At 57.7% G+C, this 230,686-nt stretch carries 194 protein-coding genes, 6 tRNA genes, 3 rRNA genes, 1 pseudogene and 1 riboswitch (1 of these 205 cut by a window edge); of the genes and pseudogenes, 117 read left to right on the top strand and 87 right to left on the bottom strand.

The window, feature by feature from the left end; genetic code table 11:
- The 3 genes in view from rsmI to ACKXF9_RS02645 are tightly spaced (at most 33 nt apart) and all read left to right on the top strand, a layout consistent with a single transcriptional unit that may run on beyond the window.
- Window positions 1-260: the final stretch of a 16S rRNA (cytidine(1402)-2'-O)-methyltransferase gene (rsmI, locus tag ACKXF9_RS02655; RefSeq protein WP_418265218.1), read on the top strand. 598 nt of this gene lie to the left of the window's left edge; the window shows 260 of its 858 coding nt (coding positions 599-858); its start codon lies beyond the left edge, outside the window; the stop codon is at window positions 258-260.
- Between the two features lie 33 nt (window positions 261-293).
- Window positions 294-785 carry a metallophosphoesterase gene (locus tag ACKXF9_RS02650; protein ID WP_418265217.1) on the top strand — a complete coding sequence of 164 codons (492 nt, stop codon included), beginning with the start codon at window positions 294-296 and terminating at the stop codon, window positions 783-785.
- Window positions 782-1,549 (top strand): biotin--[acetyl-CoA-carboxylase] ligase, encoded by a 768-nt coding sequence (locus ACKXF9_RS02645; RefSeq protein WP_249237664.1) that lies wholly within the window; start codon window positions 782-784, stop codon window positions 1,547-1,549. The genes ACKXF9_RS02650 and ACKXF9_RS02645 overlap by 4 nt, the downstream gene beginning before the upstream one ends.
- A 133-nt stretch (window positions 1,550-1,682) precedes the next feature.
- Here the strand turns inward: ACKXF9_RS02645 and ACKXF9_RS02640 are convergent, their stop codons facing one another.
- Window positions 1,683-1,871, bottom strand: coding sequence for a hypothetical protein (locus ACKXF9_RS02640; RefSeq protein ID WP_418265216.1), 189 nt, complete (start codon window positions 1,869-1,871; stop codon window positions 1,683-1,685).
- A gap of 135 nt (window positions 1,872-2,006) precedes the next feature.
- Here ACKXF9_RS02640 and ACKXF9_RS02635 point away from each other — a divergent pair, with 135 nt between their 5' ends.
- Together ACKXF9_RS02635 and ACKXF9_RS02630 are read left to right on the top strand one after the other, a co-directional pair.
- The gene (locus ACKXF9_RS02635) at window positions 2,007-3,896 is read left to right on the top strand and encodes an OPT family oligopeptide transporter (RefSeq protein WP_418265215.1); all 1,890 of its coding nucleotides are present in this window, start codon (window positions 2,007-2,009) and stop codon (window positions 3,894-3,896) included.
- Window positions 3,896-4,249: a PqqD family protein gene (locus ACKXF9_RS02630; protein ID WP_339394463.1), complete on the top strand. Its 354-nt coding sequence runs from the start codon at window positions 3,896-3,898 to the stop codon at window positions 4,247-4,249. Before ACKXF9_RS02635 ends, ACKXF9_RS02630 begins: the two co-directional genes overlap by 1 nt.
- 297 nt (window positions 4,250-4,546) lie before the next feature.
- Here ACKXF9_RS02630 and ACKXF9_RS02625 read toward each other — a convergent pair whose 3' ends face one another.
- Window positions 4,547-5,830, bottom strand: a complete 1,284-nt coding sequence (locus tag ACKXF9_RS02625) for a D-alanyl-D-alanine carboxypeptidase family protein (protein ID WP_418265214.1) — start codon at window positions 5,828-5,830, stop codon at window positions 4,547-4,549.
- Window positions 5,831-5,983: 153 nt separating this feature from the next.
- On the opposite strand from ACKXF9_RS02625, the gene ACKXF9_RS02620 reads away from it, so the two are divergent.
- The gene (locus ACKXF9_RS02620) at window positions 5,984-6,502 is read left to right on the top strand and encodes a gamma carbonic anhydrase family protein (RefSeq protein WP_418265213.1); all 519 of its coding nucleotides are present in this window, start codon (window positions 5,984-5,986) and stop codon (window positions 6,500-6,502) included.
- A 431-nt stretch (window positions 6,503-6,933) separates the two neighbouring features.
- Entirely contained in the window at window positions 6,934-7,533 is a 600-nt protein-coding gene (locus ACKXF9_RS02615) for a twin-arginine translocation signal domain-containing protein (RefSeq protein ID WP_418265212.1), read from the top strand.
- Window positions 7,534-7,584: 51 nt separating this feature from the next.
- On the opposite strand, the gene ACKXF9_RS02610 is transcribed toward ACKXF9_RS02615, so the two are convergent.
- The 4 genes from ACKXF9_RS02610 to ACKXF9_RS02595 form a co-directional block, all read right to left on the bottom strand.
- The gene (locus ACKXF9_RS02610; protein ID WP_249237657.1) at window positions 7,585-8,550 is read right to left on the bottom strand and encodes a hypothetical protein; all 966 of its coding nucleotides are present in this window, start codon (window positions 8,548-8,550) and stop codon (window positions 7,585-7,587) included.
- Between the two features lie 317 nt (window positions 8,551-8,867).
- Entirely contained in the window at window positions 8,868-9,512 is a 645-nt protein-coding gene (locus ACKXF9_RS02605) for a rhomboid family intramembrane serine protease (RefSeq protein ID WP_418265211.1), read from the bottom strand.
- 729 nt (window positions 9,513-10,241) lie between these two features.
- Window positions 10,242-11,819, bottom strand: a complete 1,578-nt coding sequence (mgtE, locus tag ACKXF9_RS02600) for a magnesium transporter (protein WP_348584159.1) — start codon at window positions 11,817-11,819, stop codon at window positions 10,242-10,244.
- Between the two features lie 409 nt (window positions 11,820-12,228).
- Window positions 12,229-12,354: a hypothetical protein gene (locus tag ACKXF9_RS02595; protein WP_418265210.1), complete on the bottom strand. Its 126-nt coding sequence runs from the start codon at window positions 12,352-12,354 to the stop codon at window positions 12,229-12,231.
- Between the two features lie 286 nt (window positions 12,355-12,640).
- Here ACKXF9_RS02595 and ACKXF9_RS02590 point away from each other — a divergent pair, with 286 nt between their 5' ends.
- Both ACKXF9_RS02590 and ACKXF9_RS02585 read left to right on the top strand, forming a co-directional pair.
- Window positions 12,641-13,000 (top strand): type II toxin-antitoxin system RelE/ParE family toxin, encoded by a 360-nt coding sequence (locus tag ACKXF9_RS02590; protein ID WP_294647998.1) that lies wholly within the window; start codon window positions 12,641-12,643, stop codon window positions 12,998-13,000.
- The gene (locus ACKXF9_RS02585) at window positions 12,997-13,278 is read left to right on the top strand and encodes a helix-turn-helix domain-containing protein (RefSeq protein WP_418265209.1); all 282 of its coding nucleotides are present in this window, start codon (window positions 12,997-12,999) and stop codon (window positions 13,276-13,278) included. Before ACKXF9_RS02590 ends, ACKXF9_RS02585 begins: the two co-directional genes overlap by 4 nt.
- Before the next feature lie 494 nt (window positions 13,279-13,772).
- Here ACKXF9_RS02585 and nifJ read toward each other — a convergent pair whose 3' ends face one another.
- On the bottom strand, window positions 13,773-17,318 hold the full coding sequence (nifJ, locus tag ACKXF9_RS02580; protein ID WP_418265208.1) for a pyruvate:ferredoxin (flavodoxin) oxidoreductase: 3,546 nt from the start codon (window positions 17,316-17,318) through the stop codon (window positions 13,773-13,775).
- On the opposite strand from nifJ, the gene ACKXF9_RS02575 reads away from it, so the two are divergent.
- The 4 genes from ACKXF9_RS02575 (at window position 17,271) to ACKXF9_RS02560 (ending at window position 19,886) form a co-directional block, all read left to right on the top strand.
- Window positions 17,271-17,771 carry a hypothetical protein gene (locus tag ACKXF9_RS02575; protein ID WP_418265875.1) on the top strand — a complete coding sequence of 167 codons (501 nt, stop codon included), beginning with the start codon at window positions 17,271-17,273 and terminating at the stop codon, window positions 17,769-17,771. The genes nifJ and ACKXF9_RS02575 overlap by 48 nt on opposite strands.
- A 154-nt stretch (window positions 17,772-17,925) precedes the next feature.
- Window positions 17,926-18,480, top strand: coding sequence for an NUDIX hydrolase (locus ACKXF9_RS02570; RefSeq protein ID WP_348584152.1), 555 nt, complete (start codon window positions 17,926-17,928; stop codon window positions 18,478-18,480).
- Window positions 18,477-19,166 carry an RluA family pseudouridine synthase gene (locus ACKXF9_RS02565; protein WP_418265207.1) on the top strand — a complete coding sequence of 230 codons (690 nt, stop codon included), beginning with the start codon at window positions 18,477-18,479 and terminating at the stop codon, window positions 19,164-19,166. The genes ACKXF9_RS02570 and ACKXF9_RS02565 overlap by 4 nt, the downstream gene beginning before the upstream one ends.
- A gap of 42 nt (window positions 19,167-19,208) precedes the next feature.
- The gene (locus tag ACKXF9_RS02560; RefSeq protein WP_418265206.1) at window positions 19,209-19,886 is read left to right on the top strand and encodes a GntR family transcriptional regulator; all 678 of its coding nucleotides are present in this window, start codon (window positions 19,209-19,211) and stop codon (window positions 19,884-19,886) included.
- Between the two features lie 292 nt (window positions 19,887-20,178).
- Here the strand turns inward: ACKXF9_RS02560 and ACKXF9_RS02555 are convergent, their stop codons facing one another.
- The 12 genes from ACKXF9_RS02555 to dnaA all read right to left on the bottom strand — a co-directional run bounded on the left by ACKXF9_RS02555 (window position 20,179) and on the right by dnaA (window position 35,028).
- Entirely contained in the window at window positions 20,179-20,760 is a 582-nt protein-coding gene (locus ACKXF9_RS02555; protein ID WP_418265205.1) for a manganese efflux pump MntP family protein, read from the bottom strand.
- A gap of 321 nt (window positions 20,761-21,081) precedes the next feature.
- A complete protein-coding gene (locus ACKXF9_RS02550) occupies window positions 21,082-22,071 on the bottom strand; it encodes a glycosyltransferase family 2 protein (protein ID WP_418265204.1) in 990 nt (329 codons plus the stop codon).
- 13 nt (window positions 22,072-22,084) lie between these two features.
- Complete coding sequence (locus ACKXF9_RS02545; RefSeq protein ID WP_339394446.1) at window positions 22,085-23,080, bottom strand: glycosyltransferase family 2 protein; 996 nt, start codon at window positions 23,078-23,080, stop codon at window positions 22,085-22,087.
- Window positions 23,081-23,092: 12 nt separating this feature from the next.
- Window positions 23,093-24,094, bottom strand: a complete 1,002-nt coding sequence (locus ACKXF9_RS02540) for a glycosyltransferase family 2 protein (RefSeq protein WP_418265203.1) — start codon at window positions 24,092-24,094, stop codon at window positions 23,093-23,095.
- A 26-nt stretch (window positions 24,095-24,120) separates the two neighbouring features.
- Window positions 24,121-25,086, bottom strand: coding sequence for a glycosyltransferase family 2 protein (locus ACKXF9_RS02535; RefSeq protein WP_418265202.1), 966 nt, complete (start codon window positions 25,084-25,086; stop codon window positions 24,121-24,123).
- Between the two features lie 368 nt (window positions 25,087-25,454).
- Window positions 25,455-28,037, bottom strand: a complete 2,583-nt coding sequence (gene gyrA / locus ACKXF9_RS02530; protein WP_418265201.1) for a DNA gyrase subunit A — start codon at window positions 28,035-28,037, stop codon at window positions 25,455-25,457.
- Window positions 28,038-28,293: 256 nt separating this feature from the next.
- Window positions 28,294-30,288 (bottom strand): DNA topoisomerase (ATP-hydrolyzing) subunit B, encoded by a 1,995-nt coding sequence (gene gyrB, locus ACKXF9_RS02525; RefSeq protein WP_249237640.1) that lies wholly within the window; start codon window positions 30,286-30,288, stop codon window positions 28,294-28,296.
- A gap of 218 nt (window positions 30,289-30,506) precedes the next feature.
- Window positions 30,507-30,764, bottom strand: a complete 258-nt coding sequence (gene remB, locus ACKXF9_RS02520; protein ID WP_249237639.1) for an extracellular matrix regulator RemB — start codon at window positions 30,762-30,764, stop codon at window positions 30,507-30,509.
- Between the two features lie 86 nt (window positions 30,765-30,850).
- Window positions 30,851-31,972 carry a DNA replication/repair protein RecF gene (gene recF / locus ACKXF9_RS02515; RefSeq protein ID WP_418265200.1) on the bottom strand — a complete coding sequence of 374 codons (1,122 nt, stop codon included), beginning with the start codon at window positions 31,970-31,972 and terminating at the stop codon, window positions 30,851-30,853.
- A complete protein-coding gene (locus tag ACKXF9_RS02510; protein WP_005929126.1) occupies window positions 31,972-32,187 on the bottom strand; it encodes an RNA-binding S4 domain-containing protein in 216 nt (71 codons plus the stop codon). The genes recF and ACKXF9_RS02510 overlap by 1 nt, the downstream gene beginning before the upstream one ends.
- Before the next feature lie 12 nt (window positions 32,188-32,199).
- The gene (gene dnaN, locus ACKXF9_RS02505; protein WP_339394440.1) at window positions 32,200-33,306 is read right to left on the bottom strand and encodes a DNA polymerase III subunit beta; all 1,107 of its coding nucleotides are present in this window, start codon (window positions 33,304-33,306) and stop codon (window positions 32,200-32,202) included.
- Window positions 33,307-33,705: 399 nt separating this feature from the next.
- Window positions 33,706-35,028: a chromosomal replication initiator protein DnaA gene (gene dnaA / locus ACKXF9_RS02500; RefSeq protein WP_005937115.1), complete on the bottom strand. Its 1,323-nt coding sequence runs from the start codon at window positions 35,026-35,028 to the stop codon at window positions 33,706-33,708.
- A gap of 367 nt (window positions 35,029-35,395) precedes the next feature.
- On the opposite strand from dnaA, the gene rpmH reads away from it, so the two are divergent.
- The 17 genes from rpmH (at window position 35,396) to ACKXF9_RS02415 (ending at window position 51,898) form a co-directional block, all read left to right on the top strand.
- On the top strand, window positions 35,396-35,530 hold the full coding sequence (gene rpmH / locus ACKXF9_RS02495; RefSeq protein ID WP_005924258.1) for a 50S ribosomal protein L34: 135 nt from the start codon (window positions 35,396-35,398) through the stop codon (window positions 35,528-35,530).
- 230 nt (window positions 35,531-35,760) lie between these two features.
- Complete coding sequence (gene rnpA / locus ACKXF9_RS02490; RefSeq protein ID WP_418265199.1) at window positions 35,761-36,177, top strand: ribonuclease P protein component; 417 nt, start codon at window positions 35,761-35,763, stop codon at window positions 36,175-36,177.
- Window positions 36,174-36,488: a membrane protein insertion efficiency factor YidD gene (gene yidD / locus ACKXF9_RS02485; RefSeq protein WP_418265198.1), complete on the top strand. Its 315-nt coding sequence runs from the start codon at window positions 36,174-36,176 to the stop codon at window positions 36,486-36,488. Before rnpA ends, yidD begins: the two co-directional genes overlap by 4 nt.
- A gap of 640 nt (window positions 36,489-37,128) precedes the next feature.
- Window positions 37,129-38,190 (top strand): YidC/Oxa1 family membrane protein insertase, encoded by a 1,062-nt coding sequence (locus ACKXF9_RS02480; protein ID WP_418265197.1) that lies wholly within the window; start codon window positions 37,129-37,131, stop codon window positions 38,188-38,190.
- Between the two features lie 17 nt (window positions 38,191-38,207).
- A complete protein-coding gene (gene jag / locus ACKXF9_RS02475; protein ID WP_418265196.1) occupies window positions 38,208-39,362 on the top strand; it encodes an RNA-binding cell elongation regulator Jag/EloR in 1,155 nt (384 codons plus the stop codon).
- Window positions 39,363-39,669: 307 nt separating this feature from the next.
- Window positions 39,670-41,481 (top strand): 5'-nucleotidase C-terminal domain-containing protein, encoded by a 1,812-nt coding sequence (locus tag ACKXF9_RS02470; protein WP_339394436.1) that lies wholly within the window; start codon window positions 39,670-39,672, stop codon window positions 41,479-41,481.
- Window positions 41,482-41,700: 219 nt separating this feature from the next.
- On the top strand, window positions 41,701-43,071 hold the full coding sequence (gene mnmE / locus ACKXF9_RS02465; RefSeq protein WP_418265861.1) for a tRNA uridine-5-carboxymethylaminomethyl(34) synthesis GTPase MnmE: 1,371 nt from the start codon (window positions 41,701-41,703) through the stop codon (window positions 43,069-43,071).
- Between the two features lie 472 nt (window positions 43,072-43,543).
- Window positions 43,544-45,415 carry a tRNA uridine-5-carboxymethylaminomethyl(34) synthesis enzyme MnmG gene (gene mnmG, locus ACKXF9_RS02460; protein WP_418265195.1) on the top strand — a complete coding sequence of 624 codons (1,872 nt, stop codon included), beginning with the start codon at window positions 43,544-43,546 and terminating at the stop codon, window positions 45,413-45,415.
- Between the two features lies 1 nt (window position 45,416).
- Window positions 45,417-45,974, top strand: a complete 558-nt coding sequence (locus ACKXF9_RS02455; RefSeq protein WP_418265194.1) for a prolyl-tRNA synthetase associated domain-containing protein — start codon at window positions 45,417-45,419, stop codon at window positions 45,972-45,974.
- 17 nt (window positions 45,975-45,991) lie between these two features.
- On the top strand, window positions 45,992-46,699 hold the full coding sequence (rsmG, locus tag ACKXF9_RS02450; protein ID WP_339394432.1) for a 16S rRNA (guanine(527)-N(7))-methyltransferase RsmG: 708 nt from the start codon (window positions 45,992-45,994) through the stop codon (window positions 46,697-46,699).
- Between the two features lie 158 nt (window positions 46,700-46,857).
- The gene (locus ACKXF9_RS02445) at window positions 46,858-47,655 is read left to right on the top strand and encodes a ParB/RepB/Spo0J family partition protein (RefSeq protein ID WP_249237628.1); all 798 of its coding nucleotides are present in this window, start codon (window positions 46,858-46,860) and stop codon (window positions 47,653-47,655) included.
- 515 nt (window positions 47,656-48,170) lie between these two features.
- Window positions 48,171-49,004 (top strand): ParA family protein, encoded by an 834-nt coding sequence (locus ACKXF9_RS02440; RefSeq protein WP_097774091.1) that lies wholly within the window; start codon window positions 48,171-48,173, stop codon window positions 49,002-49,004.
- An 18-nt stretch (window positions 49,005-49,022) separates the two neighbouring features.
- The gene (locus tag ACKXF9_RS02435; RefSeq protein WP_249237627.1) at window positions 49,023-49,892 is read left to right on the top strand and encodes a ParB/RepB/Spo0J family partition protein; all 870 of its coding nucleotides are present in this window, start codon (window positions 49,023-49,025) and stop codon (window positions 49,890-49,892) included.
- 86 nt (window positions 49,893-49,978) lie between these two features.
- Window positions 49,979-51,310 carry a serine--tRNA ligase gene (gene serS / locus ACKXF9_RS02430; protein ID WP_348584125.1) on the top strand — a complete coding sequence of 444 codons (1,332 nt, stop codon included), beginning with the start codon at window positions 49,979-49,981 and terminating at the stop codon, window positions 51,308-51,310.
- Between the two features lie 58 nt (window positions 51,311-51,368).
- Window positions 51,369-51,551 carry a hypothetical protein gene (locus ACKXF9_RS02425; RefSeq protein WP_418265193.1) on the top strand — a complete coding sequence of 61 codons (183 nt, stop codon included), beginning with the start codon at window positions 51,369-51,371 and terminating at the stop codon, window positions 51,549-51,551.
- A gap of 106 nt (window positions 51,552-51,657) precedes the next feature.
- Window positions 51,658-51,734 (top strand) — tRNA-Met (locus ACKXF9_RS02420).
- 92 nt (window positions 51,735-51,826) lie between these two features.
- A tRNA-Glu gene (locus tag ACKXF9_RS02415) sits at window positions 51,827-51,898 on the top strand.
- Window positions 51,899-52,358: 460 nt separating this feature from the next.
- Here the strand turns inward: ACKXF9_RS02415 and ACKXF9_RS02410 are convergent.
- The 5 genes from ACKXF9_RS02410 to ACKXF9_RS02390 are packed head-to-tail and all read right to left on the bottom strand — an operon-like array spanning window position 52,359 to window position 55,908.
- The gene (locus ACKXF9_RS02410; RefSeq protein WP_418265192.1) at window positions 52,359-53,015 is read right to left on the bottom strand and encodes an HAD family hydrolase; all 657 of its coding nucleotides are present in this window, start codon (window positions 53,013-53,015) and stop codon (window positions 52,359-52,361) included.
- Between the two features lie 21 nt (window positions 53,016-53,036).
- On the bottom strand, window positions 53,037-54,389 hold the full coding sequence (locus tag ACKXF9_RS02405) for a PH domain-containing protein (RefSeq protein WP_418265191.1): 1,353 nt from the start codon (window positions 54,387-54,389) through the stop codon (window positions 53,037-53,039).
- The gene (locus tag ACKXF9_RS02400) at window positions 54,386-54,817 is read right to left on the bottom strand and encodes a hypothetical protein (protein WP_418265190.1); all 432 of its coding nucleotides are present in this window, start codon (window positions 54,815-54,817) and stop codon (window positions 54,386-54,388) included. The genes ACKXF9_RS02405 and ACKXF9_RS02400 overlap by 4 nt, the downstream gene beginning before the upstream one ends.
- A complete protein-coding gene (locus ACKXF9_RS02395; protein ID WP_249237622.1) occupies window positions 54,814-55,479 on the bottom strand; it encodes a potassium channel family protein in 666 nt (221 codons plus the stop codon). The genes ACKXF9_RS02400 and ACKXF9_RS02395 overlap by 4 nt, the downstream gene beginning before the upstream one ends.
- 15 nt (window positions 55,480-55,494) lie before the next feature.
- Window positions 55,495-55,908 (bottom strand): potassium channel family protein, encoded by a 414-nt coding sequence (locus ACKXF9_RS02390; RefSeq protein WP_249237621.1) that lies wholly within the window; start codon window positions 55,906-55,908, stop codon window positions 55,495-55,497.
- A gap of 472 nt (window positions 55,909-56,380) precedes the next feature.
- Between ACKXF9_RS02390 and ACKXF9_RS02385 the strand changes: the two genes are divergently transcribed.
- Window positions 56,381-57,232, top strand: a complete 852-nt coding sequence (locus tag ACKXF9_RS02385; protein ID WP_418265189.1) for an undecaprenyl-diphosphate phosphatase — start codon at window positions 56,381-56,383, stop codon at window positions 57,230-57,232.
- 681 nt (window positions 57,233-57,913) lie between these two features.
- Window positions 57,914-59,038 (top strand): DUF362 domain-containing protein, encoded by a 1,125-nt coding sequence (locus ACKXF9_RS02380; RefSeq protein WP_418265188.1) that lies wholly within the window; start codon window positions 57,914-57,916, stop codon window positions 59,036-59,038.
- Between the two features lie 77 nt (window positions 59,039-59,115).
- Here the strand turns inward: ACKXF9_RS02380 and ACKXF9_RS02375 are convergent, their stop codons facing one another.
- Window positions 59,116-59,727, bottom strand: coding sequence for a hypothetical protein (locus ACKXF9_RS02375; protein ID WP_418265187.1), 612 nt, complete (start codon window positions 59,725-59,727; stop codon window positions 59,116-59,118).
- 248 nt (window positions 59,728-59,975) lie between these two features.
- Between ACKXF9_RS02375 and ACKXF9_RS02370 the strand changes: the two genes are divergently transcribed.
- Together ACKXF9_RS02370 and gluQRS are read left to right on the top strand one after the other, a co-directional pair.
- Window positions 59,976-61,520 carry a PTS transporter subunit EIIC gene (locus ACKXF9_RS02370; protein WP_418265186.1) on the top strand — a complete coding sequence of 515 codons (1,545 nt, stop codon included), beginning with the start codon at window positions 59,976-59,978 and terminating at the stop codon, window positions 61,518-61,520.
- Window positions 61,521-61,891: 371 nt separating this feature from the next.
- Complete coding sequence (gluQRS, locus tag ACKXF9_RS02365; RefSeq protein WP_418265185.1) at window positions 61,892-62,869, top strand: tRNA glutamyl-Q(34) synthetase GluQRS; 978 nt, start codon at window positions 61,892-61,894, stop codon at window positions 62,867-62,869.
- A 46-nt stretch (window positions 62,870-62,915) separates the two neighbouring features.
- On the opposite strand, the gene ACKXF9_RS02360 is transcribed toward gluQRS, so the two are convergent.
- Together ACKXF9_RS02360 and ACKXF9_RS02355 are read right to left on the bottom strand one after the other, a co-directional pair.
- Window positions 62,916-63,578, bottom strand: a complete 663-nt coding sequence (locus ACKXF9_RS02360; protein ID WP_339394421.1) for a phosphatase PAP2 family protein — start codon at window positions 63,576-63,578, stop codon at window positions 62,916-62,918.
- A 354-nt stretch (window positions 63,579-63,932) separates the two neighbouring features.
- Entirely contained in the window at window positions 63,933-65,300 is a 1,368-nt protein-coding gene (locus ACKXF9_RS02355; RefSeq protein WP_418265184.1) for an MATE family efflux transporter, read from the bottom strand.
- Between the two features lie 296 nt (window positions 65,301-65,596).
- Here ACKXF9_RS02355 and ACKXF9_RS02350 point away from each other — a divergent pair, with 296 nt between their 5' ends.
- On the top strand, window positions 65,597-67,252 hold the full coding sequence (locus ACKXF9_RS02350) for a putative manganese-dependent inorganic diphosphatase (protein ID WP_418265183.1): 1,656 nt from the start codon (window positions 65,597-65,599) through the stop codon (window positions 67,250-67,252).
- Between the two features lie 2 nt (window positions 67,253-67,254).
- Window positions 67,255-67,581 (top strand): acylphosphatase, encoded by a 327-nt coding sequence (locus ACKXF9_RS02345; protein WP_418265182.1) that lies wholly within the window; start codon window positions 67,255-67,257, stop codon window positions 67,579-67,581.
- Between the two features lie 94 nt (window positions 67,582-67,675).
- Here ACKXF9_RS02345 and ACKXF9_RS02340 read toward each other — a convergent pair whose 3' ends face one another.
- Window positions 67,676-68,347: a hypothetical protein gene (locus tag ACKXF9_RS02340; RefSeq protein WP_418265181.1), complete on the bottom strand. Its 672-nt coding sequence runs from the start codon at window positions 68,345-68,347 to the stop codon at window positions 67,676-67,678.
- 596 nt (window positions 68,348-68,943) lie between these two features.
- On the opposite strand from ACKXF9_RS02340, the gene ACKXF9_RS02335 reads away from it, so the two are divergent.
- From ACKXF9_RS02335 to ACKXF9_RS02300, 8 genes are all read left to right on the top strand, one after another.
- Window positions 68,944-70,401, top strand: coding sequence for an aminotransferase class I/II-fold pyridoxal phosphate-dependent enzyme (locus ACKXF9_RS02335; protein WP_249237610.1), 1,458 nt, complete (start codon window positions 68,944-68,946; stop codon window positions 70,399-70,401).
- A gap of 13 nt (window positions 70,402-70,414) precedes the next feature.
- Window positions 70,415-71,266 (top strand): polyamine aminopropyltransferase, encoded by an 852-nt coding sequence (gene speE, locus ACKXF9_RS02330; RefSeq protein WP_249237609.1) that lies wholly within the window; start codon window positions 70,415-70,417, stop codon window positions 71,264-71,266.
- Window positions 71,267-71,293: 27 nt separating this feature from the next.
- Window positions 71,294-72,553 carry a saccharopine dehydrogenase family protein gene (locus tag ACKXF9_RS02325; RefSeq protein ID WP_249237608.1) on the top strand — a complete coding sequence of 420 codons (1,260 nt, stop codon included), beginning with the start codon at window positions 71,294-71,296 and terminating at the stop codon, window positions 72,551-72,553.
- Window positions 72,553-73,800 carry a carboxynorspermidine decarboxylase gene (locus tag ACKXF9_RS02320; protein WP_418265180.1) on the top strand — a complete coding sequence of 416 codons (1,248 nt, stop codon included), beginning with the start codon at window positions 72,553-72,555 and terminating at the stop codon, window positions 73,798-73,800. Before ACKXF9_RS02325 ends, ACKXF9_RS02320 begins: the two co-directional genes overlap by 1 nt.
- A gap of 291 nt (window positions 73,801-74,091) precedes the next feature.
- Complete coding sequence (locus ACKXF9_RS02315; protein WP_418265179.1) at window positions 74,092-74,634, top strand: hypothetical protein; 543 nt, start codon at window positions 74,092-74,094, stop codon at window positions 74,632-74,634.
- A 123-nt stretch (window positions 74,635-74,757) separates the two neighbouring features.
- Window positions 74,758-76,185 carry a Wadjet anti-phage system protein JetA family protein gene (locus tag ACKXF9_RS02310; RefSeq protein WP_418265178.1) on the top strand — a complete coding sequence of 476 codons (1,428 nt, stop codon included), beginning with the start codon at window positions 74,758-74,760 and terminating at the stop codon, window positions 76,183-76,185.
- Window positions 76,172-76,768 carry a DUF4194 domain-containing protein gene (locus ACKXF9_RS02305; RefSeq protein WP_418265177.1) on the top strand — a complete coding sequence of 199 codons (597 nt, stop codon included), beginning with the start codon at window positions 76,172-76,174 and terminating at the stop codon, window positions 76,766-76,768. The genes ACKXF9_RS02310 and ACKXF9_RS02305 overlap by 14 nt, the downstream gene beginning before the upstream one ends.
- Entirely contained in the window at window positions 76,765-80,055 is a 3,291-nt protein-coding gene (locus tag ACKXF9_RS02300) for an ATP-binding protein (protein ID WP_418265176.1), read from the top strand. The genes ACKXF9_RS02305 and ACKXF9_RS02300 overlap by 4 nt, the downstream gene beginning before the upstream one ends.
- Before the next feature lie 70 nt (window positions 80,056-80,125).
- Here the strand turns inward: ACKXF9_RS02300 and ACKXF9_RS02295 are convergent, their stop codons facing one another.
- A complete protein-coding gene (locus tag ACKXF9_RS02295; RefSeq protein ID WP_418265175.1) occupies window positions 80,126-80,350 on the bottom strand; it encodes a helix-turn-helix domain-containing protein in 225 nt (74 codons plus the stop codon).
- A gap of 138 nt (window positions 80,351-80,488) precedes the next feature.
- Here ACKXF9_RS02295 and ACKXF9_RS02290 point away from each other — a divergent pair, with 138 nt between their 5' ends.
- Window positions 80,489-81,007 carry a hypothetical protein gene (locus tag ACKXF9_RS02290; protein ID WP_418265174.1) on the top strand — a complete coding sequence of 173 codons (519 nt, stop codon included), beginning with the start codon at window positions 80,489-80,491 and terminating at the stop codon, window positions 81,005-81,007.
- Window positions 81,008-81,095: 88 nt separating this feature from the next.
- On the opposite strand, the gene ACKXF9_RS02285 is transcribed toward ACKXF9_RS02290, so the two are convergent.
- From ACKXF9_RS02285 to ACKXF9_RS02275, 3 genes are all read right to left on the bottom strand, one after another.
- Window positions 81,096-81,833 (bottom strand): Type 1 glutamine amidotransferase-like domain-containing protein, encoded by a 738-nt coding sequence (locus ACKXF9_RS02285; protein ID WP_418265173.1) that lies wholly within the window; start codon window positions 81,831-81,833, stop codon window positions 81,096-81,098.
- Window positions 81,834-81,978: 145 nt separating this feature from the next.
- The gene (locus tag ACKXF9_RS02280) at window positions 81,979-82,956 is read right to left on the bottom strand and encodes a hypothetical protein (RefSeq protein ID WP_418265172.1); all 978 of its coding nucleotides are present in this window, start codon (window positions 82,954-82,956) and stop codon (window positions 81,979-81,981) included.
- A gap of 164 nt (window positions 82,957-83,120) precedes the next feature.
- Window positions 83,121-84,470: an MATE family efflux transporter gene (locus ACKXF9_RS02275; protein ID WP_418265171.1), complete on the bottom strand. Its 1,350-nt coding sequence runs from the start codon at window positions 84,468-84,470 to the stop codon at window positions 83,121-83,123.
- Between the two features lie 338 nt (window positions 84,471-84,808).
- Here ACKXF9_RS02275 and ACKXF9_RS02270 point away from each other — a divergent pair, with 338 nt between their 5' ends.
- Window positions 84,809-86,866, top strand: a complete 2,058-nt coding sequence (locus ACKXF9_RS02270; RefSeq protein WP_418265170.1) for an efflux RND transporter permease subunit — start codon at window positions 84,809-84,811, stop codon at window positions 86,864-86,866.
- A gap of 5 nt (window positions 86,867-86,871) precedes the next feature.
- On the top strand, window positions 86,872-88,578 hold the full coding sequence (locus ACKXF9_RS02265; protein ID WP_418265169.1) for a hypothetical protein: 1,707 nt from the start codon (window positions 86,872-86,874) through the stop codon (window positions 88,576-88,578).
- 240 nt (window positions 88,579-88,818) lie between these two features.
- Here the strand turns inward: ACKXF9_RS02265 and ACKXF9_RS02260 are convergent, their stop codons facing one another.
- The 4 genes from ACKXF9_RS02260 to ACKXF9_RS02245 are packed head-to-tail and all read right to left on the bottom strand — an operon-like array spanning window position 88,819 to window position 90,940.
- Window positions 88,819-89,358: a histidine phosphatase family protein gene (locus tag ACKXF9_RS02260; RefSeq protein ID WP_418265168.1), complete on the bottom strand. Its 540-nt coding sequence runs from the start codon at window positions 89,356-89,358 to the stop codon at window positions 88,819-88,821.
- Between the two features lie 9 nt (window positions 89,359-89,367).
- Complete coding sequence (locus tag ACKXF9_RS02255) at window positions 89,368-89,796, bottom strand: hypothetical protein (protein ID WP_418265167.1); 429 nt, start codon at window positions 89,794-89,796, stop codon at window positions 89,368-89,370.
- Window positions 89,797-89,806: 10 nt separating this feature from the next.
- Window positions 89,807-90,709 carry a ketopantoate reductase family protein gene (locus ACKXF9_RS02250; RefSeq protein ID WP_418265166.1) on the bottom strand — a complete coding sequence of 301 codons (903 nt, stop codon included), beginning with the start codon at window positions 90,707-90,709 and terminating at the stop codon, window positions 89,807-89,809.
- A 15-nt stretch (window positions 90,710-90,724) separates the two neighbouring features.
- Complete coding sequence (locus ACKXF9_RS02245) at window positions 90,725-90,940, bottom strand: hypothetical protein (protein WP_348584077.1); 216 nt, start codon at window positions 90,938-90,940, stop codon at window positions 90,725-90,727.
- Between the two features lie 137 nt (window positions 90,941-91,077).
- On the opposite strand from ACKXF9_RS02245, the gene ACKXF9_RS02240 reads away from it, so the two are divergent.
- The 4 genes from ACKXF9_RS02240 (at window position 91,078) to ACKXF9_RS02225 (ending at window position 96,993) form a co-directional block, all read left to right on the top strand.
- A complete protein-coding gene (locus ACKXF9_RS02240; RefSeq protein ID WP_044953327.1) occupies window positions 91,078-91,995 on the top strand; it encodes a LysR family transcriptional regulator in 918 nt (305 codons plus the stop codon).
- A 313-nt stretch (window positions 91,996-92,308) separates the two neighbouring features.
- Entirely contained in the window at window positions 92,309-93,808 is a 1,500-nt protein-coding gene (locus ACKXF9_RS02235; RefSeq protein ID WP_418265165.1) for a carbon starvation protein A, read from the top strand.
- A gap of 430 nt (window positions 93,809-94,238) precedes the next feature.
- Window positions 94,239-95,744: a carbon starvation protein A gene (locus tag ACKXF9_RS02230; RefSeq protein ID WP_348584073.1), complete on the top strand. Its 1,506-nt coding sequence runs from the start codon at window positions 94,239-94,241 to the stop codon at window positions 95,742-95,744.
- Window positions 95,745-95,970: 226 nt separating this feature from the next.
- Entirely contained in the window at window positions 95,971-96,993 is a 1,023-nt protein-coding gene (locus tag ACKXF9_RS02225) for an ATPase P (RefSeq protein WP_348584072.1), read from the top strand.
- 53 nt (window positions 96,994-97,046) lie between these two features.
- Here ACKXF9_RS02225 and ACKXF9_RS02220 read toward each other — a convergent pair whose 3' ends face one another.
- The gene (locus tag ACKXF9_RS02220) at window positions 97,047-98,426 is read right to left on the bottom strand and encodes an MATE family efflux transporter (RefSeq protein WP_339394396.1); all 1,380 of its coding nucleotides are present in this window, start codon (window positions 98,424-98,426) and stop codon (window positions 97,047-97,049) included.
- A 163-nt stretch (window positions 98,427-98,589) separates the two neighbouring features.
- On the opposite strand from ACKXF9_RS02220, the gene ACKXF9_RS02215 reads away from it, so the two are divergent.
- Window positions 98,590-98,666: transfer RNA gene (locus ACKXF9_RS02215), tRNA-Arg, on the top strand.
- Window positions 98,667-99,080: 414 nt separating this feature from the next.
- Here the strand turns inward: ACKXF9_RS02215 and ACKXF9_RS02210 are convergent.
- Window positions 99,081-99,857 (bottom strand): type III pantothenate kinase, encoded by a 777-nt coding sequence (locus ACKXF9_RS02210; protein ID WP_418265164.1) that lies wholly within the window; start codon window positions 99,855-99,857, stop codon window positions 99,081-99,083.
- A 672-nt stretch (window positions 99,858-100,529) separates the two neighbouring features.
- On the opposite strand from ACKXF9_RS02210, the gene ACKXF9_RS02205 reads away from it, so the two are divergent.
- The 4 genes from ACKXF9_RS02205 (at window position 100,530) to ACKXF9_RS02190 (ending at window position 105,515) form a co-directional block, all read left to right on the top strand.
- Window positions 100,530-102,040: ribosomal RNA gene (locus ACKXF9_RS02205) — 16S ribosomal RNA — on the top strand.
- Window positions 102,041-102,321: 281 nt separating this feature from the next.
- Window positions 102,322-105,156 (top strand): 23S ribosomal RNA (locus tag ACKXF9_RS02200).
- A gap of 128 nt (window positions 105,157-105,284) precedes the next feature.
- Window positions 105,285-105,401 (top strand): 5S ribosomal RNA (gene rrf / locus ACKXF9_RS02195).
- The 16S, 23S and 5S rRNA genes sit together here with 1 tRNA gene alongside, the layout of an rRNA operon.
- Before the next feature lie 38 nt (window positions 105,402-105,439).
- Window positions 105,440-105,515 (top strand) — tRNA-Lys (locus ACKXF9_RS02190).
- A gap of 156 nt (window positions 105,516-105,671) precedes the next feature.
- Here the strand turns inward: ACKXF9_RS02190 and ACKXF9_RS02185 are convergent.
- The 6 genes and pseudogenes from ACKXF9_RS02185 to ACKXF9_RS02160 all read right to left on the bottom strand — a co-directional run bounded on the left by ACKXF9_RS02185 (window position 105,672) and on the right by ACKXF9_RS02160 (window position 112,642).
- Window positions 105,672-107,069 carry a site-specific integrase gene (locus ACKXF9_RS02185; protein ID WP_418265163.1) on the bottom strand — a complete coding sequence of 466 codons (1,398 nt, stop codon included), beginning with the start codon at window positions 107,067-107,069 and terminating at the stop codon, window positions 105,672-105,674.
- Between the two features lie 12 nt (window positions 107,070-107,081).
- Window positions 107,082-107,396, bottom strand: a complete 315-nt coding sequence (locus tag ACKXF9_RS02180; protein WP_055192331.1) for a helix-turn-helix domain-containing protein — start codon at window positions 107,394-107,396, stop codon at window positions 107,082-107,084.
- A gap of 211 nt (window positions 107,397-107,607) precedes the next feature.
- Window positions 107,608-108,972 (bottom strand): annotated as a pseudogene (locus tag ACKXF9_RS02175) (VapE domain-containing protein).
- A gap of 79 nt (window positions 108,973-109,051) precedes the next feature.
- Entirely contained in the window at window positions 109,052-110,302 is a 1,251-nt protein-coding gene (locus ACKXF9_RS02170) for a hypothetical protein (RefSeq protein WP_418265162.1), read from the bottom strand.
- 679 nt (window positions 110,303-110,981) lie between these two features.
- Window positions 110,982-111,317, bottom strand: coding sequence for a hypothetical protein (locus ACKXF9_RS02165; RefSeq protein WP_418265161.1), 336 nt, complete (start codon window positions 111,315-111,317; stop codon window positions 110,982-110,984).
- A gap of 965 nt (window positions 111,318-112,282) precedes the next feature.
- Window positions 112,283-112,642: an ECF transporter S component gene (locus ACKXF9_RS02160; protein WP_348584052.1), complete on the bottom strand. Its 360-nt coding sequence runs from the start codon at window positions 112,640-112,642 to the stop codon at window positions 112,283-112,285.
- A 161-nt stretch (window positions 112,643-112,803) separates the two neighbouring features.
- Between ACKXF9_RS02160 and ACKXF9_RS02155 the strand changes: the two genes are divergently transcribed.
- The 6 genes from ACKXF9_RS02155 (at window position 112,804) to ACKXF9_RS02130 (ending at window position 117,509) form a co-directional block, all read left to right on the top strand.
- Complete coding sequence (locus ACKXF9_RS02155; RefSeq protein ID WP_349935395.1) at window positions 112,804-113,694, top strand: LysR family transcriptional regulator; 891 nt, start codon at window positions 112,804-112,806, stop codon at window positions 113,692-113,694.
- Between the two features lie 113 nt (window positions 113,695-113,807).
- A complete protein-coding gene (locus ACKXF9_RS02150) occupies window positions 113,808-114,044 on the top strand; it encodes a hypothetical protein (RefSeq protein ID WP_348584048.1) in 237 nt (78 codons plus the stop codon).
- Between the two features lie 72 nt (window positions 114,045-114,116).
- Window positions 114,117-115,460: an MATE family efflux transporter gene (locus ACKXF9_RS02145; protein WP_371292653.1), complete on the top strand. Its 1,344-nt coding sequence runs from the start codon at window positions 114,117-114,119 to the stop codon at window positions 115,458-115,460.
- A gap of 131 nt (window positions 115,461-115,591) precedes the next feature.
- The gene (locus tag ACKXF9_RS02140; RefSeq protein WP_348584045.1) at window positions 115,592-115,996 is read left to right on the top strand and encodes a cupin domain-containing protein; all 405 of its coding nucleotides are present in this window, start codon (window positions 115,592-115,594) and stop codon (window positions 115,994-115,996) included.
- An 11-nt stretch (window positions 115,997-116,007) separates the two neighbouring features.
- Entirely contained in the window at window positions 116,008-116,328 is a 321-nt protein-coding gene (locus tag ACKXF9_RS02135; RefSeq protein ID WP_015561020.1) for a carboxymuconolactone decarboxylase family protein, read from the top strand.
- A 14-nt stretch (window positions 116,329-116,342) separates the two neighbouring features.
- On the top strand, window positions 116,343-117,509 hold the full coding sequence (locus ACKXF9_RS02130) for an iron-containing alcohol dehydrogenase (protein ID WP_418265160.1): 1,167 nt from the start codon (window positions 116,343-116,345) through the stop codon (window positions 117,507-117,509).
- A 135-nt stretch (window positions 117,510-117,644) separates the two neighbouring features.
- On the opposite strand, the gene ACKXF9_RS02125 is transcribed toward ACKXF9_RS02130, so the two are convergent.
- From ACKXF9_RS02125 to ACKXF9_RS02110, 4 genes are all read right to left on the bottom strand, one after another.
- Window positions 117,645-118,100: a hypothetical protein gene (locus ACKXF9_RS02125; RefSeq protein ID WP_418265159.1), complete on the bottom strand. Its 456-nt coding sequence runs from the start codon at window positions 118,098-118,100 to the stop codon at window positions 117,645-117,647.
- Window positions 118,101-118,316: 216 nt separating this feature from the next.
- The gene (locus tag ACKXF9_RS02120) at window positions 118,317-119,705 is read right to left on the bottom strand and encodes a site-specific integrase (protein ID WP_418265158.1); all 1,389 of its coding nucleotides are present in this window, start codon (window positions 119,703-119,705) and stop codon (window positions 118,317-118,319) included.
- Window positions 119,706-119,723: 18 nt separating this feature from the next.
- Window positions 119,724-120,038: a helix-turn-helix domain-containing protein gene (locus tag ACKXF9_RS02115; protein WP_418265157.1), complete on the bottom strand. Its 315-nt coding sequence runs from the start codon at window positions 120,036-120,038 to the stop codon at window positions 119,724-119,726.
- A 42-nt stretch (window positions 120,039-120,080) separates the two neighbouring features.
- Entirely contained in the window at window positions 120,081-121,346 is a 1,266-nt protein-coding gene (locus ACKXF9_RS02110) for a plasmid recombination protein (RefSeq protein WP_418265156.1), read from the bottom strand.
- 387 nt (window positions 121,347-121,733) lie between these two features.
- Between ACKXF9_RS02110 and ACKXF9_RS02105 the strand changes: the two genes are divergently transcribed.
- From ACKXF9_RS02105 to ACKXF9_RS02060, 10 genes are all read left to right on the top strand, one after another.
- Window positions 121,734-122,030 (top strand): hypothetical protein, encoded by a 297-nt coding sequence (locus ACKXF9_RS02105; RefSeq protein WP_418265155.1) that lies wholly within the window; start codon window positions 121,734-121,736, stop codon window positions 122,028-122,030.
- Between the two features lie 125 nt (window positions 122,031-122,155).
- Window positions 122,156-122,947: a DeoR/GlpR family DNA-binding transcription regulator gene (locus ACKXF9_RS02100; RefSeq protein ID WP_418265154.1), complete on the top strand. Its 792-nt coding sequence runs from the start codon at window positions 122,156-122,158 to the stop codon at window positions 122,945-122,947.
- A gap of 605 nt (window positions 122,948-123,552) precedes the next feature.
- The gene (locus tag ACKXF9_RS02095; RefSeq protein ID WP_207677313.1) at window positions 123,553-124,785 is read left to right on the top strand and encodes a four-carbon acid sugar kinase family protein; all 1,233 of its coding nucleotides are present in this window, start codon (window positions 123,553-123,555) and stop codon (window positions 124,783-124,785) included.
- Window positions 124,785-125,390 (top strand): class II aldolase/adducin family protein, encoded by a 606-nt coding sequence (locus ACKXF9_RS02090; RefSeq protein ID WP_316545759.1) that lies wholly within the window; start codon window positions 124,785-124,787, stop codon window positions 125,388-125,390. The genes ACKXF9_RS02095 and ACKXF9_RS02090 overlap by 1 nt, the downstream gene beginning before the upstream one ends.
- Before the next feature lie 65 nt (window positions 125,391-125,455).
- The gene (gene dctP, locus ACKXF9_RS02085; RefSeq protein WP_207677326.1) at window positions 125,456-126,529 is read left to right on the top strand and encodes a TRAP transporter substrate-binding protein DctP; all 1,074 of its coding nucleotides are present in this window, start codon (window positions 125,456-125,458) and stop codon (window positions 126,527-126,529) included.
- Between the two features lie 93 nt (window positions 126,530-126,622).
- Window positions 126,623-127,174 carry a TRAP transporter small permease gene (locus ACKXF9_RS02080; RefSeq protein WP_316545760.1) on the top strand — a complete coding sequence of 184 codons (552 nt, stop codon included), beginning with the start codon at window positions 126,623-126,625 and terminating at the stop codon, window positions 127,172-127,174.
- Between the two features lie 16 nt (window positions 127,175-127,190).
- The gene (locus ACKXF9_RS02075) at window positions 127,191-128,504 is read left to right on the top strand and encodes a TRAP transporter large permease (RefSeq protein WP_418265153.1); all 1,314 of its coding nucleotides are present in this window, start codon (window positions 127,191-127,193) and stop codon (window positions 128,502-128,504) included.
- A 25-nt stretch (window positions 128,505-128,529) separates the two neighbouring features.
- A complete protein-coding gene (locus tag ACKXF9_RS02070; protein ID WP_207677309.1) occupies window positions 128,530-129,342 on the top strand; it encodes a class I fructose-bisphosphate aldolase in 813 nt (270 codons plus the stop codon).
- A 12-nt stretch (window positions 129,343-129,354) separates the two neighbouring features.
- The gene (iolC, locus tag ACKXF9_RS02065; protein WP_418265152.1) at window positions 129,355-130,347 is read left to right on the top strand and encodes a 5-dehydro-2-deoxygluconokinase; all 993 of its coding nucleotides are present in this window, start codon (window positions 129,355-129,357) and stop codon (window positions 130,345-130,347) included.
- A 558-nt stretch (window positions 130,348-130,905) separates the two neighbouring features.
- Window positions 130,906-131,157, top strand: coding sequence for a DUF6061 family protein (locus tag ACKXF9_RS02060; protein WP_418265151.1), 252 nt, complete (start codon window positions 130,906-130,908; stop codon window positions 131,155-131,157).
- Here the strand turns inward: ACKXF9_RS02060 and ACKXF9_RS02055 are convergent.
- The 20 genes from ACKXF9_RS02055 to ACKXF9_RS01960 form a co-directional block, all read right to left on the bottom strand.
- Window positions 131,146-131,439, bottom strand: a complete 294-nt coding sequence (locus ACKXF9_RS02055; protein ID WP_418265150.1) for a transposase — start codon at window positions 131,437-131,439, stop codon at window positions 131,146-131,148. The two genes, ACKXF9_RS02060 and ACKXF9_RS02055, sit on opposite strands and share 12 nt — an antisense overlap.
- Window positions 131,440-131,576: 137 nt before the next feature.
- Window positions 131,577-132,539, bottom strand: coding sequence for a hypothetical protein (locus ACKXF9_RS02050; RefSeq protein WP_418265149.1), 963 nt, complete (start codon window positions 132,537-132,539; stop codon window positions 131,577-131,579).
- A gap of 12 nt (window positions 132,540-132,551) precedes the next feature.
- Window positions 132,552-134,087 carry a relaxase/mobilization nuclease domain-containing protein gene (locus ACKXF9_RS02045; RefSeq protein ID WP_418265148.1) on the bottom strand — a complete coding sequence of 512 codons (1,536 nt, stop codon included), beginning with the start codon at window positions 134,085-134,087 and terminating at the stop codon, window positions 132,552-132,554.
- A gap of 24 nt (window positions 134,088-134,111) precedes the next feature.
- Window positions 134,112-137,564: an AAA family ATPase gene (locus ACKXF9_RS02040; protein WP_418265147.1), complete on the bottom strand. Its 3,453-nt coding sequence runs from the start codon at window positions 137,562-137,564 to the stop codon at window positions 134,112-134,114.
- 28 nt (window positions 137,565-137,592) lie between these two features.
- Window positions 137,593-139,026, bottom strand: coding sequence for a hypothetical protein (locus tag ACKXF9_RS02035; RefSeq protein WP_348584743.1), 1,434 nt, complete (start codon window positions 139,024-139,026; stop codon window positions 137,593-137,595).
- A gap of 21 nt (window positions 139,027-139,047) precedes the next feature.
- Window positions 139,048-140,499 carry a hypothetical protein gene (locus ACKXF9_RS02030; protein WP_348584744.1) on the bottom strand — a complete coding sequence of 484 codons (1,452 nt, stop codon included), beginning with the start codon at window positions 140,497-140,499 and terminating at the stop codon, window positions 139,048-139,050.
- A 13-nt stretch (window positions 140,500-140,512) separates the two neighbouring features.
- On the bottom strand, window positions 140,513-141,397 hold the full coding sequence (locus ACKXF9_RS02025; RefSeq protein ID WP_418265146.1) for a hypothetical protein: 885 nt from the start codon (window positions 141,395-141,397) through the stop codon (window positions 140,513-140,515).
- Window positions 141,394-142,017 carry a 4Fe-4S single cluster domain-containing protein gene (locus ACKXF9_RS02020; RefSeq protein WP_418265145.1) on the bottom strand — a complete coding sequence of 208 codons (624 nt, stop codon included), beginning with the start codon at window positions 142,015-142,017 and terminating at the stop codon, window positions 141,394-141,396. Before ACKXF9_RS02020 ends, ACKXF9_RS02025 begins: the two co-directional genes overlap by 4 nt.
- Window position 142,018: 1 nt before the next feature.
- Window positions 142,019-142,786, bottom strand: coding sequence for a hypothetical protein (locus ACKXF9_RS02015; protein WP_418265144.1), 768 nt, complete (start codon window positions 142,784-142,786; stop codon window positions 142,019-142,021).
- A 32-nt stretch (window positions 142,787-142,818) separates the two neighbouring features.
- Window positions 142,819-143,820: a protein phosphatase 2C domain-containing protein gene (locus ACKXF9_RS02010; RefSeq protein WP_418265143.1), complete on the bottom strand. Its 1,002-nt coding sequence runs from the start codon at window positions 143,818-143,820 to the stop codon at window positions 142,819-142,821.
- A gap of 11 nt (window positions 143,821-143,831) precedes the next feature.
- On the bottom strand, window positions 143,832-144,605 hold the full coding sequence (locus ACKXF9_RS02005) for a vWA domain-containing protein (RefSeq protein ID WP_418265142.1): 774 nt from the start codon (window positions 144,603-144,605) through the stop codon (window positions 143,832-143,834).
- An 81-nt stretch (window positions 144,606-144,686) separates the two neighbouring features.
- Window positions 144,687-146,675: a protein kinase domain-containing protein gene (locus tag ACKXF9_RS02000; RefSeq protein ID WP_418265141.1), complete on the bottom strand. Its 1,989-nt coding sequence runs from the start codon at window positions 146,673-146,675 to the stop codon at window positions 144,687-144,689.
- The gene (locus tag ACKXF9_RS01995; RefSeq protein WP_418265140.1) at window positions 146,659-147,369 is read right to left on the bottom strand and encodes a hypothetical protein; all 711 of its coding nucleotides are present in this window, start codon (window positions 147,367-147,369) and stop codon (window positions 146,659-146,661) included. The genes ACKXF9_RS02000 and ACKXF9_RS01995 overlap by 17 nt, the downstream gene beginning before the upstream one ends.
- Window positions 147,370-147,399: 30 nt before the next feature.
- Entirely contained in the window at window positions 147,400-148,053 is a 654-nt protein-coding gene (locus ACKXF9_RS01990; protein WP_418265139.1) for a hypothetical protein, read from the bottom strand.
- Between the two features lie 46 nt (window positions 148,054-148,099).
- Window positions 148,100-149,293 (bottom strand): hypothetical protein, encoded by a 1,194-nt coding sequence (locus ACKXF9_RS01985; RefSeq protein WP_418265138.1) that lies wholly within the window; start codon window positions 149,291-149,293, stop codon window positions 148,100-148,102.
- 21 nt (window positions 149,294-149,314) lie between these two features.
- A complete protein-coding gene (locus ACKXF9_RS01980) occupies window positions 149,315-150,694 on the bottom strand; it encodes a type IV secretory system conjugative DNA transfer family protein (protein ID WP_418265137.1) in 1,380 nt (459 codons plus the stop codon).
- Window positions 150,695-150,716: 22 nt separating this feature from the next.
- Window positions 150,717-151,415: a GH-E family nuclease gene (locus ACKXF9_RS01975; protein WP_348584755.1), complete on the bottom strand. Its 699-nt coding sequence runs from the start codon at window positions 151,413-151,415 to the stop codon at window positions 150,717-150,719.
- Between the two features lie 531 nt (window positions 151,416-151,946).
- Complete coding sequence (locus ACKXF9_RS01970; RefSeq protein ID WP_418265136.1) at window positions 151,947-152,132, bottom strand: hypothetical protein; 186 nt, start codon at window positions 152,130-152,132, stop codon at window positions 151,947-151,949.
- 32 nt (window positions 152,133-152,164) lie between these two features.
- Complete coding sequence (locus ACKXF9_RS01965; RefSeq protein ID WP_348584756.1) at window positions 152,165-152,761, bottom strand: hypothetical protein; 597 nt, start codon at window positions 152,759-152,761, stop codon at window positions 152,165-152,167.
- 114 nt (window positions 152,762-152,875) lie between these two features.
- On the bottom strand, window positions 152,876-155,248 hold the full coding sequence (locus tag ACKXF9_RS01960; protein ID WP_418265135.1) for a hypothetical protein: 2,373 nt from the start codon (window positions 155,246-155,248) through the stop codon (window positions 152,876-152,878).
- A 267-nt stretch (window positions 155,249-155,515) separates the two neighbouring features.
- Here ACKXF9_RS01960 and ACKXF9_RS01955 point away from each other — a divergent pair, with 267 nt between their 5' ends.
- Window positions 155,516-156,607, top strand: a complete 1,092-nt coding sequence (locus tag ACKXF9_RS01955; RefSeq protein WP_418265134.1) for a hypothetical protein — start codon at window positions 155,516-155,518, stop codon at window positions 156,605-156,607.
- A 79-nt stretch (window positions 156,608-156,686) separates the two neighbouring features.
- On the opposite strand, the gene ACKXF9_RS01950 is transcribed toward ACKXF9_RS01955, so the two are convergent.
- Together ACKXF9_RS01950 and ACKXF9_RS01945 are read right to left on the bottom strand one after the other, a co-directional pair.
- Complete coding sequence (locus ACKXF9_RS01950) at window positions 156,687-157,592, bottom strand: hypothetical protein (RefSeq protein ID WP_418265133.1); 906 nt, start codon at window positions 157,590-157,592, stop codon at window positions 156,687-156,689.
- A gap of 14 nt (window positions 157,593-157,606) precedes the next feature.
- A complete protein-coding gene (locus ACKXF9_RS01945) occupies window positions 157,607-158,020 on the bottom strand; it encodes a hypothetical protein (RefSeq protein WP_417947231.1) in 414 nt (137 codons plus the stop codon).
- Window positions 158,021-158,216: 196 nt separating this feature from the next.
- On the opposite strand from ACKXF9_RS01945, the gene ACKXF9_RS01940 reads away from it, so the two are divergent.
- The 5 genes from ACKXF9_RS01940 to ACKXF9_RS01920 all read left to right on the top strand — a co-directional run bounded on the left by ACKXF9_RS01940 (window position 158,217) and on the right by ACKXF9_RS01920 (window position 168,320).
- The gene (locus ACKXF9_RS01940) at window positions 158,217-161,435 is read left to right on the top strand and encodes a protein kinase domain-containing protein (protein WP_418265132.1); all 3,219 of its coding nucleotides are present in this window, start codon (window positions 158,217-158,219) and stop codon (window positions 161,433-161,435) included.
- 820 nt (window positions 161,436-162,255) lie between these two features.
- Window positions 162,256-163,122 (top strand): BglG family transcription antiterminator LicT, encoded by an 867-nt coding sequence (gene licT, locus ACKXF9_RS01935; RefSeq protein ID WP_418265131.1) that lies wholly within the window; start codon window positions 162,256-162,258, stop codon window positions 163,120-163,122.
- Complete coding sequence (locus ACKXF9_RS01930) at window positions 163,119-164,972, top strand: glucose PTS transporter subunit IIA (RefSeq protein WP_418265130.1); 1,854 nt, start codon at window positions 163,119-163,121, stop codon at window positions 164,970-164,972. Before licT ends, ACKXF9_RS01930 begins: the two co-directional genes overlap by 4 nt.
- A 5-nt stretch (window positions 164,973-164,977) precedes the next feature.
- A complete protein-coding gene (locus tag ACKXF9_RS01925) occupies window positions 164,978-166,459 on the top strand; it encodes a family 1 glycosylhydrolase (RefSeq protein WP_418265129.1) in 1,482 nt (493 codons plus the stop codon).
- 343 nt (window positions 166,460-166,802) lie between these two features.
- Window positions 166,803-168,320 carry a sodium/proline symporter gene (locus tag ACKXF9_RS01920; protein ID WP_418265128.1) on the top strand — a complete coding sequence of 506 codons (1,518 nt, stop codon included), beginning with the start codon at window positions 166,803-166,805 and terminating at the stop codon, window positions 168,318-168,320.
- A gap of 136 nt (window positions 168,321-168,456) precedes the next feature.
- Here ACKXF9_RS01920 and ACKXF9_RS01915 read toward each other — a convergent pair whose 3' ends face one another.
- The 3 genes from ACKXF9_RS01915 to ACKXF9_RS01905 all read right to left on the bottom strand — a co-directional run bounded on the left by ACKXF9_RS01915 (window position 168,457) and on the right by ACKXF9_RS01905 (window position 171,414).
- On the bottom strand, window positions 168,457-169,119 hold the full coding sequence (locus ACKXF9_RS01915) for a helix-turn-helix domain-containing protein (protein WP_339395975.1): 663 nt from the start codon (window positions 169,117-169,119) through the stop codon (window positions 168,457-168,459).
- Between the two features lie 155 nt (window positions 169,120-169,274).
- Window positions 169,275-170,879, bottom strand: coding sequence for a phosphoenolpyruvate carboxykinase (ATP) (pckA, locus tag ACKXF9_RS01910; protein WP_097774186.1), 1,605 nt, complete (start codon window positions 170,877-170,879; stop codon window positions 169,275-169,277).
- Window positions 170,880-171,000: 121 nt separating this feature from the next.
- The gene (locus tag ACKXF9_RS01905) at window positions 171,001-171,414 is read right to left on the bottom strand and encodes a hypothetical protein (protein ID WP_418265127.1); all 414 of its coding nucleotides are present in this window, start codon (window positions 171,412-171,414) and stop codon (window positions 171,001-171,003) included.
- Between ACKXF9_RS01905 and ACKXF9_RS01900 the strand changes: the two genes are divergently transcribed.
- The 5 genes from ACKXF9_RS01900 to ACKXF9_RS01880 all read left to right on the top strand — a co-directional run bounded on the left by ACKXF9_RS01900 (window position 171,404) and on the right by ACKXF9_RS01880 (window position 174,548).
- On the top strand, window positions 171,404-172,036 hold the full coding sequence (locus ACKXF9_RS01900) for a hypothetical protein (RefSeq protein WP_418265126.1): 633 nt from the start codon (window positions 171,404-171,406) through the stop codon (window positions 172,034-172,036). The two genes, ACKXF9_RS01905 and ACKXF9_RS01900, sit on opposite strands and share 11 nt — an antisense overlap.
- An 87-nt stretch (window positions 172,037-172,123) precedes the next feature.
- Window positions 172,124-172,198: transfer RNA gene (locus tag ACKXF9_RS01895), tRNA-Glu, on the top strand.
- 41 nt (window positions 172,199-172,239) lie between these two features.
- Window positions 172,240-172,316, top strand: a tRNA-Asn gene (locus ACKXF9_RS01890).
- Window positions 172,317-172,582: 266 nt separating this feature from the next.
- Window positions 172,583-173,644 carry a tryptophan--tRNA ligase gene (trpS, locus tag ACKXF9_RS01885; protein ID WP_120121009.1) on the top strand — a complete coding sequence of 354 codons (1,062 nt, stop codon included), beginning with the start codon at window positions 172,583-172,585 and terminating at the stop codon, window positions 173,642-173,644.
- A 142-nt stretch (window positions 173,645-173,786) separates the two neighbouring features.
- The gene (locus ACKXF9_RS01880; protein ID WP_418265125.1) at window positions 173,787-174,548 is read left to right on the top strand and encodes an SDR family NAD(P)-dependent oxidoreductase; all 762 of its coding nucleotides are present in this window, start codon (window positions 173,787-173,789) and stop codon (window positions 174,546-174,548) included.
- A 50-nt stretch (window positions 174,549-174,598) separates the two neighbouring features.
- Here ACKXF9_RS01880 and ACKXF9_RS01875 read toward each other — a convergent pair whose 3' ends face one another.
- Entirely contained in the window at window positions 174,599-175,351 is a 753-nt protein-coding gene (locus ACKXF9_RS01875; RefSeq protein WP_418265124.1) for an Ig-like domain-containing protein, read from the bottom strand.
- Window positions 175,352-175,740: 389 nt separating this feature from the next.
- On the opposite strand from ACKXF9_RS01875, the gene ACKXF9_RS01870 reads away from it, so the two are divergent.
- The 7 genes from ACKXF9_RS01870 to thrS all read left to right on the top strand — a co-directional run bounded on the left by ACKXF9_RS01870 (window position 175,741) and on the right by thrS (window position 183,789).
- Window positions 175,741-176,550: a gluconate 5-dehydrogenase gene (locus ACKXF9_RS01870; protein WP_291013185.1), complete on the top strand. Its 810-nt coding sequence runs from the start codon at window positions 175,741-175,743 to the stop codon at window positions 176,548-176,550.
- 100 nt (window positions 176,551-176,650) lie between these two features.
- Window positions 176,651-176,995, top strand: a complete 345-nt coding sequence (locus tag ACKXF9_RS01865) for a cupin domain-containing protein (protein ID WP_339395980.1) — start codon at window positions 176,651-176,653, stop codon at window positions 176,993-176,995.
- A 45-nt stretch (window positions 176,996-177,040) separates the two neighbouring features.
- Window positions 177,041-177,676: an RpiB/LacA/LacB family sugar-phosphate isomerase gene (locus tag ACKXF9_RS01860; RefSeq protein ID WP_097781014.1), complete on the top strand. Its 636-nt coding sequence runs from the start codon at window positions 177,041-177,043 to the stop codon at window positions 177,674-177,676.
- Window positions 177,677-177,688: 12 nt separating this feature from the next.
- Window positions 177,689-178,096 carry a DUF1622 domain-containing protein gene (locus tag ACKXF9_RS01855; protein ID WP_249237575.1) on the top strand — a complete coding sequence of 136 codons (408 nt, stop codon included), beginning with the start codon at window positions 177,689-177,691 and terminating at the stop codon, window positions 178,094-178,096.
- Window positions 178,097-178,417: 321 nt separating this feature from the next.
- Entirely contained in the window at window positions 178,418-180,163 is a 1,746-nt protein-coding gene (locus ACKXF9_RS01850) for an ammonium transporter (RefSeq protein WP_418265123.1), read from the top strand.
- 207 nt (window positions 180,164-180,370) lie between these two features.
- Window positions 180,371-181,639, top strand: a complete 1,269-nt coding sequence (locus ACKXF9_RS01845) for a chloride channel protein (protein ID WP_418265122.1) — start codon at window positions 180,371-180,373, stop codon at window positions 181,637-181,639.
- Between the two features lie 365 nt (window positions 181,640-182,004).
- Window positions 182,005-183,789 (top strand): threonine--tRNA ligase, encoded by a 1,785-nt coding sequence (thrS, locus tag ACKXF9_RS01840; RefSeq protein WP_418265121.1) that lies wholly within the window; start codon window positions 182,005-182,007, stop codon window positions 183,787-183,789.
- A gap of 510 nt (window positions 183,790-184,299) precedes the next feature.
- Here the strand turns inward: thrS and ACKXF9_RS01835 are convergent.
- Window positions 184,300-184,824, bottom strand: a complete 525-nt coding sequence (locus ACKXF9_RS01835; RefSeq protein WP_418265120.1) for a hypothetical protein — start codon at window positions 184,822-184,824, stop codon at window positions 184,300-184,302.
- 457 nt (window positions 184,825-185,281) lie between these two features.
- Here ACKXF9_RS01835 and ACKXF9_RS01830 point away from each other — a divergent pair, with 457 nt between their 5' ends.
- The gene (locus tag ACKXF9_RS01830; protein ID WP_348584773.1) at window positions 185,282-186,202 is read left to right on the top strand and encodes a nucleotidyltransferase family protein; all 921 of its coding nucleotides are present in this window, start codon (window positions 185,282-185,284) and stop codon (window positions 186,200-186,202) included.
- 321 nt (window positions 186,203-186,523) lie between these two features.
- Here ACKXF9_RS01830 and ACKXF9_RS01825 read toward each other — a convergent pair whose 3' ends face one another.
- The 5 genes from ACKXF9_RS01825 to ACKXF9_RS01805 form a co-directional block, all read right to left on the bottom strand.
- Entirely contained in the window at window positions 186,524-189,217 is a 2,694-nt protein-coding gene (locus ACKXF9_RS01825; protein WP_418265119.1) for an EAL domain-containing protein, read from the bottom strand.
- A 190-nt stretch (window positions 189,218-189,407) separates the two neighbouring features.
- Window positions 189,408-190,511: a putative ABC transporter permease gene (locus tag ACKXF9_RS01820; protein WP_418265118.1), complete on the bottom strand. Its 1,104-nt coding sequence runs from the start codon at window positions 190,509-190,511 to the stop codon at window positions 189,408-189,410.
- Between the two features lie 36 nt (window positions 190,512-190,547).
- On the bottom strand, window positions 190,548-190,727 hold the full coding sequence (locus tag ACKXF9_RS01815) for a DUF6472 family protein (protein WP_097777082.1): 180 nt from the start codon (window positions 190,725-190,727) through the stop codon (window positions 190,548-190,550).
- The gene (gene trmB, locus ACKXF9_RS01810; protein ID WP_418265117.1) at window positions 190,720-191,490 is read right to left on the bottom strand and encodes a tRNA (guanosine(46)-N7)-methyltransferase TrmB; all 771 of its coding nucleotides are present in this window, start codon (window positions 191,488-191,490) and stop codon (window positions 190,720-190,722) included. Before trmB ends, ACKXF9_RS01815 begins: the two co-directional genes overlap by 8 nt.
- 156 nt (window positions 191,491-191,646) lie before the next feature.
- Entirely contained in the window at window positions 191,647-192,831 is a 1,185-nt protein-coding gene (locus tag ACKXF9_RS01805) for an alanyl-tRNA editing protein (RefSeq protein WP_418265116.1), read from the bottom strand.
- Window positions 192,832-193,182: 351 nt separating this feature from the next.
- Between ACKXF9_RS01805 and malQ the strand changes: the two genes are divergently transcribed.
- The 3 genes from malQ (at window position 193,183) to ACKXF9_RS01790 (ending at window position 196,295) form a co-directional block, all read left to right on the top strand.
- On the top strand, window positions 193,183-194,724 hold the full coding sequence (gene malQ, locus ACKXF9_RS01800) for a 4-alpha-glucanotransferase (RefSeq protein WP_418265115.1): 1,542 nt from the start codon (window positions 193,183-193,185) through the stop codon (window positions 194,722-194,724).
- A 282-nt stretch (window positions 194,725-195,006) separates the two neighbouring features.
- Entirely contained in the window at window positions 195,007-195,795 is a 789-nt protein-coding gene (locus tag ACKXF9_RS01795; RefSeq protein WP_418265114.1) for a diguanylate cyclase domain-containing protein, read from the top strand.
- 59 nt (window positions 195,796-195,854) lie between these two features.
- On the top strand, window positions 195,855-196,295 hold the full coding sequence (locus ACKXF9_RS01790; RefSeq protein WP_249237563.1) for a hypothetical protein: 441 nt from the start codon (window positions 195,855-195,857) through the stop codon (window positions 196,293-196,295).
- 144 nt (window positions 196,296-196,439) lie between these two features.
- On the opposite strand, the gene ACKXF9_RS01785 is transcribed toward ACKXF9_RS01790, so the two are convergent.
- The 3 genes from ACKXF9_RS01785 to ACKXF9_RS01775 form a co-directional block, all read right to left on the bottom strand.
- Complete coding sequence (locus ACKXF9_RS01785) at window positions 196,440-197,123, bottom strand: 5'-methylthioadenosine/adenosylhomocysteine nucleosidase (RefSeq protein WP_418265113.1); 684 nt, start codon at window positions 197,121-197,123, stop codon at window positions 196,440-196,442.
- 275 nt (window positions 197,124-197,398) lie between these two features.
- Window positions 197,399-198,532 carry a redox-regulated ATPase YchF gene (ychF, locus tag ACKXF9_RS01780; protein ID WP_097777075.1) on the bottom strand — a complete coding sequence of 378 codons (1,134 nt, stop codon included), beginning with the start codon at window positions 198,530-198,532 and terminating at the stop codon, window positions 197,399-197,401.
- Between the two features lie 182 nt (window positions 198,533-198,714).
- Window positions 198,715-200,031, bottom strand: coding sequence for a M18 family aminopeptidase (locus ACKXF9_RS01775; RefSeq protein WP_418265112.1), 1,317 nt, complete (start codon window positions 200,029-200,031; stop codon window positions 198,715-198,717).
- A 170-nt stretch (window positions 200,032-200,201) separates the two neighbouring features.
- On the opposite strand from ACKXF9_RS01775, the gene ACKXF9_RS01770 reads away from it, so the two are divergent.
- The 12 genes from ACKXF9_RS01770 to ACKXF9_RS01715 all read left to right on the top strand — a co-directional run bounded on the left by ACKXF9_RS01770 (window position 200,202) and on the right by ACKXF9_RS01715 (window position 212,788).
- A complete protein-coding gene (locus ACKXF9_RS01770; protein WP_418265860.1) occupies window positions 200,202-201,488 on the top strand; it encodes a serine dehydratase subunit alpha family protein in 1,287 nt (428 codons plus the stop codon).
- 135 nt (window positions 201,489-201,623) lie between these two features.
- The gene (locus tag ACKXF9_RS01765; protein WP_005938284.1) at window positions 201,624-202,322 is read left to right on the top strand and encodes a response regulator transcription factor; all 699 of its coding nucleotides are present in this window, start codon (window positions 201,624-201,626) and stop codon (window positions 202,320-202,322) included.
- Window positions 202,322-203,842: a HAMP domain-containing sensor histidine kinase gene (locus tag ACKXF9_RS01760; RefSeq protein ID WP_348584783.1), complete on the top strand. Its 1,521-nt coding sequence runs from the start codon at window positions 202,322-202,324 to the stop codon at window positions 203,840-203,842. Before ACKXF9_RS01765 ends, ACKXF9_RS01760 begins: the two co-directional genes overlap by 1 nt.
- A 48-nt stretch (window positions 203,843-203,890) precedes the next feature.
- Window positions 203,891-204,271: a hypothetical protein gene (locus tag ACKXF9_RS01755; protein ID WP_418265111.1), complete on the top strand. Its 381-nt coding sequence runs from the start codon at window positions 203,891-203,893 to the stop codon at window positions 204,269-204,271.
- A gap of 149 nt (window positions 204,272-204,420) precedes the next feature.
- Window positions 204,421-205,071 (top strand): ribulose-phosphate 3-epimerase, encoded by a 651-nt coding sequence (gene rpe, locus ACKXF9_RS01750; RefSeq protein WP_418265110.1) that lies wholly within the window; start codon window positions 204,421-204,423, stop codon window positions 205,069-205,071.
- Between the two features lie 21 nt (window positions 205,072-205,092).
- Complete coding sequence (locus ACKXF9_RS01745) at window positions 205,093-206,112, top strand: RnfABCDGE type electron transport complex subunit D (protein ID WP_418265109.1); 1,020 nt, start codon at window positions 205,093-205,095, stop codon at window positions 206,110-206,112.
- Window positions 206,109-206,831, top strand: coding sequence for an Rnf-Nqr domain containing protein (locus ACKXF9_RS01740; RefSeq protein ID WP_348584786.1), 723 nt, complete (start codon window positions 206,109-206,111; stop codon window positions 206,829-206,831). Before ACKXF9_RS01745 ends, ACKXF9_RS01740 begins: the two co-directional genes overlap by 4 nt.
- The gene (locus ACKXF9_RS01735) at window positions 206,828-207,439 is read left to right on the top strand and encodes an Rnf-Nqr domain containing protein (protein WP_418265108.1); all 612 of its coding nucleotides are present in this window, start codon (window positions 206,828-206,830) and stop codon (window positions 207,437-207,439) included. The genes ACKXF9_RS01740 and ACKXF9_RS01735 overlap by 4 nt, the downstream gene beginning before the upstream one ends.
- Before the next feature lie 24 nt (window positions 207,440-207,463).
- The gene (locus ACKXF9_RS01730; RefSeq protein WP_249237553.1) at window positions 207,464-208,543 is read left to right on the top strand and encodes a putative glycoside hydrolase; all 1,080 of its coding nucleotides are present in this window, start codon (window positions 207,464-207,466) and stop codon (window positions 208,541-208,543) included.
- Between the two features lie 33 nt (window positions 208,544-208,576).
- Complete coding sequence (locus ACKXF9_RS01725) at window positions 208,577-209,869, top strand: DUF1015 domain-containing protein (protein ID WP_418265107.1); 1,293 nt, start codon at window positions 208,577-208,579, stop codon at window positions 209,867-209,869.
- 178 nt (window positions 209,870-210,047) lie between these two features.
- Window positions 210,048-211,943, top strand: coding sequence for a DEAD/DEAH box helicase (locus ACKXF9_RS01720; protein ID WP_418265106.1), 1,896 nt, complete (start codon window positions 210,048-210,050; stop codon window positions 211,941-211,943).
- On the top strand, window positions 211,940-212,788 hold the full coding sequence (locus tag ACKXF9_RS01715) for a putative RNA methyltransferase (RefSeq protein WP_418265105.1): 849 nt from the start codon (window positions 211,940-211,942) through the stop codon (window positions 212,786-212,788). The genes ACKXF9_RS01720 and ACKXF9_RS01715 overlap by 4 nt, the downstream gene beginning before the upstream one ends.
- Window positions 212,789-212,842: 54 nt before the next feature.
- Here the strand turns inward: ACKXF9_RS01715 and ACKXF9_RS01710 are convergent, their stop codons facing one another.
- Both ACKXF9_RS01710 and ACKXF9_RS01705 read right to left on the bottom strand, forming a co-directional pair.
- Window positions 212,843-214,360, bottom strand: coding sequence for an alanine/glycine:cation symporter family protein (locus tag ACKXF9_RS01710; RefSeq protein WP_418265104.1), 1,518 nt, complete (start codon window positions 214,358-214,360; stop codon window positions 212,843-212,845).
- A 132-nt stretch (window positions 214,361-214,492) separates the two neighbouring features.
- Window positions 214,493-214,599, bottom strand: a riboswitch (glycine riboswitch).
- A gap of 162 nt (window positions 214,600-214,761) precedes the next feature.
- On the bottom strand, window positions 214,762-215,013 hold the full coding sequence (locus ACKXF9_RS01705) for a hypothetical protein (protein ID WP_418265103.1): 252 nt from the start codon (window positions 215,011-215,013) through the stop codon (window positions 214,762-214,764).
- Window positions 215,014-215,092: 79 nt separating this feature from the next.
- On the opposite strand from ACKXF9_RS01705, the gene ACKXF9_RS01700 reads away from it, so the two are divergent.
- Complete coding sequence (locus ACKXF9_RS01700) at window positions 215,093-216,007, top strand: hypothetical protein (RefSeq protein ID WP_418265102.1); 915 nt, start codon at window positions 215,093-215,095, stop codon at window positions 216,005-216,007.
- On the opposite strand, the gene ACKXF9_RS01695 is transcribed toward ACKXF9_RS01700, so the two are convergent.
- On the bottom strand, window positions 215,914-217,347 hold the full coding sequence (locus tag ACKXF9_RS01695; RefSeq protein ID WP_418265101.1) for a PLP-dependent aminotransferase family protein: 1,434 nt from the start codon (window positions 217,345-217,347) through the stop codon (window positions 215,914-215,916). The genes ACKXF9_RS01700 and ACKXF9_RS01695 overlap by 94 nt on opposite strands.
- Before the next feature lie 384 nt (window positions 217,348-217,731).
- On the opposite strand from ACKXF9_RS01695, the gene ACKXF9_RS01690 reads away from it, so the two are divergent.
- The 4 genes from ACKXF9_RS01690 (at window position 217,732) to ACKXF9_RS01675 (ending at window position 222,934) form a co-directional block, all read left to right on the top strand.
- Window positions 217,732-218,382, top strand: coding sequence for an ECF transporter S component (locus ACKXF9_RS01690; RefSeq protein WP_418265100.1), 651 nt, complete (start codon window positions 217,732-217,734; stop codon window positions 218,380-218,382).
- Between the two features lie 187 nt (window positions 218,383-218,569).
- Window positions 218,570-219,277, top strand: coding sequence for a FadR/GntR family transcriptional regulator (locus tag ACKXF9_RS01685; protein WP_418265099.1), 708 nt, complete (start codon window positions 218,570-218,572; stop codon window positions 219,275-219,277).
- Window positions 219,278-219,583: 306 nt separating this feature from the next.
- Complete coding sequence (ilvD, locus tag ACKXF9_RS01680) at window positions 219,584-221,371, top strand: dihydroxy-acid dehydratase (RefSeq protein ID WP_005939089.1); 1,788 nt, start codon at window positions 219,584-219,586, stop codon at window positions 221,369-221,371.
- A 207-nt stretch (window positions 221,372-221,578) separates the two neighbouring features.
- Entirely contained in the window at window positions 221,579-222,934 is a 1,356-nt protein-coding gene (locus tag ACKXF9_RS01675) for a GntP family permease (protein ID WP_418265098.1), read from the top strand.
- 141 nt (window positions 222,935-223,075) lie between these two features.
- Here ACKXF9_RS01675 and ACKXF9_RS01670 read toward each other — a convergent pair whose 3' ends face one another.
- On the bottom strand, window positions 223,076-223,969 hold the full coding sequence (locus ACKXF9_RS01670; protein ID WP_249237541.1) for a LysR family transcriptional regulator: 894 nt from the start codon (window positions 223,967-223,969) through the stop codon (window positions 223,076-223,078).
- Window positions 223,970-224,178: 209 nt separating this feature from the next.
- On the opposite strand from ACKXF9_RS01670, the gene ACKXF9_RS01665 reads away from it, so the two are divergent.
- The 6 genes from ACKXF9_RS01665 (at window position 224,179) to ACKXF9_RS01640 (ending at window position 230,518) form a co-directional block, all read left to right on the top strand.
- Entirely contained in the window at window positions 224,179-225,399 is a 1,221-nt protein-coding gene (locus tag ACKXF9_RS01665; RefSeq protein ID WP_418265097.1) for a dicarboxylate/amino acid:cation symporter, read from the top strand.
- A 41-nt stretch (window positions 225,400-225,440) separates the two neighbouring features.
- Complete coding sequence (gene sdaAB / locus ACKXF9_RS01660; protein ID WP_154256401.1) at window positions 225,441-226,109, top strand: L-serine ammonia-lyase, iron-sulfur-dependent subunit beta; 669 nt, start codon at window positions 225,441-225,443, stop codon at window positions 226,107-226,109.
- 19 nt (window positions 226,110-226,128) lie between these two features.
- Complete coding sequence (gene sdaAA / locus ACKXF9_RS01655) at window positions 226,129-227,004, top strand: L-serine ammonia-lyase, iron-sulfur-dependent, subunit alpha (RefSeq protein WP_249238725.1); 876 nt, start codon at window positions 226,129-226,131, stop codon at window positions 227,002-227,004.
- A 231-nt stretch (window positions 227,005-227,235) separates the two neighbouring features.
- Complete coding sequence (gene nagB, locus ACKXF9_RS01650) at window positions 227,236-227,964, top strand: glucosamine-6-phosphate deaminase (RefSeq protein WP_339396037.1); 729 nt, start codon at window positions 227,236-227,238, stop codon at window positions 227,962-227,964.
- A gap of 122 nt (window positions 227,965-228,086) precedes the next feature.
- Window positions 228,087-229,853: a tyrosine-protein phosphatase gene (locus ACKXF9_RS01645; RefSeq protein ID WP_418265096.1), complete on the top strand. Its 1,767-nt coding sequence runs from the start codon at window positions 228,087-228,089 to the stop codon at window positions 229,851-229,853.
- Between the two features lie 134 nt (window positions 229,854-229,987).
- On the top strand, window positions 229,988-230,518 hold the full coding sequence (locus tag ACKXF9_RS01640; RefSeq protein ID WP_418265095.1) for a twin-arginine translocation signal domain-containing protein: 531 nt from the start codon (window positions 229,988-229,990) through the stop codon (window positions 230,516-230,518).
- The last annotated feature ends 168 nt before the right edge of the window (window positions 230,519-230,686 follow it).

The following is a 230,686-nucleotide window of genomic DNA, read 5'->3' as shown; positions in this document are numbered from 1 at the left end:
TCGGCGAGGCGGTGGAGCACTACAAAGCCAACGAGCCCCGGGGGGAATACGTGCTGGTGATGGCCGGTGCGCCGGAGACTGCCGACCCGGAGCAGGAGCTGACGCTGGAGCAGGCAGCGCAGCGGGCGCTGGAACTGACCGGGCAGGGCTTTGGCCCCACCGCAGCGGCCAAGGCGGCGGCGCAGGGCACGCCCTATTCCAAGAGCGAAGTGTACAAGCAGCTGCTGGTATTGCAACAGGGCCAGCAGGCAGAGGAATGATACGTAACTGGTAAACAGAGGAGGACCCTTTTTGTGACAAAGCTTCTGGTTTTGAGCGACAGCCACGGCGGACGCACCGCCATTGAGCGTGTGCTGATGAAAGAGAGCAAAAACATCGATGCCCTGATCTTTCTGGGCGACGGCCTGCGGAATCTGGAACTGGCCCTGACGCTGTATCCCAAGCTGCGGGCCTACTCGGTGGCCGGCAACTGCGATTACGGCGCACTGGAACCCACCGATGGCCTTGCCGCCTTTGACGGCGTGGTGATCTTTTACACCCACGGTCATATGTACGGTGTAAAATACGATCTGGACACGCTGGCAGACGCTGCATCTGCCCGGGGTGCCGAGGTGGCGCTGTTCGGCCACACCCACATCCCCCATGCAGAGACCCGCGGCGGGGTGTTCCTGTTCAACCCCGGCTCCTGCGGCCGGTGCTACACCGGGCCGAACACCTACGGCATCCTGACGCTGGACGGAGGCAAAGTGACCGCCTATGAACACAAAGAGGTACCCAAACAATGAGCATCAATGAGGTGCGCTATCTGCCGGAATGCGGCAGCACCAACGCTTACGTGAAGGAGCATTTTGAGGAGTTCGGCCCGGTGGGCGCGGTGTATACCGAGAACCAGACCGCAGGCCGGGGCCGTCTGGGCCGCAGCTGGGTGAACGCCGAGGGCAAGGCCCTGTATTATACAGTTGCCATCCGGGAGCCGCTGGCCCAGCCTGCCACCCTGCCGCTGCTGGCCAGTCTGGCCGTGCGCACCCAGCTCAGGCTGCGCTACGGCGTGGACTGCCAGATCAAGTGGCCCAACGATCTGTTGCTGAACGGCAAAAAGATCGTGGGCATCCTGTGCGAGAGCGTGAGCTACGGCTACCAGCAGCAGGGCCGGGGCATCCTGTGCGGCATCGGCATCAATCTTGCCCAGCCCCAGAGCTACTTTGACGCCGCCGGCCTGCCCAACGGCACCTCGCTGGAGCTGCAGGGGGCAAAGGTGGATCTTTCCACCGACCCCGCATGGCTGGCCGAGGGCCTGACCGACTTTGGCTTTGACCGCAATCTGTACCAGTTTGCCCGGGACGGCTTTGCCCCTTTCCGGGAGGAGTACAAGGCCGCCTGCGTCAATCTGGGCCGCCGGGTCACCTTTGACCTGCCGGACGGCAGGCAGGGGGCCGGTGAAGCCGTCGATGTGGACGAAGAGGGCCGTCTGGTGGTGCGCACCGACAGCGGCGAAGTGCATGTGTTCACCGGCGAAGTGTCGGTGCACGGCATCTATGGGGCCGTGTAAAAGCGCTCTTTATAATATATGAGTGTCCCGGGAATTTTCCTCGGCTGGTCCAGTCGAGGAAAGACCCGGGGCTTTGTTTTTTCCGGTTTTGGCCGAGGCCCCCACAGAAAGCAGGGGAACGGGGAGCTTTTTGCTATCCTCCGGACAGACGCACGCTGTTAAAAGGCATTCTTTTCCCGCAAAGCTGTTCTCCATGTGCGTACAGTTTTGGAGTCATATGGAATTTTTTTGCACGCTTTTGCCCGAATTTCCCGCAAAATGCTTGAATAAACGAATTTTTTGTAAATTTCTTGTGTACATTTCCAGTTGCCAATTCAGTCATACTTTAGTATAATAGAGTACGTGCCAGCGCGTCCTTTTGGATGGGATGCGCGTGTTTAGGAAATCGGAAAACGGACAGCACAAGCGCCCTGCCCCCCAAAAGCAAGGCGCTTGTGCTGTCGCAAGGAGTGCAAGCATGAAAGATCAAGAATCCTTCAAGCCGTATATTCCTGCGGAAAAGATCACCGCAGAAATGACGGCGACCTCTGTGATCATGGGCATCATCCTGTCTGTGGTCTTCGGCGCTGCAAATGCCTATCTGGGCCTGCGCGTCGGCATGACTGTTTCTGCCTCCATCCCGGCAGCAGTCATTTCTATGGGCGTGATCCGCGTCCTGCTCAAGAAGAACTCCATTCTGGAGAGCAACATGGTGCAGACCATCGGTTCCGCAGGCGAGAGCCTGGCCGCCGGTGCCATCTTCACCATGCCCGCACTGTTCCTGTGGGCAAAAGAGGGCCTGTGCGACAAGCCCAGCATCCTGGAGATCACCCTGATCGCCCTGTGCGGCGGCATTCTGGGTGTTCTGTTCATGGTGCCCCTGCGCAACGCCCTGATCGTCAAGGAACACGCTACCCTGCTGTACCCGGAAGGCACCGCCTGTGCAGACGTTCTGCTGGCCGGTGAAGAGGGCGGTGCAAACGCCTCCACCGTGTTCTCCGGCATGGGTCTGGCAGCCATCTTCAAGTTCATCGTCGATGGCCTGAAGATGATCCCCTCCGACATTGCCATGGCCTTCAGCTCCTTCAAGGGTGCTCTGGGCATGGAAGTATACCCCGCTCTGCTGGGCGTGGGCTATATCGTCGGCCCCAAGACCGCTTCCTATATGTTTACCGGTTCTCTGGTAGGCTGGATGGTCATTATCCCGCTGATCTGCCTGTTCGGCGCAAACATTTCCCTGTACCCGGCAGCAGCCGGCACCACCATTGCTGATCTGTATGCAGCAGGCGGTGCAGACGCCATCTGGTCCAACTACGTCAAGTATATCGGCGCAGGCGCCATTGCTACCGGCGGTATCATTTCGCTGATCAAGAGCCTGCCTCTGATCGTATCCACCTTCCGCGACGCCATGAAGAGCATGAAGGGCGGCAGCGCTTCCGGCACCTCCCGCACCGATAAGGACATGCCCATGCCCTTTATTCTGGGCGGCATCCTGCTCATCATCCTCATCATCTGGCTGGCTCCGGCCATCCCCGTCAGCCCGCTGGGTGCTCTGCTGATCGTCATCTTCGGCTTCTTCTTCTCCACCGTCTCTGCACGTATGGTCGGCATGATCGGCAGCTCCAACAACCCGGTCTCCGGCATGACCATTGCCACCCTGCTGATCGCTACCATGATCCTGAAGGCCACCGGCAACGTTGGCATCGAGGGCATGATCGGCTCCATGGCCATCGCCTCTGTCATCTGCATCTGCGCTGCCATTGCTGCGGATACCTCTCAGGACCTGAAGACCGGCTACCTGCTGGGTGCGACCCCGGTCAAGCAGCAGATCGGTGAGCTGATCGGCGTTATTGCCGCCGGTCTGGCCATCGGCGGTGTGCTGTACCTGCTGGACAGCGCATGGGGCTACGGCGGTGCCGAGGTCCCCGCACCGCAGGCTACCCTGATGAAGATGATCGTCGAGGGCATCATGGGCGGCAACCTGCCCTGGAACCTGGTGTTCACCGGTGTGTTCCTTGCCATTGCTCTGGAGGTCCTGCGCATCCCCGTGATGCCCTTTGCCATCGGCCTGTACCTGCCCATCTACCTGAACACCTCCATCATGATCGGCGGTGTTGTGCGCTGGTTCATGGACAGCCGCAAGAATGTTGACGCGAAGCTCAAGGAAGAGCAGACCACCCGCGGCACCCTGTTCTGCGCCGGTATGATCGCAGGCGAGGGCCTTGTGGGCATCCTGCTGGCTGTGTTTGCCGTGTTCGGCATCAGCACTGCCCTGAGCATTGATCTGGGCAACATTGGCGGCGTGGTCCTGATGATCGTGATGATCGCATGCCTGCTGGCCTTCTCCATGAAGAAAAAGAAGAACTGATGAATAAGAAAAAGCAGTCCATCAATTATCTGGATCTTATCCCGCAGCGGGCGGAGACCCTGCGCTGGCACACAGATGAAGCCACCGGCCTTATCACCCTTGAGGTGGAGAACACCGGTGTGTTCAATACGATCGCGCAAAAAGTGTTCCATAAACCGCGCACCACACAGGTGCATCTGGACGAGACCGGCAGCTACCTGTGGCCGCTGATCGATGGCCAGAAGACCGTTGCACAGCTTGCTGACTGCATGAAGCAGCAGTTCGGCGAAAAGGCCGAACCCCTGTACCCGCGCATCATCAAGTATTTCCAGATCGTGGAATCTTACCACTTTATCAAGTTCCTCAACCAATAAACGCAAAAGAAGCGGCGCTCAGAGCCTGTTGCAAGGCACTGAGCGCCGCTTTTTCGCGGTTCTTTATTGTTTTTTGAAGCTTGTCCCGGAGCTAAAGCCTTCACCCCTTGGGGACAGATTTCCCCCGCACCGGGGGAAAATGTCGAATAGCGACAAAAGGGGGAGCAGGTGGCGCGTAGCGCCGGATGAGGGGTATTTAGCGCAAAATGCTGTTGTCCTGCGCCCTCATCAGTCACCTGTGGTGACAGCTTCCCCCGACCGGGGGAAGCCTTTATTCGGAAAATTGATTTCCGTGCTTTATCTGCGGCGCCTTCTCTTTTTGAGGCTCAGCGAACCGCCGCCGGCCGCGAGCGTGAGCACCATCATTGCAAACAGGATGAGCACCAGTGCGCACAGCAGAAGCACCGTGGCCTTCATGTCGGTGCGGAAGTCGGAGACGTACTCCCGGTGGGTCACAAGGTCCACCGTGCCCACTTCATCGCCGTCCAGATACACGGTGGCTGTACCCACCACACTGCCGCTCTTGACGGTGGCCGCAATGCTCTCCGGCAGGTCGAAGGAGTAGGTAACGATATCGTCCGCGTGGCCGTAGCCGCTGACCGGCGCAGCGGCATACAGCGCCACCGTCGGTTCGGTGCGGCACTTGGTCAGCGCCACGGTGGTGATCTCGGTCTGGGTGTCCACCAGCGGACGATCCGCAAAGCTCTCAAAGGCCCAGTCGAACAGATCATCGCACTCGGCAAAGAGGTGGTCCGGCGTATCGCAGCCAAGGATCACCAGCCCGTAGGTGTGGCCGTTCTTTTCCGCAAAGGCCACGATGCAGCGGCCTGCCAGCGTGGTAAAGCCGCCCTTGACCCACCGGACATACTCCCGGTAGTTGGCGCTCTCGCTGTTCATCAGGCTGTTGGAGCTGCTGATGGTGTGCTCAGCCTTGCGGAGGTTGGTGGCCGGCAGCACATAGCTGGCGGTGCCCGCCACCTGTGCAAAGGTCTGGTTTGCCGCACAGGCGGCGGCGATCTTTGCCAGATCCTGCGCGGTGGACACGTTGCCGTAGTCAAACAGGCCGTGGGCACAGGTAAAGTTCGTGCCGGTGCAGCCCAGCTCCTGGGCACGGGCGTTCATCTGCTTGACGAAATCCAGCACGCTGCCGCCCACATCGTAGGCAATAACGCTGGCGGCGTCGTTGGCGCTGACGATGAGCATGGCGTTCAGCAAGTCGATGCGGCGCACCGTCTCGCCGATGCGCAGGCCCATGGTGGTGCCGTTGGCGTTCTGGATGTCCCGGAACTCCTGGGTCAGCGCGGTGGGCACGGTCACTTCACCGTTCAGGTCCTTGCCGCTTTCCAGCAGCAGCAGGGCCGTCATGAGCTTGGTCAGGCTGGCAACATACTGCTGCTGGCCGGCGTTCTGGTTCAGGATGGTCTTGCCGGTGTCGGCGTTGAACAGGTACACCGCCTCGGTCTCCTTGGCGGTCTGGATGGGCATGGGATATACCGCAAGGCCCGGCAGTGCAGCAGCAGCGGCCAGTGCCAGCGTGAGCACCAGCGCCGTCATGCGGCGGAAGATGGTGTTTTTGAACATGAGCGTGCCCCCTTGTATCTGCTTGCCGACGCACGGCAAAAATTTTTGTTTTGAAACAGCTCCCACTTGCCGGAAAGGCTCTGGCTTGCTATACTACTTTAAAGAATACCATAAACCAGCCAAAAGAGAAAGAGAGAAAGGCGGTTTTTAACAATGTTTCTGTCCTTTTGTGGAAAAGCTCCCCGCAACGAGGGGGCTGTGTTCGTTGCGCCCAACGCCACCGTGCAGGGCGATGTGATCCTCAAAGCCGGTTCCACGGTGTGGTACGGTGCAGTGCTGCGCGGCGACGACGGCCAGCTTATCATCGGCGAGAACTCCAACGTGCAGGACAACGCCGTGCTGCACTGCGATGTGGGCGGGGCCGTGACGCTGGGCAGGAACGTCACCGTGGGCCACAGTGCGCTGGTGCACGGGTGCACGGTAGGGGATGGCAGCCTCATCGGAATGCACGCCACCCTGCTCAACCACTGTGTCGTGGGCAAAAACTGCATCATCGGCGCGGGTGCGCTGGTGCCGGAGGGCATGGTCATCCCGGACGGCTCGGTGGCCGTGGGCGTGCCCGCAAGGGTCATCAAGAAGGTGAGCCCCGCACAGGTCGAGGCCAACCTGCACAACGCCGCCCACTATGTGGAGCACGGCAGAGTGCACGCAGCACAGTGCAAAATGGATTGACCTTTTGCGTCTGCTGTGTTATGCTGAAAAAGAGCGTTTGCATCGGGCAGCCCTTCAGCAGGCTGTCCGGGACCCCTGCCGCAGCGAAACTCTGACCGGTGCGGGGGAAATCCTGTATCGGCATTTTGGAGGCCATCCGAAAAAGCTTTCGTGCCTGCGCACTTTTCGCTTTTGATCTCTTTACGAAAAAAAAGCTTTATTTTTTCGATTTTTTCACAAAATAGCAATGACTTTTTGAGGGAAATGGGGTATACTATCAATTGTAGAGCACGCGGGGCCGCAACCGCGTCTCTACACATGATTCCTCCTCACACCAAAGCAATACCCCAAACAGAGATTCCCTCCGGTGTACCGCAAGCGCTGGGGGGAGTCTTTGTTTTTATCCGCTTTTGTATTTTATGATTTCCTGCGTGAAAAGGAGAGGTTTCGTTATGTCTGAGCTCATCACCCGCCGCACCTTTTTAAAGGCCGCCGGTACTGCCATGGCGGCGGCTGCCGCAGGCGGCATGCTGGCAGGCTGCGGAGATGGAGCGTATGCTTCCACCCCGGATAATCTGGTTGCTCCTTCCATCGATAATACCGATTTTGCTAATTTTGGCTCTTTTACCGCAGATATCGGCCCCTTGAGCGGGCAGTGGACTTCCAGCTCCATCTATGAATCTGATACCCGTCACAACTATTTCTACACCGGCTTCAAACTGGATAATTCCAGCGGCAACAGTTCTGTTACCGTCAACACCAGCAACTTTGCTTTCCGCCATACCGATGGCGGCACTGGTAAGGTATGTGGTCTTGGATATAAAGGTCTGAACAGCAGCAAAACAGCCTATGTATTCTACCAGTCTCTTACCGTTCCTGCAGGCCAGTCCAAAACTGTTATTCTTTTCATCGACATCGGCCCTGTCACTACCTCTTTCTTCGATAGATTTTATAGAGGAACTATAACCATCACGCTGGGTAAACTTAATAATCAAACGGCCGCCTTTACTTTTAACGGCCTGATCAACGACCCTTCCTCTACCGTTTCCTGACAGCAAAACTCCCCTGAAATGCCATAAAAAGCCTTTCAGGGGAGTTTTTGTTTACAACGCTCTGAACTTTGCCGCAAACACGCTGAGCACGATCTTGGGGTTCACCTGTGCGCCCAGACGCTGGATGGCGGCATCTGCCAGCCGCAGGGCACGCCGGGCGGCATCGCCCTGCACCGGTGCGTGGGGGCTTTGCCGCAGGCCCGCTGCTGCCACCGCACGGAAGTCCGTCAGCAGGGCAGCGGCACCGGCTTTGTCCTTCTCATACGGAGCCAGCAGCACGGCGGCGGCATAGCTGTCACGGTCGGCGGCGGTCTTTGCCAGCTGCAGCGCCTTTTCCACCTGCGCCGTGCGGGCTTCGTCCTGTGCCGCTGCAAGCACCGTGCCGATGTGCCCGTCGAACAGCTCACTGTACAGCGCGGCGGTCTTTTTGTCCACCCCCTGTGCGGCGCAGTAGCGGGCGCACTGCTCCGGCGGGACCGGTGCCACTGCAAAACTGATGCAGCGGCTGCGGATGGTGGGCAGCACGCCTGCCAGCGAATCGGCTGTGAGCAGGAACAGCACCCCTTCCGGCGGCTCTTCCATCACCTTCAGCAGTGCGTTGGCGGATTCCTCGTTCATCTTTTCCACATGGTAGAGCAGCACCGCGCGGCCCTCGGCCGAAAGGCTGGTGTTGAAGATCTCGCTGCGCATGGCCGTGACCTGACCCACCAGATACCGGCCGCCCGCGCCCATGCCGGTGACCGAGATCGCCTCGCGCACGATGCCGGTCTCCACCTGACCGCTGTCGCGCTTGCCGGCCTTCGCCACCGCACGGCAGCATTCGCCCCGCAGAAGGGCCTCAGCGGGCGCTCCGCCGGCAGGGTAAAGATAATCGGCCGCGATGCAGCGGGCCGCAAAACCGGCCCCAAGGCCCTCTTCGCCCACCAGCAGCACGCTGTGGGTCAGGCGGCGGGCTGCCAGCATCAGCTGTACGCTGCTTTTCAGTTCTGCGTTGCCTTCCATGCGGTCCAGCATCATGGGGGTGCCCTCCTTTTGTAAGACGATTTGAAATGCCCTCCGCGCTGCTCTGGGCATCTTCAGCGGAAAAATTATTTTTGATCTGCAGCCCCGGAACGCCTGCGGGCGTTCCGGGGCTGCATTTTCACAGGTGGGGTCGTGGAGGAAAACGGCAGCTGCCGCAAGGGACGAACCCTCTCAGTCACCTTCGGTGACAGCTCCCCCGAAGGGGGAGCTTTTAAACATCTGACGGTTTGCAGCAAATAAGCTCCCCCCCCCTCGGGGGAGCTGGCATCGCGCAGCGATGACTGAGAGGGTTAGGATGCTTGCGGGGGTTCTTACCTCCTGTTTTTCCGCTTCCACTGCTCCCGGCGGACCCATGCACGGATGGCGCGGTAGCCCATGGGGCCAAAGAACAGCCAGACATTCGCCATGCTGAGCAGCAGGCTCAGCTTCTGGGGCAGCGGTGCGCCCAAAAAGCTCAGCACCCACAGTGCTGCCGCAAAAAAGCCAAAATACTTCACCCGGACAGGGATCACAAAGAACAACAGCACCTGTACCTCCGGGTACAGCATGGCAAAGGCCAGCAGCAGCGAAAGGGACAGGCAGTAGGTGCTGCCGCTGACGCCGGTGAGCAGGCAGGCCAGCACGGTGCCCAGCATCCCGGACAACAAATAGACCGTATAGCGGAAATCGCCCCACTCCCGTTCCAGCGCCGTGCCGATGAACCAGGTAAAGTAGATGCCCAGCACCGCGCTGAGGATGCTGCCGCCATAAGAGGGGATGAACACAAAGGTGATGATGCGCCAGATCTGGCCGCTCAACAGAAGATATCTGCTGAGGGACAGCCAGACGCTGATGGTTTGGTTCACAAACAGCTCGATGGCCAGTACAAGGATCTGCCCTCCCACCAGAATGTTGGTCAGGTTCGGGATGCCGAAACGCCCATATCTGCGCTCCAGCCGGTTCAGCCAATTGTTCATAGGGTGCCTCCCTTAATTCGGAAATGTTTTGCCGCAGCTTACTGCTGTTATTGTACCATGATTGGCCGGGGCATTCAACACTGTTGAAAACCTCTGCCCCCAAAGCCCGGAAATACAGCTTTCCCGCCGCTCTCCGGATGCTAAAACACAACCGAAAATTGTATGTAATTTCCGGTCTGGAATGAACTTTTCACTTTTTCCACTGGGTTTTCAACCGCTTTTGTGAAGAAAAGGTCGGGTTTTCCGTGATGTTTTCCACTTTTTCCACTGGGTTTTCAACAATAAAAAGGGATCAGCCCTATACGCACCGTAATTCAGGCAGCCGCTTTCTGGAAAGTTTTGGATGAAAATGCAGGCATTCTACCTTTTATAAAAAAGAAAGTCGAAGGATTTTCTTTGCATTCTACAAACCGTTCCTGAGCGGCGATTTATTTTTCTCCAATCTGGAATGGCTGGCCCCAAGTTTTCAACACCGGGCCGCTGCCGTTTTTCCGTGTGGAAAAGGCGGGGAAAATTGCAGTTTTCCACACTGTTTTTATCCCGGCTGAACCCTCTCAGTCGCCTGCGGCGACAGCTCCCCCGAAGGGGGAGCTTATTTGCTGTAAACCGTCAGATGCTTAAAAGCTCCCCCTTCGGGGGAGCTGGCATCGCGCAGCGATGACTGAGAGGGTTCGTCCCATAAAAAATGCCGGGCAGTCACTTCAAGACCGTCCGGCATTGCTCTATTATTTACATCATATTGTGGAATACCAGCTGTGCGATCTGGAAATACAGGATCAGGCTGCAGGCGTCCACGATGGTGGTAATGAAGGGGGTAGCCATGATGGCCGGGTCTGCACCCAGCTTCTTTGCGGCCAGCGGCAGCATACCGCCCACCAGCTTTGCCAGAATGACGCTGAAGAACAGCGACACGCTGACCACGATGGCATAGCCCATCACGTTGCCGTACTGGCCGGGGAAGAGGAAGGTGTACATCAGGTAGATGCGCAGGCCGTTCACGATGCCCAGCACCGCGCCCACGATGGCCGACACCCGCAGCTCCTTGCCCAGCACCCGCACAAAGTCGCTGGGCTCCACCTCGCCCAGAGCCAGACCGCGCACCATCAGGGTGCTGATCTGGTTGCCGCAGTTGCCGGCGGTATCCATCAGCATGGGCATGAAGGAGACCAGCAGAGGCAGCGCGGTAAAGGCTTCCTCATAGTGGGTGGTGACCATGCCGGTAAAGGTGGCGGAAAGCATCAGGATCAGCAGCCATGGGATGCGCTGCTTTGCGTGGGTCCAGACGCTGGTGCCAAAGTAGGTGGTGGCATCGTCGTCCGGCAGAATGGCGGCCATCTTCTGCATATCCTCGGTGCTCTCATCGGTCAGGACGTCGATTGCATCGTCGATGGTGATGATGCCCACGAACATGCCCTCGTTGTCCAGAACGGGCATTGCGGTAAAGTCGTAGCGCTGCATCTCACGGGCCACGTACTCCTGATCGTCCGTGACCTTCACCGCCACCACGTTGTCGTCCATGATCTCGGAAACGGGAATGTTCCTGTCCGAAAGCAGCAGGCTGCGGGCAGAGACAACGCCCTTCAGGCGGTTGCGCTCCACCACGTAGCAGGTGTACACGGTCTCTGCGTTTTCGCCCTGCTTGCGGATGGCATCAAAGGCCTGCTCCACGGTCATATCCTCCCGCAGGCGGACATACTCCGGGGTCATCAGGCTGCCGGCAGAGCTTTCGGGGTAGTTCAGCAGCTTGTTCAGGCTCTCACGAGTCTGCTTGGAGGATTTCTCCAGCACCCGCTTCACCACGCCTGCCGGCATATCCTCCAGCAGGTCGGCGGCATCGTCCAGACTCATTTCCTCGATGGCGCTCACCAGCTCCACGTCCGAAAAGGCGTTTACCAGATCATCGCGGGCCTCGTCGGACATATAGGCAAAGGCTTCGGTGGCCACTTCCTTTTTCAGCAGACGGAACACCACAAGGCGGTTGTTCTCGTCCAGCTCTTCCAGCAGCTCGGCAAGGTCGGCAGGCTGCTCTTCCTCGGTCACTTCGCGCAGCTTGACGTACTGCTTCTTGATGAGCAGCTTGAGCAGGCGGCTCTTGGTCAGCATTTCGGGGTTGGCCTTGACCTCTTCGTCGTTGGCTTCCTCTTTCTCGGCCTCACGCATATCCTGCTTGAGGTCCTCGGTAGCTTCATCGTTCAGGTCCTCGGCCAGCTTCTGACGGACTTCGGCAGGGATATCGGCAGGCAGCTCCTGCACCGGCAGCGCCTGCTCCGCAGCATCAACCGTCAGCTTCTTTTCTTCCATATCCATTGGGCGTTCCTCCTCAGTTTTTACGGCACAGGAGCAGCTCCTGTATCCGGAGGACGCAGCAGATCGGGAAACAAAAAAACGCGCCGCCTTGCCTGCCGGAATGCCGCAAACGCCGCATTCTGCGCACACAAAGCCGCGCCTTCCTCTGCTCTGTTTTGCGGAAAGATACACCGTTGAAGCGGTGCTTTTCCGCAGCACTCAGCGAAGGAGGCGAACGGTTGGGGGAAACGCAGTTGTTTTTGTTTTCTGATCCACCGCGCCGGTGGTTCTACTTCGACTATGATCCGGGTCCATTTTCCTGCGTTCACCTCCAAGTTTTCATATTCATTTTTATTATAGCGCCGCCAAAAAACGGGGTCAACCCTAAACCACGGATTTACAGGAATTTTATTTTATAAAAGCACAGATCTTATTTTTCTTTCGCGTGAAAAGGCAGTCCGGCAAAGCCCGCAGCCTTTGCCGAACCGCAAGGATAAAAATTACCGCTGAGAATTCCAAAGCACTGCGGCGGCATCGGAAGATCGTTTTTTGCCAAAACAAAACACCCTCTTCCGTGTTGCGGCGCACGAAAAAGGGTGTTTTGTTTGGATATTGCCTTGGTGTGAGGAGGAATCATGTTACACGGGAAACGGTTGCGGCCCCGCTTCCCATGGCAAAAGTATAACAGCTTTCACAATTCAATTCGTTAAGAAGCTATGAAGAAACTGTAAAAAGGAAATGGTATCTTTTGGAAGATTTTGTGATAGAAAATCTTCTTGACAATATTTGTTTTATCCTATATTATAATCATAGGATACCACCAAACGGAAAGGATGCCGAAAATGTCTGCTTTTGAAGTGAATTTTTATTATAAGGCAGACGGCAGCTGCCCGGTTCGTGATTTTCTGGATACGCTGGACGACAAAATGCTGGCAAAGCTTTTGGGCACGATCTCCCTATTGGAAGCCAATGGCACACAACTGCGGGAACCTTATTCCAAATCATTGGGAGACGGCATTTTTGAATTGCGTGCCAAGCAAAGCAGCAATATTACACGCATTTTATATTTCTTTGTGGTCGGGCATCAGATCATCCTGACAAATGGCTTTGTCAAAAAGACGCAGAAAACACCGCCGGAGGAAATTGCACTGGCGCAAAAGTATCGTGCGGACTATTTTTATCGAAAGGAGAGTTCCTCATGAGTGATTTTCGGAATTATTTGAATGAACAATTACAGCGGCCTTCTTTTAAGGCCGAATGGGATACTCTTCAGCCGGAGCTTACCATTGCACAGGCCATGATCGATGCCCGGAAGGAAAGCGGTCTGACCCAGAAACAGCTTTCAGAGCGCACCGGCATTGCACAGGCCGATATCAGCAAGTTGGAACGGGGAAACGCAAACCCTTCTCTGCGCACCCTGCAGCGCCTTGCGGCTGGTATGGGGATGAATATCAGAATTGAATTTGTATCGAATAAATAATTTTTATTCACCAAAAACGCAAAGCCCGGAACATCCGCAGATGTTCCGGGCTTCGTATTTTTACGGAAAGAGTTTATACAAAAAATACGCCCCGGTCACCTTGCGGTGAGCGGGGCGCTAAAACGAAGCTCGTTTTTACTGCGGCAAGATCCCTGCAAAGCAGGTCTTATGCAGCAGGCGGAGCAAGGTATCTGCAACGCAGACCTTATACTCCTGACACACGCGGGGTGTGCTTTCAAGGACCCTCGCGGGCGCTTTGGTATCTCATATCCCGCTGCGGTGCTTCGCACGGAACAAAGCACCGCCCGGGAAGTGAAATCAGTCAGAACACGTGTGGCGGATGCTGTACTTCAGCACATCACCTGCTTGGATGGATGCGTTTCTCCGCTTCGTACCGCTGCATTGCGCAGTAACCGCCGGTACGGGGCAGCCGCCCTCTTGCATTGTGGGGCTAAGGTGCCGCAAATATCTGCATCCAAAGCGCAGAAGAATGCTTACTTGTACAGGTCGACCAGACGGGTCAGGTGCTCGTAGCGGTCGTTAGCAACCTGCTGGTTGCGTGCGAACAGCTCCTTAGCACGGTCGGGGAATGCACGAGTCAGGCGGCTGTAACGGGTCTCGTTAGCCAGCAGTGCCTGATACTTCTCGTTATCCACAGCCTTGGAGGTCAGGGTGAACGGATTCTTGCCCTGAGCCTTGTTTGCCGGGTTGAAGGTGAACAGGTTCCAGTAACCGGACTCAACTGCCTTCTTCATCTCGTTCTGGCAGTTGGTCATGCCGCCCTTGACACCGTGCAGCTCGCAGGGAGCGTAGCCGATGATCAGAGACGGGCCGGGGTAAGCCTCAGCCTCAGCGATGGCCTTGACAGCCTGAGCCGGGTTAGCACCCAGTGCGATCTGAGCAACATAGATGTAACCGTAGGTCATAGCGATCTCGGACAGGCTCTTCTTGCTGATCTCCTTACCAGCAGCAGCGAACTGGCAGACTTCACCAATGTTGGAAGCCTTGGATGCCTGTCCACCGGTGTTGGAGTACATCTCAGTATCGAAGACCATCACGTTGACATCCTCGCCGGAAGCCAGAACGTGGTCCAGACCACCGAAGCCGATGTCGTATGCCCAGCCGTCACCACCGAAGATCCAGACGGACTTCTTGGCGATGAACTGCTTGCTCTTCAGGATCTCTGCAGACTTCTCGCAGCCGGCAGCAGCAGCCTTCTCCAGCTCAGCGATCAGGGCCTTTGCGGGCTCGTCGTTGGCCTTGGTGTTGTTCTTGGTCTCCAGGAACTTCTCAAAGGCAGCCTTCAGCTCAGCAGAAGCCTTGTCGGAACCAGCAACCTCAGCGATCTCCTTGATCAGGTTCTCGCGGACGGTCTTCTGGCCGATGTACAGGCCCAGACCATGCTCTGCGTTATCCTCGAACAGGGAGTTGCACCATGCAGGACCATGGCCGCTGTCCTTGTTGACGGTGTACGGAGAGATGGAAGCGGTGCCGCCCCAGATGGAGGAGCAGCCGGTAGCGTTGGAGATGTACATCTTCTCGCCGAACAGCTGAGTGATCAGGCGAGCGTAAGAAGTCTCGGCACAGCCTGCGCAGGAGCCAGAGAACTCCAGCAGCGGCTGGTTGAACTGAGAACCGATGACGGTATCGTCAGCAAACTTGGAAGGCTTCTTGGAGATGTTGGCCACGCAGTAGTCGAACACTGCCTGCTGATCGGCCTGGCTGTCCTGCGGCACCATGGTGATAGCCTTGGTGGGGCAGACGGTGACGCACTCGCCGCAGCCCATGCAGTCCAGAGGAGACACAGCCATGACAAACTTGTACTCGTTTGCGGGCTTGTTGTCGCGGCTCTTGGTCTGTGCAGGAGCAGCTGCCAGCTCGTCGGCGGTCAGCTGGAAGGGACGGATGGTAGCATGAGAGCAGACGAATGCACACTGGTTACAGCCAACGCACTTTGCAGCATCCCACTCGGGAACGTTGACAGCGGTGCCGCGCTTCTCGTATGCAGAAGCGCCCTGCTCCCACTCGCCGTTTGCATTTGCCACGAAGGAAGAGACAGGCAGGCTGTCGCCGTCCATACGGGCAATGGGCTCCATGACCTCGCGGATCTGCTTGACCAGTTCCGGACGGCCGGTGAGAGCCTTGGGTGCGGGATCAGCCTCGGGGTTGGACCAGGATGCGGGCACGTCCACCTTGTGGATGGCGTCAACGCCTGCATCGATAGCCTTCCAGTTCATCTCAACGACGTCCTGGCCCTTCTTGCCGTAGCTCTTCTGAGCTGCCTGCTTCATGAAGTTGACGGCATCCTCGATGGGCATGACGTCAGCCAGCTTGAAGAATGCAGACTGCAGGATGGTGTTGGTGCGCTTGCCCATGCCGATCTCGATAGCCTTATCGATAGCATTGATGGTATACAGCTGGATGTTGTTGTCAGCGATATACTTCTTTGCCTCGGCGTTCAGGTGCTGGCCCAGCTCCTCATCGGACCACTGGCAGTTGATCATGAACACGCCGCCGGGCTTGACATCCTGGACCATCTTCATGCCCATGTGGATGTAAGCGGGGTTGTGGCAGGCCACGAAGTCAGCCTGGTTGATGTAGTAGGGGCTGCGGATGGGCTTGTCGCCGAAACGCAGATGGCTGATGGTCACGCCGCCGGTCTTCTTGGAGTCATACTGGAAGTATGCCTGAACATACTTGTCGGTATGGTCGCCGATGATCTTGACGGAGTTCTTGTTAGCACCGACAGTACCGTCGCCGCCCAGACCCCAGAACTTGCACTCCTTGGTGCCAGCAGCTGCGGTGATGGGAGCGGGCTTGACTTCCGGCAGAGACAGGAAGGTGACGTCATCGGTGATACCCAGAGTGAAGCGCTCCTTGGGCTGATCCTTCTCCAGCTCCTTGAACAGAGCAAAGATGGAGGACGGCGGGGTATCCTTGCTGCCCAGACCGTAACGGCCGCCGGTCAGAACGACATCGTTCAGGCCAGCCTCACGCAGGGTAGCGGCAACATCCAGATACAGGGGCTCGCCCAGAGAGCCGGGCTCCTTGGTGCGATCCAGCACAGCCACCTTCTTGGCGGTCTTGGGCAGAACCTTCAGCAGGGAAGCGGAGACCCAGGGACGATACAGACGAACCTTGATGATACCGACCTTCTCGCCGCGTGCGTTCAGGTAGTCGATGACCTCATCAGCAACGTCGCAGACGGAGCCCATAGCCACGATCACACGGTCAGCATCGGGTGCGCCGTAGTAGTTGAACAGATCGTAGTTGGTGCCCAGCTTTGCGTTGATCTTGGCCATGTACTTCTCAACAACAGCAGGCAGAGCGTTGTAAACGCTGTTGCATGCCTCACGATGCTGGAAGAACACGTCGCCGTTCTCGTGGGAGCCGCGCATCTTGGGGTGTTCGGGGTTCAGAGCCTTCTTACGGAACTCCTCCACAGCCTCCATGTTGCACATTTCCTTCAGATCGGCGTAATCCCACTTCTCGATCTTCTGGTACTCATGAGAGGTACGGAAGCCATCGAAGAAGTTCAGGAAGGGAACCTTGCCCTCGATGGCGCACAGATGTGCGACAGGGGACAGATCCATGACTTCCTGCACGCTGCTCTCGACCAGCATTGCAAAACCGGTCTGGCGGCATGCCATGACGTCGCTGTGATCACCGAAGATGTTCAGGGACTGGGTAGCAACGGTACGTGCAGAAACATCGAACACGCAGGGCAGCTGCTCAGCAGCGATCTTGTACATGTTGGGGATCATCAGCAGCAGGCCCTGAGAAGCGGTGAAGGTGGTGGTAACAGCACCTGCACCCAGAGAGCCGTGCACAGCGCCTGCGGCGCCTGCCTCAGATTCCATCTCGACAACCTTGACCTGATTGCCGAAGATGTTCTTCTGGCCGGCTGCGGACCACTGGTCCACAGAGTCAGCCATCGGAGAAGACGGGGTAATGGGGTAGATGGCAGCCACGTCCGTGTAGGCATACGCTACATGGGCGGCAGCGGTATTGCCATCCATAGTTTGCTTTGCTCTAGGCATTTTTCTTCCTCCATTATTCAGAATTTGGTACCTTTTGCGCGGGGCAATATGCCCCACATGGGACCGGAGAACCCCATAAAGGCACTATTGCTTGTATACTATAATAACAAATTCTGCTCGCAAAGTAAACGCAAACCGCCCAACAAACGCACCAAAAATAAAGAAAATTTTTTAGCTGTTTTGTACGTCTTTAGTACGGTAAAGCAAGCGTTGGTGCGGATTTTTGGTTTTAGCCTGCCTGCCTTGCCAGATCCTGTGATTTTTTTCGCAAAAAGGGGGTGGACCCTCTCAGTCACGGCTTGCGAACGCAGTGAGCCTGAGAGGATTCGTTTCCCGCAGCGCCGCGCTTTCGCAGAAAGCGGCGCTGCAAATGCTGCTTTCCGTTACGACCCCTCCCGTGAAAAGGCGTTTGGAGCGCTCCGCAGAGCGCGACAAACGCGAAATTATAAATGATCTTTCCGCTGATTATGCGCAAAGCAAACGCGGCGCGCATTTCAAATCGTCCCATCCTCTTGTATTTATCATCTCTTTATTGACAACAAACCGCACTTTGCCGTAAACTGAGAGCAGAAAACCGGCGCTGTGCCGGGCAGAGAGGGTAAATACAATGGAAAAGATCACACATTACGAAAAGACACTTACCAGCGAGGTCCTCTTTGAGGGCCGGGTCATCACCCTGACCAAGGACACTGCTCTGCTGGAAAACGGCAAGACCGCCACCCGTGAGGTGGTGCATCACCACGGCGGTGCGTGCATCCTGCCCTATTTTGAGGACGGCACCATCTGCATGGTGCGCCAGTTCCGCTACGCCATGCAGCAGGAGCTGTGGGAGCTGCCCGCCGGCAAGCTGGAAAAGGGCGAGGACCCCTTTGAAGCCGCCAAGCGGGAGCTGGGCGAGGAGTGCGGTCTGACCGCCGACAATTACATCTCTCTGGGCCAGTTCTACCCCACCGTGGGCTACGATACCGAGGTCATCTATACATGGGTCGCCACCGGCCTGCACAAGACCCAGATGCATCTGGATGCGGACGAGTTCCTGACGCCGGACCGCGTGCCGCTGGATAAAGCCTATGAAATGGTCATGAGCGGCGAGATCCGGGACGGCAAGACCATTGCCGGCATCCTGAAGCTCAAGGCGCTGATCGCTGAGGGCAAGCTGTGAACATCCTGTACGAGGACGCTTCCATCGTGGTGCTGGACAAGCCCGCGGGCCTTTCCAGCGAGGAGGGCATTCCCGCAGCGCTGCGGCAGCGGTGGAACGCCCCGGACGCCTTTGTGGGGGTGGTGCACCGGCTGGACACCGGCGTTTCCGGCCTGATGGTGTTTGCCCGCACGCCCGGGGCTGCGGCCGCACTCAGCCGTCAGATCACCCAGAGCCAGAACGCCTACGCCGTGCAGGACGGCCGGGCAGAGGGCAGGGCAGAAGAGCCGCAGTTCATCAAGCAGTACCGCGCCGTCATTGCAGGCGGGCCGGACGAAGCACTGCCCGCCGAAGGCACCCTGCGGGACTGGCTGTTCAAGGACAGCCGCCGGGGCCGGGTGTTCCCGGTCAGCCGCCCCCGCAAGGGCGTGCGGGAAGCCGTTCTGGAATACCGCATCCTGAAAACAGCAGGGAACACGAGCCTTGCGGGCATCACTCTGCACACCGGCCGCACCCATCAGATCCGGGTACAGTTTGCCGCCCGGAAGCATCCGCTCTCCGGCGACGGCAAGTATGGCAGCCGGGTAAAGGGAGACATCGCTCTGCAGAGCTGCGGCCTGCAGTTCCGGCATCCGGACACCGGCAAGCCCCTGCAGTTCAGCCTGCCCCTGCCGGACGCCGCACCGTGGAAAGAGTTTTCAGAATGATGCATCGCCTTACGGCGATATGATGTTCATTAGGTGAGAGGTATGGAACAATATAGAACCGATGCTGAAATTTACGCCGTGCTGGAGCGGGAGATCATCGATCTGACCATCCGCCCCGGCTCCCTGCTGAGCGAAAACCCACTGTGCAGCCGCTTTGCGGCCCCCCGCAGCATGATCCGGGTGGTTTTGCAGAAGCTGCAGGAAAACGGGCTGGTGAAGATCGTGCCCTATAAGGGCACCACCGTCACCCGGCTGAACCGCCGCATCGTGGACGAGCTGATCTACGAGCGCACCGCCGTGGAGGCCCGCATCCTGCGGGATTTTGCGCCCCAGTGCACCCCCGAACAGCGGGCGCTCATCCGCAGACGGGTGGAGGCCTATGCGGCCCTTGCCGCCACGGAAGAGCCCGATTACAACCGGCTGTACGAGGCCGACCGTGCCCTGCACGGGACATGGTTTGCCGCCATGGACAAGATGTATCTGTGGAGCACCCTGCAGAACGCCCACGCCGACTACAGCCGCTTCCGGATGCTGGACACCATCACCAGCGGCGGGCTTGCGGAAGTGATCGCAGATCACCGGAGCCTGCTGGATGCCATTGAGCGGTGCGACCTTGCCGCCTTTGAGCCGCTGGTGGAAAAGCACCTTTACGGCGGCATCCGGCGGCTGGGCTCCAAGCTGACCGAGGAATACGCCGACTACTTTGAGCCGGAAAAGTAATTGTTCTATGTGGAACAATGGTTGAACCCTCTCAGTCACGCCTTACGGCGTGCCAGCTCCCCCGAAGGGGGGAGCTTATAGCACTGCCGGAAACTTTTTGCATTCATCCGATACGTTTCCGTTACCGCAAAAAAAGCTCCCCCTTCGGGGGAGCTGGCTGCGACCATCGGGAGCAGACTGAGAGGGTTAGCTCCCTCCCCGAGGGAGCTGTCGCGGCGTGCGCCGCGACTGAGGGAGTTAAAACACAAGCAAAAAGCCCGGAGCATCCGCAGACGCTCCGGGCTTTTTATATTCAGAACACCCCGGAAATAAAGATCTCCAGACCAATGCCAATGAGGATCATGCCGCCCAGAATGGACGCCTTGCCGGAAAGCTTCGTGCCGAACTTTTTGCCGATGCGCAGGCCCGCCATGCAGATGAAGAAGGTGACCACCGCAATGATGAGCGATGCCGCCAGAGCCATCAGCCAGCCGTACTCCGAGATGGTAAAGCCCACCGAAAGCGCATCGATGCTGGTGGCGACGCCCTGCATAAACAGCGCACCGGCGCTGAGCTCTGCGGCTTCTTCGGCTTCCTCGCCCCGGATGCCATCCACAAGCATCTTGCCGCCGATGTAGCCCAGCAGTGCCAGCGCGATCCACGGGATGAATGTTTCAAAGGAAGAGAACATCTCCACGATGGTGTGCACGCACACCCAGCCGGTCATGGGCATGACCGCCTGAAAAAGGGCAAAGGTGCCCGCGATCCTGCACATGGTCCCCCTGCTCATGCGGGGGTCGTGCAGGCCGTTTGCCATCGACACCGAAAACGCATCCATTGCAAGGCCCACGCCCAGCAGTGCGCTGTTGAGGAAAAATACAAAGCTCCATTCCATATTGTCTGCCTCCTGAATCTGACCAGAATATCGGGCAATACAAAACCCGGCTTCGGGCGCACCTGCACGTCCGAAGCCGGGTCAATTTTTATCATCGACTCCATGTGCACGGGCGGCATTCTGCGCGCCAAAAACACATGAGTCTCGCAAATTAAAGCAAGCCAGACCGAAACCACCGGCCATTGTGTTGACTTGCTGCGCCTTCTGCAACCGGCGCTTGCTACTCCCCCACGGGTATTTGTGATCGTTCTGTTATTGTAGCATATCCCACGCCGGAAGTCCAGACAAACCGTGGAAACCGTTTTTTATAAGCAATTGCCTTCAGGTCCTGTTTTTCCAGCGGGTCTCAAAATACCGGTCCTGCGAAAGGATAAAGCACAGGGTATTGCCCAGCGCCTGCGGGGTGACGGCATGCTCCTGCCGCAGTGCCCGGCGGGCGCGGCGCTCATACTCCCGGGCCTGCTGCATCCGGGGCGTTTTCCGCTCCTGCGCCGTCAGGTGGGAACCCACATCGATAAGCGAGTGCAGCAGCACCCAGTACAGCTCACACAGCGAGCCGGTGACGCCATGGCGGCGGGCACACTCGAACACCGCATAGTTTGCCTCCACCCGGTCGAGATTGCGCAGGGTGACTTTGCTGTTCACGATGCTGCCCGCCACCTTGCGGTAGAGGTACATCGCATCCGGGATGTTGGCGATCTTTTCTGCTTTTTCGTAGGCGTAAGCGATCAGTAGGGTGTCCTCGTTCAGCTTGCCCTCTGCAAAGCGCAGCTGCGCAAAGATGCTGCGGTGGTACAGCTTGTTCCACACCACCATGTAGGGCAGAAGGGTGCTGTGCTCCAACGCCTGCTCCGGGGTCAGCACCTCCCGCCGCACATGCAGATACTGCTCCCGGATGGGGGTCAGGGCTTCGTCCACCTGCCGGTAATTGCATACGGCCATCTGCGCACCGGCCTCCTGCGCCGCATGGTAAAGCTTTGCACAGAAGTCCGGCGTGATGGTGTCGTCTGAATCCACAAAGGCGATCCATTCGCCCTCTGCCGTGTCCAGCCCGGCATTGCGTGCCCCGCTCAGACCACGGTTTTTCTGGTGAATGACCCGGATGCGGCTGTCCTTTGCCGCTGCAGCATCGCACAGGGCAGGGCAGCCGTCCGGAGAGCCATCGTCCACCAAAATCAGCTCAAAATCCGTGAAGGTCTGGGCAAGGATGGAAGCGATGCAGGCGTTCAGAAAACGCTCTGTCTTATATACCGGCACGATGATACTGATGGTTCTCCTGCTTTCGGGCCGGATCGTGTGCTGTTCTTTCACGGTAACTTCCTCATCATTTCAGGTTCTGCAGTTTTGCCTGCCGTTCTCTGCGCAGTTCCAGATACTTTGCGGGCGATTTTGTGTACCGGATCGTATCCGAGATCCCCCGCAGGGTGATGGCCCGGGCCTGCCACAGCTTATGCCGTGCGTCCCGTTCGTATCCCATGCACTCCTTCATCCGGGGGCTTCTGCGCTCCTCCGGGGTCAGGTGCCACCAGATATCCACAAGGGCGGTCAGTACGGTGCGGTAGGCTTCGCACAGGGTCTCTGCGTTATGCCGGTACATGCCCAGAAACATCTGGTAGCAGGCTTCCACCCGGTCCAGCGTTTTTACCGAATAACTGCTGTGCATGATGCTCTCCGGCACCTGCCGGTACTGGTACAGCGACTCCGGGATGCTGGCCATCTTCTGCACCCGCTCATAGATCCGGGGTGCGGTGTAGGTGTCCTCAAATTTTTTGCCCTCCGGCAGGCGCAGGCCGTCGAACAGTTCCCGCCGGAAAAGCTTATTGCACATGGACTGATACATGCCGATGACCAGCCGGTTGTAGATCTCCTGCTGCGGGATGACCTCATCGTACTGGGTCGTATCCCATCCATCATAGACCTTGCCGTTTTCGTCTGTGAACGCAAAGCCGTACAGTACCACGTCCGCACCGGTCTTTTCCGCTGTGCTGTGGGCCTTTTCCAGCGCCTGCGGCAGCAGCATATCGTCCGAATCCACAAAGGCGATCCATTCGCCCTCTGCCGCGTCCAGCCCGGCATTGCGGGCGCCGCTCAGGCCGCGGTTTTTCTGGTGGATGACCCGGATGCGGCTGTCCCTTGCCGCTGCGGCATCGCACAAAGCAGGGCAGCCGTCCGGGGAGCCGTCGTCCACCAGAATCAGCTCAAAATCCGCAAAGGTCTGGGCAAGGATGGAATCGATGCAGTCATTCAGGTATTTTTCCACCCGGTACACCGGCACGATCACGCTGATCTCGGGACGGTTTCTGACCTTCTGCTCACTCACAACGGTTTCTCCTTACCTGCATTTTTTCGGTTTTGTCTGCCGGATCTTATATTTGCAGCGGTTATACAGCGGAGCATTGACTGCCCGCAGCTCTGCTTCCAGCCAGTTCTGCACCGTAAATGCCCCTGCCTGCTTTACCTCGGCCTCTGCCTTTTTCAGGCAGGCTTCCGCCTGCTTCATCTGTACACTTTTTCTGTCCTCCGGAGACAGATTTCTTTCCACCTTCCGGAAAAAAGCCTTCATGATGGTGTACTGCAGATACACCGTATCCTTCCTGCCATATTTAAGCGCACACTGGAACAAAGCGTAGTTCGCGTATACCTCCTGCAAATTTTTCAGGCCGATTTTTCCGCGCACGATGCCATTCGGATTGAAGCGATAGTGATAGAGCGGCTCTCCCACACACACAACATCCGTTACCTGTTCCAGCACTGCCGGGATCGTAAGGGCATCCTCATAATTCTGCCCGATCGGAAAACGAAGCTCCGCAAACAGTTCCCGGCTGTACAGCTTCGTTGTTGCATGGACCAGCGGCGTAAGCCGGATGCGGTGCACTGCCTCCTCCCGTGAAAGGGTCTCCGTCCGGAGCGCACGCTCCTGATAACCGCTCAGAGAGCCATCCGCATCAAAGTACAGAATATCGCTGACCACCAGCTTTGCACCAGCCTGTTTTGCCGCATGGTAAAGCTTTTCGCAGAATGTTTTGTCAACGCTGTCGTCCGAATCGATAAACGAAAGCCAGCTTCCGCGTGCGATCTCAATGCCCGCATTTCTGGCACCGCTCAGACCCTTGTTCTGCTGGTGAATGACCCGGATGCGGCTGTCCTTTGCTGCCGCCGCATCGCACAGGGCAGGGCAGCTGTCCGGGGAGCCGTCGTCTACCAAGATCAGCTCAAAATCCGTGAAGGTCTGGGCAAGGATGGAGTCGATGCATTCGTTCAGATATCGTTCCACCCTGTACACCGGCACGATGACGCTGATCTCCGGGCGGCTCTCCGCTCTCTTTTCACTCACAACATTTTCTCCTTCATGACTTCTGATCAGGCCCAGCCTTTCAGGTGATAATAAACGGTTTTGTTCCAGAACCACACGGCCGCTTCCAGCTTATTGCGCAGGGTATCCGCCCCGGCCTGCCTGACCTCTGTTTCCGCCTTGCGGATCAGATCGATGGTCTGCTGTACCTTCGGGTCATTCCGGTCTTCCGGGGAAAGTTTTTTCATGAACTTTTTGAAATAGCTTTTCATGATCTTATATTCCAGCAGGGCGGTGTCTTTTTTGCCGTGCCGGAGCGCGCATTGGAGTAAACCATAGTTGGCATCGATCTCATCCAGATTTTTCAGGCCGACCTTTTCATGCATGATGCTGCTGGGATGAAGGCGGTAATGGTAAAGCATTTCCTCCACACAGGCAACTGCTGTAGAATTTTCAAAAATGGTCGGCGTCGTGAACGCATCTTCGTAGTTTTTGCCATCCGGAAAATGGATCTTCTCTATCACGTCCCGACGATGCAATCTGGTTGCAGCCTGAACCAGCGGTGTCATACGGATGCGATGTGCTGCTTCGTCAATGGTCAGCACCTCATTTTTGAGCGGCAGGTCCTTGTAGTTGTTCGGGGTGCCATCCGCGTTTGCGTACAGAATGTTGCTGGCTGCAATTTCGGCACCAGACTGCTTTGCCGCACGGTACAGCTTTTCATAGTAAGTCTTATCAATCACATCATCCGAATCCACAAAGCCGATCCAGTTTCCGCGGGCAGCATCCAGCCCGGCATTGCGGGCCGTGCTTACACCGCCGTTCGGTTTGTGGATGACCCGGATGCGGCTGTCCTTTGCTGCCGCTGCATCGCACAGGGCAGGGCAGTTATCCGGGGAGCCGTCGTCTACCAGAATCAGCTCAAAGTCCGTGAAGGTCTGGGCAAGGATGGAGTCGATGCACTCGTTCAGATATTTTTCCACCTTGTACACCGGCACGATGATGCTGATCTCCGGACGCTTTTGTTCTGTCATGTTTCCGTTCCTCTTCTCACATTCGTGTTTTTCCGACACATGCTGCTTCTATTATACATTGTTTTTCCGCCGCTGAAAAGTGCAAAAAATCCCCGCAGACAGCACAAAGGCATCTGCGGGGATTTTTCCAAATTACGATTTAAAATGGCCGCCGCTTGCGCTCTGGCCTTTTCAGCGGAAATATATTTTTTAATTTTGCGTTTGGAGCGACCGCGTTTGCGCAGCAATGAAAGTCCCAGTGGGGCTTTTAAGCGGCAGAGCAGTCTGCGTAAGCAGATGGAGGGGCTTTGCCCCGACAAGCTCTGCGGAGCGCTCCAAACACTTTTTCACGGATAGGGACGTATAGGAGAATGGACTTCTCTATGCCGTTATTCTTCGCTCTTATCGTCCGCTTCCGGGGTCTCGGCGGCAGAGGCTGCATCGGCGGCCTCCATGGCGGCCAGCTGCTCTGCGGTGGGCTCGGCATCGGCGTCGGAGGTGTCGATCTGCTCGGTCTGTGCCTCGTCGTCGTGGTCGGTGCGGGCCAGCACCATCACCTTGTCGTTCTCGCCCAGACGCATTACCCGCACGCCGGAGCCGTAGCGGCTCTGCAGCGGGATCTCGTTGGCGTGCAGACGGATGATGATGCCCTCCTGACTGCTCAGCAGCACGTCGTCCACATCGTCCACGATCTTGACCGCAGCCACCTTATCCTTGGCGGCGTCGTAGTTGCGGATGCCCTTGCCGCCGCGGGCGGTGATGCGGTAGGTGTCGATATCGGACCGGCGGCCCTTGCCGTTCTCGGTGACGGTGAGCACCGTGCCGCCCTCGCGGCAGATGCACACGCCCACAACTTCGTCGCCCTCAGCCAGACGGATGGCGCGCACGCCATGGCCGCTGCGGCCCATGGGACGTGCATCCTCTTCGTTGAAGCGGATGGCCTGACCATTGCGGGTGGCAACGATGAGCATATCGTGGCCGGAGGTCAGGCGGGTCCATGCCAGTGCATCGCCCTCGTTCAGGGCAATGCCGATCAGGCCGGACTTGCGGATGTTGGCATACTGCTCCAGCGGGGTGCGCTTGATGAGGCCCTGCTTCGTGACCATGGTCACAAAGCCGCCCTCGGTATCGGCTTCCTTCGACTGGCAGATCATGTTGGTGACCTTTTCGCCCTCGGCCAGCTGCAGCAGGTTGACGATGTTGCTGCCCTTGCTGGTGCGGCTGCCCTCGGCGATGGTGTAGCCCTTGATGCGGAACAGACGGCCCCGGTCGGTGACAAAGAGCACATAGTCGTGGGTGGAGCCTACGAACATCTCCTGCACGATGTCCTCTTCCTTGCGGGTCATGCCGGAGATGCCGCGTCCGCCGCGGCGCTGTGCCTGATAGGTGGCCTTGAGCTGGCGCTTGATATAGCCGGCCTCGGTCAGGGTGTAGACACACTGCTCCTCGGCGATCAGGTCCTCGATGTCCACCTCACCGGTCACGGACTGGATCTCGGTGCGGCGCTCGTCACCGAAGCGCTTCTTCATTTCCAGCAGCTCTTCCTTGACGATGGCAAGCACACGGGCGTCATCGGCCAGAATGGCTTCCCAGTTCTCGATCTTGGCCTGCAGGCTGGCAAGCTCTTCCTCGATCTTCAGGATCTCAAGGCCTGCCAGACGGCCCAGCTGCAGCTTGACGATGGCATCTGCCTGCGGGTCGTCAAAGCCGAACTGTTCCATGATGGCAGCCTTGGCCTCTGCCATGCCGCCCTTGCAGGCGCGGATGGTGGCGATCAGCTCGTCCACGATGTCGGTAGCCTTCTTCAGACCTTCCAGAATGTGGGCGCGCTCCTTGGCCTTTTTCAGGTCGTACTGGGTGCGGCGGCGCACCACCTCGTCCTGAAATTCCACGTATTTCTGAAGCATCTGCTTCAGGGTGAGTACCTTGGGCACCTTGTGGTCGATGGCCAGCATGATGACGCCCACGGTATCCTGCAGCTGGGTGTACTGGTACAGCTGGTTCAGGATGACCTGTGCGTTGGCGTCCTTGCGGATGTCCACCACGATGCGCATACCCTTGCGGTTGGTCTCATCGTTCAGGCCGGTGATGCCCTCAATGCGCTTCTCCTTGACAAGGTCGGCCATGTTCTCAATAAGGCGGGCCTTGTTGACCATATACGGGATCTCGGTAATGATGATCTGGGTGCGGCCGTTCTTGGTCTCCTCGATGGTGGCGCGGCCCCGCAGGGTGATCTTGCCCCGGCCGGTGGCGTAGGCGGCGCGGATGCCGCTGCGGCCCATGATGATGCCGGCAGTGGGGAAGTCCGGGCCCTTGATGTATTCCATCAGGCCGGGCAGGTCGATGTCCGGGTCGTCGATATAGGCGATGCAGCCGTCAATGACCTCGCTCAGGTTGTGGGGAGGGATGTTGGTGGCCATGCCGACCGCAATACCCTGACTGCCGTTGACCAGCAGGTTGGGGAAGCGGCAGGGCAGTACGCTGGGCTCCTTCTTGGTCTCGTCAAAGTTGGGGTCCCAGTCGATGGTGTCCTTTTCAATATCGGTCAGCATTTCCACCGCCATGCGGCTCATGCGGGCCTCGGTGTAACGGTAGGCAGCCGGGGGGTCGCCGTCCACAGAACCAAAGTTACCCTGACCATCCACCAGCGGATAGCGCAGAGAGAAGTCCTGTGCCAGACGGACCATGGCATCGTAGACCGATGCGTCGCCGTGGGGATGGTAAGAGCCCAGCACCGCACCAACGGTGTCGGCGGATTTGCGGTAGGGATGGCTGGGGTCGTTGCCGCGCTCGTGCATGGTGTACAGAATGCGGCGGTGGACGGGTTTCAGGCCGTCGCGCACGTCGGGCAGAGCGCGGGACACGATGACCGACATGGAGTAGTCCAGAAATGCGGTCTCGATCTCCTTTTTCACATCGCGGATGATCTTTTTGGTTCCGCTGCCCGGTATCATCACATAATCTTCTTCCATTGTTTCCTCCGTAGGGTTTGACCCTCTCTTTTGTACAGGAAAGGGATTTTTTTCTCGGAAAACAGCCTTGCCCTCTCAGGCGCTTACGCGCCAGATTCCCCCTTTTGTCGCTGCGCAACATCTTCCCCCGGCGCGGGGGAAGTCTTTCCTCAAAGGGGGAGCCCTTGGCAGTCCACGCAAACGTCATCTCTTTGCCAAGGCCTCTCCCTTTGGGAGAGGTGGATTTGCGAAGCAAAGACGGAGAGGGCGAGCACGCTTACACGTCCAGCTTTGCGTACTGGGCGTTGGTCTCGATAAAGCGGCGGCGTGGCTCCACCTGATCGCCCATCAGGATGGTAAAGGCTTCGTCGGCCTTCTCGGCGTCGTCAATGGTGATCTGTACGATCACGCGGTTATCGGGGTTCATGGTGGTCTCCCACAGCTGTTCGGGGTTCATCTCACCAAGGCCCTTATAGCGGTTCACCTTGGCACCCGGCATCTCCTGCGAAAGCACGGCCATTTCGGCGTCGTTGTAGGCATATTTGATGGTGTTGCCCTTCTGCACCTTGAACAGGGGCGGCTGGGCCACATACACATGGCCCTGCTCGATGAGCGGGCGCATATAGCGGAAGAAGAAGGTGAGCATCAGGGTACAGATGTGGGAGCCATCCACATCGGCATCGGCCATGATGAACACTTTATCGTAGCGCAGCTTGGAGATATCGAACTCGTCCCCAATGCCGCAGCCCAGCGCCAGCACCACCGGCATCAGCTTGTCGTTGCCATAGATTTTGTCGGCGCGGGCCTTTTCCACGTTCAGCATCTTGCCCCACAGCGGCAGGATGGCCTGAATGGCCGAGTCGCGGCCCATCTTGGCGGAACCGCCTGCAGAGTCGCCCTCGACGATGAAAATTTCGGTGCGGCTGGGGTCTTTTTCGCGGCAGTCTGCCAGCTTGCCGGGCATCCGGCTGGTCTCCAGTGCGCTCTTGCGGCGCACCAGTTCGCGGGCCTTTTTGGCAGCGGCGCGGGCACGGGCGGCCTGGGTGGCCTTTTCAAAGATGGCCTTTGCCACGCCGGGGTTCTCCTCAAAGAACTCCATCAGCTTGGAGTAGACCATGTTGGAAACCAGGGTGCGGATCTCCGTATTGCCCAGCTTTGCCTTGGTCTGGCCCTCAAATTCGGCCTCCTGCAGCTTGACCGAGATCACGCAGATCAGGCCCTCGCGGACATCTGCACCGGACAGGTTCTCGTCCTTGTCCTTCAGCAGGCCGTGGCTGCGGCCGTAATCGTTGAACACGCGGGTCAGGCTGTTCTTGAAGCCCTCCTCGTGGGTGCCGCCGTCCGGGGTGTTGACGTTGTTGGCAAAGCTCAGCAGCAGCTCGTTGTAGCTGGAATTGTACTGCAGTGCGATCTCTGCCATGCCGCGGTCGGTCTGGCCCTTGAGGTAGATGACATTGGGGTGCAGCACATCCAGCTTGCGTTTTTCGCCCAGATAGGTGACAAAGCTCTTGATGCCGCCCTCATAGCACATGACCTCGGTGCGGTAGCAGGGGTCGCCCTCCTTGCCGTCCTCCAGCACGGGGGTATACATCTCGCGCTCGTCGGTCAGGGTGATCTTGACACCGGCGTTCAGGAAGCTTTCCTCCCGCAGGCGCTTTTCCAGCGTGTCGAAGTCGTACACGGTGGTGTCCTTGAACATCTCCGGGTCCGGCTTGAAGGTGACCCGGGTGCCGGTAACGCCGTCGGCTACGGTGCCGATGCACTTGAGCGGGCCGTCCGGGTCGCCGCGGCGGAAGGTCTGCTCGTACTCCTTGCCGTCGCGGCGCACATCGACGGTGAGCCACTCGGAGCAGGCGTTGACCACCGAAGCACCCACGCCGTGCAGACCGCCGGCCACCTTGTAGCCGGAGTTCTCGCCGCCGAACTTGCCGCCGGCGTGCAGGATGGTGTAAACGACGGTGACGGCGGGCAGGCCGGTGTCGGCCTGAATGTCCACAGGGATGCCGCGGCCGTTATCCGTGACCTGAATGATGTTGTCCTTGAGGATCTTCACCTCGATGTGGTCGCAGTAGCCGGCCAGCGCTTCATCGATGGCGTTGTCCACGATCTCGTAGACCAGATGATGCAGGCCCCGCTCGCCGGTGGAGCCGATATACATGCCCGGGCGCTTGCGCACCGCTTCCAGACCCTTCAGGACCTGGATCTCGCTGGCATTATACTCATGGTCGGTAGCGGTTTCGGCATTTGTGCTGGTAATGATTTCTTCTGCCATTTCCTTTCTCCCTTTTGTTCGTTTTTGCGTTTGTTTTTTCAAATGATAGCAAAGCGGGAACCGGTACACCAGGGTGTCCTTTTTTCTCGCAGTTTTGTTGTGTTTTTACGCCCCGGCCGCAGAAGGCGTTCCGGCTGGCGCGGTGCGGCTTTCCGGGCAGTTCCGGGGCTTTCCCATCCCTCTTTTTCTGTGGGTTTTCCGCCCGTTTTCTGCAAATTTCACTCCACCATCTTTTCGGCTCTGCGGCGCATGGCGGCAGGGGACAGCTCGGAAAGATAGACCGTATCCACCACCGCGCCGTCCGCCAGCACATAGCTCTGGGGCAGCTCGTCCGAAAGGCTGACCACCGCGCCGTTCTTCTGGGCATAGTTCAGAAACTCCCGGCCCCGGGGGGTGATGGTGGTGGTCTCCAAGTTGAAGATGCCGATGATGTCCCGGTCATTCAGTACGTAGTCGCGCCCCAGATGAATATACATACAGTATTTTCCTCATTCCGGCAGCTCATGCATAAAACGCTGTTTATGCACAGGTTTCGTATGGACTTTTGCAGCATTCGTCCCGGTCAGGCCCGGCTCAGCACACCGCCGTTCATGCGGTACACCTCGCCGTCCGTTTTCAGGAACGCGGTATCATCGCAGCTGGTGACGAAGGTCTGCTTTTCCTTCATGCGGGTGAGCAGATACTGCTTGCGGCCCTCGTCCAGCTCGCTGAGCACATCGTCCAGCAGGAGCACCGGGTGCTCTCCGGTGATCCGTGCAGCGGCAGCCGCTTCGGCCATTTTCAGGCTCAGCACCACACTGCGCTGCTGTCCCTGACTTGCAAACACCTTTGCGGGCTGGTCGTCCAGCAGCAGCTCTACATCCTCGCGGTGGATGCCGCACAGGCTCTGCCCGGCGCGCAGCTCTTCGTTCTGGCGCTGCTTCAAAAGTGCGGACAACCCGCCCGGCTCAAACTGGGCGGCATAGTGCACTGCCATGCGCTCTGCCCCGTGGGAAAGCTCGGCATAGTTGGCGCAGGCCAGCGGGCCAAGCATGGCCAGATACTCCCGCCGCCGCTTCTGGATGGCCTCGCCCTGCGCTGCAAGCTCCACGTTCAGCACTTCCAGCAGGGCGCATTTTTCTGCCCACGGGCGCTCTGTGCCGCCTGCGGAATGACGCAGAAGCGCGTTTTTCTGCTGCAATGCCCGCACATAGCGGCGGTAGGTGGCAAGGTAGCCGGGGTACAGCTGGCACAGCGCCGCGTCCAGAAACCGCCGCCGTCCTTCCGGCGCCCCTTTGACAAGGCTCAGGTGCCCGGGGTCGAACACCACAGCCGGAAAGCTGCCCGCAAGGCCTGCCGCCCGTTTGGGCGGTGCACCGTTCACCGATGCATACCGCCCGGGCCGCTGTGCATCCGGCGTGCCCACCGTGATGCGCACTCTGGCCGGGTCGTCCGGTTCCTGATCCTCCTGCCGGGTGCGCTGGGTGACGGCTTCCAGCACCGCGAATGTTTCCCCGCGGCGCACAAGCTCGGCATCCTTGCCGCCCCGGAAGCTTTTGCCGCCGGTCAGCAGCCAGATGGCCTCCAGCAGGTTCGTCTTGCCCTGACCATTGTTGCCGCAGATCACGGTCAGCTCCCGGCCCGGCTCCAGCTGCGCCGCCGCAATATTGCGGTAGTTCGCAACTTCCAGTGACAGCAGACGCATTACTGCCCCTGCCCGACTTCCACGGTCTGGCCGTCCAGCTCCACTACGTCACCGGCACGGCACTTTTTGCCGCGCATGGTGCACACCTCGCCGTTCACCTTCACGGCACCGCCCTGCACCAGCTCCTTGGCTTCGCCGCCGGTCTCGCACAGGCCTGCATATTTCAGCAGGGCATCCAGCTTGATAAACTCCGTATGGATGAGAATTTTCTGCATAAATTATCCCTCTTAATCGTTCTTGAAGCGCACCGGCAGCACCAGATACAGGAAATCGCTGCCCTCGGCAGGCAGCACCTTTACCGGGCTCAGAGGGCCGCTGATCTCCATGCGGACCTTGTCGGTGCGGGCGTTGCGCAGCGCGTCCAGCAGATAGCGGTTGTTGAAGCCGATCTCCACCTCGTCGCCCTCGCAGTCGGCGTTGAATTCATCCACCACGCGGCCAAGGTTGGTCTGGCAGCGGACGACGACTTTACCCTCTGTAAAGGAGATGCGGAGGGGATTTTTTAAACGTTCTGTAATAATCAGCGAAGCACGCTCGATGGTCTCGACGAACTCCTTGGTGTCGATGGTCACGCGGGTGCGGCTGTCGGCGGGGATCACGTTGCGGTAGTTGAGGAACTCGCCCTCGATCAGGCGGCTCATGATGGTGTAGCCGCCCGCCATAAAGACCACATAGCGGCGGTTGGCGCTGATGTGCACCAGCTCCTCGTCATCGTTGGGCAGCAGGTGGGAGACCTCGGTCATGGTTTTGCTGGGCACGATGATGCGGATATCCTTCACCGCCGTGACCGGGCGTTCCACGATGGCCAGACGGTAGCCGTCCAGTGCCACCACGGTCAGCTTGTCGGGCAGGATCTCGAACAGCTCACCGGTATGGGCGGGCTTTTTCTCGTCCTGACTGACCGCATATAACGTGCGATCGATCATATCTTTCAGCACGCCGGTCTTGATGGTCAGGGTCTCCTCCGCTCCGGTGTTGGGCAGCTCGGGGAAATCACTGGCCGGCATGGACTGGATCTCGAACTGGACGACGCCGCTCTGGATGGTAGTCTTGCCGTTTTCGGCAGAGGTGATGGCCACCTGACCGGCAGGCATCCGACTGATCATGCTGCTGAGCAGCTTTGCATTCAGCACCACCTCGCCGGCTTCCTTCACATTGGCTTCGATGGTAGTCACGATGCCCATTTCCAGATCGTAGCCGGTCAGGTTGAGCTGGAAGCCCTCGGCCTTGAGCAGAATGCCTTCCAGAACGGGGATCGCTGAACGCATGGTGACGGCTTTGGACACACCATCGATGGCTGCGCTCAGCAGAACTTTGTCACATACGATGTTCAAACTGAATTCTCTCCTTTGTTTTCCGGGTCCGGATGTTGTTTTGGGTTGGAATGCAGTCTCCGGACCGGTCTATCTTATTGAACTTGTTGTAGTAACCGTAGTAGGGGGTGGGGAACTTGTGGAAAACTTGGAAAAGTCCTGTCGGAATGCGGGGGTTTGGGTTTCCACGGCATTGTGAATGTGTTGTGAATGGATCGTGGAAAGGTGAGAAGGACCCCTTCTTTCCACAGCCCATGTGGAGAACACAGGTTGAATGTTGAAAACTCTGTGGAAAGTGTGGAAAGGTTTGCGTTTTTACCACAAGATATGGGCCGTTTTTCCCCATTTTCTTCCGGTTCTTCCCCATATTTTGGGGTTAGTTGTCAAAATGAGTATGACTTTTACCCCCGTTTTCCCCGGTCAGGCCTTCACGTTTTTGATGATGTCGCTGACGGTCTCCCGCAGGTGCTGGTCGTTCTTCATGTCCCGCTCCATGGTCTTGAGGGAGTAGACGATGGTGGAATGATCGCGGCCGGAGAACTCGCGGCCGATCTCCTCCATGCTCATGCCGGTGACCTCCCGCAGGATGTAGATGGCCACGCGGCGGGCAGAGGCAACGTTGGCGTTGCGCTTGGTGCCGCGGATGTCGGCAGGGGAGACGTTGAAGGTGCGGGACACCTCGCCGATGATCTTCTCGATGGTGACCGGCACCGGCTGGGTCTCGTTGAGGATGTCCTTGATGGCATTCTGGGCCACGCTGATGACCGGCTGGATGCCCTCCAGCATGTAGTAGGCGTTCAGCTTTTTCACGGCGCCTTCCAGCTGGCGGATGTTGTTCTTCAGGTGGTTGGCGATGAACTCGGCCACATCCTCGGGCAGGTCCAGATGCAGAAGCTCTGCCTTGCGCTTGACGATGGCCACCCGGGTCTCAAAATCCGGCGGCTGCACGTCGGCGGTCAGGCCCCACTCAAAGCGGGTGCGCAGACGCTCTTCCAGACTTTTGATCTCCTTGGCCGGGCGGTCGGAGGCAATAACGATCTGCTTGTGTGCGTCGTGCAGGGAGTTGAAGGTGTGGAAAAACTCCTCCTGGGTGGACTCCTTGCCGGCGATGAACTGGATATCGTCCACCAGCAGCAGGTCTGCCACGCGGTACTTCATGCGGAAGTCCTCGGTGCTGCCGGCGCGGATGGCGGCGATCAGCTCATTGGTGAACTGCTCGCAGGTAACGTACATGATGACGAAGTCGGGGTGGGTGCGCTTGATCTCGGTCTGGATGGCGGTGAGCAGATGGGTCTTGCCCAGACCGGAGCCGCCGTAGATGAACAGCGGGTTGTAGGCACCGGAGGGATTGGCCGCCACCGCCTGCGCAGCAGCAAACGCAAACTGGTTGGAGGGGCCTTTGATGAAGTTCTCGAAGGTGAACTCGTAGTTGCCCTGCGGGGAGGCGGGGTTTGCCTCATACTGCTGGGCCAGCACCACCTCGTGGGGCGGGGTGCTGGGCACCACCAGCGTGATATCCACGTCAAAGCCCAGCACGGTCTTGAAGGCCTCCTTGAGCAGGCCAAGATAACGGTCCGTCACGATCTTGCAGATGAAGTCGTTGCGCACCGAAAGGGTGATGTGGCTGGAGTCCTCAAAGCTGATGGGCTCCAACCCGTCGATATAGAGATTATAGGTCGGCTCGGCCATCTGCGTTTTGCAGTACGCCTGCGCGGCCTCTAAAACGTCCTTGAAAGAATCCATAAAACATCCACTCCGTTAAAGTTTTCAACAATGCTGCTGATACCAGGTTAGTATACCACAAAAATGGCTGTGCGTCCATATTTCTATAATGTAATTTATAATACATAAGAAAAGCCCCTGCGGGGCCGTTGTGTCCGGGGCAAAACCGGGCCACAATATCTTGTGGCAATAGAGTTTTCCACGGCAAAATGGTGAAAAAGTTGAAAATCTTTTCACAGAAAAATCCGCAAAAAGTTTGCGGAAAAGCGAAAAAAATGCTTGACAGAACGCCATACTATGCGATATACTGTTGAATTGCAAGCCTGTCCCCAATCTGGGACCGCATCAGACCCCATACCGGGGATAAGTTTTTACGGAGGATACAACCATGAAGAGAACTTTTCAGCCCAAGAAGCGTCAGCGCAAGGAAGTTCATGGCTTTCTGACCCGCATGAGCACCAAGAACGGCCGCAAGGTCATCAATGCTCGCCGTGCAAAGGGCCGCAAGAGCCTGACTGTCTGATCTCTGCCTTTATGACGGGATCCGGCGCAGAAATGAATATGCGCACAAAAGACCGCTGATACTGGATTGGCGGTCTTATTTTTTTTGAGAAACGGAAAACTGCCGGATTCTTGAAAGAATTTTTGTAAAATTGCCCGCATGGGCTTTCAAAGTAGAAAAATTTTTGATATACTGGCTGAAGAATGCACCTTCCGGGTGCGTTCCCAGTCACGGAAAGGAGGCGCGGAACCATGCGCTATCGTCCCATCCGCCGCAACAGCGAGTTTGGCAGAGTGTATGCCCGCGGCAAGTCCTACGTGAACCCGGCCCTTGTGATGTACGTGCTGAAGACCCGCGGCAAAAAGACCCGCGTGGGCCTGACCGCCACCAAAAAGATCGGCCACGCCGTGCAGCGCAACCGGGCCCGCCGCGTAATGAAGGCGGCCATCGACGAACATCTGGACTACAACATCGGCGGCTATGATCTGATCTTTGTGGCCCGGGGCATGACCCCGCGGCTGAAGAGCTGGCAGTTGAGCGGCGTAGTGGCAAAGCTGTTCGCACAGGCCGGTCTGCCCGATAAGGCCAAACGTCCGGACGCACCGCCGCCCGCCACAGTGCCCCCGGCACGCAGGGCAAAGGCGGAAAAGGCGGAGCCCACCGCATGACAGGGCTGCAAAACGCCTGCAGGAAGGCGCTGTGCGGGCTGATCCGGGTGTATCAGTACACCCTGAGCCCGTGGATCGGCCGCAGCTGCCGTTTTACGCCCAGCTGCAGCAACTACACCATGCAGGCCATCATGACCCATGGGTGCATCAAAGGCATCCTGCTGGGGGCATGGCGCATCGCCCGGTGCAATCCCCTCGGCAAATGGGGCTACGACCCGGTGCCGGAGCCGGGCCGCTGGCAGAACCCTGCCCGCCGCCTGCAGCCCGCAAAGCTGTTTTCCACACGGCACAGGCAAAAGGTGGAAAAATAGAGGCTTCCTGCGCAGAGCGTAGTCGCGTGTTTAAAGTTTCATGGCTTTTGCAAAATGCAGCACCGCCGGGTATGTTCTCTTTTGCGTGCCAAAAGAGAACCAGAAAGGACGGCGGTGCCCACAGGGCATGAAAGCCCCAGTGGGGCTTTTAAGCCGCAGACCGGTTTGCAAAGCAAATGCCGCGTGTTCAGCGCGGCAAGGTCTCCGCTACTTTCGAGGCGCGGGAGGCACGAACTAGGGGCTGCTCGCCCCTAGTAACTCCAAAGCTGTTGGGCTCCATACAAAAAATCCAAGCCGCTGCGCTAGAGGATTTTTTGTGTTTCGCCGGTTTTAAGTCGCTGCGCGACGAAACGTAAGGGCAACAGCATGTTTTTATGCTGACGTGAATGCTCCCGCAGGGAGCCAGCGTCAGCATATGCCGTTTGCCGTTACGGCCTTTCCCGTGAAAATGCGTTTGGAGCGCTCCGCAGAGCGCGACAAACGCAAATATAAAATAATTTTTCCGCTGAAGATGCCCAGAGCAACGCGGAGGGCATTTTAGATCATAAAGCTTCTTGTGACGCGGTGCACTGTGGGCAGCGTGTCCTACGATAAAAAATAACAAGTCCCGTGCCACAGACGGGGCAGAATGGACAAAGGTATGAACTTCTTTTACATCCTGAGCGGTCCTCTCGGCTATGTCATGGAGTGGATCTACAAGCTGCTCCCGAGCTACGGCTGGGACATCATCATCTTCACGCTGCTCATCAACATCGTCAAGATCCCTCTGCAGCTGAGCCAGCAGAAGAGCATGGCTAAAATGTCGGCCTTCCAGCCCATGATGATGGAGATCCAGAACAAGTACAAGGACAAGCCCGAAAAGCAGCAGGAAGAAATGCTCAAGCTGCAGCAGAACTACGGCTATAACCCCACCGCAGGCTGTGTGCCCATGCTGCTGAACTTCCTGGTCATGTTCGGCGTTATCGGTGTCGTGTACAATCCGCTGGAGCGCATCTTCCACATCAGCGCTGCTGCCCTGACCGCTGCCGGTGAGGCCCTGACCGCCTCCGGTGTCGCCTTTACCGCCATCACCCGCGATACCACCATTATTTCTCAGCTGGTGGCAGGCAACGGCAGTCTGGCTGCCTGCTTTACCCCGGAGCAGATCGCGACTGTCACCGAGTTCAGCCGTCATATGACCTTCCTCGGCATCGACCTGACCCGCGTGCCCAAGCTGGGCCTTTCTCTGGACATCGTGCTGCCGCTGCTGTCGGTCATCACCATGCTCCTGTCCACCCACATCAGCATGAAGGCCAGCGGCCAGCAGATGCAGGGCAGCATGAAGGTGACCATGTATATGATGCCGCTGATGTACCTGTTCTTCTGCTTCACCTATCCTCTGGCATTCTCTCTGTACTACGTCATTTCCAACATCGTGATGACCGCGCAGACCCAGGTCATGCGCAAGGTGTACGACCCCGATAAGATGCGCAAGGAGATCGAAGCCGAGATCGCTGCCAAGAAAAAGCAGGAAAAGCGCGGTGTGAAGAATACTACCGTCAAGGTCACCGATCCCAAGACCGGCAAGACCACGGAAAAGAACCTTTCCGCCAGTGAAATGAACAAGCGCCGGCTGGAGTATGCCCGCAAGCTGGACGAGGAGCGCTACAAGGACGAGCGCACTGTGCCGCTGAGCGAGCTGAACAAGCAGGATAAAGAATAAGAAGGAGGAGAACGGTTATGATCCGTAAGCAGGAAGCGACCGGCAAAACGGTCGATGAAGCCCGCGCAAAAGCCTGTGCCCTGCTGGGCGTGCAGGCCGATGATCTGAATGTCAGCTGCGAAGTGCTGGAAATGCCCCAGAAGACTGGTTTTCTGGGCCTGAAGCTCACCCCCGCCAAGGTGTGTGTGAGCGTGGAGGAGCCGGACGCTCCGGCAGCACCCGCCGTTGAGGAAAAGAAGGCCCCTGTTCAGGAGAAGGCCGCGCCTGCTCCTGTGGTGGAAGCACCCGCTGCACCGGCAGAGCCGGAAGCCAAGGTCGAGGAGGCAGCAGCGCCCGCCGTGGAAGCTGCCGCAGTGCAGCAGCCTGCCGCCGAGGAAGAGGAGACCGAGGAGCCCATCAACATTGAGGAAAACGCCAAGGTCAAGGCCGCAGTGGACTACCTGCGTGAGGTCATTGCCCTGATGGGCGTGGAGAACGTCTCCTTCAGCGCCGTGCAGAAGGGCGAGGCCACCATCATCCGTCTGGACGGTGAAAAGCTGGGCGCCCTCATCGGCCGCCGCGGCGAGACCATGGAGAGCCTGTCCTATCTGGCAAGCCTTGTGGCGAACCGTCTGGAGGGCGATTACATCAAGCTGGGTCTGGACGTTGCCGGCTACCGCGACAAGCGCGAGAGCGACCTGACCGCACTGGCACAGCGCATCGGTGCCAAGGTGCGCAAGACCGGCCGCAGCTTTGCCATGGAGCCCATGAACCCCTACGAGCGCCGCATCATCCACTCTGCCATCAGCAAGATGGAGGGCGTGCGCAGCGAGAGCAAGGGCGAAGGCCGTGACCGCCGTGTGGTCATCTACTCCACCGCACCCGATGCACAGACCGAGAACACCTACGGCGAGCGCCGTCCCCGCGGCGGACGCGGCAATGGCCGTCGTCCCGGCGGTCCGCGCAGCGGCGGTTATCGCGGCGGAAACCGTTCCGACCACGGCGACCGCAATGGCAGCCGTGGCGGTTACCGCGGCAGCCGCAGCGGTGCACCCCGCGGCCCCCGTCCCTCCGGTGTGCCGGAGCGCACCTATGCACCCCGCGATGCCGAGAATGCCGCACCGGTAGCACCCAAGCGCACCGAGCGGGTGGATGATTTTGCCGATTTCAGCTTTGGCAAGATCGAGCTGTAATTTTGCGGAATTATTTTTGAAATCAGGGTCTCCGGAAGATCTGCGGATTTTCCGGAGACCTTTTTTCACGCAAAAAAGGATTTTACCCAAAACTGACGCCAAGCTGGTTTCGGGTCGGGCGGCAGCTGCGGTATACGGAGCCTGTCAAAAGTCATTCTTCTCAAAATTTGGAGAAACTGCCTGTTTTTTGCCGAAATCTTTCTCTCAAATGGCAATTGTAAAACAATTGGTCAAGGATTTATACTGTAGTCAAGAGCGTTCTGTTCGTGAAGAACAGACAGAATGATGAAAAAAGAGGTAATCAACTATGGCTCAGAACAAGATCTCCCGCCGCAGCTTCCTGCGTGGTGCAGGGGCATCCGCAACCATCGCAGCCGCCAGCTGTATGGCACCCTCTGCAGCCGCCTGTGACATCAAGTCCCTGTGGAGCATGGATCTGCAGATCCTTGCCACCAGCGACACCCACGGCAAGTTCGATCCCTGGGATTACGCCGCCAACAAGGCAGATGCTTCCGGCAGTGTGGCCCAGCAGGCGACCGCCATCAAGCAGTGCCGCACCCGGAACACGCTGGTGGTGGATGCAGGCGATACCATTCAGGCCAACTCCGCAGAGCTGTTCCTGAAGGATGACCTGCACCCCATGATCGCTGCCATGAATGCCATCGGCTATGATATCTGGACCACCGGCAACCATGAGTACAACTACGGCATGGATGTGCTGAAAAAGGTCATGGGACAGCAGAAGGCCAAGGTGCTTACCGGCAACGTTTACGCACCGGATGGCACCCCGCTGGCTGACGGCTACACCATCATCAAAAAGGGCACCGTGAAGATCGGCGTCATTGGCATGGTCACCCCCAACATCATCCGCTGGGATGCCAAGAATCTGGAGGGCTGGAAGGTCACCAACCCTGTGGACGAGAGCCGCAGGATCATCGATAAGATCAAGGATCAGGTGGATGTTCTGATCGGCGTCATGCACATGGATACCGAGAACGAGTACGGTGTCTATGGCTCCGGCGTCACCGATCTGGCCAATGCCTGCCCCGAGTTCGACGTCATCGTGGGCGGCCACGGCCACAGGAGCATCCCCAACATGATGATCAACAACGTGCTGGTGGTGGAGAACAAGAATGCCGGTGCCACCCTGTCTGAGATCCACGTCTATCTGGAGCGCCAGCTGGACGGCAAGTGGAAGGTCGTGAACCGCACCTCGGAGAACCTGCAGATCAAGGAGTACGAGCCCGATCCGGAGCTGACCGCTCTGCTGGCTCCCTACGACACCCGCGCCAAGGAAGACGCTGTCACCCCCATCGGCGAGCTGAAGGGCGGCGATCTGGCCCCCGAAAACGAGATCGACTGCCTGCCGCAGGCCATGGTGCAGGATACCGCGCTGCTGGACTTCATCAACGAAGTGCAGATGTACTACACCGGTGCGCAGGTCTCCGCAACGGCCCTGACCTCCATGACCTCCCAGATGCGCGCAGGCACCATCCGCAAGTGCGATATGGCCAGCATCTACACCTACCAGAACACCCTGTACAAGCTGCAGATGACCGGCGAACAGCTGCGCCGCTTCATGGAGTGGTCTGCTGCTTTCTTCAAGACATGGAAGCCGGATGAAGTGACCATCGCTTTTGACCCCTCGGTGCGCTACTACCTGTACGATGCTTTTGAGGGCGTCAACTATGAGCTGGACGTCTCCAAGGAGCCGGGCCACCGCATCAAGAACCTCAAGTGGCCGAACGGCAAGGCCGTGAAGGACACCGACACCTTTGTTGTGGCAGTGAACAACTACCGCGCCACCACCCAGCTGCTGACGGCTGCGGACATCTTCCTGCCCGGTGAGGATCTGCCCAAGCTGCTGGAGATCGATGTGCGCGGCGATGTGGGCGGCATCCGCGAGCTGCTGGGCGAGTACATCCGCACCGTGAAGGGCGGCACCATCGAGCCGCATGTGAACAACAACTGGAAGATCGTGGGCAACAACTGGAAGGCCGCCGATCACCAGAAGGCTGTGCAGCTGCTGCGCGAGGGCAAGCTGGCCCTGAATGAGAATGCCGATGCACGCACGCTGCCCGGCAAGGCCATCACCACGGCAGATATCGCCAAGTTCTAAAAATCAGTTTCCTGTAAAAAGGGGCTTTCCGTGTTGGGACGGAAAGTCCCTTTTTTGTGTGAGAAACGGGCGGATTTTCAACCGCTTCCCGGGAATTGGTTGAAAAAACAGTACCATTCCGCAGCATTTCGTGGTACAATGAAACTGTATTGGTCTCGCTGCTGTGGGCAGATGGGAGCAAGCGGCCAGACCGGGCGCGGAAAGGAAGCCAGAAAAACCATGCAGGAAGCGACCATTGCAGCAATTGCAACAGCACCGGGCGCAGGCGGCATTGCCGTGGTGCGGCTCTCCGGTGCGGAGAGCTATCAGGTGGCGGCCCGGGTGTTCTGCCCGGCCAACGCCGCAAAAAAAGTTGAACAGGCCAAAGGCTATACGGCCATGTACGGAGCCTTCCGGGAAGGGAACGAGACCTTTGACGAGGGCGTGGCCCTGTTTTTCCGTGCGCCCCACAGCTATACCGGCGAGGATGTGGTGGAGCTTTCCTGTCATGGCGGAAACGCGGTGGCCCGCCGTCTGGTGGAAGCCTGCCTTGCCGCCGGTGCGCAGCCTGCCGCTCCCGGCGAGTACACCCGCCGCGCCTTCCTGAACGGCAAGCTGGGTCTGACCCAGGCCGAAGCGGTCATGGACCTGATCTCGGCAGACGGGCGGCAGGGGGCCGCACTGGCCAATGCGGCGCTGGGCGGTGCGCTGGCCAAAAAGATCGACGCTCAAAAGCAGGAGCTTACCGCCATTCAGGCACACCTTGCCGCATGGGTGGATTTTCCCGAGGAGGATGTGCCGGAGCTGGATGATGACCACCTGCACCGGGTACTGAGCGGGGTAAAGGCAGAGCTGGACGGCCTGATCCGGAACTATCAGGCAGACACCATCCTGCGCGAGGGCGTGGACTGCGCCATCGTGGGCCGGCCCAACGCAGGCAAGTCCACGCTGCTCAACCTGCTGGCCGGGTTCGACCGGGCCATTGTGACGCCGGTGGCTGGCACCACCCGCGACGTGGTGGAGCAGGCGGTGCAGCTGGGGGATGTCCGGCTGAACCTGTTCGATACCGCCGGCCTGCGGGAGACGGAGGACGCCATTGAAGCGGAGGGCATCCGCCGCAGCTGGAAGAAGCTGGAGGAAGCGGGCCTGATCCTTGCCGTGTTCGACGGCTCCGAGCCGCCCACAAGGGAAGATCTGGAGCTTGCACAGCGCTGTGAGGGCCGTCCGGCCATTGCGCTTATCAACAAAGAGGATAAACCAACGCGATTCGACCCGGAGTTGATCGCACCCTTCTTTGCCATGGTGCTGCCGGTGTGCTGTCAGGAGGAGGGGAGCCGCAGGGTGATCTCCGCTGCGGTGGCCCGGCTGCTGGGCACCAGCCAGATCGACGCCCATGCCGCCAGCCTGTCCGGCCAGCGTCAGCTTTCCGCCGCACTGCGTGCGCGGGATGCCGTGGCCGGTGCACTGGATGCTGCCGCAGGCGGCTTTGGGCTGGACGCGGTGTCTGTCTGTGTGGACGATGCACTGGCCGCCCTGTGCGACCTGACCGGCGAGAACGCCTCGGAAGCCGTGATCGAACAGGTGTTTGAACGCTTCTGCGTGGGAAAGTGACGAAGAGCTTCCTGCGCAGAGCGTAGTCGCGTGTTTAAAGTTTGATGCCTTTTGCAAAATGCATCGCCGCCGGGTATGTTCTCTTTTGACACCAAAAGAGAACCAGAAAAGTGCCAGCGATTTCGACGCGCTGGAGCCACGAAAAAGGGGCTGCTCGCCCCTTTTAACCCCAAAGAGGAGGGCTGCACCGGAAAAAACTGAAGATTCACGCCTGTTCGGCGTGAAGATCTTTTAACCGTTTTTTTCCGGCTCCGCCGATTCAAAGCCCCTCAGTCGCTGCGCGACAGCTCCCCCCGGGGGAGCGAGCGCTGCTGCTGCCGTTTCCCGTTACGACCCCACCCGTGAAAATGGGTTACAGGAAAGTCTGCGGACTTTCCTGTAACCCGAAATTTAAAATAATTCTTCCGCTGAAAATGCCCAGAGTAAAACGGAGGGCATTTCAAATCATTTATTAGAGGAAACCCGAAAGTATATGAACCACTTAGGAGATTATGACGTCATCGTCATCGGTGCCGGCCACGCCGGCATCGAAGCCGCCCACGCCGCCGCGACACTAGGCGCGAAAACGGCCGTGTTTACCATGAGTCTGGATGCCATTGGCAATATGCCCTGCAACCCCAGCATTGGCGGCACGGCAAAAGGCACGCTGGTACGTGAATTGGATGCGCTGGGCGGCGTGATGGGCCTTGCTGCGGATGCCACCTATCTGCAGAGCCGGATGCTCAACCGGGGCAAAGGCCCGGCGGTCCACGCCCTGCGTGTGCAGACCGACCGCAAGCGCTACCACGAATATATGAAGCACGCCCTTGAGCTGACGCCCGGCCTTGCCATCCATCAGGCAGAGGTCGTGGGCATTGAGACCGAGAACGGCCGTGTGAAGGGCGTCGTGACCCAGCTGAATGGGGAATACAGCGCCAAGTGCGTGGTCATTGCCACCGGCACGAATCTGGGCGGCAAAATTTTTGTGGGTGATGCATGGTACGCCTCCGGCCCGGACGGGATGCACGCCGCCAACGCCCTGACCGACAGCCTGAAGGCCGCCGGTCTGCCGCTGCGCCGGTTCAAGACCGGCACCCCTGCCCGGGTGCACCGCCGCAGCATCGATTTCAGCCAGCTGGAATGCCAGCCCGGCGACCCGGACAGCGAGCTGCAGCCCTTCAGCTTCCTGACCGACGCCCCCATGCACAACAAGGTGGAGTGCTGGATTGCCTATACCAACCCCGAGACCCACAGGATCATTCTGGACAACATCCAGCGCAGCCCGCTCTATGGCGGCATGATCGAGGGTGTTGGCCCGCGCTACTGCCCCTCCATCGAGGACAAGGTGGTGCGCTTTGCGGGCAAGGACCGCCACCCCATTTTTGTGGAGCCCTGCGGGGAGAACACCGAGGAGATGTATCTGCAGGGAGCCTCCAGCAGCCTGCCGGAGGATGTGCAGAATGCCTTCTACCGCAGCATCAAAGGGTTTGAACACATCGAGATCATGCGCCCGGCCTACGCCATCGAGTACGACTGCGTGGACCCCACCAGTCTGGAAGCCACGCTGGAAAGCAAGGTGGTGCGGGGCCTGTACGGTGCGGGCCAGTTCAACGGCACCTCCGGCTACGAGGAAGCCGCTGCGCAGGGCCTGCTGGCCGGACTGAACGCCGCCCGCAATGCGCTGGGCAAAGAGCAGCTCATCCTGCCGCGCCACACCAGTTATCTGGGCACGCTGGTGGATGATCTGGTCACCAAAGGGGTCATGGACCCCTACCGCATGATGACCAGCCGCAGCGAGTACCGCCTGACCCTGCGTCAGGACAACGCCGACCAGCGGCTGACCCCCATCGGCAGGGAATACGGCCTTGTGCAGGATGACCGCTGGGCCAAGTACCAGCACACCCAGAGCATTCTGGAAGCGGAGCGCCGCCGCCTGCACGAGACGCATCTGCGCACCGCCGACCTGCGCGCCGCCATGGAAGCGGCCGGGCTTGCCCCTGCTGCTGAAGGCGGCATTGCGGAAGAGTTGCTGCGCCGCCCGGAGATCAGCTATCCGCTGCTGGCCGGTGTCATCGGATGGGGAGAGCAGATCACCCCCATGCTGGCCGAGCGGCTGGAGACCGAGATCAAGTATGCAGGCTACATTGCCCGGCAGGACCGGATGATCCGGGACGTGGCCCGGCATGAAAAGACCCTCATCCCGGACGACTTTGAATATGCGGATCTGGCCGGCCTGACGCTGGAAGCCCGCGAAAAGCTGGCCCGCATCCGGCCGAAGAACCTCGGTCAGGCGGGCCGCATCCCGGGCGTATCGCCCTCCGACGTGGCGCAGCTGAGCATTGCGCTGGCAGCGAGAGGAAAATAAAATGGAAGAACTGAAGCTTTACGAGGGCCGTCCCGCCGACTGCACCGGGCGGCTGGAAAAAGAGATCCGCACCTATGACCTGCTGGACAAGCTGGGCATCCCGTTCTGGCGCACCGACCACGGCTGGATGAAGGCTGATACCATGGAGGACTGCCATGTGATCGATGCCTGCCTGAATGCCACCGTCTGCAAGAACCTGTTCCTGTGCAACCGGCAGAAGACGAACTTTTATCTGCTCATGATGCCCGGGGACAAGCCCTTCAAAACCAAAGAGCTCTCCCATCAGCTGGGCATTGCCCGCCTGAGCTTTGCCTCGCCCGAGGATATGGAGCAGTATCTGGACTGTACGCCCGGCTCCTCCTCCATCATGGGGCTTGCCAACGACACCGAAAACAAGGTGCAGCTGCTGATGGATGAGGATGTGAAGAAAGGGGAGTACCTTGGCTGCCACCCCTGCATCAACACCTCTTCGCTCAAGCTGCGCACGGCAGATGTGCTGGAAACCTTCCTGCCTGCCGTCCACCACGAGCCGATTTTCGTCCAGCTGACCGGTGAATGAAAGAAAGGACAACACCCATGATCGACAAACAGCGTCTGGAAGCAAAATGTTCCACATGGAACATCACCCTCACCGGCACCCAGCTGGACCAGCTGGATGCCTTTGCCGAAATTCTGGTGGACTACAACCAGAAGGTCAATCTGACCGCCATCACCGACCCCGAGGGGATCGAGGATAAGCACTTCCTCGACAGTCTGCTTTTTGCCAGCCAGCCGGAAGTGGCGGGCCGCATGGTGGATGTGGGCGCAGGCGCAGGCTTCCCGGGCATCGTGACCAAGATCTACAAGCCGGAGCTGCAGCTGACCCTGATGGAGCCCACCGGCAAGCGGGTGGAGTTTTTGAAGTACGCCTGCGCCCAGCTGGGCCTTGTCGGCGTGGAGTTTGCCAAGGAGCGCGCCGAGGAAGCCGCCCGCAAGGCGTGGCGGGAGCAGTTCGATCTGGCATCTGCCCGGGCTGTGGCTGCGCTGCCCATGCTGGCCGAATACTGCCTGCCACTGGTAAAGGTAGGGGGGAACTTCCTTGCCATGAAGGGCTCCTCCGGTGAGGAAGAGCTGACCGCAGCGCGCGGTGCCATCAAAAAGCTGGGCGGTGAATACAGGGAGACCCGCACCCTGCACCTGCCGGGCGGCGATACCCGCACCCTGATCCTGTGCAAAAAGATTTCGCAGACTCCGACAGCTTACCCCAGAAACGGCGGTAAAATCGCGAAAAGTCCGCTGAAATAACGCAGCAATGAACGTATTCTGAAAGACCCTGCCGAACGATTTGTCTGGCAGGGTCTTTCTTTGTGTGGTACACTGTGGCTGAAGCCTGAGATTTTCCACGCTTTCCCGGGAAAATGTGGAAAACAGACCCGGCAAAACTGCGAAGGGGGAGTACATTCATGTTTGAACGCAAAAAGCAGGCGGGCAAGATCTATTTCCTGCCCATCGACCAGATCAGGCCGTCGCCATTTCAGGCACGGCGGGAGTTCAGCGAGCAGGAGCTTGCGGCACTGGCGCAGAGCATCCGGGAGAACGGCCTGCTGCAGCCGGTCACGGTGCGGAAGCTGTCGGATGGCGGCTATGAGCTGGTGGCAGGGGAGCGGCGGCTCCGTGCCTGCAGGCTGGCAAAGATGACCACCATCCCGGCCATCCTCTGCAACTACGGCGATGAGCAGACCGCGGCGCTGGGCCTGCTGGAAAACATCCAGCGGGCCGACCTGAACCCTTTTGAGCAGGCACAGGGCATGAAGGATGTGATGGTGCTGTGGGACTGCACCCAGGCCGAGGCTGCCAAACGTCTGGGCATGGCGCAGCCTACCCTCGCCAACAAGCTGCGGCTCTTGCAGCTGAACGCCGACCAGCGGCAGTTCGTGCTGGACAACAACCTCACCGAGCGCCATGCCCGGGCGGTGCTGCGTCTGCCGGAGAACCGCCGCAGCGAAGCCTTGATCAACATTGCCAAGCGCCGCATGAACGCCCGGCAGACCGACCTCTACATTGAACAGCTGCTCAACACCCCTGCAAAAGGCAGGCACCGTGTTTCCATGGTCAAGGATGTGCGCATTTTTGTGAACACCATCGACCATGCCATCCGCTTGATGACCGACAACGGCGTGCCCGCTACCGCCCATCGGGAAGAGAAGGACGGGTACATCGAGTATACGGTGCGCATTCCCACTGCGGCCGCCGAACGGTAAAATTGTTCCATGTGGAACAGGGGACGAACTCCCTCAGTCAAACCCTGCGGGTTTGCCAGCTCCCCCGAAGGGGGAGCCGACCCTCTCAGTCTGCTCCCGCTGGTCGCAGCCAGCTCCCCCTTTCGGGGGAGCTGACACGGCGTAAGCCGTGACTGAGAGGGTAACCGTCCTTTCCGGTACGGCGGACTTTGCGATTTACCCGGAAACTTTGCCGTCATGCCAAGGGCTCTCCCTTTGGGAGAGCTGGCAAGCCCGTCAGGGCTTGACTGAGAGGGCTGGCCAGCTCCCCGCCGCGCATTCCAAATCGTTGATTCGGCTCCCAAAACCATGCGTTTTTTGATTTTCCCACCTCTAAAAGTTAAAAATCCAGCGGAAAAACGCTTCAGATGGTTCAAAAACCGATTTGGATGTGCTATACTAGGTGTTAAGGTGCCTGTATGGACGGGAAACCGGCGGGCATGACTGCGAATGTTCCACATGGAACAATTAAATTTTCCCGGAAGGAAGAATTGTGCGTGGCAAAAATTGTAGCAATTGCGAACCAGAAGGGCGGCGTTGGCAAAACCACCACCGCCGTCAACCTGTCGTCCTGCGTTGCGGCGCTGGGCAAGCGGGTGCTCATCGTAGACCTTGATCCGCAGGGCAATACCACCACCGGCTACGGCATCCCGAAGCGCAGCGTGGAAAAGGGAACCTACGAGATCCTGATCGGTGAGGCGCGGGCCTCCGAGGCCATCCGTAAGACCGAGTACCGCACCGATGTCATCGGCTCCAACACCCGTCTGGCCGGTGCCAGTCTGGAAATGATCGACCTGCCCGCTCGTGAGAGCCGCCTGCGCAAGGCGCTGGCCGAGGTGCAGAAGGACTATGACTTCATCTTTATCGATTGTCCGCCCAGTCTGGACTTGCTCACCCTGAACGGCCTGAGTGCCTGTGACAGCGTTCTCATTCCGGTGCAGTGCGAGTATTACGCGCTGGAGGGCCTTTCGGAGCTGATCAGCACCTTGAAGACCATCCGCAAAAAGTACAATCCGTATCTGGATATCGAGGGCGTGGTGTTCACCATGTTCTCGCTGCGGTATAACCTGACCGTGCAGGTGGTGGAGCAGGTGCAGAAGTATTTCGGCTCCAAGGTGTACAAGACCACCATCCCGCGCTCCATCCGCATTTCGGAGGCACCCAGCTACGGCCAGCCCATCAATTTCTATGAGCCCAAGGGCAAGGGCAGCGAAGCGTACATGGATCTGGCAATCGAATTTGTCAAGAACAACCGCCCGCACGAGCCCAAAAAGGCCCGCAGCAAAAGTGCACCCGTCGCAGAGCAGACGAAAAATGCTCTGGAAGATTAAACCTCAGGGGGAACATGAATGGCAAGAGGAAAAGGAGGGCTTGGCCGCGGGCTGGACAGTCTGTTTGAAGATGCCGCCCCGGTTTTTGAGTCTGGCGCAAAGGTAGATACCTTGCCCCTGCGTGAGATCGAACCGGACCCGGAACAGCCGCGCAAGACCTTTGACGAGGAAACGCTGGGTGAGCTGGCCGCAAGCATTGCAGAGCACGGCCTGCTGCAGCCCATCGCGGTGCGTCCGCGTCCGCGGGGCGGCTACAGCATCGTGGCGGGCGAGCGCCGCTGGCGTGCCTGCCGCATGGCAGGGCTGAACGATGTGCCGGTGGTCATCAAGGAGGTCAGCGACGAGCAGGCCATGGAGCTGGCTCTGGTGGAAAACCTGCAGCGCGAGGATCTGGACCCGGTGGAAGAAGCCGCCGGCATCCGGGAGCTGATGACCCGCTGCGGCCTGACGCAGGAGCAGGCGGCACAGAAGCTGGGCAAGAGCCGCAGCGCACTGGCCAACAGCCTGCGCCTGCTGAACCTGCCGGAAAACGTGCTGGAACTGCTGAAAAGCGGCTTTATCAATATCGGCCACGCAAAGGTGATCCTGAGCCTGCCCACGCCGGAGCTGCAGGAGCAGGCGGCGCAGATCATCGCAGACAACCAGCTGAACGTGCGTCAGGCCGAGGCACTGTGCAAAAAGCTGGCAAAGCCCGCAAAGGAGCCCAGAGAGCCCCAGCCGCGGGGCACCCTGCCGGTGGAGGTGGAAGAAAGCCTCAAGCAGGTGCTGGGCAGCGAGGTGAACGTGGCCTACCACGACGGCAAGGGCAAGCTGACCGTGCATTTCTATTCAGACGAGCAGCTGCGGGCCTTTGCCAACCTGCTGGGACAGTACCAGAACGAAGAATAAAGCGATCCAAGGCGGGCGACCGTCTTTGAACGGCGCAGGGGAGGGGATCCTCTGCGCGAACCGAAATAGAGCAAGGAGAGTCAATCATGCTTGATATCAAATTTGTCCGTGAAAACCCGGACGCTGTCAAGGAAAACATCAAGAAGAAGTTTCAGGATGCAAAGCTCCCGCTGGTGGACGAGGTCATCGAGAAGGATGCCAAGTACCGCGCATGCCTGAAGGAAGTGGAAGCCCTCAAGGCTGCCCGCAACAAGCTGAGCAAGGCCAACGGCCCCCTGTTCGGCCAGCTGAAGAAGTGCACCGATGAGGCACAGAAGGCTGAGCTGCAGGCTCAGATCGACGCCAACAATGCCGCCGTCAAGGCCGACGCCGACAAGATGGCTGAGCTGGAAAAGGAAGAAGAGACCCTGTCCGCACGCATTCAGGAGATCATGTACACCATCCCGCAGATGATCGATCCCAGCGTGCCCATCGGCCCGGATGATACCTACAACGTGGAAGCACAGCGCTTTGGTGAGCCTGTGGTCCCCGATTTCCCCATCCCGTACCACACCGAGATCATGGAGAGCTTCGACGGCATCGATATGGACGCCGCAGGCCGCGTGGCCGGCAACGGTTTCTACTATCTGCTGGGCAACATCGCCCGCCTGCACGAGGCTGTGCTGGCCTATGCCCGCGACTTTATGATCAATAAGGGCTTTACCTACGTGATCCCTCCCTTCATGATGCACGGCAACGTGGTGCAGGGCGTCATGTCCTTCCCGGAAATGGATGCCATGATGTACAAGATCGAGGGTGAAGACCTGTACCTGATCGGCACCAGCGAGCACACCATGATCGGCCGCTTCATCGACCAGACTCTGGACGAGGCCACTCTGCCCCTGACTCTGACCTCCTACAGCCCCTGCTTCCGCAAGGAGAAGGGTGCTCACGGCATCGAGGAGCGCGGCATCTACCGCATCCACCAGTTCGAGAAGCAGGAAATGATCGTGGTCTGCCGCCCCGACGAGAGCGCTGACTGGTACGAGAAGCTGTGGAAGAACTCTGTGGAGCTGTTCCGCAGCATGGAGATCCCGGTGCGTCAGCTGAACTGCTGCTCCGGCGACCTGGCCGACCTGAAGGTGAAGAGCTGCGATATCGAGGCTTGGAGCCCCCGCCAGCAGAAGTACTTCGAGGTCTGCTCCTGCTCCAACCTGGGCGATGCACAGGCACGCCGCCTGCACATCCGCGTGAAGGGCAAGGACGGCAAGACCTATCTGGCCCACACCCTGAACAACACCTGCGTGGCACCTCCGCGTATGCTGATCGCCTTCCTGGAGAACCACCTGCAGGCCGACGGCACCGTGACCATCCCCGAAGTGCTGCAGCCGTATATGGGCGGCCTGAAGGTCATGGTCCCCACCCACAAGAAGAACTGAAACTGCACCGGGTTTTCCACATCCGGACAGAAAAAGGTTGAAAAAAGCACCGTTTTCCGTGAGGGAAGCGGTGCTTTTTTGCGTGGGAAGCGGGCTTGCCCTCTTCGTCATGGCGGCAAAGTTTCAGGCTGAAGCGCAAAGCCTGACATCGCGCAGCGATGACCGAGAGGGGTCGTTTTTTGCCGCAACCCCCTGCAAAAATGACGGGAAATGCAATGTTTCAACGAAGCTGCGTGAATAAAATCGAGATATTGAAAAAACGCAAATTTTTTTGAAAATATGTGTTGACAAAAGGCCCATCTATGGATATAATAATAGAGCACTGTTCAAGTGCACAAACAATATGTGGCGGTATAGCTCAGTTGGCTAGAGCATTCGGTTCATACCCGAAGTGTCACCGGTTCAAATCCAGTTACCGCTACCACTTTTACAGAGTTTCGCTAAGGTTAGGGGGACGGTCGTCCGCAGTAGTGGGCGATGGATGTCGGAGGTTTTAGCGAAGCTCTGTATTTCTAAGGCCCGTTGGTCAAGCGGTTAAGACACGGCCCTTTCACGGCTGTAACATGGGTTCGATTCCCGTACGGGTCATAAAAACGCCTTTGCGCATTGCGCAAGGGCGTTTTTAATTTGACCCATACGGGAATCGAACAGGGCGGCGGTGCGCAGCACCGCAACCAAAGCCCCGGTGGGGCTTTGGTTAGCCCGCGGGTCCCATCCTGTAGGAATGTCTAATGTGGTGGCTGTTTCATGCAACCCGTACGAGGAATCGAAGGAACACGGCCGCCCGCAGGCGGCAAAAAAGAGCCCAGTGGGCTCTTTTTTAGTGTTTGGGTCCCAACGGCTAGGAATGTCTAATGTGGTTGCTGTTTCATGCAACCCATACGGGAATCGAACAGCACGGCCCTGCGCAGCAGGGTAAGCAATCAGCCCAGTGGGCTGTTGCTTAGTGCCCCGGGTTGCGGCTCCCAGCATCCGCGCGTGCCTTGGGCGGCTCGCCTTTTTGCGCATTGTTTCCCGTGCAGAGCGAAGCGGAGACAATTTTAAATCGTCAACTCTTCTGGATGTAGGTAAAAATATCCTCCGGCACTGCCGCCAGTGCATCCGCACCGGCAGCGGTCAGTTCTGCACGGCCCCGGAAGCCCCACAGCGCGCCCATGGCGGGCAGCCCGGCATTGTGTCCGGTGAGGATGTCCACATCGCTGTCGCCCACGAACAGGGTGGCAGAGCGGTCCGCACCGATCTCTTCCATCAGCGCATAGAGCCCGGCGGGGTCCGGCTTGGTGGGCACACCGGGCCTGTTGCCGCGCACGGCATCAAAGCGGCCGGTGCCGAAATAGTGGGCGATGATCTTGCCGCAGAGCGGGTCGGCCTTGTTGGAGAACACGGCGCACTGAACACCCTTTGCCCGCAGCGCGTCCAGCAGCTCCGGGATGCCGGGATAGGGGGCCGTCTTGTCCTCCTTGTGGGCGTCGTACCGGGCGGTGAACTCGGCCAGCGTGGCCGCCAGCTGCTCCGGCGTGCGGGCGTTCTCCGGCGAGAAGCGCTCCACCAGCTTCGGGATGCCATTGCCCACCATGTGCTTGAACTGTTCCACCGTAAAGGTGGGCCAGCCGTGCTGTTCACACACCCAGTTTCCCGCATCGGCAAGGTCGTCGATGGTGTTCAGAAGGGTGCCGTCCAGATCGAATAATACAGTTTTTATCACAGAAAAAGACTCCTTACAGTTTCAGAAAAGCAAAAATGGCAATTCACTGCACTTTACGCTGCGCACCTTGTGCTTCACCCCGCCCGGAAAGGTGAGGGTGAGATCGGTGCGCCCCACCGCCGCTGCCCAGGGGGAGCGCAGGGCCGTCAGGGCCGGTGCAGGGCACAGCACACAGATCTCGTGCAGGTGAAAGCCGCGCTGTCGGCGCAGGGTCAGATGCCCGTCCTGCAGCCAGATGCCCTCCCTGCGGTAGCCGACAGCCGCACCTGCAAGCAGGGCCGCAAACACGGCGGTGACCACCAGCAGCGGCACCGTGAGGGCGGGCAGGGTGTAGCGGGATACCGCTGTCAGCAGCAGACACAGCCCGCAGGGGATGCCGGCAGGCAGAAAATACGCCGGGATGCTGCGGCCTGCTGTGTCCACCGGCGCTTTGGGCGGCAGGGCGAAACCGGGCAGCAGCTCCTGCAGAAAGGGACTGTCCTCCCGCCAGACCAGAAGCGGGATCTCGGGTCGGCAGCTGCCTGCCGTGACGAACACCGGGCAGCAGCCCAGCGCCCGGGTGGCAGGCGAGCGGCGCAGGTCTGCATAGCTCAGGTGCTCCAGCGCAAGACGCATCTCGTACCGGTGCACAAAGCCGCCCCGGCTGCCAAGATGGCTCTCGGTGCGCCACAGGGTGTAGTGGGCTGCATGGGCCGCGCTGCGCGCAAGGCTTGCGCAGAACAGCACGCCGCCCAGCACCAGCAGCCATGCCGTGCCCATGGGCAGCCAGCGTGCCGCCCACGCTGCCAGCTGGTTCAGGTGGGCAAAGGCCGCCGTCTGTGCGTCCGGCACATAGGGCCTGCTCTGCCTGATGGCCAGCGCCAGAAGGGCAAGGGTGGAAAGGCCGTTTGCACCCAGCACCGCAAAGGCCAGCTTTTCGCCGCCGCGCGGGGTGTGGGCCACGGCGTCCCGGCGCGGCATCATGCAGTCGGCCAGAAGCTGTGCATCCTGTGCGTTCAGAAGCAGGGTCAGGGTGCGCTTTTGCCCGGCAGGGTACAGCACCACCCGGCTTGCACCGGCCAGCCGGTAGAGCAGGGGCCGCTCCAGCGTGACCGCTGCCAGCTGCCCGGCCTTCAGGCAGCGGTCCAGCCGCACACCCAGCCGCCAGCACACCCGCAGGGTCCCGTGCTCATCCACCTGCCAGCGGCTTGTATGGAGCACGGCAGCACTCACGGCAGCGATCACCGCCAGCAGCGCCGCGCCCTGCACCAGAGCCGTGCGCAGCGCCGCCCAGTTGCGGGCAAACAGCACCTGCAAAAGCGGCAGCAGATAGAGCAGGATGGTCTTGCGCAGAAAGTGCAGCACCGCAAACGGGTGAAAGCCGCGTTCGGTCATGGCGTGTCCTCCATCAGCACAGCGGCAAGGGCCTGCGCCTGCAGGGCGTCCACGCCCGGCAGGAACAGCTGTACGCCCGGGCCGCGCACCACCAGCACGCTGCACCCTGCCAGCCACAGAAGCGGCGTGCGCAGGGCCCACACGCCGGTCACGGCCCGGCGGGGCAGCTGCCGCGTGACGGCAAAGGCGATGCCTGCCTGCACAGCCAGATCCTGTGCCGTGAGCAGTGCTGCAAAGCTGCAGGCCCGTGCCCACACAGCGAAGATCAGGCCCGCCCACAGGGCGCAGAAGATGCATCCGGCAAAGCGGCTCTGCCAGAACACGAAGGGCGCACAGAACACGCCGGGAACAGCGGCCCAGCTGCACACAACGGCCCGGCCTTTGGGCGGAATGATCAGCGCGGTGCGCAGCAGATCCCCCTCGGTCATTTGCCGGAAAGGCCCCATGCGTCCATCAGCAGGTGCAGGGTGTCATCCTGGGTCAGGCAGAGGATGCGGTCCCATGGCAGCAGGGTGGTGTTGCCGTGGGGGATGATGAACTCCGCATCGCGGGTGATGCACACCAGAATGACGTCGCCCGGCATGGGGATGTCCTTGACCGCCTGCCCTGCAAACTGGAAGTTCTCCGGCAGCAGGATCTCGTTCAGGCTGGCCGTGCCGCCGCCCAGCGACAGCAGCTGACGGATGGTGTCGGTCTCGATCTCGCGCTCGAGGATGTGGCTCAGGTTGTCGGTGCCGCACACCACGGTATCCACGCCCAGTGTGTGCAGCAGCTCCCGGTTCTTGGGGTTGGAGGCCCGGGCAACGGTGCGGTTCACGCCAAATTCCCGCTTTGCGATCTGGCAGGCAACAAGGTTGTTCTCGTCCGCACCGGTCACGGCCACAAAGGCGTCGCAGCTGGCCACGTCGGCCGTGCGCATGGTGTCAAAGCTGATGGCATCGCCGCAGATCACCGGGATATCCAGCGAATCCGCCAGCGTGCGGCAGAGCATCTCCTGCGGCTCGATGATGGTCACTTTGTGGTGGTGGGCCAGCAGGCTCTGGGCCAGATACATGCCCACCTTGCCGCCGCCTGCAATACAAACTTTCATATGCTTCCCTCGCTTTTACTTTGCCAGTGCGCGGAACACCGATTGCTCGGTGAGCACGGTGGGGCAGATGGTGTCGATCTCGTAGGCCTTGTGATACAGCACCTGCAGATGCGGGTCGGACACGCGGCAGATGACCTTTTCCCGGCGGAAGATGCTTTTTGCGATCTGTGCCGCCATCAGGTTCACCGAGTCGTCCTCGCTCACAGCGGCCACGGCGTCGCAGTTGTCGATGCCGCCCTGCCGCAGGGTATCCGGGTCGGTAGGGTCGCCCACCAGTGCCGTGCCGCGGAAGCGGTAGTCGTCGAAAGCATCCAGCCGTTTGAGCTGCTCGGGGTCTTTTTCGATCAGGGAGATATCGTGTCCGATGTGCTCCAGATCACGGACCAGAGAAGCGCCCACCTGATCGCAGCCGATCACCAGAATGTTCATGCAGTTCACCTCATTGTAAAATAACCTGATAAAAATACGAGCAGTGTTTGCTTTCTGCTCGGATCTGCGGATAAAACCGGAGACAAAGGGTCTTTGCATCAGTATATCACATTTTGGGGCGCAGTTACAGCCCGCAGAGCGGCAGAGCATGGAAATCAACTTTTGCAGCTTGACCCAGAGCGAAAGCCTTCACCCCTTGGGGAACGATTTCCCCCGCACCGGGGGAAAATGTCGCATAGCGACAAAAGGGGGAGCAGGTGGCGCGTAGCGCCGGATGAGGGGTATTTAGGGTAAAATGTTGCTGTCCTGCGCCCTCATCAGTCACCTGCGGTGACAGCTTCCCCCGACCGGGGGAAGCCTTCATGCGGAAAATTGATTTCCGTAGCGGCAGAGGGCCTTCCGGTAAAATTTTGCATTCGGCGTGCGCAGAAAGGCATAGTATGGTATACTGGTACAAAATAAGCGCTGTGCTTTGGCACAAGGAGGGGTTTTTACGTTTTTCGAGATCATCAAAGCGATCCTGATGGGCATTGTGGAGGGCATTACCGAATGGCTCCCTATCTCGTCCACCGGTCATATGATCCTGCTGGAGCAGGTCATCAAATTCAATGCAAGCGAAGAGTTCATGTCCATGTTCCGTGTGGTCATCCAGCTGGGTGCCATCATGGCCGTGGTGGTGCTGTTCTGGGGCAAGCTGTGGCCCTTTGGCATGAAGCAGGGCAGAGTCATTTCCAAGCCCAGCGTGTGGAGCCTGTGGTTCAAGGTGGTAGCGGCCACGATCCCGGTGCTCATCATCAGCCCGCTGGACGACTGGATGGAAGCTCACTTCTACAATTACATCACGGTTGCCGCGATGCTCATTCTGTACGGCGCGCTGTTCTTTGTTGTGGAGAACCGCCGCGCCGCGCCGCACGTGAGCCGGCTGGAGCAGATCACCTACCGCGATGCCATCATCATTGGCCTGTGGCAGTGTCTGGCCATCATTCCGGGCACCTCCCGCTCCGGTGCCACCATCGTGGGCGGCCTGCTGCTGGGCCTGTCCCGCGCCTGTGTGGCAGAATTCACCTTCTATCTGGCCATCCCGGTCATGGCGGGCGCATCCCTGCTCAAGGTGGTCAAGTTCGTTGTCGGCGGTTCTGTGATGACCGGCACCGAGGTGGCTGTGCTGGCAGTGGGCTGTGTGGTGGCCTTTGGCATGAGCCTTGCCGCCATCCGCTTCCTGATGGATTACGTCAAGCGCCACGATTTCAAGTTCTTTGGAGCCTACCGCATCGTGCTGGGCATCATCGTGCTGGCAGTGGCGGCTGTGACGGCCATCTTCTGATTTGGAATGCTTCCCGCACAGAGCGTAGTCGCGTGTTTAAGGTTTCATGCCTTTTGCAAGATGCATCGCCGCCGGGGATGTTCTCTTTTGCGTGCCAAAAGAGAACCAGAAAGGACGGCGGTGCCCGCAGGGCATGAAAGCCCCAGTGGGGCTTTTAAGCCGCAGACCGGTTTGCAAAGCAAATGCCGCGTGTTCAGCGCGGCAAGGTCACAGCGATTTCAACACGCTGGATCCATGAAAAAGGGGCTGCTCGCCCCTTTTAGACCCCAAAGCAGAAAGACTCCATACAAAAAATCCAAGCCGCTCCGCTAAAGGATTTTTTGTGTTCCGCCGATTTTGAGTCGCTTGCGCGACGCGCCGTGCGGGCAAGTTTGTGCTCCGTCTGCTGCGCGAACGCTTCCGCAGGGAGCCGGCGCTGCAAGATGCCGCTGACTGCTGCGATTCTTTCCCGTGAAAATTGAAAGCCGGAAATCCGCAGATTTCCGGCTTTCATTACTTATGAAATAATAATTCTGCTAAATATGGCCAGAGCGATCAGCGGAGGCCATTTTGATCGTGGGACACAGAGGGGTGCCCGCCGCCCTTTACGACAGCACTTTTTCTTTGCAAAAAGATGTGCTATACTACAAAACAAGAGAGTATGCGGCAGCGTGCCGCGCAAACAAAATGGAGGAAACTGCTATGGAAGCATCCAAGGTCTATTATACAGATTTCCGCTGTCCTGTGGGCACCAGCCTGCTGGACAAGCTGCGCCGCGTGTGCATTGCTGCCGGCATCAAGGATATTGATATGGATGGCAAGTTCGTTGCCATCAAGATGCATTTCGGTGAGCTGGGCAATCTGGCATTCCTGCGCCCCAACTACGCCAAGGTGGTGGCCGACCTGTGCAAGGAGCAGGGCGGTCTGCCGTTTCTGACCGACTGTAACACCCTGTATCCGGGCAGCCGCAAAAACGCACTGGAGCACCTCACCTGTGCCCAGCTGAACGGTTTCTGGCCCATGACCACCGGCTGTCAGGTCATCATTGCGGACGGCCTGCGCGGCACCGATGAAGCAGAGGTGCCGGTGCCGAACGGCGAATACTGCAAGACGGCAAAGATCGGCCGCGCCATCATGGATGCGGATATCTTTATCAGCCTGACCCATTTCAAGGGCCACGAATCCACCGGCTTCGGCGGTACTCTCAAGAACATCGGCATGGGCTGCGGCTCCCGCGCAGGCAAGATGATACAGCATGCCGCCGGACACCCGGAGGTGCAGCAGAGCCTGTGCCGTGGCTGCCACCGCTGCGCGAAGGAGTGCGGCTCCGATGCCATCACCTACGATGCAAACAACAAGGCCGTCATTGACCAGACCAAGTGCAAGGGCTGCGGCCGCTGCATCGGTGCCTGTAACTTTGACGCGATCTATTCTCAGTGCGACAGCGCCAATGAGATGCTGGACCGCAAGATGGCCGAGTATGCGGCTGCCGTGTGCGCCGGTCGTCCCTGCTTCCATATTTCTCTGGTGCAGGACATCAGCCCCAACTGCGACTGCCACGGCGAGAACGATGCACCCATCCTGCCGGATATCGGCATCTTTGCATCCTTTGATCCGGTGGCGCTGGATCAGGCCTGCGCCGATGCCTGCCTGAATGCACAGCCGCTGCCGAACAGCCAGCTGGGCCAGAACCTTGCAAAGCCCGGCTGGAACTGCCACCATGACAACTTCAAGGATTCCAACCCCAACATCGAGTGGAAGGCCACGCTGGAGCAGGCCGAAAAGATCGGTATGGGCACCCGCCAGTATGTGCTGAAAAAGGTCTGATGCCGCAGGCGGCCCCGGCCTTTTCGCAAAAACAAAAAGAAGCTGACCAGTCCGGTCAGCTTCTTTTTATGTTGGGTTCACTGGCCCACTGCGGGCACGCAGTCGTCCAGCACGGTCTGCAGGGCCTGCCAGTTCTTCAGGGTGCAGCCGGGCAGGGTGTCCGGGTCAAGGCCGGCATCCTCAATGCGGCCAGCCATGCTGTCCTTGTCGCTCAAAAGGCTCAGCGCGTCCGGCTCGATCATCGTCCAGGCCTCGGCAAAGCTTTCCTGCTCATCAGCGTCCAGCGTGTCGTACCAGCTGTAGAAAGCTTCCTGCACGGCTTCCGGGGTGCGGGAGGCAAGGCGGGCGTTTTCTGCCCACTGCAGCAGGGATGCCGCTGCGATCACCGATTTGAGCGAGCAGCCGGAAACACCCGGCCCCCAGCCCAGACAAGGCTCAAAGGCGGCAGCGGTGCCGGTGATGGAGAAGATGGAGTTCTCGTCAAAATCGCCGGGGTTCAGGCCGGAGGTGTCGGCCCGGGTGGTGGAATCAGGCAGGTCTTCGCCGGAAGCAGTGGAGCTTGCAGAACTGCTGGCAGAGCTTGGCGCTTCGGAACTGCTGGCGGTTGAGCTGCCGCAGCCTGCCAGAATGCTGCAGGCCAGCGCTGCGCAGAGCAGCAGCGAGAGGATGCGGGTATATCTCAATTTCATAGTAGTGTCCTCCTTGAGCGGTGCCGCAGCCGGGCCGCAGCACTTCAAAACGATACACCCTAAGTATACGTTCTGCCGCGGCGGTTGTCAATCGGACAGCGCAGAACGAATTTCAAGCGGGAAATATACACCCTGCACAAAGAAGAAACGCATTTTTGGGAACTTTGCATTCTTGACATTTTTTGCAAAAATCGGTTGACTACAAGTATAGTGTCTGCCCACGTCAGCCGGAAAGGAAGGAAACACCCATGAAGCACCGCATCACAGCCGCATTGGAGCGGTTCTCCCGCGCAATGCTGGCACCGCTGAGCTATCTTTCGGCGGCGGGCCTGCTGCTGGTGGTGGGCGCACTGCTTACCAGTGCGCCGCTGGCCGGGGTGCTGCCCTTTTTGCGGTGGGAGCCGGTGCAGCTGGCGGGCAGGATCATTTACAAATGCCTCACGGCGGTCATTTCAAATCTGAGCGTGCTGTTCTGCACCGGTCTTGCGGCGGCGCTGGCAAAGCGGGAAAAGCATCAGGCGGCGTTCATCGCCCTGATGAGCTATCTTGTCTACCTGACAGCGGGCAATGTAACGCTGACCGAGTTGGGCCTGCTGGCGCAGCCGGATGCGCTTACCGGCCTGTACAGCGCAGGCCAGACCATGGTGCTGGGCATCCAGACTGTGAACACCGGCGTGTTCGGCGGCATTCTGCTGGGCCTGCTCACCGCCTTTGTGTATGACCGCACCTGCGAAAAAGCCCACCGCGGCATTCTGGGCGGTGTGTTCTCCGGTGTGCGGTGGTCCTTTGCCTGCATGGCGGCACTGGCGGCGGTGCTGGGCTTTGGGGCCTGCTTTGTCTGGCCGCCTATCCAGAAGGCCATTGCGGCCGTCACCGGCTTCATTGCCGCTTCCGGCAATATCGGGTTGTTTTTGTACGGCTTTCTGGAACGGCTGCTCATCCCTACAGGGCTGCATCATCTGGTGTATATGCCGTTCCAGTTCTCGCAGCTGGGCGGTCAGCTCACGGTGGGCAGCATCACCTATACCGGTGCCTATGTGGTCACGATGACCGAATATAACCTCGGCCTGCCGTTTTCGGATGGCATCGTGTGGATGTACACCGGCTTTACCAAGACCTTCGGCTACTTTGGCATTGCGGCGGCATTCATCTTCTGTGCCCGGCGGGGCAGCCGCAAAAAGACTGCCCTTCAGCTGCTGCCGCTGGCCTTTACGGCATCGCTGGCTTCCATTACGGAGCCGCTGGATTTTCTGTTCTGCTTCTCGGCACCGGTTTTGTGGCTGGCGCACGCAGCCATCTCCGGCAGCTTCATCGTGCTGCTGCACCTGTGCGGAGTCACGGCGTTTACCTCGAACCTTCTGGGGTCGCTTGTGATGAACCTTTCCGCTGGTGCGGCCCGCACGAACTACCCGGTGCTGTATCTGCTGGGCCTTGCCCAGATCGCGGTGTATTTTGTGGTCTTCACGGCGCTCATCAAAGCGCTGGACCTGCCCACGCCGGGCCGACGCCCGGAGGAGCCTGTCCGGCCGGAAGCGGCACCGCTGGACGATGCCGGGGTGGAAAAGCTCATCGCCGCCCTCGGCGGGCGAGAGAACATCTGCACGGTGGACAACTGCTTTACCCGCCTGCGGGTCACGGTGCAGGATGCGGCCTTTGTCCGGGAGCAGGTGCTGAGGGAGCTGCCCTGCAGCGGGGTGGTGCAAAACGGCTGCAATGTGCAGATCGTTTTCGGCATCCGTGCGCCGCAGGTCCGGCAGGCGGTGGAGCAGCGGCTGGACAGGGTGGTCTGTTGACCTTTGGCGAACGGGCAACTATAATAGGGAAAAAGCGGCTTCCCGCGCAGAGCGAAAGGATTTTTTGTGTTCCGCTGATTTATAGTCGCTGCGCGACGGCGATAAGCCGACAGCAGCAACATGCCGTTTCCCGTTACGACCCCTTCCCGTGAAAAAGTAACTCCGAAACGACCGCGGTTGCGCAGCAATGAAAGCCCCAGTGGGGCTTTCAAGCGGCAGAACGGTCTTGCGTTAGCAAGATGGAGGGGCTTCGCCCCAACAAGTTCCGCAGTCGTTTCGGAGTTACAAATTTAAAAATAATATTTCCGCTGATATTGCCAAAGCGAACGCGTCGGCAATTTTAAATCGTCCAGCGGTTGAAAGGACCCCCAATGCAAAACCAAGCACATTGTGATAAATCGGAGATAATACCGCCAACCGGCCGCTTTGCCCCCAGCCCCAGCGGTCGGCTGCATCTGGGCAATCTGGCCTGCAGCCTGCTGGCGTGGCTCAGCGCCAGAAGCCGGGGCGGACGCATCGTGCTGCGCATTGAGGATCTGGACGCCGAGCGCTGCCCGCGAGTCTACGCCGACCTGCTGGAGCAGGACCTCGACTGGCTGGGTCTTGTCTGGGACGAGGGCGGCAGCACCGGCGGGCCGAACGGCCCCTATTACCAGAGCGAGTGCGCGGAGATCTACGCTTCCAGCTTCCGGAAGCTGGAGGACAGGGGGCTGGTGTACCCGTGCTTTTGCTCCCGCGCCCAGCTGCACGCGGTCAGTGCGCCCCATACCTCAGACGGCAATGTTATTTACCCCGGCACCTGCCGGGGCCTGACCGCCGCCGAAATTGCAGAAAAACGCAAAAAGAAAGCCCCGGCCTACCGCCTGATGGTGCCGGATGAAGAGATCACATTCGTGGACGGCTGCATGGGCCCGCATACCGAGAACCTGCTGCGGGACTGCGGCGATTTCTACCTGCGCCGGGCAGACGGCGTGTTCGCCTATCAGCTGGCCGTGGTGGTGGACGATGCCCGCATGGGCGTCACCGAAGTGGTGCGCGGGTCAGACCTGCTGTCCTCCACGGCACGGCAGCTGTACCTGTACCGTCTGCTGGGCCTGCAGGCACCGGAGTTTGCCCACTGCCCGCTGCTGCTGGCCCCGGATGGGCGGCGGCTGTCCAAGCGGGACGGCGACCAGAGTCTGGAAAACCTGCGCACAAAATACACCGCGCAGGAGATCGTGGGCAAGCTTGCCTACGCCTACGGCCTGCAGCCGGAGCCTGCGCCCCGCACGCCGGAAAGCCTGATCGGGGAGTTTTCCTGGGCAAAGGTGCCAAAGCAGGATGTCTGCCTGCCGGAAGGGCTGTTTTAAAGCAAAAAGAGAGCGCCGTCGTTGGACAGCGCTCTCTTTTTGCGTATCAGTTCCACCGCATCTGCGGCACTTCGCTGCGCTCCTCGGAGCGGGTGAACAGAGCATCCAGTGCCAGTGCCAGCAAGGCGCCCAGCGCCACATCGATGCAGCTGTGCTGCTTGAGCAGCACGGTGGAGCACACGATGGAAGTGCACAGCACAGCAGCGGCCGGACGCATCCAGCGGCGGCGCGGCTGCTCAAAAATACGGCAGCGGTAGTACGCCAGCAGCAGCGTCACCGAGTTGAACACATGGATGGACGGGCACACATTGGTGGGGGTATCGGTGCGGTACAGCGTCCGCACGGTGCGGGCAAAAAAGTCGTTGCCCGGCACATAATAGGGCCGCAGGGCAAGGCCGGTGGGAAGGATGACATAGCAGGCCAGTGCGATGGTCATGCCGGCAAACAGCGGCAGGCACAGCCGCCAGAAGTCCTCCCGCGGGGCACGCCACAGCAGATAGAACAGTGTGAACGGGATCCACACGAACCATGCAAAATAGGGGATGACGGCATATTTGCAGAAGGGGATCAGGTCGTCCAGCCGGCAGTGCACCAGCACCAGATGGGGCATGGAGATCCGCGTCTCCAGAAAATTGAATGCGGAAAGATAAAACAACAGATAAAGCGCCATGAAACAGATGGGATGGCGCGAAAACCAACTGTGCTTCATTGAAAAAGCCTCCTTTTTGCAGAAGCAAAATCTCTTAGCATTGAGAAATTATACGCCGGGAATGTGACAAAAACAAGAAGGAAAGCGGACAAGGTTGCCAAAGAAGTTGCGATTTATTTGTGTGTTTTGCATAAAATTAGCATGGCCGCTGCCACAGAGAAATACAGCAGTACGGCACGGAGGACAAAAAGTAACGACCGCCTCACAGTTCCCCAACTCGAGCGGTCGTTTACTTTAGTTGAATGATTGCCGGAAAAGGAAGCTGACCATTGCAGGACAGCACTTTTTCTGTTTTCATTATATCGTATATCTGCGCCAGTTTTCAAGGGATCGACCTCTGCCTGTGCAGAGAGCTCAGATCACATTCTGTTCCAGCCACTTGCCGCGCACGAAGCGCACAAAGAAGCACAGGGAGCGGAACGCCCAGTCCAGATACATGCCCATCCAGATGGCCAGCAGGCCGCCGTGGAAGGCCAGCACACACAGGTAGCAGAAGCCCACCCGGAAGGCCCACATGGACACGATGCTCACGGTCATGGTAAAGCGGGCGTCGCCTGCCGCACGCAGGATGTTGGGCATGGTAAAGCTGGAAGGCCAGATGAACAGCGAAACGATGTTGAACCACACCATCACTTCCAGCGCCATGGCGTAGGCCTCGGGCGAGAGGTTGAACAGGCCCAGTGCGAATTTGTTGGCAAACAGGAAGGCCGAAAGGTTCATGAACCATGCGCCGCAGTAGGCAAACAGCATCAGGCGGCGGGAGTAATACACGGCCTGATCTTTTTCGCCTGCGCCAAGGCACTGGCCCACCACGGTCAGCGCAGCCATGCCCACGGCGTTGGCCGGGATGTTCAAAAAGGTGGTGGTGGTGTTTGCCACGGCGTTGGCCGCAATGGCGGCGGTGCCCAGAGTGGAGGTCAGGCTGGAAACGGACAGCTTGCCGATCTGGAACATGCCGTTTTCAATACCGGCAGGGATGCCCACCCGCAGGATCTGCTGGATGAGCCGTGCCTTCGGGGCAAGGGCCTGCAGGCCGTCCACCCGCAGCGGGCAGGCGGGCCGCTGCAGCAGGTACAGCACAGCCACGCAGGCAATGGCGCGGGACACAAGGCTGGCCAGTGCAGCACCCATCACGCCCATTTTGAAGCCGTAGATCAGCACGGCGTTGCCGCCAATGTTCACCACATTCATTACAAGGCTGGACATCATGCTGATCTTGCTGTTGCCCTGCGCCCGGAACAGGGCCGCACCGGCGTTGTACAGGCCGATGAACGGGTAGCTCAGGGCCGAGAGCAGGAAGTAGGTCTCGGCATAGCGCATCACGTCCACGTCGATGGAGCCGAAGATGCCGCGCAGGATGGCATGGCGGCCCGCCACCACAACGGCGGCCACCAGCAGGCTGAAGCTGGACAGGATGAACAGGATCTGCGCCGCTGCATTCTTGGCATCCTTTGGCTCCTGCCGGCCGATGTACTGGCTGGTGACCACCGCGCCGCCGGTGGCAAGGGCGCTCATGATCTGGATCATCAGGGTGTTGAAGCTGTCCACAAGGCTCACGCCGGAAACAGCGGCTTCCCCCACCGAGGAGACCATCAGCGTGTCGGCCAGACCGATGGTCACGCTGAGCGCCTGCTCTGCGATCAGCGGCAGCAGCAAGGCAATGAGTTGCTGCCGGGTGAACAGCGGCGGCTTATGGAACGCGGGCGTTTTGGTTGCTGTCATAGGTTCCTCCGTAACGGTAACAAGATGCACTTGGATACATGACCTATATCATACAGCAGAACGCGCAGAATTACAAGAGATGGATACAACAAATCGGAGAAGCTGTTTTATAAGCATTGCACACCGCCTTGTCCGGGAGCCAAAAGCCGCACCGCAGCGCGTTTGTTCCGCTTTACCCGTGCAGGCAATTGTGCTAAAATAAATCTGAGGTGCACCGCGCTGTGCAGGAGCGGGGAGTGCACCATGGTAAGTGAGAGCAACATAGAAGGTAAACCAGGACCCAAAGGGGGAACAATATGCCCAAAACAGCCCATAAGGTCGTTGTCATCGGACATCGCAATCCGGACACCGACTCCATCTGCTCGGCCATCGCCTATGCAGAGCTGAAAAACAAGACCAGTGATCTGGTCTGCGAACCCCGCCGTGCAGGCAAAATGAATCAGGAGACCGAGTTTGTGCTCAAAAAATTCGGGGTCAGGCCCCCGCGCATGTGCACGGACGTCAACCCCAAGATCCGGGATGTGGACTACCGCGAAATGCCCGGCATCCCCGGCTCCACCAGCCTGCGCAAGGCGTGGGAGATCATGCGCGACCGCAAGATCGACACCCTGCCGGTGACGGCAGCGGACAACGAGCTGGAAGGTCTGATCACGGTGAAGGACATCGCCACCGCCAACATGGACCTGTTCGATACCGGCATCCTTGCCAAGAGCCGCACCAGCTACAAGAACATTCTGGAAACACTGGGGGCCACCATGGCGGTGGGCAGCGAGGACGCGGTGTGCACCACCGGGCACATCCGCATTGGCACCGCCACCCCGGAAATGCTGGAAAACAGCATGGAAAAGGGCGATATCGTCATCCTGACCAACCGCTACGAGAGCCAGCTGTGCGCCATTGAGAAGGAAGCCTCTCTGCTCATCCTGTGCAACAACGCCAAGGTGGGCCGCACCATCCAGCGCATTGCCGAGGAGACCGGCGTTGCCATCATGACCACCCCGGTGGATACCTATGCTGCCGGTAAGCTCATCAGCCAGTGCGCACCCATTTCCTACTATATGACCCGCAGCGACATCATGAAGTTCACCCTCGTCACGCCGGTGGCCGATGTTACCCGCGTGATGGCCAAGGTGCGCCACCGCTATTTCCCCATTCTGGACGAGGATGGCAAATACTGCGGCATGGTCAGCCGCCGCAACATCATCAATCTGCGCAAGCGCCGCATCATTCTGGTGGACCACAACGAGGCAACGCAGGCGGTGGAGGGCTTCGATCAGGCCGAGATCCTGGAGATCATCGACCACCACCGCATCGGCAGTCTGGAGACCAGCGGCCCGGTGTACTTCCGCAACCAGCCGGTGGGCTGCACCGCCACCATCGTCACCCAGATGTACGACGAGAGCGGGGTGGAGATCCCCCAAAAGACCGCCGGTCTGCTGCTGGCGGCTATCCTGTCGGACACGCTGGTGTTCCGCAGCCCCACCTGCACCCCCATGGATGTGGGTGCCGCCAACCGTCTGGCAAAGATCGCCGGGGTGGACATCAACGAGTTTGCCAATGAGATGTTCGAAGCCGGCGAAAAGCTGGACGGCAAGACCGCCGAGGAGGTGTTCCTGCAGGACTTCAAGGTGTTCATGTGCGGCGATATCCGCTTTGGCGTGGCACAGGGCAGCTACATGACCCGCAAGAACCTGCAGGCCGCCGAAGCGCTGCTGCAGCCCTATCTGGAAGAGGCCCGCAACAAGCAGAACGTGGAGGATATCTACATGCTGCTCACCGATGTGCCCAAGGAAGAAAGCGTGGTCATCAGCGATGGCCGCTATGCCGCCGAGGTGCTGGCCGACGGCTTTGAGACCCAGCCCGCCGAGGACGGCAGCTTTACGCTGCCCGGTGTGGTGAGCCGCAAAAAGCAGTTCATCCCGGCCCTCATGACCGCGTATCAGGAGCTGTAAAAATGTTTGATTTTCTCAAGCAAAAAGACCGCACGCCGCCTGCTCTGCCGGAGGGAACGGTGCGCCGCCGTTATTCCATCGAAGGGCAGGTGCAGGGGGTGGGCTTCCGCTACCGTGCCCGCTATGCGGCCCAGACACTGGAGCTGACCGGCTGGGTGGAGAACGAGGATGACGGCAGCGTGACGCTGGAAGTGCAGGGCGATCCGGATCAATTCATGCGGCTGTTCGCCATGATCCAGAAAAGCGATTACATCCGGATCACCGGCATCCGCCAGAAGGATCTGCCGCCCGACCCGTGGGAGCGCGGCTTCTCGGTGCGGGGATATTGATACGAGACCCTCTCAGGCAAAGCGAGACCGAGAGAGCCTGTACAAACAAAAAAGCTGACGCTTCTGCGTCAGCTTTTTTGCTTTTCTAATTTTGTCAGCCTGCTGTTTTCAGCGGAGAATTGTCAGTCCAGATGGTGTCGTCCAGCAGCCGGGTCACAGCCAGTGTGCCGTTTGCCGAGACGCGTGCCGGGTCCAGCGCGTAGAAATCGCTTTCCTTCAGGTCTGCAGGGTCTGCATCCGCACGGATGCCCACCACGCAGACCCAGTGGCCATACGCAGCGCTGGTGGCGATATGGGGGTAGTTCACCTCGTTCCAGCCGGAGCCGGTCAGGTGATATTCATAAGTAGAAGTGCGGTTCGTGTGCCGTTTTACGCCGCTCACCGCAGTGTTTTTCAGATGTACGATCACCGGACGCCCGGCGGAAAGCTCAGTGTAGAGCTTCTGCAGGCACTCGGACAGGCTGCCGGAGTAACCGTAGTACCCGCCTGCCGACCAGACCGCCCCGTTCGACCACATGCCGCTGCCGGAGCAGGTTTTTCCGTCCAGAATGGTGCGTGCGTAGCGCAGTGCGTACCAGCTGCATTTGCCGGAGGTCTGGTTGCCGATGGAGAGGATGTGGCTGGTATTGAACTCCAGCATCCGGATACCGTGTGTCTCCTGCAGGGCAGCTGCGTGGGCATGGGGAATGGCCAGAGCCAGCACAAGGCACAGCGCCAGAACTGCCGCCGCCAGCCGCTGTGCCGCGCGGGCGGGACAGTGTTGCATGTGTTCCACATCCTTTTCCTTTTTACGACCTCATTTTACCACGCAAAAATGTTAAAAATGTGTAAACAAGCAAAGTTTTTGGGCGTAATTTTGTAAAATCGAGGGCAGTTGATAAAATTTTGTTGACACAGGCCCCCGGGTATGCTAAAATCAACACGATTTTGGAGAGATGAAGAGCTATCAGGGTCTTTCCAGGAGCATTACACTCGAACCACTCCGTCAGGGAGTCAAGGCCATACGGACAGCCGGGTTCACTGCCGACCGGCGGCGCAAGCTGCCATTATTGATTGAGTTCAAAGCTCAAATTTTATAAGTTGGTTTCTTACAAACCGAACAGCGCCCGCTGCGCTGACTTGTGAAACGGTCAATAAGAGTAGTAAAAGTAGTAAGTGCTATATAGACTCTGACAAAACTTCATCTCGATGTCCTGCCGCAATAGCCTGCTTCTGTTTCCCGCGCAATGCGCCGGGAAATTTGGCGCGCTTTGGGCAGGGGAACATTGGGAACTGCCTTCACGGGTCAGCAGAACGGTCTTTGTGCTGTTCAGCCGGCCCGTGTTTTTTTGTGTGCCGGGTCGTAAAAAAGAGGTGGAATGGATGAATAAAAAACAAAAGCTCAACCAGAACCGCGCCCCCATTTACGAGGCGCTGGAGCGGTTCCGGAAGATGCGGGTGGTGCCCTTTGATGTGCCCGGACACAAGCGGGGCCGCGGCAACCCGGAACTGACGGCCTTTCTGGGCCAGCAGTGCGTGGGTGTGGACGTGAACAGCATGAAGCCGCTGGATAATCTCTGCCACCCGGTATCGGTCATCCGGGAAGCAGAGGAGCTGGCAGCAGACGCCTTTGGCGCTGCCCACGCGTTCCTCATGGTGGGCGGTACCACCAGCAGCGTGCAGAGCATGGTGCTCACCGCCTGCAAGCGGGGCGATGAGATCATCCTGCCCCGCAACGTGCACCGCAGCGTGCTGAACGCGCTGGTGCTGTGCGGCGCGGTACCGGTGTACGTGAACCCCGAGGTGGACAAGCGCCTTGGCATTTCGCTGGGCATGAAGCGGGAACAGGTGGAAAAGGCCATCCGGGAGCATCCCAATGCGGTGGCCGTGCTGGTGAACAACCCCACCTACTACGGCATCTGCTCCGACCTGCGCGCCATCGTCAAGATGGCCCACGACGCCGGGATGCTCTGCCTTGCGGACGAAGCCCACGGCACCCACTTCTACTTCGGCGGCGGCCTGCCGGTGTCTGCCATGGCGGCGGGCGCGGATATGGCCTCCGTTTCCATGCACAAAAGCGGCGGCAGCCTGACCCAGTCCAGCCTGCTGCTCATCGGCCCCAACGTGCACCCGGGCTATGTGCGGCAGATCATCAACCTGACCCAGACCACCTCCGGCAGCTACCTGCTCATGTCCAGTCTGGATATCTCCCGCCGCAACCTTGCTTTGCGGGGCCGGCAGGTGTTCCACCAGGTGGCAGACATGGCCGAGTATGCCCGGGAGGAGATCAACGCCGTGGGCGGCTACTACGCCTTTGGCAAGGAGCTGTGCAACGGCAACTCCGTCTTTGACTTTGACACCACCAAGCTCAGCGTCCACACGCTGGATATCGGCCTTGCGGGCATCGAGGTCTACGACATCCTGCGGGACGAGTACGACATCCAGATCGAGTTCGGCGATATCGGCAACATCCTTGCCTATCTTTCCATCGGCGACCGCCCGCAGGAGGTGGAGCGTCTGGTCAGCGCACTGGCCGAGATCAAGCGCCGCTACCAGACCGATGGCTCCGGCCTGCTGAGTCAGGAATACATCGACCCCGTTGTGGCCGCCAGCCCGCAGGAGGCTTTCTACGCCCCCAAAAAGAGCCTGCCCCTCCGGGAGACCGAGGGCATGGTGTGCAGCGAGTTCGTCATGTGCTACCCGCCGGGCATCCCCATTCTGGCCCCCGGCGAGCGCATCACAAAGGAGATCCTGAACTACATCGAGTACGCCAAGGCCAAGGGCTGCAGCATGACCGGTCCCGAGGACCCGGACATCGAGCGGCTGAACGTTCTGGCATAAGGAGGGAACGCAGATGGAATTTTGGTTTTCGGAGTTTCACACCCCGGACGTAAAGCACAGCATCCGGGTGAACAAACAGCTCTATTCCCGGCAGAGCGATTACCAGCGCATCGACATCTTTGAGACCCCGGAGTTTGGCCGGGTGCTCACGCTGGACGGCAACGTGATGCTGACCGAGCGGGACGAGTTCATCTACGATGAAATGATCGTGCACGTGCCCATGGCGGTGCACAAGGAGGCCAAGGATATCCTTGTCATCGGTGCCGGCGACGGCGGCGTGGTGCGGGAGCTGACCCGCTACGACCGGGTGGAGCGCATCGACCTTGTGGAGATGGACCCGCAGGTGGTGGAAGCCTGCCGCGCCTACCTGCCCGGCAATGCCTGCCGCATGGATGACCGCCGGGTGCACATCTACTTTGAGAACGCGCTCAAGTACATCCGCCGCTGCGAGGAAGAGTACGACCTCATCATCGTGGACTCCTCCGACCCCTTCGGCCCCTCCGAGGGTCTGTTCACCCGCGAGTTCTATGGCAGCTGCTTCAACGCCCTGAAAGAGGATGGCATCATGGTCAACCAGCAGGGCAGCCCCTTCTACGCCGAGGACGCCAGCGCCATGCAGCGCAGCCACAAGCGCATTGCCAGCACATTCCCCATCAGCCGGGTGTATCAGGCCCACATCCCCACCTTTGCCGCAGGCTACTGGCTGTTCGGCTTTGCAAGCAAGAAGTATCATCCCATCGATGATCTGGATGCGGCGGCATGGAAGGCCCTGAACATGCGCACCCGCTACTACACCACCAAGCTGCATGTGGGTGCATTTTACCTGCCGGCATTTCTGGAACAGATGCTGGAAGAAGTGGAATAATCGTTTCAAAATAAAGGAGATATCACAATGAGCAAAGTTCTGATCATCGGCTGCGGCGGCGTGGCCTCCGTTGCCATCCACAAGTGCTGTCAGGTGCCCGAGGTGTTCACCGAGATCTGCATCGCCAGCCGTACCAAGTCCAAGTGCGACAAGCTGGCCGCAGAGCTGGCTCCCAAGACCGCCACCAAGATCACCACCGCACAGGTGGACGCCGACAAGGTGGAAGAGGTCATTGCCCTCATCAAGGCGTATCAGCCCGACCTCGTAATGAACATCGCCCTGCCCTATCAGGACCTGACCATCATGGACGCCTGCCTTGCCTGCGGCGTCAACTACATGGATACCGCCAACTACGAGCCGGAGAACACCGACGACCCCCAGTGGCGCGCCATCTACGAGAAGCGCTGCAAGGAGGCCGGTTTCTCTGCCTACTTTGATTACAGCTGGCAGTGGGCCTACGCCAAGAAGTTCGAGGAAGCCGGCCTGACCGCCCTGCTGGGCAGCGGCTTCGACCCGGGCGTCACCCAGGCCTACTGCGCCTACGCCAAGAAGCACGAGTTCGATACCATTGACACCATCGACATTCTGGACTGCAACGGCGGCGACCACGGCTATGCCTTTGCCACCAACTTCAACCCCGAGATCAACCTGCGCGAGGTGTCTGCTCCCGGCAGCTACTGGGAGAACGGCCACTGGGTGGAGATCCCGGCCATGAGCATCAAGCGGGAGTACAACTTCGATCAGGTGGGCGATAAGGATATGTACCTGCTGCACCACGAGGAGATCGAGTCCCTTGCAAAGAATATCCCGGAGGCAAAGCGCATCCGCTTCTTCATGACCTTCGGCCAGAGCTATCTGGACCACATGCGCTGTCTGGAGGATGTGGGCATGCTGTCCACCACCCCGGTCAACTTCAATGGTCAGGAGATCGTGCCCATCCAGTTCCTGAAAGCGCTCCTGCCGGACCCCGCCAGCCTCGGCCCCCGCACCAAGGGCAAGACCAACATCGGCTGCATCTTCACCGGCAAAAAGGACGGCAAGGAAAAGACCTACTACATCTACAACGTCTGCGACCATCAGGAGTGCTACAAGGAGGTGGGCAGTCAGGCCATCAGCTACACCACCGGCGTGCCTGCCATGTGCGGCGCACTGATGCTGCTCACCGGCAAGTGGACCACCAAGGGCGTGCACACCGTGGAAGAGTTTGATCCGGACCCGTATCTGGACGCTCTGGACAAGTACGGCCTGCCCCGTTCCGAGAGCCACAGCCCGGCTCTGGTGGACTGATGCAGGTGCACGACAGCCGCCCGCCCTTTGCGGGCCTTGCAAATCTGACGGACAAAGCACTGGCCTCTCTGCCCACGCCCTGCTATCTGCTGGACGAAGCACAGCTGCGCCGCAACGGCGAAATTCTGCTGGGGGTGCAGCAGCGCACCGGCTGCCGCATCCTGCTGGCGCAGAAGGCATTCTCCAACTTTGATCTCTACCCGGTGCTGGCGCCCTATCTGGCAGGCACCGAAGCCAGCGGCCTGTACGAGAGCCGCCTTGGCCGGGAGGAGCTGCCGGAGAAGGAGAACCATGTGTTCTGCGCGGCCTACCGGGCGGACGAGTTCCCGGAGCTGCTGCAGTACGCCGACCACATCGTGTTCAACTCGCCCAGCCAGCTGGCAAAGTTCGGCCCGGCGGCAAAGGCGGCAGGCAAAAGCGTGGGCCTGCGCATCAATCCGCAGCGCTCCACGCAGGACGGCCATGAGATCTACGACCCCTGCGCCCCGGGCAGCCGCCTTGGCACCACCCGCGCCCAGTGGGATGCCGCCCTGCAGCAGCATCCGGAGCTGCCCGCCCTGCTGGACGGCCTGCACTTTCACACCCTGTGCGAGCAGAACGCCGATGCACTGGCCGAGACGCTCCCGGCGGTGGAAGCCGCCTTCGGCGACCTTCTGCCCCGCATGAAGTGGCTCAATTTCGGCGGCGGGCACCACATCACCCGCCCGGATTATGACCTGTCCCTGCTGGAAAAATGCATCACCGGGATGCAGGCAAAATACGGCGTGCAGGTGTATCTGGAACCGGGCGAGGCATGGGCGCTGAACGCGGGCTATCTCGTCACCACGGTGCTGGACACTTTGCAAAACGGCGACACCAGCCTTGCCATTCTGGATCTGTCTGCCGCCTGCCACACGCCGGACGTCATCGAGATGCCCTACCGCCCGCCGCTGCTGGACGCGGGCGAACCGGGGGAGAAGCCCTGCACCGTCCGTCTGGGCGGGCCCACCTGCCTTGCGGGAGATGTGATCGGCGATTACAGCTTTGCCGCCCCCCTCACCGAGGGGCAGCGGCTCATCTTTGGCGATATGGCCATCTATTCCACCTGCAAGAACAACACCTTCAACGGGATGCCCCTGCCGGACATCTGGCAGCTGTGCGCGGATGGGACGCTCCGGCGTCTGGCGCACTTTGGCTACGGGGATTTCAAGTACCGTCTGGGGAGCCGTGGCGGCAGCGCCCAGCCCACAACATCCGTCCAAATTTAAGCGGGCTGTCTCTGCCGCAAAAACAGGGCTCCGTCTCCGGTTTCTGGCAGGAAATGTCAGACGGCAAAGATTCTTTGCGAAGTCCGGTCGAAACATCTCAAAAGCGCAACAAATAATACCTGCTTTCGTTGATTTCTACGAAATGTCTCGGGAAAGTTTGGCGATGCTCCCGATTGACAAAACCGTCGGCGGTTGGATATAATTAGGGCAGAAAGACCCCCGTGACACAAAGGGGGACACCCCCCAAAAAAGAAACATATCCACAAAATCATCAGACTGGAGGGATACCCTATGAAGAAGCTTTCCAAGATCATTGCCCTGCTTTTGGCAGGTGCGCTGACCATGCTCCTGTTCACCGCCTGTGGCGGCGGTGGCGGCAACGATGCAGCCACCGCGGAGTTTGAAGCCAAGGTCGAGCAGGCCTATATGGCAGAACTGAATAAGACTTTTGGTGAGTTCGAAAACGATGCCGCCATTAAGAAGTTGGCTGTCGATCATATTGGAAAAATGGCCGGCAAAGAAACTCTGAGCTATACAGAACTTTGGGCGAAAGAATATCCGACTGAAACGACCCAGAATCAGGTAATGATTTGTTACGACTCGGAGCAGAGCACCTTCAATGCGTGTGTGAAGTTCTGCTATGAGGCGGATAAGGCAGAAATGATCACGCCGGACAAGACGAACATTAATGACCTGAAGCATGCTTTGGAAGCTCTTCAGCTTAAGGCACTGCTAACTGGTAAGAAAGCCGATCTTACCGCGCTGGGCGTTGGCGCAAAGACCATCAACGGCAAGACCTATGTTGCTATCGGCTTTAGAGTGAATACACAGTAATTGAATCACATCCCGCCCCGGAGAGCACCCGCCCTCCGGGGCTTTTTTTCGCCTTTTTGTGACAAACCCCGCCTGCTGTGGTACAATAAAAAGGTATCGAACCAAGACAGAAAGGACGTTTCCATGCAGCTGTTTGAACTGGTGTCCCCGCGGCTGTTCCGCCCGCTGGCGGGGCCGAACCGGGCGTTTTATGCCGAATTGCTGCTTCTGCTCTGGGAGGAATGCCGCCATACGGCGGACTACAGCATCTCCCGGGCAGAGGCGGTGAGCCGTGCCGAAGATTACTTTGCCGCGCTGGCAAAGCCCCTTGCGCTGGACGCGGACGGTGCGGGCGATGAGGACGAGCAGCCCACCCGCGACCCCCACACGCTGGCGGTGGGCTTTCTGCTGCGGCTGCGCCGCACCGGCTGGCTGGAAGAGACCCCCGGCAGCTATGAGGGTGAAGCGTCCCTTGCCTTTGTGCCGGAGGTGGCCCCGCTGCTGGAAGCGCTGGAAGAGATCCTGAACCCCCGCGTAGTCACCTACACCGGCAAGCTGTACAAGGCGTGGCAGCTGCTGGGCAGCATCGGGCAGGAAAAAAGCCCCTATGAGAACGTTCTGCGGGAGGTGGACGCAGACCTTGACGCCCTGAACCGTTCCCTCCGGGCACTCAACGCCTCCATCGGCCACTACATCGACCGTCTCACCCGCAACCGCACCCCGCAGGAGGTGCTGGAACTGTTCGACCAGTACGAGGAAAAGGTGGTGGCGGCGGCCTATCATCGCTTCAAGACCAGCGACAACCTGTTCAACTACCGCGCCTATCTGGAAGAGGAGCTGGACGACTGCGAGGAAAACCAGCTGCCCCGGCTGGCGCTGGACTACGCCCGGGTGGAGCGCTGCGCCCCAAACGAGGCTGCGCCCCGGGTGAAAGCCCTGCTGCAGAAGCAGCGGGACGCGCTGGAAGAGATGAGCCTGCTCATGCGCCAGATCGACGCCAGCCACATCCGCTACCGCAAGCGGGCCGTGCAGCGGGCACAGTTCCTGCTGCTGAGCGACCGCTCGTCGCAGGGCAGCGTCACCGCCCTGCTGCGCCGCTACGCCGAGGACATCCGCACCCCGGAGCAGCTGTTTGAGCCGGACGACGGCCCGGTGGCAAAGCGGCTGCACCTGTACCCGGCGGCAGTGTTCGGGGAGAAATTCCTCTATCCGCCCGCCGCCCAGCGCACCGCCGAGCCGCTGGCTCCTGTACGCACCGAAGCCTTTGACCCGGAACAGCTGCGCAGAGAACAGCAGCTGCTGCTGGACTACGCCCGCCTTGCCGTCACCGAGGAGAACGTGGCCCTGCTGGCCCGGCAGGCCCTTGCCGCCCGCCCGCAGGTGAACGCGTCGGCGCTGGCAGAGGAATACCCGGGCGATTTTGCCCGCATCATCGGCCTGCACACCTACTCGCAGTCGCCGCACCGGGACTACGATATTCAGCTCACCGGCAATTGGGTGGAGCGCGGCGGCTTCCGCTTTGAGGACTTTGTCCTCACCCGCCGCAGGGAGGAAGAAAATGGCAACCATTAACATGCTGGAAGAAACCGCAAACTACCTGCTGAACCACTGCTTTCTGCTGGGCAGCGTGGAGGATCAGCGGTCGAAATATCTCTACGTGCAGGACCATCTGGACGAGGTCCGCGCTGTGTTCGCGCCGCTGGGCTATTCGGTGCTGCTGTACCCGGCACCCCTGCAGGCGGCGGCTCTGGTCAACGGCCACGAGGGCAGTCAGGCACGGCTGCTGAAATATGAGAGCATCCTGCTTTTGGTATTGCGGCTCTTGTACCTGCAAAAGCGCGAGAGCCTTGCCGTCAATGCAGACGAGGTGCTGGTGACGGTGGAAGAGGTGCAGACCGAGCTGCAGAAGATGAACCTGCCCCGCCGTCTGGACCAGAAAACGCTGGAAAACCTGATGCGCACCCTGCGCCGGTACAATCTGGCGCGGCCTGTGGGCCGGCTTTCCGGGCTGGACAGCCGCATTGAAGTGTTTCCCACCGTGCTGCTGGCCCTGCCGGACGCCGACCTTGCGGATGCCGCCGCCGAGAGCGGCCGCACCCGCACAGAGCTTGGCTTATACGAACGTGCAGACGAAGCAGGGGAGGGTGAAGAATGATCGAACTCAAGCGACTGAAACTCATCAACTGGCACAACTTTGAAAACGTCACCTTTGACTGCGCCCGCCTGACCTATATGATCGGCGTCAACGCCGTGGGCAAGACCACCATTCTGGACGCCATCCGCTACTGCCTGACCACCAATCGCAATTTCAATGCGCTGGGCAATAAAAAGAGCGGACGCACCCTGCAGGGCTCTGTCCACGCCAAGCAGCGCGGCGAGAACGCCTACCGCCGCCCGGGCCATACCGTGGCCTATATCGGGGCCGAGTTCTGGGACAGCGTCAAGCGCACCCCCTTTGTCATCGCGGTGCGGGTGGAGTCCGAAGGCCCCATGCAGGAGCTGCACCCCGGCGACCAGACATGGTATCTTTCGGAGGACGGCTGCACGCTGGAACAGCTGCCCTTCATCGACCCCAAGACCGGTGCACCCAGCGCAAAGGAGGACTTCAAGCCCGCAACGGGCCGTCTCTCCTACACCCGCAGCCCCAGCGAAGCGCGGGACCGCATCTGCCGTGCGCTGGGCATCGGGCGGGCGTCCAGCCCGCTGGGCAAAAAGTTCAACGAGGTGTTCCAGATGGGCACCAGCATGGACGAGATCCCCAACTTCCGGGAGTTTTTGTACCAGTACATCCTGCCCCAGCCGGAGCTGGATCTGGACGCGCTGCAGGGTGACCGGCTGGAGCTGGAAAATCTGCACGCCGTGCTGGCCGAGGCCCAGACCCGCGCCAACGCGCTGGAAGAGATCGTGAACTTTGGCCGCGAAGCTGCCGAAAAGCAGACCCAGACCCTTGTGAACCGGGGCGCGGCGCTGCTGGCCCGCGCCGCTGCCGACGGCGGCGAACAGACGGTCTGGCAGGAGCATCTGGATGCGGGCCGCCGCCAGCTGGAACAGCTGAACGCCCGCTATGCGGACGCCAAAAACACCGAAGCGGAAGCCCGCCGGGCCTATCTTTCTGCCCACGGTGCCGCCAGCGCCAGCGGCGAGGGCCGGGCACTGGACGCCCTGACCGAGGAGCTTTCCCGCCGCAAAACGGCGCGGGACACCGCCGCACGCAAAGCCGAAAAGGCAGAAAGCGCCCTTACCCGCACCCAGAGCCTGCTGGCAGTGCTGCGCCGCAGCGGCTTTGCATCCGGCATCCGGGCCGAAACGCTCACCGCCGAGGAGCTGCCGCAGCTGACGGCGTGGCTCTCCGCGCAGGAAAAGCCGCTGGAAGAAGCCTATTTTGCCGCCCGCCAGAACACCGCCGCCCTGCACCGGGAGCAGACCGGCAAGCGTGCGGAGCTGGACGCCGTGTCCGGCGGCAAGTGGGTCTACCCCCACGACGATGCCGCCACCCGGGTGCGGGATGCGGTCAACGCCGAACTGAAGAGCCGGGGCATGCAGCCGGACGCGAAGATCTTCTGCGAGCTGCTGAACGTGGAGGATGAGAGCTGGCAGGACTGCGTGGAGGCCTGCCTTGGGGACCGCCGCTTTGATATCCTTGTGCCGCCCGCCCACTACGAAGCCGCCAAGAGCGCCTTCGTGGCCCTGAAGGACAAGGTGGGGCCTATCAGCCTGCTGGACACCCCGGGCATCCGCAAGGCCAACCGCCGCGCCGACAAATACGGCCCGGACAGCCTTGCCGCGCAGGTGAGCAGCGAAAACCCGCTGGCTGCACAGTATGCCCAGACCATTCTGGGCCGCATCGTCTGCTGCGACACCCCCGATACGCTGGAACAGCATCCGGACAGCGCCACCCGCGACCTTCTGCGCCACCATCCCTTCCGGCTGGAACGGCTGCGCACCCCGCAGCGCTATATCGGTCTGGACGCCCGCCGCGCCCGCGCCGGTGCGCTGGCGGCCGAGCTGGAAGCTCTGGGAGAAAGCGCCCGTGCTGCCGCCCAGACAGAACAGAACCTGAAAGCCGCCTATAACCAGTACCAGACCCTGCTGCGGGGCACGGCGCTGGATGAGCTGGCTGCTTTGTGGGACGCCCGTGCCGCCCTGACTGCTGCACAGAATGCTGTGACCGAGCAGGAAGCAAAGCTCACCGAGTGCCGTGAGAACCCGCTGCTGCAGCAGCTTTACAAGGAGGAAGAAGCCCGCGAAGCCGCGTGGGAGACTGCCCGCGCCGCCGTGGAGCAGGCGGGCGGCGACATCCGCGTGTGCGAAAAGCAGATCGCCTCCTGCGAAGCGGAGCAGAAAAAGGCAGGGGAAACGGCACAGCAGAGCGCCGATGCTGCCCGGAGCTTCTTTGCGGCGCATCCGCTGGTGGAGCCGCTGGCCCGCACCCGGATGCTGGCGCTGGCCCCGGCAGATAAGCCACGCGCCGCCGCACAGGCTGCGGAAAAGGCGCAGGCCAAGCTGGACGATGCGCTGGCCGTCTATCTGACCGGCACGCTGGAACCGGCCCAGAAGGCCTACAACGAGCACTATGTGTGCGATTATCCGCTGGGCCTTGCAGGGCTGGACCAGTACCGCGCCCAGCACGAGAGCCTTGTGCGCATCGATCTGGAACGCTATGCCGCCCGTCTGGAACAGGCCCAGCGGGACTGCAAGGACCGCTTCCGCAAGGATATCCTGTTCCGCATGAAGGACGATATCTTCAACGCCCGGCGGCAGTTCCGGGAGCTGAACAAGGTGATGGAGCAGCTGACCTACGGCGAGGAGGTCTACCGCTTTGAGCTGGAGCCCAGCCGCGACCCGCAGCTGGCGGCCTTCTATCAGGTCATCGTGGACAAGGGCAACCAGCAGATGACCGAGGGCGACTCGCTGGACAACCTTGCCGCCACCGCCGACCCGGCCTATGAGCGGCAGGTGGACGAGCTGATGGAAAAGATCATGGCGGACGTGGACGAGAACACCCGCGCCCGGCAGGAGGGCCGCACCGGCGGCGTGACCCTCTCGGACTATGTGGACTACCGCACCTATCTGGACTACGACATCAAGGTGACCAACCGGGTCACCGGCCAGCAGGCGTACCTGTCCCGGGTCAGCCGCGATTCCTCCGGCGGCGAGAATCAGGCCCCCTTCTATGTGGCCATCTGCGCGTCTCTGCTGCAAATTTATGAGAAGAGCGAGAACAGCATCCGCCTTGTGCTGCTGGACGAAGCCTTCAGCAAGATGACCAGCGACCGCATCCGCCCCATGATGGAGCTGTTCCGCCGCCTGCAGCTGCAGGTGCTGCTCATCTCCACCGTGGAAAAGAGCACCGCCATCCAGCCCTACTGCGACATCACCTATTCCATCGTCCGCCACGGCGACGCCAATGCTATTGCACCGTTTGTACGGCTGACAAAATAAAATAGCAAGAAAATGCACCTCGATGATTTGGAGATCGGGGTGCATTTTTTGCTGATAAATATCTTAATAATTATTTTACGGGAAAAGAATTGGCAACATCACTGACGCCGGTAATATAGTTCATATCAACGTTGTAGAATTTGGCAAGTTCAATCAGACATTCTACGGGAATCCGCACCTTACCTTTTTCGTAGTCGGAATAGGTGGTTTGCGCAACATGGATCGCATTGGCTACCTGAGTCTGGTTCAAATCGTGATCATCACGAAGAGCGCGGATACGGGTCGTATACAGCATGGTGATTGCCCCCTTTGTAAAAAAGTCTACAAAGTATTGGGCAACATCTTGATTTTTAACGGAAATACCGTTAATATAGATGCATAAGGACCGCATGAATAAAATTTTGTGCGGAAAAATCAAGTTGGAGGAAGAATTATGCGTAGAACAAAAATCGGTTTATTTCTTGTGATGTGTGTGGCAGTGCTGTCAATGCTTACTGCATGCGGCGGCGGTTCTATGAGCAATGTTGACCCGGCACAGGCAGAAAAAACGGTCCTCTCTACCGTGAACAAAGCACTTGGAACAGAGTTTGCAAATGAGGAAAGCCTGCGGAATAAGGCAAATGTTGTTTGGGAAAAGGTCGATCAAACTGGAAGAATCAGTTTGAATTATACGATGTTTGCCCCGGAAGAAGGCGCGAACGGTGAGAAGTGGATGGTCCGGCCGATGATCGACAGTGATAGCTTTGATTCGGACGCGATGTTCCGGATGGTTGCGATCACGGCGGAACAACTGAAAAATTTTGAGAATCCTTCGGCAGAATTGCTGGCACGGGTGAAACGAGATGTGGAAGTAACTGCACCCGGCTATAAGTTGAACGCAGTCTGCGTTACAGCAAAAAATATTGGGGGCAGTGTATATATCGTCTATGTGACGGAAATGATACAAAAGTAAACAATATAGGATGCGGCGGGCAAATGTCCGCTGCTCAACAAAAGAACACCCGCTGCGGATGCAGCGGGTGTTCTCTTTTTGTCATGCTTTACCGCAAGGGCAGCACATCCTCATCTTCATTGATCTCTTCCATGGTGCCATCGGCAAAGTACCAGCCTTTGCCGTACAGCGCCTCGCTGCCGTCGGCGCACAGGACATACGAGCCGTCCGGCAAAGCGAGAAAATGCCGCTTTTTGCTGTCGGCAAGGGCGATATCCTCCACCTTCTGTCCGTCCAGCACATGATCCCGGATGAACTGGTAGTGGGGCAGGATGCGGGTCTCGGTCAGGCCAAGGCCGTTCATCCAGCGGGAGTAATGAGGGTCGGCGGCTTCGCCCGGTTCCTCGGGTGCGGCGTACACGATGTGGGCGGCGTTCATGCTGCCGGCACTCACGCCCATCACAATGCCGTGGTAACCGTGGAAAAGCCCCGGCAGGCCCAGCTGAGCAAAAAAGTGGTTCTGGGTGGGCACATGCCCGCCGCACAGCATCACAAAGCCGCTCTGGGACAGAAGAGAACCGATCTCCTCGGCGTTGCGGGCGTCGCAGGGAATGAGCGCCGTCAGGGGCAGGTGGGCATTCGCAAAGCTCTGGGCAAACACCCGGCACATCTCGTCGTTCTGCGCGTAGGCGTGGGGGTCTGCCGCAATGGCAAGGCCCAGCACGGCGTGGTCCGGCCAGACGGCCCGCAGGTTTGCCACAAAGTGGTTGCGCGTGTCCAGCACCGGAATATCCGGCCCCGGCTCAAAGGGGCAGCCGCTGGGGCTGCTGGTCAAAAACAATGTCATAATGATCCCTCGTAAAACAGTGAATAAAAAGCTGTGTCCATTCTAACACGATTTGCCCTGCAGCGGCAGAGCCAGAATCACCAAAAAAATCCCCTGCTTTTCGCCGTTTCGCAGAAAGCAGGGGATTTTTAGAAGAAATTAAAGTTCAGTAAACATAGCCTTTGGCGGTATAATCGCTCAGATTGACACGGAAAACTGTCCAGCCATCCGCATTGCGATACATACCGGGTGCAATCTCGGTGTAAGAAGGATCTCTGCCGTTTGCAATCAAAGCCATTTTATTATATTCACTTGCATTGCCGATAACAGTAATAGAGCCAAGTACAGAGTAGGCTTTCTTAACACGAACCTGTTTCAAGTTGAGATTTACGGTAGTGTAGTCCAGCCAGTACTGAATCTTACTGTCATCAGTATAGCTGATAGAAGCAAGTTCATCATCTGTATAGATGCCCTTTACGCAAACGATAACTTCGTTTGTCTGAGTATTGGAATCAAATGTCATTAAAAGTTTTTCAAGGTTGGCGTAGTAGCGCTCAGGTGTTTCCACAATAGAAGCCGCTTTTGCCGCACGGGCAGCATTGACCTGTGTTTTAGTAGTGGAGTATCCTTTGGCGGCATAATCAGAAAGGTCAATGCGGACGTTGTAATTGAGAGAGTCTTTGATAAAGCCGTTTCCTAAAATGCTGATGCCGGAACCACCCGAAAAGTTTTTAACAGCAGTTGTATAGTTGAGTTTGGCAAGACCTTCGTTGAAATGTCCGCCAACGGGTAGCAAATCATAGGAATAGCCGGTTTTACTGTGGCCGTTCTGGTCGGTCACAACATACTCGATATAAAGACAAGGACCATATGTAGTACCCTGAGCAACTCTTGCATCAAACTCGCTTTGAACCCAGTAATCTGTGTCACAAAAACCAATGGCACCGGTCAAGGTAACTTCGGCGGCATTGCCGTTATCATTTGCAACATTGCTGAAAAACTGGTTTAGAGAAGAATAATACAGCTGTCCACGTGCAAGAACTTCCGCATCGGTAAATGCATAGGTGGGTTCTTCAGCGAATACATGTAACGGAAGCATAAGCAGTGCCAGCAGTAACGAGACCAGAAATTTTCTGCGTTTCATATAAAACCTCCTTGCGAACAAAGCCCAAAAACATTATCTTGATTAAGTATAATATGGTCTTATGCGGGCTTCAATGGAGATGATAGACAAAAATAAACGCAGAAATTCGTTTATTTGTCGAATTTCTGCGGTTACGTTTAATGGAAAGAATATAGATGAACTGCTTACACCTTTCGGTAATGGAACACCTTGTCCTTGGTGAGGAGCATGGCGGCGCTCACGGCCAGAGCCGCCAGCTCGGCGGCGGTGACGGCCAGCCAGATGCCGTCGATGCCCAGCAGCATCGGCAGCAGGAGAATGGCGATCACCTGAAACGCCAGCGTGCGCAAAAAAGAGATCAGTGCGCTGGTCACGCCGTCGCCCAGCGCCGTGAAGAAGGAGGACGCGTACACGTTGAAGCCCATGATGAGGAAGCTCAGCGCATACAGCCGGAAGGCCCGGCTGGTCAGAGCCAGCAGCTCCGCGTCGTAGCCCACGAAAACGCGCGCCACACAGGGGATGATGAACATGGAAGCCAGCGTCAGGGTCACAGCCACCACGGCGATGAGCCGCAGGCTCTTGCGGTAGAGATTGTGCACCTCGGCGTGGTTGCGGGCACCGTAGTGGAAGCTGACGATGGGCGCACTGCCTACGGCATAGCCCACGAACACCGCCACGAACAGGAAGGCTGCGTACATGATGACGCCGTAGGCGGCCACGCCGTTCTCACCGGCCAGACGCAGCAGCTGGAAGTTATACAGGATATTGACCAGCGACATGGAAAGGTTGGTCATCAGCTCGGAAGAGCCGTTGATGCAGGCGTCCCGCAGCACGCCGCCATAAACTTTCGTCTGGCACAGGTGCAGGCGGCTGGTGTTGCTGCGGTCGATGAAGTAGAACACCGGCAGCACGCCGCCCACCAGCTGGCTGATAAAGGTGGCAATGGCAGCGCCCTCCACGCCCCAGCCCCAGACGCCCACCATCAGCACATCCAGCACCATGTTGGTGCAGCCTGCGCCCACGGTGAACCAGAAGCCGAGGTGCGGCTTTTCGGCGGTGACAAAAAAGCTCTGGAACATATTCTGCAGCGCAAAGGTGGGCAGGGACACCATCAGGATGCGTCCGTAGCGCACCGCGTAGTCCAAAAGCTCTCCCTTTGCACCCAGCAGCACGGCAATGGGCCGCAGGAACACAATGCCCAGCACCGCCAGCACACTGACCGAGACCAGAGCCGCCAGCAGGAACAGGGTGAAATAGCGGTCGGCCTTTTTCTGGTCGCCCTCGCCCAGCGTGATGCCCACGATGGCACTGCCGCCGGTGCCCAGCATAAAGCCGATGGTGCCCAGCAACATGGGCAGCGGCATGATGAGGTTGACCGCCGCAAAGGCCGTCTTGCCCACAAAGTTGGAGACACACAGGCCGTCCACGATGCCGTAGATGGAGGTGAACAGCATGGTGCCGATACAGGGCAGCACGAACCGCAAAAGGCGGGGATAGGTAAAGTGATCGGAAAGCTGGATCCGCTGCTTGGACATGGCGTCCTCCTTTCTGCACAAGGTGCAAAAACGGGCCGGATAAATGTCCGCGAGTGCACGCCCTGCCTCGATCTGCTTCGTCACTACGGCAACGAAACCTCCGGCGGGGCGCTGTCTGCACGGCATCTTATCCGGCCCGTTTCAAATTACGTTGAAAACGGTCCTCCAATGAACCGAAAAAGAGTATATCAGAATTTATTTTTGTTGTCAAGGCAGAAAAACCAAAAAAATCGGCATTCGGGGCCAAAATTCATAAACTGTCTCTTCCCAACGTTTATCAAACCTGTTAGAATGATAAAAGTTTTTTTATGGATCCGGAAAGGAGAACTCCTGTTTTGATGAAACGTTTTTATACCGCCATCGTGCGCCGCCGCAGGCTGGTGCTGGCGGTGTTTGCACTGGCGGCTGTGCTGAGCATGGCTGCCACAAGCCGGGTGCAGGTGGATTATGATATCAACGACTACCTGCCGCCGGAATCCCCCTCCACCACCGCCATCGAGGTGATGAACGGTGCTTTCACCGGCGGCATCCCCAACATGCGGGTCATGGTGCGGGATGTGACAGTGCCGCAGGCGCTGGAATACAAGGAAAAGCTTGCCGCCATCGACGGAGTGTCCTCCGTTGCATGGCTGGACGACAGTCTGGATGTGACGGTGCCTTTGCAGATGCAGGACACCGCCACGGTGGAGAGCTATTATAAGGATGGCTGCGCCCTGTTCACCGTGACAGTGGAGGACGAGAAGCGTCTGGAAGCTGTGGCTGCCGTGCGGGAGCTGATCGGGGAGGGCAACGCGCTGGAGGGCGCGGCGGTCTCCACTGCCGTTGCCACCAACTCCACCGTGACCGAGGTGGCAAAGATCGCCGCCATCGCGGTGGTGTATGTGCTGTTCATCCTGATCCTGACCACCGATTCCTGGGCAGAGCCGCTGCTGGTGCTGACGGGTCTGGGGGCGGCCATCCTGCTCAACAACGGCACGAACCTCATCTTTGGCACCATCTCCTTTGTCACCAATGCGGCGGGCAGCATCCTGCAGCTGGCGGTTTCGCTGGACTACTCGGTGTTCCTGATCCACCGTTTTGCGGAGTGCCGGGCCGAAAACCCCGGTGCCAGCCCGGAGGACTGCATGGTGGACGCCCTGTGCAGATCCACCGGCTCCATCCTGTCCAGCGGCCTGACCACCGTCATCGGCTTTCTGGCACTGGTGCTCATGCAGTTCCAGATCGGCCCGGATCTGGGCCTTGCGCTGGCAAAGGGCGTGGTGCTGAGCCTTGTCACCGTGTTCACCTTCATGCCTGCGCTGACGCTGGCTTGCTACAAGTGGATGGATAAGACCCACCACAGGCCCCTGCTGCCCGGCTTTGACAAGTTCGGCCGCTTTGTGGCCCGCATCATGCTGCCCATGGCACTGGTACTGGTCATCCTGATGGTGCCCAGCTATCTGGCCTCCAACTCGAACCAGTATTACTACGGTGCCGCCCACATGTTTGGCGAGAATACCCGTCTGGGTGCGGACACCGCCGCCATCGAGGAGACCTTTGGCCGCAGCGACACCTACGTTGTACTGGTGCCGGAGGGCGACACCGCCACGCAGCAAAAGCTTTCGGATGCACTGCACGCCATCCCGGAGGTGACCGGCATCCTTTCTTATGTGGACAACGCAGGCGCGTCCATCCCGCCGGAGTTCGTGCCCGGGGATACGCTGGGGCTGCTGGTCTCCGGCGGCTACACCCGCATGGTGCTGACCGTGGACGCCGACACCGAGGGTGATGGGGCCTTTGCGCTGGTGGAGCGGGTGCGCGCCACGGTGCAGCAATATTACCCGGACAATTATTATCTGGCCGGTCAGGGCGTGAGCACCTATGACCTGATGGACACCATCACGGCCGACATGGTCAAGGTGAACCTGCTGGCCATCGGCGCGGTGTTCCTGATCCTGCTCCTCATGAAGCGCCAGCTGCTGCTGCCGGTGATCCTGGTGCTCAGCATTGAGACTGCCATCTGGATCAATCTGGCCATCCCGTACTTCCGGGGCCAGTACGTGTTTTACATTGCCTACCTCATCATCAGCTCGGTGCAGCTGGGCGCTACGGTGGATTACGCCATCCTCTTCTCCGACCGCTATCAGGAGTTCCGGGAGACGCTGGGCCGCAAAGAAGCCGTTGCGGCCACGGTGTCCGCCGTGACCACCTCGGTCAGCACCACCGGCAGCGCCATGGCGGTGGTGGGCTTTTTGATGGGAGCCATTTCCACAAACCAGCTGCTGGGCCAGCTGGGCAATTTTCTGGGCGTGGGCAGTCTGGTGTCGCTGGCCATCGTGCTTTCGGCACTGCCGGGCTTTTTGTATCTGGCCGACCCGCTCATTATAAAAAAGAAAAAACAGCCGAAGGAGGCTTGACCGAGATGAAACATCGATTTGTGCGCCGGGTGTCGGCGCTGGCGCTGGCAGGCTGCCTGCTGGCGGGCAGCAGTCTGCCGGCTTTTGCAGCAGCCTCCGCTGCCAAGGAAGAGGTCATTTATGCAAACCTTACGGCCTCCGGTGCTGTGACCGGCGTGTACGCCGTGAACAGCTTTTCCGTGCAGGCGGGGGATACCGTTGCGGACCACGGCAGTTACACTGCCGTGCGCAACATGACCACGAGCGATGCCGTGGAGCAGAGCGGCGATACGGTCACGGTGCATGTGACCGAGGACGGCAAGCTCTATTATGAGGGCACTATGGACGCCGCCACGGCCCTGCCGTGGGTGGTAAAGCTGACCTATACGCTGGACGGGGCAGAGATCAGCCCCGACGAGCTGGGCGGCAAAAGCGGTGCGCTTTCCATCCGGCTGCAGGTGAGCCGCAACCCGGACTGCACCGGCAGCTTTTTTGACGACTACGCGCTGCAGGTGACCATGAGTCTGGACACCGGCCTTGCCCGGAACATCAGCGCGCCGGGCGCTACGGTGGCGAACGTGGGCAGCAAAAAGCAGCTCTCCTACATCCTGCTGCCGGGCGCGGACAGCGACGTGACCGTCACCGCCGATGTGACGGATTTTGCCATGGACGCCGTTTCCCTGAACGGCGTGCGGCTGAACCTGAACCTCGACCTCGGGGATATGGACCTGACCGGGATGCTGGAACAGCTGCAGAGCGGTTCCGTGCAGCTGGACGATGGTGCCAACGCGCTGGCAGACGGCATTGCGCAGGTGCAGGCGGGCATCGACACCCTGAACGGCAATTCTGCCGCTCTGACCGGCGGCTCAGCCCGGGTGCGCGGGGCCCTCACCCAGATGCAGACCGCGCTGAACGGTATCTCGGCCTCCACCGACGAGCTGAACACCCTGCTGGATGCCTCCACCCAGATCCGGGACGGCATTGCCCGGCTGGATGAGGGCGCGGCACAGCTGGAGCAGCAGGTGAGCTTTGAAGCCTACAAGGCCATCCTCAAAGAAAACGGCCTTGATCTGGATGTGGTGAAGGAGGGCAACGCCAAGGCCATCCGGCAGCTGCAGGGCATGGTGTGGATGATGCCCCAGCTCAAGGATGTGATCCTGCTTTTGCAGGGCTCCACCGCCAACATCGACGCCATGCAGACCTATCTCGACACCGTGAACGGCGGCATTGCCCAGCTGCACGAGGGCAGCAGCACCCTGAACGGCAGCTACGGCGAGTTTGACGCCGGGGTGCGGCAGCTGGCCGGTGTACTGACCGGGATGCTGGGCAATCTCTCGGTGCTCACCGACGGCGTGAACCAGCTTGCCGCCCAGTATGTCCAGCTGGACAACGGCCTGAACGCCTACACCGACGGCGTGGCCCAGCTGAAAGCGGGCGTTGCGCAGCTGGCTGAGGGGGCGTCTCAGCTGACCGGCGGCACCGGCGAGCTGCGCAGCAGCGTTTCCGGCATCGACATGGGTGCCCGGCTGGACAGCCTGCTGAACAGTCTTTCCGGCGGCGGGGAGGTGCAGAGCTTCACCTCGGCAGAGAACACCGAGGTGAGCGCGGTGCAGTTTGCGTTGCAGACCACTGCCATCACAGCCCCGGCCCCGGCAGCCCAGCCGGAACCGGCGGCTGTGACCCTGACCTTCTGGCAGAAGCTGCTCAAGCTGTTTGGGCTGTATAAAGGATAAGACATAAAAAGAAAGAATCTGCAATTGTGATGCCCGAAGTTCAGGCTGACAGTTGCAGATTCTTTTTTGTTGACGGGCTCGCCCTCTCAGTCTCACATTTGTTCGACAGCTCTCCCAAAGGGAGAGCCCTTGGCAGAACCAGAAAGTTGACCGTAATGCCAAAGCCTCTCACTTTGGGAGAGGTGGCACGCCGCAAGGCGTGACGGAGAGGGCGAGCCCGTGCAAGATTTTGAAGAAACTTTATTCAAAATGATATTCCACCAGTTCGCAGTTTCTGATGCCCGCAGCTGCGTATTCCTCGTTGGTCATGTCGCAGAAATAGGACTGTACCACCCGGGCGATGCCGTTGTGGGCCACCAGCAGATAGGTCTTGCCGGTGTCGGCCTTCAGCTCGTCCAGCAGGTTGTAGATGCGCTGCGCCAACTGCAACATACTCTCGCCGCCGTCGTAGCGGTCAGCAAAATAAGTCTTGGAGAGGTGAAATTTTGCGCCGTTGCGGGGCGTGCCCTCGTACTTGCCGAAGCACTGCTCCCGCAGGCGCGGCTCACACCGGGCGGGCAGACCTGTGGCCTCAGCAATGGCCATGGCGGTGTCGGCGGCGCGGGACAGGGGAGAGTACAGGATCTCATCGATGTGCACCCCGCTGGCCTTGACGGCTTCGCCCAGCTCCCGGGCCTGCTGGCGGCCCCGCTCGGTGAGGGGGCTGTCGGTCATGCCGCAGATCTTGTTCTCAACGTTCCAGACGGTCTCTCCGTGGCGGGTAAAATACAGCTTGTGCATGGCAGCTCCTTACTCGGACTCTTCGTCGGTGCGCAGTTCGTCCCGGATCGTATCACAGAGATCCGTGATGTCACTTGTCAGATGGTCAGTGGTCAGCCGGTCCAGAAAGTCGTAAACGCGCTCGTCACCAAAAGCATGTCGCTCGTGGTTTTCGTTGAGGATATCGCCCCAGTCGCTGCCCAGAACGGTGCGGAATGTTTCCAGAGGGGAACAATGGACCAAAAGGAACAGGTTCCGCATGGCAAGGTGGAATACAAAGCTGGCGCTCAGGCCGGTGCCGAGCAGCTTTTTTGCGCAGCCGGATGGGAGACACTCCATGGCTTCGTCTGCAAAAGCCCGCTCCAGAAGGGCGGGGTCATAGGCGTTGGCCTCTTCCAGAAGAGCGGGGATCTCATCTTCCGGAAAGCCAAGAAAACGCAGAGCGTGATTCAGGTCCATAAAGTCCTCCTTACTTGCAGTAGCCCGCCTCGATCTCGCGGATGCGGGTGTAGAAAAAGTCGTTGGCGGGGGTGGGCATCCCGTACTTCCTGGCCCGCTGGCGCACCACACCGGCAAACTCCTCCACCTCGGTGGGGCGCTTTGCCAGCACATCCTGCCGCATGCTGGGCATGCCATCGGGGTTGAAGGTGGGCATCATGGCGTCGATGAACCTCACATCGTTGTCCGGCGGCAGGGGCACGCCCTCAAGGTTCGCCAGCCGGATGACCTCCTGCATGGCCGCGCGCATCATGTCCTGTGCCTCGCCGGGCTGGCGCAGGCCGCCGTAGGGCTGGTCGAAGGCGGCTGCGGCCTGATTCAGGCCGTCGTTCACCATCAGCTTGTTCCACTGCTTGTAAAGGATATCCCCGCAGGGCTCGTTGGCAATGCCGCACTCGTCCAGATAGTCGGCCACGGCCTGCACGCGGTCGGTCATTTCGCCGCTGCGCTCGCCAAACTGGATCTTGCCCGCCTGATTGAACACCAGCGTGCGCCCGGTGCGGGTGGCGTCCATGCCGATGGCAACGCTCCACAGGGTGTGGCCGGGATAGGCTGCATCAATGTGCTCCTCGCTGGTGATGCCGTTCAGCACGCTGAGGATGACGGTGTCCGGCCCTACGAACTTTGCAATGTCCTGAATGGCCTGTTCCAGCACCGTGGCCTTGACGGCCACCAGAAGCAGGTCTACCGGCCTGCCCTCGGCGGGGGTGACGTAAGAGAACTTGCATTCTTCGCCGTTACAGACGACCGGTTCGGCAGAGTAGCGGGCAATGCGGTCCTCATCGGCGATGACCTGCACGCCGGGCATTTTGCGGCCGAACAGGATACCCAGTGCGCCCAGGCCGATCAGGGCAGAGGTTTTGATCTTTTTCATGTGTTCCTCCTGTGTTTATGCCTTTTTCAGCGTTCCGTCTGCGGTCAGGACGACCATGCTGCCCTCGTCGATGCCAAGGCGGGTGAGCTCTTTGTCCGGGTAGGGCAGGGTGCGCCGGGCCCCGGCGGCATCGGCCAGCGTGACATCGCACAGCACCGGCTGACCGGCAGGCAGCTCCTCACAGCCGTACAGCTGTTCGTCAATGCGCAGAACGCGGTAGGTAGTCTCCATAGCAGCTAAACTCCTTTTTGTAAATACAGCATTTTTATTATAAAGCTCTGCGCGGGGCGCGTCAACCGCATTTGGCTTGACAGCCGGCCGCCCGGCTTGATAAAATAGGAATGATTTTTGGAACAGGGGGCAGTCACATGAATATTACGGAACTGCGTTATCTGGTGGCCATCCGCAAGTGGGGCTCGGTGAGCGCGGCGGCAAAGCAGCTGTATGCGGCCCAGCCCAATGTGAGCAAGGCGCTCAAGAATCTGGAAGAGGAATACGGCATCCGTATCTTTGAGCGCTCGTCCACCGGCATGATCCCCACCGAACAGGGACGGCATTTTATCCGGCAGGCAGAGCGGGTGCTGGACGAGGTGGACCGGCTGGATCTGGACGCCCGCAGCCGGCAGAGCAGCTGTGCGGAGCTGCGGGTGGTGCTGCCCCACGCCACCTACGCTTCCTACGCGACGGTGGATTTTTTGCAGCAGATGGCAGACAGCCAGCAGCTACGGGTGCATATCCGGGAATCCGGCTCCATGGAAGCGCTGGACCATGTGCTGCGGCGGGGCTACCATCTGGCGCTGCTGCGCTACGCGGAGGAGGACGAGGACTATTACCGCCGCTACTGCGACCGTCACGGCCTGCACCGGGAGCCGGTGATGGAATTTGAATACCGGCTGCTGACCAACCGCGAAGGCCCGCTGGCAAAGTGCGAGGTGACCGATATCACCCAGCTGAACAGCTATATGGAGGTCCTGCACGGTGATTTCCAGCTGCCCGGCGGCGAGGACAGCGGCCTGCGCTGGCATACGAACCCGAACCGCCGCATCCATGTGTACGAGCGGTGCAGCCAGTTCTCCATCCTGCAGAACCTGCCCAATGCCTATATGTGGGCGTCGCCCATGCCAAAGCGGGCGCTGGAGCAGTATCATCTGGTGCTCAGGAAGTGTCCGGCCCAGCGCCAGCGCATGAAGGATGTTCTGGTCTATCCGGACAGGGGGACCCTGCGCCCGGAGGAGCAGACCTTTGTGCAGCTGCTGCACAAGCAGGCGGCGCTGACTGTGAAATGACCGCCGAAACCGGTTAAGAACTGGCAAAACATCGGAATGCAGAAAAACCGGAAAGCAAAGGAATTTGGCCGACAGCCGCGGCGCTTTATGCGCTGCTGCTGTCTTTTTGTTGATAAACCGTACGAAAAAGAGACGAAGTATCGGCTAAAAATCTTTGCTGGTATATGGCCTTTGATATGCCCCTATACCAGAAGCATATTATCACTTTTATGAAAAATATGTTAACATAGACCCAGAAAGCTGGCCGGGATGGATGGAAAATATGGAAAATGCTTCCATCGTTCCGGCACAAAGAAAAAAGGAGGTTTCTGGTATGATCAGTTTCTTACTCTGTCTGGCGATCCTGATCGTGGGCTACTTTGTCTATGGTAAGATCGTGGACAACACCTTCGGCCCGGACGACCGCGAAACGCCTGCTGTGCGCATCAATGACGGTGTGGACTACGTTGTGATGCCCCAGTGGAAGCTGTTCCTCGTTCAGCTGCTGAATATCGCCGGCCTTGGCCCCATTTTTGGTGCCATGCAGGGCGCATTGTGGGGCCCGGTGGTCTTTTTGTGGATCACCTTCGGCACCATCTTTGCAGGCGGTGTGCACGACTACTTCTCCGGCATGATGAGTGAGCGCAACGACGGCGCTTCCATCGCTGAGATCACCGGCAAATACTTAGGCCCTGTGATGCAGAACGTTATGCGCGTGTTCTCGGTGGTGCTGCTCATCATGGTGGGCACTGTGTTCGCGGTAGGCCCCGCCGGCCTGATCGTGGAGCTGTGCCATCAGAGCGGTGCTTCCGGCGTGCTCACCTCGCTGCTGTTCTGGCTCATCATCATTCTGGTGTACTACTTTATCGCGACCTTTATCTCCATCGACGCGGTCATTGGCAAGATCTACCCCGTCTTCGGCATCTGCCTGATCATCATGGCCATCGGCGTCATCTTCGGCATCTTCACCAACCCTGCCTACACCATCCCGGAGATCTGGGATCATTTCGGCAGCATGCATCCGTCGGGCACCCCCATCTGGAGCTTCATGTTCATCACGGTGGCCTGCGGTGCGATCTCCGGTTTCCACTCCACCCAGTCGCCTCTGATGGCCCGCTGCATGAAGAGTGAGAAGCAGGGCCACTTCGTGTTCTACGGCGCAATGGTCTGCGAGGGCGTCATCGCTCTGATCTGGGCCGCTGCAGGCTGCAGCCTGTACGAAGTTACCGGCGGATTGAACACTGGTCTGGCACAGGCGCTGGCCATGGGCCAGTCCAAGGCCATTTATGATGTCTGCTCCAAGACCATGGGCGGTGTGGGCATCGCGCTGGCAATGGTCGGCGTTGTGGTGTGCCCCATCACCTCCGGCGATACCGCATTCCGCTCCGCACGTCTGACTCTGGCCGACTGGTTCAAGATCGATCAGGACAGCTACGCAAACCGCCTGAAGCTCTGCATCCCGGTTCTGGGTGTGGGCGCTTTCCTGGGCATCGGCAACGCACTGGGCTTCATCAACTACACCGTGATCTGGCGCTACTTCAGCTGGACCAACCAGACGCTGGCCATGATCGTTCTGTGGGCTGCATCCATGTACCTCTTTAAGGAAAAGAAGAACTACTGGATCACCGCTGTGCCTGCCACCTTCATGAGCGCGGTATCTTCCACCTACTTCATTCTGGCTCCCGAATGCCTGGGCGGCCTGCTGAACAGCAAGACCGCAGAGGGCGCCACCATTTACAACACCGCAGTGGCATACCCCATCGGTGTCATCTTTGCCATTGCAATGCTGGCGGTCTTCCTCCACGCAACGAAGAAGGCAGCCCAGAAGGCATGACACGATATATACAAACATATATACAAATGATCTGCTGAATAAGGCACCCTCCGCTGAAACGGCTCGGCGGAGGGTGCCTTGTATTTTGCGGCGATTCAGGCAGAAAAATCACGATTTGCGGAAAAAATCGAAAACGATTGAGCAACTTGCACAAAAACAGACTGAAAAGTTTGGCAGCAGCGGCTTTGACCGGTTCCGGGAAAAGGTCTTTGCCAGGGAATTAAGAAAATTTGACGTAAACGCGATAAAAATTCTTTGCAGGTATTCCGCAGGAGCATCTTGCTATATACTTTTTGATATGGGAACCATACCAGAAAAATATTAACTGCTTTATGAAAAAAGTGTTAACATGAAGCCAGAGATTGGTCAGAGCCGCGGCTGGGCACGCAAAATGCTGGCTGCGGTTTGAATCAAAAAGGAGGTTTCTGGTATGATTAGTTTCTTACTCTGTCTGGCGCTCTTGATCATCGGCTACTTTGTCTATGGCAAGATCGTTGACAACACGTTCGGACCGGACGACCGCGAAACTCCTGCTGTGCGCATCAACGACGGCGTTGACTACGTTGTGATGCCCCAGTGGAAGCTGTTCCTCGTCCAGCTGCTGAACATTGCAGGTCTGGGCCCCATCTTTGGTGCACTGCAGGGTGCTCTGTGGGGTCCCGTGGTGTTCCTGTGGATCACCTTCGGCACCATCTTTGCAGGTGGTGTGCATGACTACTTCTCCGGTATGATGAGCGAGCGCAACGATGGCGCATCCATCGCTGAGGTCACCGGCAGATACCTTGGACCTGTCATGCAGAACATCATGCGTGTGTTCTCTGTTGTGCTGCTGATCATGGTCGGTACCGTGTTCGCAGTGGGCCCTGCCGGCCTGATCGTTACCCTGTGCAAGAACAGCGGCATGTCCGGTCTGCTGACCACCACCCTGTTCTGGCTGATCATCATTCTGGTGTATTACTTCATCGCCACCTTTATCTCCATCGATGCCATCATCGGTAAGATCTACCCCGTGTTCGGCATCTGCCTGATCATCATGGCTGTGGGCGTTATCTTCGGCATCTTCACCAACCCCGCCTACACCATCCCCGAGATCTGGGCAAACTTCAACAACATGCATCCGTCGGGCACTCCCATCTGGAGCTTCATGTTCATCACCGTTGCCTGCGGCGCTATCTCCGGCTTCCACTCCACCCAGTCGCCTCTGATGGCTCGCTGCATGAAGAGTGAGAAGCAGGGCCACTTCGTGTTCTACGGCGCAATGGTCTGCGAGGGCGTCATCGCTCTGATCTGGGCCGCTGCCGGCTGCGCACTGTACACCATCACCGACGGTAAGATGGCTGGTCTGGCCGAGGCTCTGGCTGCCGGTCAGTCTGCTGCCATCTACGACGTGTGTGCAAAGACCATGGGCGGCGTTGGCATTGCTCTGGCAATGATCGGCGTTGTCATCTGCCCCATCACCTCTGGTGATACCGCATTCCGTTCTGCTCGTCTGACCCTGGCCGACTGGCTCAAGATCGATCAGGACAGCTACGCAAACCGCCTGAAGCTCTGTGTCCCCGTTCTGGGCGTTGGTGCTTTCCTGGGCATCGGCAACGCACTGGGCTTCATCAACTACACCGTGATCTGGCGCTACTTCAGCTGGACCAACCAGACGCTGGCTATGATCGTTCTGTGGGCTGCATCCATGTACCTGTTCAAGGAAAAGAAGAACTACTGGATCACCGCTGTGCCCGCTACCTTCATGAGCGCTGTGTCCTGCACCTACTTCGTGCTGGCACCTGAGTGCCTGGGCAAGATGATCAATACTTATGCAGACGGCAAGCTGGTCGCTTACAACACCGCCGTTGCATACCCCATCGGCATCATCTTTGCAATCGCAATGCTGGCACTCTTCATCCATGCCACCAAGAAGCACACCGCTTCCCAGAAGGCATAAGGACGTCTGCCGCATCGCATAAGCCTTAAACTCTGACACCCCCGCCGCTGTGCCTGCAGTGACGGGGGTGTTTTGACATAACAGACAAACCTTTTGTGCAAATCTTAGCAGCCGGAGGGGTTGCATTTTAAGGGCTGCGGTGCGAAAATAGAACCGGTGATCTTATTTGGAATGGCCGCAGCATCTGCGGCCGGACCGGAAACTAACAGTAAAGAAGGGAACTTCCATGATCTTCAAACCTGCACAGCTGGGTATGGCAAAGCTTGATCAACAGGAGCTGGTGGAGGACAAAAAGTCCTGCAAAAAGATCGGCCCCTGCGGCGTTGGCAAAAAGGCGCTGTACCTCAACAGCTTTTACATCGACCGCCGCTATTATCTGCCCTACGGCAGCATCAGCCGTGTGTTCAAGCGGGTGGCTATGAGCTCCGGCGGCTTTACCGGCAAGGGCATGTTTGCCTCCATGGCCTACCTTGTGGTAGAGTACGACGGCGGCAAGCAGAAGCAGTGCAACTTCAAGGACGAGCGCGACGTGGACAAGCTGCTGGAGGTGCTGGCCAAAGAGCAGCCGCAGATCCATCTGCTCAGCGCAGCCGGTGAGCAGATGCTGCAGAAGAAGGAAGCCGAAAAGGCCTCCCGCAAGCTGCCGGAAAGCGAACTGACCGACGAAGCCCGCCACAGCATCACGGTGCTGCGCAGGGCAAAGGAATATCTGGAAGCAAAGCCTGCCCTCTCCGATGAGCTCAGCGCAGCCGAGCGCCGCAAGCGTGCCCAGCTGCAGAGCAAGCCGGTGTACCGCTATGTGGCGCTGGCCATCTTTATCATGGGCATCGTCTCTGCGGCCTATGGCCTGTATGCCGTCACCACCCATACCGGCGGCTATGGCATCTACTTTGCGCTGTTCGGCTTTGCAGCCATCTTCCTGTTCTCCAGCTACAACATGCTGCCCACCGCCCACAACAACCACAGCGCTATCATGAAGCGGGCCGAGAAGGCCGAAGCTGCCATGGCAGAGTACGTGAAGCACTACCCCAGCGGTGCGTTCCCGGTGCCCAGCCGGTATGCCCATCCCATCGTGCTCAAGCAGATGAGCGATGCCATTGAAGAGGGCCGCGCCGTCACGGTGCCGGAAGCCCTTGCTGCTGTGGAAAGCCGCCTGAAATCCCTGAACGCAGATGTGCAGGTGGAACAGGAGGAGTACGACGAGGTGGTGGTCATCAAGGCCATGTTCCTCAACCACGATTATCAGTAAAGATCCTCATAAAACAACAAGAACCGGCAGCCCGCGGGCTGCCGGTTCTTGTGTTACAGAGCGCTTGGAAGCTGCTCCGCTTTGGGGTGATGGAAGATCTTCATGGCTTCCCGGTAGCAGTGCGCGTAGTACACGATCTCTGCAGCGGCGGTCAGCGCCCAGCTGCAGGGGTACAGCGCATACAGCGAGGGAATGGTGTGGAAGTGGGCAAAGATGGTGTAGACCCAGATGACACGGAACACGCAGGAGCCCATCACCACGATGATGGTAGGCACGATCGTCTTGCCCAGTCCGCGGGACGCGGCAATGGTGCAGTCCATAAAGGCGGAGATGCAGTAGGCAAGGCCCATCACGCGCACACGCTTCATGCCTGCGTCGATGACGGCGCTCTCGGTGGTGAACAGGGCAAGGAAGCTGCGCCCGAAGAAGAAAAGGCTCCCGCCCAGGATCAGGCCGACACCAAAGGAGTAAGCCAGACTGATGAAGAAGCTTTTTTTCACGCGGTCCGGCTTGCCGGCACCGTAGTTCTGGCTCATAAAGCTTGCACAGGCCATGTAGAACGCGGCCATGCAGTCGTAGATCATGGCGTCGGCGTTGGCGGCAGCGCTGTTGCCCTTGACCATGAGGGAGTCGAAGGAATTGACGCCTGCCTGAATGAACAGGTTCGCAATGGCAAAGATGGCGTTCTGGAACCCGGCAGGCAGGCCAAGCCCCAGAATGCTCCGGGTCAGGTCAGGGTCAAGGTGCAGCTTGTGGACGTCCAGCACGTAGCAGTCCTGCACCCGGGTCAGGGCGCGCAGGATGAGCCCGGCCGAAACACACTGGGAGATGGCACTGGCCAGCGCCACGCCCACCACGCTCAGCTGGCACACGATGACAAAAAACAGGTTCAGCAGGATGTTCAGCGCGCCTGCAATGGAAAGGTAGATCAGCGGCTTTTTGGTATCGCCGATGGCGCTGAACACGGCGTTGCCAAAGTTGTACAGGGCCAGAGCAGGCATACCCAGAAAGTACACCCGCAGATACAGAATGGCACCGGGAAGCAGGTCGTCTTTGGTGTTCAGCAGCCGCAGCATGAAGGGGGAGCCCAGCAGGCCGACAAACAGCAGCACCACACCCGCGATCAGGCTGACGATGGCTGCCGAGTGCACCGTCTTTTCCACATCGCCGGCATGGCGTGCGCCGTAAAAACGGGCCACCAGCACGTTGATGCCGCCGCTCAGGCCGATCAGGAAGCCGGTGAACAGGCTGACAAGGATGCTGGTGGAGCCCACGGCACCCAGCGCTGTAGAGCCTGCAAACCGGCCTACCACGGCCACGTCCGACATGTTGAACAGCACCTGCAGCAGGTTGGAGAATGCCAGCGGCAGGCTGACCAGAAGGATCTGCTTGGCCAGAGGCCCTTCGGTCAGCGTTTTGGTATTCGAACTCATACTCTCTTTTTTCCTTTATCCTAAACAAAACCGTGCCCGCGCACACCGGGGCACATTTCTATTATAAGGGCCGGTGCATCTTTTGCAAGATGGCTTCGACATTTCAGGTTTGATTTTTTTGTGCGGCTGTGCTATACTACATTACACCGACAGGTCAATGTATGCGATCGTAGCTCAGCTGGATAGAGCGTTCGGCTCCGACCCGGAAGGCCAGAGGTTCGAATCCTCCCGGTCGCACCAAGAATCCCCGACACACTTTCGTGTGCCGGGGATTCTTTTTGTGCAACCGGGAGGATTCGAACAGGGCGGCGGCGCACAGCGCCGCAAGCAAAGCCACAGTGCGGCTTTGCTTAGCCCGCGGTTCCCAACCTGTAGGAATGTCTAACAAGAGGCTGCGATTTACAGTGCGCCGGGAGGATTCGAACAGCAACGACGACGACCGCAGCCAGCGGCTGAAACAGGGAGGAGTTGTTGGGGCCGCGTTCTGATTTTTCAAAGCCCTGCCAAGGGGCTGCAGAAAAATCAGCAAACGCAACCCGTAAGGCCCTGCATAGCGCCGCAAGCAAAGCCACAGTGCGGCTTTGCTTAGTCCGCGGTTCCCAATCTGTAGGAATGTCTAACAAGAGGACTACCGTTCATCCGGGCGAAATGAAGCTATCCCTTTTTGTTTTTCATCCAGATGCGGTACAGTCCGTCTGTGATGAGGGTCTCCCGGTATAGAATGGGGGTTCGGCAGGCTTCCCGGATGGCGGCGGGCAGGCTGCCGGTGGCGTAGAAGGCGGTCTGCGGGCCAAGCTCGGCACAAAAACGCTCAGCCAGACCGTCCAGCAGGCCGGCGGTGCCCAGTACAAAGCCGTTCTGCAGGCAGGAAGAGGTGCTCTTGCCCAGAATGGACGCAGGAGCCTTTGCGGCAAGGTCGATCTGCGGCAGCTGAGCGGTGTTCTTTACCAGTGCACTCAGCGAAAGCTGCGGCCCGGGCAGGATCACCCCGCCCACAAGCTCCTGCTTTGCATTGACGGCCATCATGGAAATGGCAGTATCGGCAGAGATCACCACCAGCGGCCCGGAACACTCTGATAGCGCGGCGACGGCACCGCACAAAAGTTCGGCACCCAGCTGGGCGGGATTGTCCAGCCGCAGTTTGATGCCGCTTTTCAGGCCCGGCCCTACCGTCAGGATGCGGGCTTTGCACAGGATGTGCAGCGCCGAAAGCACCCGCCCGCTCAGCACCGGGACAACGCTGCCCAGAATGCCGCCCTCGATCTGGTCGGGGGTGGCACCATGCAGTGAGAGAAGATTCACCAGCCGAATGGCGTATTCATCCACCGTTGCATCCATATCAGAATGCAGCCGCCCACAGAACCGGAGCGTGTCCTGTTCGTAGCCGCCCACAGTGATATGGGTGTTGCCGATGTTAACGGTGAGTATCATAAACAAAGCCCTCCTCCACGGCACAATATAATGTATTATAATATATAATAGCGCACCCGCCGCCGATACGCAAGTGTGTGCAGCGATGACAGAGAGGGGCGTTCCGATTGAGGGGCTTTCTCCCCTCCAAAAGAAATTGCAAAGAAAATGGGGAAAAGTTGTCAAAAAGTGTTGACAAGGAGGCGGGGGTGTGGTATTATACTTGAGCGCCAAGCGCTGAGGCAAAAGAATGACTTCCGGAGCCTCAGCAGGAAGCCCTTGAAAAGAACCAATAGACGCTGAAAAGTTTTGCGGTTGCGAGAGCAATGAACCGCCCCAGTGGGGCGTTCAAGCAAACAGAGCGGTCTTGCGAAAGCAAGATGGAGGGGTCTCACCCCGACAAGCTCACGGTTTGTTCTGAGAAACTTCTTGAGTGTCCAAGTTCAGAAAGTTCAAAAGCTTCTAAAAAATAAGGCTTGACAAAAAACCACTTCGGTGGTACAATAAACAGGTCGTCAGCCGCAAGGCTGAGGCGCACAGGACCTTGAAAATTGAACAATATCGAAAAAACTTGTAAGGAACCTTTATGTGTTTGGAAAAACACTTAAAACAATTCCAAAAGTAATTCACACAGGACGCAAGCGATTGCGTGCTGAGCGAACAAGATTTAACACTTTTAAGTGATAAATATCATTTATAAAGAGTTTGATCCTGGCTCAGGACGAACGCTGGCGGCGCGCCTAACACATGCAAGTCGAACGAGCGAGAGAGAGCTTGCTTTCTCGAGCGAGTGGCGAACGGGTGAGTAACGCGTGAGGAACCTGCCTCAAAGAGGGGGACAACAGTTGGAAACGACTGCTAATACCGCATAAGCCCACGGCTCGGCATCGAGCAGAGGGAAAAGGAGCAATCCGCTTTGAGATGGCCTCGCGTCCGATTAGCTAGTTGGTGAGGTAACGGCCCACCAAGGCGACGATCGGTAGCCGGACTGAGAGGTTGAACGGCCACATTGGGACTGAGACACGGCCCAGACTCCTACGGGAGGCAGCAGTGGGGAATATTGCACAATGGGGGAAACCCTGATGCAGCGACGCCGCGTGGAGGAAGAAGGTCTTCGGATTGTAAACTCCTGTTGTTGGGGAAGATAATGACGGTACCCAACAAGGAAGTGACGGCTAACTACGTGCCAGCAGCCGCGGTAAAACGTAGGTCACAAGCGTTGTCCGGAATTACTGGGTGTAAAGGGAGCGCAGGCGGGAAGACAAGTTGGAAGTGAAATCTATGGGCTCAACCCATAAACTGCTTTCAAAACTGTTTTTCTTGAGTAGTGCAGAGGTAGGCGGAATTCCCGGTGTAGCGGTGGAATGCGTAGATATCGGGAGGAACACCAGTGGCGAAGGCGGCCTACTGGGCACCAACTGACGCTGAGGCTCGAAAGTGTGGGTAGCAAACAGGATTAGATACCCTGGTAGTCCACACCGTAAACGATGATTACTAGGTGTTGGAGGATTGACCCCTTCAGTGCCGCAGTTAACACAATAAGTAATCCACCTGGGGAGTACGACCGCAAGGTTGAAACTCAAAGGAATTGACGGGGGCCCGCACAAGCAGTGGAGTATGTGGTTTAATTCGACGCAACGCGAAGAACCTTACCAAGTCTTGACATCCCTTGACGATGCTGGAAACAGCATTTCTCTTCGGAGCAAGGAGACAGGTGGTGCATGGTTGTCGTCAGCTCGTGTCGTGAGATGTTGGGTTAAGTCCCGCAACGAGCGCAACCCTTATGGTCAGTTACTACGCAAGAGGACTCTGGCCAGACTGCCGTTGACAAAACGGAGGAAGGTGGGGATGACGTCAAATCATCATGCCCTTTATGACTTGGGCTACACACGTACTACAATGGCGTTAAACAAAGAGAAGCAAGACCGCGAGGTGGAGCAAAACTCAGAAACAACGTCCCAGTTCGGACTGCAGGCTGCAACTCGCCTGCACGAAGTCGGAATTGCTAGTAATCGTGGATCAGCATGCCACGGTGAATACGTTCCCGGGCCTTGTACACACCGCCCGTCACACCATGAGAGCCGGGGGGACCCGAAGTCGGTAGTCTAACCGCAAGGAGGACGCCGCCGAAGGTAAAACTGGTGATTGGGGTGAAGTCGTAACAAGGTAGCCGTAGGAGAACCTGCGGCTGGATCACCTCCTTTCTAAGGAGTCAGGCGAAAGAGCGACATCAAAAGATGACGATCTTTCGGACAGGTTTAAACGAGTAGAGTAGATATTGTTCGATTTTGAGGGCCCTGAAGAGCGAAAGCTCGAAAGAACCTTCAAAGACGTACCTTGAAAACTGAATAATAACTGCGAAACAAAGATTATAGTAAGTTCTTTTTTAAGAAATATTACAATTTCAAAAGGAAGGGTAACAATAATCTTCGTTGGCAAGAGAGAATCAAGAGGATACCAAATGTTCTTGAAAGAACGTTTGAAAGGTCAAGCGAACAAGGGCGCAGGGCGAATGCCTTGGCACTGGGAGCCGATGAAAGACGTGATAAGCTGCGATAAGCTTCGGGGAGCTGCAAATAAGCATTGATCCGGAGATTTCTGAATGAGGAAACTCACCTGGGTTCATACTCAGGTACGTTATACTGAACTTCAAAATAGGTATATCGAGGGAACCGCCTGAACTGAAACATCTAAGTAGGGCGAGGAAGAGACATCAAACGAGATTCCGTAAGTAGTGGCGAGCGAACGCGGAAGAGGGCAAACCGAGAGTAGAAATACTTTCGGGGTACGGAGCGCATTTAGGACTTAAGTTGTTAACCGAACGGCATGGGAAGGCCGGTCAGAGAGTGTGAGAACCACGTAGGTGAAAACGACAAGAGCCGAGCGAATTCCAGAGTACGGCCAGACACGTGAAACCTGGTCGGAATACGGGGGGACCACCCTCCAACCCTAAATACTACCCAGTGACCGATAGCGTATAGTACTGTGAAGGAAAGGTGAAAAGCACCCCGGGAGGGGAGTGAAAAAGAACCTGAAACCCTGTGCCTACAAGCACCTAGAGCGCGTCAAAGCGTGATAGGGTACTTTTTGTAGAACGGTCCGGCGAGCGATTGTATGCAGCAAGGTTAAGGACTTAAGGTCTGGAGCCGAAGCGAAAGCGAGTTTGAAAAGGGCGTTAAGTTGCATATAATGGGCCCGAAACCGGGTGACCTACCCATGGTCAGGTTGAAGTGGAAGTAAAATTCCATGGAGGACCGAACCGACCTCCGTTGAAAAGGCGGCGGATGAACTGTGGGTAGCGGAGAAATTCCAATCGAACCCGGAGATAGCTGGTTCTCCCCGAAATAGTTTTAGGACTAGCCTCAAGTTAGATACCTGGAGGTAAAGCACTGAATAGCCTAGCGGCCGAGAGGTTAGCGAAGCTTATCAAACTCAGAATGCCAGAGTATTGATGCTTGGGAGTCAGACAGTGTCAGATAAATGTCATTGTCAAAAGGGAAACAGCCCAGATCTACAGCTAAGGTCCCAAAGTCAGGTTAAGTGGAAAACGATGTGAAGATACGCAGACAACCAGGATGTTGGCTCAGAAGCAGCCACTCATTCAAAGAGTGCGTAATAGCTCACTGGTCGAGCGTCTTTGCGCGGAGAATTTAACGGGGCTAAACCTGACACCGAAGCTTAGGCAATACAGCAATGTATTGGGTAGGGGAGCGTTGTATACGCGGTGAAACAGTAGCGTAAGCGGCTGTGGAGTGTATAGAAGTGAGAATGCCGGAATGAGTAGCGCGAATGCAGTGAGAATCTGCATGGCCGAAAGCCTCAGGTTTCTGGAGGAAGGTTCGTCCGCTCCAGGTCAGTCGGGAGCTAAGGTGAGGCCTAACGGCGTAGCCGATGCACAGACGGTAGAGATTCCGTCACCACCAAAAGAGTTAAACACAGGGACACATATGAAGTCTCGGAGCCGGGTGTTGGTTCCGGTAGCGATCGAGGGAAGTTAGTACCGAAGTCCGGGATGGAAGATGGCGAGAAAAGCTGTGTGTATTTCTGCGGTGCCCGTACCGCAAACCGACACAGGTAGGTAGGAAGAAGATTCTAAGGCCAACGGGAGAAGGGTTGTTAAGGAACTCGGCAAATTGACCCCGTAACTTCGGGAGAAGGGGTGCTGCAGCAATGCAGCCGCAGAGAATCGGCCCAAGCAACTGTTTACCAAAAACACAGGTTTGTGCTAAATCGAAAGATGACGTATACGAGCTGACGCCTGCCCGGTGCTGGAAGGTTAAGAGGAGATGTGCAAGCATTGAATCGAAGCCCCAGTGAACGGCGGCCGTAACTATAACGGTCCTAAGGTAGCGAAATTCCTTGTCAGGTAAGTTCTGACCCGCATGAAAGGCGTAATGATTTGGGCACTGTCTCAACAGCCCGCCCGGCGAAATTGTAGTACCGGTGAAGATGCCGGTTACCCGCGACAAGACGGAAAGACCCCATGGAGCTTTACTGTAGCCTAATATTGGGTTTCGATGTTGCATGCACAGGATAGATGGGACACTGGGAAACAGGTGCTTTGGCGCTTGCGGAGTGGCCGTTGGGATACCATCCTTGCGATATTGGAATTCTAACCTGCGCCTTTGAATCAAGGCGGGGGACATTGTTAGGTGGGCAGTTTGACTGGGGCGGTCGCCTCCTAAAGAGTAACGGAGGCGTTCAAAGGTTCGCTCAGCTTGAACGGAAATCAAGCAAAAGAGTGCAAACGCAGAAGCGAGCCTAACTGCGAGACTGACGGGTCGAGCAGTAACGAAAGTTGGAGTTAGTGATCCGGTGGTATGTGAGTGGAAATGCCATCGCTCAACGGATAAAAGTTACCCTGGGGATAACAGGCTGATCTCCCCCAAGAGTCCACATCGACGGGGAGGTTTGGCACCTCGATGTCGGCTCATCGCATCCTGGGGCTGTATTCGGTCCCAAGGGTTTGGCTGTTCGCCAATTAAAGCGGTACGCGAGCTGGGTTCAGAACGTCGTGAGACAGTTCGGTCCCTATCTGTCGTGGGCGCAGGATATTTGATGGGAGCTGTTCCTAGTACGAGAGGACCGGAGCGGACGTACCTCTGGCGCACCAGTTGTTCTGCCAAGAGCATAGCTGGGCAACTATGTACGGATCGGATAAACGCTGAAAGCATCTAAGCGTGAAGCCGACCCAAAGATAAGATATCCCATTGTTTCAAACAAGTAAGACCCCTTGAAGACTACAAGGTTGATAGGCACGATGTGTAAGTGGAGCGATCCATTCAGCAAGCGTGTACTAATAGGTCGAGGGTTTGACCACAATTCGCTTGAGACTCTCAAGAGTCAACGAAAAAATGCTAGCAGTGATTATTCAGTTTTGAAGGCACGTCCTTCTAAGAAACACTGGACAAAGTACAACAGATATGTTATACTAGGCCAGTCAGATCGGTCGGTGTCGATGACGGTGAGGTTCCACCTGTTCCCATTCCGAACACAGAAGTTAAGCTCACTTGTGCCGAAGATAGTTCGCTGGAAACGGCGCGTGAAAATAGGTAGTCGCCGACTTGAGTTATCAGAATGAAGAAACCGCATTCTGATAATATGCACCTCTAGCTCAGTTGGTAGAGCAACTGACTCTTAATCAGTGGGCCCAGGGTTCGAGTCCCTGGAGGTGCACCAGATATTGAACGTCAAATCGTAAGATTTGACGTTCTTTCTTTATGTAGGAAAGCGGCTGCACACTTTCTGCACACCGCTTGCACATTTGCCCGAATCGGGGGCCTTTCTGTGCAAGGTTTGCACAGCCTGCTTTCCTTTGCATAAAAAGAAGAGATGTTAAGCGAACAAGGCTCTCGTCAACTCCCTGCGTTCGTCTGCGTCCATCAGCCGGATGGCTTCAAGGATCTCCTTACCGGAGATTTTTGTTGCCACCGGCTTTTCATTTTGCCGGGGCTGGGGTGCTGCCGGGGTCAGGTCTTGGGAATAGAAGTTTGCTTCGATTTTCTCGGTCAACTCCAACCGGGGCTTGTCCTGCGTGTGAGCGTAGGTGTCCATCAGGACAGATGCTGTCGCATGGCCGGTATTGCCCTGCACCGACTTGAAGTCGCCGTCCGACTGCAACAGCTGGTAGGTGGCACTGGAGTGCCGCAGACCGTGGAACACGATCTGCTCAAACTCCGGGTGCTCTGCCCGCCATAACCGGTACCATTTTGTTAGCAACTCCGGCGCAATGGGCAGACCATCCGGGAGCCGGAACAGTTGCCCGCAGTTGCTGTACTTTTCTGGGGCGTTCTGCTCGTCCTGTTTGAGCTTTTCAAGCCATGCCAGAAGCTCCTCTTTCAGCGGTTTGGTCATATACAGGATGCGGTTCGACTTTTTGGTCTTGGGCTTTTTCAGGATAAGAGAGGACTTGCTGCCCTCACGCCTGTCCGGGAAGGTGTAGTAGACCTGCTTGGGGTCGAGCTTTTCCAGAGCGTCCTTGTTGGCTCGCTGCATGGTCTTGCTGACCGAGATGGTGCCACGCCCATCGGCGGCATCAAAGTCCAGATCACTCGGCTGCAAGCCGAGAATTTCGCCCTCACGGAGCGAAAGGATCATGCTCATGTGCACCGCCAGATGCAGGGCAGGGTTCTCGATGGTTTGCAACGCTGCCAGCATGGTTTTCTCGTCCCAGATGGTGCGTTCCTCGATGTTGACCTTGGGGGCATCACGGGGCAGGGGAATCTTGTGGATCAAGTCCCATTCCACCGCATAGGAGAACGCCGTTTTCAGCAGCGTGTGGACTTCGTGGATAGAGGTGCTGGACAGCAGCCGCTTCTTCTGCTTCTTGGTCTGATCCTGCTTGATACCCTTCACATACTGCCCGCAGGGGGTCTTGGCAAGGGTGGCGTAGAACTTCTCGATGTCGTAGGTGCGCAGCTCCTGCACCTTCCGTTTACCGATATAGGGCACGATCAGGTTCTGCACCATCGCTACGGACTGGGTGTAGGTCTTGGGGGACCATTTGTGCTTGGTAGACTGGATCGGAATCCATTTGTACAACATCTCCTCCACCGTCATGGTGTCGGGGACAAGGAATGTGCCGTCCAGCAGTTCTTTCTCGACCGTGATCTTCCGCTCCTGCGCCTCCTTTCTGGTCTTGAAACTTTCCCATCCCTCGCAGGGCTTGCCGGAATGGTCTTTGTACTTGTAACGGACGGAGTAAGAATCTCCGCGCTTCATGATAGATGCCATAGATTACCTCCCTCAGACTGCCGCAAACCAGTTGTCGAAACTCTGCTTGTTCACCCGGATGCTGGTGCCGATGCGTAATACTCGGAAATCTTTCGTGGTATTGCACAGGTTGTACGCAGCGCGGGGAGAGATCGCCAAAAGTTGGGCAATCTCCTCCACCCGGTAAACAAGAGGTTCGAGCTTGGCTGCTTTGGTCTGGTCAGAAGATTCAATGGCAGGGGTTTTGGACACCTCCATTGTAGCGAGGTTCGAGTCCGTTTGCAAGGATTTATTCGTATAATCTTTATATTTCACATCTTCGGTCATATCAGGCCGATTCATATTCATAGGCAGTCCTCCAATTCCTTGTAACCGAACGCCTGTAACCGGGCAGGAAAATTATCTTTTTTGCACACAGGGCATTCGGTAGGCTTTATACTTTTTCTTACCTTTTTAAGGTTACATGGTTACAGAAAACGGAAAAAGCAGCAGTCGTGCGGCTTTTTCGCCGTAACTAGAACGTAACCGAACCTGTAACCAGACGTGTGACCACTGTTCATCAGAAAGGAAAGCCCAGTTGCTTGGCTTCCGCATCCGTTATTTCGGAGAAATTTTCAGCCCCGGTTTCGGGGCTGGTTACGCGCTCCCAACCTTTCTGAACGCCCGTACTTCGGGTAACGCTTGGCGGTCTTGTGTGCCTGCCAGCCTTGGATATCGCCGCGCGAAATGCCGGTGTTCATGATCTCGCAGATAGCACGGGTCTCCCACTCTGCCGGGATGTTCGTGTTGCCCAGAGCCTCCGCATAGAGCTGCTTGGAACACACCCGGTCACCCGTGTAGTCCTCCAGAAAGGCGTAGATCATACCAGCCTGTGCGTCCTCCTGCATGAAATCCTGCTGGTGGGCTTGCAGGGTTTCCTGCATGGCGGGGCTGAATGCCAGCTTATAGTTGCCGCTGTTGTAGATGGTCATGGCTTCTGCCCAAAGCTGGTTGATATAGGCACGGGATTCGGCTTCATCGTCTAGAATGTGGACTTCTGCTAGTTCCGCATCCACCGGAACGGGGATAAAGCGGCGATTGCCCGTGCGGTCACGGGGCAAAAAATCCTGCCGATTGGTCGTGCCAGCAAAGACACACTGGCGCAGACGGTCGGCAGGATGGGTCTTGTAGGGGACTTTATAGGTCTCCTTCTGTTTGCTGAGAAAGCTCTTGATCTCCTCGATGCTCTTAGCATTGGCGGTGGCAATCATCTCCGACATTTCAATGATCCAGTGCCCTTGCAGCTTTCGGTACACGTTGTCATCGTCCAACCGACGCAGATCATCCGAGAACCACTCGTCCTTGACCGCCAGCAGCCGGAAGAAAGTGGACTTCCCCGGGTCTCGCCTGTCGGCTCGGTCGGTGCTTCAAAATGCCTGCAGCATTTTGAGGTCGCCACTGGCGACCCGCACCCTTGCCCGCCCACCAGACAGAGCATGGTTTCAAATTTGCATCCCGGCTGGAACACGCGCTTGATGGCTCCCAGCAAGAAAATCTTCATGGCTTCGCAAGTGTACTCGTCCTCCGCAGCACCGAGAAAATGGTGCAGGACGTGGGCTATCCTTTCCGTACCGTCCCATTGCAGGCCGTTCAGGTAGTCCCGGATGGGGTGGTAGCGGTTCTCGTTGGCAACGATGCGGATGGCGGATTCGATCTTCTTCTCGCTGGAAATACCGTATTTCTCCATTCTCCGCAGGATATACTTCATATCGGTATCGTTCAGGGTCTTGCCGGAGCGAGGCCAGCCCACAGGCTTTACGATGTCGATGCGCTCGCTCAACAAGTTCAGCCGGATGGCATCGGCAAGCACATGGTCGTTCTGCAGAATCGTGATGCAGTTTTGGATCGTCCGCTGGATCTCGCCGTTGGAGTGCTTGGTCAGCATTTCTTTTACGTCCGCAACGGTTCGGGGAGCGAGTTCTTCTTGATTGACTTCTTTGCGCAATAAACATCACCTCGTACTATTATTGAAAGCGATTTTCTGACTTTTCCGCAGTTGAAAGTACAGATGGATTCCGCTGCGCCTGTTCTGCCTGCAAACGGCTCAACAGTTGCAGAACGGAATCCCGTGCTTTCTCCTTGACCTGTTCCTTGCCTTTCTGCCGAGCCTCCGGCTTCAGCAGCTTTTCCTGCAGACGTGCAGCGGTGGATTGCATGGTCTTGAGGAACTTGTCCAGCACGGTGTCCAACCGATGGGCGGCGTACTCTCTCGTGGCCTGCGGAGCCTTGCGTTCAGGGGACAGCACCCACTTCTTCGTGTCCTCGATCATCCGCATATCCTCTTTCCGAGTCTCGGTGCGCACCACATCGGTCACGACCTCCACCGCCTTGTCGTAAGCCGCAGCCGATACCTCGTCGATCAGCGTTTCCATGTCGTTGACCTTGAGGGTCAATTCGTCCAGCTTGTTCTGCTGGGCGGCAAGCTGTTCCTTTTGTTTAGCAAGGATGAAATCCTGCTTTTCCAGATATTTGCGGTTGCCGTACTCCGCTTCTTCCTCCAATTCCAGCCCGTGCCGCTTGGCGATTTCAAACAGCATCTTCCGGCAGGCGGCATCAAAGGTGATTTTGCGGTTGTTGCGGCGGCTGAGGGGCTTGTCCGGGTCGGGCAGCTCAAAGCCCAACGCTTCCAACGCCTTTTCCTGCTGGGGTGCCACCTCGCCGTACTTATTCTCACAGTCGAACACATGACGTTCGTGGATGTGGGGTGTGCTTTCGTCCAGATGCAGTGCCCAGTCCAGCACATGAACATGGTCGCCAAACTTGGACTTGAACTCGTCAATGAACTCGGTGACGATGTTCAGCAAGTCCTCCGCCGAAGCGTGTTCATCCAGCGTTCCCAGCTGGTAGATGGTCTCTTCCGGGCAGGCCTTGCGGCTGGACAGCAGGTCGGGAATGGAGCGGTTGCGTTCCGTGTGCCGGATCTTGGCGTTGCGCTCGTTCTGGTTTTCCACAAAAGCCGTGTAGTGGGTTTCGTAGAACTGCCGTTCTACGTCCGAGAAGGTTGCCGCCAGATCGTCCGGGTCTTGTGGGTCAAGAGCCGAGCGGAAACCGTGAAAGCAGTCCCAGTAGATGTTGCCCTTGGCTCGTTCCGGGTCGATGTGCTCACTGTTGGCAAGGTTGAAACTGCGGTCATTGTGCTTGGGGTTGTAAGTGCCGTGTGCTCCGGCTCGTCCGTTGTGTCGTGTTAATTTCAGATAGACATTCCTCCGTTTCAACAGCTTGGCGTGGAAAAACGCAGCAGCGGAGCTGCTGGATCTGCCGCCGTTTTGCGCCAGATAATACCCAGTAGGATATGACGCACAGCATCATATCACTGGGCAAGGCGTTCCCCCTTGACTCCCTTCAACGGGCCATTTTGGCCCGTTGATTTTGGCAAGCTGGCGGGCAAAGATTTGCGAATCTCTGCCCGCAGCTCGTCCGGCTTTTTCAGTGGGCCATTTTGACCCACTGATTCTGTTACAGGTAAAAAATCAAGTGCCGGATAGCGGCACCTGATTTTCAACGACTTTGAGGCGTTACAGGTAGAATCAAGTGCTCATTTTGATCACCTGATTTTTACGGAGTGGGAGTGACGTGTTACAGATAAAACCGGAGTTATCAAAATGGAAACTCCGGTGGCTCTGCCACGGATGCAATCAAGTTATCATTTTGATAACTTGATTTTGATACGGCTACAATCAAGTTCCCAAAGTGGGAACTTGATTCGGCGGGAGTTGCAAATCAAGTTACGGAAAGCGTAACCTGATTTCAGATGACAGCCCGAATTCCCACTTTGGGGATTTGGGAGTGAGCGATTAAGAGTTACGGTATTTTGGCACTTCCCAGAATGGGAGGTGCCACTTTACTAAATAAAAGTAACACCGATAAGGAACTTGACAAACTTTGTCAAGTTCCTCAAAGAGAAGTGTGTGCGATTGTTTTACGCTGGCGGTAGCCTTTCTGCCGACAGGCATTGCTGCAATATCTGGCATCTGCCCGAATCGGTAAGAACTGCTCCCCGCAGCAAGCGCAGGTATACGTTCCACGTTCGGCACGCTTTTTAAGGCTTTTCCGTAGATTCAGCATCTTGTGACCGCATGTTTGGAAACTGCAATATTTGCGGTTTCGGGTCTGGGTGTAGAGGACCTTGCGGCAGTATTCACATTGGATTCTGCGCACACTGGGGTCGCCATCAATGAAATATTCCATCAGGGTGTCCTGATTTTCACGTTCCCATTGTTCTGTTGTCATAGGCATCCTCCTTTGGCTGTTACAGGTGTGTGGTGGATAATGAAAAGCATTATTTGCCCCAAATGTTACGGGTATATGGTGGTTACCAAAATGATAACCACCACTTTTACACAATAAAGCGTTACGATTGTCTGGTTGGTGATCAAAATGATCACCAACTAAAATCTGTGCGTTAATGCTGGGTGGTAAGTGGACATTTTGTCCATTTACCACTTCCAAGTGGTGAGTTACGGTTTTCGTAACCCACCATGGGGTAATCGTGTTACAGTAATCTGGCAAATACCGGAAAGCGACACTTACCAGATTTCACCGTGGCTTGACAAAATGTCAAGTCGAGGTTAAGCGTAGCACGAACAGAATCAATGTGGACAAATTGTCTACATTGATTCAAGCTGCGGCAATTCACCCCATGTGGTTAAAATGTCCACATGAGGTGAGCCGTAACGCATAAGGTTTTTCTGGTGAATGACGCTTTGTGTCATTCACCACATCAACTGGCCATTTTGACCAGTTGATATTGGGTGCGCCGTTCTCCCTGCATGGCTTTCCTGCCCCCTTCCGGCGGCGTTTTCCGGCTCTCCCTTACGGGGTCATGGCCGGGTATCCAATGCAGACGGTCTTTCGGTTTTTAAGGTACGGTGCTGGATTTGGCAATAAAAAATCGCCACACAACAACCTGAACCTGACCATCCCTTCCGGGATGGCCTTAGTTCGGGTTTGCTATGTAGCGATAAGAAAGTCAAAAACTTGCTCCGGCTCCTTCGGGAGCTGAGCTGGAACTCTAAGTAAATATGTTATATTAAATTGTTGGAATAGATTACCACAAAAATCGAGCCATGTCAACAAAAAGCTTTGAGAACACGCTGATTTCGGCAGATTGCAAGAAAAAACAAGGGAAACCTTGGCGAAAAGAGAGAGGGCTGGACGGCACTAGCCCCCCTGTGGGTCACAATTGCGCTATAACATCAACGACCTTTCAGGATCGGCGCAAGCCGCTTGTATATTAGCATGGTAAAGCCGCCGATGACAAGTCCTTTCAGAATGTTGGAAGGCAAGGCATTGAACAGCACAATGTCCAGCTTTGTGTGAATGAACGGCAGGAACGCGCCGAAAGAGGCGATGAGCTGATCCAACGGCATAAAGGTTTCAAACAGGGGAAGCAGGATGAAGTAGTTTGCCAGTGCTGCGGCAATACCTATCACAAAGCTGGCGGTGACACAGGCGATCCATGCTGTTTTCTTGGTTTTGTGGCGTTTATAAATAGCTCCGGCAGCGACCACATAAGAAGCGCCCATCAGAAAGTTGGCAATCTCTCCATGCTCCATTGAGGATATCTCTCTATCAATGAGAGATAGGGGTTTATCAAGTTTTACATAAAATTACATTGCCGGTGAGCATACAATGAGCAGATGTTTTTTATTGCCTTTCGAGTATAGATACGTTAAAATATACTTATTAAGCATGATGAATTTGGGAGGTATTTTTCGTGGAAATTAGAGTTCTTCGATATTTTCTGACTGTAGTAAGGGAAGAAAGTATCACAAAAGCCTCAGAAGTTTTACATATCACGCAGCCGACACTTTCACGTCAGCTTGCACAGATGGAGGAAGATATTGGTGTAAAGCTGTTTGATAGAGGGACACGGAAAATCAAATTGACAAATGAAGGAATACTTCTTCGCCGTCGTGCGGAAGAAATTTTGCAGCTTGTAGATAAGACAGAAAAAGAATTAGTGGAGCAAGAGGAACAGGTGGAAGGTAAAATTTCCATTGGGTGTGGAGAAATTGCTGCTGTACAACTTCTTCCTAAAATAATTGAGTCCTTTCGTCAGAAATATCCCCGTGTTACTTTTGACATTTTTACAGCCACAGCAGATTTGGTAAAGGAACAAATGGATAAGGGACTACTGGATATTGGTTTGCTTCTTGAGCCGGTTGATATGGAAAAATATGAATTTATTCGCTTGAATATAAGGGAAAAATGGGTGGTTCTGATGAAATCGGATGATCCACTCTCCAAGAAAGAAACGGTAAGCGCAAAAGATTTGTCTGTACTGCCTTTGATTCTTCCAAGGCGTATGAATGTGCAGAGTGAGTTGGCAAGTTGGTTTGGCAACTACTATGAGAAACTGGATATTGTTTTTACCAGCAATTTAAGTACGAACAGCGCAATTATGGTGAATGGAGGCTTGGCATATTCATTGGTGATTGAAGGGGCTGTACCCTTCTGGGATCAATCAAAGGTTACATTCAGACCGCTTGATCCGCCACTTACAGCAACAAGTGTATTAGCATGGAAACGTGGTCAGCCGTTTAGCTTAGCAACCACAAAATTCATCAAACATATTCAATGCTTTTTAGGCATGGACAAGCCATAAAAACTAAGTATTTGATATAATTCAATTAGAAAATTATAATATAGGTGTAGAGATAAAGCAAACAGCTTTCATTTCTGCACCTATATTTTTTATTGAGGAGGGAGTGCCATTTCATGAAACCGGATTATGATTCTCTTATAAACGCCGGATTAAGCAAAGAAGAAATCGCAAAAATTTCAGGATGTGAAGATCAAGAAATGCAGATAAGGATGTTGCGAAAATATCGGTACAAATTGCTTGATGAGGTACATGAAAAGCAGCAGTCACTTGATGCAATCGATTATATGATCTGTAAAATAAAAAATAACAATAAATGGGACTATGGGTCTTTATCGGCTTTTACACAGTGAAAGGACTTAGAAAGATAACCTCACAGAGTAGAAGAAAGGAATAAATTGTAAAATCTTAGTGGAGGAAAAGGCATGAATCAGCAAACAACTCTGTTTTCAAACGAGAAGTTGATGGCTATGATTATTCCCCTGTTTTTAGAGCAGCTGCTGATAATGCTTGTAGGGATGGCGGACACACTGGTGGTCAGCTACGCAGGAGAAGCGGCAGTATCCGGTGTTTCACTGGTAAATCAGTTCAATACTATTTTTATTTATCTGTTTACAGCATTGGCATCTGGAGGGGCGGTTGTGATCAGCCAGTATATTGGTAGGAAGAAAAATGATGACGCTGGAGAATCCGCCAGTCAGCTTCTATCATTCTCTACGATTTTTTCCATACTGATCGCAGGGATGGTTCTAATTGGAAATGAAGGGATGCTTCGTCTGATGTTCGGTAAAGTGGAAGATTCTGTGATGCACGCTTGTATTACATATCTTAGGATTTCTGCATATTCCTATCCGGCATTGGCGGTTTACAATGCTGGCGCTGCCCTTTTTCGCAGTATTGGAAAAACCAGTGTGACCATGTATTTGTCGGTAATTTCCAATATCATCAATGTTATTGGAAATTTCATTGGTGTATTTGTTTTGCGTGCAGGTGTTGCAGGTGTTGCATACCCTTCACTGATCGCTCGGACATTTTCAGCCGTGATGATTACAGTACTTTGTTTTCAGAGAAAAAATGAAGTGTTCTATCGCTGCAAGTGGATTTTTCGGTGGAATGTGGATTTCATGAAACAAATTCTAAAAATCGCTATTCCAAATGGGATGGAAAACGGTGTATTCCAGTTAGTCAAAGTAGCATTAAGCGGTATCGTTGCACTTTTTGGAACATATCAGATTGCTGCAAATGGTGTTGCACAAAGTATCTGGTCGTTGGCTGCGCTGGCGGGAGTCGCTATGGGTCCAGTATTTATAACGGTCATTGGACAGTGTATGGGAAATGGGGATGCAGATGCTGCGGAGCATTATTTTAAGAGATTGACAAGAATCACATTGCTGATTTCATCGGCATGGAATCTTTTGATTTTTCTTCTGACTCCATTCTTTATGAAATTTTATGCTTTGCAGCCGGAGACCAAACGGCTTGTAATCTGGCTGGTTTTAATCCATAACGTGTTTAATGCAGCAGCATATCCCTTTTCCGGTGCGCTTAGTAATGGGCTGCGGGCAGCGGGTGATGTGAAATTTACCATGTATGTTTCGGTTATATCTACAATAGCAGTGCGTCTCCTTTTATCATGGTTCTTAGGAATTGTTTTGAAAATGGGCGTGATCGGGATTGCCATTGCAATGGTTTGTGACTGGAGCATTCGTGCGGTCATATTTTTCTGGAGGCAGAAGTCCGGAAAATGGAAAACATTTCAGGTGATATAGATTCATTTATGGGTAAAAAGTCTGTGAGTTGGATGTGGGCATTGTAACAAACGCTGCCCGTTCCATGTAGATCAGGTTGCAAGGATGCAAGAAATTTTAGGCTATTTTAATTCTTGAAGGGAGAATCAATCATGACAGAAAAAGATTTTAAACAGATCTTCCCATTGGGTGAGAAAAATGATGCGTATGCACAATATTTTGTTGGACAGAGTTACCTGTCCATGCTGACAACGGAAAGAGTTGGAATTGCAAATGTAACTTTTGAGCCAGGATGCCGGAATAACTGGCATATTCATCACAAAGGCGGACAGATTTTGCTCTGTACTGCCGGACGTGGATATTATCAGGAGTGGGGAAAACCGGCTCAGGAGATGAACCCCGGTGATGTCATCAATATTGCGCCGGAAGTGAAGCATTGGCATGGAGCTGCTCCTGATAGCTGGTTTTCTCATTTGGCGGTGGAGGTCCCGGCAGAAGGAAGTTCTAATGAATGGTTGGAACCGGTGAAGGAAGAAGAATACAGTAAGCTAAAATAGGGAGACAGATTATGAAAAAGGTAACAGCGGGCAGAGATGCCCTGGGTGATTTTGCACCAAAATTTGCGGAACTGAATGATGACGTGCTGTTTGGAGAAGTGTGGTCACGAGAAGATAAGCTGCCTGCAAGAGACAGAAGCATCGTCACAGTAACAGCACTTATGGCAAGCGGTGTTCTGGACAGTTCTCTTGCCTTTCATATAGGAGAGGCAAAAAAGAACGGTGTTACAAAAGAAGAAATGGCAGAAATTTTGACACACGCTGCCTTTTATGCTGGCTGGCCGAAAGCATGGGCAGCATTCCGCATGGCGAAGGAAATCTATCAGGACTAAGGAGGAAAAACATTATGTTAGGAAATTTTTCGTATTCAAATCCGACAAAACTTTACTTTGGAGAGGAGTCTCTTTGTTCTTTGAACGAGGAGCTTCCCAAATATGGAAAAACCGTTCAGTTGATTTATGGCGGTGGTTCTATCAAGAAAAATGGTATTTACAATCAGGTTATGAGATTACTGAAAGATAACGGAAAAGTAGTCGTTGAGGATGGAGGCGTGATGCCAAATCCTACCGTGGAAAAACTGCGAGAGGGTGTTCAGATTGCCAGAGAGAATCATGTGGATTTTCTGCTGGCTGTAGGCGGCGGCTCTTGCTGCGACTATGCAAAAGCGGTTTCCGTGTCTGTTCACTGTGACGAAGATCCATGGGAAAAATATTATATCCGCTTTGAGGAGCCGGATTGTGAGATTGTCCCTGTTGGCTGTGTATTGACTATGGTGGGGACCGGAAGCGAAATGAATGGAGGTGCGGTCATCACCAATCACGATCAAAAGCTGAAAATCGGTCATGTGTTTGGAGATGCTGTGATGCCGAAGTTTGCAATCCTGAATCCGAAATTCACTTTTACATTGCCGAAACAGCAGATGGTGGCCGGCATTTATGATATTTTCAACCATATCTGCGAGCAGTATTTCTCTGGGGAGGACGACAATACCAGCGATTATATCAGCGAGGCACTGATGAAATCGGTAATTCACAGTTCGAGAATTGCCATTCGGAATCCAGAGGACTATGAGGCAAGGTCGAATATCATGTGGGCTGCAACCTGGGCACTGAATACGCTTGTTTCCAGAGGAAAAAGTACCGACTGGATGGTTCATATGCTTGGTCAGGCAGTAGGAGCATATACGGATGCAACTCACGGAATGACGCTTTCTGCGGTGTCACTTCCTTACTATCGGTATATTATGCCTTATGGTCTTAGCAAGTTTTGCCGTTTTGCTGTGAATGTGTGGGAGGTCGATCCTGCTGGAAAAGCTGATGAACAGGTTGCCAGAGAAGGGCTTTCCTGTATGGAAGTTTGGATGAAAGAACTGGGACTTACAATGAATCTCCATGAGTTGGGAGCAACAGAAGAAATGTTGCAGGGTATCGCAAATGGAACCTTCATCATGGAAGGTGGATATAAGGTGTTGAATCATGATGAAGTGTTGGAGATTTTGAAGAACAGTCTGTAAGTATTTAAGAAGGAGCTTTTAGAACGATAATATAATAGAGAAAGACAAGTGCTGTGAAAGAAATTTTTCTTTGATGGTGCTTGTCTTTTTTTTAATTCATCACTTGACATTGTGGCACAACTTCATTAAGAATTTTCATGGCTTCTTACCTCCTGTGTCTAAAGCATAAAGCTGCACGAACCGTGCAGTCAAGGTCTTTTTGAAATTTTTTGAAAAAATAATAGGTACACCATGCTTCCATAGTGTACCTGCCAATAAGGTAGTGTCTGTTCGATTGTCCAAATCCCTGCCATGAATCATAGTTGTGAATGTACATTTGATGCTTGGTCTAAACAGGCAAGATTGCAGCTGCCGTTTTGGGCTCGAACCTGACCGTTTTCCTGGCTTTGCATAAAAACTCAATGCCTGTTTTAAGGGGCTGATTTTGGCTCTGCACATTTTTGCACACTTTTTGCACACCGGAACAGCTGGATAACGGATGCGAGAGGGGATAACAGGTGCAAGGAATGCAGCAGATGCAAAACGTAAATTTACGATAAAACGATAAAAATAACGAATTGACGCAATTTTGAAAATTGACGATTGTTGCACGTTGGTTTCTCTTAATCAGTGGGCCCAGGGTTCGAGTCCCTGGAGGTGCACCAGATATTGAACGTCAAGTCGTAAGATTTGGCGTTCTTTTTTTGTTATGTAACCCCGAAAAATCGGGGCCTGCACGGTCAATGCACGGTTTTTGCACGGTCGGCTTTTTCGTAGGAATCCTTTGCAGGGGCTGGAATTGCTTTGAAATGCGTGGTAAATTTTGCATCAGGTCAGCAGAGCCAGACGGAGCTGCGCCTTTACTTCAGGGTCTGCGTTCTTCAGAAGTTCCAGCAGGGCAGTCATAGAGATGGTCGGTTCGCCTTCGGTGGGTACAACCTGCGGGCTGGGGCTTTCCTGTTTGGCATAGAACCCTTCCTCAAACTTCCTACCCAACTCCACACGGGAGGACTGCTGGATATGGGCGTAGGTGTTCACCAACATATCTGCCGTGGCGTGTCCTGTGGTGCCCTGAACAGCTTTCACATCGCCGCCAGAGATCATCAGCTGATAGGTGGCACTAGAATGCCGCAGACCATGGAATACGATACGCGGAAATTCCGGGTGTGCATCCTGCCATTTGAGGAACTTCTTGCGGATCAGCACAGGCTCTACCGCCAGACCGTTGGGCAAACGGAACAGCATTCCACTGTCATGGTAACGTGTTGGGTCTTTCCTCTCGTCTGCCGCCAGCTGCTTCAGCCACTTCTTCAATTCCTCTTTCAGAGCAGAGGTCATGAAGATGGTGCGGCAGGAAGACGCCGTTTTGGTACTCTTCAAAATGAGGGAAGTAGTGCTGCGTTCCAGCTTGTCCGGGAATACCTTGATGATGCAGCCATCGTCCACTTGGTTCAGGGCTTCTTTTCGCACCCGCTGCATGGATTTGTTGATACGGAATGTTCCGATACCGTCCGCAGCATCAAAGTCGATATCCTCTGGGGTCAGACCTACGATCTCGCCCTCTCGCAGTGCGCCCACCAGTGTGAGGTGGACTGCCAGATGCAGGATGGGGTCCTCCATGCTGTCCAGAGCCGCCCGCATCTCCTCTACCGTCCAGATGATACGTTCCTGCGTGGACTTCTTGGGGCTGTCCACGGGAACAGGGCTTTTGACAAGGATGCCCCACTCTACGGCATACTGGAACGCTGTTCCTAGCAGCCGATGCACTTCGTGGATGGTGGTGCCGGAAAGGAACCGCTGCTTCTGCTTTTCGGTCAGGTTCTGCTTCTTACCCTCGATATACGAACCGCAGGGTGTTTTGCTCAGGGTCGTGTAGAGGTTTTCCATGTGGTAGGGCTTGAGTTTTTGCATCTCCATGCTGCCGATATATGGGATAATAAGGTTCTGGATGGTGGAAAGGTTGGATTCGTAGGTTTTGGGTGCCCACTTGTGCTTGCTGCACTGCTTGGGCAGCCAATCCATCAGGAACTCTGCCACCGTCACCGAGGACGGAATCAGGAATGTGCCAACTACCAGTTCATGTTCGATCTGCTTTTTTCGGTTCGTTGCCTCCTCTTTTGTAGGAAAACTTTCCCATTTGTCGCAGCTCTTGCCGTGTTCATCTTCGTAGGTGTAGCGGACGCTGTAAGAGTTGCCACGCTTCGTAATATATGCCATACTGTTTGCCTCCTCTTATCAAGCTGCCCGGTAGAGCCACGCATCGAAGCTGTCCTTCGGCACACGGATGCTTCCGCCTACCCGCAGGACACGGAATTCGGTGGTGCTGTTGCACAGGTTGTAAGCAGAGCGCAGACTGATGGCCAGCATTCGTGCGATCTCTTCCACCGTGTACACCAGTTTCGTGGTTGCCGGGCTGTCAGTCGGAGACTTGACGGCATTGGTTTGAGTGACCACTTTCATTGTAGTGGGATTCGTGTCCTTTTGCAAGAACTTTTTCGTATAATCGGAAGATTGCACAGGGACAGTCATAGAATTACGGTCAAAATCCATAAGCATTTCTCCTTATATTGTCATATCATCTAAAAATTCAGCTTAAAGTTCTACATCTTGCCCACGCTTGCGGTTTTTCTGCTGCTCATTCATGGTGCGCTCCTGCTTGGGGGCAAGAATCTTTTCCAGAAAGCCGCGCACCAGTTCGGGCGCACGGTGGAGAGCATCCAGATAGGGTTTCACGTCGTACCACAGGTCGTGGTACTTGTTGCTCCAACGAACGGCCTCCTTCTTGGCGGTGGAAAGTTCTTCTTTCAAGCGGCGGTTCTCCACGTCCATCATATAGCCGTGGTCGGCTTGCTTTTTCAGCTTGGAAAATTCTTCTTCGGTCAGCGAGTAGTTACCGAGAAAGGTGCGCTTGCCGATATAATCCAGATCGCGCGCATGAATGAGGGCTTCTTTCGTGAGCGTGGCCTTTTTCTGCACAGCGGCAAGTTCCTTCTCCTTTTTGGAGAGGGTCTGACTGGTTTTGGCAAGCGACTGCGCCTTTTGGTCGGCTTGGGCGGTCAGGCTGTCCAGCCGCTCCTGCTCTCGTTGGACTTTGAACTGGGTGACGGTCAGGTGTTCTTCGGTACTGCCGCGCTCGCCGCGCTCCACATCCGTGTACCCGGCAGTACGCATATAGTTGAAGAAATCGTCTTGCAGGACGCTGTACGACTTCTTCAGGACTGGCTTGCCATTCTTTTGCAGCACGGGCTTTCCGGCATCGTCCAGCAGGGGCTTGGATGCCCACTTCTTGCTTCGGCTGACCTGCATGACGGTCTCCTTGACGGTGCCGACCAGTGCCTTGTCCTTGCAATGTTTCGACCAGAGAATCTGCTTTTCAACCACAGGTACATAGACCACGTGGAGATGGTAGTGGTAGACCTCCCGGCCTAGTGCTTCGGTCATGGCGTGGTTGATCTCATCCGCGTGCATGACTGCCGAGAGGATATACTGCTCACCACCCACGATCTGAACGGCTGCTTTGTAGGCATCCGCATAGAACTGCTTGGCGAACTCGTAGCCGCCGTGGTTGTCGAAGTAGGCTGAGTTGACATCAAAGACAAGCTCACAGTAGTGGGTGGCATCCGGTTTCAGGCCGCGCGTGGAGATGGTTCCATCGGCTTCCAACTGGGTGAACAGGTCGGTGTAGCTGGCGGTTGGCTTTTTGAAGTGGACGTTCCATGCAGCGCGCTGGGGGATAATATCGGGGTTCCGATAGCTGTCCTTTTCACGCTCATTGTGCTGCTGGGTGTTGCCAACGGCCTTGTCCGAAACGGCGAGATTTCGGACACTGGTGCGGTCAACGCCATCGTTTCTTGCCAAAGGGCATCCCTCCTTTCGGGGTTCAGAGGAAGGTGACGGGGACGGAGATGCACTTCCCCGGAAGTGTAATAACCCACTATAACACTTTCATCCCTATGGGCTGCAAAGTGTAGTGGGCTCTTCGAGGACTCTCCGAGGGGGAACGTCTCCTGCGGGAGAGCTACGATCAAGTTCGCACAATGCGAACTTGATTGCTCCGTACGCATCTGAAAAAATTGCGTACGGACTTCAAATAACCTGTACGGTTCGTACGGTGTACGGAAGCGCAAAATATAAACGATAACTCGTTCTAATTTACCTCAACTTGCCGTACGGGTGCGTACAAGTACAGACCGTACAGGTTGTACGAACTTCTTCCGTGAAAAAATGCACTTTTTACGGGCAGGGGTGAACAAGCGGTTCGATGTCCACAAAGCCCCGCACTCTGCGGCCACCGGGCAGGTAGATGTTATGTACTGCACCAGAGTACCCCAAAGTGGGAACTCTGGTGTTTTTTACTTCCTGCCTGAATATACGGAAAATTTTGCAGGAAAGGCGAAAAAGCAGCAGAACTGCAACGGAAAAAGAAAAAAGCCCTTACTGGTTGCAGAGTTGCTACAGCTCTTTTTAATAAAGAAAAATTTATCACTGCCAGACGAAACACGCGGTCGAGAAACAAAAGCCCAGAAAACTGGATGTTTTTGATAGAAAACACAGGAAAAACCTGTGGAAAAGGTTGAATTGAAGGAAAACGAACAGCTTATTGTTGCATTGAACAGTCAAAAAGTGCATAATAAAGGCAGACAACGACCTATGAGGAGGTTTTGGCGTTGAAAACAGAAAGCGGCAAGGAAAAGCGGATGGTCCAGGAACTGGACCTTTTGAAAAAACATCAGAAAATATCAGTAAAAGAACTGGCAGCAGCGCTTGGGGTATCTGAGATGACCGTGCGGCGCGATTTGGAACTGCTGCGCAAGAACCATGTGCTGGAGCGTAGCTATGGTTATGCCGCGCTGGTAGAAGGAGGAAACGGCTATTCTTACGAAGGCGAAAACTACGATCTGCGCCGGGCACGGCTGGAAAATTTTGCGGAGAAAGACCGCATCGCCAAATATGCAGCTTCTCTCATCCGCCCGGACGACTGGGTGTTCCTCGACAACGGCACCACCGTTTCACGGATGACGTTCTACCTGCCCACAGATTTTGAGTATACGGTGCTCTGCTACAACTTCCTCATCCTGGCTGAATTGCTCAAACACTCGAATATCAAGGTCATTTTTCCCGGCGGCTACTACCACCCCGAGGATTATAACTTTACTTCCCCGGAGGCTGTGGAGTTCATCCGCCGCCACCGTGCCAACAAAGCTTTCCTCTCGGTGTCGGGTGTCCACCAGAGTCTTGGCATCACCTGTATCAACGCCAACATCGTGGAGAACAAAAAGGCCATGATCGAGTCCTCGGCCCAGAACATCATTCTGGCGGATTCCAGCAAGTTCGGGCTGGTAAAGGCCAACCACTTTGCGGACATCCCGGATATGGATCTGGTCATCACCGATACCAACCTTCCTGCCGGGTGGAAAAAGATCCTGGCAAATGCACAGACGCAGCTCAAAATGGTCTGATAAAATGAAGATGAGGGGGCTGTTGCAAAATGCAACACTCTCTATTTTAACGGTAATACGCGATAATTTAAACTGCAATCTTACATAAAGAAAAGCAAGTGCAACACTTTTTCTCGAAAACCAGAATTTTTTGATGGAGATGTGATGCACTTGCTTTTTGTATTGTTCACTTTTTCGCTTATTTTTGAAATTGTTATAGCTAGTTGTGTTGTGCTATTTTGCAACAGCCCCTTTTTGTGTTCATTTAAACATGATTTGAGTGAGCAAGATATAACTTTTTTGTGCTTGATAGGCGGGTGAAAGCCGTCTGGACGAACCGAAAAATTCAAAAGAACCTTGTTTGAATAAACAAAATATGACGTAGAAAAGATTTTTTGCGACGATGCTGGATACTTGAGCCAAGGAGAAAAGAATACAATGCAAAAAATGTTCAAAAGAACAAAAATAGCATGATTTTAATGGCGCAAGTGAACAAAATACGCCCGGAAATGTGTGCAATGTCATGAAATGAAACAAAAACTATTGACGAATCCGGGAGAGAATGTTATTCTCTGCTCAGAGAACGAACAAACAGTATGTTTGAATAAACAGAGAGGAGCAGAGCTGTGAGACTGACAGAGATAACAGACGACCTGACGGGCGCTGCTGATTCCGGCAGTTACTTCACCGCACGAGGCCGGAAGGTGCGTATCTGTACGAATGGACGGTGCAGTCTGGAACATGAGACCGACGAGATCCTGACCGTGAACCTCTCTTCCCGCAACACCGCGCAGGACAAGGCGCGGCAGCTCCACGCAGACCTTCTGAGGCGGCTCGAGCCGGGCGGCTTCTATATGAAGAAGATTGGCACGGGCTTCCGGGGCAATGACTCCTACGAGCTGGACGGTCTGCTGGACGGCTGGCCGGACTACAATGTGTTCATTGTGGACAACGCTCCCGACCTCGGTACCTTTACCCTTTATGGCAACCAGTACTGTGAGGGCGAGATCCTCCCCAAGTCGGTTTATGCCAACGACCCCATCTTCCCACCGACGGAATCCTACATCCCCAAAATTCTGGGAAAGGACACCGACAAGAAGATCGGTCTGGTGGACATCGACGCAGTAAAGGGCAGCGAGGAAACGCTGCTGGCCGCTGTGGAACATCAGCTGGCCGAGGGAACACGCATTCTGGTGTTCGACGCCATCACCCGGGCAGATGTCCTTCATCTGCTCAAGACGCTGGCGCCCCGATACCCCAAGGTGTTCTGGACCGGCTCTCTGGGCATCGCGGATGGTCTGGCCGAATATCTCTACGGCCCGGCGCAGACTCACACCTTCCCTGTGCGGGACATCCGGAGCCTTTGCTTCTGTGCTTCGGCCTACGACATCGCTCATAAGCAGATCACTTATTCTGCGGAGCGTGGGCTGCAGACCGTGCCGCTGGACATCGACGCCTACATCGAGGGCGGCAAAGAGGTGCCGCAGCTGGCCGCAAAGCAAGCAGAGCAGCTGCTGGGGCAGGGGAGCGTCATCCTCTTCCCGCAGGTGGAAAAATATTCCTACAAGCCCGGCACCAGCAAAGCTATCATGGAGTGCTTTGCACAGGCTGCGGCAGCGTTTGACCACGATGCCGCATTCGACCGGCTGGTCATCATCGGAGGCGAGACTTCGCAGGGCGTGCTCCGGCAGTTCGGTGTTGAGCATCTGCAGCTCGGCTGCGCACTGGAACCCGGCGTGGCACAGGGCCTGATGCTGGACGGCTGCTTCGCAGGCCGGGAGTTCGCTCTCAAGGGCGGCAGCATGGGCCGTGAGGATACGCTGGAAAAGATGCTCTGCCGGAAGGAGGTCGTTTACTGATGGAACATGAATCGATCGTCTGGCCGAAACCGGCCGATGACATCATCCGCTACTCGGCACTGGTCTACCAGAAGGGTTTGGTAAGTGCAGCGGGAGGAAATGTCAGTGCTCGGCTGGGAGGTGATATGCTCATCACCGGCAGCAACGTGCCGCTGCGGGCAGTCACCTACGAAGGTCTTGTGCTCTGCGACGCTGAGGGGCATGTCAAGCGAGCAGCGCAGGGGCTGAAGCCCTCTAAAGAGACGCGGTTCCATCTGGATGTCTACCGCCTCCGCCCTGAGATCAACTATATCATCCACGCCCACCCCACCTATTCGGTGCTCTGGACGCTGCAGAAAAAGCCGCTGCCCCTCTACACCGAGTCGGCAAAGCTCAAGCTCGGCGAGGTGCCCATCGTGCCCGACCGGGCACCCGGTTCCACAGAGCTGGCCGATGTCGTGGCAGAAACGGTGGCCAAAGCATCGGCGGACACAAGGGCTTTCCTGATGGAAGGCCACGGCATCCTCGTTATGGGCAAGACCATGGAAGAGTGCTTCGATCAGGCAGAGCTGTTGGAAGATACAGCCAAGATCGCGTTCCTGCAGCAGCTGGCCTGCCTCCGCTGAGGCTTTGATAATTACGAACTGTAAACACAGGATATAAAAACAAAAAGAAAAAGGAGAATAATCTTATGAGCACCAAGAAAATTTCCCGCCGTGATTTCCTGAAGGTAGCCGGAATCTCCGCTGCTGCCATTGGCCTGACCGCCTGCGGCGGCTCTTCCAGCACCGCAGCTTCCACCACCGGCAGTGCAGGCTCTGCTGCTGCATCGGCTGAGAGCGCTACTTTCTCGGTCACTGCAGACGTCACCGGTGACCGCGCCCCCTATGTGGAACGCTTTGCTGAACTCATCTCCGACAAGACCGGCGGCCGCTATCAGGCTAACGTCATCGCCGCAGGCTCTCTGGGCAACGGCTCCGACATGGCACAGATGCTGCAGATGGGTACGCTGGATGTGCTGATGAGCGACGATATGACCATAGACGGCGTGCTGGACGGCGCACTGGGCTTCGCATGGCTGCCCGGTCTGGTGGCTGACTACGACGAGGCGGATAAATACTACCTCAAGGGCTGGATCGCCGACGAAGTGGCCAAGATCATGGAGCAGAACAGCCTCATCCGCATCTCTTCTTACTGCAACGGCTTCCGTCAGGTGGGCAATATCGTCCGCCCCGTCACCGAGATGTCTGACTTGGCCGGCCTGAAGATCCGCACCCCGTCCGTCGCCTCTGTTGTCTCTTTCTATGAGAAGTGCGGCGCACTGCCCGTCATGATCGCCGGTTCTGAGGTGCTGAATGCCCTGCAGACCGGTACCGTCGATGGTCTGGACAACGCGGTCTTCAATTACACCAACCAGGGCATTCTGGATGTCATCACCCACATCACCGAACTCAACTACTGCTACTCCGGCGGCTGCTTCATCGCAGGCGCTCCCTTCTGGGAAAAGCTGAGCGACGAGGACAAGGCCGCCTTCAAGGAGGCTGCACAGGAGGCTTCTGACGAGTTCACCGAGTTCTTCCGTGAGAAGACCGAGAAGGTCACCAACGACGGCGTGGCCAGCGGCCAGTGGACCGTGGATCAGCCCTCCGATGATATGAAGGCTAAGCTGCAGGAGATCTACCAGCAGATCTGGGAAGAGAGTCGCGGCTCCTACAGCGACGAGATCATGGACGCCATCACCAGCGGTGATTACAAGAACAAGTAAGGCTATGTGGCGCTCCATATTTTGTTGTAAAGTGATTCTGCCGCCTTGCGGGGAGTGCCCGGGGGCGGCAGTTTATGAAAGGAGGCAAATGCTGTGAACAGCAATAACAAAACGCTGCAGGGCTTGAAGAAAGTCAACGACAGACTGTTGGGCATCGAGATCTTCCTGCTGGCTCTTATCACAATTCTGCTGGTCGCGGCCATCTTCATCGAGGTGGTTTGCCGGTATTTCCTGTTTATCTCTGCCGCGTGGGCAGAAGAGTTCACCCGTTATCTCTTCATTTGGCTGACCTACATCGGCTCAGCCTATGCCATCTGCGACAACAGCCACACCGAGATCGATGTGCTCAAGCAGGTGCTTATGAAGATCAAGGGCCCGGCCCGCGAAAAGTGGCTCAAGGCGCTGGAAGTCGCAGCCATCGTTTCCACTTTTGCATTCCTGGTCGTCTTTGCCAAGCTCTTCTTCGACTATATGATGAAGATTTTCAGTACCACCCAGACTTCGCCCACCATGCGCATCCCCATGGGCTGGGTCTACCTGCCGGTGTTTATAGGCATCGTGCTGGCAGCCCTGCACGAGGTGTACATGCTTGCAGCCTGCCTGCTGGGCGGCGATAAGAAGTCTGCCGCCGAGGCGGACAACTGAGAAAGAGGGTGAAATTATGACAGCGCTTCAAGCTTTGCTTATCTTCCTGATCTCCTTCATGGTGGTGGCCGTCCTGTTCAAAATGCCGGTCTCCTTTGCACTGGGCACATCCTCTCTACTGGTGCTGGCTTTTGGCGGCTACAATCTGGTCACTGTGCCCCAGTTCGCGTTCTCCGGTCTGGACAGCTTTGCTCTGCTGGCCATCCCGTTCTACATCTTCGCCGGTGTCATCATGGAATACAGCGGCATCTCCAAGATGCTGATCGACTGGATCAAATCTTTTGTGGGTCGTATTCGCGGCGCCACCGGCGTCATCACCATCTGCGCCTGCATGGCCTTCGGCGTTCTGACTGGCTCGGCCATGGCTACCATCTCCGCCATCGGCAAGATGATGGTGCCCGAGCTGGAAAAAGAGGGCTACCCCAAGGCTTATAACTCCGCTTTGCTGGCGGCTACCTGCTTTCTGGGCATTCTCATTCCCCCGAGTGTCCCCGGCATCATGTACGCTCTGGCCTCCGGCGGCAAGATCTCTGAAATCTGGATGTCTACCGTTGGCCCTGCCTTCATTTTTGCAGTGGGCTACTTCGTCATTAACTACTTCCGCATCGGCCGTCATCAGGTCAAGCCGGAAAAGGTCAATGTGGCGTTCAGTGAAAAGGTCCGTCAGATCGGCAAATCCACCTTCTACGCTATCCCGGCCCTGCTGATGCCCATCATCATCTATGGCGCTATCTACGGCGGCTTCTGCACCGTTACGGAGGCAGGCGCTGTGAGCTGCGTCTACGGTATCCTCTATTTCGCCGTTCTGAAAATCATCAACAAAAAGAAGATCCAGATCACCTTCTGGCGCTGCTGCGCCATCGCCGGTGCGTCCACTGCCGTTATCGGTCTGCTGAACGCCTTCTCTGCTGTGGCCGGCAAGGTCATGACGCTGGCCGGTATCTCCTCCTTCCTGTCCAACCTGATCACGGCCAATATCTCCAGCCGCTGGGGCTTCCTGCTGATGATCAACATCCTGTTCATCTTCATGGGCACATTCATGGACATTAACGCCACCATCCTCATCATGACCCCGCTGTTGCTGCCCGTGGCGCAGACTTACGGCATCAGCACCGTCCACTTCGGTGCCATCATGCTGGTCAATATGTGCGTTGGCTTCCTGACTCCTCCCTTTGCTGTCGGTATCTTCGTTTCCACCAAGATCGCTCACTCCACATTTGGAGAAACGGTCAAGGAAGCCATCCCCTTTATGGGCGTGGGCCTGATCGCCATCCTGATCACCACCCTCTGCCCGCAGTATATCAACTTCTTTGTGAACCTGCTTGCGTAAACAGCAGCAACGAGGTAACAGTATTATGATCGGAAAAGAAATTCGTCTCAAGCGCCTGATGCCCACCGAGGACGGTAAGTACTTCGGCTTGACTGTAGACCATGCCATGGGCCGTGGTGTGATGAAAGGTCTGGATACCATCGATGATACCATTGCCAAGATGGTGGCCGGCGGTCCGAATGCCATCACCATGCATAAGGGCATTGCAGAACACTGCTTTGCTCCCTACGCAGGCAAGACCTGCCTTGTGCTCAAGTTGACCACCTTTGGCGTCTACCATTACGAGAGTGATGTGCAGGTGGCCAGTGTGGAAGAAGCCATTGCCATGGGTGCCGATGCCGTGTCGGTGGGCTGCATCCTAGGCGGTGACAATCAGGAGCAGCAGATTGCCATGCTGGGCCGCATCAGCGAGGAAGCTCACCGCAACGGGATGCCCCTCATCAGCCATATCTATCCCCGCGGCAACCATATCACCGGGGACGACCAGCGTAGCGTGGAGAACGTGATGTACGCTGCCCGCACTGCTGCAGAGCTGGGGGTGGATCTGGTAAAGACCACCTACACCGGCGACCCCGAGAGCTTTGCCCGGGTGGTGCAGGCTGCCCCCACCCGGGTGGCCATTGCCGGAGGCAACGGCTGCAAGACCGCACAGGATTTCATTCAGATGACCCGTGATGTCATGGATGCCGGTGCTGCAGGCGTGACTTACGGACGCTTCGTGTTCCAATACCCCCATGTGACCCCGCTGGTCAAGACTCTGGGACAGGTGGTACACAATGGTCTGTCCGTGAAGGAAGCCATGGAGCTGCTGGACACGCTGGAGCATGAGGATGCATAAGGGAGGACCGCTATGCTGAAATTTGATCTTCAGAAGCCCAATGATGTGGTAGCCTTTGGCCGCGCCACCATCGATCTCTATGCCAATGAAATCGGCCCCATGGAGGAAGCAAAGACCTTCTCCAAATATGTGGGCGGCTCTCCCGCCAACACCGCTGTCGCCATGGCCCGTCTGGGCCTGAAAGTTGGCTACATCGGCAAGGTGTCCGATGACCAGTTCGGACGCTTCATCGTCAGATATCTGGCTGACCAGGGGGTGGATACCTCCCACATCGAGACAGCCGCCCCCGGCATCCGTTCCGGTGTGACCATGGGTGAGATCAAAGAGGGCTCGTGCAATTGTTTCATGTACCGCACCGACTGCGCCGACCTTCACATCGACTGTGCTCAGCTGGACGAGAGCTATATCGCCAGCCACAAGCTGCTGCTCATCTCGGGCACATCTCTCTCCCATTCTCCGGCGCGGGAGGCTGTGTTCCTCGCCATCGCCATGGCAAAGCGGAACGGTGTGGTTGTTGCCTTTGACCTCGACTACCGTGACGGAACCTGGGACAATGACGACGAGACCAGTATCTATTTTACCCTCGCCGCCCAGCAGGCTGATATGGTGCTGGGAACCCGGGAAGAGTTTGATAAGATGGAAGAACTTTTCCACCCGGGCAACCATGATGACGACCGGAGTGCTCACTGGTTGCTGGAGAAGGGCGTAAGCCTTGTCTCCATCAAGCAGGGCAAAAAAGGCTCTCATCTCTATACCACCGAGGGCCGCACCATGGGCGGTATCTATCCAACAAAGGTGCTCAAGAGTTTTGGTGCGGGAGACTCCTACTCCGGCTCTTTCAACAATGCGTTGATACGTGGGAAGAGTCTGGAAGAAGCACTGAAGTATGCAGCAGCTGCTGCTTCAATCACCATTACCGGCCATAGTTGCTCCGATGCCATGCCCACCTTGGATCAGGTAGAAGAGTATGTGCGGACCCACGAGTATCAGATGCCGGAGGCTTGAGAACCACTGCAAGAACCATATCACTCCCCCTTTTTTAACACAGAAGCCGCGCATTGACAGGACGTGCGGCTTCTGTATTTTTGTTTGTTCGGGTACAAAGCGGGGGTGCGGCCACGCAAACCAATGCCGTCAAGTCGGTGGGGGAGAGGGTGATTTTTGTTTGTCGGAGAGTAAGTGCACGGTTTCTGCACGGATTTTGCACGGTTTCAAAACGTGCAGAAGGTGCTTTTCGTTGCAAAATCCGACAAAGGGTGCAGAAATTACTGGGTGAAAAATCACGTTGTCTTGATTAAAAATAACGATGACTCGAAACTTCCATAAATTGAGACGAACCGGCGGCTTGCTCTCTTAATCAGTGGGCCCAGGGTTCGAGTCCCTGGAGGTGCACCACAACAACAAAATCCGAACTTTTTTCCGATAGGAGAAGGGTTCGGATTTTTTGTATTCTTCGGAAAACAGAACGAATCCCTTGCTTCCATCGAAAAATGTCCTAGACCTTATCATAAGAAAGCACGACAGACCATTGTGAGAGTGCCTTAAGGCGGAAAGGACACAAACATGAAGTACGATGAAAGAGCCTGCAAATTCAACATGGACACCGGGTGCGTGGAGCTGCTGCTCCGGGATGGAAGAAAAATATCCATCGACTGCACCGGGGTCGAGGATGCGTTGGATGTGACCATGGCGCAGAGGTCGGAGTTGGATTATCTCATCTACAATGACCCGCTGGGCTATGCGGATTTGATTCTGAATGGCGACCCGGAGGAATATTTGAAAAACGTAATCGGGAGCCATGGGTTAGAAGATTAAGGGCAAAACAAAAAACAGGGTGCGCCCTGCGGACGCACCCTGCCAAAGACCACATACGATAGCGATATGTACAACAGGGCGTTCCCCGTCGGGAACGCTCTGTTTCTCTTTGCTGGTAGTGTGATGAGCCTGTTCCGCCTGCCATGCGGCAAACTCCCGCTGGCCTTCCTCGCTGTTCCAGCAGGCAAGGATGGCCGGGTAGAACGCCCGTGCTAGACGGTCAATGACTTCATCGGGGTAGGGGGAAGTGTTTGTGGACTTTTTCTTTTTGTTCAAACGCACGCTCCTTTGATCGTCCCACCGTGGCAAAGTCGGGCGAGAAAATCAAAGTTCCAATTTTTATCAGGCGCAAGGGCGCGGAAGTTTTCCACCCTGCACTTGCGGCTGGTGGCTCATTGATGGCTTACAAGTGCCTGTCGTTATGCGGTCTTTTCAGTTTCTTCAAGGGTTTCAGCGAGAATCTGTTCCATGCAGGCTTCCAGCTCATTCAGATAGAGGGCAGGACGCTGCATCGCAAAACGGAGAACTTTCTGCTTTTCCGGGTCGGAGAGATAGCTCTGATTGTTCTTGAGCACTCGCTTCCATGTGTTCTTCATCATTTCAGTGGCTGTGCTCAAGGTTTTGTAGACCCGCATGAACTCGTCCGGGACTTGATAAGTCTTGAACTGTTCCGGGTCGGCTGTGGGCATCGGAACCGGAGTGTCGGCGTTGGGTTCTGCGTCAGCAGCTTCCATCGCTTTCGTGATCTCCGGGTGCATGATCTCGGCGAACACGTCCTGCCGCTTGTCGGGACTGCTCTGCACAAGTTTGGACATTTCATCGTTGGTGAACTTCACCTCACCGGAAAAGACTTTCTGCTTGATGCCGGGAGAGAGATTATCTGCGATGTCGATGCCTCGTGTATAGTGGCTGGCACGAAGAACGGAGGCACGGCTGACACTGCTTTCCTCTGCGATTCGGTCGCAGGTTTTCTTCCCGGAGTGGTGGTTATCACCGTGATCACCACCACTTTTCTTTGCTAAAGTGTACTGATTGCCGTGAAAGATTTTCTCGGCTTTCTTTTCAGATTCGTACTGCTTCCCCAGCAGGTAACGCTTTTGTTCGGGGGAAAGATTGCGCCGCCCCAGCTGATTCTTGCAAATCCAAGCGAGTGCTTCCTCACGATTTGCAAAGCGGAGCGGCATGGTAGAAAAGCGGATTTCGGGATATTTCTGAAGAATCGCATAACGGTTGTGTCCATCAACAAGGGTGTTGTTCCACACGATCAAAGGAGAGAGCAGCTTGCCCTCTTTGAGGATATTTTCTTCAAGCTGCTTGAATTCATCATCGGTCAGAGGGGGAATCTGGGACTGGAACTCCGGGTCGATTTTCAGATTGATCATACGCACACTCCTTTATCTCTCCTGCTGCGCCGGTTCTTCCTCCCGGAAAAAGGACGCAACATTCTGCTTTGCGGTTTTCAGTTTGAGCAGTTCCTCTTTAGCTTCCTTGTACTGCTCGTAGAACTTTGCCTTTTCGGATGCCAGCTGCGCATACTCGGCTTCCAGCTTTTTCGGGCTGGGCAGCTTTGTGATGTTGTTTGCCTTGAAATAGGCTGCTGCCGCCCGGTACGCTGTCAGCTCTGCACGGTGCTGTTCCTCAAAGACTGCGGGTCGTTTGGCAGCTTTCAGTTTCTGTGCAATCGGGCGGTACTGCTGGTAGGCAGTAGCGTGACTGCGCAGATTCTTGTTTTCTGCCATGCGGGTTTCGAGGTCTTTCACTACGGCCAGCGATTCATGGAACTTGGTGTCAAGCTCTGCGATTCTCTGGTCGAGTGCGACCTCATCGGTCAAGCCCTTTTCTTCTAGGAAAATCAAGGTCTGTGCCATGGCTTTGAGGTTGTGCTTTTTCGCCCAACGCTCGTAGCCGATGCTCTTGCCCTCGGTCATCCTCGACTGGATGTCGATCAGTTTCCCGATGGTATCCTGTTTGAACTGAACCTTGGGTTTGCGTTCGGCATTTGCCTGCAACGTGGCAAGCACTGCCGCCTTATCGAACTTGTCCCCGAGATGTTTCGCCCGGATAAACTTGGTTCTGCCAGCGGGCAAATAGCTGAGCTGCCCACGGCTTTCCTTGACGGCAATGCCGTACTGCTGCATGAGCCTATCGGAAAAATCCTCAAAACTCACAGCGCGATACAGCACCGAAGAAATCTGCTTCCGCAAAGTGTCCTTTACGGTTTCAAACTTCTTCTGCTGGGGCGGTTGTCCGGCTGCGGTGAGGGCTGCGTTCTCGCGGTCAAGTTTCATCTGGCCGCGCTGTCTTGCCCAATACTCCGCTTCGCTCACGCGCTCTTTCGAGCCGTTGAGCAAATCAATCTGGTACAGTCCGGCACTCTCGCACAACTCCATGACCTCGACACGCAAGTGCCGCATGGTCTGGGCGGTGCTGGAGTGCTTCATACCCTCGCGCCAGTCGCGGGGCTTCTGCATATAGGGCTTACGTTCCACCTCGCGTGTTCGGACGCTGCCGATCACGATGTGGACATGGATGTTTCCCGAATGGTTGTGCCCATCCGGGTGAGTGCAGACGATGGCAGGATGACCGGGGAAGTTTTCTTCGCAGAATTTCAGGCCAAGTGCCTGTGCCTTTTCCATGGTCAAGCCGTTGTCGGCTGCATCTCTGGGGTCAAAGCTGATGATATACTGGTGGCTTTTGATATCACCATGCTGGGTATTCTTGCCATACTTGCGATTTGCCAGCAGACAGGCCGTTGCAAAGGAAAAATCGCCACACTCAAGGGTGTCGAGCAGGTACGAATCCCGCAGCTTCGGCTTGCCCTGTTCATCCAGAAGTTGCTTTCCGGTGAACGCACCGTGCTGGTAAACGAGGTACGCTTCGATGGCGGTATAGTCCGAGTTTTTAGAGGCGATATGCTTGAGCGTTGCCATACTAAAAATGAAAAAAGACAATATTCAAAGTGTTTTATGCCATGTGGAGACACCGGAATAAATGTCTTCCGGAATGATAACGTCGGGCTCGTCGGCACTGGCGGTCTGGATCCGGGCGATATGCGCACGGCACACCTCCTCAGCGATGTTGCGGGTCGTCCGGGCATTGGAGAATTGCGGAATCTTAGTGATACCGGCGAGAAGCTCCCGAGCTGCGTCCAGACAGTTCTCTGCGAGGGGAATGTTTTTCTGTTTCAGTTGCAGCAGGAGGATCTGTGCACATTCTTCATCGCTGAAACTGCGGAAATGCACCTTCGTGAAGCGGTCGTGCAGGCCGACGTTGCTTTCCATGAACCGGTTCATGTCGGCATCATACCCGGCCAGAATCATCACTGTATCCTTGCGGCTTTCCTCAGCAAATGTCAGCAAGTACTCTACGGCCTCTTTTTTGTAAGAATCGCCGGGGCTGTTAGCATCATAGGCAAGGGCGTAGGCTTCGTCGATGAAGATGACGCCGCCGCGCCCGCGGGCCAATGCATCCTTTGTTTTGAGCGCAGTCTGCCCTATAAAGCCGGCGATGAGATTGTTGGCCTTATAGCTGCAGAAACGGGAGCTGGGGACAAGCCCTAGGGCGTAAAATGCCTTACCTAAAATCTTGGCAGCAGATGTTTTGCCAGTTCCGGGTGCACCCACAAAAACAGGATGTTCTAGTAAAAAGGAAAAGTCCGGATTGCGTTCTTTTTTATATTGGACGGAGCGATAAATAGCTTTGATCCAGTTGCGGATCTCGCTCATGCCGTACAAGTTGTCGAATTCCTGCATGGCTTCCTCAAAGGTGATTTGATGGCTCTGGGAGGCGATCAGCTGGGAGTAAGCTTCCGGGATATCTTGCGGCTCGAGCCAATGGACACTTTCTTGGGTGAACTGCTCTTCACAACAGCGGCCATAATAAGCGTTTTCCATTTCGGTACAAAGCCGCACCACTGCGCGGGCGTTGGAAAAATCCGGTGTGGACTCTCTGGTATCGTACCAGTTCTTGAAGAGGATACGCAATGCAGCTTCGGTGTTGCTTTTGCAGACATAACTGGCTGCGTCTGCCTTGCTCTTGAAAATAGCCATCATCTGGTCGGTGGTATAATCCGGCAGATAATGGACGATACAACGCTCTTTCAGGCTGGAATCCATTTTCCAAAAGTTTTCCTCTTGACTGCGCTGGACGGCAAACACGCAGGTGAGCCGATGATCTTCGGTCATGGGATTGAGCAGGGCAGCAATGCTCTGCGCGCTGCACCGGTGGGCTTCGTCGATGAACAGAAGAGTGTTCTGCCGGACGGCCTGCTCGGCGGCCTCCTGCAGCTGGTCGGGGCGAATGGAGGAGGTGTTCGTGACCTCGATGGGATCACTGCGGCTGAGGAGATTAGCCGTGTACAGAGCGCGGCAGAGCAATTTGGCCAGCTGGGTCTTGCCGGTGCCGGGGTTCCCCACCAGAACGATGTGCTCTATCCGGCCGTCATTGGTCCCTTCAGCACGAAGACGTTTGCGGTAATTCAGATAACGGTCCAGAATGGGCAGGCCGGTTTCGTCCAGCCCGGGAAAGTGCCCGAACTCTTTGCGGACAGAGTCCATGGTAATGGTTTCCAATCGGCTGGCCCATTTGCCGAAATCTTCGCGCTGAATGGTGTGGCTGCCGCGCTTTACGGCAGAAGGGAGGAGCTGCCCTTCGATGAGTTCTTTCTCCACAAATCTTGCGTTGCCGAAGTGCTGGTCGCGGGACTGATATATGTTCTCCATCAATGTCTGAATGGAAGAATCGGGCATGGCGGGATCAAGGGAGTAACCAGTTTTTGCCAGAGCAGAATTAAAAATCTGGTGCAGGACATCCGGCGAATAGTCCGGAATGGTGAGAACATTCTGCTCGGTAATGCGGCTCTTCAGGCCGGGATTCATCTGGAAGAGACCCTGAATGCCGTCTGTGCTTTCTCCTTTGGAAGAAGAATAACCAGAGAAAATAAACAGGACATGGCGGGTGTCGTCGGTCATAAAATTAACAAGGGCGTCGATCGCTTCCTGATTGAAGATATTGCCGCTGCCGCTGTTGCTGCTGTGGTTACGGCAAAGGGTGTAGGCTTCGTCGATGTGCAGAATGCCGCCTTCGGCTTTTTCGACCATCTGACCTACTTTGATGGCCGTGCCGCCGATCACATCGCTGATGAGGTCGCTGGCCTTGGCCGTGACAACGTGACCAATGGGAAGAAGGCCCGCATCATGGGCGATGCGGCCGATAAGATGGACAGAAGTTGTTTTACCGGTCCCGGGGTTTCCGGCGAGGAAGATACCGGGCAGATGCGGACAGGTGGGCCAGACTGTGGAGCCGGATCCTTCGAAACGCTCGGTCATCAGGCCGTGGGGTTCAGACGATGCCGGAGAAGCTTCGACGGGTTTCAGAATGCGGTGCAGCTCAGCGGTGACGCTCTCCCATCCGGCGCGGTGCTCGAGGACATACCATGGGTCAAACGCAAGCTTGCGAAGATCCTGACCAAGGAGCATGCTCAGAAAAGCATCGTCGAAGATGCGGGAAGTGCCGGGCTGGTCCAGCTGCTGGCAGATGCGGCTGTCCAGCGCACGCAGCGTAAGAGCGGAACCACTCTCGTGGTCAGAGGCTGCTTGGCGCTGGGCATAGAGCATCTTGTCGGCGGCGGCGCGGACGCCATCGGGGAATGTTAAACCGTTCAGCAGCTGGCGACGACGCAGCAGATGGATGGTTTCATCAATGCCAAAGGAGCGGATGGAAAAAACTGCGTTGGCTTTTGGCACAAAGCGGTTCTCGCCGCAGCTTTCGAAGAAAAAGTCGAACCAGCTGCGGGTCTTTAAAAGCCCCGCAAATTCACAGCTCATGGGCTGTTTCTGCAAAAAGATCAGCAGGTTGTCCCCCCTCCATTTGTCATGCTGCAGAGAACTATAACGCGAGACGGAAGGATCACTTGCCATGAAGGCGTGGAGATCGGTAAAGACCACCGCAGTGCGATACGTGGTATTGCGCATAAAGCTGTCGCATTCGGCATAGAGGGTCTCTGGGGTCAGATTCTTCTGCTGGTAGATAAGCTTTTTTTCGGGGCTTTCCGGTGTGCTGGCCGGAGCCGGTGCCGGGGTCTTACCAGAAGGAGCAGGCTTGCGGGGGCGGCCAAAGCGGGGCATTCCTTCGGCGGGTGCTGCCGGCGCAGCGGCCGGAGCGGTCTCGTTGCCGGGGATGCTGTAACGGGCAGACTGGTCGTCATAGACATATTTGCCAAGAGCAAGGCCGGGGTCGAAATAGACCACATTGTCAAAACCTGCCTGACGCAGGAAATCCGTCAATGCAACATAGAATTCACGGGGACAGAGGTCGCGGGGAATGATGATGTCGCGGACATCACTGCACTGCAGCAGGATAACATTGCTGCCGCTGCCGCGCTGAAGAGCATCACTGAAACGGCTCATAGACAAGTTTCACTCCTTTCCAAAGGCTTCACTGGCTGACGGCATGCAGGTCTGCAGCCTGAGCAGCGGAGGAAGAAACGCCGCTGTTAGAACAGCTTGCGTGGCAAGGCACACGAAGTGCACCGCTCTGGTTCAGCGCCGCAACCAGATTATTACGCAGGGTGTCCTGTGCATGAGCACTCATGGGGGTGCCTGCCTGACGGCCGAAATTGTGTACGTTCAGGGCCACACCATGGTCGTCAGGGATAAGTTCCACAGTTACCTTTTCACCGGTGAGCGCTTTCTCGAAGTTGATATGCAGGGGTTGGCCTTCCAGACGATGCTTATAGGCATAGCCGGTACAGGTGTAGCCCTGCTGGAACATGGCACTTTGTACGAGTTCGCCGGAATCGTTTTCGCTGTAGGCATAGATCATCTGCCGTGCAGCCGTGCGTGTGGCACAATCGACATCCTGCAGCAGCTCACTGACATCGGCGCGGGCTTTGGCCAGCTCTGCAGAGCTGGCGCTTTCCAACGCATGTTCCTGCTGCTGCAGACAGGTTTTCAGTGCGGCGAAAACATCCGGCACAAAGCGAGTGAGGTCTTCGTTGTATTCGACGCCTTGATACGGCACGGTGCAGTTCTCAAGCGCATGGATGCGCGCCTGACCAGTCCGCACCATGGTGTGGATGGCAGTGCGCAGGAAGTCATCTTTCGCCTGCTGGACCAGTGCTTTTTCAAGCTGGGTGTAAACGTCTAAAGCCACTGCAGAAGCCAAACTGTGGGCGTTTTCATACAGACCGCCATTGAAGTACTCCACAGCGCGGTGGTAGTCCTCTGCAGCAGGGGAGCGGCCAAACTCAACTTCAAAGCTCTGGATGGCGATGCGGGCTGTGTCCAGCTGCTCCTGCGCAAGACGGCGGGTCTGGGCGTCATCACCTGCAAGGGTGCTGTGCAGGCGGCTCAGGTCTGCCTTGCGGGCTTCCAGCTGCGTGCGGGTCTCCTGAAACGATGCGTGCAGGTCGGCACTGTACTGGGCCAGCAGGGCGTCATTCTGGGTGCTCCATTTATGGGAAAGCGCCTCGGCTTTTGCCTGAGCAGTACGCTGCAGGCTGGCGGCATTTTCGGCGGTGGCCTTGCCGGAAGCGTGTAGTTCACGGGCGGCCTTCTGCGCGGCCTGCGCGATGTTTTGGCTGAGCGCGTCGGCAGCGGCACGCTGACGGCTCTGCAGAGCCGTATAGCGGCTTTGAAGCGCGCGGATGGCCTGCTGGTCTTCGGCGCTTTGGCGGGCGAGACGGGCCTGCTGTTCGCGCTGGCGGCTGGCCTGTTCAGCGGCGGCCTTGCGGCTGGCGTCAGCTGCAGTCTGTGCAACGACCGAAACGGCAGCTGCAGCACCGGCAACGGCGAGACCGGCAATAACGATGGGGGCGGCGAAGAAGAAGGCACCGGCAATGGCGAGAGGGATAAAGCTGTCTGCACTCATAAGAAACTCCTCTTTTATAAATCAGATGATGTCGGAACTGTATTTATTGACGGCCTGATCATCGTTGACCGTGGCAGTGAGCTGTTCGGCGGTCTGCAGTGTCATGGGGCGATCCGGCTGCAGCGGCAGCGGGTCAGCCCGCTGGGCGGCTGTGACCGGCTGGCCGGTAAGGTTGGAAAGCCTCTTTGCCATCTGTGCGGCGCGCTCCTGCGGGAGAAAACGGGTCTCAAGCTGCAGCAGAAACGCTGCACGCACGGTGGCCGCCTGCCGAAGCGGGATGGCGTAAAGGAAAACGGTGTCATGTTCTGTAGTGCCGGGGTAGCGCTTGGTCATGGTGAGCATGCGTTCTTCCCGGTAGTCGGGCGCACCGCCGGGCGTATGGCACTGCGCGCGAAAAAGGGAAGCTTTTTGGTAGTGAGCATATCCTTCGGAGATGTTGTTGCCGGGACGGCAGGCACCGTAAGTGACTGTCTCGGAAGCAAAACCCTGACTTTTCAGCAGGCCGACCGCAGACTCGAACAGATCGGCGGTATGGTTATAGCTGTCACAGGCAGAGAGCGCGTAGGAGATGCATAAACCGAGCTTGTCGGGCAGAGCGTTCAGCTTCTGGATCTCTTGATCAAGCAGAAGCGTAGGCGATACCGGTTGACCTGCGCATCTTTTGAGCCAGCCGTTGATGCCTGCATCCAGCACGGCACGGTGGCCATCCAACGTGGTGGACAGTTCGGTGTAGAGCTGATCGGACCAATAGCTGGTGTCCTGCTCACTGAGCTGCAGAAGAACGCTGCCGTCCGGGTCGGATAAGCAGCGTGTCTCCTCAGAATGGAGATGCTGCAAAATAACCTCGTAGCTCTGCCGGTAAAGGAGAAAGAGCGCTTCCAGCTCATTCTGACGGGCCTGCGTTTCGCTTGTCAGGCGGGTAACAAAGAGCCGGGCACAGTCGGCCTTGGAGAGGGCCAGAGTGTAGAGCCTGGCTTGCAGCAGGGCCTTGGCTTCCTCGCCGGCTTCGATGTAATGCTGTATGCAATGCGGGAAAAAGACGTCCACTGGCAGTGCGCATGCATCCGCGATCTGCCGCTCCAGACCAGTCAGTGCTTTCTGCGCCTTCTGCCGAAGTGCAAAGTTCCGGGCGTCGGCTTCGGCGATCAGGCGGTCCTGCTCGTTCTGCAGGGCGCGGATCTGTTCCGAGAGCTGCTGTTCATAGGCCTCTGCTTTTTCACGAAGGGCTTGGTACTGCTGACGGGAACGCTCGGCTTCGCGGATATAGACATTGCTGAAGCTTTCCTCGATGCGGCGCAGCCGTGCAGCGTAGTCCTGTTGCTGGTCGTTCCGTGCTTTTTCGTACTGCTTTTGAAGCTCGGTGATGGTTCGGCACAAGGCGGCCTGATTGCGGGACTCGTTCTCCTGAATGGTGCGGTTGGCATCTGCGATCTGGCGGCGCAGCTGCTGGATCTCCTGTTGAGGGGATGCCATTGAAACACCCCCTTTAAGTCACAGACTGAAAGCGGTCTGCGGCCTCCTGAGTGCGCTGCTGGATGAGCGTTTTCAAGGCGGCCTGTATGCGGGCGGTCAGAGATTCCGACTCCTGCAGCAGGGCGTTGACGCCGTCCTTGCCGGTGTAACAGCGCAGAGTGTCCTGATCCAGACCACTGGCGTCCAGAACCGTTTCCAGCTCCTTTTGCAGAGAACGGGCTGCAGCGGCGCGGTCAGCCAGCAGACTGCGGGCTGCTGCGATGTCGGACTGCTTGAGCTGGATCTCCTGCGCAAGCTGACCGCTTTCCTGCTTCAAAGCGGCCAGCTCGGCGGTTAGGCGGGCCAATTCTGCCTGCTGGCGGGTCAGTTGTTCCTGCTGTGCCTGAACCAGAGCTTTTTCCGGCAGAGGAGGACTTTCCTGACCGGGAGGATCAGGCACGCCCGTATCCGGTGTTGTCAGCGGCGCAGGCTCTGTGTCCGGCTGTGCGGGGGCGTCCATGATGGAAAGAAACTCGACCTGAAGGACGCCTTCACGGTCGCTCGTAATGCGCAGAGAAGAAGGGCAGGCGATCGGATAAACTTCAGAGTGAGAACCGTCTGGAAAGCAGAAGACCGCTTCAGTGCTCTCCTGTTTGCCGCGCACTTCGATGCACAGCGGGGGCATCGCGCAGCCGCCATCATAGGCCTGCACAAGAAGATTGGAAGGGTCTTCCTCGTACAGGTCGAGCTGCCAGCAGCAGTGCTGAAAAAGAGGGCGGTCCTGCGCGAGGGCTTCGGGGCCATCGCTGTTTTTCCAGAGAACAGAACAGAAATTGGGCAGTCCGCCGCTGCTTGCCTGCACCTCACAGTCGTCCATGGCAAGCACAAAAACGGCCGGGCGCGTGGAATGAAGGATCATGGGATCATCTCTCCTTTTGAAAATTTGCGGTGAAGGCTGAGCCACTCTTCTTTGGCGCGTTCAGTGGGGATACCGGTGAGGCTGTAGACGCCGCCGTTTTTCTGGATGGTGGTGCGGCGTTCTGCAGGGACAGAAAAATAGGCGCGGTAGCGGGGTGTTAAGTGGTGGATGACCTGATTAGCTGAACCGCGAAAAGCTTTGCCGTCGTCCAGCTCGGCCCGGTAAGGGCCGTCGATGAGGGTGTCGGTGACGGCCAGCACCCGTTCGACGGCGGGTTCTTTCATAGCCCTGAGTTCGCTAAGGGTGAAGCCGGTGTAGACGATGATGCCAAGGCCGTGGCGGTGGAGATGTTCGGTCAGGTCAGCCAGAAAGGCGCTCTGACCAAACGGCTCTCCACCGCTGATGGTAATGCCCTCGGCATCCGGGTGGGCATCCAGCAGACGAGTAAGGGTCTGAAAGCTGAGTTCATACTCGGCGTCGGCATTGTTCCAGTCCGCGGCAATGCAGCCTGGACAGCTGCGGCAACAGCCATGAAACCAGAGCAGCCAGCGGCCCGGCGGCCCCAGCAGGCCGCTGGTATCATAGCTCAGCCGGTCGTAACGCAGGCGGGACATCTGCATTTTAGCGTGCTCCTTTCGAAGCCAAGATGCTCGCTTCCCACGCTTGGCCCCCTCGTCCACAATCGGTGCCAATTTTGTGCCGAATGACTGCCGTCTGCCGGTTCAGCTGGTTACGGCGGTCAAAAAGAAAGCTCTTGATGCTGCGCATGTTCTTCGCAATGGAACAAAGCTGTTCATAATCGCTCTTCTGCAGATGCGCCGGGTCTTTGCGATCGTTCAGGCGTTTGAACAGCGGGTCGATCTCACGGTTCAGGCAGGCTTCTATCTCTTTCCCTTTGGCGTGGCAAAGGTCAGCAGCTGTAAAGCTGCGGAAATAAAGATTGTTATAATATTGAAAACGGTCAGAGCTCAGTTTTTTGTTGCAGGTGAGCATGACGTTGGAGTAGAGCATGTCGGTCTGCTGAAGCAGGTCACTCAGGTCGTCCGCCCAAGTCATGTCGATACTGATTTGCGGGGAAGAAGGCGCACGATGGAAGGCCTTACGGGACACGGTGTTATAATTTTTTGCGGCAGCGATGTATTGCTTGACTTCAGCAGTCGTCTGGAGATGAAGGTCCTCGCGGTCGGTCAGGGTTTCCAGATTCTGGCGAAAGTTCTGTTTGGTGATGGGAGTGCGGGCGGCGCGGTTGATGTGGGTGGGAGCAGCGGGCTTGGAGGTGCTCTTAAGCGGTGCAGAGGGCTTCTGACCGGAAGAAGAGTGGGAAGAACTGCCGGAGGCCATGGCGCAAATGGCGAAGAAAATCACGAAGACAGCAATGATGATGATCATAGTGAACGGCCCTTTCTGTAAAATATGTTGTGTCATTCCGCGATGCGGAGCACGCCGTCGCTGCGGGTAAGCAGGCCGGCATCCACAAGGCGCTGCGCTTTGCGCTTGGCAGCACGGGGACTGTGAAGATAGAGCGCACGGCTCAGCTGCCGCAAGGTGATTCCTTCCGGGTGGAGTGCCACGGCGCTGAGCACCTTGGAAAGGCACTTGACCTGACGGCCCACGGCGGGAAGCTCCAGCACGTCGCACCGGAATGCGGGAGGAACGGCCGAGAACATACGGCCGACGAAACGCGTGTCGGCGAGCAGATGGAAGGAAAGGTCGTCTCCGGCACCGCTGCTCTGCATCAGATGGCAGAGCCCTTCCAGATCTTCCTGCATAGCGCCTTTGTGCAGAAAGCAGAACAGCTGCAGCATCAGCTGGACGTGGGGGTCGCAGCCCAGTTCATTTACAAGATGTTCTTCGGCGCCATCACTCATAAGCGCGAAGCCACAAAGTCTGCTTTCGCTCAGATGACCCTGCTGGAGAAAGTAAGGGGTGTCGGGCACCGTTACGAAAGTTGTGAGGTTGGAAGGGCCGTCGTGTTCATAGCGGGAGAGAACACGGCAGGTGCCGGAGCTGTTCAGACCGATAAGAGCGCCGTCACCAACATGGAATAACAGGTAACGGCCATCGTCGGGCACAGCGGCTGCGGCCAGAAGGGTGGAGGAGTATTCTTTGAGGTCGATGCCGCTGGCTGCGGCTTCTGCGGCCAGCTCGTGCAGGACAGCGTGAAGGATGTGCTGTGCTGCATCCTCGGGAGCCATCTTCCAGAGGGCGTCGAAGTGGACAGCCAGATAGCTGGCTGCGGCAGCGCTGGTGATCTGCGCGCCGGTGTCAGCCTTGGAATAGGAGCCTGCTCCGTCGGCAAGGGTGATGGCAGTGCAGCCGCCGGGGCCGATGCGCATGGCAGTGTGATCTTCACAGGGGCGGTGCTGCAGGGTGTGATGCAGGCCGGTCTTGCGGAAGTCGCAGGTTTTATAGTAGGTGAACATGTGCTTCCTCCTTACTGTTCTGCAAAATTTTTATAGTCGCGAAGATCGGTTTCGTTGAGCTCCTCACATGCATTTTTGAACTTAGAGCAGCTTACCAACATAGAACTGGAGAACTTAAAAAAGTCTACAAGAGATTTGGCGTTATCGGCACGCAGAACATGGCGGTCATCCCGCAGACCGGTAAGCTCCTGCATCAATGCGTGGTTGCAGTTGCGGCCGATCTCTACTGCAATGACTACGAGCTTGTTGGCGGCAACCTGCTCTTTGATGTATTTCTTGCTCCAAGCCATAGCGGCTTCTTCCTGATCACGAAGTTCGGGGGTGTACTCGGGCTTGCCGTCCGAGAGAAGGAACAAGATAGGCGCGGTGTATTTAATAACCGGAGAAGCATGGCGGAACTGGTCGATGCGCTGCTCCATTTGGAGCAGCGCGACCTGCAGGGCACAGCCGGTCAAAGTCAAACCTTCGCAGTGAAGGTCGATATCTTTGCCTTTCTTCTCCTGCGCTTTGACTTCAGACATCGGCTGGAGAATGAAGACATCGCTGTTGAATGTAATGATTGAGAGTTCAAGAATGTTGCTGGCAATGGGATCCTTCAGAACATCGTCATAAAATTCACAGATAAGGCGCTTGAGCAGATCCCGGTAGGGGTTCATGGATCCAGATGTGTCGATCACGATGGAGGCGGAACCGCGTTTATTGGTGTTCATCACGTTCACCGGCTGTTTGGTGGCAGCGATATAATTGCGGACGTTGGGGTTTCCCAGAATATTCTTGATCGCCATAAGATTAAAATCCTCCGTATAAATGATATTTTTTAATCAAAAAACGGCAAAATGCTGTTTTTGAAAACCTGCGATAGGGAATCAGACCATGCTGTCCCAGCTTTTGTTCTTTTTTGCCTCAAGCGGCAGTTTCTTGAGAAGCTCGTTGAAATCTGCAAGGCTGCTGCTTTCCTTCGAGATCACTTTTGCTTTGGGCGGCGGTGCCTTTTTGGCACGGGAAGGCAGGTATTTGCCGCTTTCTGCGTCATAAGCAGTAAGAGCGGGCAGATCTTCCTGGTAACGAACCAGAATGTTCAGCCAATAGCTGACGGGCCGACGCTCTTTCTCGTGAAACCATTTGCCTTCGCCGTGGAAGCTTTCCCAGAAGCCTTCCTTCAAGTAATAAGGCAGGTGGGAAATGACGTTATACCATGGACCTCCGCGAATTTTTTCTTCGGCAGGGTGCTTGTCGAACTGAAATGGGTAGATGCCTTTTTCGACATACTCGCGGTCATCCTCACAGTAAATAGAAGAGCTGTAAGGGTGACCACAGGGGGTGAGGATCTTGAAGATAAGGTTTTGCAGAATCCACACGTCATCACATTTCTTTTTGATAAAATCGAACGTACAGCTACGGATATGCTCGGGCGAGAGGTAGTCGGGCAGGCCGACATTGGTGGGAAAGACCTTCTCCTCGAAAGCAACTTGAGCCGAATCAAGGTCGATGAGATACGCATTCTGATCGTTGTCAAACAGGATGTTGCTGGTATTGATGTCGCAGAGGACAATGTTGTTGTAGTGGAGAAAATCCACTAGCTCCGTCAGAGCCACGCTCATGCGGATCTGATCGGCCTTGCTGACGTTTGGGATCAGCGCCGGGAAGGTATCATAGCTATAATCGGCAAAGGGATGTGTGTTGGAGAAGGCCGGCATGATATAGCCGATCCACTCGCGTTGCTCGTTGTACAGCATCTTTTCCGGCCACGCGAGACGGCTCATCAAAGCGGCGTCTACGGCACGCATGGCACCGAGCTTGCGTACCATGATGCGTATCTTCTCTTTTTTCATGACCGAGTTGTTTTTACTTTTGAAGATCTTCGCGCATTTGCCGTCCGGCAGCTGATACACCAGCGCTTCGCCGCCGAGACCGAGACGCTTGCCAAGCTGGACTGGCTCATAGGAACCGGTATCCTCACGGCCTTTTAGGATGTAGGCGGTACCGCCTTCACGGGGGATGCGGTCAGCCGCCAGAGCAGAGCTTTCGGGATAGGGCGCTTTGGTCTTGCCTTCCGGGTCGGGAAAGGCCGGACGCTGTTTGGCGGGGTTGGCCAAGTGCGATTTGTTGTCGATATCACGCTCGTAAATAATGCGATAACCGGGGTTTGTCTGGTTTACCTGATTGCGGTGTTCAATGAACATATGCAGGCTGCGGTTCGTACCAAGGACAAGAATGGAGGTGCTGAGATCCTGCTTTTTGATAAAGGCAGACAGCAGCTGGTTCTCACAGGCAAGCGAGCCGTTCAGCAGGTGGAGCGCATGATGCTGCTTCAGCTGCTGAACATGAGAAGCGACCGTTTCGAGGACCGGGAACTGCTGCGCATCCTTTTCCAGAGCGTCGGCTGCGGCCTTGCACAGCACGAGCTGGGTGCGAGTGCGCTGTGTGACCTTCAACTCAAGCACCTGATAGAGAATGCTGGCAGTCTGCGGTTTGCGGAGTGACATATAGGTAATGATAATGAGGTCGCGGCTCAGGATCGCGCGCTGACGCTGTTCGTGATCCACAGGGGCGGCCCGGGGTGCTGCGCCCGGGGGTGTCTTGGCCGGCAAAAAAGGAGACGGCCGCGGCGGCGTCGAGGAGGGTTTGGACGGCTTGGGGCTTGTACGCGGACCCGGCGAAGCTGCAGAAGAAAGGATCTTGCGATAAGAACCTTCTTTAAAAGCAGGAAGTTCAGCGTCTGGCGAAAGCACCAGAATGCCGCTGCTCTGCAAAGCGCTGGTGCCATCCGGGGTGGAGAGATGATATTCCTCGCAAAGGGTACGAAGGGTAGTACTCATATGGTTTCCTCCTGATCGGTTATTGAGAGTCGGCAAGAAAACCATCCGGGGTCAGCTTCTTGACCAGTACGACTGCCTTGGAATGACGTGATCGCAGATTGTTGATCTCGAGAACGTCTGCGGTCATGGCCTTGTCCTGCGTGATCAGCAGGAGAGAATGACCGTTATTGCGCAGGTAGAGAAGCTTCTCTACAAAGACCGGGTCTGCATGGACACGCTTCCTACCGCAGTCGCTGCGGCGCAGGTCCTCGTCACCGCCAAGAAGGATGATGTTGTTGTCGCGGTGGATGCGTTCCAGCACACGGCTGGCCTGTGTATGGAGCCGGGGGTCATGAAGCTTTTTCTCGAGCTCAAGCTTCACCACATAAGGAACGCAGAGGGGGCGGGAGACCGCTTTACGATAGAGCGCGTAAAAGGGAAAGAAACCGGTGTGAAGCAGGCTACAGGTGTCGATGAACACATCGTGATTTGAAACGCGGCGCAGAAACTGAAGGGTCTCGGTCCGCTGGCGCTCACGGTCAGGGCCGGGGCTGGGCTTACGGGGGTGCTGCTTTTTTGCCGGATGGGGAGGGGAACGAATGGCATATTCGGCAAGCAGTTCGGTCTCGGCTTCGGTGTTGACCGGTGCCAGTTCATGAAGAACGACACGGTGGTAGCGGTCGTGCAGGATCCCGCGAAGGTCTTCCGGCGGCAGGCCGGTCGCTTTGGAAAGTTCGAGCAGATTCATCATGAGTAGACCTCCAATCTGTAAAAGTGTGGGTCAGCGGCGAACGCTGTGCAGGATGATCCAGATGCCCAGAAGCACGATGGCAGAAGGACCAAGGATATCCAGCAGGCCACCGTTCATTGAGCGGCTGACCGCGCCCCTGACATCCAAAATGTTATACTGAATGGCAAAGGCAGTAACAGCGCCCAGAACAGCACCGGCGGTGTAGGCACCGGGAGAGAGCATCACATGTCCGTGAAAAAAGGCGGGGAGAAGCGGGATGATGAACGCACCCAGCAGCGCGCCGATGAAGATGCACTGCAAAAAAGCACGGATCGCTGCCCAGTTGACGAGGATGAACAGAAGGATGATCAAAAGAAGCACCACGGGCACCAGCCGCACCAGAAGGGGAGCGGCACGGTGGAGCATCCGACGCAGCGGGACACTGCGGCTGGGTGCTGCTTCAGGGGGTGCCGGGGCGGGAGCCGTGCGCTCTTCGCTGGCTGTGAAGTGGAGACCGCCTGTGGACGGAGCCGCTGCTTCAGGGGGTGCCGGGGAAGGCTCTGGATAAACCACCCGGCGGCGGGCAGGTGCGGGGTGTTCCTGCCCAAGATCGTGCGTGACATCCTCGATCAGGAATAACGCACAGTCTGGGCACATCGCTGCGGTATCGGGAAAGGTGCGATGGCATTTGACACACTTTTTCATGATTTGATGAAAACTCCCATGGATTTGTTGTGATGCTATTAAACAACTACGCTTCAAAAAATAATAGGGAAATAAATTTTGAACCTTTTTCGGATAATATAAGTGCGCTGCCGTCGTGGATATTTGCGGTCAGAAGCCGGTCGGGAGGAATGGGCGGCTCCTGCACTCCGGCAAACGTAAAGGCCGCATGGTGCCCCAAGCCGACGGTGACATGATGTACGATACCGTTGGTGATGAACATCTTGAAGATATCGTTGGCGTCCAGAGCACTGACACCAAGGCAGCACAGTGTGGGGTGAAGGATGATGCAGTTTGCAAGACCCAGACCCTGGAAGGTGCTGCCGATGAAAAGCATCTGCCCCGGCGCAGTTTGTAAAAGGGAAGAGGATTCCAGCGTTTTGCAGGAAACGTCGTAATCGATCAGGCAGAAGTCGCGGCGGCACTTCTGAAAAACTTCCATCTCGCCCAGCAGAGCGGCGGTGAGCATCTCCTGCCCGGCAGGGGGAGAGCACAGAACGCAGAGTTTGCCGTCGGCCAGACAGGAGTAAAGAGAACGGCGGCGCACGCCGGGCGGTCCCAGAACGGCGCACTGGCTGCGGAATGCTTTCCAGAAGCCGTCAACGCCGGTGCTCCAGCTGAGATTCAGGGAATGCTCTGCCTGCTGAACAGCGTCGGGCGGCAGAGTGCTCAGGAATTCGGCGGCATTTTTGCCAAAGCTCTGCATCATGATGTCCAGATTGGAAAAGGTGAACATCTCCGGGGGCCAGTGCTCGTGCAGAAGCTGGAGTATGGTCCGCAGGAAGGAAAGGATCTCACCGGGAGATGCCTGCGCTTTCTGCACATAAATGTGCACCGGGCCCGAAAGGATGCGCATGGCATCCTCAACATCCACATTGCGGTCAAAAGGCAGGTAGGAGATATCCTGCCCCAGCCGCACGACCTTGTCGGGATACTGCTCGCGCAGCTGCCGAACGGCGGCGTCCGGCCCCTCTGGCGGCAGAGTGCCGGAGTAAAGGCACAGCGTAGGGAGGCTCTTACGGGCGGCACGCTGCAGCCGGGAAGAAAAGGCGTGAAGCTTGATCTGTTTTGCATTGGAAAATTCGCCGCTGTCCACACCGCCGCAGAGGATGCAGCGGCCCTTTTCCGGCAGGGAACCGAACAAGCTGTTGGAAATGTGATTGACATGCTGATCATGCCGGCGCAACCCGGCAGCGAGGAGCATATCTGCAAAAATACCCATAAACTTCCTCCTGTTGAAGGTCTAACCGATGCAGTTTTTGGTGAAGCGGCAGCGGAAGGGCTGAGAAGAATCGGCCAGCTGAACAAAGCATTCGCCCTGCTGCAGGCCGGTAAAATCCCAAGACTCGATGCAGCGGCGGGGCGCAGGCGCGGTGTAGTCGATGCGGCCGTCGGCGCGCACAAAGCGCTGCTGTACCAGAGTGCTGCGCGTTCTGCCCTGCAAAAAGGTCTGGCTCGGTTCATCACAGTTGAAAACGAACAGATTTTGGAAAGCGCCCAGAATGGTCTGTGCTTCCCGATCGCCGTAAACGCTATAAAGCTGGCTGACGGTCTGTAGGCCGGCCACGATGCAGCAGTTGGCCTGACGCATCAGGGTCATGGCAGGTTCCAGATACAGCAGCTTGGGCAGGCGTGCAAGTTCGTCAAGAAAGAAGTAGGTGCGGCCGCGGCCGTGATGGAAGCGGCAGCGATTGGCGATAAGGCTGTCCACGAAAAAACGAAAAGCGTAGGTCTGGCTGCGGGAGTAGTCGGGGTGGTAGTTCAGGAACAGCACTGTGGGGCCGGGACGATGTGCCACCGACTCGGCAGAGATGGAACGTTCGGGATGCGCTGCCAGCGCAAACGAACCCACAAAGACACGCTGGACCATGCGGGAGATCTCGCTCAGAACACCGTAGCCTTCGCGGCGGGCATCCGGGTCGGCCGGAAGATACATGCGCGCGCTGTAAAAATCCGGGTCGGAATTCAGAACTTTCAGAAATTCCTCATAGGTGTGGTCAAGCGCTTGGTCGGTGGTATCATCGGAAGGGGCAGCACCGCCGATCAGACGCAGAAAATTGGCGTTGTTCAGCTCGCTGTCAGCCGTGTCAGACTGCAGCAGGCACAAAAGCAGGCATTCGGTAACGGCCTGCGCACCGTCCACAAAAAAGCGGTTCTGGCCCGCGTCGCGTGCGCTTTCCTCGTAGAGATAGCTGCACAGTTCGCGAACGCGCATCTTCAGCAGAAGGCTGTTGTTTTTATAAGGGAGAAGCTCGTCGAAGATGTTCCAGACGTAACGGCTGCTGAGAGAATCCAGCACCAGATCTCCCTCTTCATAGAAGGCACGCTGGTAGTCGCCCTTGATGTCGAAGAAAACGGCCAGATCATCCGGGCCCATATGGTTCAGCACCTGATCTGCCAGCAGGAAGATGGTGTTGGTCTTGCCGCAGCGGGGTTGCCCCAGAAAGAGCGTACCGGTGGTGAGGGAGTTTTCCGGCAGGTGCAGGGAGATATACTGGTCATGGAAGTAACCCGGGAGCAGATAATCACGAGACTGCGCAGGAGAATCGCCCGGGTGCAGATAGCGGGCAGGAATGTCGTTCAGCACGGCAACGCTGCCGGAGAGTACACGTAAATTTTCCATAAAAGCTCCTTGAAAAATGTGATTAGCGTCCGTGACCGCCAGACTTGCTGCAATGTCCAACACCGCTGCTGTGGCCGCCGGACTTGCTGCCGCCGACGGCGTGACCGCTGCAACCCGCCTGATGGGATGCGGCAATGGAACCGAGAGAAAGAGAACTGCCCGAGCTTTTGCTGTGGGCGGCAGCTGCACTTTTGTGAGAAGCCGCGATGTCGGACAGGCTGCGGGAACCTTGGGCGCTGCGGTGCGCGGGATGACCGGTGGAGTAACCGATGATGGCGTGTTTGCCGTCGGTATGCTGCACGGTGCTCTTGTAATGCGGCTTGTTGCCGTACTTTGCCTTGAGACGGGCTTCCACTACCGCTTCCCGCTGGGCAGAGCGCTGCTTGTTGTAGAACTGCCGGATGGTTTTAAAAGCTGCATGGACCTGCTCGGAGTAATTGGGACATTCAAATTTGTGAGAGCGGTTGTTGCGGCGGGTTTCCAGACGGTACAGCTTGGGATCATTCATCATCTTGCTGTAGTCTGCCTGAGACATGTTGACTCGTTCGGCTGCTTTGCGCATGACCCGTTCTTCGAACTGGTAGTTATGGCCGACATCGATCTGCCCCTTCACAAGGGGCTCCCATGTATTGGGGTCAACGGGCTGACCTTTGGTGTTGTGTGGAACGATGATGCTGTCTTTGGTGGTCTGGCTCGGGGACACCCGGCGAAGTCTTGTCATGAAATTCACCTCTTTCTGAAAGATGGAAGATTTTGAGATTTTCCCGGAACGCTGCGGTCGGAAACGCTTCGAAAATGATTCCTACTCTATACAAGCATAGATGGCTGCGGCCGACTACGGGAATAAATTTTAATGATGCCAAAAGTTTATTGTGATGAAAAATATACAAATACGATAAATGACGCAAAAAATAAGCACCCTGAACCCGATAGAACAAATGTTGTTCTGGGTTCAAGGTGCTTTTGCGTACAGGGAGAAAATGCTACATCGCAATTCTGCAGCACAAAATCGCCACTGCATAAAAATAACATTTAAACGCTGAAAATTTATTCCGCCTGACAGGCCGCAAAAGAAAATGTATAATACAGCCATACTCCCCGAGGGGAGAAAATGCAAAGAAAGGAGGCGCATTGCCGTATGACGCGCATGATCGCATCGAACCGAATAGGCAGTCCCAGCCACGGTCCCCCTTGAAGGTTCAGCCGTGTGATGAATTGAACTCGTTTGTACATATTTTGCCTGCCCTCCTTTTCATAGATAGAAACCGTTTCCATAATAGATGATAAAATTCCCTTCAATTGCTTTGGTTTTCATACATGACTTTTCCTCCTTGAAATAATAAATATAAAGTTCGACAGCCGCTGCGGCATCCAAGGGAAGTGCCGCAGCGGTTTTTGCTGTCCAGACAGCCCATATAGAAAAAAGGACTCCTTCCATCCGGGAAGGTGCCCTTCTTTGCGCGGGTCAGTTCAGAGACTGCCGAGCAGACCGCTGGCTTCCAGATCGACGAGGAAGGACGAATCGGTCTCATAATAGGTCTCGTAAAAGGCTGTCACGGTCCGGGCCTGATCGGCGCGGAGCACATGGATGCCGTACAGGCTGGGGATCAGCAGCAGAAGCGAGGTGATGAGCACGAAGATCCGCACGGCGGCCCGGCGGTTCCTGCGGCGAAGGATGTCGTATTCCTTGCCGCGTTTGCCCGCATCCCAAGCGTCCATATTGCGGCGGTAGCACTCGTACCACAGCAGCCACAGAACGACACCGCACAAAAGAAGCACGGCGACCCCGACGAGGGGAAGGCGGTAGAGAAACTCACCTCCAAAGATGATCTCGGCGGGCAGCAGGTTCAGTGCGGTGCTTATCATACCGCCCTTGCGCCGACAGGCGTCATAGAAAATCGGGAGAAGCCACACGGCCAGCATCATGGCCATATAGAGCCATGCAGTCACGAGGGGAGACAGTGTCCCGCCGTACAGCGCGGGCTGTTCCTGGAACAAAAACCACTCCACGAGAAACGAAAACACCGCGGAGACGACCTCCGGCAGGACATGCAGAAAAAAATACATAAAAAAACTCCCTTCTTTTTGTGTGGCCTCCGACCGCCGCCGGGCATCCGGCCCGGTCCTGCGGGGGAGCATAGTGTAACACAGGGAAAAGAAGGGAATCTAAGGAATAAGTTTTCAGCTTTTCGGGGCGGCGCGGGAGCCTTTGGCCGAACCTTTTTTCTTGTCGGCGGGTTTCGGCCTTTTCTGGCGGTGAACGCCCATCATAAGGCCCAGTGTCCGGCGGGACTGCGGCACCGCCGTGGCCAGCGCACCGGCCAGCACATAGAACCGGTCGGTATAGGCGGGGCAGTAGATGTGGTGCCAGTTGGTCCCACTGGCATCGGACAGACTGTCCAGCAGGAAATTGTAGAGGCGGCAGAAGATAGCGGTCTGGTCCGACGTGACCTTACCGGCCTTCGGCTCTTCCAGAAGGCACTCAAGCTCCACATAAACGCTGGCGGACAGGGCGTCTTCCAGAAAGCTGCCGGTGGTGCGGCCCGGGCCGCCCAGCTTGTCCTCGGCGTTATCGCGCATGGCATCGAGCCAGACATGCTCCGCAGTGAACTCTGCGGGAGCCTTGCCGCGGTCTGCCGCATAGCAGTCATAGATGGCAAGGATGAGGAAAAAGAACAGCTGCAGGATATCATCGCGGGAAAGCAGGTTGCTGCCCAGAGCAATGTTCTCCTGCCAGCCGTCGAGCTTCTGCTCATCGGTCGGTCTCTTTCTGGAAGTATGATCCTCGGCATTCGGATAATACCGCTCCAGTGTACGCGAGATCTTAGAACAGAGGTTCGGCAGGCTCATTTCCAGATGGTCCTGAACGCGTTTGTAGCTGATATCTTCGCGGTCCGCCGAATAGATCGCCCGATAGGGAGCGTAGCTGGAAGGGGAAGTGAACACGGACTGGAGGGCGCTGCGCTGGCTCGGGTCCAGGATGCCGCAGGCCGTGCGGTCGCGGAAATTTTTGGGATCGGAGGAGACTTTGATCAGTTCCTGCCCCAGTTTATGGAGATATTCGGCCCAGCCGGATGCGTCTGTGGCTGTGTCCGGTCCGGCGGTGATATGGGCGGAAAGCGCATTCCGGCAGTGGAGACGACCGGCGATGTTCCAGACCGCAGCGCTGGTCCTCCGGGCACTTTCCGGATAGGCCGGGGCGGGAGCAAAGGAGGGGGCGAGCTCTTTTGCGCAGAGCAGAAAGTCGTTCAGGAGCTGCAGCGCCGACTTGGCTTCCTCCACATCCCACAGAGTGGCGCGCAGCAGCCACCGGCCCATCAGGAGGGCGGTGTCCTGCGGCGTGAGCCTGTCGGGAGAGGATGCCTGAAAAGAGTCTGTGTCCAGTTTGTTCTGGAACGCTTCCTTCAGTGGTTCCAGGTGGTCCATGGATGCCTTGCTCAGGACATCCACAAAATCCTCTGCGGAGAGCAGCTTTGGCGCGGCACCCTTTTCGCAGGGGAGCATCAGTTCGTCCTGCCGCTCCGGGACCGCAGCCTGAACGACCGCGTTCCAGCAGCCGTACAGCACCAGCAGATAACCGACCAGGATGCTCAGCTCCCTCTGGACAGTGTGGGAATAAGGGTAGCCCATGCGGAGCGCAAGGCAGCTCTGGCCCTGAGGCAGGGGGACCCGGTCAATCTTCATCTCCACAAGGTCCCGGCGGTGGGCGACAAGATATGCCAGCAGGTCCCGCCGGAGCGCGGGGATATCGACAGTGGGGTCCTGGGTGCGGTGCATATTGTCACAAAGCTTTCGGATATCGCTGCCCAGAAGAAGGGTGCCGCCCTTGTTTTTGTCCCCGGAGGAGGGCGGCGTGGTTTTGCCTGTATCAGCGTCGGCCTTTTTGCACTCATCCAGATAGCTCTGCAGAAGGTCAGTCACGTCATGCCAGTGGAAAGAATCTGCATGGTCCTGACCCTTGTCGAACAGCTTGAAGGTATAGCAGACGATATCCAGCGGGTCGCGCAGACTGAAACCTTCCTGACGGGTGAGGAGAAAATAGCGCTGCATCTCTTCCAGCGTCATTTTCAGCAGGAACGCGACATGGTAGGCCTCCTGGCGGTTGCCCATGCGGCGGTAAGAGATGGACCGTTTGAGGACGGACCTCCAGGCAGTGCCGGGGGCGTCGCAGCCAAGTTCTTCCCGGCACAGGAGCTTCAGATTCGCGGCGGCGGTCCGGATGATGTCTTCCGACCAGGGCTTCAGGTCTTTCGGCGCGCAGTGGACAAGATCGCTGGTCTGTGCCGTGGTGCCGTCGTTTTTGCGGAGAAGCTCCGGGTAGTGCGTCTGGATGCAGCGGCACAGGAAGATGCCCGGCGTCATGTTCTGGCCGGAGCAGGTCAGATGCTCATTGAGCTGTGATGCAGCATGGATGACCAGGTCCCAATGGATGTTGGAAAGGCCGTCGATGGGCCGCCGTGCGTTCCAGGCTTCGTTGCCCTTGCTGATTTCTTCGTCGATCCAGTCCTTTGTTTCCCGCGCCAGCAGTTCTGAAAATGTAGAGCTTCCGGTCATGAGACCACTTCCTTCCTTCGGTTCAGAGAGTGTGCGGCCCCGGCGCAAAAATTTATTCCATGGAAGAAAGGCTTCCCGGAAAGTAAAATAGACGCAGAAGTGCCGGGTCCGGAGTTCCATTATAAACGACCTGGAATGGAAAGTCCATTCGTCAGACCGCACAAATCTCAGGGAAAAACTTTGGCAGAGAGCCGTTTTTCGCTCTGGTCTGTGCAGAGGCCCGCAGGCCCCCGGGACCGGATGGCCCGAACACAGGAGGTTTGAGAGATGATAGGATCAAAAGAAGCCCAACGTGAGCCGCTGCCGGACGGAACGACCGTGATCTTCCTGAATAATAAGGAGATCGTGATCCGGTCACCCCTTGCAGAAAACAGGAACGCCCTGTTCTACGAAGCATTCGACCGGAATACCGGCCGGGTCATCGTGATGAAGGAGTTCTTCCCGGGCCATTGGGTGCGGCATGACAGTGCGCCTGTGCTGAATGGCTGGGAGCAGTACTCCGCAGAGGAGGTGAGGCGGGGCCGGCTCTATATCTGGCTGCGCCATCAGGCAGAGCGGGAACAGCAGATAAATTGGAAGCTTTGCTGCAGTGTCCGGTGCGTCATACCGGAAAAAAAGCCCCTGTATGTCGGCACGCTCCGCCTGCCGGACGGCACGGAATGGCAGAGACCGCTCGGTGTCTTTCTGGAAATGGACGGCATGACCGCAGAGCCGGGCTTCCCGCTGCGGGCGCTGATGCAGGAGTGTACCTGGCCCCGCAGCCCGGAGCATCCCTTCGGGAATCTGCGCAGGCAGGAGGGAAGCCCCGGCTCCGGAAGGAGCTGTGCGGTACCGGCGGCCGCTGTCACCATGCGGGTCTTCCGGGACATCCTGCTTGCCCTGCGCCAGCTGCACGATGCGGGATGGGTCATGGGAAAGCTGGACATCGGGGATGTTTTCGTGAAAGGGAACCTTGCGGGGGGGAGCATCCGTGGAGTGTCCTTTGTGGATGTCAGCTCTGCCCGGAAGACAGGGGAGAGCGCGGCTCCCTGCGGTCCAGGGCCGGGATTCTATGTCCCGGATCCGTTCCCGGGGCCCGCAGACGAAAAGACGGATGTCCTTCTGGCAGGATGGCTGCTGCTGAGCATGCTGTATCCTATCGCCGCCCAGAATATCCGGCTGGGCCGTCCGCTGGACTTTCTGGGAGAGATACAGACCCTGACCGAGGGCGAGAGCGTCCCGAGCGGTCTCCCGCGGGAGATGCGAGCAGAGGTGAACCGCCTGCTGCTACGGGCGACAGCACCGGACCCGGAGCAGCGCATTTCGATGGATGAGATGCTGGCAACGGCAGAGGACTGGTGCCGACGGCTGAAACGATAAAAAATAAAGCAGGATACAGAAAAGGCCGGGAGCTGTTTTGAAACGGCTCCCGGGCCTTTTGATATGTTGTGCTTAACGCTTAGTCATGAACGACGCCGTACACCTCGCGCTGGCGGGCTTCCAGCGCTTCGTAGACCGATGCGGGGAAGTGATGGCTCAGCCCGCCGTCATGGGTGGCGTTGCCGTCGCCGGGGCCGTGGAAGTCGGAACCCGCCGAGGGCAGTAGCCCGTACTGCGCTGCCAGTTCGGCCAGATGACGGCGCTGCTCGTCGGTGTAGCGGCCATAGTAGACCTCCATGCCGCTGCAGGGGCCTGCCAGAGTTTTGAAGGCGCGCAGCAGGCGGTGCTGCTCGGCTTCATCAAGCGGGTAGAAGAACAGGTGCGCCAGAATGGCGATGCCCTGTGCCTTCTGCAGGGCAGAGAGAACGTCCTCGATGGGTGCATAGTCCAGCTCCGACTCGACATAGGCCAGACGCTGGCCGAAGCTGCCGATGTATATGTCGAACGCTTCATCCACCGTCTTGACATAGCCGTGGGCCACAAGGCTGCGGGCAATGTGCATTCGGCCAAGATGCTGTGGGCCGTTGCAGAAGGCCATGAGGTCTTCGTAGGTGCCGATGCCGACGCCCAGCGCGTCGAGCTTGTTCAGGATCTTGGTAATGTAGCTGCGGCGGTCGGGCTGGTTGCGGCGCAGTACAGCCTGAAGCTCCGGGCAGTCGGGGTCAAAGTTCAGGCCCACGATGTGGATCTCCACGCGGCGCTGGTCGGCGGTGCGATAAAAGCAGCTGAACTCGCAGCCGCGCAGAATGCGCAGCATGGGGAACTGCAGGCGAAGGTCGCTCAGCTCGGCGGGGGAATAACTGTAGTTGTGGTCGGTATACGCCAGATACCGGATGCCGCTTTGAAGAGCCATTAGGCCCAGATGCGCGGGCGTATACTCGCCGTCGGAATGGATGGTGTGGGTGTGCAGGTCAGCGTGATACATAGAAATATCCCTCCTTACCAGGTTCTGCGGAGGCCCGCAGCCGTCGTCAGCGAAACACCGATATACCCAAGCTCCGGCCAGTCGGGTTCATCGTAGTTGTAGACCCACGCGAGCGGCTGCCCGGACTTGAGGTCCTTACGGTCCGTTTCCCACTCATCCGGGCGGTCGCTGACGAACAGATAGCTCTCGAGCTCACCGATATTCGTAAAGCTGTGGATCACATGATAAACGACCGCGTTATATTTTTCCTCGAATTTTCTGACGCGCTCAAGCTGCTCTCCTTCGAGCTGGCTGCAGGTGCCCAGCGGAGGAGCGCTCTCGGAAACGATGCCCTCCTGCTCAAAGCACTTGATAATGGGCGGGTAGATGCCCCACAGCTTCATGCGCTCAACGGCCTCAGCCTTTTTTGCTTCGATACTTGCGTTCATAGAGTTCTCCTTTCTCATGTCCGGAAAAAAGCCGCCGGAAGTGCGGCTTTCTGCTTCAAAGCATAGCAGAGCGGCCCGGCAGCTTCTACGGGAATAAATATTTGGCGCAGGGCAGAAAGGGCGCGGCACCGCCTTGGAATATTTTGGAGGATACGCTATAATAAAGCCAGAATATCCAAACGGAGGAGGGCTTTTCATGTGGGACCAGCAAGAGACGCGCCGTGAGCCGCTGCCCGATGGAACAGTGCTGTGCACAGAGAACGGACGGTTCACGATCCAAAAGTACATCACGTCGGGCGGCTTTGCGCTGCTCTATCAGGCGCAGGAAGAAGGGCAGATGTATCCGGTCATCCTCAAGGAGCATTTCCCACGGCAGGGTTATGTCCGGGTGGGCGGGGCTATTCTGCCGGAGGAAGCCGCAGCCTTGCCGGAGAATGATCCGGAGCGTAAAAAAAGAATTGAAAAGATGCAGACGCTTTTTGACGAGCGGGCCAATCGCGAGATCCGCGTCGGGCAGCAGAGCCGCCAGCGCACCCGGCTCACGGTGCCGGTGGACCGAAAGCTTTCGGTACGGTCGATCCAGCTGCCGGGAAAAGACCCCTGCACGCCGCCGTACAGCTGCATTCTGGAAATGGAGTGCCTTACCGAGCGGCAGGGCTTCTGGCTGAAAGATCTGTTGGAAGAAGCCGCCCAGCCCTGCAGTTCGGATCATCCTTTCGGCAACAGACGGCCGGGCTGCAGAAATTCTGTGCCGCAGTTCGCAAAGACGGTGGATCTGTTCTGCGCCCTGCTGGCGAACCTGAAACGCATCCACAGCGATGAGGATGGCAGCGGCTGCATCCATGGCGACATCAGCGCAGGCAATCTCTTTGTGGACGGCAGCCTGTCCGACGGCACGATCTTGGCCGTGTCCCTGCTGGACTTCGGCAGCGGCTGGGACGAAGAGACCGGGCCGGAGAGCGAGGTGTTCAGCACACCGGGCTTCCGTGCACCGGAACTGCAAAACGGCGGGACACCGACCCCGGCGTCCGACGTTTACGCGGTGGGGCGGCTGTTCTATGCCCTGCTGGACCCTATAGCGGCGCGCAATCTGCGGCTGGAGCGGGACCTGAGCTTCCTGGAAAGGGATGTGACGCTGACCGCAAGCCAAGCAAGACCTTCCGGGCTGGAAGGTTCCCTGCTGGCTCAGGTGAACGCGCTGCTGACCGCTGCCGCAAAGGAAGCCCCCGAAGAACGCATCACGCTGGAAGAGATGGCGCGGCAGATGGATGAGTGGCGCCGCCGCCTGACGCCGCCGGTATGGAGCCTTGCCCAGAATGCAGGCGCGCTGAACAATAACGAGGTGAAGGGCCGCGACGAGGACGTAAAGAACCTGCTGAACGAACTGGAAAACGAAAAGCGGAACCCCCATGTGCTGTGGGGCTTTGCGGGCATGGGCAAAACCAAAATGGCGCTTGCCGCCGCCCACGGATGGCAGCAGCGCCACCCTCTGGGCAGAACGTATTTCGTCCGCTTTCCCGGCACGCTGGAGGCGCTGTACACCGACACCTTCGCCCATGCCATGCCGGTGGAGCGCGGCGGGCCCGACCTGATTGGGGACGTGCAAAAGCTGCTGTGCGAGAACCTGTCGGAGCTGGACCTGCTGGTCATCGACAACTTTGACCGCGATGAGGCCTCGTCCTGGGCCGAGCTGACCGGCGCCAGCGGCAGTCTGGAGCAGCAGCTCTACCAGCAGCTGTGCGCCCTGCCCTGCCGCCTGCTGCTGACCACGCGGCAGAATCTGGAACATGCGGCGGGCGGGCGCTTTTTCGAGATCAACTCCCTGAAGGAAGACGTCCTGCTGGACATCCTGCGGGGCGGCTCTCGGGGGCTGCCGGACTCGGACGACGACACCCTCCGACATATCCTCCGGCTGGTGGAGCGCCACACCATGACCGTCACCATGGTGGCCGCCCTGATGCAGTTCACCCACATCCCGGCCGGGCAGATCGCCGAGGACCTGAGCAAGGGCCAAACCATCCGGGACAACAGTCTGGAAATGCTCATCCCCAGCGAAAAGGACGGCGAGAGCCGCAACGGCACCGTGCTGCAGAACCTGACCACCCTGTTCGGGCTGGCGAAGCTGACCCCGCCGATGCGGACCCTGCTGCACCGCGCCATGTTCATCGGGGAGAGCGGGATCTCGCGGGAGCTGTTCCTCAACGCCTGCGGCCTGCGGCCGGACGACAGGGATTTCCACGCGCTGGTGGATCTGCGCTACCTGAACAGCACGGGCAGCGAGAAAGACGAGTACCTTGTCCCCCACACCCTCATCCGCAAGCTGTGCAGCCTGCGGGAGCCGGGGGCTGACGGAGAGGATGACGCCCATTTTCTGGACGGACTGTGGGAGTTTCAGGAGACGCCCGCCGACCGACGCAGCACCGCCGATATTTACTCCGCTGTGCTGGGAAAGTCCGACCCGGACGCCCGGCTCGACACCCCGCAGAAGAAGCTCTGGGCCTACCGCGCCGCGAGCCTGTACTTCCGACTTGCCGATTTCAAGAAGGCTGCGAAGTGGAACAACGCCATGATCATCGCGGAAAAGGCGCAGCCCGCCCTGCACTGGACGCTGCCGCAGCTGTATGAGAACCGGGCACTCATCTTCCGGGACCGGAAGCAGCCGCCGGAGGAGTTCGACGCCGCCATAAAAGCGATGGAATGCCTGAATGAGCTGGGCCCTTTGGAGCAAAACCCCAGTGCCGCAGCCTCAATTTATGAGACGCTTGGCCGGGCATACGGCGATGTTGGAGAGCTCCTGCTGCGGGGGCTGAGCCCCGAGGACCGGGAGGCCCTGCTGGAGCTGACCTGCCATGCCGACGCGCTTGCCTTTGGCGAGGACAGCGTGTGGGCAGGCCGGACGGATAAACGTGACTATGACGACCGCCAGCGTACCTGCTACGAGTACGCCGCAAGGCTGCGTGAAGAGCGGTTCACGTTCCACAGCTCGGACACCTTCCGCACCTACATCAATCTGGCCTACTGCGCCGGTGTGCGGGGCAAAAACGAGCCGGAGCATCTCCGGCAGGAGGCCGCACGGCAGCTGCGCTGGAGCCGGCAGGCCCTCGATATCTCCGAGAGATGCAGCACCGGCGCTTATAGCAACATCGGCCTTGCTTATGGCGCGCTGGGAGACCATGTCCCCGAGAAAGAGGCCTTCGAGACCCTGCTGGAGCGCCGCCGCCACAACTCGCAGCGCGGCGACAGCCGCCTGTACGAGCTGCAGGCCCTGCTGTATCTCATCGAAGCCTGCAAGCATGGCGGAGACAACGAAGAGGCGTCGAAACGATACAAGGAAGTTCAGGCGCTCGCCAAGCAGCTGGGCGTGGAGGAGCTATTTGCCCATAAGCTGGAGGAAGCCGGAGAGGGGCTTCTCTGACCCATAAGGAAACATTTGAACTTGGAGTTGTTCTTGAAAACACCAAAGATGCCGTTGACCTGAATCGAATGGTTCATACTCGGAGAACACTACGTTCAGAAGCAAGATTCTCGAAAGAGGATTTTCTGCACACTAGGACTTCTTTATTTTTCTCTGGTTTACAGGTTTGAAACAACTTTCCCGAAGTGTACAGCCGGAGTAGTCTCATAAAGGTAATAATTCGTGATCGTAATAAATCTTGCATCTTTCTTTGAACTGGAATGGGTGCAGTGGGGTCAGGGTTCGAGTCCCTGGAGGTGCGCTCACAAAATGGCGTTAAATCGTAAGATTTGACGCTCTTTTTCGTTATGTAACCCCGAAAAATCGAGGGAAACTTTGGTAAAAAGAGAGAGCCGGACGGTGCCAGCCTACGTGACTTGATATGAAGTGCCGGAGATATTGTCGTTAGTTGCGTACGATAGAACGGCAATAGCGTTCACTACTTTCTGAAATCAAATTGGCAGAAGATCATGTAGCAACGAACTTTTTACTTAATTGCACAAAAAATATGCGCTGACTATGTGCAAATGAATGAAAACGTCGAAATGATGTTGACTTTTTCAAAAGTTGTGATATCTTGTAAGCGTAGCTACGGACAATTGAATCAGCCGTCTTGATGCGGATTGTTACTGGAAGCAGGCAATACCAAAAGTACGGAACATGTGTGAACTTTGGCACAGGTTTTGCTATTTTGGGATTGGCTGTATTTTTTTGTCCTTTTTTGCGCAAAAATGCGATAAATCGTAAGAACGCTGCCTTGCAGCAGGCGGAGGAAACACCGTTGAAAATTGCAAAGGTTCTGAACAACAATATCGTCATTGCGGTCAATGAACGCGGCGAAGATGTCATTGCCATGGGCTGCGGAATCGCCTTTGGCAAAAAGCGCGGCGACGCGCTGGACCCCGCTAAGGTGGAGCGGCTCTTCACGAACAGTGTGCCGGAACTTTCCGGCCGGTTCGAAGAACTGGCAAAGGCCATCCCGGCGGAGTACATCGAAGCAGCCGAAAAGGTGATTGCCATGGCAAAGATGCAGCTGGGCAAGGAGTTGGCAGATAACCTGTATCTGTCGCTGGCCGACCACATCTATTTTACCATTCAGCGGTGGCACAGTAATATGCTGATCCGAAACCGTCTGCTGCTGGAAACGCGGATGCTCTACCCGGACGAGTTCCGGGCCGGGCAGGATGCAGTCAAATATCTGGACGAGCAGTTCAAGGTCGATCTGCCGGAGGATGAAGCGGCCTTTATTGCTTTGCATTTCGTGAATGCAAGCATGGGCATGCAGATGAATGAGACCGTGCAGATCACCCAGATCGTGCAGGAAGTCAGCAGCGTTATCCGTAACTATTTTCATCTGGAATTCGACCCTGATTCGTTGGATTACTTCCGTATGGTCACTCACATCAAATTTTTTGCGCAGCGTATCGTTGCGGGAACCTCGCTGACCTCGGATGAATCGGACATGCAGCTCTACGAGATGGTGCGCCAGAAATACGAACAGTCTTTTGCCTGTGTGCAGAGGATCGTGAGCTATCTGGAAAAGCAGTACCACACCGCCGTTTCCGGCACCGAGCAGATGTACCTGACCATCCATATAGAGCGTGTGCGCCGCAGCATACAGGAAAAAAGTAAGGAGAAACTGTTATGAATGCAGATAAACTTGCCGAACGGATCGTAAAAGAAGTCGGCGGCAAAAACAATATCAAAGAGATGTTCCACTGTGTCACCCGTCTGCGCTTCTACCTGAAAGACCGCAGTGTGGTGGATGAAGAGCGCATCAAGAAGCTGGACGGTGTACTGGGCGTGCAGTTCGCCACCGATCAGTTACAGATCATCATCGGCAACGAGGTGGGCACTGTTTACAATGCCATCATCAACAAAGTTGGCTTTATCATGGACGATGCCACCGCCGAGAAGAAAAAGAAGATGCGCATCGGCGGCATCTTTGAGACCATTTCGGCTATCATCCTGCCGGTGATCCCCGCCATGGCCGGTACCGGCATCCTCAAGGGTATCATCACCATCATGACCAGCTATCTGGGCTTTGATTCGGCATCCTCCCTCATCAAGATGATGACAATTGCCGCCGACTGTGTGTTCTACTTCCTGCCGTTCTTCATTGCATGGTCGGCAGCAAAGCGGTTCAAGACGGACACGGCGCTGGCTCTGATGTGCGCAGGCTTTATGCTGTACCCCACCATGACCGCCGGTCTGGCCGAGGGCGCTTCCCCGATGAGCCTGTTCGGCCTGCCTATCCCCTTTGTCAAGTACGCATCCAGCAGCATTCCCATCATCCTGACCGTGCTGGTGCTGAAATACGTGTACCAGTTCTTCGATAAGATCATTCCACAGATGCTCAAGCTGGTCTTTGTGCCCATGTTCACCGCATTGGTCATGTGCCCCATCGCTCTGGGCGTCACCGGCCCCATCGCAAACTACATCAGCAAAGGCATCGCATGGCTGTTCACTGGCATGTTCGCCGTTTCTCCGCTGCTGGCCGGTGCCGTCATCGGCGCTACCCGTTCTCTGCTGGTCTTTACCGGTATGCATCTGTCTCTGGGTGCTGTCTGCCTGCAGAACATTACCCAGTACGGCTATGACTACATCCTGCCTGTGAACACGATGGGTACTCTGGCCATCGTCGGCACCTGCCTGGGCGTCTGGGTCAAGGCAAAGAAGGAAGAAAACAAGTCCGTTGCAATGTCTGCCTTCATCTCCTCCTTCATCGGCATCACCGAGCCTGGTATCTACGGCGTCCTGCTCAAGTACAAGAAGGCTCTGATCGCTGACATCATCGCTGGCGGTGTGGCTGGTGCTTTCGTCGCTGTGGGCGGCGGTCATGCTACCGCATACGTCAACTCCTGCATCCTGTCTCTGCCCGTTTTCGTGGGCGACGGCTTCGCTTTCGTCTGCATCGGCATGGCAATTGCCGCTGCTCTGGGCTTCGGCCTGGTCATGGTCATGGGCATTGATGAGGGTGGCGACGCACCCGAGGCGGTCGCACCTGTCCATGCAGAAGTCCCCGCAGGTGAGTCCATCACGGAGACCGCCGCAGCTCCTGCGGACGGCACTCTGCTGCCCTTGAGTGAGGTGCCCGACAATGTGTTCGCTGCCGGTACTCTGGGCAAGGGCGTGGCTGTGGAGCCCACTGACGGCAAGTTCTACGCACCCTTCAATGGCACCGTCGGCACCGGAACCGGCGGCCACGCAGTGTGCCTTGTGTCTGATGGCGGCGTGGAACTGTTGATCCACATTGGCATCGACACCGTAAACCTCAAGGGCAAGCACTTTGCCATCAAGGTCAAGGAGGGCGACAAGGTGAAGGCTGGTGACCTGCTGGCCGAGGTGGATGTGGCTGCGGTGCGCGCCGAGGGCTACAAGACCACCACCCCGATCATTGTTACCAACAGCGATGATTATCTGGATGTGTTTGCAGCAGCCGAGAGCGGCAGTATCCGCCACGGTGACAAACTGCTGACTGTGATCAAGAAAGGATAAAAGCTATGGAAAACGCACGTTATACTTTCCCGGAAGGCTTTCTCTGGGGCGGCGCAGAAGCCGCTAACCAGTGTGAGGGTGCCTGGAACGAGGGCGGCAAGGGCATGACCGTTCAGGACTGCCTGCCTTACCGCAACGTAGGTGTGGCGGACTATACCAAGCAGTTTGCCTACAGCACTGCTGACCTGGAAGCTGCCCTCAAGGCCGGCCCCGAGGACAACTACCCCAAGCGCCATGGCACCGACTTCTATCACCATTATAAAGAGGATATCGCCCTGATGGCCGAGATGGGCTACAAGGTGTTCCGTACCTCCATCTGCTGGAGCCGCATCTTCACCGACCCCCGGGATGAAAAGCCCAACGAAGAGGGCATTGCCTTCTACGAGGATGTGTTCAAGGAGTGCAAGGCCCACGGCATTGAGCCGCTGGTCACCCTGAGCCACTATGACCCGCCGCTGGCCCTTGTGACCGACTTCAACGGCTGGGCATCCCGCGAGGTGATCGACCTCTTTATCGAGTACGCCCGCGTCTGCTTTGAGCGCTTTGGCAAGTACGTCAAATACTGGCTCACCTTCAACGAGGTGGACGCCATGCTGCGCCACTCCGTTACCAGCGGCGCGCTGATCCCGGACCGCTTCCCGGGCCAGAACTTTGACCAGATCGTGTATCAGGCCATGCATCACCAGATGGTGGCCAGCGCTCTGGCCGTCAAGCTGGGCCATGAGCTGTGCCCAGGGGCCATGATCGGCTGCATGATGACCCGCCTGTGCTTCTATGCCTACACCTGCAAGCCGGAGGACAACCTCGCCACCCAGCAGCGGATGCGCGGCATCTACCGCTACGTAGACATTCAGGTGTTCGGCGAGTACCCCCGCTACCTGCTCAAGGAGATCGAGCGCAAGGGCCTGCACATTAAGACGCAGCCCGAGGACGCCCAGATCCTGAAAGAGGGAACGGTGGACTTTGTGAGCTTCAGCTACTACATGACCAGCTGTATGGCGGCCCAGACCGACGGTCTGGAGATGTCCCCCGGCAACACGGTCAACGGTGTGAAGAACCCTTACCTGACCTCCAGCGAGTGGGGCTGGCAGACCGACCCCATCGGCCTGCGTATCTCTCTGGTGGAGCTGTACGACCGCTTCCGCAAACCGCTGTTCATCGTGGAGAACGGTCTGGGTGCCCGCGATACCCTGACCGAGGACGGCAAGGTGCACGACCCCTACCGCATCGAATACCTCAAGGAACACGTCAAGGCCATGAGCGATGCCATCAACATTGACGGCGTAGACCTGATCGGCTACACCTGGTGGGGCTGCATTGACCTGATCTCCGAGTCCACCCGCCAGATGTCCAAGCGTTACGGCTTTGTGTACGTCGATCTGGACGACGAGGGCCGCGGCACCTATAAGCGCTACCGCAAGGACAGCTTCTACTATTATAAAAAGCTCATTGCTGCAAATGGCAATGTGGATGCGGTAAATGAATAATCTGGACACATTGTAAACTAAAATAGAAAGCAAGCAAGTAAGTGTATCAGCTTTGGTAGGGATTTTATCAAAGATATGATGCACTTGCTTCTTTTTTCAAAAGGTAATATTCATTGAATGCCCAAATCCCTGCCATGAAGCCCCAGAACAACCGACAGAGTAAGCCCAAGCCGGCAGTGTTTCTGATGGATTTTGAACCAGAAATGCTGCTTTTTCTGTTCAAAAACCGGAAAAACAGCAGTTTGTGCCCTTGAATTGCCCGAAAAGCTTGCAGGAATGCAGGTTTTTGTGGTAATATTTAAGATATGTTCCCGTTGAGGGGAAGAAAGAGAGGGGTAATCAAATGATCAATATCTGCATCATTGCCACCATTGTGATCTATCTGGTGGGAATGCTGCTGGTTGGCTTTGTCTACAGCAAGTCCAACGAGGACAGCAGCGATTTCTACCTCGGTGGCCGTACGATGGGCCCGCTGGTCACGGCTATGAGCGCCGAAGCCAGCGATATGTCCAGCTGGCTGCTGATGGGTATGCCGGGCCTTGCATATCTCACCGGCATCGCGTCGCCGGGCTGGACGGCCATCGGCCTTGCCGTGGGCACTTGGCTCAACTGGCTCATCGTGGCCCGCCGCCTGCGCCGCTACTCGGCCAATCTGGATGCCATCACGGTGCCGCAGTTCCTTTCCCTGCGGTTCCATGACCAGCGCAACCTGCTCAACGCGCTGGGCGCGGTCATCATCATCGTATTCTTCATCCCGTACACCGCTTCCGGCTTTGCCGCCTGCGGCAAGCTGTTCAACAGCCTGTTTGGCGTGGATTATATGGCGGCCATGGTCCTGTCCGCTGTGGTCATCGTGGGCTACACCATCATGGGCGGCTTCCGCGCTGTGTCTACCACCGACCTGATCCAGTCCGTTGTCATGAGCATGGCGCTGATCGCGGTGCTGGTGTATGGCGTCAATGTGGCAGGCGGCTGGGATGTGGTTCTGGACAACGCCCGCAGCCTGCCCGGCTACCTGACCATGGCTGCAAGCCACAATGCGGCAGACAACACCGCCACCTCCTACAGTCTGCTGGACATCGCGTCCACGCTGGCATGGGGTCTGGGCTACTTCGGCATGCCCCACATCCTGCTGCGCTTCATGGCCATTGAGGACGAAAAGAAGCTGGTGCTCAGCCGCCGCATTGCAAGCGTGTGGGTGGTCATTGCCATGACCGCTTCCATCGTCATCGGCATGGTGGGTCTGGGCATGACCAAGGCGGGCGCACTGGAGTTCCTGAGCGGCGCTTCCAGCGAGACCCTGATCGTGCGGGTGGCCAGCCTGATCGCTCAGCACGGCGTGCTGGCAGCCATTCTGGCAGGTCTGATCCTTGCCGGCATCCTTGCCGCTACCATGTCTACCGCCGACAGCCAGATGCTGGCAGCGGCCTCCAGCGTATCCCAGAACATCCTGCAGGAGTTCGGCCACATGAAGCTGACCGAGAAACAGAGCCTGTTCGCTGCCCGCCTGACCATCATCTGCATCAGCGTGGTGGGCGTGGTGCTGGCCCGCGACCCCAACTCCAGCGTGTTCGGCATCGTCAGCTTTGCATGGGCCGGCTTTGGCGGCTCCTTTGGTGCAGTGGTGCTGTGCTCCCTGTTCTGGAAGCGCTGCAACTGGCAGGGCGCTCTGGCCGGTATGCTCTCCGGCGGACTGATGGTCTTTGTATGGAAGTACATCATCAGCCCGCTGGGCGGCGTGTTTGGCATCTACGAGCTGCTGCCTGCCTTCCTGGTGTCTCTGATGGTCTGTGTTGTGGTGAGCCTTGTTACCCCGGCACCCTCGGCAGAGATCGAGGCAGAGTTCGACGCTGCCAAGTAAAAACGATTGGGAATGCCCTCCGCTGTGCTCTGGGCATCAATATCGGAAAAATATTTTTAGATAGTGCAAACCGGCAAAGCCTGCGGGCTTTGCCGGTTTGCTTTTTCACGGATGAGGTCGCAGAGGAAAACTGCATTTAATTCAAAAGGATCAGCCATGCTTCGCAGCATGGAAGCAGAAATCCAAAACAGAAAAAGAACAGAAGATCCAGCACGAGCCGCATCAGACGGGTAAGCGGCGTGCCGAAAGACATGGCATGAATGATAAAAAGATTCACCTCACCCCAGCGCCGGTAGTAACCGGTTTGCTCAAAATTGTTCCAGAGCTCAAGAGATAGAAATTCAAATCCGGCAAACAATGGAAAAATGACCAGGGAGGACATCCAGCCGTCGGCCTGAAGCGAACCATCGCTGAGAGTCCGCCAGTGCACAGCTAATCTGCCTGGACAGGCAAAAATTCCCCACAGGGCAAGTGCAATGCTTAATGCAAGAAGAGCAGTACGCACAGAATGCCAGTCTACAGTGTGCTGGCGGCGCAGCATGGTGAAAAAATCTTCCAGAGGAACGGGAGGAGTGTTATCTTTTTGACGGGAGTCATGACAGTGCATCAGGTCAGCGAGGGTCAGGCCCAGCACATCGGCCAGCGGCTCCAGCGTGTTGATGTCTGGCAGCCCGATGCCGCGTTCCCAGCGGCTGACGGCTTTATCCGTAACGTGAAGCTGCTGAGCCAGTTCGTCCTGCGTCATGTTCCGCTCCCGGCGCACTTGTGCAAGGAATGCACCAAATTCTTTTGCATCCATTCTGCTCACATCCTTTTCCACAGGATAACACAGAAATGTGGAAAACACAACCGACGGAACGTTTACCTTCTGGTTTACAAAACAAAAAGGACGTGCTCCCTTGCGGGAACACGTCCTTTTTACTGCTTACATATAAGTATCAGGCAGAGATCAGCTTACAGCTGGGGGCCGGCAGAGACCAGAGCCTTGCCGTGCTCGTTGCCCTCGTACTTCTTGAAGTTCTTGATGAAGCGGCTTGCCAGATCCTTGGCCTTCTCTTCCCACTGGGAAGCGTCAGCGTAGGTGTCGCGAGGATCCAGAATGCCGGTGTCCACGCCGTTCAGCACGGTGGGAACCTCGAAGTCGAAGTAGGGGATCTTCTTGGTGGGCACATTGTTGATGTCGCCGTTCAGGATAGCGTCGATGATGCCGCGGGTATCCTTGATGGAGATGCGCTTGCCGGTGCCGTTCCAGCCGGTGTTGACCAGATAAGCCTTGGCGCCGCTCTTCTGCATCTTCTTGACCAGCTCCTCAGCATACTTGGTGGGGTGCAGCTCCAGGAAGGCCTGGCCGAAGCATGCAGAGAAGGTGGGGGTGGGCTCGGTGATGCCGCGCTCGGTGCCTGCCAGCTTTGCAGTGAAGCCGGACAGGAAGTAGTACTGGGTCTGCTCGGGGCTCAGGATGGAGACCGGGGGCAGAACGCCGAATGCGTCAGCAGACAGGAAGATGACATTCTTTGCAGCGGGTGCAGAAGAAATGGGACGGACGATGTTCTTGATGTGGTTGATGGGGTAGGACACACGGGTGTTCTCGGTAACGCTCTTATCAGCGAAATCGATGTGGCCCTCAGCATCCAGAGTGACGTTCTCCAGCAGAGCGTTGCGCTTGATGGCGTTGTAGATATCGGGCTCGGAGTCCTTATCCAGGTTGATGACCTTTGCGTAGCAGCCGCCCTCGAAGTTGAACACGCCGTTGTCGTCCCAGCCGTGCTCGTCATCGCCGATCAGCAGACGCTTGGGATCGGTGGACAGGGTGGTCTTGCCGGTGCCGGACAGACCGAAGAAGATAGCGGTGTTCTCGCCGTTCAGGTCGGTGTTGGCAGAGCAGTGCATGGAAGCCATGCCCTTCAGCGGCAGGAAGTAGTTCATCATGGAGAACATGCCCTTCTTCATCTCGCCGCCGTACCAGGTGTTCACGATGACCTGCTCCTTGCTGGTGATGTTGAACACAACAGCAGTCTCAGAGTTCAGGCCCAGCTCCTTGTAGTTCTCAACCTTGGCCTTGGATGCGTTGTAGACAACGAAATCGGGCTCAAAGTTCTCCAGCTCCTCAGCGGTGGGCTTGATGAACATGTTGGTGACGAAGTGTGCCTGCCATGCAACTTCCATGACAAAGCGGATGGCCATGCGGGTATCCTTGTTGGCACCGCAGAATGCATCCACCACGTACAGGCGCTTGTTGGACAGCTCCTTCTGAGCAATAGCCTTCACAGCAGCCCATGCTTCCTGAGAAGCGGGGTGGTTGTCGTTCTTGTACTCGTCAGAAGTCCACCACACGGTGTCCTTGGAGTTCTCGTCCATAACGATGAACTTGTCCTTGGGAGAACGGCCGGTGTAGATGCCGGTCATAACGTTCACAGCACCCAGCTCGCTGACCTGGCCCTTTTCGTAGCCTTCCAGACCGGGCTTGGTCTCTTCCTCGAACAGCTGCTCGTAGGAGGGGTTGTACACGATCTCAGTCGTGCCGGTAATGCCATACTTGGTAAGATCCAACTTTGCCATATTCGCTATACCTCTACTTTCGTTTGATCCATACGTCCTGTATAGGGCACAGCGTTTCCCGGCGGGCCGGGCGCTGCGCAGAAGGCTTGCAGTTTGTAAATGCAAATTCTCCTGTTTACCATTATACATAAAAGCCTTGCAAAATCAATAAATAAACCGTACTATTTGCAGAAAAGAAACAAATTTCATTAAGAAATTTAACTGCCTGAAACAATTTCAGGAAACAAAAGCAGGGGGCGAGGCCTGAAAAAATAAGGTGGAACGGCGGGAAAACAATTTTTTGATAAAATTTTGACGAGCCGGGATGCATGGCGGGATGCATGAAAAAACTGCACATAAAAACGGCCCTTCCCGCAAAACGGCGCGGCAGGGAAGAGCGGAACAGAATCCACAGCCCGATTTGTGCAAAATTTACGAGATTTTGACGATTTTTATGGCAAAGAAACTTTGCCTGTGGTATACTGTATCTGACAAAAGGACAGCCCCGCTTTTTCTGCGTGCTGCATATAAAAAGGAAAAAGATCATGAAGACCATCTATATCCTGCTCACCCGGTCGGGTACCCTGCTTTCAGACCTTGTTTACGCTGTTACCGGTGCAAATTATACCCACGCTTCGCTGGCTTTTGACGAAGACCTGAGCTGCCTGTACAGCTCTACCCGCAAAAACGGCTATACCATGTTCCCGGCGGGGCCCAGCAGGGAATACCTGAACCGGGGCGTGTTTCGTCTGCGGGAGAATGTGCCCTGCGCGCTGTATGCGCTGGATGTGAGCGATGAAGCCTACACCCGTGCCCGCCGCCGTGCCGAGCACATGATGGCCCACGGCAGCCTTTACCGGTTCAACGTCATCGGTCTTGCGCTCTGCGGAATGCATATCCGCTGGAACCGCCGCCGGCACTATTTCTGCTCCCAGTTCGTCAGCGAGGTGCTGGAAAAGAGCGGTGCCATGGAGCTGCCCAAGCACAGCACCCTGATGCACCCGAACGACTACACCCGGCTGGAAGAGCTGCGGTGCGTATACAGGGGCACACTGGCCGGTCTGCCGCAGCGCCAGCAGATGGAATTTGACCAGAACGATACGGTGATCGGCGTATATCTGGGGCTGGCGCTGGGCCTGTTCCACACCGGCGCGGCCCGGGTGCGGGCGATTTTTTAAAAAAATGAAATTTTGTGTTGACAAAGCAGCTGCGCTATGCTAAAATAGTCGAGTCGGGAGCGAACGCCCGATGCAAAATGGACGTATGGCCCGTTGGTCAAGCGGTTAAGACAGAGGCCTCTCACGCCTTTAACATCGGTTCGATTCCGGTACGGGTCACCATTTTATAGTAGTAAAACGGTCATGTGCCGTTTTATATAGATGCCTCTTTAGCTCAGTCGGTTAGAGCACCTGACTGTTAATCAGGGTGTCGCCTGTTCGAGTCAGGCAAGAGGCGCCAGCAAAGCGATGGAAGTTTTCCATCGCTTTTTTCTTTTTCCGCTGCTTTTGTTGACAGAAAATGCAGGGCGGGATATACTTAAAATAATAAGCGAAACAAGAGGAAACTCCTTCCGTCATTGCCTGCGGCAATGCCACCTCACTCTATGAGGGAGGCTTTGGCAAAACAGGAAACTTTGCCGCACCGCCAAAGGCCCCATCTCCGAGGGGGCTGGCACGGCGTAAGCCGTGACTGGGGGAGTTTGCCCTTTAAAAAAGGAGAACATCATGAAAAAAATCATTCTGACCGGCGACCGTCCCACCGGCCGTCTGCATGTGGGCCACTATGTCGGTTCCCTGAAGGAGCGGGTGCGCCTGCAGAACTCCGGCGAGTACGATGAGATCTACGTTATGATCGCCGATGCACAGGCTCTGACCGATAACGCCGACAACCCGGAAAAGGTGCGCCAGAACATCCTGCAGGTGGCGCTGGATTATCTGGCCTGCGGCATCGACCCCGCCAAGACCCATATTTTCATCCAGTCCATGGTGCCGGAATTGACGGAGCTGAGCTTCTACTATATGAACCTCGTCACCGTGAGCCGCCTGCAGCGCAACCCCACCGTCAAGAGCGAGATCCATATGCGCAACTTTGAGACCAGCATCCCGGTGGGCTTCTTCTGCTACCCCATCAGTCAGGCTGCGGACATCACCGCCTTCCACGCCACCACCGTGCCTGCCGGTGAGGACCAGAAGCCCATGATCGAGCAGTGCTGCGAGATCGTGCGCAAATTCAACGCCGTTTACGGCGATACCCTGACCGAGCCGGAGATCGTGCTGCCCCAGAACGCCGCCTGCCTGCGCCTGCCCGGCACCGACGGCAAGGCCAAGATGAGCAAGAGCCTCGGCAACTGCATCTACCTGTCCGAGGAGCCGGAGGACATCAAAAAGAAGGTCATGTCCATGTACACCGACCCCAACCACCTGCGGGTGCAGGACCCCGGCAAGGTGGAGGGTAACCCGGTGTTCATCTATCTGGACGCCTTCTGCCGCCCGGAGCACTTTGCAGAGTTCTGGCCGGAATACCAGAACCTCGACGAGGTAAAGGCGCACTACCAGCGCGGCGGTCTGGGCGATGTGAAGGTGAAAAAGTTCCTGAACAGCGTCATGCAGGCCGAGCTGGAGCCCATCCGCACCCGCCGCAAGGAGTGGGAGCAGCGCCTGCCCGAGGTGGTGGAGATCCTGAAAGAGGGCAGCGCCTACGCGGAAAAGACTGCCGCCGCCACGCTGGCCGAGGTGCGCAAGTCCATGCGCATCGATTACTTCGAGAACGATAATCTGCTGAAATAAAATCTATGAGAGCGTCCGAAACACCACAGTCGTTTCGGACACTCTTTTCTTTTACATTTTCAAACCGGGAAGGTCTGCCGTACAAAAGCTTCCCCTTCGGGGGAGCAGGCAATGCCTGAGAGGGTTCAAAAGGAGAATCAATATGTCAAAGACTGTATGGATCACCGGCGCAAGCTCCGGCATCGGGCAGGAGTTTGCACGCCGCTATGCAAAGCTGGGCTGCCGGCTCATCCTGACCGCCCGCCGCACCGACCGGCTGGAAGCGCTGGCCGCAAAACTGGGCACGCCCTGCCGCATCCTGCCCGCAGACCTTGCCCGGGAAGAGGACTGCCAGCGTCTTTTCAAGGAGCTGGAGGGGGAGACCATTGATATCTTTATCAACAACGCGGGCTTTGGCGTGTGCGGCAGCTATCTGGAGACCGACGACGCCCGGGAAGAGGAAATGATCCGGGTGAACGTGGAAGCCATGGCGCGGCTGTTCCGCTTTGCGGTGCGCAGGATGCACGCGGCAGGCGGCGGCACCATCCTGAACGTGGCATCCTCGGCGGGGCTGCTGCCCGGCGGGCCCTATATGGCGGGCTACTATGCAAGCAAGGCCTATGTGGTCAGCCTGACCCGGGGTGTTGCCCGGGAGCTGCAGGAGCTGCACAGCCCGGTCTACGTGTGTGCGCTCTGCCCGGGGCCGGTGGATACCGAGTTCAACGACCGGGCAGGGGTGGTGTTTGCCCTCCGGGGCATCACGCCGGAGTTCTGCGTACAGGAAGCCATGCACGGCATGATGCACCGCAGGACCATCATCGTGCCTTCGGCCTTTATGCGGGCGTGCACCACGGCGCAGAAGCTGCTGCCCGCCTCCCTGCTGATGCCCATTGTGGCACGGCAGCAGAAAAAGAAGATGGGATGATATAAGGAGACCGGACTGTGGGTTTGCAGTCCGGTCTTTTGCATCTGATATTAAAGTGCGATGCCCAGCAGCAGGAACAGCGCACCCAAAATACCCATGCCGCCCAGCGCGGCCTTGGTGAGCTGGCGGTCCCGCTTTTCATAATCCGCGGCGGCCTGCCCAACGTATACGGCACAGCCTGCGCTGCGGCCCTCCGGGGTACGGACCGTGACTATGGCTTTTCCGTCAGCCACGGCAGTGACGGTGCCGTCGGCGTCCACAACAGCTACAGAAGGGTCAGAGCTTGTCCATTGCAGTGCCACAGCGGAAGGTTCCTGTACAGCCACAGTGGGGATCAGGTCCTGCTGGCTGCCGATGCTGTGCAGCAAAAGAACGTCTGCATCCAGCGTGACTTTGCCAATTTCGGAAGTGACCGTTACGGTGCAGGTCAGCGTTTCTCCCTGCGTGGTGTATGCACTGATGACTGCCTTGCCGGGGGCCAGTGCCGTGACAAGGCCGCTGGCATCCACCGAAGCGACGGCCGGGGCGGAACTGCTCCACCGGTAAACGGAACACCCGGCACGGGAGACAGACTTTAGTGCCAGTTGGCGGCGGGGATTGGGATTCTGCCATGTCTGGGTCATCTCCAGTGCGGTCAGTTCCAGCTCGGAACGCTCGGTCACAGGCAGTTCCGGCTGTACTGTAATGATGTAAAGCGAGGATGCTTCGGTCTGGCTGGAAGAGACGGCCCCGGCAGACAAAGGCGCGGACAGCACCAGACAGCTCAGAGCCAGAGAAGCAAAGATGATTGCGTGTTTTTTCATAGCAGGACTCCTTTTTCTTTATGAGAATTATTCTTGATTTTGAGGATGCAGGAAAGTCATACTTATGTCAAGAAGAAACAGAGATAAGTCTGCAACTTTGTCAACAAGCCCAAATTTTTCCGACGAAATTGTGCGCACCGCTAATGACTGAAACCGTGTATACAAGATAAAACCGGAATTTTGCGGCTTTGCACGACTTTTCACGAAAAATTTTCCCTGAAAATTAAAAATACAGCAAAAATGCAGAAGAAAATGCCTTGACAGAGCCCAAAAAGAATGTTACCCTGTATACAAGAAGGATGCTAAAATCGAGAGTTCGGCTTTGGGCGTCCTGCAAGGCAAGAACGGGGCTTCCCCGCAAAGGAACAATTTGATTGGAGGACTCTATTATGGCACAGTGCACTCCCAAATCTTTTGATCTGACCGGCAAGGTCGCGCTGATCACCGGCGCATCTTATGGCATCGGCATGGCGATTGCAAAGGCAATGGCAGCCAACGGTGCAACCATCGTGTTCAACGACATCAAGCAGGAGCTGGTGGATAAGGGCATCGCTGCTTACACAGAAGCAGGCATCAAGGCTCACGGCTACGTCTGCGACGTTACCGATGAGGATGCCGTCAACGCCATGGTGGCAAAGATCACCGAGGAAGTTGGCCACATCAACATTCTGGTCAACAACGCCGGTATCATCAAGCGCATCCCCATGACCGAAATGAGCGCTGCTCAGTTCCGTCAGGTCATCGATGTTGACCTGAACGCTCCCTTCATCGTGGCAAAGGCCATCATCCCCGACATGATCGCACAGGGCGGCGGCAAGATCATCAACATCTGCTCCATGATGAGCGAGCTGGGCCGTGAGACCGTCTCCGCCTACGCTGCTGCCAAGGGCGGCCTGAAGATGCTCACCAAGAACATCGCTTCTGAGTACGGCCAGTACAACATCCAGTGCAACGGCATCGGACCCGGCTACATCGCTACCCCGCAGACCGCACCTCTGCGCGAGATCCAGCCCGACGGCAGCCGTCATCCCTTCGACCAGTTCATCGTTGCCAAGACCCCCGCAGGCCGCTGGGGCGAGGCAGAGGATCTGGGCGGACCCGCTGTCTTCCTGGCTTCCGAGGCTTCTGACTTTGTCAATGGCCTGATCCTGTACGTCGATGGCGGCATTCTGGCCTACATCGGCAAGCAGCCCCAGTAAGTTCTGAGGAGATCCCACAGATCTGAAAAAACGGGGACTGTTGCACAGCGCGTGTGACAGTCCCTTTTTGCATTTGTATGGGAAAGGATGATATGTTATAATGGAGAAAAACCATCAGGACATGCCATGGGTGCCCCACGCCGACATTGCCCCGGAACCCTGCGGCCCCGGGGTGCAGCGCCGCATTCTGGCCTACGGCAGGGACGCCATGTGCGTGGAAAACACCTTTGAGACCGGCGGCGTGGGTGCCATGCACTGTCACCCCCACACCCAGATCACCTATGTGGTGTCGGGCCGCTTCCGCTTTACCATCGGGGACGAGACCCGCGAGGTGGGCCCCGGCGACACCCTGCTCAAGCAGGACGGCGTGATGCACGGCTGCGTCTGTCTGGAAGCCGGCATCCTGCTGGACTTCTTCACCCCCATGCGGGAGGACTTTGTATAACACCTGCACCTGCAGGAGAAGATCATAAAAGGAGAAGAAACTACTATGAAGATCGCACTCATCAACGAGAACAGTCAGGCCGCCAAGAATGGCATCATTGAAGCCGCCCTGAAAAAGGTGGTGGAGCCCATGGGCCATGAGGTGGTCAACTACGGCATGTACGCCGCCGATGACGCCGCACAGCTGACCTATGTGCAGTGCGGCATTCTGGCCGCCATCCTGCTGAACAGCGGCGCTGCCGACTATGTTATCACCGGCTGCGGCACCGGTGAGGGTGCCATGCTGGCCCTGAACAGCTTCCCCGGCGTCATCTGCGGCCATGTGGAGGACCCCGTGGACGCCTACACCTTTGCCCACGTCAACGACGGCAACGCCGTTGCCATGCCCTTTGCCAAGGGCTTCGGCTGGGGCGGTGAGCTGAACCTCGAGTACTGCTTCGAGAAGCTGTTCGGCTTCGGCCACGGTCAGGGCTACCCCAAGGAGCGCGTGGAGCCTGAGCAGCGCAACAAGAAGATTCTGGACGGCGTGCGTGCCGCCACCTTCAAGCCGCTGATCGAGTGCCTGAAGAGCATCGATCAGGATCTGCTGAAGGGCGCTGTGGCCGGTGCAAAGTTCAGCGAGCTGTTCTTTGCTTCCTGCAAGGATGAGGAGCTGGCAGCATACGTCAAGACCCTGCTGTAAGGGGATGCCGCTATGGGATGGCTTTATCATCTGAACACCGTTGTCACGGAAGTTCTGGAAGGATTTCTGGTGACGGCGGTGCCCATGATCGCGGGTCTGGCCGAAGTGATCGGACTGTTCATCATCATTACCAGTCTGGCCAAGGCGACCTACCACTATATCCGGACGATATTCTTCAACGATCATCATGATTTCCACCACGAGATGAGCAGCGGCCTGACCACAGCGCTGGAGTTCCTGATGTCGGCGGAGATCGCCAAGACCTTCCTTTTGCAGAATCTGGAGTCGGTGGTGCCGCTGGCTGCCACCTTTGCGCTGCGTGCCATGATGAGCCTGATGCTGCACTGGGAAATGCAGGGCGGACACCGCTCCGGTCACAAAAAAGCAGAAAACGACACAGAAGCGGAAAAGAATGACTAGGATGCGGCTGAAAACAGAGTTTTGCCAAACTTTTGCCGCATTCCCTTTCTTCGTGTTGTGAAAAACGTAAAACCTTGACATGAGCCCTTGACACTTTTGCACAAAGGGACTATACTCTTGCCATCGAAAGCAAAGGCGCTGACGGAATTGATTCCGTCAGCGCCTTTTGTGTTTTCGGGGATATTGCCGCTCGGGGGAAGATAGAGGGTCTCCTGAGTGCAAATGAAGCGTTCCTACGTGCGATCGGCACGGGGAACACCGCACACGCCAAAAGGTTCTGGTGGCCTTGCGGCATCACATTCGTGGGAGGTATGAAAAGTTATGTTCAGCTCCGTCAACACCTGTTGGACGCTGGTTGCAGCGTTCCTTGTCTACTTCATGCAGGCGGGCTTCGCTTTGTGCGAAGCCGGTTTCACCCGTGCCAAGAACACCGGTAATATTCTGATGAAGAATATGATGGACTTCTGCATCGGCACCCCGTGCTACTGGATCATCGGCTTTGGCCTGATGTTCGGCGGCACCGGCGCACTGATCGGCGGCTTCGACCCGTTCATTCAGGGCGATTACAGCCATCTGGGTCTGGATATCCCGCTGTGGGTCTACATCGTGTTCCAGACCGTGTTCTGCGCAACGGCTGCCACCATCGTCTCCGGCTCCATGGCCGAGCGCACCAACTTCAAGGCTTACTGCGTTTACTCTGCTGCGATCTCGCTGGTGGTCTACCCCATCTGCGGCCACTGGATGTGGGGCGGCGGCTGGCTGCAGAGCATGGGCTTCCATGACTTTGCAGGCTCCGCAGCAGTCCACAACGTGGGCGGTGTCATCGCTCTGCTGGGCGCATGGATGCTGGGTCCCCGCATCGGCAAGTACGACAAGGAAGGCAAGCCTCACGCCATTCCCGGCCACAACCTGACCGCCGGTGCTCTGGGCGTGTTCATCCTGTGGTTCTGCTGGTTCGGTTTCAACGGCGGCTCCTCTCTGAGCCTTGCCACCGACGAGGCCATGACCATGACCGGTCTGGTCTGCTTCAACACTAACCTTGCCGCGGCCGTTGCCACCTGTGTGACCATGATCTTCACTTGGCTGCGTTACGGCAAGCCCGATGTTTCCATGACCCTGAACGGTTCTCTGGCCGGTCTGGTGGCGATCACTGCAGGCTGCGATACCGTTTCTCCCTTCGGCGCATTCTTCATCGGCTTTGTGGCCGGCTTGCTCGTTATTCTGAGCGTTGAGTTCTTCGATAACATCGCCAAGGTGGATGACCCTGTTGGTGCAGTTTCCGTCCACTTTGCAAACGGCGTGTGGGGCACCATTGCGGTGGGCCTGTTCTCCACCGGTGCCAACACCGAGCACGCCGGTCTGTTCTACGGCGGCGGTCTGGCACAGCTGGGCACCCAGCTGCTGGGCCTCGTGACCGTTGACATCTACGTTGTGATCGTGATGTTCATTGTCTTCAAGCTCATCGATAAGTTCATCGGCCTGCGCGTTCCCGCAGAGGTGGAGATCGACGGTCTGGACATCCACGAGCATGGTCTGGCATCTGCCTACGCCGGCTTCTCCATCTCCGATGCAAACTCTGCTGTCATGGTGCCCAACGAGAACACCGACCTCGGCGAGGACGACGTGACCAGGGCAACCGACAAGCAGATCAGCGCTGCAGTCCCTGTGGTGCGGGAAGCTTCTCCCGTGATCCACGATGGCGTGTACGACACCGGTATGCACAAGGTGTCCATCATTGCAAAGCTCTCCAAGTTCGACCAGCTCAAGACCGCCCTCAACGATCTGGGTGTCACCGGCATGACGGTCACGCAGGTGATGGGCTGCGGCATCCAGAAGGGCACCAGCGAGAAATACCGCGGCGTCCCCGTGGATACCACCCTGCTGCCCAAGATCAAGGTGGAGGTCATCGTCTCCCGCATCAGCGTGGATGCTGTGGTGGAGGCTGCCAAGAAGGCACTGTACACCGGCCATATCGGCGACGGCAAGATCTTTGTGTACAACGTGACCCGCGTGGTCAAGATCCGCACCGGCGAAGAGGACTTTGCCGCCCTGCAGGATGTGGAGTAAAGCTCCGAAATCTTAAACGGCAACCAGATCAAAGGCCCTGCTTCTGCGCACAAAGAAGCGGGGCCTTTGGCATTTGTTTTACCGGGCATGTGAAAGTTGTATAAGATCCTTTGCCGTTCTTTGGTTGACATTGATAGAAAAACATGTTATGTTTTGGCGCGTATAGACAAAATCAGATCGAAATTAAGAGAGGTGTGGGGAAGAAACATGTGGAAAATAAAGGAATGGTTCCTGCATTATAAGGAAGCGATCCGGGTCTCGCTTCTGGCGCTGTTCCGGTGGACGCTTCTGGCTGTGTGCACCGGCGTGCTGTGCGGCGGCATCGGAACGCTGTTCCATCTGGCAGTGGAATGGGTGACCGAGCAGCGCGCAGAGCAGGTCTGGCTGCTATGGCTTCTGCCTGCGGCAGGCATCGCTATCACGGCTCTGTATAAGGTGACGGGCTGTGTCGGCAAGGGCACCAACGATGTGCTGCGGGCCGTGCAGGACGGCAGCTCGGTGACGCCGTGGCTGGTCCCGGCCATCTTTCTGGGCACTGTGCTCACCCATCTGTGCGGCGGCTCGGCCGGCCGCGAGGGCGCAGCGCTGCAGATGGGCGGCAGCATCGGCTGGAATATCGGCCGGGTGCTGCACTTCAACAATCATGACTGCCGCACGGCTACCGTGTGCGGCATGGCGGCATTTTTTTCGGCGCTGTTCGGCACGCCGCTGACCGCGACCCTGTTTGCGATGATGGTGGTGGATGTGGGCCTGATGCTGACCGTGGCCTTCGTGCCGGGCTTTCTGGCGGCGCTTATTGCATACGGCATCTCGCTGAAGGCCGGCATTGCGCCCACACGGTTTGTGATGGAAGCGCCGCCGCTGGATGCCTGGACGGTGGTGCGCACCGCCGTGCTGGCCATGTGCTGTGCGGTGGTGGCGGTGATTTTCTGCCAGATGCTGCACTTTTTTGAGCATGAGATCCCCAAACTGCTGCCGAATCCGTGGGTGCGGGCTGCTGCAGGCGGTGCGGCTGTGGTGGCGCTGTCCTACCTGATGGGGTTGGGCCGCTATAACGGTGCCGGCATGGATGTCATTATGGATGCCGTTGAGCTGGAGCAGGCTCTGCCGTGGGACTTTGTGTGCAAAATGGTGCTTACAGTGCTGACCCTGAGCGTGGGCTTCAAGGGCGGCGAAGTGGTGCCGAGCTTTTACATCGGCGCAACGTTTGGCTGCGTGGTGGGACCGCTGCTGGGGCTCCCGGCGGGCTTTTCTGCTGCAGTGGGTCTGGTGTGCGTCTTCTGCGGGGCGACCAATACGCTGGTGGCTTCCATTGTACTGGCGGCTGAGCTGTTCAGCGGGGCCGGGTTTGAGCTGATGGCGCTGGCCTGCGGCCTGAGCTATATGTTCTCCGGCTATCACAGCCTGTATTCCAGTCAGGGATTCCGCACCAGCAAGCTTTTTTCGGAATTCCTGCAGCCGAAGGAAGAAAAATGAAGAAAAAATTTCATGGCTGCGTCTCTTGATTTTTTCCGCGGGACGTGCTACAATCAGCGTAGTTTCATCCTGTAAAAGCGATGATGCGGACAAACTGAGTTCCCGTTCTTCCATGACCCAGAGAGGGCTGCCCCGCAAGGGTGCTGCAAGCAGCCTGCCATGTGCCGGAGCTCTACCACCGCAGAGCGCAGAGGAGAACCTCTGCCGGGTGCGCCCGTTACAGCACAGCGAGTGGCACGCAGAGGCGTGCAATTCGGGTGGAACCGTGGAACGTTTCTGACTTTTTCAGGCGCTTCATCCCGTGAGTAAGTGTGCGGGATGAAGCGCTTTTTTGTTTTACTTTATCTGTCAAAGGAGCAAACATTATGAAGATCATCTATAAGGACGGCCATGTGGACGAGTGCCCGCAGGACCAGGAACTGCACGTTATCCGCCACACCGCAGCCCACATCATGGCGCAGGCCATCAAGCGCCTGTATCCGCAGGCTGACTTTGCCTTCGGCCCTGCCACCGAGAACGGCTTCTACTACGATGTCGATCTGGGCGACCAGAAGCTCAGCGACGAGGATCTGGCAAACATCGAAAAAGAGATGCGCAAGATCGTCAAGGAGAACCTGCCCATCAAGCCCTTCATCCTGCCCCGCGCCGAGGCCGTGAAGCTGATGGAAGAGCGCAAGGAGAACTACAAGATCGAGCACATGGCGGATCTGGCCGAGGAGACCGAGTTCAGCTTCTTCCAGCAGGGCGAGTACGTGGATATGTGCATCGGACCCCACCTGACCTACACCAAGGCGCTGAAAGCCTTCAAGATCACCCAGCAGTCCGGCGCATACTGGAAGAACGACAAGGAAAACAAGATGCTCACCCGCATCAACGGCGTGGCCTTCCGCAATCAGGAAGAGCTGGACGCATGGGAGAAGGAGCAGCAGGAGGCCCGTGAGCGCGATCACCGCAAGATCGGCAAGGAAATGGGCCTGTTCATGACCGACGATCTGGTTGGCCGCGGCCTGCCCATGTTCCTGCCCGCAGGCTACACCGTCTGGCAGGAGCTGGAGAACTATATCAAGGAGAAGGAGCGTGCACGCGGCTACCTGCACGTTATGACTCCCTGCATCGGCACTGTGAACCTGTATAAGACCTCCGGTCACTGGGATCACTACCGTGAGAACATGTTCCCCGCCATGGAGATGGAGGGCGAGAGCTATGTTCTGCGCCCGATGAACTGCCCCCACCACATGATGATCTACGCAAATCGTCCCCATTCTTACCGTGACCTGCCCATGCGCATCGGTGAGATCGCCCACGATTTCCGTTACGAGTCCTCCGGCACCCTGAAGGGCATCGAGCGCGGCCGTCACTTCTGCCAGAACGATGCTCACCTGTTCTGCACCCCGGAGCAGATCAAGAGCGAAGTGGCCGATGTCTGCAACCTGATCTTTGAGACCTACAAGGACTTCAACATTACCGATTACCGCTGCGTGCTGAGCCTGCGTGATCCTGCCGATAAGAAGAAGTATCACGACGATGATGCCATGTGGAACCATGCAGAGCAGGCCCTGCGCGAAGTGCTGACCGAGCTGGGCATCCACTTCACCGAGGAGATCGGCGAGGCTGCCTTCTACGGCCCCAAGCTGGATGTAAACGTCAAGCCCGCCGTGGGTGCCGAGTACACCCTGTCCACCTGCCAGCTGGACTTCTGCCTGCCCGCCAAGTTCCACCTGACCTACGTGGACAAGGACGGCACCGAAAAGACCCCCGTGGTGCTGCACCGCGCCATCCTGGGCTCTCTGGACCGCTTCATGGCCTACCTGATCGAAGAGACCAAGGGCAAGTTCCCCACCTGGCTGGCTCCCACGCAGGTCAAGGTGCTGCCCGTCTCCGAAAAGACACTGGACTACGCCGAGGGTGTGACCGAAAAGCTGGTGGAAGCCGGTGTCCGTGTTGTGCTGGACGACGACAACCAGAAGATCGGCTACAAGATCCGCGAGGCACAGCAGGTGGACCGTGTGCCCTATATGCTGGTTCTGGGTGCCAAGGAAGCCGAGGCCGGCAACATCTCGGTGCGTGACCGCAAGGGCGAGACCACCACGATGGAGCTGGATGCATTCATCGCAAAGGTGACTGCCGAGATCCGCAACCGCAGCCTGTAAGCAGACACTGCAAAACACAAAGCGCCGCTTTCCCGGCAGGGGAGAGTGGCGCTTTTTTGCATAGCAACAACGAATGTAAGCATCCGTATGGATGCCGCAAACTGAAAAATAAAAAATACCGCTGCCTTGACTTTTTTGCAAGGATGCATATAATAAGGGTAGAGAAAGTTGATAGAGATTGAGGATTGCATCGGTCTCACACAAAAGTGAACCCCCTCGGAGTTGCCGCTCCAAGGGGGTTCTTGTGCTTACTTGCCCTTGCGGTGACTATCAAGCCACTTGCACAGATAGTTTGCCGTTACCTGCGCTGCGACAGCCACGAGAAAGTTGACTAAAATTGAGTTCATCGGTCCTCACCCCCTTCTGATGCCAGAATGGGAAGGGCAGCGTGACCAGTATAGCACAAAAATCGACAGTGTGCAATTTTTGGCAAATCACAACACATAAACGGGAAGGCCCTGTTCCGATCGGAACGGGGCCTTCTCTTATGTATATACTCCGTAAAGAGAGTTACGCGTTTTCCTTCTGGACGCTCTTGACGGCCAGAGCCTTGGCGGGCTTCATCAGCAGCACGCACACGCCATTGAAGAGGACCGAACCCACGATGAAGGTGATGAAGAACTGGGGCAGGTGGGTGGCCAGAGCGGTGGTGTCGATGCAGGCCACGGTCAGGTAGGCAAAACCCACGTTGTTCAGCACCTTGGGTGCGTAGGGGTGCAGGATGATGAGGATGAACAGCACCACGGCCAGCGGGATGAGGAAGCCGAAGAATCCACCCAGCACCGGGGTCAGGGCCGTGATGGAAAGCAGGGCGATCACAGTGAGGATCAGGCCCACAAGGCCACCCAGCTCAACGGTGACGAAGCGATCCTTCACATCGCCTTCCAGCGTGAACATCATGATATTGCTCAGGAAGATCAGCCAGCTGTACTCCATGCCGGTCACATGGATGATGGCGTTGGCGATCAGGATCCACACCAGCAGCATCAGGCGGAAATACAGCAGAAAGCGCTTGGTAACGGCTTCATTCATCATAAAATACCTCTTTCTTGGTTGGATTGGAAAGCAATGCTTTCTCTTCGAGATGCATTTTGACAGGCAAAACCTGCGGTGAATGATACCAGTATACAATATTTACATCGTAAAAACAATACTTTGCAAGCATAAATTGCATATTTTGGAAATTTTAGCTTGCGGAACGAGGAGACGATTGAAAAATGGCTCCGCTTCGCTCTGCCATTATCAGCGGAATGAATTTTATATTTTTGAGTTTGTCGCGGCCTGCGGGCCGCGACAAACTCATTTTCACACAGAGGCCCAAACGGATAGCTCCATTTGAAATGGAATGTTACAGTTGTCCATCACGATTTTTCTTGTGAAAATGACAGAGCATAGCGGAGCCATTTCAAATTGTTTTTCTGTCCAAAATGGAGTATAATGAGACCATGAATATTCTGCCGCGGCTGCGGCTCAGATACGGGAGGAACCTTATATGAAAAAACCGGTACTGGTGGTCATGGCGGCTGGCATGGGCAGCCGTTACGGCGGCATGAAGCAGATCGACCCGGTGGGCCCCAATGGTCAGGTCATCGTGGACTATTCCCTTTACGATGCCCGCCGCGCAGGCTTTGAGACGGTGATCTTTGTCATCAAGCATGAGATCGAGGACGCCTTCAAAGCAGCCATCGGCGAGCGGGTGTCCAAGGCGATGCAGGTGAAATACGCCTTCCAGCAGCTGGACGAGCTGCCCGCAGGCTTTGCCGTGCCGGAGGGCCGTGTCAAGCCCTGGGGCACCTGCCACGCCGTTCTGGCTGCAAAGGACCTCATCGACGGCCCCTTTGCGGTCATCAATGCCGATGATTATTACGGCCCGGAGGCTTTCCGGGTGATGTATGATTACCTGTCCACCCACGAGGACGGCAGCTATTACGACTACTGCATGGTAAGCTATCTGCTCCGGAACACTGTCTCCGAGAACGGCAGCGTGGCCCGCGGCGTGTGTGTGACCGACCCCGACGGCACCCTGCACAGCGTGACCGAACGCACCCGCATTGAAACGTACGAGAACGGCGTGCACTTTACCGAGGACGGCGGCGAGAGCTGGACCGACCTGCCCGGCGATACCCCGGTGAGCATGAACCTGTGGGGCTTCGGCAAAAGCTTTCTGGATGAGGCTGAGCAGCGCTTTGCAGGCTGGCTGACCGAGAATCTGCCCAAAAACCCGCTCAAGTGCGAGTATTTCCTGCCGCTGGTCGTCACAGAACTCATCGAAGAGGGCAAAGCGAAGATCCAGGTGCTGCGCAGCACCGATAAATGGTACGGCGTCACCTATCGCGAGGACAAGCCGCTGGTGGTGGAGGCCATCGCCCGCAAAACGGCAGAGGGCCAGTACCCGGAAAATCTGTGGGCCTGACCATCTTGACCATTTAGAATGGCCTCCGCGTGCGCTCTGGCCATAATCAGTGGAATTATTATTTTTATTTTGAACTCCAGAAAAATCTGCGGAACGTGTCGGGGCGAGGCCCCGCCATCTTGCTAAAAGCAAGACCGTTCTGCCACTTGAAAGCCCCACTGGGGCTTTCATTGCTGCGCAAACGCGGATTTTTCTGGAGTTCTTTTTCACGGGGAGGGGGTCGAAATTGGCAAATGCTGCTGCCCTGCACAACTTTTCTGTAAAAACAAAAATCGGAAACGACCGCAGTCGTTTCCGATTTTTTCTTTAACGTTTAATCATTTATTTTGACTGGGGGGGGGTAAGGGATGCCCCTTCATCCGAGAAGATCCAGAGCGTTTCATCGATATGAGAGCCGCTCCTGGAGTAGGGCGTCACCTTGACGCGGAAGGTGGTGCCATCAGTCTTTTTATAGGTGTGCTCCACGATGTCGCCGGTCAGGACCTTGCTGCGGATATAGTTGTAGTCCAGCAGGTCTGCCAGACTCTCGCGGTAGGCGGGCTGCACCTGCGTATCACGGTACTGCTGCAGAACGGCGAGGAAAGAGCCGCCGGAGGTGTCCAGAATTTTCTGGAAATAGTCCGGGATGATCACACCGCGCATACGGTCGGTCTTCAGGTCCACAACGAACACGCTCTTGAACTTGGGGGCAAGGACCCGCAGGAAGTGCTCGGCATCCCGCTTTTCGGTCAGGGTCTGCTCCAGCTTCTCATTCAGGCCGCGCAGCTGGCGTTCCTGACCGTTGCGGGCGTAATAGGCCTGCTTGTCCTGCCGCATGGCAGCTTCGGCCTGATTTATGGCGTCGTCCAGCCGGTGCAGGTCATTGGTGTTCTGGATGCCCACCGAGATCTCGTACTCCTTCTCGCGCAGGAAAGCACGCATTCTGTCCACAGACACCCACACACTGTAGGGGGGCTGGTTCGGGGTGAGGATCACAAATTCGTCACCGCCGATGCGGTAGATGCGGCTGGAAGCAAAGAACTTGCGGGCCGCATTGGCAATGAAGCAGAGCATGGAGTCACCGCTGCGGTGGCCCAGATGGTTGTTGATCTCGTGCAGGCCCACCACGTCGATGTAGGTGCACACCATGGAGTCGTATTCGCTGGACTGCAGCGTCCGCAGATCGGTCTCAAAGAGGCTGCGGTTCAGCAGGCCGGTCAGGGTGTCGTGGCTGTAGGAGAAGTCCAGCTCCTCGCTGAGCTGGTCGGCCTGTGCATCCTCACGCACCACCACGGTGGCCCAGGGGTTCTGGGCGCAGCAGTTGCGGCAGGGCAGAAACTCCATGGTGATCCACACGAACTGGCCGGACACGTTTTTGCGGAAGCGGTAGGCCTCCGGCTGCTGGGTGCTGAAAACAGCGGAGCGCAGGGTCTCCAGATCGGTCTGGTCGGTAAACATTTCCGCGTCGTCCGGGTGGATCACCTTGTTCGTCACCATGCGCTCACAGTAAGCGGCAAAGTCCTCCTCGGCGTCCGAACCGGCACCGGGCAGGCGCGGATCCCGCTTGATGACCCGGTATTCGCCGGTGGAAAGGTTCAGCAGGGAAAGCTCCAGCACATTGTCTGCAAAGATCTGGTAGGCCTGCAGCGCCAGTGCGGTCTGCTCACTGTCGGAGACGGGGACCCGGCGGTCACGGCGCAGCAGGTCGCGGCGCATATCCCAGTAATCCTCGCTGTTGGGCTGGGCCAGCAGGGCCTCGGCGTTCTCCACCGGCATGGGCTTGTAGAAATAATAGCCCTGCGTATACAGGCAGTCGGCGGCCTGCAGCATGGAGACCTGCTCCGGCGTTTCCACGCCCTCGGCGATGATGGGCAGGTTCAGGCGGTGGGCCATATCCACCACCGATTCCACGATCTGCACGCCCTTGCTGCGGTTCTGCTGGTTCATGTCGATGAGCTTCATGTCCAGCTTGATGGCGTCCACATTGGTGTCCTTGAGCATGTTCAGCGAAGAATAGCCGCTGCCGAAGTCGTCCATCATCACAGAGAAGCCCTTGCGGTGCAGGCCCTGAATGGCGTTTTCCACCAGAGAAGTATTTTCGGCCAGCATGGTCTCGGTGATCTCGGCCAGCAGGAGCTTGGGCTCCAGCTGATATTTTTCCACAAGGTCGGAGAAGATCTGCGGCACATCCAGATTGACGATATCCACCACGGAAACGTTCACGGATACCGGCACAAGATTGCTGCCGCTCTCCTGCCACTTGTGCAGGGTCTTGCAGACGGATTCCCAGATGTACTGGTCCAGCTGGGTCACAAGGCCGGTGCTTTCCAGCAGGGGCATGAACTCAGACGGGGGCACGCAGCCGCGGGTGGGGTGGTTCCAGCGCACCAGTGCTTCCATGCCCACGATGGCGCGGGTCATGCTGTTGCACTTGGGCTGCAGAAAGAAGCAGAACTCGTGATTTTTCAGGCCGTGTTCCAGCTCGCTCAGCAGCTGGCGCTGCTCCTTGATCCGGCTGAGCATGGTCGGCGTAAAGCGGTGCACACCGCCCACGGCCGGGCAGGGGTCTACCGACGCGATCTGCGCATAGCTGCACAAGGTCTGTACGTCGGCGTCCGGATGTTCGGCCACAGGGCACACACCAAAAGACAGGAAGGAGGTAACGTCCTGCCTGTGGCTGTTCACGCAGGTCTGCAGCTGGCTGATAATGGCCAGCTGCTGCTCCTTGTCGTCCGGCAGGCAGAGCACAAAATCGTCACTGCCAAAGTAGCCCACCGGAGAACCGGTCACCTTGCTGTGCTCCAGCAGAAGGGCGGCAAGGGACAGCAGCAGGTTGCGCGCCTGCGGAGCACCGTACAGCTCGGTATACAGTTTGAAATGCTCGAGATCGATGGCGGCAACACACCAGTTCTCGCCCTTGTGCTGCGCCAGAAACTCCTGCAGCTGCTGCAGGAAGTCGTCTTTGCGAGCGATCCGTGCAAGCGCATCGGGCTGCGGTGCGCTGACATTTTCATTCAACTTTAGTTCTTCGGACATTGTAAATCCCTCGCTGTTAGACGTTTTCGACAAAATATGTCATTCTGTAAGACAGTATAACACGATTTTAAACCTTTGGAAATAGATATTTAAAACTTTATAACAAAAAGAACGGAACGCCGGTCGGGTCCGGAAGACAGGGCATAAAAAGACCGCTGCACGGGATGCAGCGGTCTTTTGGGCGGCAGTCTCAGGCGTCCCTGCGGGTGTCGGAGTCGGCTTTCTTCGGTTCTTCTTTGGAACTTTCCCGGCGGGCAAGACCAAGGCGCAGGGCCTTGAGGGTGGTCTTTTTCACGCCGTGCTTCAGGCCGGGGAAGGCGCGCAGCATGCGGCGCGGGCCCACGATGCGGGGGGTGCGCAGCAGCTGGGCCTGCATTTCGTCGCTGCGGGCCTGCAGCTCCTCGGCCAGCTGTTCCAGACGCAGCAGCTCGGCAGCGCGCTCCACCGTGCCCTTGGCGGCCAGCTGTGCGGCTTTGGCGGCTTCGGCCGTGTTGAGCTTGGCGATCTCGGAAGCATGCTTTGCGGCCTCGCGGGCCTCATCGGTCTTGGCGCGGACGGCAGCCAGCGTTTCACGCAGGGCACGCTTTTCCGGTGCGGCCTCGCGAGCCTCGGCGGCAGCAAGCTTGAGCTGCAGGCGCTGCTCGTCCAGCTTCTGGTCGGCGTTCAGGGCGGTGGTGCCCAGCAGCTGGGTCATGGCGTCGCTGACGGCATGGATGCTGTCGGCCAGCTGTTCCATGGCGTCCAGCGTCTGGGCCAGACCGGAGGCGGCAAAGGCCGTAACGACCACGTCTGCCGCGTAGACCGCATAGAGCACACACATGACAACAAGGCCGATAAAGGGCGGGACCATATCCACAAGACCAGCGACGACCGGGTGGACGATGCGCATGACCACCAGCGTGCCCACGCCCCACAGCAGGCTGAACTGCAGGCAGATATAGCCGCCGATGTTGAAGGGAAAGTCGCTGTAGTCCCACCAGCGGGTGTGATAGAGCTTATACAGTGCCCAGCCGCCCACCAGCTCCAGCGCACTGGGCAGGATGACGCCGCCGATGTACAGCAGCAGGACGCTGCCCTGCAGAGGGGTCAGGGCGAACAGTACGATGATCATGCCGAAGCCGTAAATGGGGCACACCGGGCCGTTGAGAAAGCCGCGGTTCACCAGCTGACCGGTGGTGGCGGCGGCAAAGATGACCTCCAGACACCAGCCGGTGCAGGAATAAATGAGGAAGAAGGCCAGCACATGGTACAGCGAAAAGCCGCACACTGTGGTGGTCGTGAGAAAGTTGAGCATAAAACACCTCCTGTGAGAATCATGCTGCTGTGCAGGTCAGTTCTGCTTTTGTACGATCTTGTATTCGTCGCCCGGCTCAAAGAACGGGCAGGCAGCTGTGCTGCGGGAAAGATAGCGGGCCATCTCGTCCTCGTCCAGACAGCCGCCCTGCGCACAGTACCAGCTGCCGTACTCGTCCTGCACATTGTTCAGGCAGATCTCGCAGGGGTCATTCATTGCCTTCGCCTTCCTGTGCAGCCCGGGCTTCGGCCTCGGCGGCTTCGCGGGCCTGACGCTTGAGGATCTTGGGCTCGATCCAGGTCACGCTGGCGGGGTCCGGGTTCTTGCGGGCGATCAGGGCCTTGATCTTGATGCCCATTTCGGTGAACATGCCCTCGTGCTCGGTGCGGATGTTCCACTCCGGCTCGTTCTCGTGGAGGTCGTAGGTCATCCACTCGATGTCGTAGCCGGAAGCGGGGAAGTATTCCAGACTGTCGCGGAACAGATCATCGTCGTCGGTCTTGAAGTAGATCTCGCCGCCGTCCCTGAGGAACTCGCGGTAGTTGATGAGCTGGCGTGGGTAGGTGAGGCGGTGCTTGTGGGAAGAACCGTTCTTGCTCCACGGGTTGCAGAAGTTGATGTAGATGCGGCTGACCGTATCCTCGGCGGTAATGACCCCCTTGATGCGCTCGATGTCGGTGCTCATGATCTTCACGTTGTCGATGGGGCGGCCCGCAGCCTGATAGGCGGCTTCGATCTTGCGCTTGGCGAGGATGAGCACCTTATCGGTGATATCGATGCCCAGATAGTTGTTTTCCGGGTGAGCGCAGGCCAGCTGGGAGAGGAAGCCGCCCTTGCCGCAGCCCAGTTCCAGCACAAAGGGCTGCTCCGGGCGGGCGTACTGACCGTGCCACTTGCCGCCCCAGATCAGCGGCTCATGCACATGGAAGTCGGCTGCCATCAGCTCGTCGTGGGCATAGGGTTTGAAACGCATTCTCATAGTTTGTTGTTCTCCTTGATGTTGTGTGACTCCTTCAGCCGCCTTTGGCGGCAGCTCCCTCAGCGAGGGAGCCTCTGGCGAAGAGGGAAAGCTTCCCGTACTGCCAAAGCCTCCCTCATTGAGGGAGGTGGCATCGAGCAGCGATGACGGAAGGAGTTATTTCGTCTTTCTTAAAAATTCCTCCACCTGTTCCGGTGCGGCAGCGCAGCTGCCCTGACAGATGCCGGGCTTGCCGCCGCCGCGTCCGTTCAGGGCGGCGTTCAGGGCTTTGGTCAGGGCGCGCACATCGCCGTCTGTCTGCGCGATGCAGTAGCCGGTGCCCTTTTCGGTGGGGGTCAGGGCGGCGCACAGACCGGTGGTGGCTTCGGTCAGGCGCACCGCCAGTCGGTGCAGGCCGTCCGGGTCAAGGCCGGGCACTGTGCGGATGGCGTCCTCATCGGGGCCTGCCAGCTGGGCAAGCGCATCGAACAGCTGAGAACATACGCCAAAGTGTGTAAACTTGAGCGCAGTATACTCGTCGTAGACGCGATGCACCGCCACAGCGGTCTGGTCGGCCTTGGCCGAGAGCAGCGCCCCGATGTCGGCCTGCCGGGCACGCATGGCCTGTGCCGCTTCCAGCGCACGGGCTCCGCACACCACGCTCAGCCGCACGCCGCCCTTGTAGTTCTCGGATGCCAGAATTTTGATCTGTCCCACCTGACCGGTGGTGCGGGTGTGGGTGCCGCAGCAGGCGCAGACGTCCGCACCCGGGATGGTCACGATGCGCACCTGCCCTTCGATCTCCTTTTTGGAGCGGTAGACAAGGGCGGCAAGCTCCTCCCGGGTGGGGTAGCTGACCAGCACCGGCACATCCTGCCACACGATGCGGTTAGCGGCAAGCTCGGCTGCCTGCAGGCCCTCGGCAGAAATGGGCACGCTGGTGTCCATGCGCACAGCCTCGGAACCGATGTGGAAGCCCACGTTCTCGGCCCCGAACATCTGGTGCAGGATGCCGGAGAGGATGTGCTCGCCGGTGTGCTGCTGCATTTTGTCAAAGCGCCATTCCCAGTCGATGCAGCCGGAAACAGCGGTGCCGGGAACAGCGCTTTCCGGCAGGGCGTCCACGCTGTGCCAGAGGATGCCGTCGCGCTCGTGCACATCGGTCACATTCAGCGTGGTGCCGTCCGGCAGGGTCAGGGTGCCCCGGTCGGCGGGCTGACCGCCGCCCTCCGGGTAAAACACCGTGCCGTCCAGCGCAATGCGCCCGCCGCCGGTCTTTTCGTCCGGCTCTGCGGCAAGGATGACGCTCTCACACTGGGTGCGGAAGGCGTCCGGTTCAAAGTATTTTTCTGTGCGCTGCATGGCGCGGGTACCTCCTGTTCAGGGTGCAGTTTGACGATTTAAAATGGCCGCCGCAGGCTCTGGCCATATTCAGCGGAAAATTTATTTTTATTTCGGGATTCAGGAAAGTCTGCGGACTTTCCTGAATCCCATTTTCACGGGTGGGGTCGTAAAGGGAAACAGCCGCTGCAACCTTTAGCGTCCTCGCCCTCTCAGGCGCTCCCGCGCAAGCCGTGACGGAGAGGGCAAGGACGGTTATCCCGTAAAAATAAGTATACCACGTTTTTTGCCTGTGGAAAATAGTCTGCGGATATGTTATGATAAGAAACAACGACATTCCCATAAAATGTTAAAAATGAGGAAGGTAATAGCATGCGTGAAAGTGGAATCCTGATGCCGGTGTCCAGCCTGCCCGGCCCTTACGGTATCGGCTGTTTTGGCAAGGAAGCCTTCGAGTTCGTGGATTTTCTGGCACAAGCGGGCCAAAAGATCTGGCAGATCCTGCCCCTGAGCCCCACCGGATACGGCGACAGCCCCTATCAGAGCTGCTCGGCCTTTGCGGGCAACCCCTATTTCATCGACCTTGACACCCTGAAGGAAGAAGGGCTGCTCACCGCCGCCCAGCTCAAGGCCGAAAAATGGGGCACGGACCCCAAAGAGGTGGACTACGGCACCCTGTACGTGAGCCGCTTTAAGGTTTTGCGCACCGCCTACGCCGCATGGCGCAAGCAGTGCGCCGGGCTGCATGGCTGTGCATATTACTTCCCGGATGATTATTATGCCTTTACCCTTGCCAACGAGGAGTGGCTGGACGACTACGCCCTGTACATGGCCCTGAAGGCAGCCAACGGCATGAAGAACTGGGTGGAGTGGGACAAGCCCTACCGTCTGCGCGACAGGAAGGCCCTTGCCGCCTTTGCCGCCGAAAACGAGGAGGAGATCGGTTTCTGGAAGTTCGTGCAGTACAAGTTTGCGGCCCAGTGGCAGGCGGTGAAGGCCTACGCCAACAAAAAGGACGTGCAGATCCTGGGCGACATCCCCATCTACGTCTCTGCCGACTCGGTGGATGCATGGGTGGGCGGCGCGCTGTTTGAGCTGGACGCCGACGGCGGCTTTGCCCGTGTGGCGGGCTGCCCGCCGGATTACTTCTCTGCCGACGGTCAGCTGTGGGGCAACCCGCTGTACAACTGGGAATACCACAAAAAGACCGGCTACGCATGGTGGGTGCGCCGGGTGCGCCACGCACTGGGCATCTACGACCTGCTGCGCATCGACCACTTCCGCGGCTTCGATACCTACTGGGCCATCCCGGCGGACAGCACCACCGCCCGCACCGGCAAGTGGGAGAACGGCCCCGGCATGGAGCTGTTCGATGCGCTGGAAGCTGCCCTTGGCAAGCTGCCCATCATTGCCGAGGACTTGGGCGAACTGTTCCCCAGCGTGCGAAAGCTGCTGGCCGACAGCACCTTCCCGGGCATGAAGGTGCTGCAGTTCGCCTTCGGCGGTGGGGACAGCGAGTATCTGCCCCACAACCACGTCAAGAACAGCGTGGTGTATCCCGGCACCCACGATAACACCACCCTGACCGACTGGTGGGAGAACGGCGCATCGGAAAAGGAAAAGGCTGCCGCTGCCGCTTACCTGCACTTGACCGGCGTAAAGCCCACCGCAAAGGAGCTGGCGGCCATCCGGACCGATGATGTCCGCATCGCTCTGCTGCGCGCAGCGCTGGGGTCGGTGGCCGACCGGGCCATCATCCCCATGTACGACTGGCTGGGTCTGGGCGCGGAAGCACACCTGAACACGCCCGGCAAGCTGGGCGGAAACTGGGCATGGCGCGCCGCAGACGGCTTTGCCGCCAAGGCACTGGCCAAGACCATCCATGACGAGTGCAGTGTGTACTGCCGCGTATAAACAAAAGGCACAGAGCGGCGGGCGCTTAGCAATTTGACGAAAATGTAAAAACTCCGGCAGAAAATTGTGCGTTTTGCTGGTAAAATCGGAAGCTGAATGGTATAATGTTGCTAAAGCGGCATTATGCCATTTTTCTTTGCCTGATACGTTCCCGGGATTCCCGGAAACAGAGCGGCGGGCGGGGGATGCATAATGCGGCAGATGGTTCCTGAACGTATGGGGAACAGGTGACTGCACGCGGGATACGGGAGCGCCGCGTGCGCAGATGATGGGGAAAATTACATGAAGAAAGAATGTACCGAGCAGGATCTGCGGGAACTTGCGCGCTCAGCGCAGGCCGTATTTGAGGCAGTGACCCTGACCGAAGCGCCGCGTTGTGACGGCTGGCAGGACGATGGCCTGCGGGTGGACTACGAGCTGCGCAATGGCCGTGTGGACTGTGTGCTGCACCGCAGGGTGGAAGCGGACGGCAAATGCTGGGAGCTGGAAATGAGTGCACCGCTGGCAGGCAATGTGCTGCCGGAAGAGCGCATGACGCCCCGGGAGCGGGAGCTGTGCCGCGAGGATATGAGCCACGATTTCCTTACCGGCGTGTACAACCGCCGCTATCTGGAAACGGTGTTTGCCCAAAAGCTGGAACAGTGCGCAGCGCAGGGCCGCAAGGCGGCTGTGGCACTGGTAAGCATCGACAACGGCCAGAAGCTGCGGGACACCTACGGCCAGCCTGTGATGGACCAGCTGCACTGCTTTGTGGGCAACCAGTGGAAAAAGAGCTTTGATACCCCTGCGACCCGCGTGGTCTGCCGCCTGACCGGCAGCATCTTTGCGGTGGGCTGTCTGGACACCGACGGCAAACAGCTGGCAGAGGAGATGCGGAACCTGTATCAGCAGATGCCCCGGGAATGCATCACCACCATCGGCATGATGCGCCGGGTGCCCTTTACCCTGAGCTGCGGCGCAGCCGGGCTGGAGGATGTCTCCGCAAAGAACTGGCAGGCGCTGTACGAGCTGTGCGACGCACGCCTGCGGGAGGCACAGAACGCCGGCGGCGATCAGATGCGTGCAGAATAAAACCAGTGTATAAAATCCCCCTTTTGGCGCAGACTAAGGCCAGAAGGGGGATTTTTTGTATGGAAAACCAGAAGAACGACAACCTGAACCTGCTGGAAGCCGTGGTGCAGAACACGGAGATGGGCAAGAATACGTTGGAACAGATCGTGCCAATGACCGACGATGTGCAGTTCAAGGCCGAGCTGCTGCGCCAGCGCAATGTGTACCACCAGCTCAATCAGGAAGCACACACCGCCATCGAGGCCTGCGGCGGCACCGCGCAGGGGCAGAGCGCTATGGCAAAGCTGAACACAAAAATGGGCATCGGCATCAAGACCCTGACAGACAAATCCACCCGCAATCTGGCCGAAATGCTCACGCAGGGCAGCGGCATGGGGGTGGTGGACTGCGTAAAGGCCCAGAAGGATTATCCCAATGCCGCGCCCGGCGCAAAGCGCCTTGCCCAAAGGCTGCAGGAGTTTCAGGAGGACAGCCGGGTAAAGCTGGAGCAGTTCTTGTAAAAGAAAACCCTCTCAGGCTCACTTTGTTCGCCAGCTCTCCCGAGGGGCGAGCCATTGGCAAAACGGAAAACGTTTCCGGAATGTCAAAAGCTCCCCCTTTCGGGGGAGCTGGCAATGCGAAGCATTGACTGAGAGGGTTCTTTTTTACAGTGCTTCCACCATCGCGGCCACGATCCTAGTGGCGGTGGCTACATATTCCGCAATGCTGAACTTTTTCACCACCAGCACCTCGTGGCCGTCCTCGTCGGCGTTGTCGCTCATGGCGCGCAGGATGACGCAGGGTACACCGTTCTTGGCAGCGATCTGGCTCACAGCGGCACCCTCCATCTCCACGCAGTCGGGGGCGCATTTGGCTTCAATGGCAGCCTTGGTCTCGCTGTCGCCCACAAACAGGTCGCCGGTGGCGATCTTGCCCACCAGAGCCTTCACACCCGCTTTGGCGCAGGCCTTTTCGGCGGCGGCGATCAGCTCCGGGTCGCCGGTGTATTCCTTGAGAAACGGCGGGTTCTGGCAGATCATATCCAGCTGGGCGTCATGGTACAGCACGGTCTTGCCGATGACCACATCGCCAATGCCGATCTTCGAGGTCATATTGCCTGCGATGCCGGAGAAGATGATCTTCTCCGCGCCGAATTTTGTGATGAGCACCTGCGTGGTGGCGGCGGCATTGGCCTTGCCCATGCCGGCACAGCACACCACCACCTGTTTGCCGACCAGCGTGCCCTTGTGGTAATCCACGCCGCCGTAGGGCTCCACGGTGACGTTTTCCAGCTTTGCACACAGCTGATCGACTTCATCGGGCATTGCGCCCATAATACCAAAGATCATGGTGAACTCCTTTTATGGTAGGATTGATTTTTTTCAGCGTCCTCGCCCTCTCAGCCTCGCGTTGCTCGGCAGCTCCCCCAGAGTGGGAGCCCTTGGCAAAGAGATGAACTTTCCTGTCCCCAAGGGGGAGCCTTCTGGTACGGCAAATCTTGCGATTCAGCCGGAAACTTTGCCGCTATGCCAAGGCCTCTCCCTTTGGGAGAGGTGGATGCGAACGCAGTGAGCAGACGGAGAGGGCAAGCCCGGCAGAGTTTTACATGGCTGCTATTTCGATATCAGACGTTGAACAGGAACTCGATCACATCGCCATCGTTGACAACGTACTCCTTGCCCTCGGTGCGCTGCAGGCCCTTGGCCTTGACGGCGGCGTAATCGAAGTTGTTGGCTTCCAGATCGCTGTAGCCAATGACGCTGGCACGGATGAAGCCGCGCTCGAAATCGCTGTGGATCTTGCCGGCAGCCTGCGGGGCCTTGGTGCCCTTGCGGATGGTCCATGCGCGGCACTCCTTCTTGCCGTCGGTCAGGAAGGAGATCAGGCCCAGCAGGTCGTAGCTGGCGGTGATGAGGTTGTCCAGACCACTGGCTTCAATGCCCATTTCAGCCAGAAAAGCCTTCTTTTCCTCGGGGGAATAGTCGGCGATATCCTCCTCGGTCTTGGCGCAGATGGGAATGTAGCGTGCGCCCTCTTCCTTGGCGCGTGCGGCCACCAGCGGGACATACTTGTTGTTTTCGATGCCCTCCATCAGGTCATCCTCACCCACGTTGCAGGCGTACAGCACCGGCTTGGCGCTCAGCAGACCCATCTCGTGCAGCACGGTCTGCTGCTCGGCATCGCCCTCGTCAAAATCGAAGCTGCGGGCAGGCTTGCCTGCGCTCAGGTGATCGGCCAGCTGCTGCAGCCATGCGGCTTCGGCGGCAGCACCCTTGTTGTTGCCGCTCTTGGCGGCCTTTGCCATGCGGCCTGCGCGGTTCTGCACCACCTCAAGGTCGGACAGGATCAGCTCGTAGTCGATGGCATCGATGTCGGCAATGGGGTCCACGGCCTCGGCCTTGGAAACATCCTCCACCACATGGATGATGTTGTCATCGTCAAAGCAGCGCACCACATGCACAATGGCGTCGCACTCGCGGATGTGGCCCAGGAACTTGTTGCCCAGACCTGCACCCTGACTGGCACCCTTCACAAGACCTGCGATATCCACGAATTCCACGATGGCAGGGGTCTTTTTATTGGTCTGCCAGATCTCGGCCAGCTTGTCCAGACGCTTGTCCGGCACGGCCACGATGCCGCTGTTCGGCTCGATGGTGCAGAAGGGATAGTTTGCGGCTTCTGCGTTTTTGGTGGAGGTGATGGCATTGAACAGAGTGGACTTGCCGACATTCGGCAGGCCGACGATACCTAATTTCATTTTTATTATACTCCTTGCGAAAAAGATTTTACGCTGCGGTAAAAAGCGATATTATAACAGAATAATTGTAGCACAATGGACGTTTTTTCTCAATACTCACTTAAGTGGAAACGAAAAGCCGCCCGCGGAAGAGCAGTGCTGCTTTTCCAAGAGCGGTCCTTATAATTTAGGTTGTACGGGCCTTACTTGCTGATGGTAAGAGTGCCGGACGCGGTCTCTTCAAAGTGGCTGGCGTAGAATTCCTCCATCAGCCGGATGAGAGAAACGGTGTCCCGTGCACCGGCGGTCTCGTAGCAGGAGTGCATGGCCAGCTGCGGCAGGCCGATGTCCACGCAGTTCATGGACACCTGCGCCATGGCAAGGTTGCCCAGAGTGCTGCCGCCGACTTTATCGGAACGGTTGGCAAAATACTGCAGCGGGACACCGGCGCGGGCGGCTAGCTCTTTGGCAACGGCCATGCTCATACCGTCGCTGGTATACTTCTGGCCGGCGTGGACCTTGACCACAACGCCCTCGTTCATGTAGGTGCAGTTATTCACATCGGTGTATTCCGGGTGGTTGGGGTGCACGGCGTGGGCGTTATCGGCGCTGAACATGAAGCTGGACGCCACCGCACGGTGGAAGTCCTCATCGCCGGGGCAGACGTTCTGCGCGATGCGGTGCAGTACATCGTACAGGAAGGTGGAAGCTGCGCCCTGCTTGGTGCCGGAACCCACTTCTTCGTTGTCGAAAAAGGCGGCAACATTGATGGACTGGGCGCAGTGCGCGTTCAGAAAACCCTTCAGGATGCCGAACACACACTGCTGGTCGTCCAGACGGCCGGAGGAGATGAACTCCTCATTGCAGCCCCAGACGGCGGCCTTTTCACGGATGCAGAGGAACAGGTCGCTGCCAAGGATCTGCTCTTCTGCCACCTGCAGCTCGGCGGCGATCAGCTTTTTCAGCACGCCTTCCTCGGCGGCACCGCCCAGCAAAGGCAGCATATCCACCTGCTTGTTGTAGGAAGCCCTGTCGTTGACTTCGCGATCCATGTGGATGGCTACGCTGGGGATCATCAGCAGGTCGCGGTCCAGCGTGAGCAGGCGGGAAGTGATGGCATTGTTCTCCTTTATCAGCACGCGGCCTGCCACCGACAGCGGCCTGTCCATCCATGTGGAGCAGATCATGCCGCCGTAGCCCTCGGTGTTCAGCTTGGTGTACTTCCGGCCCATGTGGATCTCGGCGTTTTCCTTGATGCGGAAGCAGGGGGAATCCGTGTGGGCAGCAGCCACGTTGAAGCTGTAGTTTTCCAGCTGCTCTCCCATGCGGAACGCAAGGATGCTGGAGCCGTTGCGGCAGACGAAATAGCTCCTGCCGGGCTCCAGCTGCCACCGGCGGCTCTCCAGCAGCTCGGAAAAGCCCGCGTTCAGCAGGATGTTCCGGACGGATGCAGTGGTGTGGTATGCGGTAGGATTGCCGTCAATGAAGGACAGCAGCTCCTGTACTTCTTTTTCGATCATTTGGAAGAACCTCCGTGGATTTATCGGTTTGGATGCTCCTATTCTACTTCTGCGGTCTGCGCTTTGCAATAGCCGGTCCTGCGGGCGGGGAAGAATTTGTTTTACATTGCGCGGGTTCTATAGTATACTACTCCTGTTGGTAAATATTGAATCGACAGGAAAGGCAGGGAATCGTCATGGAACGCAGTGATCCGCGCTATCAGGCGTATGTAGAAATATTAAAAGAGGAGCTCATCCCGGCAATGGGCTGCACAGAGCCCATTGCACTGGCTTACGCTGCCGCCCGGGCACGCGAGGTGCTGGGTGCACTGCCCGAGAGCGTGCAGCTGCAGGTGAGCGGCAGCATCATCAAAAACGTGAAGAGCGTCATCGTGCCCAACACCGGCCACCTGAAAGGCATGGAAGCCGCTGTGGCAGCGGGCATCATCGCCGGCTCGGCAGAAAAGGAGCTGGAAGTGATCTCGGAGGTCAGCGAGGACAAGAAGACTGCCATCCGGGACTATCTGCAGACGGTGCCCATTTCCATCCAGCACATCGAGCAGGGGCATGTGTTCGATATCATCGTTACCGAGCGCAGCGGGGATTCCTACGCAAAGGTGCGCATTGCGGATTTTCACACCAACATCTGCCTGATCGAAAAGAACGGCCGGGTGCTCTACGAAAAGCCGCTGCTGAACGAGGAGGCCCGGCGGGACAGCCGGGCCGACCGCAGCCTGCTGAACATGAAGGACATCTGGGACTTTGCCGAGACCGCCGACCTGCAGGATGTGGCGGACCTGCTGGAACGCCAGATCCGCTACAACAACGCCATTGCAGAGGAGGGCCTTCTGGGCGACTATGGCGCGAACATCGGCCAGGTGCTGCTTTCTACTTACGGCAATGATGTGTCCATCCGGGCCAAGGCCAAGGCGGCCGCCGGTTCGGACGCCCGCATGAACGGCTGCGAGCTGCCGGTCATCATCAACTCCGGCAGCGGCAATCAGGGCATCACCTGCTCGGTGCCGCTTATTGAATACGCCAAGGAGCTGCACAGCGGCAAGGAAAAGCTTTACCGTGCCCTTATCATTTCCAATCTGGTGGCCATCCACGAAAAGACCGGCATCGGTACCCTGTCCGCCTACTGCGGCGCAGTCAGCGCCGGTGCGGGCGCAGGCGCGGGCATCGTATATCTGTGCGGCGACGGCTATCAGGCCGCCATCCACACGGTGGTCAATGCGCTGGCCATCGTGTCCGGCATCGTGTGCGACGGCGCAAAGGCCTCCTGCGCGGCAAAGATCGCATCCTCGGTGGACGCGGCCTTGCTTGGCTACAACATGTACAAGTGCCATCAGGAGTTCAAGGGCGGCGACGGCATCGTGATGAAGGACATCGAGACCACCATCAAGGGCATCGGCCGTCTGGGCAAGGACGGCATGAAGGAGACCAATGAGGAGATCATCCGGCTGATGATCGAGTAAGGCCGGGCCGGAATTGTGAAAAAATCATACAAATCCTTCTTTATTTTGTCATAACTCTTCCGTATAATAAGAAGTGGAATACTTTGCTGCTCTGTCCGCCCCGGCGGGCATCCGATAAAATGGGAGGAAATCATTATGGCCAACGAAAAGATCCTCGTTGTGGACGACGATACCAATATCTGCGAGCTGCTGCGGCTGTACCTGACCAAGGAGGGCTATCAGGTCACGGTGGCAAACGATGGCGAAGAAGGTCTGGAAAAGTTCAATCAGGTCAAGCCCGATATGGTGCTGCTGGATGTGATGATGCCCAAGATGGACGGGCTGGAGGTCTGCCGCCGCATCCGCAAGGCAGGCAACACCCCGGTGATGATGCTCACGGCCAAGGGCGAGACCTTTGATAAGGTGCTGGGGCTGGAACTGGGTGCAGACGATTACATGGTGAAGCCCTTTGATGCCAAGGAAGTGGTGGCCCGCATCAAGGCGGTGCTACGCCGCTGCCAGACCACCACTGCCGCTGCCGAGAGCACCGAGGGCGTGATCGAATTCGACAACCTGCGTCTGGACATGAACAGCTATGAGCTGCGGGTCAAGGGCAAGGTGGTGGAGGCTCCCCCCAAGGAGCTGGAACTGCTGAACTGTCTGGCCTCCCATCCGAACCGCGTCTACACCCGCGACCAGCTGCTGGACGAGGTGTGGGGCTTTGAGTATTACGGCGACAGCCGCACCATTGATGTGCATGTCAAGCGCCTGCGCGAGAAGCTGGCTGGTGCTTCCGATAAATGGGAGCTGAAGACTGTATGGGGCGTTGGCTATAAGTTCGAGGTGCGTCAGTAATGCGCAAAAGTATCTCGGTGGCGTTCTTCTCGCTGGTGTCCACCCTGATGGTGCTGGGCATCGTGCTGATGGGAGCTTCGGAGTGGGTGCTGTTCAAAAACTACTTCGCCAAGGACCGCTACGAAACACTGGATCAGGTGGTGGGCGTCACCCAGCGCACGGCCCAGTATCTGGTCCAGCAGGCGGAGCTGCCGGAAGGCGATGAGCTGGACGCACTGAGCACCAAGCTGGAGATCATCGGCGAGAGCGCAGAGGCCTATCTGTTCTTTACCGACAATGACGGCCGGGTGATGATCGCTTCCAGCCCGGACAAGCTGGAGAGCCTGACCGTGCCGGAAGAAATGATGGAGAAGATCGACACTGCCGATGCGGACTACTACCATGTGTTCGGCACGCTGGACGGTATGCTGGACGGGAAAAGCTACATCACGGTCAGCGAAATGCGCAATGAGCACGGCCAGCCCAGCGGCTACCTGTTCCTGTGCTCTTCCGGCGAGCAGCTGACCCAGTTCAAGCAGCAGTTCTGGTCCAACTTCCTGCTATCGGCCTGCGTGATGCTGCTGTGCGCCAGCATCCTGACCAAGATCCTGATGCGCCAGCTCACCGACCCGCTGCAGAAGGTGACGGACGCCGCCCAGCGCTTTGGCGGCGGAGACCTTTCGGTCCGCGTGGAAGGCGTGGAGGGCGAAGGCGAGGTGGCAGACCTTGCCCGCACCTTCAACCGCATGGCGGATAACATCCAGATGAACGACAACTCCCGGGGCCAGTTCATGGGCAACATCGCCCACGAGCTGCGCACCCCCATGACCACCATCAAGGGATTTGTGGACGGCATTCTGGACGGCACCATCCCGCCGGATATGCAGAACCACTACCTGCAGCTGGTCAGCGAGGAAACGGGCCGTCTGGCACGGCTCATCCAGAACATGCTGGATCTCTCCAAGCTGGAAAGCGGCGAATATCAGGTGAACGCCCGGATGTTCAACATCTGGGAGACCATCACCGGTGTGGCGCTGTCGGCAGAGCAGCGTATCAACGACGGCATGATCGACATCGACGGTCTGACCATGGACGAAAAGGTGCTGGTCTACGCCGACCCCGACCTGATCCATCAGGTGGTGTATAACCTGCTGGACAACGCCATCAAGTTCACCCCGGCAGGGGGCACCATCCGCTTCAGGGTGGAAAAGCTGGGCCCGGAAGCCGAGATCTCCATCTGGAACTCCGGTCAGGGCATCAGCCCGGAGGCGCTGCCCTACGTGTTCCAGCGGTTCTATAAGGAGGACCGCTCCCGCGGCCTGCACGCCCGGGGCGCGGGTCTGGGCCTGAACATCTGCAAGGTGCTGGTGAACCTTTCCGGCGGGCAGATCCGGGTGGAGAGCCAGCAGGGCGAGTGGTGCCGGTTCGTGTTCACCCTGCCCACCGTGGCGCCGAACCCCGGCGGCATGAAGCGCCTGCCGGATGAAGCCGGCGGAGAACCCGTTGTGGAAGACCCCGCCAGCATGAAGCCCGTAGAATGAACTTCCAGCCAGACTGTCCCATGGAGCGGGGCGGTCTGGCTGTTTGTTGTGTCAACGATTAAAAATAGCCGCCGCGTTCGCTTTGGCTATAAAATAAGGAAGAAAATTTTTATATTTGCAATTCAGAAAAGCCTGCGGGCTTTTCTGAATTGCGTTTTCACAGGAAGGGCCGTCAGGATAAAAGGCATCTGCTGCCGCTGTTACCTTGCGGGAGCAATCCGCGCAGCAAGGCTGGAAAATGCAGGTTTCCGTACCGACCTTTTTCGTGAAAATGCGTTTGTCGCGCTCAGCAGAGCGCGACAAACGCGAAATGAAAATCAAATTTCCGCTGACTATGGCCAGAGCGAAGCGGAGGCCATTCTGAATGGTTTGGCTGATAAAAGAAATGCCGCAAATGGACAGATCTTTCCAAATACGTCATTTCGGTGAAAAAGCCGTTGGCGGGTTTGATTTTTTGGGCGTTTTCATGTAAACTAAAAGATAACCATGTCCATGCTGTTTCAGAGGCCGTGAACCGGCACAACAGCGGGACGATGGGGAATAATAAACTATAAAATAACGGAGCGTAAAGATAGAATATGGCGATCGTAAGTCCTTCGATTCTTTCTGCTGATTTTGGCAAACTGGGTGCAGACTGCCGCATGGTGCTGGACGCCGGTGCACAGATGCTGCATTACGATGTGATGGACGGCCACTTTGTGCCCAACATCAGCTTTGGCGTGCCGGTGCTCAAGAGCCTGCACAAAAACCTGCCGGATGCTTTTTATGATGTGCACCTGATGATCAGCCACCCGCTGCAGTATGCGGAAGCCTTCATCAAGGCCGGTGCCACCCTGTACAACTTCCACCTTGAGTGTGAGGATGATATCCAGACCACCATCGACGCCGTCAGGGCGCTGGGCTGCAAGGTGGGCCTGACCATCAAGCCCGGCACCGACCCGCAGGCGCTGGCACCCTATCTTGACCAGCTGGACCTTGTGCTGGTGATGAGCGTGGAGCCCGGCTTCGGCGGGCAGAAGTTCATGCCCTCGGCGCTGGACAAGCTGCGCTGGCTCAAGGCGGAGCGCGCGGCACGCGGCGCACACTACCTGCTGGAAGTGGACGGCGGTGTGGACAGCACCACCGCGCCCCAGTGCGTGGAAGCGGGTGCCGATATTCTGGTGGCGGGCAGTGCAGTGTTCGGTGCAGCAGACCCTGCTGCAGCGGTGCAGCAGCTTGCCAGCCTTTGACCCTTGAAAGGAAAACCATTTATGGATGAATCTTTGATCCGGGAACAGGAAGCGCAGCTCCAGAAGACCGGCCGCTACTATAAGCATATCTGCTTTATGGCGGTGCCGGTGCTGTGGATGGCCTGCTTCCTGTACGGTGTGCGCCCGCTGCTGCTGTGCGGCATCGCGGTGCTCACCGGAAATCTGTGCGACCGTCTTGTTTCGCTGCTGCGCCGCCGCGTGTATCAGGCCGGTGACTTTTCCAACGAGAGCTTTGCACTCGTCATCGCCCTGCTGATGCCGGTGACGGTGGATATCTATGTTCTGATCATCGCAGTGCTTGCCGGTGTGCTCATCGGCAAGGAGATCTTCGGCGGCTACGGCAGCTACCCCTTCAACCCCGCCGCTGTGGGCTATGTGGTGGCGGCGGTGTCATGGCCGGAGCAGGTGTTCCGCTACCCCCAGCCCTACACCAGCATCCCCCTGTGGGACGCTTCCATGGTGCCGGTGTCCAGCACCATTGAGGACACCCTGCGCAGCGGCGGTATGCTGAACATCCGTGCGCTGGTGCTGAGTCTGGGCGAGTATGCCGCCCCCATGGGCACCGGCGCGGCGCTGGTGATCCTGGCCTGCGGCCTGTTCCTGTGGACCCAGAAGGACGCCCACATGTCTGCCTCGGTCAGCTTTCTGCTCACCTGTGCGCTGATCGCCTTCCTCTTCCCGCGGCAGGCGGGTCTGGCCGACAGTGCCGTGCTGGCAAATGTGCTGCCCCGCCTGCGGTGCGTGCGGGACGAGCTGCTCACCGGCGCGATCCTGTTCAGCGCAGTGTTCCTGCTCAACGAACCCTATACCTGTGTGCATCACCGCATGGGCCGCATCCTGTACGGCGTGCTGGTGGGCGTTGTGAGCATGGGCTTCCGCTACTACGGCGTGTATGAGACCGGTGTATGCTTTGCGCTGCTGGTGGTCAACAGTGTGTCGGCATGGATCGACCGCACCGAGGCAAAGCTGTATCACCTGACCCATCTGCAGGCAGATGCCGGAAAGGGGGCAGCACAATGAGACGCGCAACGGCTGAACTGATCGTAAAAGACCCCGGCAAATTTGCCCACCATGACCGGGTGTTCCTGAATAACCCGGTGGTCATGCAGGGCATGGGTCTGGCCCCGCTGGTGGTGCTTGCCACCAGCGGCCAGAATGCAGTGATGCTGGCGGCGGCGGTGGCGCTGCTGCTGGTGCCCTCCCGCGTGCTGGCCTGCCTGCTGAGCCGCCTTGTGCCCCTGTACGACGAAGACCCTGCCCCGGAAACGCTGCAGAAAAAGCTGCTGCCCCGTGCACTGGTGTACGGCTTCAGCACCGCTGTGGTGTATCTGGCGGTGTACCCCATCCTGAATATGCTGTTCGGCACCGGCTTGCTGAGCCTTGGCATCTATCTGCCCATGCTCACGGTGGAGCCGCTGCTGACCTACCGTTTCGGCCGCGTACAGGAGACGGTGCGCAAGGCCGTTTCCAAGGGCCTGCGCATCACCGTGGGCTATGCTTTGCTGCTGGTGCTGCTGGGCTGCATCCGTGAATGGCTGGCCGCAGGCACCGTGTTCGGCGTGGCAGTCAGCCGCCCGGTGCTGCCCATGGCCGGAATGCCGGCGGGCGGCTTTATCGTGCTGGGCGTGCTTTGCGCGGTATGGCGTGCGCTGGCCGCAAGGCGCAGGGCATATCTCACCAAAGAGGCGGGCAACCTTGTGGATGTGCATTCCCAGAAGGAGGCGGACCGCGAAGGATGAAAGATGTTGTTACGACCAGTGCAGTGTTCTTCAACTATGCACTGCTGGCGGTGTTCGCACAGAACGCCGTCTTTACCCGTGCGCTGGGCGTGTCCCGGCTGGTGCAGCTGGTGGGCGATGACCGCATCAGCAGCTGGCTGTTTGGTATGCAGCTGTGCATCACTCAGATTTTGGTAACGCCCCTTGCATGGTATGCCGGCAGCCGGATCGCGCCGCTGGCAAACCGTGCCCAGCTGCGCCCGCTGGTCTATATTGCCAGCATCGCCGTGGTGTGCCTGCTGGAACACGCGGTGCTGTGGCTGGCAAAGGGCCTGCCGCACCGCAGTGCACTGCTGCGCATCGTGCCGCTGGCGGGCCTGAACAGCTGTGTGCTGGGCACCGTGCTGGTGGAGCGCACCCAGAGCTTTACGCTGGGCCAGTCCCTCGGGTTTGGTCTGGGCAGCGGCCTTGGCTATGTGCTGGCAGTGCTGCTGGTAACGGAAGCCCGCCACCGCCTGCGCAGCAAGGCCATCCCGGAAGCCTTCCGCGGCCTGCCTATCACGCTGGTGTACATCGGTGTGCTGGCACTGGCGATCTATGGTTTTACCGGACATTCTGTGATCCTGTGATTTTTGCAGGGAGGAGGATCGACAATGGCAAAGTATAAACGGCAGAAGGTCAAGCGCTACCACCGCAGCTTCTACAGCCGGGGCGCCCGCATCAAGCGCGGCGTCGGCATTCTGGTGCTGGTGCTGGTGGTGCTGGGCGCGGCATGGCTGGCGGCACCCCATGTGCTGGACTGGGCCACGCACACATGGTACACCGTGGTGAAGAACCGGGATCTGGAAGCGGAATCTGCATCCCGCGCGGCAGCTTCCTCCGAAGCGGCTGCATCTGCGGCGGCAGAGGAAGCGGCCTCGTCCCAGCCGGAGCCGGAACAGCCCAAGGGACTGGACGGCAGGGCCGTCACCGGCGGCAGCTGGGCTGCGGTGGACGTGAGCGCCCTTGCCGATGACGCATCCATCCGTGCGGCGGCACAGCAGCTCAAGGCACAGGGGGCAGACTACGGCCTTGTGACCCTGAAAACACCGGACGGCAGCATCTGCTACGCTTCGCAGGTGCCGGCTGCCGCCCAGAGCATTGCCGGTACCACCGTGGACCCGGCCCGCATCGCGGCCATCTTCCGGGAAGAGGGCGTGATCCCTGTGGCTCAGCTTGCAGCCTTCAAGGATCCCATCTCCTCCCGCACCGACCGCAGCATGGCTATCCACTACGGCGACGGCCTGTGGCTGGACGCCCAGAAGGACGGCAATGCATGGCTGAACCCCTACTCCGCTGCGGCAGTGGAATATGTAGGCGACCTTGTGGCCGAGGTGCAGGGCATGGGCTTTGAGCAGGTAGTCCTGACCAATGTCCAGTTCCCGAAGCTCAGCCGCAAACAGGACTACGGCGAGACCAGCGGCGTTTCCCGCGCGGACCAGCTCAAGGCGGATATCGCCGCCCTGCAGAGCCGCTTTGCGGGCAGCATGACCCTGTGGTTCAGCTACACGCTGGATCAGTGCAATACCAACAGCGTGTCGCTGGATGTGCCCGCTGTGACGCTGGGCATGGACAACCTGCTGGTGACGGCAGACAAGGCGGTGGACGCCGACAGCCGCACCGCACTGGAGCAGTCTGCCGCCGGACAGGGCGTGCAGCATCTGGTGCTGCACAGCGCCGACATTTTCCAGTAACGTCTCTGGTTTTATAAGAGGGAGGAATCTGCTATGAATACCAAATCCTGCTTTGCACCGGCCCATATCCTTCTGCCTTCGGCACAGATCCCGCTGGAAAAGTGGGGCTGCATTGCCTGCGACCAGTTCACCAGTGACCGGGATTACTGGCAGAAGGCCGAGGCCGCAGCAGCGGGCAGTCCCAGCACCCTGAACCTGATCCTGCCGGAGGTCTATCTGGAGGACGGCGACGCGGACGCCCGCATTGAAAAGATCCACACCGCCATGGACGATTACGCACAGAACGTACTTACCCGCGCGGTGGACGGCTTTATCTACGTAGAGCGCACCGAGCAGAGCGGCAAGGTGCGGCAGGGCCTTGTTGGCATGGTGGATCTGGAAGCCTACAGCTACCGCCGGGGCGAGAAATGCACGGTGCGTCCCAGCGAGAGCACCGTGGAAAGCCGCATCCCGCCCCGCATGAAGGTGCGCACCGGTGCCAGTCTGGAAACGCCTCACATCATGATGCTGGCCGATGACCCGGGCTGCACCCTCATCGAGCCGGTGGCGGCGCACAAGCAGGAGCTGCCCAAGGTATACGAGGGCGAACTGATGCTGAACGGCGGCCACATTGCGGGCTGGGCTGTGGAAGACCCTGCCCTCATTGCGCAGATCGAGGATGCACTGGCCGTGCTGGGCAGTCAGGAAGAATTCGACAAAAAGTATCCGGATGCCGCCCGCCGCGACCCGCTGACGCTGGCCGTGGGCGATGGCAACCATTCGCTGGCCACCGCAAAGGCCTGCTGGGAGGAGCTGAAAAAGACCCTGACGCCGGAGCAGGCCGCGGTGCATCCCGCCCGCTGGTGTCTGGCCGAGGTGTGCAATGTGCACTCGCCCGCCATCGAGATCGAGCCCATCCACCGGGTGCTGTTCAATGTGGACTGCGCCACGGTGCTGCTGAGCCTGATTACGTGGAGCGACTCCAATATGGCCGGCTGCTGCTTCGGCGGCGGCAAGCAGCAGCCCTTCACGCTGGCAGGGCCGCACATGTCCAACGTGCTCAGCTTCGAGAACCCCACCGAGCCGCTGACCGTGGGCACCATCGACGATTTTATTGCGGACTATATGGAACGCCACACGGAGGCACGGGTGGATTACGTCCACGACGAGCCTGCCGTCCGCGCCCTGTGCAAAAAGGGTGCTGTGGCCTTTCTGATGCCGCCGTTTGCCAAGAGCGACCTGTTCAAGGGCGTTGTGATGGGCGGCGTGCTGCCCCGCAAGACCTTCAGCATGGGCCACGCCGAGGAAAAGCGGTACTACGTGGAGTGCCGGAAAATTACGGAATAAGCCTCTCAGTCAAAACCTGACGGTTTTGCCAGCTCCTCCAAAGGGGGGAGCTCTTCGGGATGTGCACAAAAGTGATCCTTCTTGTAAAAGCTCCCCCTTCGGGGGAGCTGGCGAGCGAACGCGAGCCGGAGAGGGTTTGTGTGCCGAACGAATCACATGAGAAATAATTAGGAGAACCATGACTTTTAAAGAATTGAATCTGTCCGCCCCGCTCCTGCGCGCTGTGCAGGAAGCAGGCTATGAGACCCCGTCGCCCATTCAGGCGGCGGCGATCCCGCCGGTGCTGTCCGGCCGGGATCTGATGGGCTGTGCCCAGACCGGTACCGGCAAGACGGCTGCTTTTGCGCTGCCCATGCTGGACCGGCTCACGGCCAATGCGCCCCGCAGAAAGGGGGCCATCCGCGCCCTGATCCTGACCCCTACCCGTGAGCTTGCCCTGCAGATTGGCGAGAGCTTTGACGCCTATGGCAAGTATCTCAAGCTGCGCAGCACCGTCATTTTTGGCGGCGTAGGGCAGGCACCGCAGGTGGAAGCGCTCAAAAAGGGGGTAGACATCCTCATTGCCTGCCCGGGACGGCTCAACGACCTGATCGGGCAGGGCTTCATCGACCTGTCGGACCTTGAGATCTTTGTTCTGGACGAGGCCGACCGGATGCTGGATATGGGCTTTGTGCACGACGTGAAAAAGGTGATCGCAAAGCTGCCCGGGGAGCGCCAGAACCTGATGTTCAGCGCCACCATGCCCACTGAGATCGAGCAGCTGGCGGCCGGCATCCTGCGCAAGCCCGCCTTTGTCAAGGTGGACCCGGTGTCCAGCACCGTGGACCGCATCCAGCAGAGCCTGTATCATGTGGAAAAGGGCAACAAGAAATTCCTGCTGCCCTGGCTCATCAAGAACCTGCAGCCCCCGGTGGTGAATGCGCTGGTGTTCAGCCGCACCAAGCACGGCGCGGATAAGATCGCAAAAGACCTCACCAAGCAGGGCATCCCGGCTGCGGCCATCCATGGCAACAAGAGCCAGACCGCCCGCGTCACCGCGCTGGAAAACTTCAAGGCCGGCAAGACCAAGGTGCTGGTTGCCACCGATATCGCCGCCCGCGGCATCGATATCAGCGAGCTGTCCCACGTGTTCAACTACGACCTGCCCGAGGTGCCGGAGACCTATGTGCACCGCATCGGCCGCACGGCCCGTGCCGGTGCCGACGGTACGGCGGTCAGCTTCTGCGCACCCGAGGAGCAGGAGTATCTGGCGGGCATCGAAAAGCTGAACCGCCGCAAGATCCCTGTGGTGAGCGGCCACCCATGGGACGGCGTGCCCGCGCCGGTGCGCCCGGAGCCGCCCGTGCGCGGCAAAAAGCCCAAGGCCGCTGCCACCGAACCGGCAGAAAAGCAGGCCGCAAAACAGGCAAAGCCCGCAAAGAGCGAAGCAAAGCCTGAAAAAAAGGCCGCACCCGCACCCAAAGTGCAGGCGAAGCCTGTAAAAATCGAAAAAGAGGAACCACTCATGGATGATACCAAGCGCACTTCCGGCGGACGCAGCAGCGACCGCCGTTCCAATACTGGCAGCCGCCCGCGCCGGGAACAGAATGCTCCTGCCCGCGGCAGCAATGCACAGCCCAAGTTTGACCCGCACTTTGTCAGTGCGCCGGAGGCCACGCCGCTGCGCCCGGCCAAGAAGGCCCCGGCTGCACCCGCCGCCCCAGCCATCCGCACCGCCGCGCAGCCTGCACAGCAGTCCGGCGGCAGTCAGGGCCCGCGCGGCCGCCGCAATGAACGCCCGGCACGCCAGAACGGTCAGCCTGCCGCCCAGAACCAGAACGCGGAGCAGGGCCGCAGCGCAAACAACGGCCCCCGCAGCCGCCAGAACGGCCCCCGCAGCGCCCAGCCCGCAGCGGCCCGCGCACCTAAAACGGAGTCCGGCCGCCGCAGCCGTGCCGCTGTACGGGACGAAGATCCGGGTCTGGTGCTCATCAGCCGCCGCCCGCCGCAGCAGAAGTTCACCAACTTTGAGGAATATATGAATGCCCACGGCGGCGCAACTGCCCCCATTGAGGACCACAGCGACGAAGTATGAGCAAAAATGAACCGTTTGCCCCATGGCAGTGCCCGCTGTGCGGGGAGAAACTGACCGGCGACAGCACCCTGAAATGCACAAAGGGCCACTGCTTCGACCGCGCAAAGGAGGGCTACTGGCACCTGCTGCCGGTGCAGAGCATGCGCACCAAGACCCCCGGCGACAGCAAAGAGATGGTGGCGGCCCGCCGCGCGTTTCTGAATGCCGGATACTACGGCATCTTCGGCAGGGCGCTGGGAGAGCTGTGTCTGGAATACGGCCTGCCTGCCGCGCCGGATGCGCCGCTGCATCTGCTGGATGCGGGCTGCGGCGAGGGCTGGTACGACCGGTGCATCGCACAGGCCTTTGCCGAAAAGGGCAGCCGGGTGCAGCTGGCGGGCTTTGATATCGCAAAGCCTGCGGTGCGTCTGGCTGCAAAGGCCCTGCCCACGGCACAGTATGCGGTGGCGTCCAGCTTCAGCCAGCCGGTGCGCACCGGCTGGGCCGACCTGCTGCTGAACTGCTTTTCGCCTTTTGCGCAGGAGGAGTTCCTGCGGGTGCTGCGCCCGGGCGGGCGGATGATCTACGTGGTGCCCGGTGCGGAGCACCTCTATCAGATGAAAGCGGTGCTCTACGAAAAGCCGTATAAAAATCCGGTGCAGCAGATCGACTATGCAGGCTTCCGGGCCATTGGAGAGCGGGAGGTGTCGGGCCGCATCACGGTGCCGCAGGACCAGCTGGAAGCCCTGTTCGCCATGACGCCTTACTACTGGAAAACGCCCCGCGGCGGTGCAGAACGTCTTGCCGCCCTGCCGGAGCTGGAGACTGAGATCTCGTTCCGGTTCCTGCTGCTGGAAAAAGAATGATGCTAAAACGCAGGGGCCGTCCACAAATTGTGGACGGCCCCTGCGTCTCTTTTTTTATTTGTTCGCGGCCTTTTCCAGCTCTGCTTCCTCTGCAGCGGCTTCCGCTTCTTCCTGTTTCTGGTATTCGGGGAAGGCCGACCACATGGGCTCGATGTCCTTGCCCTTGACCCTGCGGTCGAAGTAGTTTCTGGTAATGGCCACCACGGTGCCGGACAGGGCCAGCACACCGATGAGGTTCGGGATCATCATCAGGCCGTTGAAGGTATCGGAGAGGTCCCACGCAAGACCCAGCTTCATGGTAGCGCCAACTACGGTCATGCACACGAACACCACCTTGTAGATGCGGCTTCCGGTGGCGCCGAACAGGTACTCCACAGCCTTGGTGCCGTAGTGGCTCCAGCCCAGCGTGGTGGAGTAGGCGAACAGCAGGATGGAGATGGCAATGAACTTGGGGCCGAAGCTGCCAAAGGCTGCGGTGAACGCCTGACCCACCAGCGCGTTGTCCTGCACGCCGACCAGCACCGCACCGCTCTGCAGATCCACAACGCCGGTGGTCAGAATGACCAGCGCGGTGAGCGTGCAGACCACGATGGTATCCGCAAACACCTCAAACACGCCCCACATGCCCTGATGCACCGGCTCCTTGACGTTGGAGGCCGAGTTGACCATGACGGCGGAGCCGAGACCGGCTTCGTTGGAGAAGGCACCGCGCTTGAAGCCCCATGTGATGGTCTGGCTGATGCCGTAGCCCAGCGCACCGCCGCCTGCGGCGTTCAGGTTGAAGGCACCCCTGAAGATGGCGGCAAATGCTGCCGGGATATTGACTGCGTGGAGCACCACGATCACAAGTGCGCCTGCAATGTAGAACAGCGCCATCAGCGGCACCAGCTTTTCGGTGACAGCGGCCACCCGCTTCAGTCCGCCAATGACGATGAGGGCTGTGACCACCATCAGGCACAGGCCGGTGACGAGGGTCGGTACGCCGAAGGCGGCGTTCATATTGCCGGCAATGGAATTGATCTGGCTCATGTTGCCGATGCCGAAGGATGCAAGGATGCAGAAGCAGGCAAACAGCACCGCCAGCACTCTGCCGATCTGCCGGCAGCCCTTTTTTGCGCCCAGACCGTCGGTGAGGTAGTACATGGCACCGCCCGACCACTCGCCCTTTTCGTTTTTGCGGCGGAAGTAGACGCCCAGCACATTCTCGGAAAAGCTGGTCATCATGCCAAGCAATGCCATGACCCACATCCAGAAGATGGCACCCGGGCCGCCGGAGACGATGGCCGTTGCCACACCTACGATGTTGCCGGTGCCGATGGTGCCCGCCAGCGCCGTGCACATGCTCTGGAACTGGCTGATGGCCATGTCCTCCTTGCTGGTGTGCGCGGTGATGTCCTTGTTGGTGAAGATCGCACCGATGGTGTGCCGGAGCCAGTAGCCCATTTTACGGAACTGGAAAAAGCCCGTGCGGGCGCTCATCCAGAAGCCGGTGCAGAACAGCAGCGCCAGACCAAAGGGCCCCCACACCACACCGTTGACGGCGTTGTTCACCTGTGTGATCATCTCGACCATTCTCTCTTTTCCCCCTATACACAAAACAAAAGCGGACAGAACCCGCCAAAGGCTCTGCCCGCAAAATTCGGAACGCTCTCATTTTCCGCAGCCGGGGCGCGCCGCATTCCCGGCTGCGCCCCATTGCGCAAAGACGATGGCTCTGTCCTTTTGCCTGAGAGATACAGCCGCCTTTCCCTGCGGCCTTACACCTTCGGCACCCGCCGCTCTGAAACGCGGGCTTCTCCAGAGTGCACGGACACTGCCTGCCGTACACGTCTTTTTCAGTTCTTCCGGCGCACAGCTGTGCGCGATAGAAAGACTATACCATATTCTGTCCTTGTGCGCAAGACATTTTATATATCGTATGCTGCTTTTTCATCTGTTATGCAGACAGATGAATTTTATTTTGGTGTGACTTTTCAGGGCCGGTCGATGGGCGGCAGATCATCCCAAGGTTCCAGTGCGGGGCTATCCGGCGCAGCTCCACGGGGGCCGGTGCCCGGCTCTGCGCCGTCAAAGCCAAGCCGCTTCCCGTCCGGGCTGGCATCGCCGTTTTCTCTGGCTGTTTCATAGGAATCTGTGCCGTAATAGGCACTGGCCGGGCCGATCTCCAGCCAGAAGTCCTCCCGCTCTTTCTCTGTGATCGGTGCGGTCTCTTTGTTGTTTTTCATCTGCAAACGCCTCCTTTTCTGCATAAAGTCTTGCCTGCGGGCCAAAGCTTTATGCAAAAACCGAAAGGCGGTATGTACCATGCGCAGTGGAGGTTGGAGACCTTTCTGGACATCGCTGCTGGCGTCGCTGCTGGTTCTGGTCCCGCTGGTGGGCGGCACGGTGCTGCTGTCCCGCCAGCAGCTGCGTGCCCAGCTGCGGCAGGCGGCCCGCAGCGAGAGCGGCGTGCCCGTTCAGCTGCCCCGGACGACCGATCAGCTCACGGTGCTGCTGTGCGTCTCCGGCGAACAGCCCGGCTTTGTGCTGGCCTACCTGAACGCCAGCCAGAACTGTGTGCATCTGCTCGGTGTGCCCGCTGTGCTCACAGTGCCCTTTGCCGATGAGCAGGCGGCCCTTGCGCAGTGCTATGCCGCGGCAGGCCCGGCCCGCTGCCGGGAAGCACTGATGCAGGTGCTTGCCCTGCCGGAGGATACCCGGTATCTGGCCTTCTCTCCCGAGGTGCTGGAGCGCATTGCCAGCCGCTACGGCCCGATCCGGATCGGCTTTTCCGGCGCGTTGACCGAAGACGAGCTTGCCCGCTATGGCCGCAGCCGGGCGGTTCAGGGCATTTCTGCCGGGGATGCCCATGCGTTTCTGTGCCAGCTGCAGGCGGACACTGCGCTTTCGCCCCAGCGCACTGCGGCGGCCCGTGCAGCCGCGTGGGACGCCTTTTTCCGGCAGAATGCAGAGCTGCTGCCCACCACCCTGCCGGACGCGCTGCGGGGCGTCAGCTCTTTGCTGCTCACCGACCTGACCGCGCTGGACTACGACGCGCTGGGCCGCACGTTGGAATTTCTGGCCAACAACGGCGCCGCCGTGGAAGCGCAGGCTCTGCCCGGCCGGTGGAATGCCGCCAGCGGCACCTACACGGTCACAGACGCTTCCCGCGCCGCCGTGCAGACCTTTTTCAACGTTTCGCCCACCGAGGCACAGGCCTCGTCCTTCAAGGAGCCGTAGCCCAGCACCAGCGTGCCCGCCGCCGAGGGAGCTTCGCCAGTCAGGTCATAGTCGCTCAGCAGGCCCAGCTGCACGCCTTCGGCTTCGGCGGCGCGGCGCAGGGCGTCGTCCGGCGGCGGGTCCCTGAGCTTTGCCAGCAGATGCAGACCGGTGTGCAGGCCCGCAAGGGTCAGCTCCTCCGGCCCGAAGGCTGCCGTCAGCGCTGCAGCCAGTGCGTCCCGCCGGGCCTTGTAGGCCACCCGCTCCCGGGCCAGATGCCGGGTGAAATAGCCTTCTGTGATGAACCGGGCCAGCGTCTGCTGCTCAAAGCGGCTCACGGTGCTGGAATAGAGTCGATACTTTTCTCTCCATGCGGGCAGAAGGTGCTCCGGCAGCACCATATAGGCAATGCGGATGCTGGGGGCCAGACTGCGGGAGCAGGTGGAGAGGTACACCACCGGGCCGTCTGCACCCGCCATGCCCTGCAGGCTGGGCAGGGGACGGGTGTCAAAACGGAACTCGGAGTCGTAGTCGTCCTCTATGATGTACCGCCCGCCCGGCCTGCGGGCTGCCCAGTGCAGAAGCTCGGCTCTGCGGCCCGCCGGCATGGTGACGCCGGTGGGGAACTGATGGCTGGGCGTGACGTAGCACACCGCCGCATCCGACCGGTTCAGCGCCTCCACCGAGAGACCGTCGCCGTCCACCGGCAGACAGCAGCAGTGCACGCCGCTGTTTTCCAGCACCTGCTTTGCGCGGGGGTAGCCCGGCGTTTCCACTGCGGCCATGCCCGGCAGCAGCGGGGCCAGCAGGCTCAGCAGGTATTCCAGACCGGCTCCCACCACGATCTGGTGCGGCCCGCACTGCACGCCCCGGTATTCGGAAAGATATTCGGCCAGTGCCCGCCGCAGGGCCGGGTCGCCCTGCGCATCGCCGTGGGTGAGCAGCTCCGGCGAAGAGTACAGCAGCTCCTTCTGCAGCCGCGCCCATGTGCGGAAGGGGAACAGCCCCGGGTCCACGCCCCGGGTGGAAAGGTCGTACCGCACCGGCGGCGCGGGGGGCGGCACCGGCGGTGCCGGCGGCTGGGGCCGCCCGGCCGGGCGGGAGGGCAGGGCCAGATACTCCTGTACATAAAAGCCGCTGCGCTCCCGGGACTCCAGATATCCTTCCGCCGCCAGCATCTGATAGGCGGCGTCCACCGTGTTCACCGAGACGGACAGCTCTGCCGCCAGACGCCGCTTGCCGGGCATCCGGACGCCTGCCGAAAGCGTACCGCTGCGCATCTCTCCGGCAAGGCTGTGGTACAGCTGTTCGTACAGCGGCACGCTGGAAGACGGGTCCAGCGCTGTGGTCAGATGGACCATAAATCATCCCTCCTGTTTGGGCATTGCTCCAAACTGATACCATAAAAAAACTTTGTTCTGGGTATTTTCATGGTGTCAGTTCTGCGTATAATAGGAGCATACCCGCTGGACACCCAAATGTCAAGTAGGATTGTAGGTAAGCGGTTGCGAAGCAATCAAAGCCCCAGTGGGGCTTTGAAGCGGCGAACGGTCTTGCCGCAGGCAAGATGGAAGGGCCTCGCCCTGACAAGTTCGCGTTTGTGAAGCGAAGCGGAACAATAAAGTCCCCAGTGGGGACTTTAAGTGACCGAACGGTCTTGCCACAGGCAAGATGGAAGGGCCTCGCCCTGACAAGTTCGCATGGGTTTGGGCTGGTATTTTGGAAAATTGGAGGGAAAGTAAATCATGTCTACTACTGCAATGTGGCTGCTGCTGGCAGTCGTTGTCATCGCCATCGTCATTGGCAGTGTGCTGTACAAGCGCACCTTCACCACCGAGGAGCTGGCCCTCACCGGCGTCATGGCTGCTTTGAGCCTTGTGGCCTATCTGTTCTTCCGTGTGCCGTTCTACGGCGGTTCGTCGTTCCATCTGGGCAACACCTTCACCGCCCTGACCGCCCTGCTGCTGGACGGTGTATCCGGCGGTCTGGCCGGTGCCATTGGTCTGGCGCTGGCCGATATCCTGGCCGGTGACCCGGGCTACGCCGTCACCACCTTTGTGCTGAAGTTCATCATCGGCATCACCTGCGGTGCTGTGGCGCACAAGGTCTTCAAGCTGCGCGAGCTGGACAGGCACAGCTCCGGCTATCTCGTCAAGGTGATCGTCTCTGCCGGTTCCGGCCTGTTCCTGAATGTGCTGACCGACCCCTTCCTTGGCTACTTCCGCAATGTGTACATCTTTGGTCAGGAATACACTGTGGCACAGGCGCTGACCAAAATTGCAGGCGGCGTCACCTTTGTGAACAGTGTGGCTTCCACCGTGTGCGTGGTGATCCTGTACCTTGCCCTGCGTCCGGCTCTGGAACGCGCCGGTCTGCTGCCCAAGGGCAAAAACTAAGCGATCTCTCTATCCTGATACAGCACTGCTGCCCTCGTCTGCCGGACTTCTCCTATCCCCCGGCGGGCGGGGGCAGTGGTGCGTCTGCCTGCCGGGCCTGTTACGCAGGGAACAAAAAAGCGGACGGCCCTTGCTTTTGCCTGCACGGCTGCCTTATAATAAGCTCAAAAAAGGGGAGGGAACAACCATGAGCGAATTTTCCCATCTGAAAAACAAACTCCTTGCTGAACAGGTGGAGGACGAAATTTACCACTATATTCTGGATACCCCGCTGGAGCCGGGAGCCAAGCTGCCCAATGAATTTGAACTGGGCGAAAAATTCGGTGTGGGCCGCAGCACGGTGCGCGAAGCGGTGAAGCTGCTTTCCAGCAAGGGCATCGTGGAGGTGCGGCGGGGCTCCGGCACCTATGTGGTCACGACCGCCAAGGGCCTTTCGGACCCGCTGAACCTGCGCAGCGTGCAGGACAAGAACGCGCTGGCACTGGATCTGGTGAACGTGCGCCTGCTGCTGGAACCGGGCATGGCCGAGATGGCAGCGCTGAACGCTTCCGACGAGGACATCGAGCGCATCCAGCGCCTGTGCGACCGGGTGGAGAGCAAGATCCACAGCGGTGATCTGTACATTGAGGACGACATCGCATTCCATACCTGCATCGCAGAGAGCAGCAAGAACATGGTGGTGGAGCAGCTCATCCCCATTATCGATACGGCGGTCATGATGTTCGTGAACGTCACCCACAAAAAGCTGACGGAGGAGACCATCCTGACCCACCGCATGATCACCGAAGCCATTGCCCGGCATGACCCCATTGGCGCCCGGTCTGCCATGGTGATGCACCTGAACTTCAACCGCAACTGCATCCGAAAGCTTTACGACGGCGAATGGGCAACCTGACGCCGCTGCATTTTACGTCCCCGCACAGTGCAAGGGCTGTGCGGGGACTTTTTATGCCTGAAGTTGTCTGATGACTTTTTAAGACAAATGACACAGGAAAGTCGAAAAACTGGTTAGAATCTATGATGTATCCAAGATTTCAGAGCAATGTGCACGAAAAACTGGGCTGGTTATTGTTATAAAGTGGGTTCTGACTGCGACAACTTGCAAACGAGGCGGGATTCGATTAAAATGAACATGTAAGATGTCCGACAGTCAAAAGGACGATTTGCAAAGCAGAAAAAAGAGTATTTTGGAGGTACGATCATGGAACTGCGTTCTCAGGCAGTGCGTAAACTGGCACCGGAAAACGATCCGCTGAAGATCGGCATGGGCTGGAAGGTGGACGACCTTGCAAAGCCCCAGATCATGGTGGAGAGCACCTTTGGCGACAGCCACCCCGGCAGTGCCCATCTGGATCAGTTCGTGAAGGAGGCTGTACAGGCGGTCAACACCCACGGCGGCAAGGCTGCACGCTATTTTGCAACCGATATGTGCGACGGTATCGCACAGGGCCACGACGGCATCAACTACTCGCTGCCCCACCGTGACGCCATCGTGAATCTGGTGGAAGCTCAGGCCAACGCCACCGTGTACGACGGCGGCGTGTTCATCGCCAGCTGTGACAAGTCCATGCCCGCCATGCTGATGAGCATTGGCCGCCTGAAGGATATGAGCGCCATCGTGGTCACCGGCGGCGTGATGGAAGCCCACACCCTGCCCAAGAAGTACGTGGTCAATGACCCCGCCTGCGCCATCAACGACCTGCTGACGCTGGAACAGATCGGCAAGTTCGACGCATGGGAAAAGACGGGCGTGATCCCCAACGAGCAGCTGGACTACTACAAGCACAATGCCTGCCCCAGCTGCGGTGCCTGCTCCTTTATGGGCACCGCTTCTACCATGCAGATCATGGCCGAGGCTCTGGGCCTGATGCTGCCCGGAACCGCCCTGATGCCCGCCACTGCCCCGGAGCTGAAGCAGGCTGCCTATGATGCCGGCGTTCAGGTGATGAAGCTGGTGGCCGAGGGCATCAAGGCCAAGGACATCGTCACCATGAAGAGCTTTGAAAACGCCATCATGGTGCACGCCGCCATCTCCGGCTCCACCAATGCCACCATGCACCTGCCCGCCATTGCACACGAGTTCGGCTTTGAGATCGATGCCGACACCTTTGACCGGATGCACCGCGGCGCACACTATCTGTTGAACATCCGTCCTTCCGGCGACTGGCCCGCACAGTACTTCTACTATGCAGGCGGCGTGCCCCGCGTGATGGAAGAGATCAAGTCCATGCTGCATCTGGACGTGATGACTGTCACCGGCAAGACGCTGGGCGAAAACCTGGAAGACCTGAAGAAGAACGGCTTCTACGAGCACTGCGACGAGATCCTGCAGGAAAAGACCAAGGGTCTGGGCATCAAAGTCACCCGCGAGGATATCATCCACAGCTTTGACAACGCCAAGGGCACCGACGGCAGCATCGCTATCCTGAAGGGCAATCTGGCCCCGGAGGGCAGCGTCATCAAGCACACTGCCTGCCCCAAGAACATGTTCCACGCCACCCTGCGCGCAAAGCCCTTTGACAGCGAGGAAGAATGCATCAGCGCTGTTCTGAACAAGCAGGTCCAGCCCGGCGACGCCATCTTCATCCGTTACGAAGGCCCCCGCGGCAGCGGCATGCCCGAGATGTTCTACACCGGCGAGGCCATCTGTGCCGACCCCAAGCTGGCTTCCAGCGTAGCCCTCATCACCGACGGCCGCTTCTCCGGCGCAAGCCGCGGCCCGGTCATCGGCCATGTCAGCCCGGAGGCTGCAGTGGGCGGCCCCATCGCTCTGGTGGAAGAGGGCGATCTCATCCGCATCGATGTGCCGAACCGTCAGCTTGCCATCGTGGGCGTGAACGGTGAGGAAAAGACCCCCGAAGAGATGGAGGCCATCCTTGCCCAGCGCCGTGCCAACTGGAAGCCCAAGGCTCCCAAATACACCAAGGGCCTGCTGAAGCTCTACTCTCAGCACGCCGTCAGCCCCATGAAGGGCGCCTACATGGAGTAAGAGACGCTCCTGCGGAGGCTGGAACGAACTCAAAAATCAACTGCTCAGCGATGCTTTGCTGAACGGTCTGGTGAAAGTTACGCCAAAAATAAAAAAGCGGATATTGCTTCGTCTATAAAAATCCATTGGAATCCGGCGTCCGTCTGCGGGGACGGCGCTGAAATAAGACCCAAAGCAAACATAACATCAAAAATGGAGGATATGTTTATGACAGCTGTTGCAACCCCGGACGCCGCGCGGCTCGTGTTCGCCGCAGTGGCGGGCCTGATCCTTTTGCTCATCCTTATCATCAAGTTCAAAGTGCATGCCATGATCTCCATCCTGATCGGTGCGGTGGGCATCGGCCTGATGGCCGGTATGCCCCTGTCTGACATCATCGGCTCGGTCAACGAAGGCATCGGCAACACCTTAAAGGGTATCGCCCTTCTGGTGGGCCTTGGCTCCATGTTCGGTGCCATTCTGGAAGAATCCGGCGGCGCACAGACGCTGGCCGTGACCATGGTGCGCAAGTTCGGCGACGAAAAAGCCGCATGGGCGCTGGGCATCACAGGTCTGGTGGTAGCCATGCCGGTGTTCTTTGACGCCGGTCTGATCATCCTGATCCCGCTGGCCTTCTCTCTGGCAAAGCGCACCAAGCGCTCGGTCCTGTACTATGTTATCCCCCTGCTGGCCGGTCTGGCGGTCGGCCACGCCTACATCCCGCCCACGCCGGGCCCCGTTCTGGTGGCTACCATGCTGGGCGTTGACCTTGGCTGGGTCATCCTCATCGGCATCTTCTGCGGCATCTTCGCCATGATCGCTGCCGGTCCCATCTGGGGCTCCATCTGCGGCAAGAAGTATATGATCGCGGTGCCTGAGCACGTTGCACAGCAGGCGGACATCGATGAGAGCAAGCTGCCCAAGTTTAGCACCATCGTGGGCATCATCATGATCCCGCTGCTGCTCATCATCGCAAACTCCGTGGCAAAGGTGGTGCCCGCTCTGGCAGGCATCCAGCCCGTTCTGGCCTTCCTCGGCGAGCCCTTCATGGCGCTGCTGCTGGCTACCATCGCTGCTATGTACCTGCTGGGCACCCGTCACGGCTATAACAATGCCCAGCTGGAAAAGATCATGACCAAGTCCCTTGAGCCCACCGGCATGATCCTGCTGGTCACCGCCTGCGGCGGCGTGCTGCGCTATATGCTGCAGAACTCCGGTCTGGGCGACGTCATTGGCAACGCCGTGGCAAACGCCAGCCTGCCGCTGGTGCTGGTGGCCTTCATCGTGGCTGCTCTGGTGCGTATCTCGGTGGGCTCCGCTACCGTGGCTATGACCATGGCAGCCGGCATCATCTCCGCCATGCCCGGCCTCAGCGCGCTGAGCCCGCTGTATCTGGCCTGCGTCACCGCTGCCATCGCCGGCGGCTCCACCGTGTGCTCTCACTTCAACGACTCCGGCTTCTGGCTGGTGAAGAGCCTGGTGGGCATGGATGAAAAAACCACCCTCAAGACCTGGACCATCATGGAAACTCTGGTGGGCGTCGTCGGCTTCCTGGTGGCACTGGTCATCTCCTTCTTTGCTTAATCATCCTCATCTGCGGGGCTGTGCCTGCACACAGTCTGCGCAATGCTTTGCAAATTCCTAGAATCTCCTCAGCACAGTAGACCCCCGGGCGGTTCACCGCCCGGGGGTCTACTGCTTTCTGTTTTATAAAAGCTTTCTGTATTATAAAAGAGGCAGGTCCGGCCCGGAGGCCAGCTGGATAAAGGCGTCCATTTCCCGGGTGCAGCATTTATCCTTGTGGTAGAACATCTGGCGGTACATGGTCAGCCGGAAGTCCGACACCTCCAGAATGCGCAGATCTCCTCTGGACGCAGGCTCGGCCACAGCGAAGCGCGGCAGCAGGGAAATGCCGGAGGAGCGCTCCAGCATCTTGATGATAAAGGAGGTATCGCTGATCTCAAGGCTGGGGGTCAGCTCGATCTGGCGGGAAGCCAGAAACCGGTCAAAGGTGCGGCGGTAGTTGGCGTTGCGTTCGGTGAGGAAAAAGGGCTTGTCCAGAAGCTCTGCCACCCGGTAGGGCCCGGGGTGGCCCAGATCGATGTCCGGCGACGCCGCAAACACCACTTCTTCCGGGATCTCGTTGCATTTGTGCCAGCTGTTGGAGTAGCGGGGCTCGTCCAGAATGCAGATCAGGTCCACCTGACCGCGCTCCATTTTTTCAATGAGCTCTTCCGGGGAGCCGGTAGTGACCCGCAGGCTGACCTTGGGGTGCTCCAGCCGGAACTGATGCATCAGGCCGGGCAGACGGAAAAAGCAGAGGGATTCCAGTGTGCCGATGTGCAGGCAGCCCTCCAGCTCGGCGTCCTCGCTCAGGGCGCGGCGGGCGTTGTGGATGGTGTCCAGAATGCTGTTGGCGTATTCCAGAAAGCACTGGCCCTGTGCGGTCAGGATCACCCGCTTGCCCATGCGGTCGAACAGGCGCACGCCAAGCTCTTCTTCCAGCGCCTTGATCTGCACGGTAACGGCAGACTGGGAATAGCCCAGACTTTCCGCTGCCTTGGAAAAGCTCTGGAACTGGGCGGCACGGATCAGGGTGTTCAGCTGGCGCACTTCCATGGCAAAGCTCCTTTGCTATTAAGATTTTTAAACTATAACTTTATTTTTATGAATTTGAATCATGCATATGTCTATGTTAAACTAAATGTGTCAACACGTCAAGTAAAAATTTGACGTTTCGTGAAAGGCTGGCCGTGCGGGCTGCGGTGGAGAGAGCGCTGTCAGGTGCCGCACAAAGGTCAGGATAGGAAAAGGAGGATTTTATTCTTATGGAAAAGAAAAAATTCAAGCTCGGACTGCTGCCGAAGCTGCTCATCGCCATCGTGCTGGGCATCATCATCGGCCAGTTCTTCCCGGTGTGGTTCTGCCGGGTCGTCGTCACGGCATCCAGCATCTTCAGCTCGTTCCTGAAGTTCATCATCCCGCTGATGATCGTGGCCTACGTCACCATGGGCATTGCCGACCTGAAGAGCGGCGCAGGCAAGCTGCTGCTCATCACGGTGGCTCTGGCCTACGGCTCCACCCTGATCGCAGGCTCGGCATCCTATCTGGTGTCCGCAAACCTGTTCCCCAGCTTCATGAGCGAAGGCGCTCTGGAACAGATTGCCGCCACGGCTGACAACTCTCTGGTCAGCTACATCTCCATCTCCATCCCTCCGCTGCTGGACACCCTGTCTGCCGTGGTGCTGGCCTTCGTGCTGGGCCTGTGCATGTCCACCTTGCGCGGCAAGACCATCGGTGATACACTTTATAATAGCATGAAGGACTTCTCCGGCATCATTGATCAGGTGCTGCACAGCGTCATCATCCCGCTGCTGCCCCTGTACGTCTGCGGTACCTTCATCGACATGACCAAGTCCGGCAAGACCTACGCCATTCTGGGCATCCTGTGGAAGGTGTTCCTGGTGGTCATCATCATGCATCTGGTCTGCATCTTCCTGCAGTTCTGCGTTGCAGGCGCTGTGAGCCACAAGAGCCCCTTCAAGATGATCCGCAACCAGATCCCCGGTTACACCACCGCTCTGGGCACTCAGTCCTCTGCAGCCACCATCCCGGTCAACCTGCAGTGCGCTGCGGCTGATGGCGTGAGTGAGCAGATCCGCAACTTCGTGGTGCCTCTGTGCGCCAACATCCACATGGCAGGCTCCATGATCACCATTACTGCCTGCGCAACTGCCGTCTGCCTGATGAACCAGCTGCCCATCAGCCTTGCTACCGTGGTGCCCTTCATCATGACGCTGGGCGTTGCCATGGTGGCTTCTCCCGGTGCTCCCGGCGGCTCCATCATGACCGCTCTGCCCTTCCTGTACATGATCTTTGGCGCTGAGGCCGGTGACCCCAATGGCCCCATCTGCGCCATCATGGTGGCTCTGTACATCACTCAGGATTCTTTCGGCACTGCCTGCAACGTCTCCGGCGACAACGCCATCGGCGTCATCGTGGAGACCATCTACCAGAAGTTCATCAACAAGAGCAGCGCAAGCGTCTGATGCGCGGCGCGCGGTTTTTGACCTGACAGGAGTGACACCCCATGGCATTTATCAGTGTTTTTGATGTTCTGGGCCCGAACATGATCGGCCCTTCCAGCTCCCACACCGCAGGCGCGGAGATCATCGCCTTTCTGGCCCAGAAGATGATCGCCCCGCCGCTGAAGCGGGCGGACTTTACCCTCTACGGTTCCTTTGCCAAGACCTACCACGGCCACGGCACCGACCGCGCCCTGCTGGGCGGCATCATGGGCTTTTCGGCCGATGATACCCGCATCCGGGATTCCTTTGCCATTGCCACCGACCGCGGCCTTGGCTACAGCTTCACCCCCAATGAGGTGGAGACCGATATCCACCCCAACACGGTGGATATCCGCATGGAGAATGCGGCCGGTCAGGTAATGACCGTGCGCGGTGAATCGCTGGGCGGCGGCAAGGTGCGCATCGTGCGGATCAACGGCGTGGAGGTGGACTTTACCGGCGAGTACAATGCCCTCATCGTGGTGCAGAAGGACAAGCCCGGCGTGGTGGCGCATATCTCAAAGATCCTCAGCGACCGCGGCGTGAATATCGCATTCATGCGCCTGTTCCGCGAGGGAAAGGGACACACGGCTTACACCATCGTGGAGTCGGATGAGCGCCTGCCCGAGGGTGTGGATCAGCTGCTGCTGGCAAACCCGAACATCAACGATGTAATGGTCGTGCAGCCGTAAGGAGGGACGAGCGATGAACATGGATTTCAAGTCCGCCAAGGAGCTGCTGGACCTGTGCGAGGAAAACCAACTGCCCATTTCGGAAGTGATGCGCCAGCGGGAATGCATTCTGGGCGAAGTGCCCCGGGATGCTGTGGATCACCGCATGGCAAAGGCATGGGAGATCATGCGCGCTTCTGCCACCCAGCCGCTGAAAAAGCCCATCAAATCCATGGGCGGGCTCATTGGCGGCGAGGCCAAAAAGCTGGAAACACATTATAATAAGAAGAAAAACATCTGCGGCGATGTGCTGCAGAAGGCCATGACCTACGCCATGGCCGTGCTGGAAGTGAACGCTTCCATGGGCCTGATCGTGGCTGCACCCACCGCAGGTTCTGCAGGCGTGGTGCCGGGCATGATGCTGGCGCTGCAGGAGTGCTACCGCATCTCCGACCAGCGCATCGTGGATGCCCTGTTCAACGCCGGTGCCGTGGGCTATCTTGCCATGCGCAACGCCACCGTGGCCGGTGCCGTGGGCGGCTGTCAGGCCGAGGTGGGCATTGCGTCTGCCATGGCTGCTTCTGCCGCCGTGGAGCTGATGGGCGGCGACCCGCAGCAGTGTCTGGACGCGGCTTCCACCGTGCTGATGAACATGCTGGGCCTTGTGTGCGACCCCGTAGGCGGGCTGGTGGAGTACCCCTGCCAGAACCGCAACGCTGCCGGTGTGGCCAACGCCCTCATTGCAGCGGAACTGTCCCTGAGCGGCATCCGCCAGCTGATCCCCTTCGACCAGATGCTGGACGCCATGTACGCCGTGGGCAAGCGCCTGCCTGCCGAGCTGCGCGAGACCGCCCTTGGCGGCTGTGCCGCCACCCCCGCCGCCTGTGCCGCCTGCGGCCTGTGCAGCGGAAACTGATCTTTCAACATGCAGCGCCGCCGGTGTGGAAACGCCCGGCGGCGTTTTTGCGCGTTCATGACCGGAAATGCCGGCCCGAAGGGTGGAACTTTGCATCTTTTTGTGCAAACACGCCGAAAAGATGGCCGGGATGACTGGCGCTTGTCTGCGAAATGTGATAAACTAAATGCAGAAGTGCTCTGCGCAGCCCGTGCAGAGCGGCAAAAAAGATGATAAGTGAGGTCGTTTGTAATGAAGATCATTCGTGCAAAAGATTATGCGGATATGTCCCGCAAGGCAGCCAATATCATTTCGGCACAGGTCATTATGAAGCCCAACTGCGTGCTGGGTCTGGCGACTGGCGGCACCCCCGTGGGCGCGTATGCACAGCTGGTGGACTGGTACAACAAGGGCGACATCGATTTTTCCGAGGTGACCACCATCAACCTGGACGAGTACCGCGGCCTGCCCAAGGAGCACCCGGAAAGCTACTGGAGCTTCATGCACAAGAATCTGTTCGATAAGGTGAACATCGACCCTGCCAAGATCAACCTGCCGGACGGCACCAACCCCGATGCAGAGGATGCCTGCGCAAAGTACAACCAGATCATCCACGCTGTGGGCGGCATCGACCTGCAGCTTCTGGGCATCGGCCACGACGGCCACATCGGCTTCAACGAGCCGGGCGAAGCCTTTGAGCTGGAGACCCACTGTGTGGACCTGACCGCCGAGACCATCGAGGCCAACAAGCGCTTCTTTGACGGCAATGTGGATCTGGTGCCCAAGCAGGCCTATACCATGGGCATCAAGACCATCATGCAGGCACGCAAGGTGCTCATGGTGGCCAACGGCAAGGGCAAGGCCGAGATCATCAAGAAGGCATTCTTTGGCCCCGTCACTCCGGAGGTGCCCGCAAGCATCCTGCAGATGCATCCGGACTTCACGCTGGTGGGCGACGAGGAAGCTCTGAGCCTGATCTGATCGTTCCGCGCTCTGACTGCCGCACGGTGCAATGCCGTGCGGCAGTTTTTTGCTGCCAACGGCTTTACAATCGCGTAAAAAGGCGGTATTCTTTATACGATACTTTTCTCAGGGAGGAAACCATGGATATCCGCCAGCTGCACTACTTTCTGGTATTGTGCGATGAAATGAATTACAGCCGCGCGGCACAGCGGCTGTTTTTGTCACGGCAGGCACTGCGGCAGAGCATCTCTGCGCTGGAAGCCGAGCTGTGCGGGCCGCTGTTCCTCAGCGCCCACCACAAGCTCACCCTTACCGACCGCGGCATGAGCCTGCAGCGCCATGCCGCGCCGGTGGTGGAGCAGTTCCAGCAGATGCAGGCATCCCTGCGGGCCGAGATCCAGTCGGTACAGCCGGTGCGCATCGGCATCAGCGTGTCGCTGGTGCCGGACTACCTGCCCGGGCTGGAGACCCAGCTGGACAAGTTCCGCCAGCAGTACCCCCATGTGGAGATGCGCTTCCGCATGATGGACAACGATGCGGTGGCGGACGATGTGGAGCAGGGGGAGCTGGACGCAGGTCTGGTCATCGATCTGGGCTGCGCTGCGCCGGTGCTGGCCCGCACCACCCTGCGGGCAGACCCCGCCTGTCTGCTGGTGCCCCGGGGGCACGCGTTCTGGGATAAGGAGAGCATCCCGCTGGCAGAGCTGCGGGGTCAGCGGGTGCTGCTGCCCAGCCTGCGGCAGGATCTGTTCAGCCCGCTGTGGTCGGCCTGCGCCCGGGCGGGCTTTGCGCCGAATGCGGAGATCGGCCCCAGCTTCTATCAGGCCTATTACCTTGTGCAGGAGCAGCTGTGCACCTGCCTGACCCGCTACGAGCCGGGTGCCCGGCGGGAGCTGGACCGCGTGCGGGATGTGCTGCTGGAAGACCTGCCCCCGCTGTGCGTCTCTCTGGTGCAGCGGCGGGATCATTCCTCTGCCTACATCGACCTGCTGCGCGGCTACCTGATGGAGATGCTGGGCGGTTCGGCCAGCCTGCCGCCCCGCCGTGGACGGCCCGCAAAGCCGTTCTACAACTTCCCGGTGCTGTCCAGCGCTGCGGCAAAGGCTGCACCGGCCCACCCGGTGCCCGGCACCCAGCTGGACTTTGCCGGCGGCACCAACTTCCGGGAGCTGGGCGGCTATGAAGCCGACGAGGGCAAGCATGTGAAGTGGGGTCAGATCTGGCGCGGCATCCCCACCTGCAAGCTCACTGGGGAGGCCGACCGCGCGAAGTTGGACGCGCTGGGCCTGCGCCTGATCCTTGATCTGCGCAGCACGGAAGAGGCCCGCAGAGAGCCGGACTATGTGCCGGACGGCGCACGGCTGGTGCAGATCTGCGGCCTGTGTGCCGAGGATGGCCGCGAGATCTCCTTTGCGCCGGATGACATCGCCGCCCTGATGAAGGGCCGCAAGGAGAACCCGGACGGCAGCTTTTTTGTGGAGACCATGTACGAGCGGATGCTGTTTGGCAATAAGGCCTTCAAGGAGCTGTTCCGCGCACTGGAAGCGGGCGAGACCCCCATCCTGTTCCACTGCTCGGCAGGCAAGGACCGCACCGGCGTGGCGGCCATGCTCATTCTGCTGGCACTGGGCGCGTCGGATGAGACCATCTGCGCGGACTATGAGCGCACGAACCTCTGCCGCAAGGCGGAGATCGAAGCACGCCTGGCAGCCCACGCCGATGAGATCGCCAGAGACCCCCGCCGCGAGAACTTCCACCGCAGTGCGGCGGGCGTCAGCCCGGAAGCAGCCCCCTTTGTGCTGCACACCATCCGCGCAAAATACGGCAGCGCAGAAAATTATCTGGAAGCCGAATACGGCCTGACCCCGGCGCGCCTGATGCGGCTGCGCAGGATGTATCTGGAATAATATTTTTTGTTGTATATCGTGAGAAACCGGCATGGAAATCTTGAATTTCATGCCGGTTTCTGTTATTTTTGAATCACGAAAGACATTTTCCTGCAGAAACGGCGCTTTTACGGCGCACAAAGGAGGAACCGACGATGAAACATACCCCCCCCCGTAAGATCTCCCGCAGAACATTCCTGAAAACCGGTGCGGTTGCCGCAGCGGTCATGGCCTGCGCCGGTGCACTGAGCGCCTGCTGGGTACCGGTGGACGGTAATAGCGATATCGTGGTGACCGAAAAGATCAAAACGATCGACGGCGTGAAATATACGATGTCGGTCGACATCATCACAGGTATAAACTTTAACCTGAATGCAGAAGCCGGAGAGGGCGTGGCTGCACCGATTTTTGATGAGAATAAGTTCAGCGTATCGTTCTATAGCGATAAAAAGAAAGGATACTATATTCAGGACGCAAAAGCTGATAGCTTTACTTTTAATAAGGAAAACGGTTCCTGCTGGGGCCGCGTATCTTCGAGCACAGTAGAGAATGCAGCCGGAATCGGCTTTGTCGATTCTGACTTTACCACGAATGACCGGGTCGAGGTGAAGTATCAGCTCGCCCCGGGAAAGAACATCATCTGGAAGATCCGGCTGGAAAGCACGGCAACTACCACCGTGCGCTGAATGAAAATCACGACCCGGCCCGGGCGCTGCTGCCCGGGCCGGGCATTTTTGTTTTTCTGTACAAAATATTGTGCGCGGGGCAGGCTTTTCCTCTTGACAAGCGGGCAAATGTTTCGTACTATAAATAGTAGTATGGAATAAAAGACGCTGTGTGCAGGTCGTTCCCGT

The organism is Faecalibacterium sp. 9 (genome assembly GCF_048320955.1).
Taxonomy (GTDB): domain Bacteria; phylum Bacillota; class Clostridia; order Oscillospirales; family Ruminococcaceae; genus Faecalibacterium; species Faecalibacterium wellingii.
Note: the sequence above shows the minus strand (reverse complement) of the source record. Positions and strands in the feature narration are given on the sequence as shown.

Excerpts from the sequence above, each read along its gene's own strand:
- ACKXF9_RS01950 (WP_418265133.1), bottom strand. The coding sequence starts at position 157,592 with ATGTATCACGCTGACCTGCACACCCACACCATCCATTCCGACGGCGAG.
- ACKXF9_RS01965 (WP_348584756.1), bottom strand. The coding sequence starts at position 152,761 with ATGTATTTTTTTCTGCATGTCCTGCCGGAGGTCGTCTCCGCGGTGTTT.
- ACKXF9_RS01825 (WP_418265119.1), bottom strand. The coding sequence starts at position 189,217 with ATGTCCGAAGAACTAAAGTTGAATGAAAATGTCAGCGCACCGCAGCCC.
- ACKXF9_RS02625 (WP_418265214.1), bottom strand. The coding sequence starts at position 5,830 with ATGTTCAAAAACACCATCTTCCGCCGCATGACGGCGCTGGTGCTCACG.
- ACKXF9_RS02140 (WP_348584045.1), top strand. The coding sequence starts at position 115,592 with ATGACAGAAAAAGATTTTAAACAGATCTTCCCATTGGGTGAGAAAAAT.
- ACKXF9_RS01945 (WP_417947231.1), bottom strand. The coding sequence starts at position 158,020 with ATGAACGCAAGTATCGAAGCAAAAAAGGCTGAGGCCGTTGAGCGCATG.
- ACKXF9_RS02275 (WP_418265171.1), bottom strand. The coding sequence starts at position 84,470 with ATGTCCAAGCAGCGGATCCAGCTTTCCGATCACTTTACCTATCCCCGC.
- ACKXF9_RS01980 (WP_418265137.1), bottom strand. The coding sequence starts at position 150,694 with ATGGAAAATTTACGTGTACTCTCCGGCAGCGTTGCCGTGCTGAACGAC.
- jag (WP_418265196.1), top strand. The coding sequence starts at position 38,208 with ATGATCCGTAAGCAGGAAGCGACCGGCAAAACGGTCGATGAAGCCCGC.
- ACKXF9_RS01835 (WP_418265120.1), bottom strand. The coding sequence starts at position 184,824 with ATGATGAATGAAGCCGTTACCAAGCGCTTTCTGCTGTATTTCCGCCTG.
- ACKXF9_RS02380 (WP_418265188.1), top strand. The coding sequence starts at position 57,914 with ATGGAAGCATCCAAGGTCTATTATACAGATTTCCGCTGTCCTGTGGGC.
- ACKXF9_RS01725 (WP_418265107.1), top strand. The coding sequence starts at position 208,577 with ATGAATACCAAATCCTGCTTTGCACCGGCCCATATCCTTCTGCCTTCG.
- rpmH (WP_005924258.1), top strand. The coding sequence starts at position 35,396 with ATGAAGAGAACTTTTCAGCCCAAGAAGCGTCAGCGCAAGGAAGTTCAT.
- ACKXF9_RS02300 (WP_418265176.1), top strand. The coding sequence starts at position 76,765 with ATGATCGAACTCAAGCGACTGAAACTCATCAACTGGCACAACTTTGAA.
- ACKXF9_RS01845 (WP_418265122.1), top strand. The coding sequence starts at position 180,371 with ATGTGGAAAATAAAGGAATGGTTCCTGCATTATAAGGAAGCGATCCGG.
- ACKXF9_RS02005 (WP_418265142.1), bottom strand. The coding sequence starts at position 144,605 with ATGGCGATCAAGAATATTCTGGGAAACCCCAACGTCCGCAATTATATC.
- ACKXF9_RS02445 (WP_249237628.1), top strand. The coding sequence starts at position 46,858 with ATGTTTGAACGCAAAAAGCAGGCGGGCAAGATCTATTTCCTGCCCATC.
- ACKXF9_RS02315 (WP_418265179.1), top strand. The coding sequence starts at position 74,092 with ATGAAGAAGCTTTCCAAGATCATTGCCCTGCTTTTGGCAGGTGCGCTG.
- ACKXF9_RS02115 (WP_418265157.1), bottom strand. The coding sequence starts at position 120,038 with ATGGATTTTGACCGTAATTCTATGACTGTCCCTGTGCAATCTTCCGAT.
- ACKXF9_RS02165 (WP_418265161.1), bottom strand. The coding sequence starts at position 111,317 with ATGACAACAGAACAATGGGAACGTGAAAATCAGGACACCCTGATGGAA.
- ACKXF9_RS02010 (WP_418265143.1), bottom strand. The coding sequence starts at position 143,820 with ATGTTCACCTACTATAAAACCTGCGACTTCCGCAAGACCGGCCTGCAT.
- ACKXF9_RS02390 (WP_249237621.1), bottom strand. The coding sequence starts at position 55,908 with ATGAACATTCTGGTGATCGGCTGCGATCAGGTGGGCGCTTCTCTGGTC.
- ACKXF9_RS02230 (WP_348584073.1), top strand. The coding sequence starts at position 94,239 with ATGATTAGTTTCTTACTCTGTCTGGCGCTCTTGATCATCGGCTACTTT.
- ACKXF9_RS02635 (WP_418265215.1), top strand. The coding sequence starts at position 2,007 with ATGAAAGATCAAGAATCCTTCAAGCCGTATATTCCTGCGGAAAAGATC.
- ACKXF9_RS01690 (WP_418265100.1), top strand. The coding sequence starts at position 217,732 with ATGTCTACTACTGCAATGTGGCTGCTGCTGGCAGTCGTTGTCATCGCC.
- nagB (WP_339396037.1), top strand. The coding sequence starts at position 227,236 with ATGAAGATCATTCGTGCAAAAGATTATGCGGATATGTCCCGCAAGGCA.
- ACKXF9_RS02375 (WP_418265187.1), bottom strand. The coding sequence starts at position 59,727 with ATGAAATTGAGATATACCCGCATCCTCTCGCTGCTGCTCTGCGCAGCG.
- ACKXF9_RS02245 (WP_348584077.1), bottom strand. The coding sequence starts at position 90,940 with ATGGAGACTACCTACCGCGTTCTGCGCATTGACGAACAGCTGTACGGC.
- ACKXF9_RS01695 (WP_418265101.1), bottom strand. The coding sequence starts at position 217,347 with ATGGTCCATCTGACCACAGCGCTGGACCCGTCTTCCAGCGTGCCGCTG.
- ACKXF9_RS02135 (WP_015561020.1), top strand. The coding sequence starts at position 116,008 with ATGAAAAAGGTAACAGCGGGCAGAGATGCCCTGGGTGATTTTGCACCA.
- ACKXF9_RS02645 (WP_249237664.1), top strand. The coding sequence starts at position 782 with ATGAGCATCAATGAGGTGCGCTATCTGCCGGAATGCGGCAGCACCAAC.
- ACKXF9_RS02310 (WP_418265178.1), top strand. The coding sequence starts at position 74,758 with ATGCAGCTGTTTGAACTGGTGTCCCCGCGGCTGTTCCGCCCGCTGGCG.
- ACKXF9_RS01900 (WP_418265126.1), top strand. The coding sequence starts at position 171,404 with ATGAAGACCATCTATATCCTGCTCACCCGGTCGGGTACCCTGCTTTCA.
- ACKXF9_RS01865 (WP_339395980.1), top strand. The coding sequence starts at position 176,651 with ATGGAGAAAAACCATCAGGACATGCCATGGGTGCCCCACGCCGACATT.
- ACKXF9_RS02185 (WP_418265163.1), bottom strand. The coding sequence starts at position 107,069 with ATGGCATCTATCATGAAGCGCGGAGATTCTTACTCCGTCCGTTACAAG.
- mnmE (WP_418265861.1), top strand. The coding sequence starts at position 41,701 with ATGCAGGAAGCGACCATTGCAGCAATTGCAACAGCACCGGGCGCAGGC.
- serS (WP_348584125.1), top strand. The coding sequence starts at position 49,979 with ATGCTTGATATCAAATTTGTCCGTGAAAACCCGGACGCTGTCAAGGAA.
- ACKXF9_RS01715 (WP_418265105.1), top strand. The coding sequence starts at position 211,940 with ATGAGCAAAAATGAACCGTTTGCCCCATGGCAGTGCCCGCTGTGCGGG.
- ACKXF9_RS01805 (WP_418265116.1), bottom strand. The coding sequence starts at position 192,831 with ATGCAGCGCACAGAAAAATACTTTGAACCGGACGCCTTCCGCACCCAG.
- ACKXF9_RS01685 (WP_418265099.1), top strand. The coding sequence starts at position 218,570 with ATGAGCGAATTTTCCCATCTGAAAAACAAACTCCTTGCTGAACAGGTG.
- ACKXF9_RS02250 (WP_418265166.1), bottom strand. The coding sequence starts at position 90,709 with ATGAAAAAGATCAAAACCTCTGCCCTGATCGGCCTGGGCGCACTGGGT.
- ACKXF9_RS01820 (WP_418265118.1), bottom strand. The coding sequence starts at position 190,511 with ATGCTCAACTTTCTCACGACCACCACAGTGTGCGGCTTTTCGCTGTAC.
- ACKXF9_RS01985 (WP_418265138.1), bottom strand. The coding sequence starts at position 149,293 with ATGGGTATTTTTGCAGATATGCTCCTCGCTGCCGGGTTGCGCCGGCAT.
- ACKXF9_RS02335 (WP_249237610.1), top strand. The coding sequence starts at position 68,944 with ATGAATAAAAAACAAAAGCTCAACCAGAACCGCGCCCCCATTTACGAG.
- ACKXF9_RS02400 (WP_418265190.1), bottom strand. The coding sequence starts at position 54,817 with ATGACCGAGGGGGATCTGCTGCGCACCGCGCTGATCATTCCGCCCAAA.
- ACKXF9_RS02255 (WP_418265167.1), bottom strand. The coding sequence starts at position 89,796 with ATGGACCTGAATCACGCTCTGCGTTTTCTTGGCTTTCCGGAAGATGAG.
- ACKXF9_RS01955 (WP_418265134.1), top strand. The coding sequence starts at position 155,516 with ATGATAGGATCAAAAGAAGCCCAACGTGAGCCGCTGCCGGACGGAACG.
- pckA (WP_097774186.1), bottom strand. The coding sequence starts at position 170,879 with ATGGCAAAGTTGGATCTTACCAAGTATGGCATTACCGGCACGACTGAG.
- iolC (WP_418265152.1), top strand. The coding sequence starts at position 129,355 with ATGCTGAAATTTGATCTTCAGAAGCCCAATGATGTGGTAGCCTTTGGC.
- ACKXF9_RS02130 (WP_418265160.1), top strand. The coding sequence starts at position 116,343 with ATGTTAGGAAATTTTTCGTATTCAAATCCGACAAAACTTTACTTTGGA.
- ACKXF9_RS01665 (WP_418265097.1), top strand. The coding sequence starts at position 224,179 with ATGGAAAAGAAAAAATTCAAGCTCGGACTGCTGCCGAAGCTGCTCATC.
- ACKXF9_RS02320 (WP_418265180.1), top strand. The coding sequence starts at position 72,553 with ATGCAGGTGCACGACAGCCGCCCGCCCTTTGCGGGCCTTGCAAATCTG.
- ACKXF9_RS01995 (WP_418265140.1), bottom strand. The coding sequence starts at position 147,369 with ATGATGAATCTGCTCGAACTTTCCAAAGCGACCGGCCTGCCGCCGGAA.
- ACKXF9_RS01920 (WP_418265128.1), top strand. The coding sequence starts at position 166,803 with ATGATCAATATCTGCATCATTGCCACCATTGTGATCTATCTGGTGGGA.
- ACKXF9_RS01880 (WP_418265125.1), top strand. The coding sequence starts at position 173,787 with ATGTCAAAGACTGTATGGATCACCGGCGCAAGCTCCGGCATCGGGCAG.
- recF (WP_418265200.1), bottom strand. The coding sequence starts at position 31,972 with ATGCGTCTGCTGTCACTGGAAGTTGCGAACTACCGCAATATTGCGGCG.
- ACKXF9_RS02050 (WP_418265149.1), bottom strand. The coding sequence starts at position 132,539 with ATGATCAATCTGAAAATCGACCCGGAGTTCCAGTCCCAGATTCCCCCT.
- ACKXF9_RS02220 (WP_339394396.1), bottom strand. The coding sequence starts at position 98,426 with ATGAGTTCGAATACCAAAACGCTGACCGAAGGGCCTCTGGCCAAGCAG.
- ACKXF9_RS02260 (WP_418265168.1), bottom strand. The coding sequence starts at position 89,358 with ATGCACAAGCTGTATTTTACCCGCCACGGAGAGACCGTCTGGAACGTT.
- ACKXF9_RS01960 (WP_418265135.1), bottom strand. The coding sequence starts at position 155,248 with ATGACCGGAAGCTCTACATTTTCAGAACTGCTGGCGCGGGAAACAAAG.
- sdaAB (WP_154256401.1), top strand. The coding sequence starts at position 225,441 with ATGGCATTTATCAGTGTTTTTGATGTTCTGGGCCCGAACATGATCGGC.
- ACKXF9_RS01875 (WP_418265124.1), bottom strand. The coding sequence starts at position 175,351 with ATGAAAAAACACGCAATCATCTTTGCTTCTCTGGCTCTGAGCTGTCTG.
- ACKXF9_RS02370 (WP_418265186.1), top strand. The coding sequence starts at position 59,976 with ATGAAGCACCGCATCACAGCCGCATTGGAGCGGTTCTCCCGCGCAATG.
- ACKXF9_RS02025 (WP_418265146.1), bottom strand. The coding sequence starts at position 141,397 with ATGATCCTTCATTCCACGCGCCCGGCCGTTTTTGTGCTTGCCATGGAC.
- ACKXF9_RS01815 (WP_097777082.1), bottom strand. The coding sequence starts at position 190,727 with ATGAATGACCCCTGCGAGATCTGCCTGAACAATGTGCAGGACGAGTAC.
- ACKXF9_RS01925 (WP_418265129.1), top strand. The coding sequence starts at position 164,978 with ATGGAAAACGCACGTTATACTTTCCCGGAAGGCTTTCTCTGGGGCGGC.
- speE (WP_249237609.1), top strand. The coding sequence starts at position 70,415 with ATGGAATTTTGGTTTTCGGAGTTTCACACCCCGGACGTAAAGCACAGC.
- ACKXF9_RS02015 (WP_418265144.1), bottom strand. The coding sequence starts at position 142,786 with ATGATCATCATCATTGCTGTCTTCGTGATTTTCTTCGCCATTTGCGCC.
- ACKXF9_RS02405 (WP_418265191.1), bottom strand. The coding sequence starts at position 54,389 with ATGACCGAACGCGGCTTTCACCCGTTTGCGGTGCTGCACTTTCTGCGC.
- ACKXF9_RS01930 (WP_418265130.1), top strand. The coding sequence starts at position 163,119 with ATGAATGCAGATAAACTTGCCGAACGGATCGTAAAAGAAGTCGGCGGC.
- dnaA (WP_005937115.1), bottom strand. The coding sequence starts at position 35,028 with ATGGATTCTTTCAAGGACGTTTTAGAGGCCGCGCAGGCGTACTGCAAA.
- gyrA (WP_418265201.1), bottom strand. The coding sequence starts at position 28,037 with ATGGAAGAAGATTATGTGATGATACCGGGCAGCGGAACCAAAAAGATC.
- ACKXF9_RS02145 (WP_371292653.1), top strand. The coding sequence starts at position 114,117 with ATGAATCAGCAAACAACTCTGTTTTCAAACGAGAAGTTGATGGCTATG.
- rpe (WP_418265110.1), top strand. The coding sequence starts at position 204,421 with ATGGCGATCGTAAGTCCTTCGATTCTTTCTGCTGATTTTGGCAAACTG.
- ACKXF9_RS02075 (WP_418265153.1), top strand. The coding sequence starts at position 127,191 with ATGACAGCGCTTCAAGCTTTGCTTATCTTCCTGATCTCCTTCATGGTG.
- ACKXF9_RS02060 (WP_418265151.1), top strand. The coding sequence starts at position 130,906 with ATGAAGTACGATGAAAGAGCCTGCAAATTCAACATGGACACCGGGTGC.
- ACKXF9_RS02470 (WP_339394436.1), top strand. The coding sequence starts at position 39,670 with ATGGCTCAGAACAAGATCTCCCGCCGCAGCTTCCTGCGTGGTGCAGGG.
- ACKXF9_RS01855 (WP_249237575.1), top strand. The coding sequence starts at position 177,689 with ATGGGATGGCTTTATCATCTGAACACCGTTGTCACGGAAGTTCTGGAA.
- remB (WP_249237639.1), bottom strand. The coding sequence starts at position 30,764 with ATGTATATTCATCTGGGGCGCGACTACGTACTGAATGACCGGGACATC.
- ACKXF9_RS01915 (WP_339395975.1), bottom strand. The coding sequence starts at position 169,119 with ATGGATGCAAAAGAATTTGGTGCATTCCTTGCACAAGTGCGCCGGGAG.
- ACKXF9_RS02610 (WP_249237657.1), bottom strand. The coding sequence starts at position 8,550 with ATGATGCTGGACCGCATGGAAGGCAACGCAGAACTGAAAAGCAGCGTA.
- ACKXF9_RS01760 (WP_348584783.1), top strand. The coding sequence starts at position 202,322 with ATGCGCAAAAGTATCTCGGTGGCGTTCTTCTCGCTGGTGTCCACCCTG.
- ACKXF9_RS01970 (WP_418265136.1), bottom strand. The coding sequence starts at position 152,132 with ATGGAAGGAGTCCTTTTTTCTATATGGGCTGTCTGGACAGCAAAAACC.
- ACKXF9_RS02180 (WP_055192331.1), bottom strand. The coding sequence starts at position 107,396 with ATGAATATGAATCGGCCTGATATGACCGAAGATGTGAAATATAAAGAT.
- gyrB (WP_249237640.1), bottom strand. The coding sequence starts at position 30,288 with ATGGCAGAAGAAATCATTACCAGCACAAATGCCGAAACCGCTACCGAC.
- ACKXF9_RS02350 (WP_418265183.1), top strand. The coding sequence starts at position 65,597 with ATGCCCAAAACAGCCCATAAGGTCGTTGTCATCGGACATCGCAATCCG.
- dctP (WP_207677326.1), top strand. The coding sequence starts at position 125,456 with ATGAGCACCAAGAAAATTTCCCGCCGTGATTTCCTGAAGGTAGCCGGA.
- nifJ (WP_418265208.1), bottom strand. The coding sequence starts at position 17,318 with ATGCCTAGAGCAAAGCAAACTATGGATGGCAATACCGCTGCCGCCCAT.
- ACKXF9_RS02570 (WP_348584152.1), top strand. The coding sequence starts at position 17,926 with ATGGAAAAGATCACACATTACGAAAAGACACTTACCAGCGAGGTCCTC.
- ACKXF9_RS02480 (WP_418265197.1), top strand. The coding sequence starts at position 37,129 with ATGAACTTCTTTTACATCCTGAGCGGTCCTCTCGGCTATGTCATGGAG.
- ACKXF9_RS01830 (WP_348584773.1), top strand. The coding sequence starts at position 185,282 with ATGAAAAAACCGGTACTGGTGGTCATGGCGGCTGGCATGGGCAGCCGT.
- ACKXF9_RS01795 (WP_418265114.1), top strand. The coding sequence starts at position 195,007 with ATGAAGAAAGAATGTACCGAGCAGGATCTGCGGGAACTTGCGCGCTCA.
- ACKXF9_RS02560 (WP_418265206.1), top strand. The coding sequence starts at position 19,209 with ATGGAACAATATAGAACCGATGCTGAAATTTACGCCGTGCTGGAGCGG.
- thrS (WP_418265121.1), top strand. The coding sequence starts at position 182,005 with ATGAAGATCATCTATAAGGACGGCCATGTGGACGAGTGCCCGCAGGAC.
- ACKXF9_RS01645 (WP_418265096.1), top strand. The coding sequence starts at position 228,087 with ATGGATATCCGCCAGCTGCACTACTTTCTGGTATTGTGCGATGAAATG.
- ACKXF9_RS01710 (WP_418265104.1), bottom strand. The coding sequence starts at position 214,360 with ATGGTCGAGATGATCACACAGGTGAACAACGCCGTCAACGGTGTGGTG.
- ACKXF9_RS01850 (WP_418265123.1), top strand. The coding sequence starts at position 178,418 with ATGTTCAGCTCCGTCAACACCTGTTGGACGCTGGTTGCAGCGTTCCTT.
- ACKXF9_RS01990 (WP_418265139.1), bottom strand. The coding sequence starts at position 148,053 with ATGAAAAAGTGTGTCAAATGCCATCGCACCTTTCCCGATACCGCAGCG.
- ACKXF9_RS01670 (WP_249237541.1), bottom strand. The coding sequence starts at position 223,969 with ATGGAAGTGCGCCAGCTGAACACCCTGATCCGTGCCGCCCAGTTCCAG.
- ACKXF9_RS02590 (WP_294647998.1), top strand. The coding sequence starts at position 12,641 with ATGTCTGCTTTTGAAGTGAATTTTTATTATAAGGCAGACGGCAGCTGC.
- ACKXF9_RS02040 (WP_418265147.1), bottom strand. The coding sequence starts at position 137,564 with ATGAGCCGTTTCAGTGATGCTCTTCAGCGCGGCAGCGGCAGCAATGTT.
- ACKXF9_RS01775 (WP_418265112.1), bottom strand. The coding sequence starts at position 200,031 with ATGATCGAAAAAGAAGTACAGGAGCTGCTGTCCTTCATTGACGGCAAT.
- ACKXF9_RS02070 (WP_207677309.1), top strand. The coding sequence starts at position 128,530 with ATGATCGGAAAAGAAATTCGTCTCAAGCGCCTGATGCCCACCGAGGAC.
- ACKXF9_RS01785 (WP_418265113.1), bottom strand. The coding sequence starts at position 197,123 with ATGATCTTTGGTATTATGGGCGCAATGCCCGATGAAGTCGATCAGCTG.
- ACKXF9_RS02640 (WP_418265216.1), bottom strand. The coding sequence starts at position 1,871 with ATGACTGAATTGGCAACTGGAAATGTACACAAGAAATTTACAAAAAAT.
- ACKXF9_RS01745 (WP_418265109.1), top strand. The coding sequence starts at position 205,093 with ATGGATGAATCTTTGATCCGGGAACAGGAAGCGCAGCTCCAGAAGACC.
- ACKXF9_RS01705 (WP_418265103.1), bottom strand. The coding sequence starts at position 215,013 with ATGAAAAACAACAAAGAGACCGCACCGATCACAGAGAAAGAGCGGGAG.
- ACKXF9_RS01720 (WP_418265106.1), top strand. The coding sequence starts at position 210,048 with ATGACTTTTAAAGAATTGAATCTGTCCGCCCCGCTCCTGCGCGCTGTG.
- ACKXF9_RS02535 (WP_418265202.1), bottom strand. The coding sequence starts at position 25,086 with ATGACAGAACAAAAGCGTCCGGAGATCAGCATCATCGTGCCGGTGTAC.
- ACKXF9_RS02510 (WP_005929126.1), bottom strand. The coding sequence starts at position 32,187 with ATGCAGAAAATTCTCATCCATACGGAGTTTATCAAGCTGGATGCCCTG.
- ACKXF9_RS01870 (WP_291013185.1), top strand. The coding sequence starts at position 175,741 with ATGGCACAGTGCACTCCCAAATCTTTTGATCTGACCGGCAAGGTCGCG.
- ACKXF9_RS02360 (WP_339394421.1), bottom strand. The coding sequence starts at position 63,578 with ATGAAGCACAGTTGGTTTTCGCGCCATCCCATCTGTTTCATGGCGCTT.
- ACKXF9_RS02395 (WP_249237622.1), bottom strand. The coding sequence starts at position 55,479 with ATGAAAGTTTGTATTGCAGGCGGCGGCAAGGTGGGCATGTATCTGGCC.
- ACKXF9_RS01730 (WP_249237553.1), top strand. The coding sequence starts at position 207,464 with ATGGCAAAGTATAAACGGCAGAAGGTCAAGCGCTACCACCGCAGCTTC.
- trpS (WP_120121009.1), top strand. The coding sequence starts at position 172,583 with ATGAAAAAAATCATTCTGACCGGCGACCGTCCCACCGGCCGTCTGCAT.
- ACKXF9_RS02305 (WP_418265177.1), top strand. The coding sequence starts at position 76,172 with ATGGCAACCATTAACATGCTGGAAGAAACCGCAAACTACCTGCTGAAC.
- ACKXF9_RS02035 (WP_348584743.1), bottom strand. The coding sequence starts at position 139,026 with ATGAGTGCAGACAGCTTTATCCCTCTCGCCATTGCCGGTGCCTTCTTC.
- ilvD (WP_005939089.1), top strand. The coding sequence starts at position 219,584 with ATGGAACTGCGTTCTCAGGCAGTGCGTAAACTGGCACCGGAAAACGAT.
- ACKXF9_RS02120 (WP_418265158.1), bottom strand. The coding sequence starts at position 119,705 with ATGGCATATATTACGAAGCGTGGCAACTCTTACAGCGTCCGCTACACC.
- ychF (WP_097777075.1), bottom strand. The coding sequence starts at position 198,532 with ATGAAATTAGGTATCGTCGGCCTGCCGAATGTCGGCAAGTCCACTCTG.
- ACKXF9_RS02160 (WP_348584052.1), bottom strand. The coding sequence starts at position 112,642 with ATGGAGCATGGAGAGATTGCCAACTTTCTGATGGGCGCTTCTTATGTG.
- mnmG (WP_418265195.1), top strand. The coding sequence starts at position 43,544 with ATGAACCACTTAGGAGATTATGACGTCATCGTCATCGGTGCCGGCCAC.
- ACKXF9_RS02615 (WP_418265212.1), top strand. The coding sequence starts at position 6,934 with ATGTCTGAGCTCATCACCCGCCGCACCTTTTTAAAGGCCGCCGGTACT.
- ACKXF9_RS02575 (WP_418265875.1), top strand. The coding sequence starts at position 17,271 with ATGGGCGGCAGCGGTATTGCCATCCATAGTTTGCTTTGCTCTAGGCAT.
- ACKXF9_RS02455 (WP_418265194.1), top strand. The coding sequence starts at position 45,417 with ATGGAAGAACTGAAGCTTTACGAGGGCCGTCCCGCCGACTGCACCGGG.
- ACKXF9_RS02030 (WP_348584744.1), bottom strand. The coding sequence starts at position 140,499 with ATGGCATCCCCTCAACAGGAGATCCAGCAGCTGCGCCGCCAGATCGCA.
- ACKXF9_RS02345 (WP_418265182.1), top strand. The coding sequence starts at position 67,255 with ATGTTTGATTTTCTCAAGCAAAAAGACCGCACGCCGCCTGCTCTGCCG.
- ACKXF9_RS01740 (WP_348584786.1), top strand. The coding sequence starts at position 206,109 with ATGAGACGCGCAACGGCTGAACTGATCGTAAAAGACCCCGGCAAATTT.
- ACKXF9_RS01700 (WP_418265102.1), top strand. The coding sequence starts at position 215,093 with ATGCGCAGTGGAGGTTGGAGACCTTTCTGGACATCGCTGCTGGCGTCG.
- ACKXF9_RS02355 (WP_418265184.1), bottom strand. The coding sequence starts at position 65,300 with ATGACAGCAACCAAAACGCCCGCGTTCCATAAGCCGCCGCTGTTCACC.
- ACKXF9_RS02150 (WP_348584048.1), top strand. The coding sequence starts at position 113,808 with ATGAAACCGGATTATGATTCTCTTATAAACGCCGGATTAAGCAAAGAA.
- ACKXF9_RS02605 (WP_418265211.1), bottom strand. The coding sequence starts at position 9,512 with ATGAACAATTGGCTGAACCGGCTGGAGCGCAGATATGGGCGTTTCGGC.
- ACKXF9_RS02555 (WP_418265205.1), bottom strand. The coding sequence starts at position 20,760 with ATGGAATGGAGCTTTGTATTTTTCCTCAACAGCGCACTGCTGGGCGTG.
- ACKXF9_RS02210 (WP_418265164.1), bottom strand. The coding sequence starts at position 99,857 with ATGATACTCACCGTTAACATCGGCAACACCCATATCACTGTGGGCGGC.
- ACKXF9_RS02340 (WP_418265181.1), bottom strand. The coding sequence starts at position 68,347 with ATGCAACACTGTCCCGCCCGCGCGGCACAGCGGCTGGCGGCGGCAGTT.
- ACKXF9_RS01640 (WP_418265095.1), top strand. The coding sequence starts at position 229,988 with ATGAAACATACCCCCCCCCGTAAGATCTCCCGCAGAACATTCCTGAAA.
- ACKXF9_RS02295 (WP_418265175.1), bottom strand. The coding sequence starts at position 80,350 with ATGCTGTATACGACCCGTATCCGCGCTCTTCGTGATGATCACGATTTG.
- ACKXF9_RS02265 (WP_418265169.1), top strand. The coding sequence starts at position 86,872 with ATGAAACATCGATTTGTGCGCCGGGTGTCGGCGCTGGCGCTGGCAGGC.
- ACKXF9_RS01975 (WP_348584755.1), bottom strand. The coding sequence starts at position 151,415 with ATGACAAGACTTCGCCGGGTGTCCCCGAGCCAGACCACCAAAGACAGC.
- ACKXF9_RS02585 (WP_418265209.1), top strand. The coding sequence starts at position 12,997 with ATGAGTGATTTTCGGAATTATTTGAATGAACAATTACAGCGGCCTTCT.
- mgtE (WP_348584159.1), bottom strand. The coding sequence starts at position 11,819 with ATGGATATGGAAGAAAAGAAGCTGACGGTTGATGCTGCGGAGCAGGCG.
- ACKXF9_RS02020 (WP_418265145.1), bottom strand. The coding sequence starts at position 142,017 with ATGCAGATGTCCCGCCTGCGTTACGACCGGCTGAGCTATGATACCAGC.
- ACKXF9_RS02325 (WP_249237608.1), top strand. The coding sequence starts at position 71,294 with ATGAGCAAAGTTCTGATCATCGGCTGCGGCGGCGTGGCCTCCGTTGCC.
- gluQRS (WP_418265185.1), top strand. The coding sequence starts at position 61,892 with ATGCAAAACCAAGCACATTGTGATAAATCGGAGATAATACCGCCAACC.
- ACKXF9_RS02235 (WP_418265165.1), top strand. The coding sequence starts at position 92,309 with ATGATCAGTTTCTTACTCTGTCTGGCGATCCTGATCGTGGGCTACTTT.
- ACKXF9_RS01765 (WP_005938284.1), top strand. The coding sequence starts at position 201,624 with ATGGCCAACGAAAAGATCCTCGTTGTGGACGACGATACCAATATCTGC.
- ACKXF9_RS01675 (WP_418265098.1), top strand. The coding sequence starts at position 221,579 with ATGACAGCTGTTGCAACCCCGGACGCCGCGCGGCTCGTGTTCGCCGCA.
- ACKXF9_RS01905 (WP_418265127.1), bottom strand. The coding sequence starts at position 171,414 with ATGGTCTTCATGATCTTTTTCCTTTTTATATGCAGCACGCAGAAAAAG.
- ACKXF9_RS02435 (WP_249237627.1), top strand. The coding sequence starts at position 49,023 with ATGGCAAGAGGAAAAGGAGGGCTTGGCCGCGGGCTGGACAGTCTGTTT.
- ACKXF9_RS02090 (WP_316545759.1), top strand. The coding sequence starts at position 124,785 with ATGGAACATGAATCGATCGTCTGGCCGAAACCGGCCGATGACATCATC.
- ACKXF9_RS02630 (WP_339394463.1), top strand. The coding sequence starts at position 3,896 with ATGAATAAGAAAAAGCAGTCCATCAATTATCTGGATCTTATCCCGCAG.
- ACKXF9_RS02280 (WP_418265172.1), bottom strand. The coding sequence starts at position 82,956 with ATGAAACGCAGAAAATTTCTGGTCTCGTTACTGCTGGCACTGCTTATG.
- ACKXF9_RS02225 (WP_348584072.1), top strand. The coding sequence starts at position 95,971 with ATGATCTTCAAACCTGCACAGCTGGGTATGGCAAAGCTTGATCAACAG.
- ACKXF9_RS01790 (WP_249237563.1), top strand. The coding sequence starts at position 195,855 with ATGGAAAACCAGAAGAACGACAACCTGAACCTGCTGGAAGCCGTGGTG.
- sdaAA (WP_249238725.1), top strand. The coding sequence starts at position 226,129 with ATGGATTTCAAGTCCGCCAAGGAGCTGCTGGACCTGTGCGAGGAAAAC.
- ACKXF9_RS01940 (WP_418265132.1), top strand. The coding sequence starts at position 158,217 with ATGTGGGACCAGCAAGAGACGCGCCGTGAGCCGCTGCCCGATGGAACA.
- yidD (WP_418265198.1), top strand. The coding sequence starts at position 36,174 with ATGACAGGGCTGCAAAACGCCTGCAGGAAGGCGCTGTGCGGGCTGATC.
- trmB (WP_418265117.1), bottom strand. The coding sequence starts at position 191,490 with ATGAGAATGCGTTTCAAACCCTATGCCCACGACGAGCTGATGGCAGCC.
- rnpA (WP_418265199.1), top strand. The coding sequence starts at position 35,761 with ATGCGCTATCGTCCCATCCGCCGCAACAGCGAGTTTGGCAGAGTGTAT.
- ACKXF9_RS02285 (WP_418265173.1), bottom strand. The coding sequence starts at position 81,833 with ATGACATTGTTTTTGACCAGCAGCCCCAGCGGCTGCCCCTTTGAGCCG.
- rsmG (WP_339394432.1), top strand. The coding sequence starts at position 45,992 with ATGATCGACAAACAGCGTCTGGAAGCAAAATGTTCCACATGGAACATC.
- ACKXF9_RS02045 (WP_418265148.1), bottom strand. The coding sequence starts at position 134,087 with ATGGCAACGCTCAAGCATATCGCCTCTAAAAACTCGGACTATACCGCC.
- ACKXF9_RS01735 (WP_418265108.1), top strand. The coding sequence starts at position 206,828 with ATGAAAGATGTTGTTACGACCAGTGCAGTGTTCTTCAACTATGCACTG.
- ACKXF9_RS02240 (WP_044953327.1), top strand. The coding sequence starts at position 91,078 with ATGAATATTACGGAACTGCGTTATCTGGTGGCCATCCGCAAGTGGGGC.
- malQ (WP_418265115.1), top strand. The coding sequence starts at position 193,183 with ATGCGTGAAAGTGGAATCCTGATGCCGGTGTCCAGCCTGCCCGGCCCT.
- ACKXF9_RS02620 (WP_418265213.1), top strand. The coding sequence starts at position 5,984 with ATGTTTCTGTCCTTTTGTGGAAAAGCTCCCCGCAACGAGGGGGCTGTG.
- ACKXF9_RS02290 (WP_418265174.1), top strand. The coding sequence starts at position 80,489 with ATGCGTAGAACAAAAATCGGTTTATTTCTTGTGATGTGTGTGGCAGTG.
- ACKXF9_RS01860 (WP_097781014.1), top strand. The coding sequence starts at position 177,041 with ATGAAGATCGCACTCATCAACGAGAACAGTCAGGCCGCCAAGAATGGC.
- ACKXF9_RS02270 (WP_418265170.1), top strand. The coding sequence starts at position 84,809 with ATGAAACGTTTTTATACCGCCATCGTGCGCCGCCGCAGGCTGGTGCTG.